Genomic DNA, 219,922 nt, shown 5'->3' on the forward strand with positions numbered 1-219,922 from the left:
GCCGCGCACCTCGACGATGCGGATCTCGGTGTCCGCACGCTCAAGATGGTGGAGGTGATCGCCGACCGGGTGCAGCTGGCCGATTCATCGGTGAGTGACGAAACGGCGCAGGCGCGGGCGATCGAAGCGCTGACCGCCGCCGGGATCAAGGTCGAGAAGGTCAAGCCGCGCAAGGGCGCCGAGGACCAGACCGAGCATTTCAAGACCGGCGCATTGTTGTTCCTCAGCAACCCGCAGATCGACGCCCTCGCCGCACTTGCAGCGGCTCCAACGGAGTCGATCGACAAGAAGGATGCGAAAGCCGTCCTCAAACGGGGCAACTCGATCGACCTCGCGCTGTTCGGCCGGATGATCGCCGACGCGCCCGACATCAACGTCGACGCGGCCGCGCAGGTCGCCCACGCGATCGGGACACACGCGGTGGTCCCCGAGTTCGACTACTTCACCGCGGTCGACGATCGACAGTCCGACGACAATGCCGGCGCCGGCATGATCGGCACCGTCGAATTCAACACGGCGACCTTGTACCGGTACGCCACCGTCAACGTCACGGCGCTCGGTGAGACGCTCGGATCGACCGAAGCCGCGGCTCGCGGTGTGGAGGCGTTCACGCGTTCGTTCGTCACCTCGATGCCCACCGGCAAGCGGAACACGTTCGCCAACAACACGCTCCCGTCGTTCGTGCTCGCCACGGTTCGTACCGATCAGCCGATCAGCTTCGCGGCCGCGTTCGAGAAGCCTGTCGATGCGAACGATCGCGCGGGCCTGAGCGGCGCGTCGATCGCTGCGCTGATGCGGGAGGCCGACGCGCTCTACACGGCCTACGACGCGGCTCCGGCGGCAGCGTACGTCGTGTCGACGCGCAAGGTCGACGATGCACCTGCCGGGATCTCGATCACCGACCTCATCTCGAAGCTCGGCGGCGAGGTCCGCGATCGCCTCGGGGACGACAAGTGACGACCCTGCTCCTCGGGTTGGCCGGGCCGCAGCAGGCGTGGGGTGATTCGAGCCGATTCACTCAACGTCAGACGCGACCGGAACCCACCAAGAGCGGTGTTCTCGGCCTGCTCGCGTCCGCGATGGGCCGACGCCGCACAGACCCGATCGAAGATCTAGCGTCGCTCTCGTTCGGGGTCCGCACCGATCAGCCGGGGCGTCTCGAGCGGGACTTCCAGACCGAGATCGACTGGCGAACCAACAAGTCCCGTCAGCTGACCCACCGCTACTACCTCGCCGACGCTCGGTTCGTCGCCGCCGTACACGGCCCCGACGACCTACTGGAAGGGGTCGTCGAAGCGCTCAGCAGCCCGACATTCCCGCTCTATCTGGGTCGGCGGGCGTTTCCGCCCGCCGGACCGATCCGTGGACGTCTCGTCGACGGGTCGGTGCTCCAGGCACTGACATCCGCGGACTGGACCGCGAGTGAGCATCATCGCCGAGCGCAGGGCGCGCGCGTGCGGCTTCCTATCGTGCGCGACGCCGACGAGGGTGAGGCTGCGGCGGAGACGATTCGGGATCACCCGATCAGCTACGACCCCGCCCACCGGCGATACGAATGGCGTGATGTGGTCCACGAGTTCGTCGACGTCGACAACCCCGAGTCGACGCGTCCGGCATCTCGACCCGACTGGCTGGCCGCCCTGGGAGGCAACTGATGTACATGTCGCGAATCGCGCTCAACCGACGTCGACGTGGTGCCATGAAGCTTCTCGGGAATCGGCACGCCATGCACGCCGCGGTGATGGCGGCATTCGCGCCGGGCACCGCTACCGACACCGACGACGGACGCGTGCTGTGGCGGGTCGACAGTCACGCGGACGACGTCGAATTGTTGATCGTCAGTCCGTCTGAACCGTGTCTCGCGCACATCGTCGACCAGGCGGGTTGGACGACGACCACCCCGTGGGCGACGCGCGACTACGAGCCCTTCCTGGCATCGCTACGAACCGGCGACGAGTACGTCTTCCGGATCAACGCGAACCCGACGCATCGGATGTCGCTCCCGGACGGAAGCAAGCAGATCGTCGGACACGTGACCGACGCGTACCAACGCGAATGGTTCACCGAGCGCTCGCGGACCAACGGCTTCGAGCTCGTCTCGAGCACTGTTGACGGGTCGGCCGACGAACGCACGGAACTCGTTGTGAGAGAACGTGATACGGCCGTCTTCAAGCGTGGGGGCGGCAAGGTCACCTTGGTGACGGCTTCGTTCGAGGGTCGCCTCCGTGTGACCGATGTCGACCAGTTGAGGCACGCGCTGACCCACGGCATCGGCCGGGCGAAAGGGTACGGCTGCGGGCTATTGACCCTGCTGCCAGTGGCGTGACGTGAAGAAGACGCCAGGTGTCCGGCCGACACGGCCGAGTGAACTCGTCCGCGTTCAGGATCGGATCTCGTTCGTGTACGTCGAGCGGGCGACGATCGGTCGGGACGACAGCGCCATCACCGCGACCGACGACGCGGGCGTCATCCACATCCCGGCGGCGTCACTCGGCGCACTCCTTCTCGGTCCGGGCACTCGGGTGACGCATCAGGCGATGCTGCTCCTCGCCGACAGCGGGTCGACAGCCGTGTGGGTCGGCGAACGTGGCGTCAGATACTACGCACACGGACGACCTCTCGGCCGGACGTCACGGCTGCTCGACGCCCAGGCCCGCGCCGTCTCGAACTCGCGCGAACGGGTCGCGGTCGCGCGTGCGATGTACGAGATGCGATTCCCCGACGAGGACGTGTCGGAATGCTCGATGCAACAGTTGCGCGGCAGGGAGGGTGCGCGTGTCCGTGGCCTGTACCGTGAACACGCCGAACGCACGAGCGTCGAATGGCGGCGGCGCGACTACGATCCTCTCGATTTCGCGGCGTCCGACGTCGTCAACCAAGCGCTGTCTGCCGCCCACAGTTGCCTCTACGGCGTCGTCCATTCGGTGATCGTCGCCCTCGGATGCAGTCCTGGCCTCGGATTCGTCCACACCGGCCACGACCGGTCGTTCGTCTACGACGTCGCAGACCTCTACAAGGCCGACATCACCATCCCGGTCGCCTTCGACGTGGCGGCGACGATCGCCCGCGAGGATCTCGACGAAGACGACGTCGGGTCGATCACGCGCCGGGCCGTTCGAGACGCGGTCAAGTCGGGGACGATCATGACGCGCTGTGTGCGTGACATCCACCGGCTGCTGCTCCCTCCCGAGGAGAGCAGCGACACAGAGGTCGACTACGCGGATGTCATCGAGCTGTGGGACGACCGCGGCGACAAAGTGGTCGGCGGAACCAACTTCGCTCCCGACGACGAGGAACTCCCGTGGTAGTGGTGGTCCTGACCAGCTGTCCGGCGAAGTTGCGGGGAACCCTCACTCGATGGCTTCTCGAAATCAGCGCCGGGGTGTACGTAGGTCATGTCCCTGCCCGCGTACGGGACCATCTGTGGAACCAGATCGTCGAATACGTCCACGACGGAAAAGCGATCATGGTCCATAACAGCGACGGGGAACAACGCCTCGCTTTCAAAGTGCACCGTCACGAATGGGAGCCCGTCGACATGGACGGGATAACCCTGATGCGCCGACCGACGGACAACGCGGTGACACGAGGACGCGTCAGGAAAGGTTGGAGCACAGCGGCCCAACGCCGTCGTCGCCGATAGATCCGCCGTCCAGAGGACTCACGGGGACACGACCGATTCGTACCGAATACCGCTGGGCGCAACCGGACAACTGGCGACCCAAAGTCATTCTGATTTCCGGTTCTCGCATGTAACGTTCCTGGTCAGGAAGTGTGCTCCCCGCGCGAGCGGGGATGGTCCCGAACGACGTCGTCGGCTGCTCGCCGGTGACGGGTGCTCCCCGCGCGAGCGGGGATGGTCCCTGCTCGACTACATTCAGATGCTCAGCCCACGCGTGCTCCCCGCGCGAGCGGGGATGGTCCGTGCCGGGGACGCGAAGCCGGGCAACTGGCAACCGTGCTCCCCGCGCGAGCGGGGATGGTCCCTGGGCAGCGCCCTCGACGGGGAGGCCGACCGCGTGCTCCCCGCGCGAGCGGGGATGGTCCGGTATCGATCAGGTGGACCTGCAGCCGAGACAGGTGCTCCCCGCGCGAGCGGGGATGGTCCCCTGATCGACCTCTCGGACGCGATCGACGAGGGGTGCTCCCCGCGCGAGCGGGGATGGTCCCCGCGAGGGTGAAGAGCTCACGATGCGGGCTGGGTGCTCCCCGCGCGAGCGGGGATGGTCCTCGGCGGGCGGTCTCAGCGAGGATCGCCGTCGAGTGCTCCCCGCGCGAGCGGGGATGGTCCCTCTGCCTCCCACTGCGCGAAGTGTCCGGCCTCGTGCTCCCCGCGCGAGCGGGGATGGTCCCCGGGCGGTCCTCGCCCGCATCCTCTGGCTGACGTGCTCCCCGCGCGAGCGGGGATGGTCCGGTGGGCTCGAAATTGGTGAGCCCGTTGACGAAGTGCTCCCCGCGCGAGCGGGGATGGTCCCGTCGTCGGCGCGACCACGATGTCCCAGGTGCTGTGCTCCCCGCGCGAGCGGGGATGGTCCCCGCCGAGGTGATGGCGTTTATGGACAACGATGGTGCTCCCCGCGCGAGCGGGGATGGTCCCGGCCGCGCCGTCACCGAGGTCCACTCCGACGAGTGCTCCCCGCGCGAGCGGGGATGGTCCGTCCACGACGGTCCGTAGGTTGGGCTGCGACCGGTGCTCCCCGCGCGAGCGGGGATGGTCCCGAGATCGACCACTACGCAGCGCAGCCCGAGAAGTGCTCCCCGCGCGAGCGGGGATGGTCCCCCTCGGCGGACCAGCCCGACACCACAGGTCCCGTGCTCCCCGCGCGAGCGGGAATGGTCCCGTCGCCGAGCACGTCGAGCGGCCCAAGCACATGTGCTCCCCGCGCGAGCGGGGATGGTCCCCTCCTGAATGCGATCTTGCAGGGTGTGCGGGGATGGTCCCATCCGCGACCGATGGGAGCACGACCCGCAGATGTGCTCCCGGCGCGAGCAGGGATGGTCCGAGCGCCCCGCTTAGGTGGAGCCCGACGATTGCGTGCTCACCGCGCGGCGAACGTTGGTGACGTTCCCAGTCCTTTCACGGGAAAACGTCACCAACGTTCGGCGCACTGGTGCTCCCCCACGCGAGCGGGGATGGCACCACGCCGAGTGGCTGCATCACCGCGGCGCCCGGGCATCTGTAACTACTCCGGGACTGCTGACCCACTGGATAAACGTCGTACGACTGGGCGTGTCACCTGACAGTGGAGGAGGTCTGCGGGTCACCGGCAGGACTGCAGGAGGGAGGAGACTCGCGCAGTCAGCGCGAGCCGAGGTGGCTGGGAAGCACGCAGACCGCGTCGAGGCCCAGGACTCGGTTGAGTCGTCCGAACGCCAGCCACGAACCGATGCATATGGACAGTTCGACGATTTCGCGGTCGGTATAGGACGCGCGCATCCGCTCCCAGAACTCGTCGTCGATCCCGTGGTGGTCGAGGGCGTACCGTTCGGAGTACTCGGCGGCCAACCGCACCCGGTCGTCGAAGGCGTCGGTGGTGCGCCAGTCGCGGACAGCCTGGTCGAAGGTCTCCTCCACCTTCACGCCGTCGCGTTCGGTGCGCCAGTCCTGGCAGAACAGGCAACCGTTGATCTGCGCGATCCGCAGCCTCGCGGCCTCGAACTCGCGGAGTCCGAGGGTGCTGTGGGCGTAGACGGCGGTGGCCGCTCCGGCCGCAGCGGGGCCGATGCCGGGCACCATCTCGCCCCACACGTAGCCTATGGGGTCTTTCCCGTCGGGGATGTCGATGAACATGTGCCTATGTCCTTTCGGTACGGAGAGCAGAGCTGGGCTGCAGCGGCACGTCGAGACCGTCGTACAGGCCTGGATCGGCGGCGCGGAGCCACGGAATGGCGTTCACGAGGCGTCCGACGGCCGTGGCGTTCCCACCCGCGGAGCGGTTGCCGCCCTCGTCCGTGGCCTCGACGTTGACCTCGATGCGCGGTCGGCCCTCGATGATCACCCGGTGGGCGCCGTCGCCGCCGTCCGCCGGAGTGGGCCAGTCGGGCGCCACGTCCGCGACGATCCGGGTGACGTGCTCGATGACGATCAACGGCTGGCCGCCGACAATGCCCTGGACCTCGAACCGGAGCGCTCCCTGCCCGCCTTCGACGAACTCGCCGAGCGCGGTCGTGACGGTCGCGGCCAACGGCCGCCGCTCGACCACCTCGCGCAATTCGTCGAGCTCGACGCCGAGCGCGCGGGCGAGGATCCGGACCTGACCGCCCCACACCATCGACGGAACGCCGGGCGCCACCATCGGCGGCTCGTAGTCCATCGGCTGCCCCATGCCGACGAGGTAGCGGACCGAGTCCTCGGCGTCATAGGTCGAGTAGTCGAAGATCTCCTGGCAGCGGATCAGGTCGATCCGCGAACCGAGTCCACTGATCAGCGCGGGCAGGACGTCGTTGCCCCATCCGGGGTCGATGCCGCTGACGAACAACGCCGAGCCGCCGTCCACGCACGCCCGAGCGATCGGGTCACGGATCTCGGCGGGCGTGTTCCGGTGGTCGTAGAGCGCGTACACCGACGGTGTCACGACCACCGCTCCCCCGGCCAGGGCGCGCCGGATGTCGACAAGCGCGTCGTCGGGTCGGATCTCGCCCGACGCCGCGTAGACGACGGCCCCGGAGCCGTTCAGCGTGGTCAGCGCCGCCTCGACGTCGCGGGTGGCCCGGACACCGGTGGGCTCGGCGAGGTCGGCGAGGTCGCCCGCATCGCGACCGTCTTTGGCTTCGGCGGACACGATGACCGCGGTCAGGACCAGATCGGGGTGGGCGAGTACCGCGCGGATCGCGGCGCGCCCGACATTGCCCGTGCCCCACACCGCCACCGGAATCGGCGGGTAGAACGTGTTCTCGTTCTTCATGTGTAGAGAGCATAGGCCTCCGGACTCCCCGCGGTGGGCGGTTCGTCAGAGTTCGGTGACGCGACCGTTCTCGACGTGCCAACGGCGGTCGACGTTCACGTTCGCCAACATGCGGCGGTCGTGCGTCACCAGGAGGAGCGCACCGTCGTACGACGCGAGCGCCGATTCGAGCTGCTCGATGGCGGCGAGGTCGAGATGGTTGGTCGGCTCGTCGAGGACGAGGACGTTGGTGCCCCTCGCCTGCAGAAGAGCGAGGGCGGCTCGGGTCCTCTCCCCCGGAGAGAGATCGTCGACGGGCCGGTCGACGTGATCGGCCTTCAGCCCGAACTTGGCGAGCAGGGTCCGGACGTCGGCCGTGGTGTACTCGGGGACGAGGCCCTCGAACCGTGCCGCGAGCGGCTGATCACCGGTGAAGAGCCCGCGAGCCTGATCGATCTCGCCGATCGCGACGTTCGCGCCCAATGCCGCCGTCCCCGAGTCGGGCTCGACGCGACCGAGGACCGCCTTCAACAATGTCGACTTCCCGGCCCCGTTCGGCCCGGTGATGCCGATCCGCTCACCAGCGTTCACCTGCAACGACACCGGACCGAGGGTGAACTCTCCCTGCCGGACGACGGCGTCGTTGAGCGTCGACACCACCGAACTCGACCGCGGCGCCGCGCCGATCGTGAACTCGAGCACCCACTCCTTACGGGGTTCGACGACCTCGGTGAGTCGCGCGATCCGGCTCTCCATCTGGCGGACCTTCTGCGCCTGCTTCTCACTCGACTCCGACTGCGCGCGCTTGCGCATCTTGTCGTTGTCGGGATTCTTCTTCATCGCGTTGCGGACGCCCTGGCTCGACCATTCGCGCTGGACCCTGGCCCGCGCGACGAGGTCGGCCTTGCGTTCGGCGTACTCCTCGTACTCTTCGCGGCGATGCCTGCGCGCCACCTCCCGCTCCTCGAGGTAGCTCTCGTAGCCGCCGCCGAAGACGGTGTTCGTGTGCTGGGCCAGATCGAGTTCGAGGACGCGCGTCACGCTGCGTGCCAGGAACTCGCGGTCGTGGCTGACGAGGACCACTCCGCCGCGCATCCCCGCCACCACCTCCTCCAGGACGGCGAGGCCGTCGAGGTCGAGATCGTTGGTCGGCTCGTCGAGCAGAACGATGTCGAACCGCGAGCACAGCAGTGCGGCGAGTCCGACCCGCGCGGCCTGGCCGCCGGACAGTCCGGTCATCGGGGCCCGCGCCGGGTCGAGGACGTCGGAGCCGAGTCCGAGGTCGGCGAGCACCGCGGGCAGACGTTCGTCGAGGTCGGCGGCCCCGGTCACCAGCCAATGGTCGAGAGCCGCCGCGTACTCGTCGGCCACGTCGTCGCCGTCCGCCATCGCCTGCGCCGCCGCGTCCATCGCCGCCGCGGCGGCCGCACAGCCCGTGCGCCGCGCCACGTAGGCGCCGACCGTCTCGCCGTCCACCCGCTCGTGCTCCTGCGGCAGCCAGCCGACGAAGGCGTCGCTCGGCGCCCGGCTGACGGTCCCCGCGAGCGGCGCGAGGTCGCCCGCGAGTATCCGGAGCAGCGTCGACTTGCCCGCGCCGTTGGCCCCGACGACGCCGACGACGTCACCGGGGGCGACCGTCAGATCGAGGTCCTCGAACAGCACTCGGTGGGCGTAGCCGCCCGCGACGTCCTTGGCGACGAGTGTGGCGGTCATGGCTCACATCGTCGCATCCAGCGGCTACTTCGGTGCAGCCGGAGCGGTCGTGGCGGGAAGTCGACGGCTACAAGATCCCCGAATGCATCGTCGTCGACGAGCTTCCGAAGCCATCGACGGGCAAGATCCAGAAGAACCTGGTCCGCGACGCACACACCGACCTCTACGACTGAGGCCCGGTTCGTCCAGAGGAGGCGTGAACGAGCGCGTACAGTAGTCCTCCCGCCCGCGAAAGGACGCCCCTAATGCCTCGACGTACAGTCCTGCTCGTCTCCGCAGCCGTCGCGACAGCGGCATTGATCAGCGCTTGCGGTGCCGACGAATCAGGCGCAGAACGTGCACCGACGTCGAGTTCGACGGTGTCGAACCCCCAGTTCTCCGAGTCTGAGACTGCCTTCTTGGCTCAGCTGAAGAAGGACAAGGTGACCGTCGCCTTCGCGAGCGACGAAGAAGCCGTCGCACTCGGCCATAAGGTGTGCAGCGACATCAGCAAGGGCACGGGGGTCGTCGATGAGGCCATGAGCCTGAAGATGAGCCAAGACGACGCGATCTCGATTGTCGGCGGTGCGACGATCTTCCTCTGCCCTCCTTCGGCTGGCGGAACACCCACGATGCCGAGCCTCGCGATCCCCGGACTACCCGGTTGAATCCCGCGCACGATGGCCGTCTCTCCTTGAGGAAGCCGACGCTGTGACACGAGCCCTGGAGCTCCGAGACCGCTGGAGCGCGGACTCCGCGGAGGCTTCCTATCGGCTCCTTCTCCAGGGGACGGCCGCATCTCCGTTCGGGACGATCGACGGCCGAACAGATCTGCGTGGACTTTCGGTGGGCTTGGCACTGCGTCTCGACCCGCCTCGGCGTCCCCTCATCCGTCGGGCATTGGGCGGGCGGCCGACAGTCCGCGACGTCGACCTGTCGTTCGCCGAACTGGACCAATGGCGGATCTTCGACGTCGACTTCGAGAACTGTCGCTTCGACAGTGCCGTGCTCACCTCAATCCGAGTGTTCTCGGCGAGTTTCACGGACTGTTCGTTCACGTCCGCGAATCTGGGTGGAGCGTCGCTCGGGTCGCGTTCAACCAGTGGCGGCCGTCGCAGCCGGTTCGACCGATGCGACTTCAGCGGCTCGGACATACGATCTGCAAGCACTACACCGGGATTCTTCACGCACTGTGATTTCACCGGTACGCGATGGCAGCACACCCGGTTCCTGGAGACCGTTCTGGAGTTCTGTGATTTCCGCTCGGCAGTCGTGGACGGGTCGTTCTTCGACGGACGCCGATTTCACCAGAATGCACCCGTCGGCCTCGGGTCGAACACTCTCCGCGGATGCGACTTCTCGAGCACGCAGTTGATGGATACGACGTTCTCGGCAATCGACTTTCGGCACTGCATTCCGCCCGCAGGCGACAGCATCCACCTGATCGCCGACTATCCCCGCGCCGTCGACGATGCGCTGACGTATCTTGCCCTCTGTGAAGGCCCGGATGCGGACATGGCGACGATGATTCTCGGTGAGGAAGCACGCTCGTCGCGATTCTTGCCTGCCGGTGCCGTCGGGCTCCTGCAACTCGAACACTATCCGGGTGCCGTCGACATCGTCACCAGGGCGTTCAGGCTGAACGACCGATAGGACCGATACGCTCACTCATTGCCCGGCAGTAAGCCGACGCCCGCAGGCCGCCGCTCGGCAAGCTCGGATTCCTACCCGACCCCCTCCATTCCACGTGAGGTCACGTCGTGCGGCGCGATCCGCACCGACACGTGAGCCGCCGACCCGTCGCGCACCGACAGCGCCGCGGCACCGGTCACGCCGACCGTCGCCACGGTGAACGTCACGGCCTGCGCCGTCGTGACCCCCGCGGCCGCAGGCCACATCGTCAGCACCCAGCCGATCAGCGCCATCCCCGCGGTCGCCGCCCACGCGATGCGGGCCCTGACCGCCCTCGGGTGCACGGTCCCCCAGATCGGGACGCCGAGCACGGTGCGGAAGAACCCGATGCCGCACGCCACCATGTACAACATCATGGCGAGGTGGACGACGAGCGATGAGCCGAGCAGCATCATCGCGGGCGACACCATGAAGGCCATCGACAGCACGTACTCGGCGGCCACCCAGGTGGGGCGATTGTGCAGGTGCATCCGACGCAGGCGTATCGCGAGCCGCGCGACTCGCCTCCGGTCGTCGGCGGCGCAGCCGCGGAGCACCATCCGGAGCGGACGGGCGAGCACCAGGAACACCGGCGCGACGACCATCGACGCCACGTGCCCCAGGAGCGGCTGCGAGCCGTCGGCCATGATCAGGCACGATGACGCGACGCTTGCGGCGCCGAGTGCGAACCAGCCGATCCGACGTGCGGGCCAGCGGTCGCCCAACTGCGTCGCGACCACCGCGTAGCCGATCACCGCGATCGCCAGGACCGCGCACAGCGCGAGCACCGGGAGTGGCAGATGAGTGCCGCCGGTGATCGCGCAGCAGTCGTACCCGTGGTGATGCACTCATCAACAAGTACAGCCTTGTGACCGGTCACGCACAATTATCCAGCGTGCTCGTCCACGTCGCGGGAATCGGTGAGCGTGAGGGCGCCCCATCCGGCGATCGCTCCGACCACGACGGCCAGGACCGCGTAGGCGACGCGCTCACCGTCGAAGAACGACTCGACGAGGTCGTGGCTCCATGCGCCGACGGGCAGATTCGATGTGACCAGGGCGGCGATGAGGGTGCCGATGACCGCGGTGCCGACGCTGGTGCCGACCTCTTGGGCGGTGTCGTTGAGCGCGGCGCCGATGGACGTCCGGTTCTCAGGCATCGCGTTCACCAGGGCCACTGCGCAGATGGTCATGACCGTACGCAGGCCGATCGTCATGAGCACCATGCTGATCGCTATGACGAGGTAGCCGTGGTGGACTCCCCAGGCCATGCCCGCGAGCGACGCGGTGAGGAAGCCCGCACCGATCAGACAGGCGATCCGGTGACCGAACCGCGAGCCGAGGTATTCCGAGAGCGGGGTCGCGGCGATCATCGTGACGATCATCGGGAGATTCGCCAGGCCGGCCCGGACCGGACTCCAGCCGTACGCGTACTGGAAGTGCAGGATGAGGCCGAACATGACGCCTGCCATCGCAATGGACGTGCCGACCTGGGCTATCGCCGCGCCGCGGACGGTGCCGCGGGCGAACAGACTCAGGTCGAGCATCGGCTGGTCGGTGCGTCGTTCATGTCGGACGAACACGGCGACCGCGGCCGCCGCGCCGATCGCGCAGCCCCACGTCCACGGCGACGTCCAGCCGTGTTCGACACCCGCGGTGAGCGTGTAGCAGCCGAGTCCGATCGCCAGGATGCTGAGCGCCGCGCCGGGCAGGTCGAGCCGGTCGGTGGTGAGATCCTCCGGGCGGTCGGCGGGCACACCGAGGCGGACGCCGATCCACGCGATCACCGCGATCGGCGCGTTGACGAGCAGCAGCCATTCCCAGCCGACGTGCGCGAGGGCGGTTCCACCGAGCAACGGGCCCAGGATGAACCCGCTCATGCCGACGATGATCATCAGGGTCATCGACCGCATGCGCAACGCCTCATCGTCGAACAGCCGGAAGACGAGGGAGTTGGTGATCGGAGCCATCGCCGCCGCGGCGAGGCCGAGAAGTGCACGCAGGACGATGAGTTCGCCGGTGGACGTGACTGCGAGGACGCCGAGGCTGATGAGGCCGAACGCGGCGAGGCCGACGAGGAGGACCCGCCGACGACCGATCCGGTCGGCCATCGATCCCGCGGTCAGCAGCAGGCCGCCGAAGGTCAGCGAGTACGCGCCGGTGACCCACTGGAGGGCCGTGGTGCCACTGCCGAGGTCGCGGCCGATGGTGGGCAGCGCGATGGTGAGCAGGGTGTTGTCGACCATCTCGACGAAGAACGCGAGGCAGAGCGCGAACAACGGGATCCAGGCGGCTCGCAATGAGGTGTACGTGCGCGGAGAGTGCGTTGCGGTGGTCATCGGGACGCTCCTTTCGTTATCGAACGGCGTTCGGTTATCGAACGATGTTCTATACGATAGAACGGCGTTCGATACGATGCAAGAGATGACTGCCACAGACCGCACCGACACGAAGCCGACCGGGCGACGACGCGCGTCTCACTCGATGGAGACCGTGATCGGCCAGGCCGTCGCGATCCTCGACGAATCAGGCGAGGCCGCGCTGACGTTCCGTTCCCTCGCCGCCCGCCTCGGCGGCGGCGTCGCCAGCATCTACTGGTACGTCCAGAACAAGGACGAACTGCTCGACCGCGCCACCGACCACGTCCTGGGCGACGTCCTCGCCGTCACCGACGAGTTCGTCGACTCCGACGATCCGATCGCCGACGTGCGACGGGTGGGCGTCGCACTGTTCGACACCGTCGCGGACCGCCCGTGGCTCGGCGGATATCTGATGCGCGACACCGGCGTCCAACCGAACGGGCTGCGCCTGTACGAGACGATCGGCCGACACGTGATGCGGCTCGGACTCCCGCCGCGAGAGACCTTCCACGCGGTCTCCGCGATTCTGGGGTTTGTCATCGGCACCGCGACCGACCTCGGCCAACAGCCGCCGAAGGAGGTCCTCGACGGCACCATGTCGGGCGAGGCCTACCTCAAACGGTTCGCCGACCAGTGGCGCGCACTCGACCCGGCCGAGTACCCCTATGTGCACTACATCGTCGACGAATTCGACGGCCACGACGACCGCGACCAGTTCGCCGCCGGGCTCGACCTGCTGCTCGCCGGGCTGCGGCTCGAGTCGCAGCGCTGAATCAGGCGGGACCGAATTGGGCCGCCATCCATATCGTCACGCAGAGCAGAAGCACCTGAACGGCGAGGAAGCAGATCGAGACCGGCAGGCTTCGTCGGCCACGAGCGATGGTCCATCCGATGCACGCGGCAGTGACGATGATGAGCAGACCGCCGCCGATGACGCTGGTCATCGCGGCCCTGTCCGGCCAGCCCGGGTCGCCGCAGTCGGCGTAGCCGTCGCCGGGGCGGACACTGCAATAGGTGTCGTCGAGTTTCGACAACTGCGTGAGACCGTAGCCGAGGAACACGAGCAGACCCTGCACGTAGAGGAACACCATCGCCAACGGGCGGTCGCTCGACGAGACGGTGGTCGTCGCAGGAGCACAGAGCACGTCCAGCCGGTTTCCGAGTTCGGTGTATTCGGGAAGCCACCCGCTGCTCGCCGCGATCTCGCACAACGGCCCCGTCGGCAGAAACCAGGACCTCACTTCGGCCACAGACGATCGGTCTCCCGCCCGCAGTGCCGCGGCCCGCTCGTCGAGGATTCCGACGAGCTCGTCGCGGGTGTCGAAGGTCGACTGCCATGACAGGTCGTGCGATCGGTGTCGAACGATGTCGGCGGTCTCCTCGACGACGTTCGCGACGGCCCTCAGATCGGTCACGCTACGAGCCACCCGCCAAGCCGATCAACCCGAGCGCCACGAGACCGACCGCGACGGTCGAGACAACGACTCGGGTCCGACGCCGACGCGCACGGACGAACGTCACTCCCCAGATCGCGGCGAGAATCAGCAGAGCCACGGTCCACATCAACCATTCAACCGTCAGCGCGAACGAATTGCTGGCATCAAGGGATCCGCCCGGCGTTCGCTTCGCGCTCCACCTCATCAGGACGACGCCTCCGGTCGACGCGCCGATCACTGTGGATCCACCGACCGCCACCGCAGTCGAGACTCTGCCTGCGAGGTCGCGTGCGGGTTCCATGGCGGTCGAGTCTATGTCTTCCCCTCCCCGCCGGTCCCCCTGGGGAAGCTGTTCGAACGACGCGTCACCGGTCGCGCGCCTTCGTCACGATGGCGGCGTGATCCGCCGGCGACCTCGGGCGAAGTGTACGGTCGAGTCTCCGCCACTCGTTGAACGGACGAATCTCATGTCGATGCGTCAGTCGAATCTTGTCGTTCGATCCGGCTTCCGCCCCGCCGGAGTAGTCCTGGTCGTTCTCAACCTGTGCACGGCGGCGGTCATTCTCTGGGGTGGTTGGATGGGAGCCGAGCAGGGCGGCCATCCGTGGATGGCCGTCGGCGTCATCGGCTTGGGCGGACTTCTTGTGCTGATGTCGGCAATCGTCTGTGCTCGCGCCTTCGCCCACACGGTCGTCGCGGTGGTGACCGCGCGGTCGGTCCTCCTGAGCGGCGTCGCCGACCCCGCGCTGCGGGAGTGGGAGTGGAAGGACATCGCGGGAATCGACGCCGTCGAACAATCCATGCGCGGCTTGACCGTCGCGACGGTCTTCCGCCTCCAGTTGCATCCGAGCGAGCGCGCTCAGGAGCTGGCGAACGGGGCACCGGCCGGCTTTGGACCGTCGTTTCGCGTCTCGTTGTTCCACCGTCCGAAGCCGCGGACAATCAGCGATTTCATGCGTTCGGTCGCACCGGAACAGTGTCGCGCCCTGAAATGACCTGAGCGGCGCGGCTACCGTCGAACAATGCCGCCTCGCCCTCGCGCCGCCAGATACGCTCGCCGCCGCAAGCTGCGGATGGCGCAGCAGGATCACGACCTCACCGCGGACCAGTGGGCGTCGCTGCAGGACGAATGGGGCGGCTGCGCCTACTGCGGCGCGGCGGGGCCCGGGCTGCAGAAGGACTGCATGCTGCCGATCTCGCGCGGCGGCCGCTACACGCTCGACAACGTCGTCCCGAGCTGCCGATCGTGCAACTCCAGCAAGTGCAACGCCGAGCTGACCTCGTGGATGCGCCGAAAGAAGCTCGACGAACGGCTCTTCCTCGAACGGCACTACCTCATCCGCCGACGCCTGGCCGAGTAGAGCTTCTCGACTGCGCTCGAAGAACCGACGGGGACTGCGCTCGAAGAACCGACAGGGACTGCGCTCGAAGAACCGAGGAGACGACCGGAGAACCGACGGGGAGACAGCACGACGCCCGCACCGGAATCCGGTGCGGGCGTCGTGGCGAGTCGGGGCTCTACGCGCTGTAGTCGTAGAAGCCGCGGCCGGTCTTGCGGCCGAGGCGTCCGGCGTCGACCATGCGGCGCAGCAGGGCGGGCGGCGCGAAATGCGGCTCGGCGAACTCGGCGTACAGCGATTCGGCCGCGGCGAGGCAGATGTCGAGACCGACGGTGTCGCAGAGGGTGAGGGGTCCCATCGGGTAGCCGCAGCCGCCCTTCATCGCGGCGTCGATGTCCTCGGCGCTGGCGTACCCGGAGTCGAACATGCGAATGGCCTGACAGAGGTACGGGATGAGCAGGGCGTTCACGATGAAGCCCGAGCGGTCACCCGCCTGCACGGTGGTCTTGCCGAGGACGTTCTTGGCGTAGTCGGTGACCGCGGCCGCCGTCTCGGGAGCGGTGGTCAGCGCCGAGATGATCTCGACGAGCGGCATCACCGGCACCGGGTTGAAGAAGTGGACACCGACCACGCGCTCGGGGTGAGCGGTCGCCGCGGCGATCTTGATGATCGGGATCGACGACGTGTTGGTCGCGAGGATCGTCTTCTCGCCGACGACGGCGTCGAGCTTGGCGAAGATGTCGTGCTTGATGGCCTCGACCTCGGGAGCGGCCTCGATGACGAGCTCGCGGTCGGCGAGGTCTGCGACGTCGAGGGTCACCTTGACGCGCGCGACGGCCGCGTCGGCGTCCTCCTGCGAGATCTTGCCCTTGGCGACACCGCGACCGATCGACTTCGAGATCCGCGCGGCCGCCGCGTCGGCGAACTCCTGCTTGGTCTCGAGGACGATGACGTCGCTGCCGGCCTTCGCACACACTTCGGCGATGCCCGCACCCATGGTGCCGCCGCCGATCACGCCGATGAGATTCACATTCACTCCAAACCGTCACTGATCGCCGTCGGCGACCGAGTTGCTTCCTTCTCGCCTGACAACAGTAGTGCCAGGCGCCGCATCCGATCAGCCCGGACCGCCCGCGGACCACCGCGAATGTCACTGGAGTCACACTTGATAGATACCCCCTAGGGGTATAGCTTGAACTCATCGGCGCCCACCCAGGACGCTCCACCGCCAGGAGGAAGACATGACCGTCGACAACACCCATGCCGGACACTCGACCGCACCGAGCGGAGTTCTGATCGCCGACGACGGCCTGCGCCTCGACCTGCCGACGACGATCCTCGACGCGGGGGCTCACACCGTCGACTTCCGGATCGTCGACGCCGGCGGGTCCCCGATCACCGACTACGTGGAGCGACACGACAAGGAACTGCACCTCATCGCGGTCCGTCGGGATCTCGCAGGCTTTCAGCACGTGCACCCGACCCGCGACGAACGCGGAGTGTGGCACGCCGACCTCGACCTCACCGCGGGGGTGTGGCGCATCCTCGCCGACTTCGCTCCCGCATCCGGTCGCGGCCTCACCCTGGGAGCCGACCTGTTCGTAGCGGGCGATTTCACTCCCGAACCGCTTCCGTCGGCCTCGTCGACCGCGACTGTCGACGGCTACACGGTGACGCTCGACGGGGCCCTCGTGCCGGACCGGGGGCGGACGCTGACGTTCCGCGTGGAACACGACGGGGCACCCGTCACCGATCTCGAGCCGTATCTCGCCGCATACGGGCACCTCGTCGCACTCCGCACCGGCGATCTCGCGTACCTGCACGTGCACCCCGACGGCGCACCCGGCGACGGCGTCACCGCGGCCGGACCCACGATCTCGTTCCACGCGACCGCGCCGACGGCGGGCGACTACCGCCTGTTCCTCGACTTCGCGCACGCGGGCGCCGTCCGGACCGCGGAGTTCACACTGCACGCGACCTCCGTCGGACACCAGGACGTCGGCCACGGCCTCGAACACCCCGGTCACGAACACCACAGTCACGAACACCGCGGCCACCACCACTGACCCACGACCCGACGCTAGAAGGCACACCATGACGCTGTTCGCCATCCGCGACTACCGGCTGTTGTTCGCCGCACAAGTGATCGCCCTCTTCGGCACGGGACTGGCGACCGTCGCACTCGGGCTGCTCGCGTACGACCTCGCAGGCTCGAATGCCGCCGCGGTCCTCGCCACGGCGCTGACGATCAAGATGGTGCTGTACGTCGTCATCGCACCGATCGCCGCGGCCTACGTCGATCGCCTTCCCCGTCGCGCGTTCCTCGTCGGCCTCGACGTGATGCGCATGGGAGTCGTCGTGGTGCTGCCGTTCGTCACACAGGTGTGGCAGGTGTACGTACTGGTCGGACTTCTGCAGGCGGCGTCGGCCGCATTCACACCGACGTTCCAGGCGGTGATCCCCGATGTCGTCGCCGACGAGGACGACTTCACGCGCGCACTGTCCGCATCCCAGGTCGTCGGTGGCGTGCGCACGTTCGCCCGAACCCGCGAGCTCCGCGGCGTGCTCGCGTTGAACTTCACTGTCGCGTCCGCCGGATCGATCGTCGTGGTCGACACGGTGAACCTGGTGCGCGACGACCTCGGTGGAACGCAGACGACGGTCGCCTGGATGCTCGCGGCGTCCGGACTCGGCACGCTCGTCGTCGCGCTTGTGCTGCCCCGAGTCCTGGACCTCCTCGACTCCGAACGCCCGGTGATGTTGTTCGGGGCGTCGGTCCTGGTCGCCGCGACCGTCACGACTGCGGTGCTCGCGGTCACCGACACCGCGTCGACGCCGCTCATCGCCACCGTCTGGTCGGCGATCGGCGCGGGAATGGCGGCGATCGTCACGCCGACCGGCCGCGTGATCCGCCGGGTGACACCCGCCGTCGACCTTCCCGCCGCATTCGCCGCTCAGTTCTCCCTGTCGCACGCCGCATGGCTGCTCGCCTACCCGATAGCCGGGTGGGTCGCGACGTCGGCCGGGCTCGACGTCGCATGGCCGATCCTGGCGACCGCCTCTCTCATCGGAGCCGTCGCCGCCATGGTCGTCTGGCCCGCTCCCGACGCACACGCCGCTCCGGCCCGCCCGTCGATCGACGACGAGGTTCTGCACGCGGCCGCGTGCACGTGCGCACGGGTCGCGTGACACTACTGTGGGGAGCCATGACGATCGAATTCGGCCTGGACACGTTCGGCGGCGTCACCAAGGACGGCGAGGGCCGTCCCGTCGACCACCCGACCGTGATCCGCGATCTCGTCGAAGACGGGGTGGTCGCCGATCAAACCGGCCTGGACTTCTTCGGCGTCGGTGAACACCATCGGCCCGACTTCGCGGTGTCGAGCCCGGAGATGGTCCTCGCCGCCATCGCCGCGAAGACGTCGCGGATCCGGCTGGGTTCGGCGGTCACCGTCCTGAGCTCCGACGACCCCGTCCGGGTCTTCGAACGGTTCGCCACCTTGGACGCTGTCTCGAACGGCCGCGCGGAGATCGTCACCGGTCGGGGTTCGTTCATCGAGTCGTTCCCCCTCTTCGGTTACGACCTCGCCGACTACGACGTGCTGTTCGAGGAACGCCTCGACCTGCTGTCACGGCTGCTGACGGAGAGGCCCGTCACCTGGGAGGGCACCACTCGGCCACCGCTGACCGACCAGCGGGTGTACCCGACCACCGCGAACGGCATCCCCACCTGGGTCGGCGTCGGCGGAACCCCGGAGTCGGTGATCCGCACGGCGCAGTACCGGTTCAACCTGTTCCTCGCGATCATCGGCGGGCCGCCGGACCGCTTCGCCGCCTACATCGACCTCTTCGACCGCGCGCAGGACGAGTTCGGCGTGCCGCGCGCCAAAGTCGCCGTCCATTCCCCCGGGCTCGTCGCCGACACCGACGACGAGGCCCGCGAACTGGCGTACGACGGCTGGTTCGCGATGCGCACGACGATGGGAGCCGAACGCGGCTGGCCGCCGCCGTCGCCGTCCGACTTCGACAGTGAGATCGCCGACGGCTCCCTGCATCTCGGCTCGCCGGAGACCGTGGCTCGCAAGATCGCACGCACCTTGTCGGTCCTGAAGGTCGACCGTTTCGACGTCAAGTACGACCAGCCGGTGCCGCACGCCGTTCAACGCCGCTCGATCGAGCTGTACGGCGACCGCGTGGTCCCGATGGTCAAGGACATGCTCGCGTAACCGACGCGGCGAGTCTCTCGACGGCCCGCGCGACGACAGTCGCGCGACGTTCCGGCGTCCGAGCCTTGAGGATCTGCAGCACGATCGTGTACCGCTCCGACCTGCCCAACCCGTCGAACGCCGCCGCGGCATCGGGATTCGCACCGAGCGCGGCGACGAGGTCGGCAGGCGGTTCGGCGGTGCGCTGCGACTCGTAGGCCGCATCCCACCGGCCGTCGGCTTTGGCGCGCTCCGCCTCGGCGAAACCCGCGGGACGCACACGCCCGGCGTCCGCCAGCGCCTCGAACTTGTCGACGTTGATCTTCGACCACGAACTGGTCCGGCGCCGCGGGGAGTACCTCTGCAGGAACGAGTCATCGTCGTTGGACCTGCGCTGACCGTCGATCCAGCCGAAGCACAGTGCGCCGTCCAGGGCGTCGCCGATCGTCAGCCCGGGGACCGGGGAGCGACTCTTCGCGATCCGCAGCCACGCGTCCGCCTGGTCCGCATGGTTCGCCTCGAGCCACCGCTCCCAGCCGTCGCCGCTGGTGAAGTGGAGAATCTCCATTCGACGATCATCGCACCCCGTCTGCCCGCTTCGGGCGCGGGCATCGACCGACTTGCACAATGTGTTGCCATGGGCGGGATTCGGAGTGCACTGCTGGTGTTGACCAGCGTTCTGACCACACTGGCGCTGGTCGCCGCGGTGTTGCCGGCGACCGTGTCCGCCGCACCGAGCACGAGTGTCGACCTCGCGCTGACCGGCGCGGGCCAGACGATCACACTGCCCGGCCGCACCGCCGAGACCGGGCTGCGACTCCCCGTCCCCGACGGCCTCACGCCGGTGTCGATCCGCGGCCGCGTGAGCACGCCCGCATACGTGACGCGTGGCAGCGTCGACGTGAAGCAAGGGGACCGGCTCCTCACCCGCATCACTCTTCCGGCGGCGTCGCCCGCCGATCTGACGATCCCGCTGACCGGCCTGCGGGTGGACCGACAGTCCCGATCGGCCGCCATCGTCGTCTCCACTCACCTGGACACCGACGGGTTCTGCTCGGACGACCCGACCGACGGCGTCGTCGTCACCGACGCCCAGGTGATGTACGACGGAGACGAGACGCTGCCCGACACCGTCGGATCTTTCCTCCCGCCGGTGATGACATCGCTGACGATCACCGTTCCGGACGACGTCCAGCCCGTCGAGGCGTCCGCGGCCGTCGGTCTGGCGACGGCCGTCGCCGCGCGGTACGGCAGCGCCCCGGTCTCGATCACCACCGTCACGCGGCCACGCGACGATCTCCGCGCCGAGCGCGGCGGCCCGCTGTCGCGCCACATCGTGATCGGCACCAACCTCCCGTCGGGCCTGCACATCGCCTCCGGCGGAGCACTGACGATCGGCGGCCCGGCGCCCGACCTCGCCGCGCAGGCGGGCTTCCTCACATCCGACCTGTCGCCGCTCGCCATGTCGCCGGGCGTGATCGCCGGTCAGCTGTACGACGCCCCGCAACTCGCCCGCGACGTCACGACACTCGCCGACCTCGGCGTTCCCGATCAGCGGGCCACCACGGACGGCTGGCCGCGACTCGTCGTCGGCATCGATCAGACGCGGATGGCGCGGCCCTCGCACAATGTCCGCGTCCAACTGCGCGGCACGTTCACTCCGCCGCGCGGCGACGGGGGACGCATCGTCGTCGCCGTCGGCGACCGCGTTCTCGACAGCGTCCCCACCGATGCGACGGGCGTGTTCAACCGCTGGGTCGCCATCCCCGACGACGTCCTGGCCCGATACACCGAGCTGACCGTGACGGCCGAATACGGCGGCGCACGGACCGCCTGCGGGCAGGCCGACCGAGCCACCCTGACTCTCGCCTCGGACGGGCAGATCGACGCCGACGCCGCCGATCCGCCCACACCGTCCGGGCTGCAGTCGCTGCCGCAGGCCCTGATGCCGCGCGTCCAGCTGGCCTGGACCCGGGGCGACGCGGCCGACCTCTCGCGCGCCGTCGACATCCTCACGCATCTGCAGCAGCTGACGTCGGTCCGCCTCGGCGTCGACGTCGTGTCGGTGGCCGACGCGGCGTCGTCCACGCACCCGGCGGTCGTCATCGGAGCCGACGGCACCGGTCTGCCCGCCGATCTGGCGCTTCCCCTGACGTCGAAGGACGGCAGGCTCACGGTCAGGGACTCCGTGACCGGGACCGACCGTGTCTTCACCCCCGACCCGGCGGTCCGGTACGGGTCACTGCAGGTGGCCCGCGACAACGGCCGCAGCGTGCTCGTCGCGTCGTCGGTGGGGAACGCCGCAGCACTCGACGACCTCCTCGGCTGGCTCGGCCGCGACGGTCACTGGTCGTCGGCCGCGGGCGACGCGATCGTCACGACCGTCGGCGCCGAACCCGTCATGATCGCCTCGACGGCGACTCCGGCTCGGGCCGAGGAGTCCGGCAGCGGCTGGACGTACGCCGTCATCGCACTGATCGGCGCGGCCGCCCTGGCCCTGCTCCTGCTCGTCGTGCGTCGACGCCGGAAGTGACACCGATGGCCGTCGCCGTCGAGACGCCGGAGGCGCCCCCACGCGATCACACGCGGGGCGTCGTCGCCCGGATCGTGCTGCGCTGGGCGGCGATCGGGCTGCTCACGGCCGTCGCCTATCACCAGACGATCGCGGCCGTCGCCGTCGAGATCGCGTCGAAGACCCTCCTCGAATACCTTCCGGTGGCCTTGCTCCTGCTGCTCGGTGCGACTGTCGGCGTCAGCCTCCGCAACGACGACGAACTCCCGATCTACGACCGACAGACCGATGTGATCGTGGGCGGCGTCCTGCTGGTCCTGGCCGGCAGCCTGCAGGCCATGCTGAACGCCCGCTACAGCGCGGTCTACCTCGCTGTTCACATCGACCTGGTGTCGCTGTGGCTGTTCACGTTGAGCGCCTGCGTGCTCTTGTTCGGGATCCGGCCCACCGCCCGGTACCGGTGGGTGTGGCTGCTCGGGCTGTCGGTGTTCCCGATGCCCTTCCGCGTCCTGGTCCTCGCGTTCGGCGTCGAGCGGTACTCGGCGGGGATCGCCGTCCTGATCCTGGCCGTCGGCTGTTCGGCCGTGGCCGTCGGACGGTCCAGGCGGCACGCCGCGGTCGGCGCGACGATGGCCGCGACCACCGGCATCGCGACCCTCGCAGTGATCACGGTGTTCACACCCGAACTCGCGAGATTCGGCTACATGGCGATCCCGTCGGTCGCGGCCATGCTGACGACCGGCACCGTCATGTACGTCGACCAGCGGCGCGACGCGGGCTCGCTGCGCCCGTACCCGCACCGCCCGGTGAACAGGCTGACCGCGGCCAATGTGTGGACGGGCGTCGTGATGCTCGCGGTCGGGTCGGCGGCGATCGCGCTCGTGCCCGTCCCGCACGTCCGCCCGCATCCGGGCACCACGTTCAAGGAGTTGAGCATGCGGTTGCCGCTCGCCGTGCCGGCCGGATGGCGCCAAGTGAGCGCCCATCCCCTGGACTTCGACCGCTTCTACGGCAGGCACGCGGAGTCGGTCCGACAGACCCTCGTCCAGACGCAGGGCGACGTCCGCTACGACAAGTCGGCGCTCCCCCGGACCGTCGTCCTCGACGCCGTGGTGACCGACCGGCCGCTGACCCTCGACATCTACCATCCGTCGATCGTCTACGACACGATCGGCGACCGGACGAGCGAAGCGCGCGCGGTGACCCTGAGCCACGGCATCAGCGGCACCATCGAGACCGTCGTCGACGACAAGCGCGTCCTCACGTTCAACCGGCTCAGCTGGCGCTGGAACGACGCGGTGTCGACCATGCAGGTGACGATCTTCTCCGTCGACAATCATCTGCCGGGCGCACCGTTCCCGCAGCCCGCGCACAATCCGCTGCGCGTGATCAACCCGCTGCTCACCATCCTGCTGCGCGGCAACGCGGTCACCACCGACGAGACGCCGTCGTTCAAGGACGAGAACCTGCTGACCTCGGTGGCCGACGGGCTGATCGATGCCCAGTTGGCCCGTCACGAGGCGGCGTGATGAACGTCGACGCGCTCCTCGCCGACCCCGACTATCGGGCTAAGGCCCTCCACGACGCCGTCGACGGCCTCCGCGAGCGCGACCCCGCGATGTCGGCGTCGGTGGCCTTCACACCCGTCCAGAAGTGGATCGGCATCTCGATCCCGGTCATCGTCCTGGCGGCCGCGATCGTCTCCCCGCAGATCACCGCGACGGTCGTCGTGTCGGTGCTGACCGTCGTCTACGTCGCCGCGCTCGTGGATCGTCTCGTGCTGTTCCGGCGCGGCCTCGTCAGCGGCGCGCTCACCGTCTCCGACGAACGCGCCCGCGCCGTCGGAGACGACGACCTCCCCTCATACACCGTGCTGGTCCCCGCCTACAACGAACCCGAGGTGGTCGGCGACCTGATCGGCAACATGCGGGCGCTCGACTACCCGGTCGACAAACTGCAGGTCCTGCTCCTGCTGGAGGAGGACGACCAGGTCACCATCGACGCGGCGCGGGCCGTCGCCGCCGACGACCTGGTGACCGTCGTCCTCGTGCCGCCCGCCGAGCCGCGGACCAAGCCGAAGGCGTGCAACTACGGGCTGCACTTCGCGACCGGCGACATCGTCACCATCTACGACGCCGAGGACAAACCCGATCCGCTGCAGTTGCGGCGGGTGGCCGCCGCGTTCGCCGACCTCGACGACGACGTCGTGTGCGTCCAGGGCAAGCTCAGCTTCCACAACGGCACCGACAACGTGCTGACCGCCTGGTTCACCGCCGACTACGGCATCTGGTTCGGATACCTGCTGCCCGGGGTGATGGCGAGCCGCGCCCCGATCCCGCTCGGCGGGACGTCCAACCACTTCCGGCGGTCCCTGCTCGACGAGATCGGCGCGTGGGACCCGTACAACGTCACCGAGGACGCCGATCTCGGCGTGCGCATCGCGGCGCGCGGCTACCGGACCGCGGTGATCGACTCGGTGACGATGGAGGAGGCCAACGTCGACGCCATCAACTGGGTAAGGCAGCGTTCCCGCTGGTACAAGGGCTACATGCAGACGTGGCTCGTCCACACCCGCCGTCCCGTCGAGCTCGTCCGCACGATGGGCCCGGTGTCGGTGTTCCGCTTCTCGATGCTGCTCGCAGGCACCGCGGTCATCGCCTGCGTCAACATGCTGTTCTGGTTGATCGCCGCCGTCTGGATCGCGGGCCAGCTGCCCGCGATCTCCGCCCTGTTCCCCGGGCCCGTCTACTTCCTCGCATTGACGTCACTCGTCTTCGGCAACAGTTCGATGATCTACATGAACGTCATCGCGATCCGCGAGGACGGGCGCGGCGACCTGTTCTGGCCCGCGCTCATCGTCCCGCTGTACTGGCTGATGATGAGCGTCGCGTCGCTGAAGGGCATGTGGCAGCTGATCCGGAACCCCTCCTACTGGGAGAAGACGTTCCACGGGATCGCGAAGACGGATACGGAGTCGGCGTGACGACCCGTCGGACCCACCTCGCGGTGTTCGTCCTCGCCGCCGCCTGCTACCTCGCGTTCGGCGCGTATCTCGCGTTGGACCAGCAGTTCTACTCCGGTGACGCGTTGTCGCGGGTGCAGGCCGCACAGGCCGCGCTCGTCAGCCGCGATCCGCACCTGTCGGCGATCGGTTTCGTGTTCACACCGCTGACCGCGATCGCCGAGATACCGCTCGTCGCGCTCTCGCCGCTGTGGCCCGCGTTCACGACGCACGCGATGTCGGCCGTCGTCATGTCCGCGCTGTTCATGGCGGGCTCGGTGATGCAGTTGGCCGGAATCGTCACCGACCGCGGACTGTCGTGGCGGATCGGTGCGCTCGTGGTGGGCGCGTACGCGCTGAACCCGATGATCGTCTTCTACGGCGCCAACGGCATGAGCGAGGCGCCGTACCTGTTCTGCCTGGTGTGGGCCGTCCGCAGGCTCATCCGCTGGGTCGACACCGATGACGTCCACGATCTCGTGACCGCGGGGATCGCCCTCGCCTTGAGCTACCTCACCAGATACGACGGCGGGGCCGCCGGCTTCGCCGCGATGATCTTCGTCGCCGTCATCAGCTTCCGCCGCGCCTCGTCGTCGCCGGTCGAGACCGTGACGCGGCGTCGTCGGGCGGTCGTCGACGCCGCCGTCGTCGCCCTGCCGACGGCGGTCGCCTTCACGGTGTGGGCGTCGACGAGTTGGCTGATCACCGGCGACCTGTTCGCCCAGTTCACGTCCGAGTACGGCAACGCCGCGATCATCTCGCAGCTCGGCGGCAGCGGCTCGGACACCGCGACCACCGCACTCGAGTTCTCCGCGACGTGCATGGCGATCATGGCTCCGCTGCTGGTGCTGCTCGTGCCGGGGGTCGCCGTGGTGCGGCGTCGGCGGCTCCGGGCGGTGGCGGTGAGTCTGGCGGTGTTCGGCGCGGTCCTCGCGTTCCAGGTGTTCGCCTATTCACGCGGCACCACGTTCGGCTTCCTGCGGTTCTACATCACCGTGATCCCGCTGTCCGCGGTCCTCGCCGCGCTCGCCGCCCCGATGCGTCGCGACATGCCGTACCGCCGTCTCGGTGCGAACGCCGAACTCCCCGACCTCACGCCGTCGCCCGGAGGGTGGCGTCGGCTGATCCCGGTCGCCGCCGCGGCGGCGCTCGTCGTCGGCGTCGGCACCACGTGGGTCGGCATGGCGTCGCCGAAGTACGCGCCGCAGGAGTTCGCGCTGCGGGCCGTGATCGGGGCCGATCCGGACTCCACCGACAAGCTGCTGCTCGACGCCCGGAGAGTGGCCCGGTCGTTCTCCACCGAACGCGAACTGGCGCACTACCTCGACTCACTGAACCTGCCGGACGGAGCCGTCGTCTGCGACACCGTCTACGGATTCGCCGTCATCGTGCAGTCGCAGCGTCCACGCCAGTTCGTGATCCCGTCCGACGCCGACTTCGCCCGCATCCTCAACGCCCCCGCGGCCCATCGGGTGCAGTACATCCTCGCGGTCCCCAACGAGGGACGCGGCACCAGCGACGCCGTCAACGTCCGGTTCCCGACCATGTACGAGAACGGTGCTCAGATCGCGGCCCTCGTCCTCGAGGCCCGCAACCAGGGTGCCGACCAACCCGATTGGCGTCTCTATCGCGTCGTCTCCTGACTCTCATGAGGCGAGGTCGGACACGACCTTCCACAGCGGGTCGTCCGGTCCGATGTCGAAGGTGCACTGGTCCGGTCGCGGATCGGGGACGTACGCCCACAGCAGTGCGCCCGCCGCACCCGCCCGGCGGTGATCGGCGAGCCGCGCGCGGAGACTGCGCGCCCGTTCGTCCCGGGACAGGCACGACCCGGCGCGCAGTCCCACCTCGTTCACGACGATGGGCTTGCCCACGGCCCGCATCTGGGCGATCCGGGCGGCGAGGGTGTCGGGCGTGGTCGGCGACGCGTCGTCCGGGTAGTCGTGGTAGTCCATCACGTCGACGCCCGGCGACCGCGCGACGAGTGGGTATCCGTCTCCGGCGATGCCGCACTGGTCGCCGCCCGTGGTGCCGCTGAACACGAGCCGACCGGGGTCGAGCCGGTGGATCCGGCCGCCGACCGCGTCGAAGAACGACCGCAGGACCTTCGGCGCGTCGGCGGCGCACGTCCGCTGACTCCATGTGCAGCCTGCCGCCGTGCAGTCGGCCGGTTCGGGTTCTCCGACCGGTTCCCATCCGGCGACCGACGGCTCGCCGCGGTACCGTTTGACGGCCGTGTCGACCCAGTCGGCGAAGGTGCCGTGGGGTCCGAGGGGCAGGCTCGACCACCCGGATCGGTACCAGGACCGGTCTTTGAACATGTCGCCTTCGCACGGGCTCGCGCCGCCGGTCAGGACGGGCAGCACCATTCGTCTGTGCCGCGCGGCCGCGGCGAACACGGCGTCGACGGCGCGGAAGTCGGCTCGACCGGTCTTCTTGTCGACCGCGAGCGCCGCGAAGAGGTTGAATCTGGTCAGCGATCGCGCCGGGACGGCCGAGAAGTAGGCGTTGAGGTCGACCTGTGCGCCGCAGCCGACGTTCACCGACCAGTCGGTCGCCAGTTGGTACGCGTCGAAACCGGTGGGCCACCACGGCGTCCGGTCGAGGACGAGACCGGTGGCGGTGGCCTTCACCCGCGCATTCGACGGCAGGGCCGGAGCGTCCGCGTTCCGGCCGCACGCGGCGAGCAGTGCCACCGCGACCAGTCCGACTATCGCGATCCGACGCACGATGGTTCGATTCACCCCCGGAGGATACGACCCGGCGCGCTCGCTGTGGTGGATATGCGATGCCGACCGGGACTATCGACCCGTCACGGCTCCCAGCAGATCCTCCCGACTCCTGACGACCGTGACCGCACCGCCGTCGCCGGGGTCGGGGTCCGGCAGCACGCCGTCGGGATCGATGAGGTAGACGTCGTGCCCGTCGAGGGTGAGACGGCGGACGGCCTCGAGGATCATGCGCCTGCCGACGTCGCCGACGCTGCTGACGCGTATCAGGCTGATCGCGACGCGCTTCTCCCCCGGCGGCTGGTCCTCGAACTCGCGGAGCACGCGTTCCGCGCCTGCGAATCGGATGTCGCCCTGCAGTGACACCACGACCACCGCGCGCGGGCCCGTGCCGAACACGCGGCGTCCGCGGACGACGGACGGTCCGGCCGCGGGCACATCCATCAGGTGCATGCCCATGTCGGAGGTGAACTTCCGGAACAGGTCGACGCCGCGCACGCTGTTGCCGTGGCGGTCCAGGCGCGGCGAGAAGGTCGCGATCCCGGCCTGGCCGGGGAGCGCGCCGATGAGACCGCCCGCCACGCCGCTCTTGGCGGGGATGCCGACCTTGGTCATCCAGTCGCCCGCCCCGTCGTACATTCCGCACGTCGCCATCACGCTCAACGTCTGCCGGACCACCCGGGCCGACACCACCGGCGCGCCGGTCACCGGGTTCACACCGCGGTTGGCGAGTGTCGCCGCCATCAGTGCGAGGTCGTTCACGGTCACCAGCAGGGAGCATTGACGGGTGTAGCCGGTGACCGCCATGAGCGGGTCCTCGTCGAGGATGTCGTTGGCGCGCAACATGTTCGCCAGCGCACGGTTGCGGAACGAGGTGCGCAGTTCGGACTCGAAGACGGCCGCGTCCACCTCGAGTCGGCGTCCGGCGAAAGCACTGAGGCCGTCGACGATCCGTTCGGACCGCTCGTCCACCGAGAGTCCCGGCGGTCCGGCGAGGGTGTGCGTGGTGATCGCCCCCGCGTTGATCATCGGGTTGAGCGGTCGGCCCGTTCCCGGCTCGAGCGAGATCTCGTTGAACGCGTCACCACTCGGTTCCACGCCGACCTTGTCCAGGACCGCGTCGAAGCCGCGGTCGGCCAGGGCGAGAGCGTAGACGAACGGCTTGGAGATGGACTGGATGCTGAATTCGACGTCGCAGTCGCCCTGCGAGTAGAGGCGACCGTCCTCGGTGCACATCGCGACCGCGAGCCGGTCCGGGTCGGCGTCCGCCAACTGCGGGATGTAGTCGGCAGTGGCGCCGGAATCGTCCGACGCGACGTGGGAGAGGGCTTCGGCCAGGTACTCCGGGATCGGCGAACGCACTCGGCCACCCTACCCACTCCTCGCTCCGACCACGTCGAGCATCAGCAACGCCGCGTGCAACGACGCCCGCGATTCGCCGTCGTCGAGATCGACGCCGAGCCGCTCCCGGAGGTCCGCGATCCGCGCGTACAACGTCGGCCTCGACAGGTGCAGGCGACGCGCGATCTCGGTCTTGTTGCCGGACGCCTCGAGGAAGGTGCGCAGGAGTGAGACCAGGTCGGCGGAGTCCGGTGCCGTCAGCAGCGGTCTCAGCTCGGCGTTCGCGAAGGCCACCGCCCTCGGGTCGTCGACGAGCATGGCGGCGAGTCCGCGCAGGCGGGTGTCGGCGACGCGGTACACCCTCGGTCCGGGCGACCGCATGGCGGCGACGACGGCCGCGACGTGCTCGGCCTCGGTCAATCCAGCGACCGCGTCGACGATCCGGCCGGTCACCGGGCCGGCCCCGACGTGGACCGCGCGGACTCCGCGCACCCGCCCGACCTCGGCGATCACGAGTCGACCGGCCCGGTCGACGGCCGCCGTCGGATCGGAGCCCGTGCACGCGACGACCGCGTTGAGTCCGGTACCGGTCACCGTGCTGATCGCGGTCAGCTTCGCGAGGCCGAGCGCGTGCCGAAAGCCGTCGTGCACCTGCAGCTTTCGACGCCGGGTGCTGATCTCGTCACTGCCGACCTCGATGTCGACGCCGACGGTCAGCGGGACGTAGTACCGGGCGAGTTTGAGCCCGAGCGTTCGCGCCCGGGCGGAGGCGCCCGCCTCGTCGGGCACTCGGGCCGACCGCAGGTCGTCCAGCAGTCCGTGCTGGGCCTGCTGTTCGAGCGCCGCCCGGTCCCGTTCGACCATCTCCCGGAGGGCGAGCGCCTGGGCCGCCCGCTCCAGCACGGTCGACACTCGGCGGGACGGTTCGGCGAGCGGTGCGACGATACGCGCGAACGCCACGCCGTCCGCCCCCACCGGCAGCCCGACTCCATCGGTCCGCGCGCGTCCGGCCCACCCCGTGAGCAGTTCGGCGGCGGTGTGCCCGTGTTCGGCGAACGCGAGCACGTGGTGTGCGGAATCCTCCAACACGACGGGAGTTCCGAGCAGTTCCGCGGCGCTCGCGACGATGTCGTCGGCGTCCGCCCGGCGCATGGACAATTCGGTGAACACCTGGTGGGCGTGTCGCGCGAACTCGACCTCGTGGAACTGTTCGGAGACGATCACCCGGTGCACGTGCTCGGTGAGCGCGACGAATCGGACCTCCCGACGGAGGGCGATGAGCGGGAAGCCGTGTTCGGACGCGACCCGGACCGCGGAGTCCGGGATCCGCGGCATCGCCGGGCCGAGCTCCACGATCAGGCCGGACGCCCCCGAGGCTGCGAGCGCCGTGCAGAACCGGTGCGGATCCGACCGCAGCGGTCCTCCGGTGGTGAGGATCAGCTCACCGCCGGTCAAGAGCTCCGCGACAGCGGGCGATTCGCCGACATGCACCCAGCGGACGACCCGGTCCAGCCCGGCGTCGACCAGGACGTCCGGGTCGCCCGCACGCATCACCGGAAGCGCGAGAATGTCGGCAACGGTCAACGCCATGAACGAAGTGTAAGCCCGAGGACGCGATTATTGACGGTATGTCCGTCGAATCGGACGCAGACGGCCGTCACAGTGGAGCCATGACCCTCACTGACATCAGCACCCAGACCATCGACCACTGGATCGCAGGCGCGACGTACATCGGAGCGTCCGGTGACTACGCCCCGGTCACCAACCCCGCGACCGGCGTCGTGACCGGTCGGGTCGCGCTCGCCGGCGTCGCCGACACGCAGGCGGGCATCGCCGCGGCCCGTGAGGCGTTCCCCGCGTGGCGCGACACCTCGCTCGCCAAGCGCACCGGTGTCATGTTCGCGTTCCGCGAGATCCTGAACGCCCGCAAGGAGGAGCTCGCCGCCATCCTGACCGCCGAACACGGCAAGGTGCACTCCGACGCGCTGGGCGAGATCGCCCGCGGTCAGGAAGTGGTCGAGTTCGCGTGCGGGATGAATCACCTGCTGAAGGGCGAGTCGAGCGAGAACGTCTCCAGCATGGTCGACGTCTCGTCGATCCGTCAGCCGCTCGGACCGGTCGCCGTCATCTCGCCCTTCAACTTCCCGGCGATGGTCCCGATGTGGTTCTTCCCGATCGCGATCATGGCGGGCAACACCGTGGTGCTGAAGCCGAGCGAGAAGGACCCGTCGTCGGCCCTGTGGATCGCCAGGGCTCTCGCCGAAGCCGGGCTGCCCGACGGAGTCTTCAATGTCGTCAACGGCGACAAGACGGCCGTCGACGAACTGCTCTCGAACCCCGCCGTCAAGGCCGTCTCATTCGTCGGGTCCACCCCGATCGCGGAGTACGTGTACCGGGTCGGAACCGCCAACGGCAAACGCGTCCAGGCGCTCGGCGGCGCCAAGAACCACGCGATCGTGCTCCCGGACGCCGACCTCGACATCACCGCCGACGCGATGGTCAACGCGGGCTTCGGCTCGGCGGGCGAACGCTGCATGGCGGTCTCGGCCCTCGTCGCCGTCGGTGACATCGCCGACGAACTGGTCGCGAAGATCGCCGAACGGACGCGGACCCTCGTCACCGGCGACGGCACCGGCCGGGCCGACATGGGCCCGCTGATCACCCGCGCCCACCGGGACAAGGTCGCGGGCTACATCGAGGCAGGCGAATCCGCGGGCGCCACGGTCGTCGTCGACGGCCGCTACGTGACGGCGACCGAGGGCGACGCGGGCGATGTGACCGACGGCTTCTGGGTCGGTCCGACCCTGCTCGACCATGTGACACCCGAGATGAGCGTGTACACCGACGAGATCTTCGGACCGGTGCTCTCGGTGATCCGCGTCGACACCTACGAGGAGGGGCTGGAGCTGATCTCGAACTGCCAGTACGGCAACGGCACGGCGATCTTCACGCAGGACGGTGGAGCCGCCCGGCGATTCCAGAACGAGGTCGAGGTCGGCATGGTCGGCGTCAACGTGCCGATCCCGGTGCCGAGCGCGCACTTCTCGTTCGGCGGATGGAAGGCTTCGCTGTTCGGCGACACTCACGCGTACGGCCCCGAAGGCGTGCACTTCTTCACCCGAGGCAAGGTCGTGACCACCCGCTGGCAAGACCCGGCCAACCGCGGAATCAACCTCGGCTTCCCACAGAACGTCTGAGAGGACTGACTCATGACCGCACTCCCCGGCGGCGTCGATCTCGACGTCGCAGTCGCAGAGGGCGCACGGGCGTACGAGCTCGACCGCGCGCACGTCTTCCACTCCTGGTCGGCGCAGGGTTCACTCACCCCGATGACGGTGATCGCGGCCGAGGGGTCGTACGTCTGGGACGGCGAAGGCAACCGTCTCCTCGACTTCTCGTCCCAGCTGGTCAACACCAACATCGGCCATCAGCATCCGAAGGTCGTCGCGGCGATCGCGGAGCAGGCGGCGAAGCTGTGCACCGTCGCGCCGCAGCACGTGAACGCCGCGCGCAGCGAAGCGGCGAGGCTCATCGCCGAACGCACTCCCGGCGACCTGAATCGGATCTTCTTCACCAACGGCGGCGCCGACGCGGTCGAGCACGCGGTTCGGATGGCGCGACTGCACACCGGGAAGCACAAGGTGCTCGCGCGCTACCGCGGATACCACGGCGGCACCGACCTCGCGGTCAACCTGACCGGTGATCCCCGTCGGTTCCCGAGCGATCGCGGCGCGCACGGGGTGGTCCATTTCAACGGACCGTTCCTCTACCGTTCGGTGTTCCACTCGCAGACACCGGAGCAGGAGTGCGAGCGCGCCCTCGAGGAGCTGCGTCGGGTGATCGAACTGGAGGGGCCGGGCACCATCGCGGCGGTCATCCTGGAGTCGATCCCGGGGACCGCGGGAATCATGATCCCGCCGCCCGGCTACCTCGCGGGCGTCAGGGACCTGTGCACCGAGTTCGGGATCGTCATGATCGCCGACGAGGTGATGGCCGGATTCGGACGCAGCGGGAAGTGGTTCTCGATCGAACACGCCACGACCGAGGCCGGGCCCGTCGTTCCCGATCTGATGACTTTCGCCAAGGGCGTCAACTCGGGATACGTGCCGGTCGGCGGCGTCGCGATCAACGACGCGATCGCCGCGACGTTCACCGATCGTGTGTACCCGGGCGGCCTGACCTACTCGGGGCATCCGCTGGCGACGGCCTCGATCGTCGCCACGATCAACGCGATGGAGGACGAGGACGTCGTCGGCAACGCCGCCCGCATCGGCGCCGATGTGATCGGACCGACGCTGGCGCGCATGCGGGACGCTCACCCCTCCATCGGCGAGGTCCGTGGAGCGGGCGTCTTCTGGGCGATCGAACTGGTGAAGGACCGCGAGACCCGCGAACCCCTTGCGGCGTACGGCGGATCGAGCCCCGCGATGGCGGAGACGATCGCCGCCTGCCGCAAGGGCGGCCTCCTCCCCTTCGCCAACTTCAACCGGATTCACGTGGTCCCTCCGTGCAACATCGGCGCCGCCGACGTCGAGGAGGGACTGCGAATCCTCGACGAGGCACTGTTCGTGGCCGACGCACACACCGCGTAGGTCACCCCCGCCGAACGACCCCGGGACGGACGTCGACCGCGTCCGCCCCGGGGTCGTTCTCGTCTCATCCGCCTCGTCTCATCCGCGCCGTGCGGCGACCACGTCCACGAACGCCGAGATCACGGTCGACCCCGGATCCTCCTCCGGATGCCACTGGACTCCGACCGCGTACGCGCCCGCGGGCTCGACCGCCTCCACCGCTTCGACGATGCCGTCCGGCGCGCGACCGGTCACCCGCAGGCCCGCCCCGAGTCGACCCACCGCTTGATGATGGTGCGAGTCGACGACGACGTCCTCGGATCCACAGAGCGCGGCCACCCGGGATCCCCCGGTGAGGCGGACCGGATGCCGCTCGAACACACCGGGGGTCGCCAAGTGGACCGTCGTGCCGGTGACGTCGGGGACGTGCTGGACGAGGTCGCCGCCGCGGGCGACGTTGAGCACCTCCATCCCCCGGCAGATGCCGAGGAGCGGCACACCCGTCTCGACGCACACCCGCGCGACGGCGATCTCGACCTCGTCGCGCAGTGGATCCGTCGGACCCGTCCGATCGTCGGCGGCGCCCAGATAGCACGACGGGTCCAGGTCGCCTCCGCCGACGAGCACGACTCCGTCGACCGCGGCCACCATGCGCGGAACGGCGTCCAGGAGAAGTGTGCTCGGAGCGAATACGACGGCCAGTCCGCCCGCCGCCGTGACCGCGCGCAGGTAGGTGTCGGGCACCATCACCACGTCCCGTTCCCACACCTGCGCCCACCGACATCGAGTCGGCACGCCGACGATGCCGATCACCGGCGAAATCCTGCTGACCTGCGGTGTCTGCCCATTCGTCCGTCCGTCGACCATACGGACAACGATGCCCGTCGACACCCCTCTCGACCGATTACAGCTTGTAAATGACACAGGCCATGTCGTTACATTTCGTCGGTTCCGGCATCCCCTCTCGCGGGGCACTCTTGATCCGTATTGTTTGTGATCTCCATCACCCTCGGACGCGGCGGGGCGCCGACGTCCACCTAGCAGGAGGTATCAGGTTGAGCGGGACTCCCGAGCTCAAGAAGGCGTTGTCGGAACGACAACTCCGCATGATCGCGATCGGCGGCGTCATCGGCGCCGGGCTGTTCGTCGGATCCGGCGTCGTCATCAAGGCGACCGGGCCGGCGTCATTCATCACATACGCCCTCGCGGGCGTCCTCGTCATCATGGTCATGCGCATGCTCGCCGAGATGGCCGTGGCGAACCCCTCCACCGGATCCTTCTCCGACTACGCACGGAACGCGATGGGCAACTGGGCGGGATTCTCGGTCGGCTGGTTGTACTGGTACTTCTGGGTTGTCGTGGTCGGATTCGAGGCGATCGCCGGAGCGAAGATCATCCAGTTCTGGATGCCGTCCGCACCGATCTGGCTCACCTCCATGCTGCTGCTCGCGGCGATGACTGCGACAAATCTGTTCTCGGTCGCCTCGTTCGGCGAGTTCGAATTCTGGTTCGCGGGAATCAAGGTCGCGGCGATCACCCTGTTCATCGTGCTGGGGTCGTGCTACGTCTTCGGCCTCTGGCCCGACCGGAGCATGGACTTCTCGAACCTGACCGCCTACGGCGGGTTCTTCCCGCTCGGAGTCGGCGCGGTGACGGTCGGCGTGGTGCTCACCATCTTCTCGATGGTCGGCGCCGAGATCGCGACGATCGCGGCGGCCGAGTCGGAGAATCCGGAGCGCGCGGTGGCGAAGGCCGCGAACTCGGTGATCATGCGAATCGCCATCTTCTTCGTCGGTTCGGTCTTCCTGCTCACCGCCATCCTGCCCTGGAACAGCGACGACCTCGCCGCGTCGCCGTTCGTCTCGGCGATCGAGCAGATGGGCATCCCGGCCGCCCAGCACATCATGAACGCCGTCGTCCTCACCGCGGTCCTGTCGTGCCTGAACTCGGGGATGTACACCGCGTCGCGCATGCTGTTCGTGCTCGCCGCTCGCCGCGAGGCTCCGGCCCAACTCGTTCAGGTCACCAAGCGCGGCGTGCCGATGTACGCGATCGTCGGCTCATCGGTCATCGGCTTCGTGTGCGTCATCGCCGCCGCGTTCTGGGAGGACACGATCTTCGCCTTCCTGTTGAACTCGTCTGGCGCCATCATCCTGTTCGTCTACCTGCTGATCGCCATATCGCAGACCGTCCTCCGGTTCCGCAACGGGAGCGAGAGCCTCAAGGTCAAGATGTGGTTCTTCCCGGTGTTGTCGATCCTGACGATCGTGGCGATTGTCGCGATCCTCGTCCAGATGTACATCGACGAGGCCGTCCGCTCCCAGCTCATCCTGAGCCTGCTCGCGTTCGCCGTCGTGATCGTGCTGTTCTTCGCCAACCGCCAGTTCGTCCAGTCGCGGCCGATCACGCCCGACGTCTCCGCTCAGACCGCTCGTCCGACCAGCATCGTCGTCCTCGCGAATCAGACGGTCGGCTCGGAGGAGCTGATGTCCGAGCTGCGCTCGATCGGCGCGGACCAGGGAACGGTGTTCCACGTGGTCGTCCCGGCCAGCCCGATCGAGACCGGAGCGGCCGACGTCCACGGGCCGCTCGACGTCTGGGAGGCGACGACCCGGATCGCGAACGAGCGCCTCGAGGACACCCTGTCCACGCTCCGTACGGAGGGCTTCACGGCCGACGGACGACTCGGCGACTACCGCCCGCTCCGGGCGCTCGCAGCCGCCGTCGACGAGCATCGCCCCGATCGGATCGTCATCTCGACGCTTCCGCCCGAGGAGTCGGTGTGGGAGCGGTTCGACGTCATCGACAGAGCGCGCGCCGAACACCACCTTCCGGTGACACACGTCGTCGCACGGATGAGCGCATCGGGTTCGGTCCAGTGACGGTCCTCGCCGGATTCAGCGCGAGTCGGAAGGGGTCCGCGCCGGTCGCACTGGCGAGCCAGATCGCACGCACCACGGGCGAAGACGTGGTGGCGGCCGCCGTCGTCGAACGACGCATGCCCGTCGCCGTCGACCCGGTCGAGGACGAGTACATCGCCTACGTCGCGGTTCAGGCCGAACGTGCGCTGCTCGGCGCGGTCGACGACGTGCGCGGCGGCCCGGGGGTGCGCGTCGAAGTGGTCCAGGCGCCGTCGATCCGCGACGGCCTGGCGAGTGCCGCGGCCGAGCATTCGGCGAACCTGGTGACAGTCGGATCCTCGTCGTCCGGGGTGCTGGGGCGAATCGCGTTGGGCAGCGTCACCGAGCAGTTGGTCCACACCGCCGAGGTGCCGGTCGCGATCGCACCGCGCGGCTACCAGCCGGGGGCCGTGCCGATCACACGGCTGACCGCGGCGTTCGGCGGCAAGGCCGACGTCAACGGGCTCATCAAGTCCGCGGCGGAACTGTCCGCGTCGTGGAACGTCCCGCTGCGGGTCGCCTCGTTCAACGTGCGCGACGTCAGCGGCATCATGGGGACGACCGATCCCGCGGCCGCCGAGAACCTGGTGCTCCAGAAATGGTGGACGCGCACTCGCGACGACATCGACCAGCAGCTCGAGGAGGCCTGTCACGCGCTCGCGACCGTGACGAGACCACAGATCGCGGTCGGCGTCGGCCGGGACTGGTCGTCGGCCGTCAACGACATCGACTGGCAGGCGGGCGACATGCTGCTCCTCGGGTCCGGCGCCGCGGCGCAGCTGCAGCACGTGTTCCTCGGCACCGCGGCGGCTCGCATCGTCCGCAGCTCCCCGGTGCCGGTCATGATCCTCCCGCGGGGCAAGGAGTGAACCGAGGACACGCCTGACTCGACGCTCGAGACGACGGCCCGGTCCTACGAGGCCAGGCCGTCGTCGATCATCTGCTGGAAGTGGTCGACGATGCTCTTCTCGGGCGCGATGAAGTCGATGCCGAGCTCTCGGCGCGTGCGGCTGTTGTCGAATCGCAGCGGCCACCCGACGTTGCGGTCGACGAACTTCCTCGTCATCCCCGCGGCCGGAGCACCAATCTTGACGAGAGCCTTCGGCAGTTCGCGCGTCGGAAAGGCCCGCCGCTTCCCGGACGCACCGGCCAGGAACCTGCCCATGTCCAGCAGACTCACGGTGCCCGATGTGGCGATGTACCGACCGTGCGCCGCGGGCGTGAAGCCCGCGGCGATGTGCGTGCGCGCCGCGTCCCGCACGTCCACCACGCCCATCTCGAGGGCTGGCGCGCCGAACGTCATGGACCCGTCGGCGAAGTGCCCGATCATGGTCATACTGCCCGAAGCGCTGCTCGTGGTCAGCGACGGCCCGAAGACCAGGCCGGGGTGCACCGTCACCAGGTCCCAGCGGTCCTGGGCGTCGTGGAGCTTCCACGCCTCCTTCTCCGCCACGGTCTTGGAGTAGCTGTACTCCTGATGCGTATCGGTGCTCGTCGTGTTCCAGTCCGCGTCGGTGAAGCACTCCTTTCCGCGCATGTCGACGTTGTCGCCGTGAATCGCCGCGACACTGCTCGTGAGCACCACGCGACGCACAGAATCGGTCGCGTCCACGCTGTTCACGACGTTGCGAGTACCCTCGAGCGCCGGTCGGATCAACTGCTCCCTCGGGTCGCTCAGCCTGCCCATCAGGAACGGCGAGGCCGTGTGGATGACAAGCTCGCAGCCCGTCATGGCTTCCGCGAAGCTGCCCCGGTCCAGCAGGTCCGCGGCGTGCAGGGTGAGTCGCCCCGGGTGCTGTTCGGCCAGTGCGTGCAGGTGGTCGAGTCCCGTGGGCTTGCGCGGATCACGGACGGTGGCGCGCACCGTCCGGCCGTCCTCGAGCAGGTATCGGACGATCCAGCTCGCCAGATAGCCGCTGCCGCCAGTGACGAGGACGGGTGCGTTCGGGTCGATCTCGGTCATGTTCTCTCCTTGTTGTCTGGGTACGACAGCGCGCCGACGGGATCGCCGCCCGGGGATCGGCCCGCCGCACCGATCAGCGCATCGAGGTCGGTCAGTTTCACCCGCGGGCGGCCGGCTCTCCGGCCCGCCGCTCGCTCCGCGGCGTCGATCCGCTTCCATGCGGCGCCGTCGACGACGGTGGCCCCACGTCTCACCGCGTCCGTCGCGATGTCCGGATCGGTGGCCCGCGGCGCGAGCACGCCGACTGCGGCGTCGTCCAGGACCGCCCGCGCCGTCTCCTCGCCGCAGCGCCGGTTCGCGCCGATGCCGCCGCGCGATCCTCGTTTGATCCACCCGGCCACGTACTTCCCCGGGATCACCTCGCCGGTCGCCGGGTCGACCACCCGGCCCTCCCGGTTCGGAACGGTGCCGCCGGCGTCGTCGAACGGGAGGCCGTCGAGCGGTTCCCCCGCGTAGCCGATCGACCGGACAACGAGCGACGTGTCGAGTTCGTCGGGCGCTCCGCCGACCGTGACCCGCAATGTCCGCACCCGACCGCGGTCGTCGCCGAGCATCTCCGTGATCCGGGTGTGGAAACGGAACACGAGACGGCGGTTCTCGGGGCGGGCCGTGCGTGCGGCGAAGTCGTGCAGGAGCTCGACCTTGGCCGCGGTCACGTCGTCGAGGCTTCCGAGTCTGTCGGAGTCCGGCGCCGGGTCGTCCACGACGACGTCGACGCCCGACAGATCCGCGAGGCCGGCGAGCTCGCCGATGGTGAACGCGGCGTCGGCCGGTCCGCGCCGCCCGAGCAGCACGACCTCGCGGACGGAGCGCTCGCGCAGCGCTTCCAATGCGTGGTCGGCGATGTCGGTGCGGGCCAGCACATCCGGATCGGAGAGGAGGATGCGCGCCACATCGAGCGCCACATTGCCGTTGCCGACCACGACGACGCGCTCGCCCGACAGGTCGAACCGCCGGTGGGCGTAGTCCGGGTGGCCGTTGTACCAGGCGACGAACTCGGTGGACGAGATGCTGCCCGCGAGCGCTTCGCCTTCGATCCCCAGCGACTTGGGCGCCGACGCACCGTGTGCGTAGACGACCGCAGAGTACGCGTCGGCCAGGGCGGCGGCAGTGACGTGCGGGCCGACCTCGACACCGAGCAGATAGCGGAACCGCGGCGACGCGGCCACCTCTTCGAGTGTCTCCCCCACCCTCTTGGTGGCGCCGTGGTCGGGCGCGACGCCGGAGCGGATCAGGCCCAGTGGGGTCGGCAGCCGGTCGAGCACGTCCACGTGCACGTTCGACTCGGTGAGCAGTTCCTTCGCCGTGTACAGCCCGGCCGGTCCGGAGCCCACCACCGCGACCCGGATCGGCGCGGAGACCCCCGCGGGACGGTACGGGCGGAACGGCACGAGTCCATCCCGCACATCGTGATCGCGGTAGTACGCGGCGTTGATGTCGAGGAACACCGTCTCGGTGACGGTGAGGGCGTCATCCGGGACTATCGCGTCCACCGGGCACTCGGGCACACAGGCTCCGCAGTCGATGCAGGTGTCGGGGTCCACGTACAACATCTCGGCGGTCGCGAAGCCGGGCTCGTCCGGTGTGGGATGGATGCAGTTGACCGGGCACGCCGCCACACAACCCCCGTCGTTGCAACACGGTTGGGTGATCACGTGGCTCATGACGGTTCCGGCTTCTCGTGGTGGTACGGGCAGCCTGTGGGTTCGGTCGGCGATCCGGGGGAAGCGGCCGGGCGCTCGCGTCGCGTGACGCTGATGAGGCCCCCGCGGGCGGGCGCGAACGGGAGCCCCTTGAAGACGATCCGCTCGTCGGGTTCGTCGGTGGGCTCGATCCGGTACGTGGTCAGCACGGTCCGGAGGATGACGGCCATCTCCATGGTCGCGAACGTCGCGCCGACGCAACGGCGGACGCCGCCGCCGAACGGGGTCCACGCGTAGGTGTCGGGCATACGTCCCAGGAACCGGTCGGGAGCGAACTCGTCGGGCCGCGGGAAGTACCGAGGGTCGTTGTGCACCAGCGACGTCGCCGTGTACAGGTTCACCCCGTGGGGAAGCACCCATTCACGGAAACGCATCCTGTCCACCAGTACCCGGCGTGTGGTGCCGTCGATGGTGGGCCGTGTGCGCATCACCTCGTGGATGGTGGCCTGCAGGTATGTCGCGCCGCCCTCGTCGATTTCGGCGACGAGCCGGCCGAGCGTGTGCGGATGTCGACTCAACCGCTCGAACGCCCAGGCCAGCGAGGTCGCCGTGGTCTCGTGACCGGCCGCTACCAGGGTCACCAGCTCGTCGCCGATCTCCTCGTGCGTCAGGGCCGTCCCGTCGTCATGCCGGGCACGCAGCATCAGCGAGAGGATGTCGGTGCGGTCCTCGAATCCGGGGTCGGCCTGCGCGCGGACGATCAAGCGCTCGAGGATGTCGTCGAACTGCCGACGCATCGCCAGGTGCCGACGCCACGGGCTGAGCGGCCCCCAGTCCCATTGGAGCGGGCGCACGCTGAACAGGACGGCACCGAACTTGATCCATTTGGGCGTCAGTTCGCGCAACTCGTCGAACTCCGCGCCCTCGGCGCCGAACACGACCCGAAGGATGATGTTCAGCGCGATCCTGTTGGTCGAGGTGATCGTGGCGAAACGCCGCCCCACCGGCCACCCGGCGATCTCCTTGCGCGTCTCCTCCTCTACGAGAGACTCGAAGGCCCGAAGGTTCCGCCCGTGGAACGGCGGGGTGAGCACTCGGCGGTGACGCTTGTGCTCGGCGGTCTGCTTGCCGAAGATCGAGCCGTCGCCGAACATCACGTCGAGGCTGGGCTCGACGCCTCCGGCCACGTCGGACGGGATGTGGAACAGCTCGTTGAACATCGCGGGCTCGGTGAGGACGACTGTCGTGCCGAATCCGGGGATCCACATGGTGAACGCCGGGCCGTGCCTATCCGCCATTTCACGCAGCAGCCGGGGCCGGTCGGTCACGAAGCGCAGCACGTTACGTGGGGTGAACCGCGGGCCCGGAGGGAGGCGGACGGGTTCACCGTCCGCTCGATGCTCCACGGCCGGGGCCGGTCGTCGAACAGTGATCGCCATGGCTGCTCCTGCGGACATCGGATGGGTGTTCCTCTCATGGTCGAGCGTGCGATACCCGAAAGGAAGGTGCACACGTCTCAGAAGTCGCCGATCCATGTGCACTATGCATCATTACGCCCATAGGATGGATTCATGGAGACTCCTGATTGCAGTCCGGCGGTGACGGACCTGATCCGGCGATCCGCCGAAGCCGTCCTCGCAGCTCCGGCCAGCTGGTTCGAGGAGGTCGAAGACGCCGCCTTCTCCGCGTCCGACATGCGGCCGGTCGTCGAGGATCCGGAGTGGCGCGCCTTCGCCATTCGCGGCGCGCACGCGCTCATGCTGCACTGGGCTTCGGCGAACGCGGAGCATCCGGGGCGTGCCGTCCCGCCCCTGGTCACCGATCTGCAGGAGATCGCCCGAACCGTCGTCCGCCGCGGCCACACCGAAGCCAGCGTCGATGCGTACCGGCTGGGTCAGAACGTCGCGTGGCGGCGCTGGATGAAGATCGCGTTCGGATTGAGCACCGACGTCGACGACCTCGCCGCCATGCTCGACATCACCTCGAATTCGATCGGCGCTTTCGTCGACGCCACGATCACCGCCCTCACCGCGGAGATCACGACGGAACGCGAGCGGGTGCAACGCAGCCGCGAGGCCGACCGATTGCAGGCGGTCTCGCTCCTCATCGCGGGCGACTGGCCGGACGGGCGGTCCACCGAGTTCGCGTTGGACTACCGGCTCGACCAGACGCATACCGCGGTGGTCGTCTGGAGCACCGACGCCTCGCCGCCGCTGACGGAGATGGAACGCGCCGTCGACGAGGTGGCGCGGCGGGTCGGCGCCCGCGTCTCGATGCACGTCCTCGCCAGTCCGGGCACCGTCTGGGGCTGGCTCGGTTCGGCCGACCGCGGCAGCTTGCATGACGCGACCGGCGTCGCGGGCGCCGGATCGCCGTGGCGCATCGCGATCGGCTCCACCGCGCGGGGTCGCGACGGATTTCGCACATCCCATCTCGACGCATTGAGCGCTCAGCGCATGATGGCGCGGATGGAGACCGAGCACACCGTGGCGACCTTCGACGACGTCGAAGGGATCCTGCTGCTCACCGCACAGCCGGACCAGGCCGATCGGTTCGTGACCCACACTCTCGGGCCGCTGGCCTCCGGCCACCCGGAACTGCGCGAGGCGGTGCGGGCGTACCTGCGCGAGCAGTGCAATGCGTCCCGAGCCGCTCGCGCGCTGTACTCACACCGCAACACCCTGCTGCGCCGCATCAAGCGCGCCGACGAACTCCTCCCCCAGCCCATCGAACAGAACGCGCTGAACATCGGCATGGCGCTCGAGATCGCGTACTGGCGGGGCGCCGTCGCGCCGGAGGATCGAAACGTCCGCACCGAACCAGCCGATCAGTAGTGCATGATGCACCTGTAGCACTCTGACCAGGGCACTGTGCACCTCGCGAGTGCGGCGAGGCCGTGCGAGTGTGAGACACGTCCGATGTAGTCCGATAGACGGAGATCCCACACCATGTCCACCATTGCTCACCGCGCCGACGACCTGACCTCGATGTCCCACAGCGAACTCGTCGAACTGTTCCTCACGCTGGAGGCGCCGAGCCTCTCGGAGATGGTCGGCGAGTTCGATGGAACGCCACTGGCCCAGCCCGGCGTTCTGCGCACGGTCGTCGCCGCCGTCAAGGTGCGCAACCCGCTGTACCGATGGAAGACCAAGGGCTTCCGGCAGATCGACGAGACCTCTGGCCGCGGCTACAACATCCATCGCTGGGCGGTCACCGGGAGCCTGGTGTACCGAGACCCGATGACCACCCGGATCGCCGACTCCGACATCGACGGCCGACCCGCATTCCAACTCGACTACCGAACCTTCGACACCGTCAACGGCCTGGTCAACCTCCTCGACGACGTGCGACGGGTGCAGCCCGGCCTGTACCTCGGCTTCGGCATGCTTGGCCTCACCGACCGGCAGCGCTCCGTGCTCCAGCCGTTCATGCTCGAGGCCACCTCCCGCCCGTACAAGGGTGACGTCGGCTCGCTCCGTAGCGAACAGCGACACGGTTTCATCGGCGCTTCGCAGCGCTGATACGTGACTGGGCGCGGCGACGCCCTTGAAAGCGGGCGGCGCGGGTTGGGCATGGTGGCCGGTGTCGGGCTCGTATGGAACGCAAAGAACCCCGTTCCGACTCAAGGTCGGAACGGGGTTCTGTCAAGACCCGAGTTTGTTGGAGACCGATCAGTTGTTCTGTGAGGTGAGTTCGCGGGCCCGATTCTGGGTCCAGTAGTCGGCTTCGGCCGCGGCGGGTGGTTGGTAGTCCAAGGCCGAGTGCAGGCGGGTGGTGTTGTACCAGTGGACCCATTCGGCGGTGGCGATCTCGACGGCGTTGGTGCTTGTCCACGGTCCTTTCTTGTAGATCAGCTCGTGCTTGTACAACGAGTTCAGGGCTTCGGCCATCGCGTTGTCGTAGGAGTCCCCGCGCGAGCCGACTGAGGCGATGGCGCCGGCTTCATCGAGGGCCTGGGTGTAGCGGATGGCTCGGTATTGCACCCCGCGGTCGGAGTGATGGATCAGCGCGGTTAGGTCTTGACCGGACCGCCGGCGCAGCCACAATCCCATCGCCAGGGCGTCGATCGCGAGGTCAGCGAACATGCGGGTCGAGGTCTGCCACCCGACGATCATCCGGGAGAACACGTCCAACACGAACGCTACGTACACCCATCCGACCTCGGTCCGCACGTACGTGATGTCGGCAACCCACAGCTGATTCGGCGCGTCAGCGTGAAATGTGCGGTCGACCAGATCGGCCGGACGCGCCGTTTCCGGTGCCGGGCGGGTGGTCCGTGGGAACTTGCCCCGCACGACGCCCCGGATCCCCAGGTCAGCGCATAGTCGTTCGATAGTGCACTTGGCTACGGTGATCCCCTCCATGCGCAGTGCGGCGCGGATCTTGCGTTGTCCGTAGATTCCGCCGGTGGCCTCATAGACCCGCATGATCTGGGTCTTGAGGTACTCGTCTCGCACTGCTCTGGCCGACGGTGGCCGGGTGCGGGCGGCGTAATAAGTCGATGGCGCGATCGCGCAGCCAGCCTCGGTCAGAGCGGTGCAGATCGCCTCGACGGGCCATCGATGTCGGTGCTGATCGATGAAGGCGACGATCAGCGGTGTGGCCGGTCGAGCTCGGCCGCGAAGAAAGCCGACGCCGTCTTCAAGATCTCGTTCGCCCGACGCAGCTCTCGAACTTCGTTCTCCAACAAGCGGATCCGCTCAATATCGGAAATCGTTTCAATCCCAGGCGATTCGGCTTGGCCGTCTTCGACGCGACGGACCCAGTTCCGCAGGGTTTCGGGGTTGATGTCGAGTTGCTTAGCGATCCGGGCCAGAGCTCCGGGCGCGGTCTCGGGATCCTTCCGAGCATCGATGGCCATGCGTGTGGCACGGTCCCGCAACTCGGGTGAGTACTTCGATGGGCGAGGCATGAAACAAGTGTCCCTTCCGGTCAAACCTGTCTCCATCAAACCCGGGACGATTCAGTCCGCTGGAACGCCACCTCCCACCGCGTGGACCGCAACAGCGGCACGCCCAACGACACCACCACCAGCGCGTACACAATGATCGGCGTGAGGAACAAGGACATAAGGACCGTCTGCATCACATTCATGCACGAGAGCGTAGAACGCCACACCGACAAGTTCGTCTTACGGAACAGCGCTCGCGCTTCACTGCGGCCCAATTCGGACCGGCGGACTGTCATACGGCAAACGAACCCCAACCTCCGCGAAAGCAGGGGCCAGGGTTCGATCAAGACACATCAGGTCTCGAATCTGTGGAGCTAAGGGGACTCGAACCCCTGACCCCCACACTGCCAGTGTGGTGCGCTACCAGCTGCGCCATAGCCCCGTGTTCACTTGTATACACCCAGGCCGTTGCCTTTCTGAGTGCGATAGCTAAGTTACCGTACCGCCTTCACCCCAACCAAATCCGCTGGACTGGGGCCTGACGCCACCCGGTCGCGCAATTCCGGGAGTGCCGACACGCGTTCAACGCATAGAACATTTGTTCTAGAAAACTATTGAATCTGCCATATATGAGAGATAGGATGGAACGTACATTCGATCAAGCGAAGGGGCCGGCGACATGAACTCCACAACGTCCACTGAGCAGGTCGACCTGAACACTCTCGGCGCCGAGTCCGCTGGGAACGACTTCGACGACATGGGCGCCTACCGCACGCTGTGGGCCACGGAGTCAAATCTCATGTGGCGGCGCCTGCAGCTCGTGATCGCCGTCCTCAACCGTCGGACTGCCGACATCGACGACGGCGACTCGGAGTCGGACCGCCTCCTGCTCGACACCGAGACTGTGCTCGGTGCCGAGATCGCAGCACTCATGTCTATGTCGAACGGCGCGGGCCGCACGGTCGTCGACACCGCAATGGAAGCGCGAGACCGCCTCGTGCACGTCGCAGCCCTGCTTCGCGACGGCCTGATCTCTGTTGCGTCGTTCCGCGAGATCATCCTGCAGTGCAAGGCGATCGTCGACGCCGACGTCATGTCCGCGATCGACGCGGAGATCGCCACCGACATCCGCGAAAGTGGCTCGGTCTCGAAGAGCGATGCGGCATCGATCGCGCGCCGCCACGTCGCCGAGATCGACCCCGACGCCGTGCGCGACGTCCGTCAGGCGCGCGGCAAGGGCGTCAACGTGTCGCACGACGGCGACGAGTCCGTACTGACGATCGCCGCCGACGCGGAGCAAGTCCTTCTCGCCAAGAAATCCGTCGACGCGTCGGCCGCCGAACTGACGTGCGCCGACGACTCCCGTTCGGTCGGCGCACGCCGCGCTGACTTCGCGATCGCCCGCCTCACCGGCGGAGAGTTCACGTGCGACTGCGGCAACCCCGAATGCCCGGCCACCGCGACCGACACCGAGGTGGCCGAGCGATTCGCACGGGTCGTCGTCCACGTCGTCGCCGATGCGTCGACGCTGAACGGCGAGTCGGACAAGGCCGGGTGGATGGACGGATACGGCGTGATCGACGCCCACCACGTGCGGGAAGCCGCAGCACGGCCCGACGCCACCGTGAGACCGCTCGACATGGCGGCGATCGCCGACAACCCGGCCCAGGCAGGCAACCCCTACCGCCCGACAGCGGCGACGGACACCGCTGTCCGCGCCGTTCACGGCACGTGCTCCGTGCCCGGTTGCACCCGGGCCGCGTGGTCGTGCGATCTCGACCACGTCACCGAGTACAACCATGCAGACCCCACGTCGGGCGGTGCCACCTGCCCGTGCAACCTGGCACCGAAGTGCCGCTGGCGGATTCAGGTGGCTAGCGCAACACTCCGAGGAGAGGAGTTTGCTGTGCCAGATCGGTTTCCATGGGAGGTTCGCTCGGCTGTCTTGACGGCGCTCATAGAGGGCGGCTCTGGCCGTGACGTTTCCGCCTCGTTGAATGTCGGATTGGCGACGGTCCACAAATGGGCCCATCGCGCTGGACTTCGGTACCACTTCGGCAAGACTGGCGGTGTGATTCCAATGACTGCCGGTCAAGCGACCGGCGAGGTTAAGTATCGGCGACTCACGCTCGCGGACCGTTCCTTCATCGAAGCTGGACTTGCCTGCAGCCCGCCCCTGTCGATGCGCAAGATCGCGGCCGAGCTAGGAGTCGCGCCATCGACAGTCTCCCGTGAGATCAAGACGCGCCAGCAACTCAGCTATAAGGCTCAACCTCACTATCACGCGGCAGCGGCGCACTATGCCGCGGTGGCTGATCGCATAAGACCGAGGGTGGTGAAGCTCGAAGTCTTTGGTGAACTGCGAAATGAAGTTGTGAAACGGTTGAACGACCGACTCTCGCCGGAGCAGGTCTCAGCCGAACTCCGGAAAGAGTTCCCTGACGACCCGGAGATGCATGTGTCGCACGAAACGATCTACCAGGCCCTCTACGTGCAAGGACGAGGGGCGCTGCGGCATGAACTGACCGTCGAGAAGGCCCTGCGCTCGGGACGAGCGGTACGCAAGCCACGCTCGAAGCTGCCGGCCGCGACCAATAGACCGTGGCTTGAAGGAGCCCGCCTCACAGATCGCCCCGCCGAGGCTGCCGATCGAGCGATCCCAGGGCACTGGGAGGGGGACCTGGTTATCGGCTCACGGAACAGCGCCCTGATTAGCTTGGTCGAACGCCGCTCGCGCTACACCCTTGTTGGACGTCTGGTCGACAACCGGCTGGCGCTAACCGTTGCCGAAGTCCTCCAGCAGATGGCAGTGCGTGTACCCGACGCCCTGTTCAGCACGCTCACTTGGGATCAGGGTCCGGAGATGTCTGAACACGCTCAATTCACCGTGGCAACCGACTGCAAAGTGTTCTTCTGCGACCCCCACTCGCCCTGGCAGCGACCCACCAACGAGAACACCAACGGACTGATCCGAGACTTCTATCCGAAGGGCACCGACTTCAACACGGTCAGCGACGAAGACTTGTACGAGATGGAACGCCTCCTCAACCGCCGCCCCCGGAAAGTCCTCGGATGGAACAAACCCCGAGAGGTACTCTTCGAGGACATCACAGGTGTTGCGCTAGCCACCTGAATCCGCCGCTTCCACCATCTGGTGAAGACATTCGTCGACGGCTGGCTCGACGACCTCGTAACCGATGCGAACGGCGTCATCTGGGTGGAGACCGTCACCCCGTCTGGGCAGGCCATCCGGACACGGGCCGCGAACCAATGGCTCGTCCCCGAACTCGGGCTGCTCCCGTGCAGGCACGGCGCACCCGTCGAGCCCGGAACGCCCGACCGATCGGTGCCACCGCAACGGTTCGCAAGTCGGGCCGCGACCAAGCACGCCTACCGCATGCGACTCCGGTCGCAGCGGCGCTTCGCGCGCGCCTGCGCGGAAGCGGAAGCGAAAGTTCTCGCCGGACAGGAGTTCAACAGCGCCGGCGAACCGCCGTTCTGACTAGGACTTCGGCGGGTTGGCGATGACGTCGTCGAGCCAGCCGGGGCCGTCGGTGATTCCGTCGACGACGGTGCCCGCGGACAGGACCGTCGGGGTGACGACTGATCCCTTCGTCGAGTTCTCGAGCTGGCCGCTCGACGCGTCCGCCATCGAACGGGCCTCGTCGACGAGCTTGCCGTCGGCGATGCACGTCACCGTGGCGGGCGAGGCTCCTGCGGCCCGGGCGAGCTCGGCGATGTCGGCGTTGGACGGGTCGTCGCCCGACTTGGCGAACAGCTGCGAGTGCAGTTTCCAGAAGACGTCGCGGTTGTCGTTGCGGGCGACGCACAGGACGGCGCCCGCGCCGCGCGACGAGAAGTCGCCCGAGTCCGACTCCTTGTCGAGGAAGTTCAGCAGGTGATAGCGCACGCGCACCTTTCCCGCGACGACCGCGGCCTGAATCGCGGCGCCCGACTTCGCCTCGAACTCCTTGCAGTGCGGGCAGTGGAAGTCCTCGAAGACGTCGATGGTCTCGGGCGCGGTCCGGTCGCCGACGATGAACGACGCGTTCTCCGCGAGAACCTTGTCGTCGACCGGCGGATACGACTTGTTCGACTGCCAGAGGATCCCGCCGACGACCAGAGCGACGACGACAACGCCGACCGCGATCAACGCGTACGACACCCTGCTCGACGTCGCCCGCGGCTCGTAGTCCTTGTTCTCGCTGTTCTTGCTCACGACTACGACTGTAGCGACCGTCAGTCGGCGAGAACGGAGTCGACCAGGGCCTGGGCCTGTTCTTGGACGCGTGCGAGGTGCTCGGGTCCGTTGAAGCTCTCGGCGTAGATCTTGTACACGTCCTCCGTGCCGGAGGGGCGGGCCGCGAACCAGGCGTTCTCCGTGGTCACCTTGAGCCCGCCGAGGGCGCGGCCGTTGCCGGGCGCCTCGGTGAGGATCGCGGTGATCGGCTCCCCCGCCAGTTCGCTCGCCGACACCTGGCTCGACGACAACGCCGCCAGCTTCGCCTTCTGCACGCGCCCGGCGGGAGCGTCGATGCGGGCATAGGCCGATTCGCCGTACTGCGCGGCGAGTTCGGCGTACCGCTCCGACGGCGTCTTCCCGGTCACGGCGAGGATCTCCGAGGCCAACAGGTTCATGATGATGCCGTCCTTGTCCGTCGACCACGGTCTGCCGTCGACGGTCAGGAACGACGCCCCGGCGCTCTCCTCACCGCCGAAACCGACCGACCCGTCGAGCAGGCCGTCGACGAAGAACTTGAACCCGACGGGGACCTCCAGCAGTCCCCTGCCGAGGCCGCCGACCACCCTGTCGATCAACGACGACGACACCAGCGTCTTGCCGACGGCGGCATCGGCGCGCCAACCGTCGCGGTGCGAGAACAGGTAGTCGATCGCGACCGCCAGGTAGTGGTTCGGGTTCATCAGCCCGGCGTCGGAGGTGACGATCCCGTGCCGGTCGGCGTCGGCGTCATTGCCGGTCGCGATGTCGAACTCGTCGCGGCGCGCGATCAACGACGCCATCGCGTTCGGCGAGGAGCAGTCCATGCGGATCTTGCCGTCGGTGTCGAGCGTCATGAAGCCGAACGCCGGATCGACGGTCGGGTTGACGACGGTCAGGCCGTCCAACCCGTAGAAGTCCTTGATCTCTCCCCAGTAGTTCACCGACGCCCCGCCCAGCGGGTCGGCGCCGATCTCGACGCCCGCGGCCGAGATCGCGGCCAGGTTCACGACGTCGCCGAGCGCGGTCACGTACTCGCCGGAGAACGGGTACTCGATCACCAGGTCCGACGCCCTGGCCTGCTCGAACGACGTCCTCCGCACAGCGCGCAGCCCGTCTTCGAGGATCTGGTTGGCGCGCTCGGCGATCGGCGTGGTGATCGGGGTGTCCGCGGGTCCGCCGTTGGGCGGGTTGTACTTGAACCCGCCGTCTGCGGGCGGATTGTGCGACGGCGTGACGACGATCCCGTCGGCCTGCACGCCGACGTTCTCCGTGTTGAATCGCAGGATCGCCCGACTGATCGCAGGGGTGGGCGTGTAGTCGTCGTCCACGGCCGTGAACACGGTGACGCCATTGCCCGCGAGCACCTCGATCGCCGACCGCCACGCGGGCTTCGACAGCAGGTGGGTGTCGAACCCGATGAAGACCGGGCCCTCGATCCCGGCGCGTTCGCGGTGCTCGACGATCGCCTGCGTCATCGCCAGGACGTGCGCTTCGTTGAACGATCCGTCGACGCTGGTACCGCGGTGTCCGGACGTCCCGAACGCCACCCGCTGGCCGGGATCGGCGGGATCGGGCGTCACGTCGTAGTAGGCCCGCTCGACGGCGGCGACGTCGATCAGATCGTCGGGGCGGGCGGGGGTTCCAGCTCTCGGATCAGCCATGCGAACGATTCTGCCACCGCTGCCTGGCTATTGTCGGAATGGACAAAGCGACTGGGGGACCATGTTCACACGTATTCCTATGCCCGCGCCCGACCTGAACGTCCTGGTGCTGCCGGGCGGAACCGACTCGAGCTATCGACCGTTCTCGCCGTGGCAGGCGTCGGCGATCCGCATGTACCCGTTCACCGCGTCGATCGCGGCCGCGTTCGGCCCACGCGTCCGAGTCCGGCAGGCCCGCTACCGCGTCTACGGCTGGAACGGCGGACAGGCCAGTCCCATGCCGTACGCGCGCAACGCCCTCGACCAGTTCACTCACGACCACCCGGACGTCCCCGTCGCCGTCATCGGCCATTCCATGGGTGGACGCATCGCCGCGCAGTTGGGCGACGACCCGCGGGTCACTGACGTCCTCGCGCTGGCGCCCTGGTGGCAGTTCGCCGACTGGCGGCACATCCACGACGACGTCCGAGTGGTCGCCGTCCACGGTGACGCTGACCGGGTGACGCTCGCCAAACGCACCGCGAAAGGCATCGTCGAGCTGACCGAACGCGGCCTCGACGCCACCTACGTCGGCGTCCCCGGCGGTGGTCACGCCATGCTCGACCACATCGGTCTCTGGCAGGGCGAGGCGATCGACTTCGTCCGCACCGCCCTGGACCGGGCCCGCGCGACGGTGACCGCGTGACGCCGCCGCTGCTGTCCGCGGCCGGACTGTCCCGCTCGTTCGGCGCCTACCGGGCCGTCGCACACGCCGACATCGCCTTGAACGCGGGCCGGATCACCGGCCTCGTCGGTCCCAACGGCGCGGGCAAGACGACGCTGCTCCTCATGCTCGCGGGCCTCCTCGCGCCCGACTCCGGGCAACTGTTCGCGGGCGGGACCGTCGCCGACCCCGTCGCCCTCCGCTCCCGAACCGGCTGGATGCCCGACGTGTTCGGCACCTGGGAGTCGCTGACGCCGCGCGAGATCCTCATCGCGTTCGGCCGCCTGCACGGCGCCGACAAGGCGACCGCGGACACACGCGCCCTGGAACTGCTCAACCAGGTCCATCTCGTCGAGTTCACCGATCATCCGGCGTCGGGCCTGTCACGGGGACAGAAGCAACGTCTCGGCCTCGCCCGCGCCCTCGTCAACCGCCCGCAGATCCTGCTGCTCGACGAACCCGCATCCGGCATGGACCCGCGCTCGCGCATCGAGCTGCGCGCCCAACTCCGCGCGATCGCCGCGGAGGGAGCGACGGTGCTCGTCTCGTCGCACATCCTCGGTGAACTCGAGGAGATGGTCGACGACGTCGTGTTCATGACCGGCGGCTTCACCCACGTCCCGAGCACGACCCCGTCCCGGCCGCGGTGGCGCATCCGTCTGATCGGGCAGCCCGCCGACCAGGCCGTCGTCGTCGAACTCCAGGACGACGCGGCGGCCGCGGCGTATCTCGCCCAGCTCGTCGCCCAACAGACGCCGATCGCCGAGTTCACGCGTATCACGTCCGGCCTCGAACAGGCCTACCTCGACCTCGACGCCGACAGGACCTGACATGAATCCGCAGGCAGTCATGCTCATCGCCGGACTCGAGATCCGGCAGCGCATCCGCTCCACCCGCTGGCGGATCACCGCGCTCGTCCTGTTCTTCCTGATCAGCGCCGTGATCCTCGGTTCGTTCTATCTCGCGGTCGTCGTCGCGGGCATCGGCTATACGCCGTGGTCGCAGTCGCTTCTGGACACTGCGATCGGCGTCGTCCTGTTCCTCGGCCTCGCCGCCGCTCCCACACTGAGTGCGACGTCGATCAACGGCGACCGGCGAGACGCGACCCTCGCGCTCGTGCAGGCGACGCCCGTCTCCTCGTGGGACCTCGCCGTCGGCAAACTCCTCGGGTCGTGGACCGCGTCCCTCGCGATGATCGGCGTATCGCTCCCCTACCTGGTGTGGGGCGTGTTCTCCAGCCCCGCGTCGATCGCCGCCGGCGTGCTCGCCGTGATCGTCGTAGCCGTCATGATGCTCGCCTACTGCGCGATCGGGCTCGGCTTCTCGTCACTGACGACCCGCCCGGCCGCGTCGGCGATGCTGACCCAGGCGATGGTCCTGCTGCTGCTCATCGGGCTGCCGATCGGATTCGGCATCACCTACCCGGTCACCGCACGGACGACGACGGTCGGCGTCGCACGAAACGACGTCTACATGGGCGAATGCCGCGTCGAGCAGAAGGAGAAGGAGTTCTACCACACCGAGTACACGTGGTGGATGCTCGCGCCGAACCCCGTCCTCATCGTCTCCGACGTGATCGCGGGCGGCGTCGACGGCGCCAGGACCGGCGACGCACCCGGTGCATCCGGCTTCTTCGCCCTCCTGCAGTCCGCCGCACGGACGGGACCGGACACCACCGATCAGACCTGCCCGCGACCGGTCTACGGCGAACCGGCGTCACACCGCGAGTACCGGAACATCGGCCGGTCCTGGTTCATCGGTCTGCTGATGACGCTCCTGCTCGGCGCGGGGGGACTTGCCGTCGCCGCACGACGCCTGCGGGTGCCCGCCCGGAAACTCGCGAGAGGAGTGCGGATCGCATGAGCATCACCGTCGCCCGCGTCTACGACCCGCCCACCGCCGACCGGGTGTTCGTCGACAGATTGTGGCCGCGCGGCATCCGCAAGGACGATCCCCGGATCGGCCGGTGGGTCAAAGACGTGACACCGTCGAACGAATTGCGTGCCTGGTACCACGCACACCGAGATCGATACGACGATTTCGTCGCCCGCTACCGGGACGAGCTGGCCGAGCCCCCGGCGGCCGCGGCCCTCGCCGAACTACGGGCACTGGCCGACACGGGCCACGTCGAACTCGCGACGGCCGCGAAGGACGTCGAGCATTCGCACGTGCCGGTCATCGTCGCCGAACTCACGCGCTGACGACTCCGAGCAGAGCGCCGCACGCCTGCCGGACCTTCTCCGCATCGGGCTCCTCGCCGCTGATCACCGTCGCGTAGACGAAGGTCTCGGTGATGCGCACGAGGATCAAGGCCAGGTCGGGTACGGGAAGCGGCGGCACCATCGAGCCCGCGGCGATCTCCTCCGCGATCACCTCGGCGATCCGTTCGATGATCCGCGGCTGCACACCGCCCTCGTGCGTCATCATCAGGCGCAACGCACGCTCGGGCTCCCGGTTCAAGAACGTCCGGATGTAGTCGGCGCTGTTGGCGCGCGCAGCGAATCCGACCATCACCTCGGTGAGACGCCGCGCGCCGCTTCCCGTGGCACCGCGGATCGCCGCCTCCATCGACATCGAGGTGAGATTCCAGATCACTTCGGCGAGCAGCCCGTCGCGCCCGTGGAATCGGCGGTAGACGGTGCTGCGGTTCACGCCCGACGCGGCCGCGATCTCGCCGACCTCGATCCGCTCACCCGCGATGAACCGCTGCGTCGCCAACGCGATCACATCTTCGGACGACACGGGCGAATCCCTTCATAGTGGATGCACCATTGTCTAGAAATGATGCATTCGTCTCGGCTAGTCTAGGAAACTAGCCGACGGCGGCGTGAATCCGCTCACTTTTCGGCGAACGTATGGTCCGGCCCATCCGGACGGCGATTGAAGGAGACCACTCTTGATCCAGACCACGATGCAGCGCGGCGCACTCACGATTCCGAGCCTCGTCGAGTACAGCCGCCGCATGTTCCCCGAAGCGTCGATCCAGACGTGGACCGGCGACTCGCTGCGCTCCCAGTCGTTCGCGGAGATCGCCGACACCGGAGCCAAGATCGCGAACGCGCTCACCAAGCTCGGCGTGCAGCGCGGCGACCGGGTCGCCACGTTCATGTGGAACAACAACGAGCACCAGGCCCTGTACGCGGGCGTCCCGTCGATGGGCGCCGTCCTGCACACCCTGAACCTGCGTCTCTCGCCGGAGCAGGCCGTCTTCATCATCAACCACGCCGACGACAAGGTGATCTTCGTCGACGCCACCGTCGCGCCGATGCTCGGCCAGTACCTGCAGGGCACGCCGAACGTGCAGCACGTCGTGGTGGTCAACGGCCCCGCCGAGGCGATCGCCGCGCCCGAGGGCATCACCGTCCACCAGTTCGACGACCTGATCTCCGACGAGGCGACCACGTTCGCGTGGCCGGACGTCGACGAGAACGACGCCGCCGTCATGTGTTACACGTCGGGCACCACGGGCGACCCGAAGGGCGTCGTCTACTCGCACCGCAGCATCTACCTGCACTCCTTGATCGTCACCACGACGATGGGCATGCGCTTGTCGAACGCCGACTCGATGCTCGCCATCGTCCCGATGTTCCACGTCATGTCGTGGGGTCTGCCCTACGCCGCCATGATGTGCGGCGCGACGCTGATCATGCCCGACCGTTTCCTGCAGCCCGAGCCGCTGCTGGCGATCATGGACGCCGCCAAGCCCACGCTGGCCGCCGCCGTGCCCACCATCTGGGCGGGCGTCTCGGCGATGCTCGACGCGAAGCCGCAGGACATCAGCCACCTGCGCGAGGTGGTCGTCGGTGGCGCCACGGTCCCGCCGTCGATGATCAAGAAGTTCGACGACTACGGTGTCACGATCATCCACGCCTGGGGCATGACGGAGACGTCGCCGCTGGGCACCGTCGCCCGCCCGCCGGCCGGCGCCACCGAGGAGAACGAGTTCTCGTACCGCGTCACGCAGGGCCGTTTCCCGTCGCCGGTCGCCGCCCGACTGATCGGCGACGACGGATCCGAGCAGCCGTGGGACGGCGAGTCCGCAGGCGAACTCGAGGTGTCGGGCCCGTGGATCACGGGCGCGTACTACGACCCGGCAGGCAACGTGACCGACGAGTCGAAGTTCCATGACGGCTGGCTGCGCACCGGCGACGTCGCCACGGTCACCCCGGACGGCTTCATGACGATCGTCGACCGCGCCAAGGACATGATCAAGACCGGCGGCGAGTGGATCTCGTCCGTCGAGCTCGAGAGCATCATCGCGTCCAACCCGGCGATCGTCGAGGCGACCGTCGTCGGTGTCCCGGACAAGAAGTGGGACGAGCGTCCGTTCGTTCTCGCCGTCGTCCGCTCCGAGGACGACGCCGACATCGAGGCGCACAAGAAGTTCCTCGAGGACCGCGTCCCGAAGTGGCAGATCCCCGAGCGGTGGTCGTTCGTCACCGAGGTCCCGAAGACCTCGGTCGGCAAGTTCGACAAGAAGCGTGTCCGCAAGGAGTACGCGGAGGGCGACTACACCGTGCTCGGCGACCCCGAACAGAACTGAGAAGCCCCTCAGGTTGACCGGGTACCGTCGCGTTCGCGGCACAACGCCCATCTGAGAGGAGAACTACATGTTCGACCAGGCACTGTGGAACGCGATCAACTCCAACGACGGACTGTTCGGCGTACTAGCATTGATCTTCTCCGGTATCAAGTAACACCACGTCACCGCGCGGCCCCCGCACCCGTCTTCACGGGCGCGGGGGCCGTCGGCGTCTACCGCCCCGTCGTCGGCGAGCCGCTCCCGTCGGCCGACTAAGCTCTCCTGTGTGAGCCGCGGGAAGAAACTGACACTGACGGCGATCGGCACGGTCATCGCACTCGTGGTCGGCGTCACCGTGTGGATCCTCGTGGCGAACGACTTCAAGTTTCACGAGGAACGAGTCACCATTCCGGGTCCGCGTGGCGAACTGCACGCGGTCCTCGCCCGGCCGGCCGACACCGGCGGACCGTACGGCCTCGTCGTGTTCGTCCACGGCGACGGCCCGGCGAACGCCAACCGCGACGACACGTACAAGCCGCTGTGGGACGCCTTCGCCAAGGCCGGGTTCGCGAGCCTGTCGTGGGACAAACCCGGCGTCGACGGAGCTCCGGGCGACTGGGAGTCGCAGTCCATGCACGACCGCGCCGCCGAGGTGGATGCGGCGATAGCGTGGGCGCACACCAGGAGCGACATCGACACCACCCGCATCGGGGCGTGGGGCGTCGGTCAGGCCGGATGGGTACTGCCCGAGGTCGCGCACGCGCGCCCCGATCTGCGCTTCATGATCCTCGTCGGACCGGCCGTGAACTGGCTCAGACAAGGCGAGTTCGCGCTCCGGACCGAACTGCGGGCCGACGGTGCGACGCCCGAACGCATCGCGGACCAGATGGCCCGTCGAACCAAGCGCATCGCGCTCCTGCGTGCCGGGGCCGACTACGCGGCCTACCTGAAGTCCGGCGTCGACGACGAGCCGATGTCCGAAGCGAGGTGGGGATTCGAGTCACGGAACTTCCGCGCCGACTCGACCGCCGATCTCGCCACTGTGTCGATTCCGACCCTTCTCGTGCTCGGCGGCCGGGACCGCGATGTGGACGTCGCCGAGACCGAACGCGTGTATCGGGCGACGATGCCGCCCGGCACGTTGACCGTCAAAGACGTTCCCGACGGGACGCACAGCATGACCCGGAACGACATCGAGTACCACCCGGATGGATTGCAGGCTTTCGGACGGTCGATCTTCGCCCCGAGGTCCATATATGTGCCCGGTTACCTCGATGCCCTCCGAGTGTTCGCCAAGCGGCAGACCGAATGATGCGGATGTCCGATACTGTCGTCACGGCAGTAAACCAAACGGACCAATAGGAAGTAGGTCGCCATGATCGATCAGTGGCTGTGGAGCACGATTCAGAGCAACCCGTACATCTTCGAGGCGCTTCGGCACGTCTTCTCGGGCGTCCAGTAGCGACCACGATTCCGCGCCCCCGATCCGCCCAGCGGTCGGGGGCGCCGTCGTACCCGGGGACCCGACGAGAAAAGCCCCTCACCTGCCGGAACAGGTGAGGGGCCTCGAGTGGAGCCGCCGGGAATTGAACCCGGGTCCTCCGTCACGTCGATGGGGCTTCTCCGTGTGCAGTCCGCTGTGTCTCTACTCGGATCTCCCGGTCTCACGAACAAGCCGAGATGACGATCCCAGTCGCTGTTTGTTGTCCTGTCGTCGTCCGCGACCGGCGACGGCAGTGAGTTCCCTAGCTGATGCCGGCATCCGGTTCCGGGAACTTAGAACCGGGCCGACAGACTAGCCTCGCTGATCAGGCAGCGAGTGCGTAGTCGCGCTGATTGGTATCGGCGCTTAATTGGTTGCTGCGACGCTTACGGTGGTCTCTAGCCTGCACCGACACGCTTCCCCCACCTTGGTGCACGTAGTCGAAACCGATCGGCCCCTTGGCGGTGTCCCCCGTTTCCGGCGGACATCTAATAGTAACCAACCCGACGAGAAGAATCATCCCGATATCGGGTCGGCCGATCTCACATGCCCTTGACCCGCCGCCCGATGGTGCGTTCCACCTCGCGTTTGGCGGTGCGCTCGGCGATGTCGCGGCGCTTGTCGTGCGCCTGCTTGCCGCGCGCCAGCGCCAGTTCGAGCTTGGCGTGCCCATCGGAGAAGTACATCTGCAACGGGACGAGCGTCAGGTTGCCGTCCCGGATCTTCCCGATCAGGTTGTCGATCTCACGACGGTGCAGCAGCAGCTTCCGCTTGCGGCGAGGCGCATGATTGGTCCACGTGCCGCTGCCGTACTCGGCGATGTGCAGACCGTTGATCCACACCTCGCCGTCGTCGATCGTCGCGAACGCGTCGACCAACGACGCCTTCCCCTCACGCAGCGCCTTCACCTCGGTGCCCTGCAGCACCATGCCGGCCTCGTACGTGTCCAGGATGGTGTACAAGTGCCGAGCTTTGCGGTTGGTGGCGATCACCGCTTTGCCCTTCTCCCTAGGCACGATTCACCTCCTGAATACTCGTGCTCATTCTCGAACGTAGACGCGCAGCGTGCCGTAGGCGGTCACACTCGCCAGAACGATGCCGGAGAGGATGAGCCACGGCGAGACGAACCACACGTCGGACGTGGTTATGCGCGCCAGGATGTTCACACCGTAGAGGTCTTCGAGCGCTTTGTCGAAGAAGAATATCTTCGCGAGGAAGAGACCGCCGATCGCGAGCAGCGCGCCGACGACCGCCGCCACCACCGCTTCCAGCAGGAACGGCAACTGCGTGTACCAGCGCGTGGCGCCGACCAGGCGCATGATCGACACCTCCGTCCGTCTGGTGAAGGCCGCGATCTGGACGGTGTTGACGATCAACATGATCGCGGCGACCGCCAGCACCGCTGCTATCGCGAACGCGGCGTTCCGCGCGCCGTCGAGCACGCTGAAGATGCGTTTGACGAGGTCGCGCTGGTCGAGGACGCCGTCGACGCCCTCCGCCCTCGAGTACTTGTCGAGCACCTCGCCGAATCGGCTCGGGTCGTCCATCCGCACACGCAGCGCACCCTGGTACGCCTCCTTGCGGATGAAGTCGGCGAGTTCGGGAGAGTCCTTCTCCCACGACGCCTTGGCCGTCTTGAAAGCCTGGTCCTGGCTGATGAACGTGACCGACCCGACTCCGGGCTCGGCCTCCAGGTTCGCCCGCAGGGTGGTGCACGGCGCGGCCAGGCAGTTGGGGTCGGCCTTGGTGACGGCGTCGTTGATGAAGAACTGCATCTCGACCCTGTCGAGGAAGATCTTCTGACTCTTGTCGGCCATCTGGATCACCAGCATGCCGCCGCCGAGCATGCCGAGGGTGATCGCCGTGGTCAAGATCATGGCGACCGTCATGGTGATGTTCTGGCGGAGTCCGCTGAAGACCTCGCGGATGATGAAATTCGCACGCATGAGCTGCTTGTCTCTCTTTCTCTGCGGCTCAGCCGATGCCGTACACGCCGTACTCGTCATTGCGGACGAGCGAACCGTTGTGGAATTCGACCACCCGGCGGCGCATCGAATCGACGATGTGGCGGTCGTGGGTCGCCATGACGACAGTCGTTCCGCCGCGGTTCACGCGGTCGAGGACGTCGACGATCCCCTCGCTGGTCTCCGGGTCGAGGTTGCCGGTCGGCTCGTCCGCGAGCAGCACGGCGGGCCGGTTGACGATCGCCCTGGCGATCGCGACCCGCTGCATCTCGCCGCCGGACAGTTCGCGCGGCATGCGGTCGGCCTTGCCCGCGAGACCGACGTATTCGAGGGTCTCCGGGACGGCCTCGCGGATCGTCGACGCGGGCTTGCCGATCACCTGCAGCGCGAACGCCACATTGTCGGCGACCGTCTTCTGCTGGAGGAGGCGGAAGTCCTGAAACACGCAGCCGATGGACTGGCGCAGCCTCGGCACCTGACGACCTCGCAGCTTGTTGACGTGATAGTCGCCGACCCAGGTGTCGCCCGAGGTCTGCTTGTCCTCTTTCAGCAGGAGCCGGAAGAACGTCGACTTGCCCGACCCGGAGGGGCCGATGAGGAACGCGAACTCTCCCTTGTCGATCTCCAGCGTCAGGTTCGACAACGCGGGTCTCGTCGACTTCGCGTACTGCATCGTCACATTCGACAGCTTGATCACGCTGTCCAAGTGTACTGACACTCGCGCGGTCAGCGTTCCGTGCTGCGTTCGGGTGTCGTGCTCGCGGCGCCGGGCCGTTCGACGGTCTCGCTGGTCACGGTGGTCTCGGCCGGCGCGGTCTCGCGACCGGGGACCGACGTCGGGGTGTCCTCGACGGTGGACGTCTGAGTCGTGGACGTCGCCGTCGGCGTGGTGGTGGTCGTCGTCTCGCGGGTCGGTTCGACGGTCCGCCGCGCGGGCTGCTGGTCGTCGGTGACCTGCGTCGACGTCCGCGGCGGCGTCGGATCGTAGTGTTCGGACGAGAACCCGAAGAAGGCGAGCAGGCCGAACCACAGGACGATCAGCACGACGGTCGTCGTCCGGATACGCGTGTGGTAGACGTGCCGGACGGTCGCGAACATCCGCTGCCCGCGGGTCGGCGGAACGACGACCGGGTTGGGGCCGCTGAGGGTCGGTTCGGTCATTCCTGCATCCCGTCCGTCTCGTTCGCGGCGCCCGACGCGTCGACGCCGTGCTGCCACAGTTCGAAGACTATGTCCGAGCGCAGTGCTCGTCCGACGCCGAACTGCTGGCCGGGCAGGGTGCGCGCCACCATCCGGACTGTCACCGAGTCGAGTTCGAAGTTCGTCACGCCGAGCGGAGTCGGCGGATCGAGCAGGAGCCGATTCCACTTCGGGTCGGCGTAGAACCGCTGCCCCACTTCACGGAGGGTGTCGTTGACGACGTTGATGTCGGCGTCCACCGGGACCGGGACGTCGACGACCGCGCGCGCCCAGTCCTTCGACAGGTTGGTCGACTTGATCATCTGACCGTTGGGGACGGTGATCAGTTCGCCGTCCACGCTGCGCAGACGCGTGGCGCGCAGCGTGACGTCCTCGACGGTCCCCTCGGCGTCACCGCCCGACACCGACAGTTTCACGACGTCGCCGTAGCCGTACTGGTGCTCGGCGATGATGAAGAAGCCCGCGAGGACGTCCTGCACGATGCGCTGCGCACCGAAACCGAGCGCGGCGCCGAGCACCGCGCTGAGCCCGACCAGGCTCGAGGTGGTGACCCACGTCGACAGCATGCGCAGTCCGACGATCACCACGACCAGCGAGATCAGCGTCCACGCCACCACGTCGACGAGCGCCCGACGGTGCTTCATGTCCTCGGACTGGACGATGTCGTCGCTGTTCTCGAACTTGGTGACCGTACGCCGGGAGTAGCTGTCGGCGCCCCACCGGATGAACCGGATCACGAGCATCGCGCCGATGACCCACAGCAGGATGCTGACGAAGTCGACCGCGAGCCACTTCTCCCACGTGCGCATCCACGAGGGCAGACCGAGCGTGTCGACGAGGTAGGTGACGGGAGGCGTCATGCCTTACGCGTTCTCGTCCATCCGCCACCGGATGCCCGCTTCGATGAACTGGTCGAGGTCGCCGTCGAGGACGGCGCTCGGGTTGTTCGACTCGACGTTCGTCCGCAGGTCCTTGACCATCTGATACGGGTGCAGGACGTACGAGCGCATCTGATTGCCCCAGCTCGCGCCGGTGTCGCTCTTGAGCGCGTCCATCTGCGCACGCTCTTCCAGGCGCTTGCGTTCGAGGAGCTTGGCCTGCAGCACGCGCATGGCCGCCGCCTTGTTCTGCAGCTGGCTCTTCTCGTTCTGACAGGTCACGACGATCCCCGTCGGCACGTGCGTGAGTCGGACCGCCGAGTCGGTGGTGTTGACCGACTGCCCGCCGGGGCCCGACGAGCGGTACACGTCCACGCGGAGATCGTTCTCGTCGATGTCGATGTGGTCGGTGGTCTCCACCACCGGGAGCACCTCGACCTCGGCGAACGACGTCTGACGTCGGCCCTGGTTGTCGAAGGGGCTGATGCGGACGAGGCGGTGCGTGCCCTGCTCGACCGACAGCGTGCCGTACATGTACGGGGCCTTGATCGCGAACGTCGCCGACTTGAGGCCCGCCTCTTCGGCGTACGACGTGTCGTAGACCTCGACACTGTGGTCGTGCTGTTCGGCCCAGCGGATGTACATGCGCATCAGCATCTGAGCCCAGTCGGCCGCGTCCACGCCGCCCGCGCCCGAACGGATGTTGACGAGCGCCTCGCGCGGGTCGTACTCGCCCGCCAGCATCGTCTTCACCTCCATCGCCTCGATGTCCTTGCGGAGGTCGACGCGCTCGGCGTCGGCGTCCGCGACCGCGGCGGTCAGGGCGTCGCCCTCCTCCGACTCGGCGAGTTCGTACAGCACCGGCAGGTCGTCGAGCCGCGACCGCAGTTCGGTGACGCGACGCAGCTCGGCCTGCGCGTGCGACAGTTCGCTCGTCACCTTCTGCGCGTGATCCTGGTTGTTCCACAGGTCGGGATCGGACGCCTGCATCTCCAGCTCGTCGATGCGGCGGCGGAGTTCGTCGAGATCGACCACCTTCTCGACGGTGGTCAGGGTGGCGTCGAGCGATTCGAGGTCGGCAGAGGCTTCGGGATGCACCCGGTCAGCCTACCGAACCGGCTCAGCCGACCGAGTCGGAGAGTGTGCCGAAACGCCAGGTGGACTCTTCTTTGCCCGGCTTGTAGACGACCGGGATCTCCTCGCCCGTCCGCGGCTGCGTCGCACCGGACGGGAGGACGACACGTCCGTACACTTCGACGGCCGCCGCGCCCGGTCCGACGATCATTCCGGTGACGGTGCAGGTGCGTTCGCCGTTGCGGTCCATCGCGCCGCTGGCCGCACTCGTGACGGTGAGGGTGCCGTCGGCCCAACCGCGAGAGGCCGACGGTGCGCCGAATCCACCCGCCGGACCGTTTCCGCGCGAGACCTTCAGCAGGATCACACTCACGATCAACAGCGCGGTGAACAGGACGAGTATCCACGACGGCATGGCTTCACCCTACCGTCGCGGCCAGCGCCCATTCTCGGTAGCGTTGCCGCGTGCCCACTGACTCCACCGGTTCCGAACACGCGTCCGATCTCGCCCTCGCCCTCGCGCTGGCGACCGCCGCAGACGCACTCACTTCCGCACGTTTCGGCGCACTCGACCTGCAGGTCGACTCCAAGCCCGATCTGACGCCGGTCTCCGACGCCGACCTCGCCTGCGAACGGCTCCTCCGCGAGGAGCTGTCGGCGGCCCGCCCCGACGACGCGGTCCTCGGCGAGGAGTTCGGCGGAGATCCCCTGCTCGAAGGACGGCAGTGGGTGCTCGACCCGATCGACGGCACCAAGAACTTCGTCCGGGGCGTCCCCGTGTGGTCGACGCTCATCGCCCTGCTCGTCGACGGCGTTCCCGTCGTCGGCGTGGTCAGCGCGCCCGCGTTGAACCGTCGATGGTGGGCGTCCGCAGGCGGCGGCGCGTTCACCTCGCACGACGGTGTCGAGCGGGCCATCGGCGTGTCGGGTGTTCCAGACGTCGAGTCGGCGTCGTTGGCGTTCTCCAGCCTCTCCGGGTGGAAGGACCGCGGGATCCGCGATCGGTTCATCGATCTCACCGACCGCGTGTGGCGGGTCCGCGGCTACGGCGACTTCTTCAACTACTGTCTCGTCGCCGAGGGCGCCGTAGACGTCACCGCCGAACCGGAGGTCTCGCTGTGGGACCTCGCTCCCCTCGACATCCTGGTCCGCGAGGCTGGCGGGCGCTTCACCAGCCTCGACGGCGTCGACGGTCCGGCAGGCGGCAGCGCCGTCGCCTCCAACGGTCTGCTGCACGACGACGTGCTGACCGCCCTCGCCTAGAGCTCGACGGCCTCCCCGAGCGGGAGGGTGCGGTACGCGGTCCCCGCGGGAGCCATCTCGGCGAGACGGGTGTTGTGGACGGCTCGGCCCGCGTCGGACTGGACAGCCTGGTGGATGCCGAAGGCGATGCGGGGATTCACGGCGCGCAGGTAGTCGACGGGCTCGCTGATCTTGAGCCACGGTGCTGCGGCGGGGATCGCGAGGACGTCGATCCTCTCGAACGGGATGTAGAGACTGTCGCCGGGGTGGCAGAACGCCCCGGGCAGGCCGTCGACGTCGAGGACGTACGAGATGTTGTCGATGACGGGCAGCTCGGGGTGGATGACGGCGTGCCGCCCGCCCGTGCCGCGGACGGTGAAGGCTCCGACGGTGACGAGCTCTCCCGGGCCGATGACCGACCAGGTTCCCGCATCGCCTCGATCGTTGAGCTGCGCTGCGGTCTGCGGATCGGCGTAGCGGATCGCGTCGGGGTTGGCCGTGACGAGATCGGGCAGTCGTTCCGGGTCGACGTGGTCGGGATGCTGGTGGGTCACCAGGATCGCGTCGAGTCCGGTCAGACCTTCGAAGCCGACGGAGAAGGTTCCCGGGTCGAACAGGACCCTCGTTCCGTCGTGTTCGACGAGGACACAGGAATGCTCCAGGTGGGTGAACAGCATGTTCTCGACGCTACTCGGCCCATCGCCGGACGACTTCGACAACGCCGCGTGACAACGTTCTTACCCAGGAGTAAGGTTTGTTCTTACTACGGAGTAAGAACTCCGCCGGTCCGTTCTCTCGACACATCTGGTGAGGAAATGACAACGAACACCGAACCCCGCGACACGTCGTCCGTCGGCGCAGCTCCCCACAAGCGCACCGCCATCGGCGCTGCGATGCGCGTGCTGACCGCGATCACCGGCTCCGAGCTGGCCGAGAAGTACGGCCTCCGCGAGCCGATCAACCGCGTCGCCTACGAGGCCACCAAGACCGGCTTCAAGACGCTCGGCGCGGCCAACCGTGCCTTCACCCAGGTCGCGGGCGGCGGCAAGCCGCAGCGTCCGGCCACCGCGTCGAAGGGCTTCTTCAACCTGAACCCGGACGACGAGCAGGCGATGATCGCCGAGACCGTCAAGGACTTCTCGACCGAGATCCTGCGTCCGGCCGCCTACGACGCCGACAACGCCGCGACCGCTCCCGAGGACATCCTCAAGCGATCGGCCGAACTCGGCATCACGATGATCAACGTGCCCGAGGAGCTCGACGGCGCGGCGACCGAACGCAACGTCGTCACGAACGCGCTGGTCGCCGAGGCGATGGCGTACGGCGACATGGGCCTCGCGGTCCCGCTGCTCGCACCGAGCGGCGTGGCGACCACGCTGACCAACTTCGGCAGCGACGGTCAGCAGCGCACCTATCTCCCGGACTACGCGGGCGAGAACGTCCCGACGTCGTCGGTCGTCATCGCCGAACCGCGTCCCCTGTTCGACGCCTTCGCACTGCAGACCAAGGCGACTCGCGCTCCGAGCGGCTACCGGATCTCGGGCGTGAAGAGCTTCGTCCCCGCCGCAGGCAGCTCCGAACTGTTCATCGTCGGCGCACAGCTCGACGGCCGTCCGGCGCTGTTCATCGTCGAATCCGACACCAAGGGCCTGTCGGTCGAGGCCGACCCGGGCATGGGCCTGCGCGCCGCAGGCATGGGTCGCCTGGTCCTCGACGACGTCGCGGTGCCCGCGAGCGCACTGCTCGGCGAGGTCGAAGGCGATGAGGCCGCCGCCGCGTACCGCGACGTGGTCCGCCTGTCGCGCCTGGGCTGGTCGGCGCTCGCGGTCGGCACCTCGACCGCCGTCCTCGACTACGTGATCCCCTACGTCAACGAGCGCGAGGCGTTCGGCGAGCCGATCTCCAACCGCCAGGCCGTGGCGTTCATGGTCGCGAACATGGCGACCGAGATCGACGGACTGCGTCTGGTGACGTTGCGTGGCGCATCGCGCGCCGAGCAGGGACTCTCGTTCGCCCGGGAGGCCGCGCTGGCCCGCAAGCTGACCATCGACAAGGGTCTGCAGATCGGCCTCGACGGCGTGCAGCTCCTCGGCGGCCACGGCTTCACCAAGGAGCATCCGGTGGAGCGTTGGTACCGCGATCTGCGCGGCGCGGGCATCGGAGAGGGCGTCATCGTCCTCTAGGACGGTGACCTGTGAAGGAGAAGCCTCATGGCAATCAATCTGGAACTCCCGAAGAAGCTGGAACCGACGATCGATCAGGCCCGCCAGGCGGCCCTGCAGATCTTCCGGCCGATCAGCCGCAAGTACGACCTCGCCGAGCATGAATACCCGGTGGAGCTCGACACCCTCGCCAATCTGTACAACGGCCTCGCCGCCGCAGGTCAGGCCGGTGCGGGCGCGTCCGGCGGCCGCGGCGACGAGAAGAAGGACCGCCCCGAGGGCTACGTCGCCAACGGCGGCAACATGCAGTCTGTCCTCAACTCGATGTGGGCGTCCTACGGCGACGTCGGCCTCATGCTGTCGATCCCGTTCCAGGGCCTCGGCAATGCCGCCATCGCGGCCGTCGCCACCGACGAACAGCTCGAAGCGATGGGCGGCGAGGTGTGGGCGTCGATGGCGATCACCGAGCCGAGCTTCGGTTCGGACTCCGCCGCCGTCACCACCACCGCGACCCGCGACGGCGACGAGTACGTGATCAACGGTGAGAAGATCTTCGTCACCGCCGGTTCGCGTGCATCGCACATCGTGGTGTGGGCGTCGGTCGACCGCAGCCTGGGTCGTGCCGCGATCAAGAGCTTCGTCGTCCCGCGCGATCATCCCGGCGTCACGGTCGCCCGTCTCGAGCACAAGCTCGGCATCAAGGCGTCCGACACCGCGGTGATCCGCTTCGAGGACTGCCGCATCCCCGCGACGTTCCTGCTCGGCTCGCCCGAGGTGGACGTCAAGAAGGGCTTCGGCGGGGTCATGCAGACCTTCGACAACACCCGCCCGATGGTCGCGGCGATGGCCGTCGGCGTCGGACGCGCCGCGCTCGAAGAGCTGCGCACACTCCTTGAGGACGCGGGCGTGGAGATCGACTACGACCGTCCCGCGGCCGATCAGCCCGCCGCGGCCGCCGAGTTCATCCGCCTGGAGTCCGACTGGGAGGCCGCGTACCTGCTGTCCCTGCGGGCGGCGTGGATGGCCGACAACAAGATGCCGAACTCGCTCGAGGCGTCGATGAGCAAGGCCAAGGCCGGGCGCACCGGTACCGATGTGACGAACAAGGCCGTCGAACTGGCCTCGACTCTCGGATACTCCGAGCGCACGCTCCTGGAGAAGTGGGCCCGAGACTCGAAGATCCTCGACATCTTCGAGGGCACCCAGCAGATCCAGCAGCTGATCATCGCGCGCCGCGTGCTCGGCAAGAGCAGTTCCGAACTGAAGTAGTCCTCGGCGCACATACGACGAAGGCCGTCACCCGCTTACGGGTGACGGCCTTCGTGCACGAGGAGGCCTTGTGTGCGACGACACAGCGTCGTAAGATTCTCCCAAATTTGAAACATAGTTGTTTCACAACTGAAGGGGGACGACGTGCGTCGACCATTCATGACGATCGTCTGTGCTGTGACGGCAGCATTGACCGGAGCGACGGCGCTCGCCGCGCCTGCCGGAGCCGCTCCGACACCGCGCGTCTCGCAGGCGCCGATGGTGCCGCTGCCTCCGGAGTTCGACGCGTCGTTCTATCGACCCTCGGCGTCGAAGGTCGAGGCGGCCGAGCCCGGACAGATCCTCGCGGCTCGACGCATCACGGCGGCCAACGTCGGGATCGCGCCACTCAACGTCGACGCGTGGCAGCTCTCCTTCCGGTCGACCGACAGCGCGGGCAGGCCCATCCCCGCGGTCACGACGATCCTCAAGCCGAGGGGCGCGACGAAGGGTGTCCGCAAGGTGGTCTCGATGCAGATCGCCGAGGACTCGACGGCCGGGTACTGCGCGCCGTCGTACGCGATCCAGAATCTCAACGCGAGCCCACTGCTCGGTCAGGTCGTCGCACCGGCCGAACTGCTCGTGGCACAGGGCTTCCTCGCCCAGGGGTACGCCCTCGTCCTCCCCGACCACGAAGGCCCGAACAACGCCTACGCCGCCGGACCGCTCGGCGCACGCATCACCCTCGACAGTCTTCGTGCGGTGAAGAACTTCGCGCCGTCGACCGTCACCGACGCCTCGCCGATCGGCCTGTACGGCTACTCGGGCGGCGCGATCGTCACCGGCCACACGGCCGAGCTCAAGAAGACGTACGCGCCCGAGCTGAACATCGTCGGCGCCGCGGAAGGCGGCGTCCCCGCCGACCTCGGTTCGCTGCTTCGCACCGCCCAGAACGGTGCGACGAGCGGGCTCATCCTGGGCGCCGTGTTCGGCCTCGCCCGCGAGTACCGCTACTTCGACAGGTTCCTCGACCGCCGCCTGAATCCGGTGGGCAAGGCGCTGCGTGACCTCAAGGGGCCGCTGTGCGTGCAGTACCAGGCCATGACGTTCCCGTTCCTGAACAACGTCGGCCTCATCGACTACCCCGGCGGCGCGTTCCGTGCACCCGAGGTGAAGCGTCTCCTCGCCGACACTCGCATGGGCACCACCCGCCCCGACATGCCGATGTACATCTGGAACTCGCAGCTCGACGAGATCGTACCTGTCGCGCAGGTGAACACGCTGGTCAAGGACTACTGCAAGGTCGAAGGCCCGTCGATCACCTATACCCGCGATCACCTGTCCGAACACCTGATCGGCGAGGTGTCGGGAGCACCGCTCGCGTTCTTGTGGCTCAAGGACAGGCTCGACGGCAAGGCCGCGAGCCCGGGATGCAGCACGCGCGACGAGCTGTCGATGGCGACGAAGGCGCAATGGTGGCCGGTGTTCTCGCAGACCATCGGGACCGACCTCGCCGCGCTGTTCGGCGCGGCGATCGGAAAGGGCAAGTAGTTTGGGTGCGTGACCGAGTCCAGGAGCTACCGCGGCCAGCCCGTCGACGATCGACGCAGGCAACGTCGCACGAGGTTCCTGGACTCGGCTCTCGCCCTCTTCGGCACACAGGGATACGCCGCCAGCAGCATCCCGGCCGTCTGCAGACACGCGTCACTGTCGTCCCGGCAGTTCTACGAGAGCTTCACTGACCGCGAGGACCTGCTCAAGGCCGTCTACGACGACATCCAGGATGCGACGATGTCCGCGGTGTCCGACGCGGTGGTCGCGGCACTGGAACGGCACGCTCGGCTCGACGACGTGCTCGAGGCGGGTGTCGCCGCGTTCGTCGACTACTACGCCGACAGCCCGGAGCGGATCCGACTCAGCTTCGTCGAGGTCGTCGGGGTGAGCCCGGCGTTCGAGGTGTATCGGCGCGAACGAAGGCTCAAGTGGGCCGACCTGCTCGCCGCCGTCTCCGATCGGGCCGCCCAGCAGGGCCTGCCCGTCGCCGACACCGATCCGTTGGTCTGGTCGGCGTACCTCGGGGCCGTCAATTTCGCGATCGTCGAGAACGCCGAGAACCCGGACACCACCGTCGACGACGTGATGCGCGTGATGCGCCGGATGCTCCGGCCCGGGGTTCTCGGCTAGGTCGGCTACCTGCCGAGCTGCGCCGCGAGTGCATCGAGGACCGATGCGTCCTCGATGGTCGACGGCACCGCGTACTCCTCCCCGTCGACGATCTGCCGCATCGTCTTGCGGAGGATCTTCCCGGAGCGGGTCTTCGGCAGCGACGCGACGACGGTGACGTCGCGGAACGTCGCGACGGCTCCGATCTCGTCGCGCACGCGCTGGACCAGCTCCGATCGCAGGGTGTCGTCGTCGATCTCGACACCGGCCTTGAGCACCACGTAGCCGCTGGGCCGTTGACCCTTGAGGTCGTCGTGGATGCCGATGACCGCGCACTCGGCGACCGCCGGATGCGACGCGACGACAGCCTCGATGCTTCCCGTGGACAGTCGATGACCGGCGACGTTGATGACGTCGTCCGATCGTCCGAGGACCACGACGTAGCCGTCGGCGTCGATGTATCCGGAGTCGCCGGTGAGGTAGAAGCCGTCGAAGGTGTTCAGGTACGACGCGCGGAACCGATCCTCGTCGCGCCACAGTCCGGCGAGGGTGCCGGGCGGCAGCGGGAGTCGGATGACGATGTTGCCCTCCCCGCCGGCCTCGACCGGACCGCCCGTCGCGTCGACCACCTCGACCGCGTAGCCGGGGACGGGCACCGTCGGCGATCCCGCCTTGATCGGCATCGGTTCGAGGCCCCGGAGATTGGCGACGATCGCCCAGCCGGTCTCGGTCTGCCACCAGTGGTCGACGACGGGGACGCCGAGCTTCGCGGACGCCCACGTGTACGTGTCGGGGTCGAGCCGCTCCCCCGCCGCGAACAACGTGCGCAGCGTCGACGTGTCGTATCGCCCGAGTTCGACGGCCTTGGGATCGGCCTTGCGAATGGCGCGGATCGCCGTCGGCGCGGTGAACAGAGCGGCCACCTCATGCTGGTCGATCACCCGCCAGAACGCGCCCGCATCGGGTGTCCCGACGGGTTTGCCCTCGTACATGACCGTCGTCGCGCCGACCAGCAGCGGGCCGTAGACGATATAGCTGTGCCCCACCACCCAGCCGACGTCGGACGCCGTCCACCAGACGTCGCCCGGCGAGATGTCGTAGACGTTGCGCATCGACCAGGTCAGCGCGACGGCGTGGCCGCCGTTGTCGCGGACGACGCCCTTCGGCTTCCCCGTGGTCCCCGACGTGTACAGGATGTACAGCGGATCGGTGGCGGCCACCTCGACGGGAGCCGCGGGCTCGGCGCTCGCGAGTTCGGCGTCCCAGTCGAGCCAGCCGTCGTAGTCGGACGCCGATCCGTCGATCTCGACGCGGTCCTTGACGATGACGGTGCGCGGCGTGGACGACGCCTGCTCGATCGCCGACCGCACGAGTGGCAGGTACTCGACGGTCCGTCCCGGCTCGAGGCCGCCCGATGCGGTGACGATGGCGACCGGTTCGGCGTCGTCGATGCGGGTCGCGAGTTCGGGCGCGGCGAATCCGCCGAACACCACCGAGTGAACGGCTCCGATGCGGGCGCACGCGAGCATGGCGATCGCCGCCTCCGGGATCATCGGCAGGTAGACGACGACGCGGTCCCCCTTGCCCACCCCCTGCGCGGCGAGAACCCCCGCGAAGGCGGCGACCTCGTCGAGCAGCTGCGCGTAGGTGTAGGTCCGGACCGTCGAGGTCATCGCCGAATCCCAGATCAGCGCCACCTGGTCCCCGCGACCGTTCGCGACATGGCGGTCGAGCGCGTTGACCGACGTGTTCAGGCTCGCGTCGGGGAACCACCGGTAGATCGGCGGGTTCGAGTCGTCGAGCGCCCGCGTCGGTGGCGTGATCCAGTCGACTCCCGAGGCGGCGTCGAGCCAGAACTCGTCGGGGTGATCAATGCTGCGAGCGAAGGCGTCTGCGTAGGATCCCATGTCGCCACCGTAGTGAATGTCCGGTGACGGCGGTCACTTGCGGCCCTATTGCCCGTCGTTCAGTCCGACTGTTCGTCCACGTCAGTTCCACGTCCCGACCTGCTCGACGATGAACCCGAGCAGAATGACTGCCGTGCCGCCGATCTCACCGACGATGAGGGCGACCATCGACGCGGTCATCATCGGCGACGTCGGATGCAGTTGGTTCTCCGTGTCGCGGAGGGTGCCGTGCAGACAGTACGACGCGATCGCGGTGACGAAGAAGAACACGACCACGACCAGCGCGACGAGGTTCACGGCCGTGCTCCACGCACTGAACTGCACAAACACGCCGAGCATCGCCGTCGCGAACGAGTACATGAGCGCGGCACGGTGCGCGATGTCGACATAGATGTGCGCCGCACCGTCCGGGCTGCGCATGATCTGCGCAAACTTCCACACCCCGAGAATCAGCGCCCACAGGAAGATCACGCCTGCTGCGATCAGCGCGATCTGCGTCGCGAGAGTCAGAGTCATGTCTTCCACTCTTTCACGGCAACCCCGCCGATCACCCCATACGCGGTTTGCGACGGACCACCCGCTCCAGCGGCGATCTGGCCGCAACCCAGGCGCCCGCGTCGACGTCCACCCACGTCGCGAGCTCGACCGCCGCCCTCAGATCGCCGAGCAGGTCACGGCGATGGATCGGCTCATGATGCGCGGCTCGGTTCCGCACTGTCACGAGCCCCGACAGGTGCCGCTCGACCCGAGCCCGGCGGTCCCTGATGTCGCGATACCCGTTCGGAAACGCCTTGTTGAGCGCCGGAACCCACAACGTTGTCAGGTATCGCTCCGCGACGATGCAGCGCCAGAATCCGAATCCGAGTTCGGCGACGACCTTGCCGTGGAAGTCCGGCCCGGCGGGCCCTCGCTCCACCGCTCTCATCGCCCGCTCCAGATCGCCGAGATGGTGATCGTCGAGGGGGATCGTGTCGAACCAGGACGAGTCCCCTCGCCTGCGCGCCCACGCCGCGAGCTGTGCGTCCATCGCATTCCGGACGGTCACCTCCACCATCGCGACCGTCACCAGGACCGCGGCGGCCGCCACAGAGTTCCAGTCGTACAGGCGCAGAGCCGCGTGCTCGTCACCCCGTGCGACGAGCCGGTAGGACCGCAGCCGCTGGGCAGTTACGGCCCGCCCGATCGCATCGTCCCACTCCATATCCATTGCCGTCGACATGTCCCCCGACACCCCCGAATCGAATCCGATCTGCACCGAACATAAACATCACCTCTGACAATCCTCTCGCCATATTTGAAAGTTGAAATGTTTGGGTGTATGGTCATTTCAACTTTGAAACAACTCTCGGAGGCCTGAGATGACAGCTGCACACAGCACCACCGCGCTGGCCGATGCGACGATCCGCGCCGATCACCCGTTCGCACGGCACCTCGTCCACGCCGCAGCCGTCGCCGCGGCGACGCCCCACCGCGCCTGGACTCCGGACGACGGACCCCTCCCCGCGCTGTACCTGTCCCACGGAGCACCTCCGACCTTCGAGGACGCCGCGTGGATGCGCCAACTGCACGACTGGTCACAGGCTCTGCCCAGGCCCCGCGCGATCCTCATCGTGAGCGCGCACTGGGAGTCGGACGAGCTCGGAATCACGAGCACCGCGCCGACCGAACTCGTCTACGACTTCGGCGGCTTCGACCCGATGTACTACCGCATGCGATACGACACCCCCGACAACACCGGGCTCGCGCAACGCCTGCTCGACGTCCTGCCCGACACCCAGCGCGTCTACGAGCACCGCACTCGCGGCCTCGACCACGGCGCGTGGCTGCCGCTCAAGGTCATGTACCCCGAGGCCGACATCCCCGTCCTGCAGCTGTCGATGCCGACACACGACCCACAGGCACTGTTCGCCATCGGCCGGCGCCTGCAAGCGCTCCGCGCCGAGGGAGTACTGGTCGTCGGATCCGGATTCATGACACACGGCCTGCCCTACCTGGACTGGTCTCGCCCCGACATCGTTCCGACGTGGTCGACCGAGTTCGACGAGTGGGCGGCCGACGCCCTCTCACGAGGCGACGTCGACGCCCTCGAACGATTCCGCAGCCTCGCCCCCGGATTGCCGTTCGCCCATCCGACGGTTGAGCACTTCACACCGATCTTCGTCACCCTCGGCGCGGCGACCGATGCGGCAGCACCGGTCACCACCGCGATCGACGGCTTCGCGATGGGCCTCGCCAAGCGGTCGTTCCAGGCGGCCTGATGCCCGACGAACCGCGCTGGCTCACCGCCGCAGAGATGGATGCGTGGCTGCCCCTGCTCGCCGTCATCAACCAACTGCCTCAGGCCCTCGACCAACAGCTCCGGACCGACGCAGGGATCAGCCACGTCTACTACTCGATGCTCGCGTTGCTTTCGAACGCCCCCGATCGCACGATGACGATGGGAGAGCTCGCCCGCGACAGCTTCACCAGCCCGTCACGTCTCACCCACGCGGTCGCGAGCATGGAGAAGCGCGGCTGGGTCGCTCGATGCGCCGACCCGGGGAACAGACGGATCCAGAACGTGTCCCTGACTGACGACGGCGTGACCCTGCTCGTGCGAATCGCGCCCGGTCACGTCGACGAAGTTCGTCGGCGAGTGTTCGATCGACTGTCGCCCTCTCAGGTCGAGCAGTTGCGCGACATCGCGTCCACGCTCGCCGAGCAGAGCTAGTCGAACTGCGGCGGAACGGTGTCGAGGAGCCGGGAGTCCGGCTCCTCGCCCGACATCGCGAGAAGTCCGACCACCGCCCGACCGATGGTCAGCAGGTCGCGCGGGTTCTTCTTGTCGAGTCCGCCGATGAGCTGCTTGAGGATCGTCAGCTGGTCGAAGTAGATCCGTTCGACGATCAGGTTCTCGTCGGGGTCGAAGACGAAGAACGCCGCCATCCGCGTGCGGTGCGTCGATCCGGTCGGCGGGATCTTGCCGAGCGGCCCGAGGTGGGTCCCGAGCAGCCAGAACTCGACGACCACGGCGTCGACCGTGTGCCGGAACGAGATGATCTCGTGGTCCTGGTCGGGGAACGCGACGCGCGTGTCCCGGTAGTAGTCGCGGACCTCGCGGTCGCCGTCGTGGACAGTCATCTGCGCGATCAACTCGTAGTGCGGGTGCGGGAACGTCGAGAGCGTGGCATCCCAGTCCTGCCTCACCTCGTCGTGGAAGTGATCCAGGACGAGCTTCTCGCGGGCGCGCAGGACGGATTCGGGCGGCAGATCGAATCGTGACATGAAACGACGCTATACCCACACTGTGGATTAATTCAAGGACTGCGGCACAATGGCAGGTGTGGAGACCACACCCCGCCGCGGCCGACCGCCGAAGAACGCCGCGAAGCTCTCGCGCGCCCGGATCGTCGACGCGGCGCTCGAGGCCATCGACTCGGGCGGCATCGGGTCCGTCTCCATGCGCTCGGTCGCCCGGTCGATGAACGCCGACCCGAAGAGCCTCTACAACCATGTCGCGGGCATCGACGACCTGCTCGACGCCGTCGCCGAACGCATCCTCGGATCGATCGGCGCACCCCCACGGACCGGCGACACGCGTGCGGACCTGACGGCCGTCGCCGACGCGTTCCGCACCGCGACGCTCGCACACCGGGCCGCGGCCCCGCTGATCCTGACCCGGCAGATGTCGTCGCTGGACGGCCTCGCCCCCGTCGACGCGACGCTGTCGGTGCTGGTCGACGCCGGAGCGTCCGCCGACGACGCCGTCCACTTGCTCCGAACGTTCGTGGCGGCCCTCGTCGGCGCATTGTTGCGCGAGGTGAACGCGGGACCGACGTTCGGGACCTCCGATGTCGAGACGATCGCACGGAGAGAGTCGGACCTGGCGACAGCGGGCCTCAGGGCGGTCGCCGACGCGGCCGCGGCCTTGGCGCGCTTCGACGCGGCCGCCGAGTACCGCTACACCGTCGACTTCCTGATCGACGGTGCCCTCGCGCGCATCGACGGCGCAGCGACGCAGCGAGTGCCCGACCGACCTCATGCGGCTACGGTTGGACCATGACCGTGCGCGTGATCGTCGTCCACCGGGTCGAGGAGTACGACACCTGGAAGGAACACTTCGACGCCGCCGCCGATCTGCGGGCCGCGGCGGGCGAGACCGACTTCGAGGTGCTCCGATCCACCGGCGACACGAATCTGGTTGTCCATTCGTCGACGTGGTCGTCCGACGCCGCCGCTCGCGCCTTCTTCGAGTCGGCGAAGGTCGCCCGCATCCGGGCAGACGCCGGCGTCGAGGCGCCCCTGTTCTTGTACCTCGACAGCGTCGAGACCGGCACGCTCGACGCTCCGCCTCCCCGACCGTCCCTGAGATCGGTCGAATCAACGGAACCCGGTGACGTTGTGCCGTCGGGCGCCGATGAATCGACCGATCTTCGGACCGCTTCGCCGCACCTCGAACTGGTACAGACAGACAATCGAGTGGACCAGGGCCACGACCCCCTGAAATGAGGAAGACCCGGACCGTCTGGTCCGGGTCTTCCCTTCAGTAGCGGGGACAGGATTTGAACCTGCGACCTCTGGGTTATGAGCCCAGCGAGCTACCGAGCTGCTCCACCCCGCGTTGCGTTCTCCACTGTACACGGCCCCGGAATCATCCGAGCGCGGGGGCGAGCCAACGTTCGAGGAACGTCCTCATCGCATCGTCGTCCCGCAATTGGTCGGACGGATTCTGCAGGAACGACGTCAACAGCCGCATGATCATCTCGGCGAGACCGTCGAGATCGCCGTCCGTGTAACCGTGGGCGGCCCAGTCGACGGGGAACCGACGCAGCATCAACGATCCGTACTGGACGACGCTCCCCGACGTGGAACTGCGGCCGAAGGTGCCGGTGTCGCCGATCTGCAGGAGCAGGTTGAGGCGGGGGTCGCCGGGGACGGTCCGCAGGCAGAACAGCATGCCTTCGACGACTGCGTCGGCAGGCTCGCTGCGCCCGTCGAGGTGCGCGACGAGCCGGTCGACGAAGTCCGCGGCACCCTGCGCCGCCACTTCGCTGACGATCTCACCGATGCCGGCGAACTGCCGGTACACGGTCTGGCGGGTCACCCCCAGCTCGGCGGCGACATCGGAGAACGTCGTCTTCGCGACGCCGTACCTGTCGATGCATCGGGCCGTCGCGTCGACGATCCGCTGCCGCGCCTCCTCGTCGGTCGCCGGAGGCTCCCCGCCCCACCCGTGTTTGGCCATTGCCTCAGACTGCCACAGCACCCCTGTCGCCCACGTCGGCCACCGCGGGCGCCGGTCGCGCCGCCCGTATCGCGGCGATCACGAACCATGCCGAACCCGCGATGCACAGGACGGAGTACCAGGCACTTCCGATCGGTGTCCCGCGATCCGTCACCCCGTCGACAGCGCCGAGGAACTCGGGCACCGACGCGATCCACAGGACCGTCAGAACTCCGAGGTACAGCGCCGGATAGACGCGGACGAACTGTGGCGACTCCAGCCCGGTCGGCCGATTCCAGGTCGCACGGGTCCCCTCGACGAGCAGCCACAATCCGGCGAGCCACAGGACCGCGAGCAGGATGATGACGAGTGTCCGCTGCAGCGTCGCCTCACCGCCGGTGTCGACACCGACGCGGGTCGGCGCGGCAAGGACCACCATGAGAATCGGCGTCAGGACGCCTGCGGCGATGGTCCGCAGCGTCACCTGTCCGCCGGAGAGGTTCTTCGTGCCGGAGAACTTCGCGGCGAGCCATGCGAGCACGCCGAACGACACCGATGCGAACACCCACATGCTGTTCATCGGCACCGAGGTGAACATCGGCTGGTTGATCATGTTCTCCGGGTTCCACGCCCACCACTTGAGTTGCGGTCCGAGCTGATCGAACGTCTCGTAGAACACCTGACTCGCGAAGGCGACCGCGACCGCACCTGCGAGTGGACCGCGCCGTTCGAAGACGCCGAGTGCCCGCACCACTTCGTAGGTGACGGCCGAGATCACCGGGTAGAACGCGACGATGTAGAGCGGCAGTCTGTCGAACATGAACTGCACGGTGAACACGTTGTGCGAGAAGATGAACCCGACGTACTCGTCGAGCCCGAACCACGACGGGAAGTACAACGGCGGCTCGATGATCGCGAGGTAGACGAGCGAACCGAACCACAGGGTGAGGTTCACCGCGTCGCCGTCGCGTCGCCAGCGTCGCCACGCGTGGATCAGCGCGAACACCGCGCCTGCCACGATCAGCAGTTCCAGGACCGGCAGCGTCCAGTTGTCGAGGCCGAACGGATTGCGGAACGTGACGATCGGATTCGCGTCGTCGCAGACGAATCCGAGGTGATCGGCCACTTCGCGGGCCGCGGGCTCGCAGGTGAAGCTCATGCCGACACCTGTCGTTCGACGTAGACCGGACTGTGCGCGACGGGATTGTCGGGATCGGTGTAGTCGGTGCCCGGGGGCAGCTTCGTGACGTCGAACCCGCCGGGGATGCGAGTGCGGCCGAGGGCGGCGCGCACCTTGTAGCGGAGCACCCGAAGGATGAACTTCGGGTCGGTGCTGATCTCCTTCAGCGACGTGTCGAGGTTGAACACGCCGGTGAACTTCTCGTCGACGTAGGCGTCCTCGGCGGCGGCCGACGTGATGGCGTTGAACACCGGCCAGCTGAAGCGGGCGGCGAGCTTGCGGCGCCACGGGGCGACGGTCTCGGTGCCGGTGGCGAAGTCGTACGCCTGGTCGCGGGCCATCGCCAGCATCCACGGGACGTCGAGCGACGCCTTCTGCCTGTCGAGGAACTCGCGGTGGAACGCGGCGTCGATCATGGTGCGCGATCCGAGGACGTCGGCGAGGACGAGCGCCGAGCGCGCCGCCGAGCTCATGCCCTGGGCGTAGAACGGGTTGAACGCGCAGATCGAGTCGCCGATCGCGATGAGCCCGACGGGCGGGGTGTCGAGGAGGTCGTAGCGGCGCCACTTGTTACCAGTCGACTTCGTGACGTGGACGCCGGACTGCGGCTCGCATTCGCGGGAGACCTGCCCGAAGACGGGCGTGCGGACGCGGTCGGCGGCGGCTTCGAAGTCCTCGACCGTGCGCGGCATCGTCAGGCCCCATGAGCCCATGCACACGATCACGCGGCCGCCTTCGATCGGGAAGAAGTTCGAGAGGTACTCGTGCTCCTCCGGGTGCTCGCCGGTGTCCTGGGTGGGTGTCACGACGATGTGTTGCCACCACCAGTCCGCGGGCCGGTCGGCGGGCAGGTCGTACCACCGGGAGGTGTAGGTGACCTTGGCGTCCAAGGTCTGCTCGGGAGCCTCCGCCCAGCCTGCGTCGACCAACCAGCCGTGGACTTTGCTGCCGCGACCGAGAGCGTCGACGACGAGGTCTGCGGCGAGGGACTGGACGTCGCCGTCGCTGAAGGTGACACCGGTGATCCGACCGGCCGCGGTTCCGCCATCGGTGGTGAGCAGGCCGGTGACGCTGACGCCCTCGCGGATCTCGATGTTCGGCACCTCGCGGACCCGATCACGGAGGACGCGTTCGATGAGGACGCGCGAGCTGTAGACCATCGTCATCTGGCTCGTCTTACGGGCCGCCCAGCCGTCCTTCTCGCAGTAGGCCGCGTCCTTCGACGGCATGAGCAGCATGCCGCCTGCGTCGATCAGCGCGTCCTCGAAGCCGGGGAAGATCGTGCCGATCGCACGACGGCCCGAGTTGAGGACAAAATGCGGGTGCTTGCTCTGCGGCACGCCTCGACGGTGCTCGGCGCCCGGCGGCAGTTCGTCGCGTTCGAGGACGACCACCTCGTCGAAGTGTCGTGCCAGCACACCCGCCGTGCACAGGCCGGCGACGCTGCCGCCGAGGACTACCGCACGCTTCGATCTCATCAGCTCTCCATTCATACAAATTTTGGATGAGCGTATGATTAAGAAGGCGCGAGTGTCAAGGATCACTCCCGACCATCGGCCCGCAACATTCCAGCAGGCACAGTCCGCGAAATGCACGAAGACCCGGACCGAATGGTCCGGGTCTTCGTTGGTGGTAGCGGGGACAGGATTTGAACCTGCGACCTCTGGGTTATGAGCCCAGCGAGCTACCGAGCTGCTCCACCCCGCGTTGCATCGACTACGATACACAGCGGTGAACCGGAGAGGCAAATCCATTGCCGTCCACCGTGATCGACGGCACGTACCCGACGGTCAGCGCGTTCGGACACCCATCAGCCCGGCCAACTGGTTGGCGAGCGGATTCAGGTTCAGCTTGTCCGGGTCGCGCTTGGGCTTGGAGTCCCACGGCTGTGTGAAGGCGGGATTGGACAGGTCCGCGTTGTTGGCGCCGCGCACCGCGGTCGGATTGCCGGTCGGCACCGTGCACCCGGCCTTCGTGTTGAACGGGAAGTCGTCGTAGTTCACGTCGAAGTCGGGGTTGCGCGCCTTGATCTCGTCGATCATCCGTTGCGTGCTCTCATAGCCTTGAGTGCAGCTCGGCGGGTTGCCGGTCTCCAAGACGATGCCGAAGCGGATCTGTCCGTCGAGCGACGACGTCGTGTGGCTGCTCGCCGACAGCGACGACAGCATCGCGAACGTCATACCGGTGACGAACGACGCGGGCTCGACCGCGTGAACGGTGCTTCCGAGCTGATGGATGAGGGTCGTCGCGTCGGAGCCGTTGCTGTCCAGGAACGCCGACAGCGCACTCGCGGCGCGGGGGCCGTCGGTGAGGATGCGGCGGACCGCGGGGTCGGACGACGCGAGGGTCGACGCGACGAGATCCAGGTTCTTCGACCACGACAGGATCTCGTCCGACTGCTCCGCCTGCGTGCGGAGCACCGGTCGCGAGTTCTTGATCAGCTCGATCGTGTCGTCGAGCCGTTCGACGCCGGTCTGCGACAACTTGTCGAGAGAGTCGACGAGCCTCGTCAGATTGTCGCCCTGGCCGTTGAACGCCTTGCCCAGTTCGGTGACGGTGATGCGCAGATCGTCGACGGGCACCGTCTTGGTCAGGTCGATCGCCGCGCGCGTCACCTCCTCGAGCTTCGGCGGGAAGCGGACGTGCGACGCGTCGATCCGCGATCCCTCGTGCAGAAACGGACCGTCGGACGACTCCGGCTGCAGGTCGAGGAACTGCTCGCCGATCGCCGAGCGGTTCGCGACGACCGCGACCGCCGACGCCGGGATCTGCTCGCCGCTCGACTCCAGGACGAGATCGACGTCGATGCCGGTGTCGGTCATCCTGAGGTCGCGGACGCGACCGGCCGCGACACCCCGGTAGGTCACCTGCGCTTCGGGGAACAGTCCACCCGCCTCGGGCATCTCCACGGTCACGCGGTACACGCCGACGCCGACCGCCTGATCCATGCGCGCATAGCGGATTCCGCCGTATGCCGAGGCCACGAGACCCAGCAACAGCACGACGACCAACTGGATCTTCACAAGACGACTGAGCGGTGGCATACCGGCCCTTTCCCGAATACACGCCGAGTCCCGACTACTCGACATTGCGGAGTGTAAACGTTGTTGACATCGCGTTTCGAGCCGATGGAGGCCGTTCGTGAGCAACGATCGACAGCCGACTAAATGTGATGGCAGTCACTTCGAGAGTAGGGTGAGATGCACCAGTCCGGCCCGGCCGAGGACCGCACCGAGTTCAGGAGGACGACATGGCAGATCCCAACATCCATCACGAGAGCCACGGCAATCACCCGATGAGCCTGGTCGCGTTCATCCTGATGCTGGCCGGCGGCGCGTTGTCCGCGCTGTGGCTGATCACGCTCGCCGATCTGCCGGCCAACCGGACGATGAACATCACGTACGGCGTCCTCGCACTCGGAGCGTTGGTGTCGGCCGCGATGATTTTCCGGTACCTGACGACGCACCTGCACCACTCGCCGGTGATGCCCGACAACACGCCCGCGGAGATCGACCGCTACCTCGCCAAGGTGCGCTGACCTCCACTCCCTCACAAACGAGACCCTGACAGACGAACCGCCGGGCCCCAGTCGGGACTCGGCGGTTCGTCTACGTCGCGGTATGTCTACATCGGGTCAGTTGCCGGACGGGTAGTCCGCCAGCGCCGCCTTCAACTTCTTGAGAGCCTCACCGATCTGGCCGAAGTCGCCGCTCTTCTGGGCGGCGTCCATCTGCGCGACGGCCGCGTTCAGCGCGTCGACCTGCGCCTGCGTCGGCTCCTTCGACGGTCCCGGTTCCGTCGGCTGCGGCTGCGGCTGCGGCTTGGGCTGCTCGGGTTTGGGCGTGCCTGGATCGGGGACGGTGGCGGCCCCCGGGTCGATGCCCGCCTGCTTGAGCGACTCGCCGATCGTCGGTGCCGAGCCGATGCGGATCCGCCCGTCGGACGGCGACTTGTAGTACGTCAGCATGCGGAACACCTTGGGCACCGCGGAGTCCCTCGCCTTCGACTCGGTGTACAGCGGCTGGACGTACAACACGCCGTCACCGCCGACCGGCAGAGTCAGCAGGTTGCCGAACGTGATGTTGACCGACCCCTGCGCCAGCGTCGTCTCGGACGCGACCGCGTTCCGCATCGCCTCCTGCGCCTGTTTCGGTCCGACCGTCTGCGAGTCCGTCGGCGTGGTCTTGACCGTGAGCTTGCCGTAGCCGTCGGGGTCCGCGCCGACGGTGATGTACGCGGCCAGGTTCTGCCTGTTCAGCGGAGTCGTCACGGACGTCAGCTGGAACTGCGGCTTGCCCGATCCGTTCGGCGCGGCCGCGGTGAAGTAGTACGGCGGCTGCGGGAGCGTCGAGTTGTCGACCGTCGGATCGTTCGGGACCGACCAGAAGTTGTTCGCGCGGTAGAAGTCGGCCGGGTTGTCGACGTGGTACTTCGTCAACAACTGACGCTGCAGCTTGAACAGGTCCTCCGGGTACCGGAGGTGACTGAGCAGGTCGGGCTGCTTGTCGAGCTCCGACCGCGGCTGCACCGTGCCGGGGAAGACCTTCATCCACGTCTTGAGCACCGCGTCGCTGGTGTCGAACTGGTACAGCTTCACCTCGCCGGTGTACGCGTCGACGGTCGCCTTCACCGAGTTGCGGACGTACGAGACGTCCTCGTCGAGCTGGGTGCGCGCCGTCTGGCCCGCATTGTCGACCCGCGAGTCGGCGGTGGCCGCCGACAGCGACATCCGCTGCGCGTACGGGTAGTTCTTGAGCGTCGTGTAGCCGTCGACGATCCACTTGACCGAGCCGTCGGCCATGACCGCCGGGTACGTCTTCGAGTCGGTCGTCAGCCAGGGCGCGACCTTCGAGACGCGGTCGCGCGGATCCCGGTTGTAGAGGATGCGCGACTTGCTGTTGATCGCGTCCGACAGCAGCAGGTTCCGTTCGCCGTACTTGATCGCGTACAGGAGTCGGCTGCCGAAGTTGCCGAGGGAGACGCCCGTGTCCCCGGTGAACGTGTACGTCGACTGATCGCTGTCGTACTCGCGGGCCTTCCCGTCGTCCGATCCGACGATCGCGTAGTCGGGATCGACGTTCGCGATCATCTCACCGAAGTAGATGCGCGGCTGCTTCACCTGAATCGGCTGCGTCTTGTAGCCCGCCTGACGGATCGACTCGAGGTCGGACACGACGAACTTCGGCAGACCGCCGCCGTCGGTGCCCGATTCGGCCCCGGTCGCCGGCGAATCGACGGTGTTCGCGTACGCGGCGATGAAACCGTTGCCGTGCGTGAACACCGTGTGCTTGTTGATCCAGCTCTTCTGGTTGTCGTTGTACTTCTGCGGGTCGAGTTCGCGTGCGGCGACGATGAAGTCGCGCATCTGCTTGGTCCCGTCCTCGTTCACCGGATACCGGTCGACGGCCAGCTGGTCGGGGAAGCCGTAGAAGTTCTTCAACGACTGCCGCTGCACGAACGACGCCGACACGACGGCCGGATCGAGGACTCGGATGTTCGAGAGGGTCGCGTCGTCGGAGTTCACCTTCGCCTGATCGGCGGGCGAGCTCGTCCAGCGGTCGACGTAGGTGACGTCCTTGCCCTCGCGGATGCGGTAGGCGTCGGTCGTGGCCGCGATGTTGCGGCTGATGTACTCGGCTTCCTTCGAGTCGGCGCTCGGCTTGACCGAGAACTGCTCCATCGCGGCGGGCCAGATCACTCCGATGGTGAGTGCCGACAGCAGCATGAGAACCGTCGCCATCGCCGGGATGCGCAGGTCGCGCAGCACGATCGCGGCGAAGAACGCGACGGCGCACACGATCGCGATCGCCATCAGGATCAGCTTGGACGGCAGGACGACGTTCACGTCGGTGTACGTCGCGCCGGTGAAGATGTCGCCGCGTCGATCACTGGAGAGCAGGTCGTAGCGGTCGAGCCAGTAGCCGACAGCCTTCAGCAGGATGAAGACGCCGACGAGGACGGCGAGCTGCACCCGCGCCGGACCCGACAGCATGCCGCGGCGCCCGCCGCCGCCGAGCCGGAGTCCGCCGAACACGTAGTGGGTGATCAGGTTGCCGACGAAGGCGACGCCGACCGCGATGAACGCGAGGTCGAGGATCAGCCTGATGAACGGCAGCGTGAACGCATAAAAACTGATGTCCATCCCGAACTGCGGGTCCGTCTCGCCGAACGACTCCGAGTGGATGAACGTCTGGATCGTCGCCCACGACGACTGCGCGACGAGACCGGCGATCAACCCGATCAGGACTGCCGGGAGGACGCCCGCGATCCACGGTCGACGACCGATCACCGCGCGGTACCGCTCGAGCGGATCACCCGGACCGCTGACCGGCGGGAAGTCCGGTCGGGTGCGGTGCGCGACGTAGATCCCGGCGAACACGATGCCTCCGACGACGAGCGCGGCGACGAAGAACGACACCAGCCGGGTGGTGACCATCGTCGACATGACGTCGGAGTAGCCGAGATCGGAGAACCACATCCAGTCGGTGATGATCGAGACCACCCGGGGTCCGATCAGCAGGATCAGAAGCAGCGCGACGCCGATTCCGATCAGTATCTTCGACCTGCGGGACAGCGTCGGTCGACCGATCGAACCACGCATTCCAACCACTGTGAGTCTCCTGTTTCTCGCATGACCGCCGGAGCAGGCACCGGCTACTCTCCACAGAGTACTGACCGCGACGAATGCGACTGACTTCTCCGCGACCGGAGACCACCTGTGACAATGAGTTCCGTGACCTTTCCACAGCAGCCGCAGAACTTCTCCCAGGCCGACCTCGGCAACGCCCTCGCGCAGTGCGCGGGATACGTCGCGGCGTCGCCGTGGGGATCGCCGGCCACCCTGTTCGCGCTGGTCCCGACGTCTTTCCTGGCGGCGCAGGCGCCCGACCTCGTCGACCCGACCGACGAGTCACCGCTCAGTCCGGTGGTGCAGGAGACCTCCGACGGCGACCTTGAACAGCTGCTGACGACGGTGAGCTGGCCCGACGCCGTCGTCGGCTGCGCGATCGTCACCGAGATCACGGTGCTGCCGCCCGACGCCGAGTCGGCGTTGGACCGGGCGTTCGAGCCGCTGCTCGCCGACCCGGACGCCGCCGACGCGGCCGCACGCGATGCCGCGCGGACGCACCCCGATCGCCGCGAGGCCAGGCTCATCGCGGGTGTCTTGCGGACCGGCCAACGCCTCGCGCTGCTCTCGCTGCGAGCGACGGACGACGAGCCGCACACCGAATCCGACCTGCGCACGCATCCGACGTTGGCGCCCAACGTGCTCGACGCACTCGCGTCGACCTTCTGATCGGCCGTCGCAAGCGCACGATTCGGGACAGGATTCCCACATCGCTTTGCGTGATCGGGATCACCGGATAGCGTCAACCCCATTTACTTGATCGAACGATCAACTGGGAGTGGGCGTGACGAACGAAGATCCGACGACACAGACGCCGACGGCGGAGGCCGCCGTCGCCGAACCGACAGGTCGCCGACCGTGGCACGACAGCCGCATTCGACGTGCCCTGCTCGCCGTCGTCGTTGTTGTTCCGCTTGCGTTCGCGGCCGTCTACATGTGGGCGATGTGGGATCCGACCGAGACCCTCGAAGACATGCCCGTGGCCCTGGTGAACAACGACATCGCGGTCGGCTCGGGCGCCGATCGTCTCGCCGCGGGCGACGAGGTGAAGCAGACGCTCCTCGATTCCGGAGCGCTCAAGTTCGACGCCGTCGACACCGAGACCGCGGTCGACGGCCTCGCCTCGGGCGACTACTACTTCGTCGTGTCGATTCCGACCAACTTCTCCGCGACGCTGTCGGGCCTGGGCGACACCACGAAGGCTCCCGCGCTGATCTCGATCACGTACAACGACAACAACACCCTTCTCGCGTCGAGCATCGGCGACAGCGTGATGTCCGCGATCCGCGCCGAGGTCGTCAAGGGCACCGCGGGCAGCAGCGTGAAGACCGTCCTGCAGGGCCTCGACGAGTTGAGCGGCGGCCTCAAGGACGCCGCGACCGGTTCCGGGCAACTGCACGACGGCACGAGTGAACTGTCTGCGGGCGCGGGCGAACTCGCCAAGGGCCTGCGCGACGAACTGGTGCCCGGCACCGCCGAGGCCGCCGACGGCGGCGGCCAGCTCGCGGCGGGCGCAGGCGAACTCGCCGCGGGTCTGACCGAGCTGCGCAGCGGTACCGACGAACTCGGCGCGGGCGCGACCGAACTCGCCGACGGCATCGACTCCATCGTCGGCGGCGTCGACGCGAAGGGCATCGCCGACCAGCTGAAAGCACTGAAGAAGGCGCTGCCGAACGATCCGTCGATCCGCGGCATCGTCGACGAACTCACCGGCGTCGTCGACGGCCTCGGCCAGCTCACGTCGGGCAGCCGGGAGATCGCGAACCAACTGACGAACCCGAAGGCCGACTACCGGTCGGGTGTGGAGCAACTCGTCGCGGGCTCGGCGGAACTCAGCAGCGGAGCGAACGAACTGAGCGCGGGCCTCGGAGAGCTCCACCAGGGCGCCACGGATGCGGCGAACGGCGCGCAGCAGCTCGCGGACGGTGCGGGCCAAGTCGACGACGGCGCGGGTGAACTCCATCAGGGTCTGTCCGACGGCGCCCGGCAGGCGCCCGACCTCGGCGACGACGTCCAGCAGCAGTCGCTCGCCGACCTGCTCGCCACCCCCGTCGACACGAAGGCGACCAACCTGGCCGCCGCACAGTTCAACGGCCCCGGCGGCGCTCCCCTGCTGCTGATCATGCTGACCGCGATCGTGCCGCTCATCGTGTTCATGTGTTGCCGCCCGCTCCGCGCATCGGTCACCGCCGCCCGCACGATCGGGATCCGCGCCTGGCTGCGGCGGGTCGCATTCGTCTGCGGCGTGAGCCTCGCGGCGATGGCCGCGTGCACCGTCGGCGTGTGGTCGTTCCTGAGCCCGTCACCCGACCCGGCGAATCTGGCGCAGACGCTGCTCATGGTCGCGGCGGCGACGTTGATGCACACGGCCGTCATCGGGGTCATGTTCGCGATCGGCGGCTACGTCGTCGGCTCGGTGACCGCCCTGGCCGGCATCATGCTGCAGATGTTCTCGTTCGGCGGCGTGTGGATGATCGAGACCGTTCCCGGCGCACTCAAATGGCTGCATCCGCTGATGCCCATGACGTACGTCCGTGACGGTTTCATCGCGTCGTTCAACGGCTCGTCCGGATTCTGGGCGGCCTTGGTGATCGTCGTCGGCATCACCGCCGTCTGCACGGCGGCGCATCTCCTCCTCGTCCGTGGCCGCACTCCCGCCGCGGACGCTCTCCCCGCCTGACGTCAGCAGTGGGGACGTGACTTGGCGGTGCCGATGGTGCCGAGCGCGTCGACGGCGCCCGCGAGGGTGTCGACCTTGACCAGTTCGATCCCGTCGGGTGCGTCCGACGTGGCGAGCGAGCAGTTTCCCGCAGGCACCAGGAACATCGTCGCGCCCGCGTCCTTCGCGGCGCGGATCTTGTGGTCGATCCCGCCGATCTCGCCGACCTTGCCCGACGGGTCGATGGTGCCGGTCCCGGCGACGAATTCGCCGTGCGACAGGTCGCCCGGAGTCATCTGGTCGATGATCGACAGCGTCATCATGAGTCCCGCGGACGGTCCGCCGATGTCGCCGACGTCGAACCGGATGTCCTTGGTCGGATCGGCGGGGACCGACCGCATCGTGACGCCCAGGAACGGGCGATTCTTGTCATCGGGTCGAGCGCCGAGCGTCACCGACGACGTCTGCTGCTTGCCGTCGCGCAGGAAGACGATGTCGACGACGTCACCGGGCCTATGAGCGCCGAGAGCCGACGCCACCGCCTCCATCGTCGCGACGGGACGCCCGCCGATCGAGAGGATCCGGTCGCCGTCGGCGAGCACGCCCTTGGCCGGGGAGGAGTCCGCCACCGTGCGGACGCCGACCGCGGTCGGCAGCTTGAGGAAGTTCCACGCGGCGAGGGTCGCATTGTCCTCCGACCCCGACATCTGCTGCTGGTTCTCCTGCCGGACCTGGTCTTCGCTCTGGTCCGGCGGGTAGTAGGCCTCGCGAGGCTGCACCTCGTAGTCGGACGACAGCCATTTGCCGATCGCCTGGAACAGGGTCAGTCCGTCGTACAGCGAGACCGTCGTCAGGTTCAGATGACCCTTCGGGGTGGGGTCGACGCCGCCGACCACCTGCACCACACGCACCTGGTCGCCCTCGTCGTTGGCGATCGTGCCGAGAGTGTTCACGGTGGGACCGGGGCCGAGCGCCACATACGGCACCCGCACGAACAGTCCGAGGCCGATGAAGACTGCCAGCAGCGCCACTGCCACATATATCGTGGCGACACGGCGGCCACTGCGGATGCTCGTCATCTGATCCAGGGTATCCGAGCACATCGCCGCGAGCCCGCCGGGAGGTCGGCCGATGCCGGTACCGTGGAGAACATGAACGATCTTCCCTTCGGATTCTCGTCGTCGAACAACGACGACGGTCGTGACGACAACGGTCAGAATCCCGGCGGCTTCGACCCCAACATGCTCGGCCAGCTGTTCAACCAGCTCGGCTCGATGTTCAGCGGGATGGGCTCGGGCATGACGCCGGGCAGCGGATCGGGCCCCGTGAACTACGACGTCGCCGCGTCGATGGCCCGCCAACAGATCGGGAACTTCACCCCGATGCTCGAGAAGGAGTCGTCGGCGGTCGCCGACGCCGTCCGTCTCGCCGAAGTCTGGCTCGACGAGCAGACGACGCTGCCCGCAGGCATCACGACCACCGCGGCGTGGACTCCCGTCGACTGGCTGGAGAACACCATGCCGACCTGGCGCACACTGTGCGACCCGGTCGCCCAGCAAATGGCTGCCGGCATGACCGACGGCCTCCCGGAGGAGGCGAAGGCCCTCGCCGGTCCGATGCTCGGCATGCTCGGCCAGATGACTGGCAGCATGTACGGCAGCCAGCTCGGCCAAGGCCTCGGCACCCTCGCGAAAGACGTCCTGACCGGCACCGACATCGGACTTCCGCTGGCTCCGCCGACGACGGGCGTCCTGCTGCCCGAGGCGATCGCACGCTTCTCCGAGGGGCTCGACCTGCCCGCCCAGGAGATCGTCGTGTTCCTCGCGGCGCGGGAAGCCGCCCACGTCCGGCTCTTCAGTCACGTGCCGTGGCTCAAGCAGCGGGTTCTCGCGACCGTCGAAGAGTACGGCCGGGGAATCCGCATCGACTTCGGCGGCATGCAGAACCTCGCCGAAGGCATCGACCCGCAACAGTTGTTCAGCGACCCGTCGAAGCTGCAGGAGTTGATGGGTTCGGCCGCGGCGTTCGAACCGCAGACCACGCCCGAACAGCAGGCGGCTCTCGCGCGCCTCGAGACGCTGCTCGCCCTCATCGAGGGCTGGGTGGAGACTGTCGTCAGCAACGCGCTGTCCGACCGAATCCCGAGCACCGCGGCCCTCACCGAGACCATGCGTCGTCGACGCGCCACCGGCGGCCCGGCCGAGCAGACGTTCGCGACACTCGTCGGCCTCGATCTGCGGCCGCGCAAGCTCCGTGAGGCCGCCGATCTGTGGACCAAACTCACCGAGGCGTCCGACGTGACCGTCCGGGACAGTGTGTGGGGCCACCCCGACCTCCTCCCCGACGGCGACGACCTCGACTCGCCCGCAGGCTTCATCGACCGGATGATCGGCGGCGACTCGTCGCTCGACGACGCGATCGCCGAACTCGAACGCAGCCTCACCGATGACGACAAGGGCGACGACGACAAGGCCTGATCAGCCTGTGGACAACGCGTTCGACGAAAACGGGCAATGGTGACATCGTGACGCCATGACGGACTTCGCGAACGACCCCGGCCTGCCCGTGCTGCTGCCCGGATATCCCGTCGTCGCCAGGCGCGACGGCACCGTGCAAGTCGGGTGCGACCCCGGGACGTCGGTGCTGCTGGAAGTCGGTGCACGCATCGCCCCGCGGGCGGTCGCATCGCTCCTGCAGACATTGCGCGAACCGGCGGACTACCCGTCCATCGCGCGCCGGGTCCGGTCCGTGGGACTCGACGCACGCAGTCTGCGCGCGATGCTCGACAGGCTCGTCGCCGCGGGCTGCGCGGTCCCGACCGATCGGCCGACGCCGCGGACCCTCTCCGTTCACATCATCGGGCGCGGCGACGTCGCGCGCGATCTCGCCTCCTCGCTCACCGGGGCCGGCATCGTCGTCGACGACGCCATCGCACCGGGGCTGATCGTCCTCGCCGACCAGCCCGTCGTCGACCCGCGCATCACCCGCAGGCTGATGTCGGCGGGATACCCGCACATGCCCGTCCACCTGCGCGACGGCCTCGGCGTCGTCGGGCCCCTCGTCCTGCCCGGCACGTCCAGCTGCCTGCGGTGCGCCGACATGCACCTCACCGACTTCGATCCCCAGTGGCCCGTCGTCGCCGCCGGACTCCTCGACGTCGTCGGCCACGCCGACCCCGCGGTGCTCCGCGCCACCGTCGCCGTCGCCCACGCACAACTCGACGAGACGATCGCGCTGCTGACCGCGGACGACGGACCCGCCCCGAGCCTCGTCGGTCGAACACTCGAGTTCCGCACCGGCCCGTCGCGCCTCGCGTCACACATCGCGCCAGTTCACCCCAGGTGCGGGTGCACCGCGAGGTCCGCAACTGCCGCTTAGCCTCGGCCACTGTCAGGGCGGTCAACTATCCTCGGAGACGGCGAAAGGACACCATGAGCGAGATCACACGCGGCCAGGGCCGACGTAACGCGAAACTTGCCGCACTGCCCCTCGGCATGGCAGGCCGCGCCGTCGGCGGACTCGGCAAGCGCATGACGGGCAAGAGCAAAGACGAAGTGAACGCCGAGCTCATGAACAAGACGGCCGAACAGCTCTTCGCCGTGCTCGGCGAACTCAAGGGCGGCGCGATGAAGGTCGGGCAGGCCCTGTCGATCATGGAGGCCGCGATCCCCGACGAGTTCGGCGAACCCTTCCGCGAAGCGCTGACCAAACTGCAGGCCGAAGCACCGCCGATGCCCGCCAAGACCGTCCACAAGGTCCTCGACCAGCAGCTCGGCACCCGCTGGCGGGAACGATTCCTCGAGTTCAGCGACGAACCCGCCGCATCGGCCAGCATCGGCCAAGTCCACAGAGGCGTCTGGAAGGACGGGCGCGACGTAGCCGTCAAAGTCCAATACCCGGGTGCGGACCACGCCCTCAAAGCCGACCTCAAGACACTCAGCCGCATGTCGGGGCTCATCCAGAAGCTGTCCCCCGGCACCGACGTCAAAGGCATGTTCGACGAGCTGATCGACCGCACCGAAGACGAACTCGACTACATCGGCGAAGCCGACAACCAGCGCGCCTTCGCCAAGGCTTTCGACGGCGACCCCGACTTCGTCGTCCCCAAGGTGATCGCCAGCGCCCCCAAGGTGATCATCTCCGAATGGGTCGAAGGCAAACGCCTCTCCCAGATCATCGCCGACGGCACCCAGGAAGAACGCAACGCCGCCGCCACCAAGATGACGACCTTCGAAGTCAGCTCCCCGACCAGGGTCGGACTCCTGCACGGCGACCCCCATCCCGGCAACTTCTTCGTCCTCGACGACGGCCGGTTCGGCATCCTCGACTTCGGCGCCATCGGCCGCTACCCCGACGGGCTGCCCCCGATGACCGGACCCATCCTCGCTCTCGCCCGTGACAAGAAGTACGACGAACTCCGCGACCTCATGGTCGAAACCGACTTCATCCGCGCCTCGCACGCCGACCGCGTGAGCCCGGACGACCTCGCGAAATACCTCCAGCCGTACGTCGACCCCCTGTACAGCGACACGTTCCACTTCACCCGCAAGTGGCTCCAACGTGCGGCGGGCAAGGCCACGGACCTCACCGGCGACGTCTACAAGACGTCCCGCAACCTCAACGTCCCCCGCGAGTACGTGATGGTGTTCCGCGTCCTCATCGGATGTGTCGGCATCGCCGCCCAGCTCAATGCGGAGGCTCCGTACCGGGCGATCATGGCCCAGTGGGTCGACGGTATCGCCTGACCCCTCTCCCTGTGTTCCGCTGTCCGGCCGGGCGATGCGGCGTGGACATGGTTTGTTCGGCAGTCCTCGCGGGCTCGCCTAACGGCTCGCGCGCTGCGGAGGGCTCTCAAACCATGTCCACGCCGCCTCGCCCGGCCTGCGTCGTACAGGGTTTCAGCCAGTCGCCATTCGTCTCTGCGTTGGAGCCCTCATGCTGGTTGAGCAGGGCCCGGAGCGATAGCGCAGCGGCCGGGTCGAAACCTCGGCCACCCGGGCCGGAGGGCGTGTGGACGAAAATGTCACACACGAGAAACGAACGCAGAGCCCAGAAGAACGACGGATGGAACGCGGCCGGGGTAGAACAACACCACGACGCGCAACATCTAGGCGACGGCGTTCTTACGAGGCCGCCCTCGCGGCCGCTTGCGGGCGATGACGACGCCGCCGTCGAAGATCTCGCCGCCCCACACGCCCCAGGGCTCGGAGCGTTCGAGGGCGAGGTCCAGGCACTGGGCCTGGAGCGGGCACGTCTTGCACAATGCCTTGGCCTCCTCGAGGAGGCTGGGCTGGTCGGCGAACCAGAGGTCGGCGTCGCCGCTCTGGCAGGGCAGTTCGACGTCTCGTCGCCTGACGGTGTCGTCGGTGGTTGGTGACAGTGTGGTGGTACTCATGGAGTCGGGCTTTCTCATCGCAGATGAACGGGTGTTTCTGATGAACCCCGGCCGACTCGACAGACAGTCGAGAAAGGCCACGGGTTCGCGTTTCGCGATTCGCCGTGGCCTCGTGATGTTCCTGCTAGTGGATCACTAGTCTTGTCGGAACGGCTGTCGAGCGCCTGGACGGGTCATGGGGAATCGCTGGCGCTCTCGCGCCACTGCTCCTGCCGGTGCGGCATGGTCTGATGCCACACGCCAATGCTTTGCAATCATTTGATTCGACTCCCCTTTCCATTCCAGGTCTCCACCACACGCCGAGTTGGGCGTGTCACTTACTCGAACTACTTTAGGTGCGGGTCGCATACGGCACAACCCATTTTCTACCTGCGGTTATGTTCCACCGAGACCCGCCTCCACCGCGGCGAGGACCTCGCTGCCGATGAGGTCGGCCCGCTCGGGTCCGAAGCCGCGGACGGCGAGGAGTTCGGTCATGTCGACCGGCAGGTCGGTGGCGATGGTGCGGAGCATCGCTTCGCTGAGGACGTTGGCAGGCATGACGTCGTTGCGGTCGGCGAAATCCTTCCGCCATGCCCGGAGGCTGCGGAAGACGTCCTTGTCGGGTTCTTGGCGCGGTTCGTCGCGCATGGACGGCGGGGTCGGCAGGACGCCGTCGAGGAACCGGGACCGCTTGCGGGTGGCGCGTCGGCCGTCGCCGCGGGACAGGCTCCAGGACAGGTGGAGATGTTCGCGGGCGCGAGTCACGCCGACATAGAAGAGCCGACGCTCCTCTTCCACTTCTTCCTGCGTCCCGGTGGCGCGTCCGAGCGGAACGGACCCTTCGTGGAGTCCGGTCAGGAACACGGCATCCCATTCGAGGCCCTTGGCGGCGTGCATGGACGACAGGGTGACTCCGTCGACGGTCGGTGCGTGTCGGTTCTTGGACCGACTGTCGAGTTCGCGTACGACGGCGGCGAAGTCGGCGGACGGCTGTTCGGCGACGATCGTCTCGATCACTTCGACGAGACGCAGGAGCTGCTGCCAGCGGGCCTTCGCGTTGGCGCCCGCCGGTTCGGTGTCGGTGAGCCCGACAGCGGCCAGTGCCCGGCGGACGGCGTCGAGCACCGGCATCGGGGGCGGCGGACCGTCGGCGAGCGCGGTGAGCCGACGCATCGCGGCCATGATCTCGGGGCGCGAGAAGAATCCCTGGTCACCTCGGACCTGATAGTCGATCCCGGCCGCGGACAGTTCTTCCTCGTACAGCTCGGACTGTGCGTTCACGCGGTAGAGGACGGCGATCTCGGTGGCGGGGACACCGGCGCGGATCAGCCGTTTCACCTCGCCGACGACGGTCCCGACTTCGGTGGCCTCGTCCTCGTTCTCGGAGAACACCGGAGCCGGGCCGGACGGGCGTTGCCCGACGAGTTGCAGACGGGTGCCGGCGATGCGGCCGTTGGCCTTGCCGATCACCGTGTTCGCGAGGTCGACCACCTCGGGCGTGGAGCGGTAGTCGCGTTGCAGGCGGACGAGCGTGGCGTCGGAGAATCGGCGGGTGAAGTTCAGCAGGTGATCGGGGGTCGCCCCGGTGAAGCTGTAGATGGTCTGGTTGGCGTCGCCGACGACGGTGAGGTCGTCGCGTTCACCGAGCCACGCGTCGAGCAGATTCTGTTGGATCGGAGTGACGTCCTGGTACTCGTCGACGACGAAGCTGCGGTAGCGGGCGCGGAACTCGTCCGAGATGGACGGTTCGGCCTGCAGGATCGTGGTCGTGAAGATGATGAGGTCTTCGAAGTCGAGGAGACGGACTCCGTCGTACGACGTCTTCGCGTCCTCGTAGGCGGCGAACATCTGCGCGACGGTCCGGGCGTCGGTCGGCAGGTCGCGGCGGCCGGCCTTCGCCGCGTCGACGTAGGCGGCGGGACTGATCGCCGACGACTTGGCCCATTCGATCTCCGACGCGAGGTCGCGCAGCAGGTCGCGATCGGCGGAGTCGAGTCCGAGGTCGCGGGCGACGCGCGCCACCAGCCGGAACTTGTGGTCGAGGAGTTCCCACTGCGTCGACCCCATGACGGACGGCCAGAAGTACCGGAGTTGGCGGAGCGCTGCCGCGTGGAAGGTCTGCGCGACGACGCTGCCGCCCGGCCCGGACACGCCGAGTCCCGCGAGACGTTCCCGCATCTCGGCCGCGGCCCGCGCGGTGAACGTGACCGCGAGGACCTGACTCGGGTTCACCTGGCCCGACTCGATGAGATGCGCGATCCTGCGGGTGATGGTCCGCGTCTTGCCGGTGCCCGCGCCCGCGAGCACGCACACCGGCCCGCGCGGAGCCGTCACCGCCTCCAGCTGCTCCGGGTCCAAACCCGCGAGCGCTCCCGTCTGCGCCGTTCTCATCGCCACGTCACCACGATCTCACGAGGGTCCGACAGAACCGCGCCTGTCCAGGTCGGGCCCTACAGAAGCCCCAGTTTCGACATGACTTCGCCGACCGCGGGGTTGGTGGCGGTGGAGCCGTCCGCGTAGAGCGCGGTCGGAACCACGTGGTTGCCGTTGTTGACGCTGCCGACGAACTCGGCGGCATCCGGGTTCGCTTCGATGTCGATCTCGGTGTACTCGACGTCGTTGCGGTCCAGACCGGCCTTCAGCCGGTTGCAGAACGGGCACCAGGTGGTCGTGTACAGCGTGAGCGCGGGATTCTCAGAGGTCATGGCCGAGACTTTATCGCGGTGCGTGCGCCCAGGCCTCGACGAGGTTGCGCGCGATGGAGATGCCTGCGGGCAGCATGAGCTTCAGATCGGGGACGTCCGCTCCCCAATCGGCCCCTCGCTCGAGCGCGTCGAGCACCTCGTCGCGGTGGAACCACTGCGCGTCGGCGAGCTCGCCGTCGCGGAACTCCAGCGGTTCGGTCGGGTCGCCGACGGCCTCGAAGCCCAGCATCAGCGACCGGGGGAACGGCCACGGCTGCGACCCGAGGTAGCGGGGATCGGTGACGGTGATGCCCGCCTCCTCGGCGACCTCCCGTCGGACGCACTGCTCCAGCGACTCCCCCGGCTCGACGAAGCCCGCGAGCGTCGAGAACCACTTGTCCGGCCACACGGCCTGCCGGCCGAGGAGGATCTGGTCGGCGCCGTCGTGGACCAGCATGATGACGGCCGGATCGGTGCGCGGGAACTCGTCCCCCGCTCCGGTGCGGAGGATCCACCCGCCGTTGACCGCGGTCACCCGGTCGCCGTCGACCGGCGAGAACTGTGCCGCGCGATGCCAGTTGAGGATTCCGAGCGCGGTCGCGAGCATCCCGGCCTCGTCGGGCGACAGCCGGTGCGAACCGGTCCGTGCATCGGCGACGTCGCCTGCCACCTCGTCGGCCCGGACCGCCCACCGATGGACCCCGTCGACGCCGATGAAGACGGCGTCCGACGGCGGCCGTTCACCGACAGCCGCCTCCCACGCGATCGCGCCGTCCCCGGTCACCGCGAATCGCCCCTGGTGGTCGATCCGCAGGACGAGGGCGTCCGCCCAGCCCGCGACCAGCCGCTCCGGGCTCTTGCGGATCTCGTCGCCGCGGTCGAACTCGGCGCGCGCCAGCATCGGCGGTCGGTGGAACTCGAACGACGCCATCAGGACGGCCCGCCCTGGCGGACATACAGGAGCCGGTCGCCGACCTCGATCTCTTCGACCTCGGGTTCGCCGACCCGGTACAGCCTGCCCTCACGGACCACACCGAGGACCAGGTCCTTCGTGTGCGCGGGTGAGCCGCCGGTCTCCGACGGCTCCACTTCGCGCTCAGCGATCGCGTACCCCTCCTCGGGGCTGAGGAGGTCTTCGACGACCTCGACGACCGACGGCGTGATCGTCGCGATGCCGAGGAGACGGCCCGCGGTCTCGGACGAGACGACCACCGAGTTGGCGCCGGACTGTCGCATCAGGTGGGTGTTCTCGGCCTCGCGGATGGACGCGACGATCTTGGCCGTCGGGTTGATCTCGCGCGCGGTGAGAGTCGCGAGCACCGCGGTGTCGTCGCGGTTGGCGGCGATCACGATCGCCGACGCGTACTGCACGCCGGCAAGGCGAAGCACGTCCGACTTCGTGGCGTCGCCACGCACCGTGACCAGACCGTGCGTCGCGGCGGCCTCCAACGCGCCCGGGTCGTTGTCGACAACAACGATGTCGGCGGGTTTTCCGCCGTCGGCGATCACTGCGTCGACCGCGGTACGGCCCTTGGTGCCGTAGCCGACGACAATCGTGTGGTTCCGCACGCGGTTTCTCCAGTTCTGGATCTTGATGGCCTGCCGCGACCGTTCGGTCAGCACCTCGAGGGTGGTGCCGATGAGCACGATCAGGAAGAGCACGCGCAGCGGCGTGATGAAGATGATGTTGACCAGCCGCGCCGACTCGGTGATCGGCGTGACGTCGCCGTATCCCGTCGTCGACAGCGTGACCGCCGAGTAGTACAGCGAGTCGATGTAGGTCAGCGGCGTCTCTTTGGCGTCGCGGTATCCGTCGCGGTCGAGGTAGACGACGACCGAACAGACGAACAGGGCGATCAACGCCCACAGGACTCGGCGGCCGATGGCCCGCGCCGGGCTCTTCTCGATCTCGGGGATCCGGACGACGCCGACGAGCGCGTAGTCCGGCTCGTCCACGAGGCCGCCCTGCCGGCGGCGCAGTCGTTTACGCACAGGCTGAGGCTACTACTGCCCGTGGCCTGGCGCGCGGAGCATCTCCGCAAGACCGTCGGCGTCCGGCAAGTCGTCCGGTTCGAGCGTCACATCGTGCCGGACGTAGTGGAACGCGGCCCTGACCTTGTCGACGTCGATGTCCATCAACTGCGCCCACGCGACGCGGTAGGCGGCGAGCTGAACGAACAGCGATCCGCGTTTGGCCGGTTCGGGCACCGACCCGGTCTTCCAGTCGACCACCAGCCAGTCGTCGCCGTCGCGGAACACGGCGTCCATCCGACCGCGGACGACGGTCTCGCCGATCACCGTCTCGAATCCGACCTCCACCTCGACGGGGGTCCGATCGGCCCACGCCGACGCGAGGAACGCCGCCCGCAGGACCGCGAGCTCGTCGTCGCCCGCATCGCCGGACGCAGCGTCCGACGCTCCGGGGAGCTCGTCCATGTCCAGGAGCCGCGTGGCGCCGAACCTCCGTTCCACCCACGCGTGGAACGCCGTGCCGCGACGTGCGAGCGGATTCGGCCGGAACGGGACCGGCCGACGCAGGCGGGCCGCGAACGCCTGCTCGTCGGTGTCGAGCTCCACGAGCTGGCTGACCGACAGGTGCCCGGGCAGTTCGACGTCGACGACCCGATCATTGTCGCGGGCGTGCTCGTCGAGCAGGACGTCGACCTCCGCCCGCCACGCGACGACGTCGGGATGATCACAGGCGATGTCGTCGACGGTGAACAGGCCCTGGGCGACACGGGCGGCCGCGACCAGGTCGGCCGCGGCCTGCATCGGCGCACGCCGCTCCCCCAGCCTGTCGACCGGCCAGGTCACCGACACCTGCCGTGCGGTCAGCGGGTTGGTCGCGTCGGGCGCAGGCGCGGGCGCGTCGACGTCGATCGAGAACGCCGCCGCGTCGACCCCCTCGACCTCGCCCGCCGCGGCGCTCGCGACGAGTTCGGCGAGTTCGGTGTAGAACGGCGAGCCGCCGCGCGGCTTGTCGCCCGACTCCGACCAGTGGTGCGCGGACACGAGCAGCGTGTGCTTGGCCCTGGTGAGCGCCACATACAGCAGACGACGGTCCTCGTCGAGTCGCCGATCGTTGACCGCCGCCTTGTGCTCGTCGATGGCGGCTTCGAGTTCTTTCCGGTCGGCCAGACCCGCGAGGTCGATAGGCGGATAGCCCTCACCGCCGATCTTGTCGGCGAGGTCGCCGCGGAGCGACGCGGGCAGCTCGCGGGCCGACCCGAGCCACGTGGTCTCGGCCTTGCCGCTCGGCCAGATCCGGTCCGCGACGTGAGGCATCGCCACCACGTCCCACTCCAGCCCTTTCGCGGCGTGGACGGTCAGGATCTGGACACGCTCCTCGGCCACCTCGACCCGGCCTGCCTCGAGGCCCTTCTCCACGGCTTCCGCCGTGTCGAGGAACGCCAGCAGGCCCGGCAGGGTGGCCCCGGATCGCTCCGAGTAGTGGGTCACGTAGTCGGCGAACGCGTCGAGATGCTCGCGGCCGGTGATCCGCCCGCGCATCCGACGCGCGCGGATCTGCGCTTCGACGGCCACCCCGGTCGTCTGTTCGACGTCGGCGACGAGCTCGGGCAGCGGCTGACCTATCCGTCTGCGCAGGCCCTCCAACTGCTTGCCGAAGGTCAGGATCCGCTCGTATCCCGGCGCGCTGTAGCGGGCCCTGTCGCCCGGGTCGGCGAGGGCGTCGCACAGTCCCGCCGAGTCGACCGACTCTCCCGGCAGCGCCGCGTCGAGGGCGTCGCCGAGCGCGTCGGGCGTGGTCACGGCTCCGGTCGTCGGGAGTCCGCTGCCCGCGGCCAGCTCTCGCGCCCGCCGCCACAGCGCGGCCAGATCGGCCGCGCCCAACTGCCAGCGGGCGCCCGTCAGCAGGCGCATCGCCGCCGTCCCCGCCATCGGGTCGGACATCAACCGCAGGGTGGCGACGATGTCGGTGATCTCCGGAACGTGCAGGAGTCCGCCGATGCCGACGACTTCCGCCGGAATGCCGCGGCGTTCCAGTTCGGCGGCGATCGGAGCCGAGTCCTCGTTGCGTCGGACGAGGACCGCGGTCGTCGGCGGCGGGACGTGGTCGCGTTCGGCCGACCGGTAGTAGTCCTCGACGCGGTCGGCGATCCACACTCGTTCGTCGACGACGGTGTCGGTCAACGCCAGTCGGACGGTCCCCTCGGGCGCGTCCGGGCGGGCCCGCAGGGTGCTGACCGGAACTCCGCGCCGCCGCAGCTCGTCGGACGTCCGGTTCGCCAGGTACAGCGCCGCGTCGCAGTTGCGCCAACTGGTGAGCAGCTCCCGGCGATGCGCGCCGGTCCCGTCGTTGCGGGGGAAGTCGAGGGCGAACCGGGGCAGGTTGGCGGCCGACGCCCCGCGCCAGCCGTAGATCGACTGGATCGGGTCGCCGACGGCCGTCACCGCGATCGACGGGGTGCCGGTCGGCTGGACGCCGCCGAAGAGCTTCGACAGCAGGATCCGCTGCGAATGACCGGTGTCCTGGTACTCGTCGAGCAGCACGGCGCGGATCCCCGACCGCTCGGCCGACACCACCTCGGGATGCGTGGCGACCAGTCGGGCCGCGAGCGACATCTGACTGCCGAAGTCCAAAGCGCCCTGCGCCGTCATGGACTCCCGCAATGCGACGACCAGCGGGATCAACTCTCGCCGTTCGTCGATGACGGCCTGGTAGCCGCGGAGTTTCTGGCTCGGCTCGGCTCGTTGCCCCGCGCCCTTGGGCAGCGAGTCGATGAGCCCGTACAAGTCGTGCCCCGACTCCCGCAGCGTCTCGACGTCGACGAGGTGCTCGGCCATCTCCGAGTACAGCCGCAACACGGCCTCGGTGACCGACGACGGCACCTTCGTCGTCGTCAGCTCGCCCGGCCACGAGGCGACGACGGAGAACGCGAGCTGCCACAACTCGGTCTCGCTGAGCAGAGTCGACGTCGGTTCCACCGGCAGCAGCAGACCGTAGTCGGCGATCAGCCTGCCCGCATACGCGTGATACGTGCTGACCTCGGTGTCGGCGCTGCGCAGACGGGCCGCGAGGACACCGGACGGATCCCATTCGAGCAGCGCCGGACTCCCCGCGAGCATCGACAACCTGCGCCGGATGCGCGCGGCCAGCTCGCTGGCCGCCTTGCGGGTGAACGTGAGGCCGAGGATCTCGTCCGGACCGACGAGTTGATTGGCGACGAGCCACACCACGCGCGAGGCCATCGTCTCCGTCTTGCCCGCGCCTGCGCCCGCGACCACGAGCATCGGCTCCATCGGGGCCTCGATCACCTCGACCTGCTCGTCGGTCGGCGGCGGCAGTCCGAGGGCCGCCGCGAGCGAACGTGCACCGATCCTGGCGCGCGTCTCCCCGCTATTCGAGCGCGTCTCCCCGTTATTCGAGCGCAGTCGAGAATCAGTCATCGGTCACCGCCTTTCCGCGGAGTTTCGCCGGGCACGCTGCGGCGAGCGAACAATGTCCACAACCGGGATTCGGGGTCGCCGTGAACACCGGACCGACGCTCGACGTCGCGGCGGCGCGCACCACGTCGAGCCACTCCTGCACCTGCTCGGGCGTCAGCGGCTCCTGGAGTCGTTCGGCGGCCCCGGTCTTCTTGTTCGCCGAGTTCACGTAGACGAGTCGCCCGCCTCCCGGCTGCGAAGGCGGAACGCCGTCGACGCCGCCGAGCAGCAGGGCGAGCTGGTACGCGGCCAACTGCGGGTGCTGCTGGGCGTCCGCGACGCTGATCACCGTCTTCCCGGTCTTGACGTCGACGATCACCGGGCGGCCCGCGTCATCGGTCTCGAGCCTGTCGATGCGTCCGACGAGTCGGACCGGCATGTCGTCGGGCGAGGACTGCGGCAGGTCGGCGCTCAGCTCCACTTCGACGCCGACCTCGGTCAGTTCGCCGCGCGAGGCTCGCAGCCAGTCCCGGAAATGGGTCAGCATCGCCTCGGTCCGTTCGAGTTCACGCGCCGAATACCACTCGGCGGGCGAACTGACCCGGCCCCACACCTCGTGCAGCGCCGCGCTCACCTGCGTCGGATCCATCCGACCCGCGACGGCTTGGACCAGCGTGTGGACGAGCGTTCCCGTGACTGCCTGTTCGGCATCGCCGTCGCGGCCGCCGTGACGCTCCATCATCCACCGCAGGGAGCATCGGCTGAGCGCTTCGACAGTCGACGGCGACAACGACCGGGCGCCGCGGTCGGGTGTCCACAGCGGCTCGTCCGTACTCGGTCCCATCAGGCCGAACCACTCGGCGGGCGCGGCTCCGGGCACCCCGGCCTGCGCGAGGCGGGCGATCAGCGTGGCCGCCGACGACGTCCGTTCGTCGGGAGCGTCGACGACGCCCGCGAGCACCTGTTCGGTCCCCGCGACGACGGCGGCGCGCAGGTCGGCGACCAGCGACGGGAGCGACAGCACGCGAGAGACACCCGGGTCGAGCGGGATCTCGTCCGGCTCGGCGTCGTCCGCCGAGTCCGAGCCGTAGCCGCCGAGCGCGTCGGCGATCTCGGGGACGAAACGCGACGGCGATGCGTCTCCGGTTCCGTCCTCGACCGCGGTGACGAGCAGCCTCGACCGCGCGCGCGAGCACGCGACCAGCAGCAGCCGACGTTCCTCGGCGAGCATCACCGCGCCGCGAGAGATGATGTCGACCGCATCTGCGTCGACACCGTCGAGCAGATCGAGGAGAGCGGGCGTATGGAGGATGCTGCCGCGGCTGCGCAACGACGGCCACAGCCCGTCGAGCACACCGGGCACCGCGACGACCTCCCATTCGCGTCCCGACGCGGCGTGCGCGGAGAGCACCGCGACGGTGTCGGACGCGGCGACGGCCACCCGCGACTCCCGCGGGATCTGCAGTTGGGCGAGGTAGTCGACGAACTCGGTGAGCGACGCCGACGGCAGGTTGTCGGTGAAGGCTCCCGCCGCCTCGAACATGGCGAGCATCGCGTCGAGGTCCCGGTCGGCCTGGTCACCGGTGCGGCCGCCCCGCAGGGACCGCGCCCGCCAGCGCCGTTCGAGTCCGCTCGCCTGCCACGCCCGCCACAGCGTCTCCTCCACGCCGACACCGGAGCCCGCGGCCTTGCGCGCGGCCCGCACGACCTTGGTCACCAGTCGCAACGGCATCGCCTCGAAGTCGGACATCGACGCGAGGTACTCGTCGGCCGCATCGTCCGAGCACAGCGCCAGGGACAGCGAGATCAGCGAATCGCGGTCGACGCCCGCCGAATCGTCGATGCGCCGGACCGCTCTGCGGAGCCGTCGCAGCGCGGCCGGGTCCGCCGCGCCGATCGGGCCGGTCAGCAATGCGATCACCTCGTCCGACTCGACCGTCCCGCCAGACGCGAGACGCAGCGCGGAGGTGAACGCCTGCACCGCGCGCTGGCGGTGGATCGGCGTGTCGTCGGTCGGCGTCGCCATCGGCACGCCCGCCGACGAGAACGCGCGACGGAGGGCCGGCAACGCCCGCGGAACCGAGCGGACGATCACCGCCATCTCCGACCACGGCACCCCGTCGAACAGGTGCGCCCGCCGAAGCGTGTCGGCGACGGCCGTCGCCTCCTTGGACGCCGATGAGAACACGCGCACGCTCGCGTCACCGACCGCGTCCGCGTCCGCGATCGCCGGGAACGGATGCGGCCTGGCGCCGGGCAGCCGGGCGGTGAGGACGCGCGCCACCGCGTTGACCTGAGCACTGCTGCGGTGATCGACGTCGAGGACGATGTCGCGGACCCCGTCGGCGGCGAGACCGTCGGCGAAGCGCGGGCTCGCACCGCGGAAGCCGAACACCGACTGGTCGGTGTCGGCGGCGACGACGGCCGAGTCGGCTCCGGCGCCGAGCGCTTCGATCAGCCGCGCGGCCTGCGGGTCGAGGTGCTGCGCGTCGTCGACGAGGAGGTGCCGGATGCGCTGCCGCTGCGCCGCGAGCAGACCGGCGTCGGTCGCGAACGCCGACAGCGCCGATCCGATCAGTTCGGCGGCGTCGACGGCCGTCGCGCTCGCCAACGGCGCGTCGAGACCGACGGCTCCGCGCAGCAGCATGCCCTCCTCGTACTGCCGGTAGGCGTATCCGGCCGCCACCCATTCGGGCCGATCGTGCCGACGTCCGAGGTCGGCGAGGTCTTTCGGCCCGAGACCGCGTTCGGCGGCCCGCATCAGGAGGTCGCGGAGCGCCTGCGCGAAACCGTTCGTCGTCAACGCCGGACGCAGCGACGCCGGCCAGTAGTCGGCTCCGTCCTCGACGTCGCCCGCGAGCAGTTCGCGGAGCACCACGTCTTGTTCGGATCCCGTCACCAGCCGTGGTGGCGGATTCCCGTGCGCCTGAGCCTGGAGCCGGAGGACCGCGAACGCGTACGAGTGGACGGTCCGCACCAGCGGCTCGCGCAAGGCCCCGCCGAGTCGGCCGCCCGCCGACAGGACACGGCGGGTGATCTCGTCGCGCAGCGCCGTCGCCGCGCGCCGATTGGCCGCGAGGACCAGCACGGACTCGGGGTCGACGCCGGGATCGAGCAGGCGGGCGACGGCCGCATCGGTGATCAACGCCGTCTTGCCGGTGCCCGCACCGCCGTGCACCCGGAACGGGTGCCACGGACGTGCGGGATCGGCGGCGTGCGGGCCGTGCAGCACCGGCCTGACGTGCTCGGGCCACTCCCGCAGCGTTCCGGCCGACGCGGGAGCCACGATCAGTCGGGTGTCGGGGCGGGCCATGCACACATGGAACCACGCCCGTCCGACAATTCCGCGGCCGGTCGACGCCCGTAGAGTGGCGCACATGTCCGGACGCCAGACACTGCACACCCACCTGTTCGGTCCCGACGAAGCGGACACGCCGATCGTCGTCGCCCTGCACGGGCTCACCGGGCACGGCAAACGCTGGTCGTTCCTCGCCGCCGAGCACCTCCCCGACGTGCGGATCGTCGCACCCGACCTGCTCGGCCACGGTGCCAGCTCGTGGGAGCCGCCGTGGGCGATCGCCGATCACGTCGCGGCGCTCTCGGCCGCGCTCGACGACCACGTACCCGCCGGTCGACGCGCCGTCGTCCTGGCCCACTCGTACGGCGGAGCGATCGCGATCCGGCTCGCCCACGCCCGGCCCGACGTCGTCTCCGGGCTGGTGCTCCTCGACCCGGCCCAGGGCCTGCACCCGGCGACGGCACGCGAGTACGCGGAGTCCTCACTCGCCCATTGGGGCTATCCGGACGCGGCCGCCGCGGCCGCCGCGAAGCGGATGGAGGGCTGGGCGGAGGTCCCCGACCACATCCTGGACGCGGAGATCGCCGACCACCTCGTCGCCACCGATTCGGGCGTGCAGTGGCGGGTGTCCACCCCCGGCGCGGCCGTCGCGTGGAGCGAGATGGCCCGCGAGTTCGTCCTCCCGCCCGCGGGACTGCCGACGCACGTGGTCGTCGCCGACCGCGTCGAACCGCCCTTCGTCGGGCCCGACTTCCTCGCCGCGTGCGCCGCGGACCGGTCGGAGTCGGTGACGGTCCATCACGTCGACACCGAACACATGGTCCCGTTCCTCGTCCCCGGTGAGGTCGCGGGCCTGGTCCGCGACCTGCTCTGACGATGCCCGCGGTCACCGAGGCTCAGGTGGAGGCCGTCCGCGCGCTCGTCGCCGCCATCCCACCCGGCAAGGTCAGCACGTACGGCGACCTCGCCGCCGAAGCGGGACTGTCCAGTCCGCGCATCGTCGGGTGGATCATGCGGACCGACTCGGCCGATCTCCCGTGGCATCGGGTGGTCCCGGCCTCCGGCCGCCCGGCGACCGGTCTGCGCTCACGTCAGCTCGCGAAGCTGCGGGCCGAGGGGACTCCGATCGTCGACGACCGCGTCGTGATGCGCGACGCCCGCCTCACCCGGTAGGTGCCGGGGAGTCAGACCATCATCCGGACGATGTCGACGACACGCATCAGTCCGGGGAGGGCTCCGGCCGTCGAGCGGGGATGCATCGAGTGGACGGCGAGGCGGAACATCGCCGCGCGCAGCAGCATCTGCGGCCATTCGGGGATGTCGGACCAGCGTTCGACGAGCTCCTCGTCGGCCCCGCCCCACGCGAGGGCGTCGACGACGATCACGGCGGACGCCCACGCCGCGGGCCGCCAGTACGGCACCACGTCGGTGATCGCGGGGGCAGCGGCTCCCGCGAACAGCACGGTGCCGAAGAGGTCTCCGTGAACCACCTGCGACGGCAGGTCGACGGGACGCCGGAAATCGGCGAGGGTCTTCAGTTCGGCGAGGCTCCGGGCGGCGTCCTCCGACTCCGGCTCGGGCATCCCGGCGGCTCGCGCCGACCGCAGCGGGGTCTCCTCCCACGCCGCACGGTCCGCGGCGATGAAGACGTCGACGTCGGTGAACGGCGGAGCCGGCGGCTGGAGCAGGAAGCGTGGACGTTCGAGTTTCGCGGTGGCCGCGTGGAGCCGCTCGGCGACGGCGAGCACCTCGTCGTGGCGCGGTTCCGGGCTGCCCGCCACATAGGTGTCGGCACGCCAGCCGGACACGACGTACCGGCCGTCGGACGCCCGGAGCGGGCGCGCGATGCGCATGCCCTCGACGTACAGGTTCTCGCGGGCGGTCGCCGACCACGCCGCACGTGCGCGGTCGGGCACCAGGGTCAGGACCACTTCGCCGACCCGCCAGCCGACGCCGTCCATCGCGATCGGCGGGTGAGCCGTCAATCCGAACGTGGTCAGCACCTGTACCGGCGGCTCGACGATGGTGGTCACCTCGTCAGACTACCCACGGACCGCCTGGTTATCGTGCAGCGACACCGTGATCGGCCGCGCGTCAACCGGCCTGGTTGGCGAACCGCTTGGCCGAGCGCTCCTTGGCCTTGGCCGCCTCCACCTCGCGGTCCTTAGGCGGCGCGGCGGTCGTCAACTCATCCATGAGTCGCCGAGTGATCGCGGCGATCTCGTCGACGGCGCGCTCGAACACCTCCGCGTTGGCCTGGCTGGGAGCGTTGTAGCCGGACACCTTCCGCACGAACTGCAGGCTCGCGGCCCGCACCTCGTCGTCGGTGGCCGTCGGCTCGAAGTTGAACAGGGGTTTGATGTTGCGGCACATGATCGCGGGTCCCTTCGTCGTGACTCCATCGTGCCACTCGGCGGCGTCCGACGCGGTCAGTAGACGGGCATCGTCGGGTCGACGGCGGCCGCCCACGAGGCGATGCCGCCGCCCAGGTGGACGGCGTCGGCGAATCCCTCGCGGTGCAGGACCGCGAGCGCCCGCGCGGATCGGACTCCCGTCTTGCAGTAGACGACGATCCGGCGGTCGTGCGGGAGGTCGCCGAGCCCGCGGCCCGACTCGATCTCGCCGACCGGGACGAGCACCGCGCCGTCGATGCGGTTGATCTCGAACTCGACGGGTTCGCGGACGTCCACGACCGCGGGCGGCGACGGACCCGCCAGCACGTCCCGCAGCTCGGCGGGCGTCCAGGTGGCGCCCGCAGCCGCGGCCGCGGCGTCGTCGGACACGACGCCGCAGAACTCGTCGTAGTCGATGAGTCCGGTGATCGACGCGCCCGCCGGGTCACGCTCGAGCCGGACCGCCTTGTAGGTCATGGCGAGCGCGTCGTACGTCATCAGCCTGCCGAGCAGCGATTCGCCGAGGCCGCAGATCAGTTTCACCGTCTCCGTCGCCATGATCGACCCGACCGACGCGCACAGGACGCCGAGCACGCCGCCCTCGGCGCACGACGGGACCGTCCCCGGCGGCGGGGCCTGCGGGTACAGGTCGCGCAGATTGAGTCCCCTGCCGTCCGGCGCGTTCTGCCAGAACACCGACACCTGACCGTCGAATCGGTAGATGGATCCCCACACCACGGGCTTGCCCGCGAGGACGGCGGCGTCGTTGCACAGGTAGCGGGTCGCGAAGTTGTCGGCGCCGTCGACGATCACGTCGTACCGGCCGAACAGGTCGACGGCGCCCTCGGGCTCGAGCCGCTCGTCGTGGACGACCACGTCGACGTGCGGGTTGATCGCGGCGATGGAGTCGCGCGCACTGTGCGTCTTGGGCCGTCCCAGATCGGCGACGCCGTGGATCACCTGCCGTTGCAGGTTCGACTCGTCGACGGTGTCGAAGTCGATGATCCCGATCGTCCCGACGCCCGCCGCGGCCAGATACAGCAGTGTCGGCGAGCCGAGCCCTCCCGCGCCGAGCACGAGCACACGCGCGTTCTTCAGTCGCCGCTGCCCGGTGACTCCGACGTCCGGGATGATCAGGTGTCTGCTGTACCGCGCGACCTCGTCACGCGTCAGTTCGGCGCCCGGTTCGACGAGCGGCGGGAGGCTCATTCCCCTTCGGTCGGGTACGGCCACGGGTTGGGGCGGCAGACGAGCGACCGGTCGGCTTTCATGTCGGGGTCGAGGGCCATGATGTCCTTGTTCGCGGTGCCGAACGTCTGCTGCATCATGATCGGCGCGAGGTCGCCGTCCTTCGGGCACGGCTTGTGCTTCTCGTATCCGATGCCGTGGCCCACTTCGTGGTTCACGAGGTACTGGCGGTAGGCGACGTCGTCGCCGTCGAACGGCCGGGCGCCGCGCACCCATCGTGCCTCGTTGAGCACGACGCGATGATCCGGCGGGTAGAAGCACGACGTCTCGAGCTTGATCTGATTGCCGCACAACTCGTGCGTGGTGTCGGTGGACGTGAGCGAGATGCGCAGGTCGGGGACGCCCTTGTCGACGCGCTTGAACGAGACCTCGCCGCCGCCGATCCAGCTGCGCGGATTGTTGAGTGTGGTGTCGACGAACTTCGCGAGCGACTTGTCGCCGCCGAACTGCGACGCGTCGATGCCCTTCTCCACCTCGACCGAATACGTGTACACCTGCTTGCCGGTGCCGAATCGGTCACCCGATCCGGACACCACGCGGAACTCGGTCGTGCCCTTGGTGGTGAACTTCCCGCCGTCGGGCAGCGCGCCCGCGGGCAGCGCGTCGGCGGCGATGTCGCCGGTCGGCACGCCGATCGCGTGCGTCTCCTCGCTGACCTTGGCGTTGCGCATGTCCGGGTCGGCGTCGGCGCTGTCGGCCGTGGTGCCCCCGCCACCGCGGACCGTGGCGACGAGCAGCAGCACCGTCAGGACCGCGAGCACCGGGATCGCATACGCACGCCAACCGAAGGCGCGGACGAATCTCGCGAACGGGTTCGACGACGTCTCGTTCGTCGAGTCCTCGTCGTCGACGGTCGGATCCCAACGAGCGCGCAACGGCTGATCAGGCCGTGGGCGTCGGGGGCGAGTCACCCCGGGGTCAGGTGTACCGGTCACGTCACAACTTTCTCACAAGTGCCGCCGACCTTTCCGTAGCCACCCCCGCGAGGCATGGAGTCGGCACATGGCGGGTCAGACGAACACGGCGAGTACTCTTCAGTAATGCCGACAGCCAAATCCTCCGTCCCCACGACGGGCGCGGTCGCTCCTGGAGCCCGCGGAGGCACGCGCCTGCCCCGCAGCGCCCGACGCCGCCAGCTGATGGACGCCGCGAGCGAGATCTTCGTCGAACGCGGATACCACTCGGCGGGCATGGACGAGATCGCCGTGCACGCCGGAGTCAGCAAGCCCGTGCTGTATCAGCACTTCCCGTCCAAGCTCGACATGTACATCGCCGTCGTCGACTCGCACGCCGAGAAGCTCGTCGCCGATGTGAACACCGCGTTGTTGACCACGACCGACAACCGCCAACGCGTGCAGGCCGCGGTCAAGGCCTTCTTCGACTTCATCGACGACGACAACTCCGGCTACCGCCTGATCTTCGCGTCCGACGCGATGGACCCCGCCGTCATCCGGCGCGTGGAAGGCGCCACGGACGCCTGCGTCGACGCCGTCTACGGACTCGTCATGCAGGATTCGGGACTCGACCCGCACCGATCGCGGATGCTCGCAGCTGGGCTCGTCGGCGCCAGCCAGGTGAACGCCCGCTACTGGGTCGAGGCCAACCGGCCGATCGACAAGTCGGCCGCCGTCGAGACCACCGTCGCACTGCTGTGGAGCGGACTGTCCGGCGTCCCGAAGCAGGACATCGCGCGCGGCTGATCCCCCGAGACTCGAGAGACCCGCCGGACGCGTCCGGCGGGTCTCTCCTCGTTCTTGGGGTGGTCAGTGTCAGGCGCCGAAGCCCACTCGACGGGGCTCGGAGCTGCCGACCTCGACGTACGCGATCTTCGACGACGGGATCAGGACCTTGGATCCCTTCTCGTCGACGAGTTCGAGGACCGCGTCGGTCCCTGCGAGGGCGGCTGCCACCTTCGCGTGCACGTCGTCGCCTGCGGCCGTGGTGTTCACAGCCAGCTCACGGGGGTTGTTGTCGATGCCGATCTTCACCTCAACGCTCATGGCGACAGACTCTACGCGAGATCCAGGTCAGCCATCCGCTGCGCGTGCCGCTCGGCGATGGCGTCGAAGAACGACGCGGCCGTCGCCAGGCTGGCGTCACCGGAGAACAGCAGGTCCATCACCTCGTCCTCCTCGGCGAGGACCCACTGCATGTGGGTGATCGCCTCACCGAGCAGGCGTCGACCCCACAGGGCGAGCGGCGACCGCAGCGCCGGGTCGGCGGCGATCGCGGCACGGACCTGGGTGACGGCGAAGTCCGACGATCCGGTGCTGTCCATGACCGACTTCATCACCGACTGCACCTCCTCCGGCATCGCATCGGCCAGCTCGACGTAGAAGTCGGCCGCGAGCCCGTCGCCGATGTGCATCTTGACCAGTGCTTCGAGCCACGAGCTCGGCGTGGTGACCCGGTGGTACTCGTCGAACACCTTCGAGTGGCGCGAGACCGCGCGGTCCGGGTCGCCGCCCGCCTCGACGAGCTGGGCGGCGAGTTCTTCGAAGTGCCCCATCTCCGCCGCGATCAGCCGCACGATCGCCACCCGGTCGGACGTCGTCGGGGCCATGGCCGACTCGTCGATCAGCCGGTAACAGGCCGCGAACTCGCCCGCGAGAAGGACTTCGTAGAGCTTGACGGTGGCGTTCGACGTGTTCGACATGGGAGCAAGCGTATGCAAGGCGGTACACTCGGGCCAGACGTGGGGAGAATCCCGCAGCTGGCGCCCTCGAAAGACACGATCCCCTGGGCGCCGCCGGGCCAGACGACCGCGTCCAACCTTGAGCGCGCACCGCAGATGCCACGCCGAGGGCCCTGCCAGCCAGGATCCCGCGAAGCCGATGTGTGCGTGCACAGCACACGAGAGGCATACAACCGCACATGACAACCGACACCACCGTCGACGACTCGATTCAGACGACGATCGTCGACGAGGACCATCAGGCTCCGACGTTCACCGAGCTCGGCGTCGACGACGCCATCGTCGCCGCCCTCGCCGCGGACGGCAAGGAGCGCACGTTCGCGATCCAGGAACTGACCCTCCCCCTCGCGATCGCTGGCAGCGATCTCATCGGCCAGGCCCGCACCGGCATGGGCAAGACGTTCGGCTTCGGCGTCCCCCTGCTGCACCGGCTCGTCACAGCCGAGAAGTCGGGCCTGCGCGCCCTGGACACCACCCCGCGCGCGCTGGTCATCGTCCCGACGCGCGAACTGTGCGTCCAGGTGACCGAAGACTTGGTCACCGCGTCCAAGGGCGTCGACGTGACCCTCGCCGACGGCGCCGTCCGTCCGTTGAAGATCACCTCGATCTACGGCGGCCGCCCGTACGAGCAGCAGATCGCGGAGCTGCAGGGCGGAGTCGACGTCGTCGTCGGCACGCCCGGCCGCCTCCTCGACCTCGCGCAGCAGGGCCACCTGGTGCTCGGCAAGGTCGCGATCCTGGTGCTCGACGAGGCCGACGAGATGCTCGACCTCGGCTTCCTCCCCGACATCGAACGCATCATGGGCGCACTGCCGACCGACCGCCAGACGATGCTGTTCTCGGCGACCATGCCCGGCCCGATCGTCACACTGGCCCGCACGTTCCTGAACCGTCCGACGCACATCCGCGCCGAGCAGGCCAACGACTCGGCGGTCCACGAGCGCACCACCCAGTACGTCTACCGGGCGCACGCCCTCGACAAGGCCGAGCTGGTGGCCCGCATCCTGCAGGCCGACGGCCGCGGCGCGACGATGATCTTCACCCGCACCAAGCGCACCGCGCAGAAGGTCGCCGACGACCTCGCCGAGCGCGGCTTCAAGGTGGGCGCGGTGCACGGCGACCTCGGCCAGGTGGCCCGCGAGAAGTCGCTCGGCAAGTTCCGCGACGGCACGGTCGACGTGCTGGTCGCCACGGACGTCGCCGCCCGCGGCATCGACATCGACGATGTGACGCACGTCATCAACTACCAGTGCCCAGAGGACGACAAGACCTACGTGCACCGCATCGGCCGCACCGGTCGTGCGGGCCGCACCGGCATCGCCGTGACGCTCGTCGACTGGGACGAGATCCACCGTTGGGAGCTCATCGACAAGGCGCTCGGCCTCGGCATCCCCGAGCCTGTCGAGACGTACTCGACGTCGGATCACCTCCGCGAGGAGATGTCGATCCCGGAGGACGCGAACGGCCGCGTCGAGGGCGCCCGTCAGACCTCGGACGAGCGTCGTGAGGCCCGCGCCGACCGTCCGAAGCGGGAGCGGACCCGCACGCGTCGTCGCACCCGCGGCGGCCAGACGCCGGACGCAGCGGCGTCGACCGACGCGAGCGACACCGCGACCGGCGACGAGTCCGCCGACGCGGTGTCGGCCGCGACCGACGCAGCTCCGGCCGAGGGCGGCGACAAGCCCCGTCGTCCGCGCCGTCGCCGTCGCCGTTCCGGCGGCAAGCCCGCGGGCGACGCCGCGGCCGCACCGTCGTCCGACGGCGCGTCGGACTGACTGTTTCCGTACTGTCGCCGATATGGGGAAATCGATCGCACCGGAGCGCCGGACTCGCGTCGACCTGATCGTGACGGCCGCGATCGTGGTCGCGGTCGTCGTCGCGGGTCTGGTGGTGTGGGCGACGAGTGACGCCCGCCAGGCGCATCTGGAGACGGCTCCGGCCGCTCCGTCGACCCCGGCGGCGGCCGAGGAGAGCCCGCAGACCCTGCGCGTGGCGTGGACGGCCCCGTCGTCGGCCACCCGGATCCCCCAGCTGACGGCCGCGTCGGTCATCACCGCGGACGGCGGGTCCGTCACCGCGCACGATCCGGCGACCGGGTCGGTCCGGTGGCGGTACACCCGCGACGACGAGCTGTGCGGTGCGCTCGCGGCATGGCCGGGCGGGGCCGACAGGGTGCTGGCCGTCTACCGGAACAGCCGCGGGTGCAGCGAGGTGACCGCCCTGCGCGGCGACACCGGCCTGCGCGCGGGCGCCAGGACCAGCGACGCCGACACGTCCGTCGCCCTCTCGTACGACGGCGACTACGCGCTCTCCGTCGGCGACACCCGGCTGGAGACGTGGGGCACCAACATGGTCCGCGGCATCGAGTACGGGCGGATCGACGCGCCGGTGAACCCCGACAAGACGCCGGGCCGCACCAACTGCCGGATCTTCTCCGCGTTGCCCGGCGGCAGCCGTGTGGCGCTCGTCGAGCGGTGCGACGGCGACCTCGGCTACCGCCTGACCGTCATCGGTGCGGCGCAGAGTTCGGACGAGAAGATCATCCAGTGGGGCACGACCATGCTGACCCGGACGTCGCACGGTCCGGCCCCGCAGATCATCGCGAACACCAGTCAGGCCGTCGCCGTGTACGACGGCGGCGTCGACGAGACCGGTGAGACCGGCCGGATCCCCGGACCGCGGATCCGCGTGTACACGCCGCAGGCTGAGCCGGTGTCGACGCATCCCGTGTCCGGAGACGCCGCACTGCCCACGTCCACCGCGCCCGTCACCGACTCCGGTGTGATCACCGCGTGGACCGGGACCGGCACCGTCGTGATCGACGGCACGACGGCCGTCCCGATGTATCAGGTGCCGGGGGCCATCGGCCCCGGCTCGGTGATGGCGGGTGAACTGCTCCTGCCGATGCACGGGGCGATCAGCGTCCGCCAGCTGTCCGACGGGCACGAGGTCCGATCGATCCCGGTGGACCGCGCCGGCTACGACGCCGACGCCGCCCGTCCGGTGGCGTTGCGCGTGCTCGGCCCGTGGGTCGTCGAACAGCGCGGCGCGACCGTCGTCGCCCTCTCCTCGTAGGGCCGAGTTCTACTGCTCGCCGATCTCGTACGTCGCGAGGTCGGAGCCGTTCCAGTAGGCGCGGAGGTTGTCGGCGAGTTCGCGGTACGCGGTCGCGCCCTTGTTCTTGCGCCCGCGCATCACCGACGCGCCGGAGGCCGAGGCCTCGGCGAAGCGGACGGTCCGCGGGATCGGCGGGTTCAGCACCGGCATCTCGTAGCGGTCGGAGACGTCCGACAGCACGTCACGGCTGTGCGTCGTGCGCGCGTCGAAGAGCGTCGCGACGGTGCCGAGCATCTTCAGGTTCGGGTTCGTGATCTGCTGCACCTCGGTGACCGTGCGCAGCAGCTGCCCGACACCGCGGTGCGCGAGCGTCTCGCACTGCAGCGGCACGACGACCTCGTCCGCGGCGGTCAGGCCGTTGAGCGTGAGCACGCCGAGCGACGGCGGGCAGTCGATGAGGACCACGTCGTAGTCCTGCGCCACCTCGGCGAGGGCGCGCTTGAGCGCGTACTCGCGTCCCGGCCGCATCAGCAGCAGCGCTTCGGCGCCCGCGAGGTCGATCGTGGCGGGCAGGAGGGTCACGCCGTCGTCGGTGTCGAGCAGGACGTCGGCGATCTCCTCGGCGCCGATCAGCACGTCGTGAACCGACTTGGAGATCTGGTCGGGGTCGTGTCCGAGGGAGAAGGTGAGGCAGCCTTGGGGATCCAGGTCGACGACGAGGACGGAGACGTCCTGATCGGCCAGTGCGGCCCCGACCGACGCTGTGGTCGTGGTCTTCGCCACGCCGCCCTTCTGATTCGCGATGGCGAGAGTGCGCGTCATGGCCCCTACCATACGGTCGCGCTAGGCGTCGGCGTCCGGCGGGAGCTGTTCGTCGTTCAGCCAGGCGAGCGAGGCGGGCGAGAAGAGCAGCACCAGGACACCGATCGCGACGATTCCGACGGGCGCGCCGATCGCGGGGAGTGCACTGCTCGTGAGGAGTGAGTACGCCACCGGCAGCAGCAGGATCTGCGCCATCATGCCGATCGCCCGTCCCCACCGCTTTCCGCGGGTCAGGGCGATCCCGCCCGCGAGGACGGCGCCGCCGATGACCGTGAACCAGATCGCCGTCCCGTATCCGCTGATCGCCTGCTCATGATGACCCGATGCTTCGCGAACCACGTAGACGACAGCCACGATCAGGCCCAGCAGCCCCTGCGCCGTGATGATCCGTCCGGCCCAACGCAACTGCGACGGGATCGCTCCGGTGGTGGGGTCGGTATCGGGACTGCTCACGTACTCCAGAGTACGGGCGGCTGATCGCCGATTGGGACACGGGCCCCGCAGCGGATATCGTGAGGACCCGTGCGTGTCATGCTCATCACCAATCCGTACGCGACCTTCACCACCGCTGAGGGGCGCGACGCGCTGGCGAACACGCTCGACTCCCGTTTCACGGTGGACGTCGAACGCACCACGCACCGTGGGCACGCCGGAGAGCTGGGTGCGACGGCCGTCCGCGAGGGCTACGACGCCGTCGTGGTGCACGGCGGCGACGGTTCGGTGAACGAGGTCGCGAACGGCATCCTCGGAACCCCCGACATGCAGACCCCCGACCGCGGAACGCTTCCGGCGCTCGGCGTGGTGCCGGGCGGCAGCGCGAACGTCTTCGCACGGGCCCTCGGCGTGAGTCGCGACCCGCTCGTCGCGACGGCCCAGTTGATGGAGCTCCTCGACTCCGGGGCCCGCCGCCCGATCAGCCTCGGCCACACCCTGAACCGGTGGTTCCTGTTCAACGCGGGCATGGGGATGGACGCGATCGTCGTCCGCCGCATGGAGGAATTGCGCCACAAGGGCAAGCGCGCCACCGCTGGCCGGTACCTGCGCACCACGGTCGGATCGTTCTTCCGCCCGTCGATCACTCCCCCGACCTTCACCGTCGAGGTCCCCGATCACGAGCCCGTCGACGGTGTCCGCTTCGGCTTCGTCAGCAACACCGGACCGTGGACGTACCTCGGGACACGCCCGATCCGGACCAATCCCGGCACCGACTTCGAGCACGGATTGGGCATCTTCGCCGCGACATCCGTGTCGGTCCCCCGCAACATCATGCTCGGGTCCAAGCTGCTGCGAGGCGTCGAGCCGAAGGCCGCGCACCTGTACCGCAACGACGACGTCGACTGGGTCCGCTTCCGCAGCGAGGCCCCGGCCGACGTCCAGATGGACGGCGACTACCTGGGCGAATACGCCTCACTAGACTTCGGTCACCGCCGCCACGTCCTCGATGTCGTCGCGCCCGCGTTGGGCTCGTAACCCCTTAGTTACCCACCGGTAGACATACGTTGGCCGCGATGCCAACCCCTTGTGACGTATCCGGCATTCACCGAAGACCTATAGCCAAAGGTCGGTGCACAGTAGTACAACAGATAGTGACCGCAACGACCGGCCCCCGAATTCTGCGCGCCGCCCCGCTCAGAACACTGTGAGATTCCGTCGTTGCAGCCCACCGAAGACCAACTGTCGTACATTCGTGCGCCCTGCGCACGGCGTGAAGATTTTGAAGGAGTTTTGTCATGGATTGGCGTCACAAGGCCATCTGTCGCGATGAGGATCCCGAGCTGTTCTTCCCGGTCGGAACCAGTGGCCCGGCCATCGCACAGGTCGCGGACGCGAAGCTCGTCTGCCAGCGCTGCCCGGTCACGGCCGACTGCCTCGCATGGGCACTCGAGACCGGCCAGGACGCGGGCGTCTGGGGCGGCATGAGCGAGGACGAACGCCGCGCGCTCAAGCGTCGCAACGCGCGTACCCGCGCACGCAGCGCAGTCTGACCTGCCCTCACTCCACAGGGAGGCCCCGACCGGATCCGGTCGGGGCCTCCCTGCTTTCTGTCAGTGCAGTGGGATCTGAAGGTCCACCCTGGTCCCCCGTCCGCCCGGGGCCGGGCCGATCGTGATCTGCCCGGCGAGGTCGTTCGACACGAGCGTCCGGACGATCTGCAGTCCGAGCCGATCGGACTTCTCCAAGTCGAAGCCGTCGGGCAGCCCGCATCCGTTGTCGGTGATGTGCACCGACAGCGACCGGACGTCGCGCTGCGCGTCGACGACGATCTGCGCGTCGGCCTGACCGTCCGAGAATCCGTGCTCGATGGAGTTCTGGAGCACCTCGGTGAGGACCATGACCAGCGGCATCGCCAGATCGGCAGGCAGCACGCCGAGGCGGGCGGTGCGGCGCACCGACACCCTCGACCCGCCGCCGTCCGGGAGCGCGACGTCGACGATCGACGTGCCGACCCGGTCGACGATCAGGTCGACGTCCACCTCCTCGTCGACGCTGCCCGACAGCATCTCGTGGACGAGCGCGATCGACCCGACGCGGCGCACGGCCTCCTCGAGGGCACGCGAGGTCTCCGGATTGCTCGATCGACGCGCTTGCAGGCGCAACAGCGCCGAGACCGACTGCAGGTTGTTCTTCACCCGGTGGTGGATCTCGCGGATCGTGGCGTCCTTGCTGATCAGGGCGAGGTCTCGCCGTTTCACCTCGGTGACGTCGCGGATCAGCAGCACCGCGCCCTGCGAGCGGCCCCGGGAGCGCAGGGGGACGGCGCGGACGAGGACGGTGGCGCGCCTGGCGTCGAACTCCATGCGCAGACCCCGGACGGGGACGTCGGAGTCGTCGGCGGATCCCGCGGCCATCGCCAGCATCGCGGCGGCGTCGGTCGCCTCGAACGGATCGTTGAGCAGCCGGTTGAAGAGATCGGCGAGCACCACACCCGACAGATCCGTCGTCCACCCCATGCGGTGCACGGCGGACAGCGCGTTGGGGCTCGCGTACACGACGACGCCCTCGGGACCGAGCCGCACGAAACCGTCGCCCGCGCGCGGCGTCGACAGGCCCATCGTGTTGGCCTCGTCGAGCGGGAACGTCCCCTCGACGACCATCTCGCACAGCGCCTGCGCGGCATCGCGGTAGGCGGCCTCCAACGGCGACGGCGGACGCGTCTCCGAGGCCTCCGCCGCCCGCCCCAGCACCGCGATGACCCGGCCCTCGAACGTGACCGGGATCGCGACCCGGCCGACGAGCAGGTTTCCGAATCTGGTGGCGAGCCCCTCCTGCATGATGCGGCCGGTCGCGAATGCAGGCGAGATCAACGGGTTGGCGCCCTGCGGGCTCTCCGGCGATTCGACGGAGTGGCCCACCTCGTCGTGCTGGAACACCGTGGACGCCGTGTTCGGGCGCACCTGCGCCACGTACACGAAGTCGCCGCGGTCGCCGCGGACCGCGAGCAGGTAGTCGGCGAACGACAGGTCGGCGAGCAACTGCCATTCCGCGACCAGCCGCTGCAGATGCGCGGCGGCGTCGTCGGACAGCGTGGTGTGCTCGGCGAGCAGTTCGGTGAGCGTCGCCACGTGCGGTCAGTCGCGGTAGGTGGCGATCACGTGGCCCGCCTGGATCACGTCGCCGACCTTCACCTTCACCTCGTCGATGGTGCCCGGATCCTCGGCGACCACCGGGATCTCCATCTTCATCGACTCCAACAGCACCAGGGTGTCGCCGGTCGCGACCTGCGCTCCGGCGTCCACCGACACTTCCAGAACGGTGGCGACGATTTCAGCGACGACGTCTTCAGGCATGGCCCGATCCTACGTCGGCCGCACGCGCGATTAACACACCGGGTTGCGGACGTGAAACAATGGCCGACGCACGTGATCGCACGACGAAGGAGGTCCGTCATGGGTAAGCGCGGACGTAAGAAGCGCAGCCGCAAGAAGAACGCAGCCAACCACGGCAAGCGTCCCAACGCCTGAGCATCAGCTCACGCGCGCAATGCGGCGAACGGCCCGGTCCTCATCGAGGACCGGGCCGTTCTGTGTTCCGAGTTCACGCCCTCACAGCGTGCGGCGGATCGTCACCGATCGCCTGATCTCCAGTCGCAGGCGCTCGCGCAGCCCCTCGGGCGCGGCGTCGCCCCCGCATTTGCGGCTGATGAGCGCCTTCAGTTCCCGCTGGATGCCGTAGTGCTCGAAGCACGACGGGCAGCCGTCCAGGTGACCCTGCAGTCGCGTTCTCGCGCCCGCGTCGCACTCGTTGTCGAGCAGCAGCCAGATGTCGGCCACGACTGCGGAGCAGTCGAGCTGCTCGAACTGATCGTCGTTCATCGCACTACCTCATCGGCACGGCCGATGCCGCGCTCACGCGCGACGTCGGAGAGCAGGTCGCGCAGCTGGCGGCGACCACGGTGCAGGCGGGACATCACCGTTCCGATGGGAGTGTCCATGATCTCGGCGATCTCCTTGTAGGGCAGACCTTCGACGTCCGCGTAGTACACGGCCATCCGGAAGTCTTCGGGCAGTTGAGCGAGGGCGTCTTTGATCTCCTGATCGGGCAGCGCGTCGAGCGCCTCGATCTCGGCGGACCGCAGCCCCGTCGACGTGTGCTCGGCCGTCGCGGCGAGCTGCCAGTCGGTGATCTCGTCGGTCGGATACTGCGCGGGCTGGCGCTGCTTCTTCCGGTACGAGTTGATGTAGGTGTTGGTGAGGATGCGGTACATCCAGGCCTTCAGGTTGGTCCCCTCGCGGAACGACGCGAACGCCGAGAAGGCCTTCACGTACGTCTCCTGCACGAGGTCCTCGGCATCGGCGGGGTTGCGGGTCATCCGCAGCGCGCCACCGTACAGCTGGTCGAGCAGCGGGAGCGCGTCACGCTCGAATCGCTCGGACAGCTCGGCCTGGGTCTCCTCGTGCTCGTCGGGCTCCGGAGTGCCTGACGTGCCGGACTCGATGTTCTCTTCAGACACCGGTTTCCCTTCACTGGACGCGTGTTCGGACGATTCTACCGGCCATCCGATCACCAGTTTCGGCTCCAGGGCTGTCGCTGTCGCTGTGGGCACGGTGGCGTTCACCTCCTGATCTCCTCCATCGTGGTTTCGACGGTTGCGGCAGGTGCAACGCCTCGCCTCCCCGACTTGTTCCGTGCCAGCATGGATCTCATGTGCGGACGCTATGCAGTGACGACCGATCCGGCGAAGCTCGCCGCCGAGATCGACGCCCGGAACGAGATCGACCCGCCCCCGAGCGGGTCCTCACGATCCGCCGGCGAGTCCTCCCGATCCGCCGACGAGTCCTCCCGATCCCCGAGCGCAGTCGAGGGGAACTTCAACGTCGCACCGACGACGACTGTGATGACCGTCGTCGACCGACACGAGCACGGCGTTCCCGACGACATCGCCGCCCGGCGGATCAGGGCGATGCGGTGGGGTCTGGTCCCGTCGTGGACGAAGGAACTCGGCAAGGGACCCCTGCTGATCAACGCGCGTGCGGAGTCATTGGCCGAGAAGCCCGCGTTTCGGACCTCGCTGAAGGGCAAGCGCTGCCTGGTGCCGATGGACGGCTGGTACGAATGGCGCAAGGGGCCCGCTGGCGCCGACGGCAAGCCGACCAAGACTCCGTTCTTCATGTCGCCGGAGGACGGCACCCGACTCTTCATGGGCGGCCTGTGGGCGGCGTGGCGCCCCGCCGAGGCGAGGGCCGCGGGCGACGACTCGGCGTGGGTGTCGAGCATGACGATCATCACCACCGACGCCGTCGGCGCCCTGCGCGACGTCCACGACCGGATGCCGCTGATCATGCCGTTCGAGTTCTGGGACGCCTGGCTCGATCCGGACTCCCCCGCCGACCCGGCCCTCCTGCGACCTCCGTCCGCCGACCTCGTCGACCGGATATCCGTCCGCGAGGTGTCGCCGTTGGTGAACCGGGTCTCGAACAACGGCCCCGAACTCCTCGATCCCGTTTCGTAGAAGAGCTCCGGTGCCGCGTCCCGACCGGATCGGCATGAGGGAGAATGTCCGCATGAGCGACGACCGGCCCGGGCCACTGCAGAAGATCGGCTATCTCCTCGGGCGCCCCCTGCCCGCGTCGATGCGCGACTGGGTGCTGGCCGACCTGACCGGACCCGGCCATGTCCGTCGCTACCTGATCCGGGGCCTCGTCCCGATCCTGCCACTGCTCGTCGCGTTCTGGTTCATCCCCGGGCCCCTGTGGATCCGCGGTGGGATGATGCTGCTGATCCTGATCCCGTTCGTCTACTTCCAGATCGCGCTGATCCGCGTGTACCGGCGTCATCTGCTCGTCAACAACGGGCTCGACGCGTCACTCGTCGACGCCGTGCAGATCCGGCGCGCCGACGCCGTCGCCGACGAGTACCGGCAGCGTCACCGTCAGCCGTAGACGTAGTCGTCGAGCGGGAAGCTCTCCATCTCGCGGAGCGTCGACAACGTGGCCTGCGGCCGGAGGAGAGTCGCCTCTCCGTGTTGGTTGAAGTAATAGCTGCGCGACGTCGAGCAGTCTCCCGCGTAGAACACCGAGTCGGCGAGCCTGCGGGTCGACTCGTCGAGGTACTCGGTGTTTGCCCGTTCGGTCACCTCGAAACGGTCGGCGTCGCGGCGTCGGAGTTCGGAGAACAGTCGAGCGATGTGCCGCATCTGGCCCTCGATGGTCGTGAAGTACGAGAGGCCGCTGTACGAGTACGGGCTGTTCAGGGTCAGGAAGTTGGGGAAGTGCGGGACCGCGACTCCCTCATACGCCTGGAAGCGGCCGTCGCGCCACCACTTCCCCAGATCGCGGCCCTCCCGCCCGACTATCTGGAAGGCCGGAAAGTTCACGTCCCACAGGTTGAAGCCGGTGGCGAGGACGAGCGTGTCGACACCGATCTTCTTCTCGCCGTCGACGACGATCCCGTCGGGTTCCACCCGCACGATCGAGGACGTCTCCAGGTCGACGTCGGGCCGGTTGAACACCGGGAAGTACGTGTTGCTGAACGTCGGGCGTTTGCAGCCGAAGTCGTACGACGGGGTCAGCTGCTCGCGCGTCCGCTTGTCTCGCACCTGTACCCGCATGTGGGTCTTGGCGAGCAGTGCGGCGAGCCTGTTGCCCGGCTTGGCCTGCCGGTAGTGGAGGACGCCGAACACCATCAACATCTCCAGCAGCGAGGTGTTGACCGCGCGCGCGGCCTTCTGCGTCGCGGGGACCGCGCCGAACAGCCTGCGCACGACGGCCGGGATCGGGAAGTCGACTTTCGGGACCACCCAGATGGGGGTCCGTTGGAACACCGTCAGACGCCTGGCCGTCTTCGCGATCTCCGGGATCAACTGCACCGCCGTCGCGCCGGTGCCGATGACGGCCGCGCGCTTGCCCGCGAAGTCGTAGCCGTCCTGCCAGGCCGTCGTGTGGATGATGTCGCCCGCGAAGGCGTCGATGCCCGGGAAGTCGGGCGTGTACGGCTGCGACAGGAAGCCCGTCGCGGTCACCAGGTACTTCGCGGTCCGCGTCCGCCCGTCCGCGGTGTGCACCGTCCAGCGGCCTGCGTCGTCGTCCCATTCGGCCCGCTCGACGACCACACCGAACTCCATGTGCTTGCCGACTCCGTACTTGTCGGCGACGTGCCGGGCGTACCCCTTGAGTTCGGCGCCGGGCGCGAACAGTCGTGACCAGTTCGGGTTCGGTTCGAACGAGTACGAGTAGGTGACCGACGCGATGTCGACGGCGAGTCCCGGGTAGTGGTTGACGTGCCATGTTCCGCCGAGGTCGTCCTCGCGTTCGAGGATCGCGATATCGGCGACGCCCTGCCTCATGAGCTCGATGGCGGCGCCCATGCCGCCGAATCCAGCTCCGACGATGATGGCTTCGTGGTCGAGAGTCGCGTCGTTCATACCGGCCTCGGTGTCGATGGGAGTCGTATCGCCAACGGTAGTCCGTCAGCGCACGTCGACCGAGTACTCGGTCCACGCAGCGTCGTACTCGGACTGCTGATCTCGATAACCGAATGCGACGACATGCGCGCCGACGGGAACCTCGAAGGCGTAGTACACCTCGGTCGACAGGCCGGGTTGCAGGTAGTCCGGGACTTCCTCGGACCTGCTGAAGTTCTCCCGGATCGAATAGTTGTCCTCGACCTTCGAGAACTCTCGCCCGTCCGCGTCGACGAGTCGTACGTCGACGGCGTACAGCGGAGTGACGGGCTTCTTCCCGTTGTTGGTCACCTTGATCGCGACGAGGACGTAACGGGATCCGGCCCTCGGCTTCGTCGCCTCGTAGTCGGAGTCGTAGAAGTCGAGCGTCGCGGGAGCGGTGATCTTCGTCATCGTCACTCCCATCGCGCCGTTGGTGGTGGGGACGCCGATCGCGTTCGGCTCCGCCGTCTCTCGCTCGGATGAAGTCGCGCTCTCGCTGGTCGGAGCGGTGTCGGTGATGGCGACGACGCCCCGGTCGGCCGAGTCGTCCTTGCCGATCGAGTAGCCGATCAGGCCTGCTGCGGCCGCGGTGCCCGCGACGACGAGCAGGGTGAGCATCACCAGCACGCCGCGGCGCATCGCGATCGTCGCGGGTGCAGGGTCGGTCGGAGGATGTTGATTCGGAGCGGGTTCCGGGTACATGACTGGACCGTATCCGAAGAGTCCGACAATTCGCGGAACTCTACGGATCCGCGAAGATCGCGCCGGGATTCATGATCCCGCACGGATCGAGGGCGCTCTTGATCGCGCGCATGGCGGCGACGTCGACGTCGTCGCGCCCGAGGCCGACGGAGGCCGCCTTGGCACGGCCGATGCCGTGCTCGGCGCTGATGCTGCCGCCGAGGTCGGCGACCATCCGCAGGACCCGATCGGCGGCTGTGCACTGATCGTCCAGGGGGACGTCGAGCAGGTTGACGTGGATGTTCCCGTCCCCGAGATGCCCGAACTGGACGGCGCGCACGCCGGCCGCGGCCGCGAGCCGATCGACCCGGTCGACGAGGTCCTGCACGCGATCGAGCGGCACCGACACGTCGAGCTTCACGACGGGCGTCGTCGACGAACGGGCGATCGTCTCCGTGTGCGATTCCCGGAGCCGCCACGCCTCGCGCGCCGGGCCGGCCTCGACGACCGCGTCCACCACGTCCGAACCCGCGGCGGCCAGGGCTTCGGACAGGTCCCCGGTGTCCCCTGCGGTCTCGACGAGGAGCGTCGTTCCGGAGTCGAACGGTGCACGCACGCCCGCAGCGGCGACGAGGTCGACCCCGGCCCTGGTCATGATCTCGGCGGCCTCGATCAGACGACCGGACGCCTCGATCGACCGGGTGACGCGCTGTGCGGCCGCCACGTCGACGGTTCCGACCAGGGCGACGGCGGTCCTCGCCGCCGCGGGGACGAGCCGGAGCAGCACTCGGGTGATCACGGCGAGCGTGCCTTCGCTGCCCGCGAGCAGCGCGGGCAGGTGATAGCCGACGTTGTCCTTGCGCAGCGGCCGCCACCGGGTGAAGACGTCACCCGACGGCAGCACCGCCTCGATCCCGAGGACCTGGGCCCGCGTGTCGCCGTGCCGGATCATCCGGATGCCGCCCGCGTTGGTCGCGACCATCCCGCCGATCGTCGCGGAATCGCGCGCGGCGAGGTCGACGCCGAAAGCCAGCCCGGCCCCGGCCGCCGCGGCGTGGACGGACGCGAGGGTGGCGCCCGCTCCCGCACCGACACAGCGACCCTGCGAGTCGACGTCGCCGACCGTGTCGAGCCTGCGCAGCGACAACAGCACCCACGGGCGGTCGTCGCCCGGAGTCGGCGTGGAGCCGCCGACGAGACCCGTGTTGCCGCCTTGCGGCGTCACCGCGACGGAGTGCGCGGCGCACGCGCGCATCACGTCCGCGACCTCGGCGGTGTCGGCCGGGCGGACGACCGCCGCCTCGCCCGTCCACGTGCCGGTCCAGTCGGTCAGGTACGACGCGGCGACGTCGGGCTCGGTCAGGACGTGCGTGTCGCCGACGATGCCGCGCAACGCCCGCACGACGTCGGGTCCGGGGATCGCCATCGACTACGGATGAAGGATGTACTTGCCGCGGGGATGGTCGCCCGCGAGCGCTTCGAATGCGTCGGCGGCGTCGTCGAGGGTGGACGTCCCGGCGATCTCGACGGTGACCCGACCGTCGGCGAGCGCGGCGAGCAGCGGTTCGACGGCGTCTCGCCTGTGCTTCTTGCTCGCCTCGCTCGACCCGTTGAGGACGGTGATCCCGTCGTCGACGCGGCCCCATGCGGCGATGCTCGCGACCCGGTCGGCGCCGACCAGGGCGAGGGACACGTCGATCGCCTCGTCGCTGCCGACCGTGTCGATCGCCGCGGTGACCGGCGACGACGCCGCCTCGCGGACCGCGTAGAGGAAGCCTTCGCCGTACGACACCGGTCGTGCCCCGAGCGCGCGGACGGCGTCGTGATTGCGCGGCGACGCCGATGCGATCGCGGTGGCTCCGCGTCCCACCGCGAGGACGACGACGATCGATCCGACCGCGCCCGCTCCGCCGTGGACGAGGACGGTGTCGTCGGCGCCGATGTCGAGGGTCTCGACGAGATCGAAGGCCGTCGCACCCGCGAGCAGCAGTCCGGCCGCCTCGTCGAAGCCCACACCGTCGGGAAGGCGATGTGCCGAGCCGGCCGGGACCGCGACGGTCTGTGCGAACGTGCCGGACGCCGGGTAGACGACCACCCTGTCGCCCGCGACGAAACCCGTGTCGGCCGCGGCCTCGCGGACCACGCCCGCACCTTCGTTCCCGATGGTGAGCGGCAGTCTGGCCGGGTCGGTTCCCATCACGCCCTTGACGCTCTTCACGTCGAACGGGTTGAGCCCGGCCGCCTTCACATCGACGATCACGTCGCCGTCGGACGGCCGGGGCACATCGATGACTGTCAGGACTTCACGGGGCGCGCCAAACGCGGTGGCGACGAGTTTCCGGGTCATGCCGCCATCGTAGTGTCGGGCGTCAGCCCTTCGACTTGAACAGGGAGTAGGCGCCGATCACGGCGAGCGCGAACAGCCCGATCCAGAACGCGGCGTGCAGGATCGGCCCGATCAGGGACACGACGGCGAGGACCGCGATGACGATGGCGACGATCTTCCAGACCGAGACGCCGGTGGACGATGAGTTGTCAGTGAATGTGCTCATGACTCCACCGTGCCACCCTCCGTACCGTGAAGCACCAGCTCAGCGGCGATCCCAGGGTGCATTTGGGGGACATCCCCCAGGCCCCCGACACCGTGCCCGGTCGCCAAGCAACACGCTCCCGGTCGCCGAGCAATACCTGCCCGGTCGTTGAGCCGATTCCGAGGCGCCAGCCGAGGCATCGTGTCGAAACGTCGCACGAAGCGCTGGGAGCCCAGTCGTCGCGGGCCTTTCGACTCGCAAGCTCGCTCAAGGATCAGGGAACTCGCAAGCTCGCTCAAGGATCGGGGTAGGCGAGCTCGCTCAACGGTCGGGTGCGCCGACCGCAGAACCTCCGATCGGGAATAGTGTCGGGGTGCGGGGCATTGGAAAGAGAATGGCCGACAACACCATCCCGTCCCTCGACCTCAACAACGGTGTCGCGATCCCGCAGCTCGGGTTCGGCACCTATCAGATCGCCCCGGCAGACACCAAGGCCGCGGTGCTCGCCGCGCTCGAAGCCGGATACCGCCACATCGACACCGCGCAGATGTACGGCAACGAACGCGAGGTCGGCGAGGCCGTCCGCGAGTCCGGCATCGCGCGTGACGAGGTCTTCGTGACCAGCAAGCTGAACAACAACGCACACGATCCGGCCGCCGCGGTCGACGCCGTCGCACGCTCCACCGAGGCACTCGACCTCGGACCCATCGACCTGTATCTCGTCCATTGGCCGCTCCCCGAGGTCGGCGACTATGTCGACACCTGGCGCGCCCTCGAAGACCGGTACGCGGCAGGCGCACTGCGGTCGATCGGCGTGTCGAACTTCCAGCGGTCCCACCTGGAGCGGCTCCTCGCGAACACCGAGGTGGTGCCGGCCGTGAACCAGATCGAGGCACATCCGTACTTCCAGCAGACCCCGCTGCGCACGTTCAACCGCGAGCACGGCATCGTCACCGAGGCGTGGGCCCCGATCGCGCAGGGAGCTGTGCTCGACGACCCGGTGCTCGCCGAGATCGCCGCCGAGGTGGGTCGGAGCGTCGCCCAGGTGACGCTCCGGTGGCACATCCAGCGCGGTGACGTGATCTTCCCGAAGTCGTCGTCGCCCGCTCGTGCGGCCGAGAACAGCGCGATCTTCGACTTCGAGCTCAGCGCGGCCCAGTCTGCACGCATCGACGCACTCGACGCCGACCGTCGTCTCGGACCGGACCCGGACACCTTCAACTGGGTACCCGCCTGACCCGACGCCCGACCGTCGCCGACGGGAGGGTGCATACGATGACCGCATGCGCTTCTCCCGTCGAGCCGACGCCGTCACCCCGTTCTATGCGATGGAGTTCGGCAAGCACGCCGCCGAACTCGAGGCGACCGGCGTCCACGTGGTCAAGCTCAACATCGGCGAACCCGACTTCGGGGCGCCGCCCGCGTTCCTCGCCGCGATCCGCGAGCTGACCGACGGCCGGCCACTGGCCTACACGGGCGCGTTGGGCCTTCCCGACCTGCGCGAACGCATCGCCCAGTTCAGCGCGGACCAGTTCGGCGCACCGATCGATCCGGCTCGCGTGGTCGTCACGACCGGCGCGTCGGCCGCGCTCCTCCTGTCGTGCGCGGCGCTCATCGACCCCGGCGACGAGGTCGTGGTCGCCGACCCGTCGTACCCGTGCAACAGGCGGTTCGCCGAGAGTTTCGGCGCCGACGTCCGCCTCCTCGACACCGACGCGCGCTCGCGCTTCCAACTGACGTCCACGCGGGTCGCCGACGCGTGGGGTCCGCGCACGCGCGGCGTGATGGTGGCGTCCCCGTCCAACCCGACCGGCACCTCGCTCGCCTACGACGAATTGCTCGACGTGTGCCGGGCCGCGCGGGAGCGGGACGGTTGGCGGATCGTCGACGAGATCTACCTCGGGCTGGCCGACGGCGACCGCCGCAGCGTGGCCGCCGACGATCCGGGCGCGATCGTCGTCAACAGCTTCTCCAAGTACTTCGGGATGACGGGATGGCGCCTCGGCTGGGCTGTGGTGCCGCCGGAGATGATCCCGGTCGCCGAACGCCTCGCCCAGAACTACTACATCTGCCCGCCGACGCCCGCACAGATGGCCGCCGTCTCCTGTTTCGATCCGGAGACGATCGCCGTCGCCGAGGAACGACGTGCCATCCTCCGGACGCGACGCGACCTCGTCCTCGACGGTCTTCATCGGATCGGGCTGCATGTTCCGGTGGCGCCGGACGGCGCGTTCTACGTCTATGTCGATGTGAGTGGCACCGGACTGACCTCGACCGAGTTCTGCGAGCAGGCCCTGCAGGCCGCGCATGTCGCGTTGACGCCGGGCAAGGACTTCGGCGACGTGGGTGCCGAGCACTACGTCCGACTGTCGTACGCGACGGGTGAGGACGACCTCCGGCTCGGTCTGGAACGACTCGGCGAGTTCGTCAGCTCCCTGCGAGGGCGCTGATCAGGCGGTCGATGAACGCGGCCTGTGCCGGATTGAGCTTCACGCGGGCTGCGTCCGGCCCGAACCAGTCGGCGCGATCGATTTCGGGGAACGACCGAGTCCGGCCCGACCGTGGCGGCCACACGGTCTCGAAGGTGTTGCTCACGATCGCGGCGGCGTCGAGGTCGCCCTCGACGGCGAAACCATGAACCCGTTTTCCGCTGCGCAGACGCACCTCGCCGAGGTCGATCGCCTCCGACTCCGGAGCTTCGTGGCCGGTCTCCTCGGCGAACTCCCGGCGAGCGGCGGTCAACGCGTCTTCGCCTGGTTCGACGAGGCCTTTCGGAATGGACCACGCAGCGTCGTCCTTCTTCGCGAAGAACGGCCCGCCGGGATGCGCCAACAGCGCTTCGAGACCGGCGGAACCGTTGCGGTACAGCAGAATCCCTGCGCTGATCTCCATGTCCCCATCATCGGGGCCCGAATCGGCCGCGGCAAGCGCATACTCGACTCACGTCACCCGCCACACCGAGGGAGAAGCCCATGCGCGAGTTCCGCGACGCCGTCGACGCCCGCGATCACGATGCCATCGAGGCGCTGCTGGCCGACGACATCACGTTCGTCAGCCCGGTCGCATTCACGCCGTACCACGGCAAAGTGCTCGCGGCGGCGATCCTGCGCGGCGTGATCCGAGTGATCGGCGACGGCTTCCACTACGTCCGCGAGTACACCAGCGACGACGAGCGCGATCACGTCCTGCGGTTCGAGTCGACGATCGACGGGAAGGCGATCTCCGGCGCCGACTTCATCCACGTCGACGACGACGGCCTCATCGACGAGCTGACGGTCATGGTGCGTCCGCTGTCCGCGGCGAACGCGTTGTCGGCCGCGATGGGCGTCGAATTCGATCGGATCCGCCGCGAGGTCGCCGAGACGGCGGGCGGCTGACGTGGAGGTCCTCACCAGCCGAACGCTGCTGATCTCACCGGATCCCGACGCGCTGACCGCCTTCTACCGCGACAGCCTCGGCCTCGCCGTGGCCCGCGAGTATCCGGGCGGCGTCGTGTTCCATGCCGGTACGAGTCTCCTCGAGATCCCGGCGCATCTGACCGCGACCGAGGTCGGCGGCGACGTCCTGTGGCTGCAGGTGCGCGACGTCGCCGCCGAACGGAACCGGCTGGCGGATCGGGGCGTGCCGATCACGGCCGAGCCCGAGACCAAACCGTGGGGACTGATCGAGATGACCGTCCGCGACCCGGACGGCCGCGCGGTGATCATCGTGCAGATTCCGGCCGATCATCCGCTGCGCCGCGACCAGAGGCCGCCCGCGCAGGCATGAAAGACTGGACGGCATGAGCAACTGGCTGTCGCCGTACGTCACCGGGTCCGTCGACGCAGTGGTCGACCTGCCCGGATCGAAGTCGATCACCAACCGTGCACTGATCCTCGCGGCACTGGCCGACGGCCCGTCGCGGGTCACCGGCACACTGCGCAGCCGGGACACCGACCTGATGCTCGACGGCCTCGCCGCTCTCGGCGTCGGGATCGATCCGGCCTCCGACGACCCGACGACGGTCGATGTGACGCCCGGGCCGCTGCACGGCGGTTCGGTCGACTGCGGCCTGGCCGGGACCGTGATGCGTTTCCTTCCGGTCGCCGCAGCGCTCGCCGACGGCGACGCCCGATTCGACGGCGACGAGCAGGCCCGCAGCCGCCCGCTGCACACCGTCCTCGACGCGCTGCGCGACCTCGGCGTCTCGATCGACGGCGACGCTCTCCCGTTCACCGTCCACGGCCGCGGTGCGGTGCGCGGCGGTCCGGTGACGATCGACGCGTCGGCGTCGTCGCAGTTCGTGTCGGCGCTGCTGCTGTCGGCGGCACGCTTCACCGACGGCGTCGCGATCACGCATGCGGGGGCTCCGGTCCCGTCGATGCCGCACATCGAGATGACCGTCGAGATGCTCGCCACCGCAGGCGTTCGGGTGGACGCCGCGGACGACAACACGGCGTGGACCGTCCACCCCGGGCCGATCGCCGCGGTCGACTGGGCGATCGAGCCCGACCTGTCCAACGCCGCGGCCTTCCTCGCCGCGGCGGCGGCCACCGGCGGCCGCGTCAGCGTCCCGCGCTGGCCTGCGACGACCACGCAGCCCGGAGCCGAGATCGTCGGCATCCTCGAACGGATGGGCGCCGTCGCGTCGCGCGGCGACGACGGTCTGCTGACCGTGACCGGACCCGACGTCCTCTCCCCGATCGACGCCGACCTCCGCGACGTCGGCGAGCTCACCCCGACTGTCGCCGCGCTGACCGCGTTGGCGCACGGCACGTCGACGCTGCGCGGCATCGCCCACCTGCGCGGCCACGAGACGGACCGGCTCGCGGCGCTGACCACCGAGATCAATCGACTCGGCGGCGACTGTCGGGAGACCGACGACGGACTGGTGATCACCGGGGCGCCCCTGCACGCGGGCGTGTGGGAGACGTACGCCGACCATCGGATGGCGACCGCGGGATCGCTTCTGGGCCTTGTGGTTCCGGGAGTCGAGATCGAGAACGTCGCGACCACGTCGAAGACCCTGCCCGACTTCGTGTCGATGTGGGAGACGATGGCCGGGACCGCGTCTTGAGCCGCGGGGCCCGCTCGTACGACGAGTCGGATGTCCGCATCCGGCCCGGCAAGGGCAGCCGCCCACGCACCAAGAACCGGCCTGCGCACGCCGACGCCGAGACCGCGATGGTGGTGTCGGTGGACCGCGGCCGGTGGGGATGTGTGCTCGACGACGACCCGGACCGACGGATCGTCACGATGCGCGCCCGCGAACTCGGGCGCACGCCGATCGTCGTCGGCGATCGGGTCGGCGTCGTCGGCGACCTGTCGGGCCGGCCCGACACCCTCGCGCGGATCGTCCGTGTCCAGGACCGCACGACGGTTCTGCGCCGCACCGCCGACGACACCGATCCGTACGAGCGGATCGTCGTCGGCAACGCCGACCAGTTGCTGATCGTGACGGCGCTCGCCGACCCGCCGCCGCGGACCGGATTCGTCGAACGCGCCCTCGCCGCGGCCTACGCTGGCGGGCTCGATCCCGTCCTGTGTCTGACGAAGTCCGACCTCGCCGGGCCCGCCGAGTTCGCCGCCCATTTCGCCGACCTCGATCTGCCGGTGATCGTCGCCGGACGCGACGACCCGCTCGACGATCTGTGGGCGGTGCTCGACGGCAAACTCACCGCGTTGATCGGTCATTCCGGTGTCGGCAAGTCGACGCTGGTCAACCGCCTGGTGCCGGACGCCGACCGGGCGACGGGCGTCGTATCCGGCGTCGGCAAGGGGCGTCACACGTCGACGCAGTCGGTGGCGTTGCCGCTCCCCGACGGTCGCGGCTGGGTGGTCGACACCCCGGGCATCCGCTCGTTCGGGCTCGCCCACGTGACGCCCGGCCAGATCGTGGACGCGTTCGACGATCTCCGCGACGCCGTCGAGAACTGTCCGCGCGGCTGCACACATCTCGGGCCTCCGGCCGACCCCGAATGCGCGCTCGACACGCTCGAGGGCGCGTCTGCTCGCCGCGCGATGGCCGTCCGCGAACTCCTGGTGTCCGTCGGTTCGACGGGCGCCGCCGAGGAGACCCCCGAGGAACCGACTCCATAGGACCGTCGCAGCAGATCTGTCAGCAGTGCCGCTAGAATAGCGGCATGACGACCATCACGATCCGCAATGTGCCCGACGAGGTCCGCAACGAACTCGCCGCACGCGCGGCGCGTGCCGGGAAGTCCCTTCAAGAGTTCATGCTGGGAGAAGTGGAACGGCTCGCCGAGCGCCCGTCCATGGAGGACCTGCTCATGCGGGTACGCGAACGCAAGCGGGAGCATTCGAGCCCCACGTCGACTGACGACATCCTCGCCGACCTGCAAGCCGACCGACGGTGATCGTCGTGGACAGTTCGGTCGTAGCCGCCGCACTCATCCACACCGGACCCGATGCCTCCTGGGCCGAGACCGTGCTGCTCAGCGACGACGTCTTCGCACCGGTCCTGATGCACTACGAGACCGCGAACGTCATCCGTCGCGCAACCGCACGCGGCGACATCGACAGATCGGCCGGTGCCGCCGCGTTCGGCGACCTGCGCGCGCTCCCGATCACGATGGTCCCGTTCGAGCTCACAGCGCAGCGAAGCTGGGAACTTCGCGACACGATCACCATGTACGACGGAGCGTTCGTCGCGGCGGCCGAACTCGTGAAGTCTCCGCTCTACACCCTCGACCGGAGACTGGCGCAAGCACCTGGACCGAGGTGCCGGATCATCACGCCTTGACGGCGCGGCGACGCTCCTTGAGCTGCGCGATGGCCGTGCGCAGGCCGCGAGCACGGGGCTGAATCGAGTCGAAGCGGCGCTCGGACGCGGTCTCGGGCGCATCGTCGCTGGTGGCGGTCAGCATCCAGTCCGGGAGTGCCAGCTTGTTGATGGTCCGCAGGGTCCGCAGGTACTGCATGGCGAACGAGCCCGTGTTGTAGGGCAGGTCGTATTTGTCGCAGAGGTCACGGATCCGAACCGAGATCTCGGCGTACCGGTTGCTCGGCAGATCCGGATACACGTGGTGCTCGATCTGGTAGCAGAGATTGCCACTGAGGAACGCGAGGGTCGGCCCCGCCTCGAAGTTCGCCGTGCCGAGCATCTGCCGCAGGTACCACTGGCCCTGTGTCTCGTCCTCGAGGGTCGCGGTGGTGAACTTCTCCGCGCCGTCCGGGAAGTGACCGCAGAAGATGACGACGTAGGCCCACAGGTTGCGAATGAAGTTGGCCGTCAGATTCGCCGTGAGGGTGTGCTTGAAGTTCGGACCCGACAGTGCCGGGAACAGCGCGTAGTCCTTGCCCATCTGGCGCGCAGCCTTGTAGACGAAGCGTTGGATCTCTGGGCGCGCCTCCTCGAGCGGACGACGACCGGCGATCACTTCCTTCAGATCAAGGTCGTGGAGGGCGATCCCCCACTCGAAGGTGGCAGCGAGGAACAGGTTCGAGAACGGCTGGAACAGTCGACGCGGCTCCCAGGGCTCGTCCCTGGTCACACGCAACAGCTTGTAGCCCACGTCGTGATCCATGCCGATCACGTTCGTGTACTTGTGGTGGATGTAGTTGTGCGAGTGCTTCCAGTGCGGAGACGCGCACACCATGTCCCACTCCCACGTCGTGGAGTGCACCTCGGGATCGTTCATCCAGTCCCACTGGCCGTGCATCACGTTGTGGCCGAGTTCCATGTTCTCGATGATCTTCGCTATCGAGAGCGCGCCCGTCCCGAGCCACCACAGGGACCTGCGGTGACTGCCGATCAAGGCGACGCGGCCGACGAACTCGAGGCCCCGCTGGGCTTGGATCGTGCGGCGCAGATACTTGGCGTCGCGTTCGCCGAGGCTCGACTCGATCTCGCGCCGGAGCGCGTCGAGTTCGGAGCCCAACGCCTCGACGTCCGCGTCGGTCAGGTGGGCGTATTCGTTGATATCAGAGATCGCCATCAGGACCCCATTATGCGCTCGTACGCTCCTTGCGGCGCGCCCGGCCGTCCCGGATCGCGGACTGCAGGCCTCGACGCCGACCCGTCGTCTCATCGATCGACGAGACCAGGCGCGGTGCACCGTCTTCGCGGAACTTGCGTTCGGAGTTGGTCTCCGGGGCGTCGTCGCTGGTAGCGGTCAGATACTCGTTCGGGAGCGACAGCTTCGCGATGGTCCGCCACGACTTCGCGTACTGCACCGGGAACGAACCTGTCGTGTACGGCAGGTCGTATTTGGCACAGATCGCCTGCACGCGGACCGAGATCTCGGCGAGGCGGTTGCTCGGCAGATCCGGGAACAGGTGATGCTCGATCTGGTACGACAGGTTGCCGCTCATGAACGCCAGCACGGGGCCGGACCGGAAGTTGGCGCTGCCGAGCATCTGCCGCAGGTACCACTGGGCCTGCGTCTCGTCGTCCATGTCGGCCTTGGTGAACTTCTCCGCACCGTCCGGGAAGTGGCCGCAGAAGATCACCGCGTTGGTCCAGACGTTGCGGATCACGTTGGCGAGGAGATTCGCGGTCGCGGTCTTGCGCGCCGCCTCCGGCGAGCGGGTGACGGCGCCGACGAGCGCGGGGAACAGCAGGTAGTCCTTGCCCGCCTGGCGGCCGATCTTGCGGCCGACGTCGCGCAGGTCGCGCTTGAGCTCGGCCTTGGCCTCCGGGGTCTTCCGCTTCTTGCCGAGTTCGAGGTGCTGAGCGGCGACGCCGTACTCGAACAGCAGAGCGAGCGCCGTGTTGTAGACGAGGTTGCCGAGGTAGAACGGGCGCCAGCGCTGGTCGCGCGTCACGCGCAGCAGCCCGTAGCCGATGTCGTCGTCCATGCCGAGCACATTGGTGTACTTGTGGTGCACGTAGTTGTGGGTGTGCTTCCAGTGGGCGGACGGACCGGTGTTGTCCCATTCCCACGACGTCGAGTGGACTTCCGGATCGTTCATCCAGTCCCACTGGCCGTGCATCACGTTGTGGCCGAGTTCCATGTTCTCGACGATCTTCGCGACGCCGAGCGTCGCGGCGCCCGCCCACCAGAGCGACCTCTTGCGCGCGCCAACGGTGAGGAGTCGGCCGGTGAACTCCAGTCCGCGCTGGAATCGGATCGTGTTACGCAGATAGCGAGCGTCGCGCTCGCCGCGGTCGGCCTCGATGTCGGCGCGGATCGCGTCGAGCTCGGCCCCGAGTGCCTCCACGTCGGCGTCGGTCAGGTGCGCGTACTCGGGTACATCTGCGATAGCCACTGCTGATCCTCTCCTACGGGAACGTAACTTACGTAATCGTAGGTTACGTGCCCGTAGGTCGTCCAGTCGACTGCGTCACACGTCCAGGGTGCAGTCGCCCGCCGCGGCGCTGACGCACGTCTGAATCCGCTCGCCTTCGACGTGCTCGACACCCGTCCGCAGATCGCGGACGCACCCCTTGTCGAGCATCACCACACAGCTCTGACAGATGCCCATGCGGCAGCCGAAGGGCATCAGGACGCCGGCCTGTTCGCCCGCCTCCAGGAGGGTGGTCGCGCCGTCGGCCTCCACCTGCCTGCCGTCACGGCCGAACGTCACCGTGCCGCCCTGAGCGCCCGCGGCTCCCCGTTCGAGCGCGAACCGTTCCACGTGAAGCATGTCCTCGCGGCCGCCCGCGTGGAAGATCCCGGTCAGCATGTCGATGAAGCCGCTCGGACCGCACGCCCAGGTCTGACGCTCGGCCCAATCGGGCACCAATTCGTCGAGAGCAGCGGCGTCGATCCGACCGTCGGTCCGCGTGAGACGCAGCTTCAGGTCGATCAGGCCCGACTCGGCGTACTGCCGGAGCTCGTCGGAGAACAACACGTCCGAGGCGTCCGGCGCGGAGTGGACGAGCACCGCGTCCATCCGCTGACCGCGCCGCGACATGGTCCGGAGCATCGAGATGATCGGCGTGACGCCGCTGCCCGCGGTCGCGAACATCAGCTTCTCCGGAAGCGGATCGCTGAGCACGAACTCGCCCGCCGGAGCCGCCAGGCGCACGACGGTCCCCTCGTTGAGGCCGTTGACCAGGTGCGACGACAGGAAGCCCTCCGGCATCGCCTTCACCGTGATGGCGACGGTGCGGTCGGCGACCGAACTGTCCGGCTCCGATGTCAGCGAGTACGAACGCCAGGTCCACTTGCCGCCCTGCTGGACGCCGATGCCGATGTACTGGCCCGGGTGATAGTCGAACGAGAAGCCCCAGCCCGGCCGGATGACGATGGTCGCACTGTCGGCGGTCACCGGCGTCACCGAGACCACGCGACCGCGGAGCTCGCGCGCGGACCACAGCGGATTCACCAGGTGGAGGTAGTCGTCGGGCAGCAGCGGCGTGGTGACGCGCGCCACCGCCGCCCGTACCCAGTTGCCGCCTTTGCCTCCCGCGACTCCCGCGACCGGTGCCTCGAAACGTTCCCGCCAGCCCATGCTCGTCTCCTCTGCCGGTTCCGGTTCCCCGGAACACCTAACTTACGCTTCCGTAGGTTAGCGGGTCATCGGCCCGAGAGCGAACGGAGCGTCACGACAGGAGCGTTCCGGGCGCCGCCTCGTACGGCGCGAAGAAGTCGTTCGCGGGGGCGCCGAGCAGCGACAACACCAGCCCGGGAACCGGCTGGCCGTCGATCTGCTCGCGGACGATGTCGGCGTGTCCCGCGTGCCGCGCGTACTCCTCCACCTGGTGCATGAGGTAGTAGCGGAGCTTGATCGGACGGTCGTCGAGCACGCCGTCCCACGGTGCGGCGGGCTCGATCGAGTCGGCGTCCGGATCGACGGACCGCACGATGTCGAGGAACTCGGCACGCGTCGCATCGAACCGAGCGATCACCGCGGCCGCGGTCTCCCCCTCGGCGGCGGCGAAACTGCCGAGGTAGGCGGCGAAGCCCGCCTCGTCGAGGGCGAACGCGCCCGGCCCCTTCGTCAGACGTCCGACGCCGCCCCGCATCCCGTACTCGGCGTGCTTGATGATTCCCGCGACCGAGAGCGCGCTGCGGCACGGTGTCGCCCACGCCTGCTCCTCGGTGAGCCCGAGTGCGGCGGCCCGGATGGCCTCCAACTGCTGATCGATGTAGTTGACAAGGCTGGTGATCTCGTCGTGCGCTTCGGGTCCGTACATGACTGTCCTCCTGGATCGAATGCTCCCCCGATCGGGGCCTGGATCCAGTGTGGCGGCCAATGCGGTCAGTTTCTGTCCGCTTCGAAAAGTGGCTTGCCGACTGCGCCCTACAGGAGTTCCAGGAGGAACGGGAGCTCCTGGGTGGCGTACCAGCCGAGATCGTGGTCTTCGACGTCGCCGACGGCGAGTTCGGCGTCTTCGTCACCGAGGTCGGCCGCGTCCACCGCGGCGACGGCGGCTACCACGGCATCCTGCGCCGCAGCCCCGTCGACGTGGACCGCGACGATGTCGCCGACAGCCACCGGACCGGACAGCCTGACCACCGCGTCGTCCAGATCGGGCCGCGGCGACGCCTCGGCGTCGGCGACGACCACCACCCGGCGCGACGGCAGGCTCGCGGCCCCCGGCTCCTGCGCCGACAGCAACCGCAGCGACGCCCGCGCGGCCTCCCGGAGCGCGACCTCGCCGAGTTCCTCGTCGTCGCCGGACGTGTACGCCTCCCGTAGCGCGGGCGTCACCGCGAACCCGGTGCCGCCGACCGGCTGGAACGCTCCGCCGGACAGGTCCGCGATCATCGCCAGCGTGGCCGGCAGGTACACCCGCATGATTCTCCTCATCGATCCTGGGGCAGGCCGCTGGTCAGCAGCTCGTCGAACGATTCCTCCACGTATCCGACCATCGCCGGCAGGTCGGACACCACGGCACGGTCGGCGATGAACCCGAACTGGACGGCCCCGCCGTACTCGTTGACGCTGATCGCCAACGCCCGCTGGGCCGCGAGCGACGGGATCGTGTAGATCTCGGCCACCCGGTGACCGGCGAGGAAACGCTGGGCCACCGAGTCGCTCATCGCGATCGGCACGTTGTACGTCCGCTGGAAGATCTGCGAGAAGGTCCGTGCCGAGAACTCCGCGAACGGCACCATCCCGAGTTCGGGCAGCAACGGCTTCATCTCCGGTGCGAGCCTGCGACCCGATCCCGAATACCGGTCCGCGAGTCCCGCGACCTGCATGAGACGGACGGCCGGCGAGTCTTCGCCGATCGGCAGGTCGGTGACGAACTCGGGCTCGTACTCGGGCACCCAGCTCCCCGGGCCCTGCGTCACCGCCTCGGCGTCGCGTGCCCGCAGCGGGACGATCGCCCGGATCGTCTCGCCGTGCTTCACGGTGTCCGTGGTCGACAGCGTCCACCGCCGGAGGACGCCGGCCAGGACCGCGAGCACCACGTCGTTGAACGTGCACTCGAACCTGGTCGCGATCCGGGTGCAGTCGCGGCGCGAGATCTGGGCGCTCGCGAACAGCCTCGACGACGTGGTCACGGCATTCAGCGGACTGTCGGGCGCGGCGTTCACGATCTGTTGCACGGTCGACGCGACGAAGCGGGCCGACTTGTCGGCGACCGACCAGATGTCGGCGACCGGACCGTTCCCGTTGAGCAGCGAGTCGACCAGTTCGCCCGGACGAGCCATCGCGTCGGCGAGCGCACCGACCGTCATCGCGGCCTGTCCCGGCGGCGAGCCCGGCATCCAGAGGTCCTCGTCGAGTTCGGGCCCGACGACGCCGACATCGCAGACCACCTCGCCGATCTCGGGATTGTCCGGGCCGGAGACGAGGCACCGGTGCGACTTCGTCAGCACCGCGAGCCTGCCGCCGGACAGCCCCTCGATCAGATACATCTCCCACAGCGGCCGTTCCCGGTCGAGCGGTCGCGACATGATCCGCGCGATCAGCTCGTGCAGCTGCCCCATCGAACCCGGATGCGGCAGGGCGGAGAGTCGGATGTGGAAGTTGATGTCGAAGTCCGGATCGTCCACCCACAGGGGACGACCGAGGCCCAGCGCGACCTCTTTGACGACCTGACGGTAGCGAGGCGCCAGCTGGAGACGGCGCTCGACCACCGACACCAGCGCCTGATAGTCCAAGCGCACGGCGTCGCCCGCCGACGACGGATCGATCACCAGCAGCGATCCCATGTGCGCGCTGGTCCCCGAGCCGTCGAGGAAGTAGTACATCGCGTCTTCCGCCGACAGTCGATTCACCATGATGCGATCGAGTGTATCCACCGGTCAGATCAGGCCGAACTCCGTCAGCACCCAATGCGTCTCGGGGCGGCGCATCCGCCCCGGCAGCAGCAGCGGGCGGAGCTCCACGCGCCCGGCGACGGCGTGGACCCGGCCGTCCCGTTCGACGGTGCCGAAGAACTCCCCCGCACGGGCCGTCCGCATCTGCATGTGCACGCGACGCAGGCGCGCGACGCCCCGCCGGACCGGAGCCCGCGCCGTCGTCGCCTCGCGTCTGCGGAGGCCGACGGCGACCCTGTCGAAGACCTCCGCGGACACGGTCGCGGCGACGTGCTCACATGGTCGTCGGCCGTCGAGGACCTCGAGTATGCGTTGCAGCGCGCCGATGACGGCCGTCCGCGCCGACCGTGCGACCTCTGCCGGATCGGCAGTCGCGCTCGGAGCCGCGGACTCGGGTACTGGTCGGAGTTCAATGGTCTTCATACTCATTGGACGCGCGACACGCCGACGACGGTTCCGAGACACGCCGTGCACGGACTGATCGATCACCGACATGCGCCCCGGTGACGCTCTTCGAAGCACGACCGACCTGCCTCATCTCGCACCGACCTGCTTCATTGCGTCTCCCCTGCCTGAGCTCAGGCAGGGGAGTCAAGTCGAGGCAGGTCGGTGCGAGATGAGGCAGGGAGGTTCGGGAGATAGATTGGTGATTCCCGGTGACGACGTGGGTTCCCGCCGTATTGCCACTGGTCACGCTGGCTGTTGACGAGTTCGCCGACGAGCTTCTCCCGATGGTTGAGCCGACTCCGAGGCTCCAGCCGAGGCGTCGTGTCGAAACCGCTGAACCTGGACTGGATCTGCTTGCGCGACAATATAGATCGTCGAAGTAGCAGCCCGGGTGACCGTGGTTTCGACAGGGACCTCCGCTGGCGCTACGGTCCCGCTCAACCACCGGGAACCGCTCATCAGTGCACTCTGTGTCAGCCAGCGTGACCAGCGGAAATTCACCGGGAACTAGGCGGCACCAGGAGTCAATCGACTAGTGTGCAGCGGCCTTGCGGCGGGGGATCAGATGCATGATCGCGACGACGATGCCGCCCCAGAACACTCCGAAGATCGCCGACGACACCGTGTTGGCCGTCCAGCCGAGCACGCCGCCGATCGCCGGAACGAGTCGATGGAACCACTCCTCGATGTGATGGACGATCCCGTAGGGGAACTCGAAGCCGAGCTCGGACGCCCCGGACAGGACGATGTGTCCGCCGACCCAGCACATCGCGACGATGCCGACGGCGCTGAGCGTCGACAGCACGATCGGCATCGCACGGACCAGTCCGCGACCAGTGGAGGCGACCAGTCGCGTCTCTCGCTTGGCGAGGGCAAGACCGACGTCGTCCATCTTCACGATGACGCCGACGACGCCGTACACGAGGATCGTGATGACGATCGCGACGATCGCGAGGACCACCGTGCGCAGCACGAACGGCTGGTCGGCCACCTCGTTGAGGGCGATCACCATGATCTCGGCCGACAGGATGAAATCGGTGCGGATGGCCCCGCTGACGACAGTCTTCTCCTGATCGTCGCCGACCTCCTCGGTGGTCTCCTCCGCGGAGCCGTGCCCGGAGACGAGTTCCCAGATCTTCTCCGCGCCCTCGAAGCACAGGTAGGTGCCGCCGATCATCAGGATCGGCGTCAGCAGCCACGGCACGAACTGGCTGAGCAGCAGCGCGACCGGCAGGATGATCAGCAGTTTGTTGCGGAGCGACCCCTTGGCGATCTTCCCGATGATCGGGAGTTCCCGAGACGGCCGGACGCCGTGGACGTATCGCGGGGTGACGGCGGTGTCGTCGACGACCACACCGACGGCCTTCGCGCTCGCCTTGCCCGTCGCCGCGGCGACGTCGTCGACGGACGCCGCGGCCATCTTCGCCAGCACCGCGATGTCGTCCAGCAGGGCCGCAAGTCCTCCACTCATGCACCACAGACTAATGCCCGGCAGCTGGGCTGCCGGGCATCAGGTGCGAATCGAACTACTTGCGACGACGGTTGCGCCGCTCGGCTTCGCGCCGTTCACGACGGCTGCCGGGGGCGGGCGGCGCCGCCTTCTCCATGCTCGGGGCGGCGCCCGCGAGCTCCTGCGCCTGCGACAGCACCTCGGCGACACCGTCCTCGCCGGGGCCGCTGAACGTGCGCGCTTCCTCGTCCGCGGTCTCCTCGCCGCCGAAGCCCGCGAGCATGTCGGACACCGACGTGCCGAGCGCGGGAGCGGGGGCCTGCAGCTCCACGCGAGCGTTGAAGAGCACCGAGACGGTCTCCTCCTTCATCGCGTCGAGCATCGCGGTGAACATGTCGTAGCCTTCGCGCTGGTACTCGACCACCGGGTCGCGCTGCGCCATCGACCGCAGGTGGATGCCCTCGCGGAGGTAGTCCATCTCGTAGAGGTGATCGCGCCACTTGCGGTCGAGCACCGACAGCAGCACCGACCGTTCGAGGTCGGCCATGCCCGAGTCGCCCGCGACGCCGACGATCTCCTCCACACGCGCGTCGTATGCGGACAACGCGTCCTCGACCACCCGCTCGCGCAGGTCCTCGCGCGAGATGTCGTCGCGGTCGCCCTCCGCGGTCTCGCCGACCACGGTCTTGTAGTCGAGCGAGATCGGGTACAGCTCCTTGAGCGCCGTCCACAGCTTGTCGAGGTCCCAGTCCTCGGTGTAGCCCTCGGCGGTGGCGCCGTCGACATAGGCTCCGACGACGTCGCCGACCATGCCGCGGATCTGGTCGCGGTGCTCCTCGCCTTCGAGGATCTCGCGGCGCTCGCCGTAGATCACCTTGCGCTGCGAGTTCATGACCTCGTCGTACTTGAGGACGTTCTTACGGATCTCGAAGTTCTGCTCCTCGACCTGCGTCTGCGCACTGCGGATGGCGCGGGTGACCATCTTCGCCTCGATCGGCACGTCCTCGGGCAGGTTGACGCGCGTCATGATCGATTCGAGCGCGGCGCCGTTGAAGCGGCGCATCAGCTCGTCGCCGAGCGACAGGTAGAACCGCGACTCGCCGGGATCGCCCTGGCGACCGGACCGGCCGCGCAGCTGGTTGTCGATACGACGCGACTCGTGGCGCTCGGTGCCGAGGACGTAGAGGCCGCCGGCCTCACGGACGTCGTCGGCCTCCGACGCGGCCGCCTTGCGGGCGACGTCGATCGCCTCGTCCCACGCGGCCTCGTACTCGTCCGGCGTGGTCACCGGGTCCAGGCCCGCCTTGCGCAAGCGGGTGTCGGCGATGACGTCCGGGTTGCCGCCGAGCACGACGTCGGTTCCGCGGCCCGCCATGTTGGTGGCGACGGTGACGGCGCCGAGGCGTCCGGCCTCGGCGACGATCTGCGCCTCCTGCTCGTGGTACTTGGCGTTGAGGACCGAGTGGTCGACGCCCGCGGCGGCCAGCTTGCGCGACAGGTACTCCGACCGCTCGACGCTGGTCGTGCCGATGAGGACCGGCTGGCCCTCGCGGTGACGTTCGACGACGTCGTCGACGACGGCGTCGAACTTGGCCTCCTCGGTCTTGTAGATGAGGTCGGCGCGGTCCTTGCGGGCCATCGGACGGTTGGTCGGGATCGGCACGACGCCGAGCTTGTAGATCTGCTGGAACTCGGCGGCCTCGGTCTCGGCGGTGCCGGTCATGCCCGACAGGGTGTCGTACAGGCGGAAGTAGTTCTGCAGGGTGATCGTGGCGAGCGTCTGGTTCTCGGCCTTGATCTCGACGCCCTCCTTCGCCTCGATCGCCTGATGCAGGCCCTCGTTGAAGCGGCGACCGTCGAGCACACGACCGGTGAACTCGTCGACGATCATCACCTCGCCGTTGCGGACGATGTAGTCCTTGTCGCGGTGGAAGAGTTCCTTCACCTTGATCGCGTTGTTCAGGTAGCCGACGAGCTGGGAGTTCTCCGGCTCGTACAGGTTGTCGATGCCGAGCCGGTCTTCGACGAACGAGACGCCGGCCTCGTGGACGCCGATCGTCTTCTTCTTGATGTCGACTTCGTAGTGGGTGTCGATCTCCAGCAGCGGCGCGATGCGGGCGAACTCGCCGTACCACTTGCTCGACGAGTCCGCCGGACCCGAGATGATCAGCGGTGTGCGGGCCTCGTCGACGAGGATCGAGTCGACCTCGTCGACCACCGCGAAATTGTGCCCGCGCTGGACGAGGTCGGGGATCGAGTGCGCCATGTTGTCGCGCAGGTAGTCGAAGCCGAACTCGTTGTTGGTGCCGTAGGTGATGTCGGCGGCGTACGCGGCGCGGCGCTGGTCGGGCGACATGCCGGTCAGGATGACGGCGGTCTCCAAGCCGAGGAAGCGGTGGACGCGGCCCATCCACTCGGCGTCGCGCTTGGCGAGGTAGTCGTTGACGGTGACGACGTGGACGCCCTTGCCCGACAGCGCGTTCAGGTAGGCGGGCAGCACACAGGTGAGCGTCTTGCCCTCACCGGTCTTCATCTCGGCGATGTTGCCGAAGTGCAGCGCCGCGCCGCCCATGATCTGGACGTGGAAGTGCTTCTGGTCGAGGACTCGCCACGCCGCCTCGCGGGCCACGGCGAATGCCTCGAGCAGGAGTTCGTCGAGGGTCTCACCCTTCTCGAGCCGTTCCTTGAACTCCTCGGTCTTGCCGCGCAGTTCGTCGTCGCTGAGGGCTTCCATCTCGTCGGAGAGCGCTTCCACGCTCGTCGCGTACGAATCCAGTCGCTTGACCAGACGGCCTTCGCCGACGCGGAGCAGCTTGTTGAGCAACGGTAATCCTCTTGATAGGCGGTCGAGTTCTCCGCCGGTCGACGCACTGCATGCGGTGGACCGGACAGACCTGGCCCCATGATACGCAGGCGTTAGCCGACGTTCACGGTTCACGTCTCCCGAACGGCACGCGACCGCCCCCGCCGGGCGGGCGGGGGCGGGCGGTTCGGGCCGCTGTCAGGCGAGTCGGATGAGGCCGTAGTCGAAGGCGTGACGACGGTAGACGACCGACGCCTTGTCCGTCTCGGCGTCGTGGAACAGGAAGAAGTCGTGGCCGACGAGTTCCATCTCGTACAGCGCGTCGTCGACGCTCATCGGCGACGCCTGGTGGTCCTTGACGCGGACCACCTGTCCGGGCTGGTGATCGTCGCCCGCGTCCCACGGGTCCGAGCCGTTGATCTCCGGGATGTCCGGCAGCGGCGGCAGTGCGTCCGCGGTGGCCTCGGCCAGCGAGGTGGCTCGACGCTGGCCGTCCTTGCGGACCTGCTTGCGCCGCTTGGACCGACGCAGACGCTTGTGAAGCTTGTCGAAAGCCAGTTCGGTCGCTGCGTAGAAGTTCTCGCCGGTGCCCTGCGACCGGACGATCGGCCCGCGGCCGACGCCCGTGACTTCGACGACCTGTCCCTGTTTGGACTGGCGGCGGTTGGGTTCGTGGTAGAGGACGACGTCGAACCGGAAGATCGAGTCGTCGAAGTGCTCGAGGCGGGAGAGCTTGTCGCTCAGGTAGGCACGGAAGTGGTCCGGAATCTCGACGTTCCGACCGTTCCACGAGACGTCCGCGCGGGGCTCGGAGAGCTCGCCCGCATCGACGGTGTTGGCCGGCGGAGTGAAGGCCGCCTCGAGTTCTTCTCGGCTCTGCGGCTCCGGGCCCTTCGGCTCGCGCTGACCCTTGCGGTGAACAACCGTCATATCGTGTTCCTCCTCGATATCGTTCCCCTCGGACTCGGTCCGAGATGGATACCAATTCGCTTGGCGCACTGCAGGATTCGTATCAGGAAACCCGTGCGCGCGGCAGTCTCGCTGGTATGTCAGCGAGCGTTCCCCCACCCCGCGCGCTCGTCGCGTCGAGATCGGAGAAAAGGCGCTTCACCTCCCGGCACTCGACGTTCCTCACTGCCACTTCCGAAGGTATCCGCAAACTCCGATTCCGGCCACGTTTTAGTGAACGTCGACATTCATGCACTCGCCAGGACGACGACCGCGGACACGTCGACGCCCGTCCGGCGCAGGGCGCGGATCGACGCCGCGGCCGTCGCACCGGTGGTCACGACGTCGTCGACGAGCACGGTGACCGTCGTCGGCCGGAGCATCTCGGGAGGCGGCGAGCCGACGACGTCGACCGCACCAGCCAGGTTGGACGACCGGGCCCCGGCGCTCAGGCCCGCCGAATCGCGCGTGAACCGGGCCGTCTCCAGCAGCGGCGTCACGTGGACCTTTCCGCCGAGGACCGTCGCCGCGCGGTGCGCGACCGCCGTCACCGGATCGCCGCCGCGCCGCCGGGCCGCCGCCGCCCGCGTCGGCGCGGGCACCAGGGCGAGCCGTCGTCCCGCGGGCAGGTCGCCCCAGTCCGCGAGGGCGATGAGCGCCGACGCGAGGGCGTCGCCGAGCACCGGCACGAGGTCCCGGCGCCCGTGCTCTTTCAAGGCGAGGATCGCACCCCGCATCGGACCGTCGTATCGGCCGACGGCCCACACGTCGATCCCGAGTTCCACCCGCGGTCGGACCGCCCGCGGGGCGTCGGCGACATCCGCGCCGCATCGGGTGCACCATGCGACTCCCGGCCGCCCGCATCCACCGCAGATCAGCGGCACGGCGAGGTCGCCGACCGCCGCCGCGATCCGCCTCACCCGGCCCGCGGAGCGTCCCATCCACGCATCATCTCCGACGCGCCGCCCCTTGTCAGCCGCGGTGTCCACAGGGGGCGTCAGCCCTCCGGGACCACCGGCACCGATCCCGGAGGAATCGACGTCCCGACACTCGTCCAGTACTGGTCGGGACGCGTGGAGTCGATGCCGAGTTGGAGGACGCCCTGGGAGTCGGTGACGTACACGCTGCGGGGCGACGCCGCGATCGCCTGCAGCGGCGGCTTCAAGTTGCCGCCGACCAGCGGGGACGACGGTCCCCCCGCGATGGAGATCCGGAGCACGGGACTCTCATCGCCCTCACCGATCACGTACAGGACATCCGATGTGGCCCATGCCAGGTCGGTGAGCGCGGTGCCGTCGGCCGGGGCGGCGTCGCGGACCCCGGTCAGCGCGGGCACCCCGCGCGCGTTGGTCGAGATCACCGCGAGCAGCGGCCGCCCGGCGACGACCAGCGCCACCCGCACGCCGTCGGGCGCGATGCTCATCGCGGTGATCGGGCCCGCCCGCACAGCCTGCACCGCGGTGACGTCGAGGGCTCCGGCCCTGGCGCGCCCCTGCTGATCGCGGGACCACTGGATCGGTCTGTCGTCGACGATCGCGTAACCGGTCGTGTCGTCGGCGCCGAACGACGGCGACGACACGGTCCTCCCGGAGGCCACCTCGACGGGATCACCGCCGTACGGCCCCTCCACGAGCGCCTGCCGGTCCCCACGCTGCACGACGGCCGCGACTCGCCCGAGGTCGCGGGTCACGGCGGCGGACCGCACGTCGCGGCCCGCGCCGAGCGGTCCGGGGATCGCGACGTACCGCTGGCCGGTCGACCGCACGACCGCGCCGCCTCGCACCAGGTGCAGCACGGGCTGAGTCGTCTGCTCGGCGTCGGGCTCGAACGCGCGCACATCGGCCGTCCGCCATCCGCCGTCCTGGTCGGCGACCAACGGTGCGCCGTCGGCGTTGATCCGATACGTTCCGCTGAGCCCGGCGGCGTCCAACGTCCATACGATCTGCGCGGCGAGAACGGTCCGGTTCCCGGTGTCGGTGTCGGTCACGTTGCCGAGTTCGACGGTGATCGTGTCCGAGTCGGTCGAGACGGGAGCGGTCAGGGTCGCGCCCTTGTCGGCGCCCGCGCCGATGGCTCCGGACAGGTCGGGCGACGGTCCGCGCATCAGCAGGGTCACCAGTGCGCTCGCGTCGGGCGCCGCGCCGTAGAGCCAGCGCGGATCGGTCACGAGCCGCTTCATCGTCCGATCGGGGAAGTACAGGTCGGCGCGGCGGTACGCGGTCAGGAACTGCGCATTGTCGGTGACGACCCCGCGCGGCAGGTCGCCGTCGATCCGCCACCCCGACGGGGTCTTCGACATCGACAGCGGGATGACGACGGAGCCCGACGCGGGCAGCAGTTGACCCGCCGGACTCAGCGTCCCGACGTGATCGCCGGTGATGCGCAACCGGATGGCCGTCTCGGTCCGCTCGTCGACGACCACGCTCACATCGTCGACGACGGTCAGGTCGCCCTGATCGTCCCACCGCGACGACGCCGACCCCGTCAGGTACCTGCGCGCAGCCTTGTGACCGCCCGTCGGGTCGGCCATCGCCCGGATGAAGTTGCGCGCCAACGTCTCCGGGTCGTCGGACCGACGAGGAGCCGGGACCGCGTTGAGCGGGTCCTTGCGGCTGAACGCCTCGATCGGCTGGGGCGCCGAGTCGTCGGGGATCGACACGCACCCGGTGAGCGTCGTCGTCATCACCAGCAGCAGGGCCGCGAGAGTGCGTCTGGCGCTCATCGCTGCGCCTCCGTCGTCGGTTTGAGCGGCAGGGGACTGCCGAGCAGCTTGTGCCCGCGGACGAGCGGCAACGTGAGCCGGAAGCACGATCCGACACCGGGTTCGCCCCATGCCTCGAGGCGGCCCGCGTGCAGGCGCGCGTCCTCGATGCTGATGGCGAGCCCCAGTCCGGTTCCGCCCGAGCGTCGGACACGCGACGGATCGGACCGCCAGAAGCGGTTGAACACCAGCTTCTCCTCCCCCGGCCGCAGACCGATGCCCTGGTCGCGGACCGTGATGGCGACGGCGTCGCCGTCCGACCGCATGGTCAGCGTGACCGGCTCCCCTTCACCGTGGTCGATCGCGTTCGCCAGCAGGTTCCGCAGAATCCGTTCCACGCGCCGCGGATCGATCTCGGCGAAGACCGGCTCGGCCGGCAGGTTGATGACGAGTTCGGTGCCCGACTCCTTCGCGAGGTGCGTGACCGTGGAGACGGCCCCGTCGATGGGTATCGCGACGTCCATGCGTTCGGCTGCCAGATCCGCCATGCCCGCGTCGTGCCTGGAGATCTCGAGCAGTTCTGTGAGGAGCACCTCGAAGCGTTCCAGCTCCTTCGACATGAGTTCGATGGATCGCCGTTGCATGGGTTCGAAGTCGTCGCGGCTCTCGTACAGGATGTCCGCGGCCATCTGCACGGTGGTCAACGGTGTCCGGAGTTCGTGGCTCACGTCGCTGGTGAACTGGCGCTGCAGTCCGCCGAACTCCTCGAGGTGGGTGATCTGCTTCGACAGGCTCTCGGCCATGTCGTTGAAGCTGACGGCCAATCGCGCGAACTCGTCGTCGCCGTGGACGGGCATGCGCTCGGCGAGCCTGCCGTCGGCGAAGCGGACGGCGATGCGCGACGCCGAGCGGAGCGGCGCGATCACCTGCCGCGACACCAGCCACGCGATGGCCGCGAGGAGACCGAGCAGCACCACGCCGCCCGCGAGCATGGTGCCGCGGACGAGGTTGACCGTGTTCTGCTCGCCGGACAGCGGGAACACGAGATACAGCTCGAGCCCCTGCATCGGCGTCTCCACCGGCGTGCCGATGACCAGGGCGGGGACGGTCTCGCCGTTGCGTTCGACCGACGTGTACTGGTACGCGACCTGTCCGCCGCCGACCATCGACTGCAACCCGGTCGGCACCTCCCGGACCGGTCCGACGGACAACTCGTCGTTGATCGATCCGCGCTGGCGGACGGTCAGCACGCTGTCGAAGGTGCCGACCCCCGACGTGCTGGCTCCGGTGTCGGCGTCGCTGTCGGACAGCAGCGATCGGGCGCGGGCCATCGCGTTCTGCGGCGACGCGTTGGTGTCGCTGGACGACAGGACTCGTTCGACGATCGCTCGCGCGCGGTCGACCTCCTCGGTCGCCGCGGCCTGCTTGGCGTCGAGGAGCCTGCCGGTGATCTGACTGATCAGCAGGAAGCCGAGGATCAGCAGGACGACGAACGACAGCGCGAGCGTCGACACGACGACGCGGAGCTGCAACGACCGGGACCAGAGCGAACCGAACGCGCGGCCGATGGAACCGACCGCGCGTTGGATGCTGGTGACGAGCCGGTTGAGCCGGCGACGGCCGCTCACGGCGGGCCGGCCTTGTAGCCGACCCCTCTCACGGTGAGCACGATCTCGGGCTTCTCCGGGTCGATCTCGACCTTGGCGCGCAGCCGCTGGACGTGCACGTTCACCAGGCGCGTGTCGGCCGGGTGCCGGTAGCCCCACACCTGTTCGAGCAGCACGTCGCGGGTGAACACCTGGCGAGGCTTGCGGGCGAGTGCGACGAGGAGGTCGAACTCGAGCGGCGTCAGGGAGATCGCTTTTCCGTCGCGTGTCACGGTGTGCGCGGGGACGTCGATCTGCACGGGACCGATCGCGAGGAGCTCGGCGGGCTCGTCCTCGGTGCGCCGGAGTCGGGCCCGGATGCGCGCCACGAGTTCCTTCGGCTTGAACGGCTTCACCATGTAGTCGTCGGCCCCCGATTCGAGGCCGAGGACGACGTCGACGGTGTCGGACTTCGCGGTCAACATCACGATCGGGACGCCGGAGTCGGCGCGGAGCACCCGGCAGACGTCGATGCCGTTCATCCCCGGCAGCATCAGGTCGAGCAGGACCAGGTCGGGGCGGACCTCGCGGACCGCGGACAGCGCCTGCGTCCCGTCCCCCACCACGAACGGCTCGAATCCCTCATTGCGAAGCACGATGGTCAGCATCTCGGCGAGGGCGGCGTCGTCGTCGACGACCAGGACGCGTGGCTTCATGGGGATCAATGGTGTCATCTCCGACGCCGCCGGTGGTGTTCCGACACGCATCGCTCGCCCCGGTCGTCGCCTCCGGCACGTGCCGCCGATCGGGTCGTACACTGTGCCGCGTGGGCATTCTGGTGGCGATCGAGGGCTTGGACGGAGCAGGCAAACAGACGATTGTCGGGCGCATACACGCCGCCGCGCAGGAGCGAGGCGCACGCACCACGACGTTCACGTTCCCTCGCTACGGCGAGTCGATCACGGCCGACCTCGCGTCCGAGGCCCTGCACGGCGAACACGGCGACCTCCGCAACAGCGTGTACGCGATGGCGTTGCTGTTCGCCCTCGACCGCGCGGCGGCCGGTGCGGCGTTGAAGGCCGCGTGCCGCGACCACGACCTCGTCATCTGCGATCGGTACGTCGCGTCGAACGCCGCCTACAGTGCGGCCCGGCTCGGTGAGCCGATCGAGTCGTCGGGCGTCGTGGACTGGGTCTCCGACCTCGAATTCGGCCGGTTCCGCCTCCCGGTCCCCGATCATCAACTGCTGCTCGGCGTGCCGCCCGAGGTCGCGATGGCGCGCGCCTCCGGCCGGGCCGCGTCTGACGCCGACCGTCCCGTCGACCACTACGAACGCGACGGCGACCTGCAGTCGGCGGTCTATGCGGCGTACACCGATCTCGCGTCCGCGAACTGGATGTCGAGTTGGTCGCACGCGGCCGACGACGACGCGGTGGCCGCCGTCATCTCTCTTCTCTGAACAGGTCTGAACCGAGCGACGCCCCGCCGGATCGATGATCCGGCGGGGCGTCATCCGTCTGCGGAGGACTTCAGTAGCGGTAGTGCTCCGGCTTGTACGGGCCTTCGACGTCCACGCCGATGTACTCGGCCTGCTCCTTGGTGAGCTTGGTGAGCGTGCCGCCGAGGGCCTCGACGTGGATGCGCGCGACCTTCTCGTCGAGGTGCTTCGGGAGGCGGTACACCTCGTTGTCGTACTCGTCGTTCTTGGTCCACAGCTCGATCTGCGCGATGACCTGGTTCGAGAAGCTGTTGCTCATGACGAACGACGGGTGGCCGGTGGCGTTGCCCAAATTCAGCAGACGCCCCTCCGACAGCACGATGATCGACTTGCCGCCGGGGAACACCCACTGGTCGACCTGCGGCTTGATGTTGATGCGCGTCATCCCGTCGGCCGACTCCAGGCCCGCCATGTCGATCTCGTTGTCGAAGTGGCCGATGTTGCCGAGGATGGCCTGGTTCTTCATCTGCTTCATGTGCTCGAAGGTGATGATGCCCAGGTTGCCGGTCGAGGTGATGACGATGTCGGCGTCCGCGATCGCCTGCTCGACGGTGACGACGTCGAAGCCGTCCATCAGCGCCTGCAACGCGTTGATCGGGTCGACCTCGGTCACCTGGACGCGTGCGCCCTGGCCCGCCAACGACTCCGCGCAGCCCTTGCCGACGTCGCCGTAACCGCAGATCAGGACCTTCTTGCCGCCGATGAGGACGTCAGTGCCGCGGTTGATGCCGTCGATCAGCGAGTGGCGGGTGCCGTACTTGTTGTCGAACTTGCTCTTGGTGACCGAGTCGTTGACGTTGATCGCCGGGAAGCTCAGGTCGCCGGCCGCGGCGAACTGGTACAGGCGCAGGACGCCCGTCGTGGTCTCCTCGGTGACGCCCTGGACCGACTCGGAGATGGCCGTCCACTTGCCCGCGTCGGCGGCGAGCGACGAACGCAGCAGTTCGAGGAACACCTTGTACTCGGCGGGATGGCTGTCGTCGATCGGCGGGACGACGCCAGCCTTCTCGAACTCGGCGCCGCGCAGGACGAGCATGGTCGCGTCGCCGCCGTCGTCGAGGATCATGTTGGCGGGCTCGCCGTCCCAGGTGAGCATCCGCTCGGCGGCCCACCAGTACTCCTCGAGAGTCTCGCCCTTCCACGCGAACACCGGGACGCCCTTGGGCTCCTCGGGAGTGCCGTGCGGGCCGACGACGATGGCGGCCGCGGCGTGATCCTGCGTCGAGAAGATGTTGCACGACGCCCAGCGGACCTCCGCACCCAGCGCGGTGAGGGTCTCGATGAGAACCGCGGTCTGGACCGTCATGTGCAGCGAGCCGGAGATGCGGGCGCCCTTGAGCGGCGCGACGTCGGCGTACTCGCGGCGCAGTTCCATCAGGCCGGGCATCTCGTGCTCGGCGAGACGGATCTCCTTGCGGCCGTACTCGTGGAGCGACAGGTCGGCGACCTTGAACTCGACGCCGTTGATGGTCTCGCTGGTCATTGCGTCCGAAGGCGCGGTCATCTGATACCTCTCGATGGAAGACATGGTTCTCTCAAGCGACCGTACCGGCCGCCCGCATGGGGGCGACCGGTACGGTCGTGAATCGGTATCAGATTATCGCGGCACGATCAGCCTGCGGGATCCGCGTCCTCCGACTTCGCCAGGGACGCCTTGTCGACGACGACCGTCGCCGACTCGTCCGCGGCGGGTGACGGTTGGTCGTAACCGGGCAGCTCCATCCGCTCGCGCATGCCGAGGACCGAGTGCCTCGCGCCGTAGGCGAGGTAGACGACGACACCGATGACCATCCGATGATGAAACGAATCCAGGTGAAGGCGCTGAGGTTGATCATCAGCCATGCGCAGGCGAGGACCGCGAGGATCGGGACCAGCGGGACGAGCGGGACGCGGAATCCACGCTTGAGGTCGGGTCGGGTGCGGCGCAGAACCACGACGCCGACACAGACCAGGACAAAGGCGAAGAGCGTTCCGATGTTGACCATCTCTTCGAGCTCGCCGATCGGCAGGAAGCCCGCGAGGAATGCCGACACGCCTCCGACGATCAGCGTGATGCGGACCGGCGTGCCGCGGCTTCCGGTCTTCGCGAGGCCGCGCGGGAACAGGCCGTCGCGTGCCATGGCGAACGCCACGCGGGTCTGACCGAGCAGCATCACCATGACGACGGTCGTCAGACCGGCGAGAGCGCCGATGATGATGAGCCACTGAGCCCACGTGATCCCGTGATCGCGGAACGCGGTGGCGAGGGTCGCCGAGTCGCCCTTGAGCTTGGTGTAGTTGACCATTCCGGTGAGGACCAGGGTGACGCCGACGTACAGGACGGTCACGATCGCGAGCGAACCGAGGATGCCGCGGGGCAGCGAGCGCTGCGGGTCCTTGGTCTCCTCCGCGGTGGTCGCGACCACGTCGAAGCCGATGAAGGCGAAGAACACCAGCGATGCCGCGGCGAGCAGGCCGTACCAGCCGTAGGTGGAGTTTCCGGCACCGGTCATCAGGGAGAACAGAGTCTGATGGAGCCCGCTGGCCGCGGCCTCCGTCGACTCCGACGGAGGAATGTACGGCGAGTAGTTCTTCGGCGAGATGTAGAACAGCCCCACGACGATCACGAGCAGCACGACGGACACCTTGATCGCGGTGAACACCAGCGAGACCATCGACGATATCTTGGTGCCGAGTACCAGGAGAGTGGTCAGGACCGCGATCAACAGGACCGAGCCCCAGTCGAAGCTCTCGAACGCTCCGGTGCCGTCACCGTTGCCGAAGGAGATGACCGTGTAGGTCGTGGTGGACGGGTCCCTGTCGACGATCAAGCAGATGAACTCGTTCAGATAGTGCGACCAGCCCTTGGCGACCACCGAGGCCGCGAGCGCGAACTCCAGAATCAGGTCCCAGCCGATGATCCAGGCGATGAACTCGCCGAACGTCGCATAGGAGAAGGTGTACGCCGATCCGGCGACGGGAACCGTCGAGGCGAACTCGGCGTAGCAGAGAGCCGCGAGGCCGCAGGCGATGGCCGCGAGGACGAACGCGAGGGAGACCGCCGGGCCCGCGACGTTGCCTGCGGTACGCGCGGTCAGCGTGAAGATGCCCGCACCGACAACGACCGCGACGCCGAAGACCGTGAGGTCCCAGGACGTCAGATCTTTTCTGAGTTTTGTATCCGGTTCATCGGTGTCTGCCATCGATTGCTCGACGGACTTCACCCGGAACATCGGGTTGCTCACGTTTCTACTTCTTTCGCTCGTGCGGAACTGGGTTTCAGACCGGTCGTGAGACGGGGTCCGCGGCGCGGCGGCGATGGTGCGTCGTCGTCCTGCAGTCGACGTCGATATTCGCCATGACTGTGACCTCCCTCATACTTCTCGGTGGTGGAGAACCTATCGCATCACCCGCGACCGGCGGGCCACATCGCCGGTTCTGGTGCCAGACAACGCTATTCGACGGCACGAGAATTCGTTCCAGAACCCCACGGAATTAAACGGACCCCGGTCCGGTTACACTCGTCGAGACCGGCGCGCGAGGCGGCGGGCGAGGAGAAAGCGAGAGGTCAATGCAGTTCGGCATCTTCACAGTCGGCGACGTGACCGCCGACCCGACCACCGGAACCACCGTCAGCGAGCACGACCGCATCAAGGCGATGACGGCGATCGCCCTGAAGGCCGAAGAAGTCGGTCTGGATGTCTTCGCAACGGGCGAACACCACAATCCGCCGTTCGTCCCGAGCTCGCCGACGACCATGCTCGGCTGGATCGCGGCGCGGACGCAGCGACTCCAGCTGTCGACGGCGACGACTCTCATCACGACCAACGATCCGGTCAAGATCGCCGAGGACTTCGCGATGCTGCAGCACCTGTCCGACGGCCGCGTCGACCTGACGTTGGGTCGCGGCAACACCGGGCCGGTGTACCCGTGGTTCGGCAAGGACATCCGGCAGGGCATCCCCCTCGCCATCGAGAACTATCACCTGTTGCGCCGGCTGTGGCGCGAGAAGGTGGTCGACTGGGAGGGCGAGTTCCGGACGCCGCTGCAGGGCTACACGTCGACGCCCGCGCCGCTGGACGACACTCCCCCGTTCGTCTGGCACGGTTCCATCCGGTCACCCGAGATCGCCGAACAGGCCGCCTTCTACGGCGACGGTTTCTTCCACAACAACATCTTCTGGAACAAGGAGCACACCGAGCAGATGGTGAATCTGTACCGGCAGCGCTTCGAGCACTACGGTCACGGCTCCGCCGATCAGGCGATCGTCGGACTCGGCGGCCAGGTGTTCATGGCCGAGACCGAAGCCGAGGCCAAGCGTCGCTTCCGGCCCTACTTCGACAACGCGCCGGTGTACGGCCACGGCCCGTCGATGGAGGACTTCACCGAGATGACGCCGCTGACTGTCGGCACCCCGGAGATGGTCATCGAGAAGACGCTGAGCTTCGCCGACTACGCGGGCGACTACCAGCGTCAGCTGTTCCTCCTCGATCACGCGGGACTGCCGTTGCCGCAGGTCCTCGAACAGGTCGAGATGCTGGGCCGCGAGGTCGTCCCGACGCTGCGCGCCGAGTTCGACAGTCGTCGTCCGGCCCACGTCCCGTCCGACCCGCCCACGCACGCCTCGCTCGTCGAGGCAGGCCCCGACAGCCCGTTCCACGACGTGATCCCGTCCGCGAACGCCACCGCGGGAGCTCAGCGATGAGCCGCCGCGTCGTCGTCGTCAACGCCGGCGTGTCGGCCGCATCGTCGACGCGCCTGCTGTCCGAGCAATTGGCAGGAGCCGTCACGGCCGCGGTGACGGCCCGCGGGGAGAGCGCGGACGTCGAGTACATCGACGTCGCGCCCCTCGCCGGCGACCTCGCGACGGCCGTGACCTCCGGGGTCCTGACGCCTCAGGTGCGCGCCGCACAGGATCTGATCGCCGACGCCGACGGATTGATCGTCGCTACCCCCGTGTTCGCGGCGTCGTACAGCGGTATCTTCAAGATGTTCTTCGACGTCCTCGACCCCGATGCGCTGACCGGTGTGCCCGTTCTCGCCGCGGCGACCGCCGGAACGGCCCGTCACTCGCTGGTGATCGATCACGCGATCCGTCCCCTCCTCGCGTACCTGCGGGCCGACGTGCTGCCGACGGGCACGTTCGCCGCCACCGAAGACTTCGGTTCCACCGAACTCGGCGGACGGATCAGTCGAGCCGGAGCCGAACTCGCTCAGCGCCTGGTCTCCGACGGCTCGGTTGCGGGCTTCGGCGGGCCGTCCGACGTCGGCGCGACTCCGCGCCGGAGCGGGCGGAGCACCGATCTCGGTCCGGTGACCGACTTCGCCACCCTGCTGAAGGGCCACACCGGCGATTAGCCGACGCAGCCGGGTCCGGTGCACGTACCCCTCGTCCGTGCACCGGACCCGCGGGTCAGGCTCCGAACGACCGCCCGACTCGGATGTCGGTGTCGCGCATGTGCGACGCGGCCTTCGACACGCCGACGCCGAGACCGTCCAACCGTGCGCGGGCGTCGGCGAACAGCCGGTCCCACTGAGACTGAGCCTGTTGGTACGACGCGGCCCCGCCGGAGTCCCAATGGCTCGACAGCGCCGTCACCTGGCGCTTGAGCTGCCCCGACAGCTCTTCGAGACGCTGAAACTGTCCACGCAGATCCCCCGACAGCGTGTCCAGACCGGCGAAGTCGTAGCGGATCACTCCCCCTGTAGCCATGATGTGTCTCCTCCCCTTCGTTGTTCGATGTGTGCGATCAGATGCTGATGGTCGACTGGCCGGAGCCCGAGACCGCGGCCGCAGCGCTGGCGTCCTCGTCGTCGTATCCGCGGAAGCCGGTGGTCAGCTTGGCCTCGATGTCGTCGAGCGCCTGCTGCAGTCGGGTCGCGGTGCCGTGCCAGTCCGTGTGCGAGCCCTCGAACGATGTCGACGCCTTGCCGCTCCACGTGGTGACGCCGCTGCTCGCCGACGACTGGATGCGACTGATGACGCTCTGCATCTCCGCGACGAGCCCTCTGATCGACGACGCGGACGCCTGTGAGGCTCCGACGTCGACGTTGAGTCCGGTGGTCATGTGTGTTCCTTTCGGTGTTCGTCGAATCAGACGGATTCGACGAGGTTCATGCCTCCGGCGGTGAGCCGGAGGTCGACGTCCACGCCGAAGGGCTGCGCGAGAAGCGCGGCCATGTCGGCGTCGGACGAGTCGTGCGATTGTGGGGCGAATGTCGCGTCCACGGCGTGCGGCGTCGGCGAGTCCGCGGATCGGACCGCCCCCGCAGTCATGATCGGCGCCATCGGGACGTCGGCCGAGCTCGCGGTAGTGACCGTGGTCTGCGTGGTCGAGGCGGGTGTCGCCGATGCGGTGGAGATCGCATTGCTGCTGGTGGGACAGTCGGCCAGACGGACCGGCTGGTCGGTCGCGCCGATCGACGGGGTTGCGCCCGACGTCGACACCGTCGCGCCCGTCGAACCCGTCGCCGCCGCCCGCACGGACCCGTGATCCGCGGTGGTCTGCGACGTCGTCGTGTGGCCGGTGCCGGGAGTCGTGCCCGGTGTGCAGCAGGTGCAGCAGGTCTTCGCGGTTCCGGTCGTGGTCGCGGCCGGTGTGGTCTTCGTCGTCCCCGTTGCGCCCGTCGTCCCCGTGGTGCCCGTCGTTTCGGTGGTGCCGTTACTGCCCGTCGACCCGCTCAGCAGAGTCCCCGCGAGCGACAGGCCTGCCGAGATGATCGGAGTCATCTTCTTCGCCAGTGCGGTGAGTGCGTCCCCCGACGACGCACTCACCGGCTTCGGCGTGGCGCCGACCTTCACCGGAGTCCCGGTGGCGGTGACCTTGGCCGTGGCCGGAGCCAGCTGGGCACGAGTGGACGCGACCACGGCGAGCCCCTGCGCGAGACCGTCCGCCGCAATGCCGAGGGCCGCGAGCTGCCCCGCCGGTGTGACGAGGGTCGGTGCGGCCGCGGCCAGCAGTCCGACGGTCTTGGCGATCACGCCCTGAAGAGATGTCATGCCCGCCCCGACGATGCCCGCGGCGACCTGCACGTCGCCCGCCATCGACGTCCCCTGTTGTGCCACCGCGCCGGAGTCTGCGGCCGTGGTCGTCGCCTTGGTGATCGCCGACGTCGCCGCCTGCCCCAGCCACTGGCCGTCGACCGCGGACACCGCCTTCAGCAAAGTGGACGCCCCGTCCTGGAGCACCCCGGCCAGGCCGGTGAGCGATTCGACGGGATTCCCGGCTCCGGTCAGGTTGCCTGTGCCGAACGTGCCGAGCAGCTTCACGATCGGCTGCACCAGGGCCGTCGGGTCGAGGCCGGGCAGCGTCGGCAGGGTCGACAAGTCGATGCCGGGCGCCTCGGGAAACGCGACGGTCAGCGGCGCGTGCTTCTTCGCCAGGCCGAGGTCGCCGAGCACGTCGTCCATGGACCGGTCCAGGAGTGCGGTCAGCCCCGTCGGCGCGAGCATGTCGCCGACGGTGGTCCCGCCGGACGCGGCGCTGTCGCAGCTCATCGCGAGCCCAGCCCGGAGCCCGCGGCCGCATCGGCTCCGGTGATCCCGGCCAGACCGGCCGCGGCGGCCGCAGCGGTCGCCGCGTGGACGGCCGCGACCTCTCCGACGGCCCGCAGGTGATTGGCCTGCGCGCAGGCGTAGGCGGCGAGGAACTCCTGGCCGATCAGCCCGAATGCCGCCGACATCGCGGCGCCCTGTGCCGCGTCGACCGTCGCCGCACCGGCCGTGGCGGCCGCGAGGGCCGCCGACGTCGATCCGAAGGCCTCGACCGCCGCGGGCGTCACGTGCACTTGTCCGTTCATGCTCACTCCTCCGACTGGGGTTCTTGCAAGGTTGGACGCACGAAACCGGGATCCGGTTCCATCGACACCCCGACGGCGTCCGATCCGATGAGTTCGGCGAAGTCCGCGACGAACGCCGTCATGATGTCGGCGCGATCGGTGAACACCCTGGTGGCGGCGCGGACCGCGGTCCGAACGATCTGGTCGGCCAGGGCCGCGGGCTGCCCGTTCCCCGCACCTGGAAGCAGACGCAGACCGGTCATCGCCCCGGTCACGTCGACGTCGACGATCACGCGTCCGGAATCGCCCGTCTCGGTGACCGTGAGCGCGTTCAGGCGCGCCTGCACCCCCTCGAGCGCCTGCAGTTGCAGTTCGGCCCGATGCTGGACGTCGTCCATCGTGGTCATCGTCGCGCACCCGCGGCGTCGAGCGCCTCCTCGGACGCGACGAGGTCGGCCCGCGACGGCAGTCCGAGCAACGACAGGGTCTCCTCGGGGACGCCGTCGTCGGCCAGCGCGGCCCGGCGGCGGACGCCTGCCGTCAGGCCCGCGAGCCGACACAAGGCCAGGACGTCGGCGGCGAGGGCGGCCGGTTCTCGCCGGCATTGCGCCGGTTCCAGCCGCATCGCGACAGGGAGTCCGCTCGACGTGCATGTGACACTGATTCCGCCGCCTCGCGACCGCACGGTGGTCAGTCCGTCCGCGCCGCTCGGCATGTCGTGTGTGGTCTTCATGAAAGGTCAGACGCACGAAACCCGAATTCGGTTCCATTTGCTTTTCCTCTGGCATGTCGTGTTTGAGTGGGAGTACCGTTCCGGACCACTGCACGCGAACACCGCACAGGGGGACTCATGACGACCGACCAGACCGCGTCCACGACCTTCGATCCGGAGGCTCCGCCGTGGCTGCGCCCGCAGGTCCCGGCCCCGGAGCCCATGCCGCATCCGCTCGCGACGGGCGCCGTCGACCACGGCTTCGCACCCGGCGAGATCGACCTGTCGGGGATCATCCCGCCGACCGAGATCATGGCGCCGCCTCCCGTGCGCATGCCGCCGCGCGCGGCGCCCGACGCGCCACCGCCACGACCGGCGCCGCAGTCGCCGGTCCTGCAACCGGGCAGGCTCGGTCCGGCGCTCGACGAGGTCGCGTTGATCCGCAAGGCGCGACGCGCACCGGGGCACGGATGGCGTCGAGCCGTCCACACGCTGACCGCCGGTGCCGTGAACCCCGGCGAGTCGCCCGCCGAGCTCGAGTACCGCGACCTGCTCGAACGGGTACGACAGCCGGTTCGCGGCGACTACCGGATCGCCGTGCTGTCGCTCAAGGGCGGCGTGGGGAAGACCACGACGACCGTCGGTCTCGGATCGACGTTCGCATCGCTTCGCGGCGATCGCGTGATCGCCGTGGACGCGAATCCCGACCTCGGCACGCTGGCCCAGCGGGTGCCGTCCCAGACCGCGTCGACGGTCCGCGATCTGCTCGCCGATCCGGTCGTCGCCCGATACTCCGACGTCCGCGCCCACACGTCACAGGCTCCGAGCCGACTCGAGGTCCTCGCATCCGAACGCGATCCCGCGGCGGCCGAGGCGTTCAGCGAGGCCGAGTACCGCGGCGTGATGGGCATCCTGCAGCGCTTCTACAACATCATCCTCACCGACGCGGGGACCGGAATGTCCCATTCGGCGATGCGCGGGGTGCTCGACCTCGCGGACGCGATCGTGCTGGTCAGCTCGCCCGCGTTGGACGGCGCGCGGAGCGCAGGCGCCACGCTCGACTGGCTGCACGGTCACGGATTCGGGCACTTGATCCCCCGGTGCGTGGTGGTGCTCAGTGCTTCGCGGCCCGGAGCGTCGTCCATCGACATCGGGAACCTGACACAGCATTTCCTCACCCGATGCCGGGCCGTCCACACGATCGCCTACGACGATCATCTGGCCGAGGGCGCCGACGTCGACCTCGATCTCCTCGGCAAGCAGGCGCGGAGGTCGTTCGTGGAACTCGCGGCGACGATCGCCGACGACTTCGGCGGCACGACACTCCGCAGGCAGCCGCCCTTCCAGGGCTAGTGGCGCGACCGCGGGGCTCGAGCTACGCGGCCGACTGCTCCGCGGCCTCGGCGGGAGCCTGCTCGCGCGACACCTGAGCGAAGCCGGGGCGGGCACGGCCCGCGAACGCCTTGAACCATGATGCGACGGCCGCCGCCCGGTTGCGGAATCCGACGAGGTAGTAGAGGTGGACGCCGAGCCAGGCGAGCCACCCGACGAATCCGGTCAACTTGATCCCGAACGGAGCGTCGACGACGGCGTTGTGCCGGTTGACGACGGCCATGCTGCCCTTGTCGAGATACGTGAACTCGGAACCGGCCGCCCTCTTGCCGCGGATGACGTCCGCGACGAACCGGCCCTGCTGCATCGCGACCGGGCTCTGGCCCGGGTAGCCCTTGAGGCTGGTCATGTCGCCGATGGCGAAGACGTCCGCGCGATCACCGACGGTGAGGTCGTCGTTGATCTTCAGACGTCCCGCGCGGTCGGTGTCGCAGTCGGTCGCCTCGGCGAGCACGGCCGCCAGCGGGGTGGCCTGCACTCCGGCCGACCACACGACGGTGCGTGCCTGCAGCACCCGGTCGGCGTCGCCGCTGCGGACGGTCACTCGGCCGTCGTCGATGGCGGTGACGACGGTGTCCGTGAGCACCTCGATGCCCGCCTTCTCCAGGGTGCGGCGGGTGAACGCCGACAGTCGTCCGCCGTAGACGGGCAGCAGGTCGCCCGCGCCTTCGACGAGGTACACCTTCGCGGGGACGTCGGTGAAGTGCCGGGTGCTGAGTTCGCGGATCTGGCCCGCGATCTCGACGCCGGTGGCTCCCCCGCCGACCACGACGTAGGTGTGCGCATCGGACTCCTCGACCGGCGCGGAGAAGCAGTCGAGGAGATGGGCGCGCAGGGTGACCGCGTCGTCGAGCGTCTTCAGGGAGAACGTCCGGTCGGCCCACTCGTCGTGACCGAAATATCCCTGGGCGACGCCGGCCGCCGCGATCAGGCTCCCGTAGCCGATCCGCTCGACGCCCGCGTCGGTGCGGTACGTGATCACTTTGCGCTCGGCGTCGACGTCGGTGACGTGTCCCCGGATCACGGAGACGCTCTCCTTGAACGCCAGGACGTCGGCGATGTTCGGCGCGATCTCCTCGGACTCGAGGACACCCGTTGCGACTTGATACAGCAGCGGCTGGAAGAGGTGCTCGTCCGTCGCCGAGATCAGGACGGTCTCGATCTTCGACTTCGCCAGCCGCTTGGCCGCGGCGAGTCCCCCGAATCCCGATCCGATGATCACGACGTCCGTGCTGCGCATTGCTCTCACTCCTCTTCAGAGACGACGATTGCTTCTACGACCAGGCTGCTAGAAACGTGCGGCATCGACAAGCTCGATGAACAGGGGATCTCTACTCGTTTGCATCGATTCTGTTCATACAATGTCGGAATGGAGTTCCGTCAGCTCGAGTATGTGGTCGCCGTCGCCGAGACCGGCGGATTCTCACGTGCCGCCCAGCGCTGCTTCGTCTCCCAGTCGGCGATCAGCCATCAGGTGGCGGCACTCGAACGCGAGTTGGGCGCCGAACTGTTCGACCGCAGTCAGCGTCGCGTCCGACTCACCGAGGCGGGTGAGACGCTGCTGCCGTTCGCCAAAGACCTGCTGTCCATGCGCGACACGGCGATCGCGGCCACCGCGCCGCGACCCGAGCGGGTGCGGATCGCGGCGAACATGTCGTTCGCGCGGTCCGCGCTCGCCGCGGTGTCGGCCGTCCGCGAGAACCACCCCGAGGCCGAGATCGACTTCCTCATCAAACCGTTCACGCAGCGTATCGACGCCGTCGCGTCCGGCGAGGCGGATCTCGCCCTGATCCGCGGGACCGTCGACCGCGAGAACCTGTACCTCGATCCGCTCTGGGTGGATCAGCCGGTGATCGCGTTCAATTCGCGTCATCCGCTCGCCGCGGGCGGCCAGGCTCCGACACCGACCGAGCTCGCCGCCTATCCACTGCTCCTCCCACCGCCGGAGCGGCAGGTGCTGCTGCACCGCCTGGTCCATCAGGCGTTCGCCAGGGCCGACGCCGACGTGCAGTTCGGCCCGGAGATCCGCGAGGGCCATTCGGTGGCGTTCGAACTGATCAACCGCCCCGACGCGTGGACGGTGCTCTACGAGGACCCGCTGCAGCCGGGGATTTCGTGCAGGAGGAGCCTGAGCTTCACTCTCCCCGTGTCGGCCGTGTTGCGGGTGGACGCGAAACCGAACGCCCTGGTCGCGGAGTTGCTGACCGAGTTGTCGGGCGGCTTCCGCAGACACTGAATCCGGGCCAGATCATCGAAAACATGGACAGCGAGCACAGCTTCGCGCAACACTCGTCAGTAATTACGTTCCGCCACGGAACATAAATACGACGATTGGAAGTCCCCGTGCTCGACGCGACCCTCACCACCGCAGACCTGCTCCGCGCGCGGCGTGACGACACCGCTCCCGCACTCCGATTCGCCGACCAGACGTGGACCTGGGCGGAGTTCGTCGTCGAATGCGAACGACGAGCCGCCGCGTTGGCCGCCGTTCGTGCCGATCTGCCTCCGGAGACGCCGTGGCACATCGGCGCCCTGATGGACAACAGCCCCGAGTACATGTTCCTGATCGGCGGAGCCGCGCTGTCCGGCGCGACACTCGTCGGCGTCAACCCGACTCGGCGCGGCGACGAGCTCATCTCCGACGTCACCAGGACCGACTGCGCGATCGTCCTCGTCGGACCGTCCATGGTCGAACTCGCCACGGATCTCGACGGCGCGGTCCGCACCCTCCGGACCGACTCGGACGAGTACCGTGCGCTGCTCCGGGCCGAACCGACGATCCTCCCCGAGGGCCCGGACAACCACACGCTCCTGCTGCTGTTCACCTCGGGCTCGACCGGCGCACCGAAGGCCGTGAAGTGCAGCTCCGCACGGCTGGCGGCGATCGGCGCCCTCAACGTCCACGGCATCACCCGGGACGACGTCGCGTACAACGCGATGCCCCTGTTCCACGGCAACGCAGTGATGAGCGCGTGGGCCCCGATCCTGTTCGTCGGCGGCGCCTACGCCCTGCGTGACAAGTTCTCGGCTTCCGGCTTCCTCCCCGACATCCAGCGTTTCGGAGCGACGTTCTTCAACTACGTCGGACGCTCGCTCGCCTACATCCTCGCGCAGCCCGAACGGCCCGAGGAGCGCGACAACAGTCTGCGGTTCGGGTGGGGCACGGAGGCGTCGCCCCGCGACCGCGACGAGTTCGCGCGCCGTTTCGGCGTCCCGGTCGTCGAATCGTACGGATCGTCCGAAGGCGTGTGCGTGATCGTCCGGGACGCGTCGACGCCGAGGGGAGCCCTCGGCATCCCCAACCCGGCGCTCGGAATGGTGGTGCTCGACGAGTCGGGCGCCGAGTGCCCGCCGGCGATCATCGCCGACGACGGCGGCATCGTCAACGGCGACGAGGCGATCGGCGAGATCGTGGCGCGCGGAGGCGGCAACCGATTCGAGGGCTACTACAACAACGACGCCGCGGCGGCGGAGAAGATCCGCGACGGCGACTACTGGTCGGGCGATCTCGCCTACCGCACTCCGGACGGCGTGTACTGGTTCGCCGGACGCACGAACGACTGGATCCGCGTCGACTCGGAGAACTTCTCGACCGCCCCGCTCGAACGGATCATCACCCGCTACCCGTCGATCACCGGCGCCAGCGCGTACGGCGTGCCGGATCCCCGCACGGGCGACCGGGTGATGGCGACCCTGGAGACCGACGACTCGTTCGACGCGACGGCGTTCGCCGAGTTCCTCGACGCCCAGCTCGACATGGGCACGAAATGGACCCCGCACTTCCTGCGCCTCACCAGGCGTTTCCCACTCACCGCGACACGGAAGATCGACAAGGCGTCGCTGCGACGTGCCGCATGGCGCAGCGACGACCGCATCCTCGTCCGCGACGGCGACCGCTACGTGCCCTTCGACGCCGACTCGCTCGCCGCGTTCGAGGCGAGCTTCGCCGACCACGACCGTTCCCACCTGCTGCCAGCCGACCCCCGAGAGAAGGACGCATCATGACGAAGATCGACATCAACCAGGAAGCACTGTGCGAGGTCATCCAGGCCCGCCTCGAGCGCACATCGAATCCACGGCACCGGACGATGCTGGAACGCATGCTCGAACACGCACACCACGAGCATCAGGGCGACCTGGACGGCCTGATGGGGACCTTGGGGCCCACGACGAACTACCATTTCTGGAATCTCGAAGGCGACGTCGGACCGAAGGGGCTCGACGGTGTCCGCGACTACTACGCGCACCTCGTGGCGTCGAACGCCCACATCCTCGAATTCGACTGCGACCGGATGCGAGGGTTGGCTGACGATGATCTCGCCCGGCGCCTACGTCGCGGAGAACCCGAACGCCGCCGCCTTCGCCGACGTCTCGAAGAACTATCTCGTCAAGATGCGGAACGTCATCTTCTGGCCGTTCGACGAGGATCTGTACATCGTCGGTGAGGACTCGTACACCGGCGGACCGATGGAGTTCCGCGAGTTGGCCGACGAGGAGCTTCCCGACGCGTTCCGCGCGCTGCTCGGCTGAACGGCGTCAGCGAGCGCCGACGATGCCGCGGAGCACATCGAGCATGTCGGCACGCCACGCGGCGTCGAGGCTCGCGACGCCCCTGATCATGACCGCCATCAGCGTCGAACCGAACGCCACCTCGATGAGGAGCGCCGGATCGGCGTCGATCGCGACGCCGTCACGGACAGCCGCGAGCGACAGCCGCTCACCGAGATCCGCGATGACGACCTCTTGCATCCGGGCGGTGATCTCGTGCTGAAGTTCGTCGTCGTCGGCGAGCTCGCTGAACACGCCGACCAGGGCCCGGCGCATCGCGTCGTCGGCGAAGAGGAGTGCACATCCGCCGATCACGCCGCGGAGCTCGTCGTCGACCGTCGCCGACGGATCGCGGGGCGGTATCGCGACGTCGAGCGGGAACACGACGCGATGCACGAGATGCATCTTGCTGGGCCACCGTCGACGGATCGCGGGCACCGAGGTCCCCGCGCGTGCGGCTACCTCGGTGAATGTGACGGCGGCGTACCCCGATTCGGCGAGCACGGCGCGGGTCGCGGCGAGCACCGCGGCGTCGATGCGAGCATCGCGAGGGCGACCGGCGGTCGTCTCCATCGGCATCGAGGGTCCCTCCGTGTTTCCGTGCCTCATCGGGCGCTTTCTGAGCCAGACTTGGTCACAGTTGACGTATTTCATTCCGTGGCATACATTACGTTATCAGTCGGAATGTTATAGCGACCGCATCTGAACGGTCGGCACTGACATGGCTCCCTCCCCAAGCCCCGACTCGAGCCGGGCCGCACACCCCCGTTATCAGTGCGGCCCGGCTCCCCCCGCACGTCAGTCGCCGCAGCAGTCGCCCGCCAGATCCGATTCGTCCCGGACGTCACGCGTGAGTTCGGCCCGGGCGGCCCACTCCGACTCCGGCGGATAGTCCACCGCCATCAGGCAGAGACCGCGGGCCTGCGCCACCGGCACCTGCGCCGATCTTGTCCGTTCGTCGAGGAGTGCCCGACACCAGTCGAGGTCACGGCGTCCGTCGCCGACGACGGCGACCGCTCCGACGAGCGACCGGACCATCGACCAGCAGAACGCGTCGGCCCGCACGCGCGCGATGAGAACGCCGTCGTCGTCGCGCCGCCAGGAGAACTCCTGCAGCTCGCGAATCGTCGTCGACCCTTCGCGGAAACGACAGAATGCGGCGAAGTCGTTCAGCCCGGTCAGCGACCCGGACGCGGCGTTCATCGCGTCCACGTCGAGCGTGCGTTGCCAGTCGGCCGTCACTCGGGCCAGGGTGGGCTCGGCACCCCACGGGGCGTCCGCGAGCCGGTACTCGTAGGTTCGCGACAATGCGGCGAACCGTGCGTCGAAGTCGTGCGACACGGCGTCGACGGCTTTGACGCGGACGTCGTCGGGCAGCATCTTCGCGAGCCTGCGGACCAGTCGGGACGGATCACCGTCGATCGAGCGGGTCTGCAGCGAGGCCGCGGGGACGTCGCAGTGCGCGACCTGTCCGGACGCGTGGACACCCGCATCCGTGCGGCCCGCGACGGTCAGCCGCACCGGCGACCGCAGCACCGTCGTCAGGGTGTTCTCGATCGTCTCCTGGACCGTTCGGCGTCCCGGCTGAGCGGCCCAACCGGAGAAGTCGGTGCCGTCGTAGCCGATCCTCAGGCGCAGACGACACTGCCCGCCCTCGTCGGTGACGAGGGCGGGCAGTTGCGCGTGCTGAGGAATCAGTCTTCCTGCTGCGACGGCGGCAGGGAGTAGCCCGCAGCCTCCGCGTCGGCCTCGGTCGCGAACCAGATCTCCGCGATGGTCGACTCGTAGAAACGAGTGCCGGGGCGGTGGTACAGCTTCGACTGAGCGTTGCCCTTGATCGGGAAGCCCTCGGGCTGTGCGTCGCCTTCGATCGGCTCGTGCGAGCCGGCCGGAGCCTCGGCCGTGTCGACGAGAGCCGCGGGGGCCTCGGCGACCTCTGCCGCAGCGGGAGCCTCTTCGGCGGCCTTGGCCTTCGAAGCGGCCGCGCGAGCGACACGGTTGGCCTCGTTCGACGCGGTCTGCTCACGGACCAGCTCGATCACTGCCATGGGGGCGTTGTCGCCCTTGCGCGGCAGCGTCTTGATGATGCGCGTGTAGCCGCCCGGACGCTCCGCGAAATGCGGACCGATCTCGGCGAACAGGGTGTGAACGACGTCCTTGTTGCGGATGTCCTTCAGCACCTCGCGACGGTTGGACAGCTGTCCCGCCTTCGCGTGGGTGATGAGCTTCTCGGCGTAGGGGCGGAGCCGCTTCGCCTTCGCTTCGGTGGTGGTGATGCGGCCGTGCTCGAAGAGCGCCGTGGCGAGGTTCGCCAGGATCGCCTTCTGGTGGCTGGCCGACCCGCCGAGGCGGGCACCCTTTGTGGGCTTTGGCATTTCTCTCTCCTAGGAGGGGACTATCGATCTCGCGACCGGAAGTCTGTAGTGGTTCTTGCAGCCCTTACAGCTGTTCGGTCTCCGCGAAATCCTCACCGGAGTCGGCGTCGTACGACGCCTCGTCCGTCCACGTGCCGGTGGCCGGGTCGTAACCGGCGACCTGCGACGGGTCGAAGCTGGCCGGGCTGTCCTTGAGCGACAGTCCGAGGCCGTGGAGCTTCACCTTCACCTCGTCGATCGACTTCTGGCCGAAGTTGCGGATGTCGAGCAGATCCGACTCGGTGCGTGCAACGAGCTCGCCGACGGTGTGGACACCTTCGCGCTTGAGGCAGTTGTACGAACGGACGGTCAGCTCCAGATCCTCGATCGGCAGCGTGAACGCGGCGATGTGATCGGCCTCGGCGGGCGAGGGTCCGATCTCGATGCCCTCGGCCTCGACGTTGAGCTCCCGAGCCAGGCCGAAGAGTTCGACCAGGGTCTTACCGGCCGACGCCAGGGCGTCACGCGCGGTGATGGAGTTCTTCGTCTCCACGTCGAGCACCAGACGATCGAAGTCGGTGCGCTGCTCGACGCGGGTGGCCTCGACCTTGTAGGTCACCTTGAGGACCGGCGAGTAGATCGAGTCGACCGGGATGCGGCCGATCTCTGCGCCGGTGGCCTTGTTCTGCACGGCCGGAACGTAGCCGCGGCCCCGCTCGACGACGAGCTCGATCTCGAGCTTGCCCTTGTCGTTGAGGGTCGCGATGTGCAGGTCCGGGTTGTGGACCGTGACACCGGCGGGCGGAACGATGTCCGCACCGGTGACGGCGCCCGGGCCCTGCTTACGGACGTACATGGTGACCGGCTCGTCCTCTTCGGAGCTCACGACCAGGCCCTTGAGGTTCAGGATGATGTTGGTGACATCTTCCTTCACGCCGGGGACGGTGGTGAACTCGTGCAGGACACCGTCGATGCGGATGCTGGTGACCGCCGCGCCCGGGATGGACGACAGCAGCGTGCGCCGCAGCGAGTTGCCGAGGGTGTAGCCGAAGCCCGGCTCGAGGGGTTCGATGGTGAACTTCGAGCGGTTCTCGGCGAGCACCTCTTCGGAGAGCGTGGGTCGCTGTGAGATGAGCATGTGGTGATTTCTCCTTCGTGCCGACCACTATTTGACGGCGTGAGGTGGATCGGAAAACAGCAAGTACTGCGAAGATCGATTACTTCGAGTAGTACTCGACGATGAGCTGTTCGGTCAGCGGGACGTCGATCTGCGCACGCTCGGGCACCGAGTGCACGAGGATGCGGAGCGTCGACGGAACCACCTGCAGCCACGCCGGGGGCGTACGATCGCCGACGGTCTCCAGGGAGATCTGGAACGGCGTGGTCTGCAGCGACTTCTGACGGACGTCGATGATGTCGTACTGGCTGACGCGGTAGCTGGGCACGTCCACGCGGACACCGTTGACGGTGAAGTGGCCGTGGCTGACCATCTGGCGAGCCTGACGACGCGTGCGGGCGATGCCCGCACGGTAGACGACGTTGTCGAGACGGGTCTCCAGGATCTGGAGCAGCACGTCGCCGGTCTTACCCGAGCGGCGGTTCGCCTCTTCGTAGTAGCGACGGAACTGCTTCTCCATGACGCCGTAGGTGAAGCGAGCCTTCTGCTTCTCCTGCAGCTGGAGGAGGTACTCCGACTCCTTGATGCGGGCGCGGCCGTGCTGGCCGGGCGGGTACGGGCGCTTCTCGAACGCTGCGTCGCCGCCGATCAGGTCGACGCGAAGACGACGGGACTTCTTGGTGGCGGGGCCGGTATAGCGAGCCATGTCTTATCTGTTCCTTTCCCGCTTAGACCCGGCGCCGCTTGGGCGGACGGCAGCCGTTGTGCGGCTGGGGGGTCACGTCGGAGATGGTGCCGACCTCGAGGCCGGCTGCCTGCAGCGACCGGATGGCGGTCTCGCGACCCGAACCCGGTCCCTTGACGAACACGTCGACCTTCTTGACGCCGTTCTCCTGAGCCTTGCGAGCGGCGTTCTCGGCAGCGAGCTGCGCGGCGAACGGGGTGCTCTTACGCGAGCCCTTGAAGCCCACGTGGCCGGACGACGCCCAGCTGATCACGTTGCCCTCGGGATCGGTGATCGAGACGATGGTGTTGTTGAACGTCGACTTGATGTGTGCGTGGCCGAGCGGGACGTTCTTCTTATCGCGACGGCGGGTGCCCTTCTTCGGGCCTGCGCTACGTGACTTCGGAGGCATTACTTCTTCTTCCCGGCGATGGTCTTCTTCGGGCCCTTGCGAGTGCGGGCATTGGTCTTGGTGCGCTGACCGTGGACCGGCAGGCCGCGACGGTGACGCAGACCCTGGTAGCAGCCGATCTCGATCTTGCGACGGATGTCGGCCTGCACCTCGCGACGGAGGTCACCCTCCACCTTCACCGAGGCCTCGATGTATTCACGCAGCTTCGAAACGTCTGCGTCGGTCAGATCCTTCGCGCGCAGATCGGCCGAGAGGCCGGTAGCCGCGAGGATCTCCTTGGAGGTGGTACGACCAACTCCGTAGATGTACGTGAGTGCGATCTCCAGCCGCTTTTCGCGGGGAAGATCCACACCTGCAACACGTGCCATGTGGGGTGTTCCTTCTGATTCTCAGAGGTCTGCTTCCAGTCCGTCCCGAACTCATGCGTCGGGCCCCGGCCTCTGAACCGGGGGTCGGTGTCCGCGCGTCTGCGGACACTGGTTCTGGAAGTTCATACGTGGATCGATATTCAGTTGTGTGTCTCAAGCGACCCGAAGAAGGGTGTCGATCAGCCCTGACGCTGCTTGTGGCGCAGGTTCTCGCAGATCACCATGACCCGACCGTTACGGCGGATCACCTTGCACTTCTCGCAGATCGGCTTGACGCTCGGATTGACCTTCACGTCAGCGTTCTCCTTGTTGAATGTCCGGGGTTGGACTTTCCGGGGTTACTTGTACCGGTAGACGATTCGTCCACGGGCGAGGTCGTAGGGCGAGAGCTCTACGACGACGCGGTCTTCCGGCAGGATGCGGATGTAGTGCTGCCGCATCTTGCCGCTGATGTGGGCGAGAACCTTGTGACCGTTCTCCAGCTCAATGCGAAACATCGCATTGGGCAGGGGCTCGACAACGCGTCCCTCAACCTCGATGGCTCCGTCTTTCTTCGCCATGTCCTCCGCGATTCTCCTTCTGACGTGTTCACGCCGGAAGGCCCTGGATCCTTCGTGCTTCCGGTACGGTGGCACTCATCGCGAGTTCCTCCAGGTCCCGACGTGTACATGCCGGGACGAGGACGTGCGGGAACCGCACGACGCACCGAGGTTCGAGTCTACGCGAATGCGGGCCCGACGGCCAATCGCGCCGGGGCCATCCGTCCGGCGATCGTCCTGCGGGGCACGTGCGACACTTGTCGTATGCGTGCATTCCTCATTCGCAGTGCCCTGACCGGCTTCGCGCTCTGGATCGCCGACGTCCTCGTCCCCGGCGTCTACTTCGACTTCGGGGGCCTCACGTCGTGGTGGGCGAAGACCGGTCTCGTCCTGCTCGTCGCGATGGTCTTCGGTCTGGTGAACGGATTCATCAAGCCGATCGTGCAGATCCTGTCGATCCCGCTCTACATCCTGACGTTGGGACTCGTGCACGTCGTGATCAACGCCCTGATGCTGCGGATCACGTCGTGGCTCACCACCGACGTGTTCCATGTCGGTCTGGTCGTCGACGACATCTTCTGGTCCGGGATCTTCGGGGCGATCGTGATCTCGGTCGTCGGCTGGATCACGACGATGCTCCTCAAAGACCGTCCGGAGAACCTGTACCGGTGATCGTTCCTGCCACTCGGGGACGCTGAGATGCGCGCCGTCCTTCAGCGGGTCAGCTCCGCCTCGGTCACGGTGGACGACGAGGTCGTCGGCGCCCTCGACCTCGACGGCGGCCGCCTCGGCCTGGTCGCGCTCGTCGGCGTGACACACGACGACACCGCCGCCGACGCCGCGAAGCTCGCCGACAAGATCTGGCGACTGCGCATCCTCGACGGCGACGACGAGCGTCGCGAGGCCTCCGCCGCCGACCTCGACGCCCCGATCCTCGTGATCAGCCAGTTCACCCTGTACGCCGACACCGCGAAGGGGCGTCGCCCCTCGTGGAACGCCGCCGCGCCCGGCCCGGTCGCCCAGCCGCTGGTCGACGCCGTCGTCGCGGAACTCCGCAGCCTCGGCGCCACCGTCGAGACTGGCCGGTTCGGCGCGCACATGCGCGTCGAGATCGTGAACGACGGCCCGGTGACGATCGTGTTGGAGACCCGTTGATCCTGCGCGACCGATCCCCGCGGGCACGGGTGGCCGCCGCCGCGACGCTCCTCGCCGCCACCACCGCGCTCGGACTCACCTTCCGCGTGTGGCACGGGTACCTCGACCTGATGGTGTACCGGCTCGGCGCGCAGACCTTCCTCGACGGGAACGACGTCTACGGTCCGCTGCCGCCGCTCGACGGCGGCATCCATCTGCCCTTCACCTATCCGCCGCTAGCCGCGATCGCCTTCGCGCCGTTCGCCGCGATGCCCGCACCGCTGGCGAGCGCCGTCATGTTCGCCCTGACGCTCGCGTCGATCGGCGTGACGGTCTGGCTGGTCCTGGGCCGGCTGCGACCCACGCTCGACCGCGGGACCCGACTGGCGATCGTGCTCGCCGTCGTCGCCGCGGCGCAGTTCCTCGAACCGGTCCGCGAGACCCTCGGGTTCGGCCAGGTGAACGCGATCCTGATGGCGGCCGTCGCGGTCGACGTCCTGACCCGCTCGCGACGCTGGCCGCGCGGCGTGCTCATCGGCGTCGCGATCTCGATCAAGCTGACTCCGGCGGGTTTCCTCCTGCTGTTCCTGCTGCGCCGCGACTGGCGGGCGCTCGCCGTCACCGTCGCCTCCACGGCGGCGTCGATCGGTCTCGCCTGGCTGATCATGCCGTCCGACTCGCACACGTACTGGTTCGAGAAGCTGAGAGAGACCGGCCGGATCGGTGCGCCGTACTTCGCGGGCAACGAGTCGATCAAGGGCATGGTGTTCAGGTTCGGGCTGAGCGAGTCGGCTGCGTCGCTGGTGTGGATCGGCCTGTCCGCGGTGGCCGTCGTGTTGGCCGCGGTGTGGATGCGGCGGCTGCTGGCCGACGACAGGCTTCCCGCGGCACTGATCGTGAACGCCGCGGCGATCCTGCTCGTCTCACCGGTGAGCTGGTCGCACCACTGGGTGTGGGCGGTTCCGGCGCTCGTCATAGCCGTCGACGCGATCGTGGCCGGCAGGCGCGACCGCGGGTTCTGCATCGCGACCGGGTTCGCGCTGCTCATGTTCGCCGTCGGGCCGCACTGGCTGCTTCCCGGCAGTCACGACCGCGAGCTCGGATGGGCGTGGTGGCAGCAGATCATCGGCGCCGCGTATGTGCTGTTCACGTTCGCCGTCCTGGCCGTAGGCGCGTGGCGGGCGACGACACGGGCCGACGGGTCACCCGCCTGAGATGCACCAGCGGTCGTCTCGTCTGGCGAACCGCAGCGAGAGCGGCATGCTCGTCCCCGATGATTCGATCGCCGCGTCGACTGTGGCCGTGTCGCCGTCGACGGTGATCGACTCGATCGCGACCGTCGTCGACACCACGGGCCCGTCCGCGGGCGGCTTGACGATCGCCGCCGACGAACCCGATGCCTCGCAACGCCGGGCCTGCGCCGACGCGTAGTCGATCCGCGCCAGATCGTCGACGTATCCGCGGACCTGTTCTTCGATCCGCTCTGCGTCCGAGGGCTGGTCGGCGGTCCACGGCCGCCACAGCAGCAGTCCGACGACGATCGCGGCCGCCAGGATGAGCGCGACCGCCCAGCCGAGTGTCCGACGGGTCAACTCACCAGGCACCACTGTCCGTCGACCTTCTTGGCCGCACCCGGCGTCGGGGCGTTCTCCAGGCCGGGGAAGTCGAACGTCGCGTCGACGGTCGCCGTGTCACCGTCGATCTTGACGTTCTTCACGTCGATGCCGAAGTCCAAGGTCTGTCCGCTGCCGAGCGTCTGGGCGACGAGCCCGATGCCCTGCACGATCTTCCGAGCGGGCGAGTCTCGACAGATCCGGTCGGCGGCGGCCGACCAGTCGCCGTCGCCGAGGTCCTCGACGTAGCCCTCGAACTGCGCGATGATCTGCTGTTCGTCGGACGAGCCGCCGAGCACCCCGTCGCCGCCGAAGAGCTTCGGCACGGCGATCACGCCGACCACGACGACGATCACCGCGGCCACCGCACCGATCACCCACCCGATCGGGAACCTGCGCTGCGGCGTCGGCGTCGGCCACCCGGCCTGCCCGTACGGCGCCGGACCGGGCCAGGACGGCGCCTGCTGAAACGACTGCTGCTGGCCGTACTGCTGACCGTACTGGGGTTGGCCGTACTGGGGTTGCTGGAGCGGTTGCTGCGGCGTCGCCCACGGCGGCGGGCCGTAGTCGACGGGCCGACGGTTCGGGTCGCCGCTGCCGTAGGGGTCGGTCACGGGCGTGTCCTCTCGTCGGTGGGTCCGTCGAGATCATCGCACGGCGGGGTCCGCCGCCGAGCACGTCGATCGAATGGTTCACACGTACGGATCACACGGGGCGAATAGTGCCTAAAAGGCCCTGATATCCTGCCCCGATGCCACTGCCGTCGTTTCTGCGCGACCGAACTCCACGCCAGTTGGTCGCCTACGCCACGGGTTTCCTCGCGGTCACAACCACCATCGGGGTGCTCGCGGGCGTGTGGCGCGGCTTCACCGATCTCCTCGTGTACCGACTCGGCGCCCAGACTCTCATCGACGGGAATCCGGTGTACGGTGAGCTCCCCGCTCTGCCCGACGGGACGAAGCTGCCGTTCACCTATCCCCCGCTGGCGACGGTGGTGTTCACACCGTTCGCGGTGGCGCCCGTGTGGTTGGCGGCGACCGTCATGTTCGCTCTCAGCCTCGCCGCGATCGGCCTGACGGTGTGGCTCGTCCTCGATCGGATCCGGCCCGACATCGACCCGACGACGCGGCTCGCCGCGGTCATCGCGATCGTTGCGTTCGCCCAGTACCTCGAACCGGTCCGCACCACCCTCGGATACGGACAGATCAACGCCCTGTTGATGGCGGCCGTCGCGTGGGACCTCCTGAGCCGAAGCTCGCGATGGCCGCGCGGACTGCTGATCGGCGTCGCCATCGCGATCAAGCTGACCCCGGGCGGTTTCCTCCTGCTTTTCCTGCTGAGGAAGGACTGGCGGGCCATCGCCACCACCATCGCGTCGTTCGTCGTGGTCAGTGGCCTCGCCTGGGCCGTGTCGCCGAGCGATTCGCACACCTACTGGTTCACGAAGATCCAGGAGACGGGCCGGATCGGTGCACCGTACTTCGCGTACAACCAGTCGTTGAACGGGTTCGTCACCCGCTTCGGACTGCCGTCGTCGGCCGGGACCGCGCTGTGGGCCGTCCTCGTCGTCGCGACGATCGTGCTGGCCGCGGTCTGGATGCGCAGACTCCTGGCCGACGGCGACCTCACGGCGGCCGTCCTCGTCAACGCCGCGGCGATCCTGCTCGTCTCACCGGTCAGCTGGTCGCATCATTGGGTGTGGGCGGCTCCGGCGCTGCTCGTCGTCTGGAACCGGGTATTCACCAGCGACGTCGGCACGCCCTTCCGGGTCGCCGCGTGGGCGGGACTCATCGTCTTCTACGCGGGGGTGCACGCCCTCATGCCGACCCACGACGACCGCGAACTCCAGTGGTCGTGGTGGATGCACGTGCTCGGCTCGTCGTACGTGATCCTCACCTTCGGCGCGCTCGCTGTCGGGGCGTGGACGTCCGTCCGCCGTCCCGTCGCGGCTTAGGGTGCCTCTATCCCGCCAGTCCGGTCAGGACGCACCAGCCGGAGCCCTGCCTGCGGAGGGTGAGCGGAACGGGGGTTCTCGTCCCCGCGATGACGAGGTCGGCGTCGACGACGGCGGTCTCGCCGGTGATGCGGATGCTGTTCACGGACGCGGACGCCGTGAAGGGAAGATCGAAAGTCGAGGCGGGCGGCGTCGAGCTCGACGGGATCACGGTCGCGGGTGCCCGACGAGCGCTCGGGGTGTCTATGCACATGCGCTCCACGGACGACAGGAAACGGCCGTTCCCGACGTCCTCGAGGTAGCCGCGCGCCGTGGCCTCCGCCTGCTCCCGATCGGTGAGCGGACGGGCCGGGGTCGGCCGCAAGACGACGAACACGAGCACGACCGCACCGGCGGCCACGACCGCGGCCAGCACCCACAGGACGGCCGGTCGCACGACGTCAGGACGGGCGTGTGGTGAGGATGCGGGGACCGTCCGCCGTGACGGCGACGGTGTGCTCCCAATGCGAGGCACGGGTTCCGTCGTCGGTGACGACGGTCCATCCGTCCGCGAGTTCGGTGGTGTCCTCGGTGCCGAGGGTCAGCATCGGCTCGACGGCGAGCGTCGACCCGATCACCAGACGCGGACCGCGGTTCGGCTTGCCCTCGTTGGGCAGGAACGGTTCCATGTGCATCTCACGTCCGATGCCGTGGCCGCCGTAGCCCGCGACGATCCCGAAATGCCTGCCGAACTTCTCGGCGGCCGCGTGGGTTCCGCGTTCGATGGCGGCCGACACGTCGGTGAGGCGAGCTCCGTCGACCATCGCCGCGATGCCCGCTTCCAGCGACAGCCGCGTGGCCTCGTTGAGTTCATGGTCGGCGGTCGAGAGTTCACCGACACCGAACGTCCACGCGGAATCGCCGTGCCAACCGTCGAGGATCGCACCGCAGTCGATCGAGACGAGGTCGTGTTCGGCGAGGACCACGTCTTTCGACGGGATGCCGTGGACGACGACCTCGTTCACCGAGCTGCAGATGGAGCCGGGGAAACCGTGGTAGCCCTTGAACGACGGCACTGCTCCCGCGTCGCGGATCACCGATTCGGCGATCTCGTCGAGATCGAGAGTGCTGACGCCGACGGCCGCGGCGGCGCGGACGGCGACGAGCGCCCGTCCGACGATCTCGCCTGCCGCCGCCATCGCGTCGAGTTCGCCCGCCGTGCGGAACGGGACGGTCTTGGGCTTACGGAATCCCACGGTCGTCGGTCAGGCCTTGCCGAGTGCGGTCAGGACCCGACGATGGACCTCGTCGACGTCACCGACGGCGTCGATGCGCTTGACTGTCGACGCATAGTGGTCGAGCAGCGGAGCCGTCTCGGCCGTGTACACCGACATGCGGTTGCGGATCACTTCTTCGGTGTCGTCGGCGCGGCCGCGAGCGAGCATGCGCTCGACGACGACGTCGGCGTCGACCTCGAACGACAGGACGCCGTCGAGGGCGGTTCCGAGATCGTCGAGGATGCCTTCGAGGGCCACCGCCTGCTCGGTGGAGCGGGGGAAACCGTCGAGGATGAAGCCGCCCGTGGCATCGGGCTCGGCGAGACGCTCACGCACCATGTTGATGGTGATCTCCGGCGGGACGAGGTTGCCCGAGTCGAGGTACTTCTTCGCTTCGACGCCGATCGGGGTGCCCTGCGAGATGTTGGCGCGGAAGAGGTCGCCGGTGGAGATGTGGGGAATGCCCAACGACTCCGAGAGCAGTTCTGCCTGCGTACCCTTGCCCGCTCCGGGGGGACCGAGAATGACAAGTCTCACTTGAGGAACCCTTCGTACTTGCGTTGCATCAACTGACTGTTGACCTGCTTGATGGTGTCGAGGCCGACGGCCACGATGATCAGGAGGGCGGTGCCGCCGAACGGGATGTTCGCCGCGGCGCCACTGCCGATGTCCATGAACAGGTTGGGGAGGATCGAGATGATGCCCAGGTACAGCGAACCGGGCAGCGTGATCCGGTTGAGCACGTAGCTCAGGTATTCGGCGGTGGGACGTCCCGGGCGGATGCCGGGGATGAATCCGCCGTAGCGCTTCATGTCGTCCGCGCGCTCTTCCGGGTTGAAGGTGACGGCCACGTAGAAGTACGTGAAGAACACGATCAGCAGGAAGTAGGTGACGATGTGGAACGGGCTGGACGGGTTGATGAGGTTGTCCTGCATCCACACCTGCCAGCCTGCGACGTCGGTGCTGTTCTGGTTCGTCAGCTGCAGGATGAGCTGCGGGATGTACAGCAGCGACGACGCGAAGATGACCGGGATGACGCCCGCGGTGTTCACCTTGATCGGCATGTAGGTGGACGAACCGCCGTACATCTTGCGGCCGACCATGCGCTTGGCGTACTGGACCGGAATGCGACGCATGCCCTGCTCGATGAACACGACGGCGATCAGGATGATGACGATCGCGACGCACACCAACGCGAAGCGCAGGCCGCCGGTGTTGAGGATGGTGCGTCCCTCTGCGGGGAGGCGGGCGACGATGCCCGCGAAGATCAGCAGCGACATGCCGTTGCCGACGCCGCGTTCGGTGATGAGCTCGCCGAACCACATGACGAGCATGGCGCCCGCCGTCATGACCAGGACGATGACGATGAGACCGAAGATCGAACGGTCGGAGATGATCTCCTGCGAGTTGCAGTCGCCTCCGGACGTCGGCAGCAGGTTTCCGCTGGCGGCGAGCGCGACGATGCCCGTCGACTGCAGGATCGCCAGGGCCAGCGTCAGGTAACGCGTGTACTGCGTCATCTTGGTCTGGCCGGACTGGCCTTCCTTACGCAGCTGCTCGAACCGCGGGATGACCACGGTGAGCAGCTGAACGATGATGGAGGCCGTGATGTACGGCATGATGCCGATCGCGAACACCGACAGCTGCAGCAGCGCGCCGCCGGAGAACATGTTGATCAGCGAGTAGATCTGACCGGAGTCGCCTTGGCTGGCGGCCTCGACGCATCGGTCGATCTCTTTGAAGTTGACGCCCGGCGACGGCATGGTGGTGCCGAGGCGATACAGCACCAGGATGCCGAGGACGTAGAAGATCTTCTTCCTCAGATCGGGCGTCCTGAAGGTCGCCACGAGGGGGGAAAGCACCAAGTCCTCCTATAAGCACCTGAACAGCCGGGCCGGGCGGCCTCGCCCTGCTCGGGGCGTCACACTCGAAAAGATTCCAGGCGCCCGATCGGCAGGGCGCCCCCACGAACTCTAACAGTCATCCAATCGCCACCGGTCAGGCGAGCGGCAGCGGGACGAGGTTTGTCCCGCGTTTGCCCACCTGACCGGCGTGATCAGACGTTCGCCACGGCTCTTACAGCTCGGTGGCGGTGCCGCCTGCGGCGACGATCTTCTCCTTGGCGGAGCCGGAGAACTTGTTGGCGGTGATGTTCACCGCGACGGTCAGTTCGCCTTCGCCCAGCACCTTGACCAGTTCGTTCTTGCGAACGGCACCGGCTGCGACCAGCTCGGCGACACCGATGGTGCCACCCTGCGGGAACAGTGCGGACAGATCGCCGACATTGACGACCTGGTACTCCACGCGGTTGCGGTTGGTGAAGCCCTTGAGCTTCGGCAGACGCATGTGCAGCGGCATCTGGCCGCCCTCGAAACGTGCGGGGACGTTCTTGCGCGCCTTGGTGCCCTTGGTGCCGCGACCCGCGGTCTTACCCTTCGAGCCCTCACCGCGACCCACGCGGGTCTTCTCGGTCTTCGCACCCGGTGCGGGGCGAAGGTGGTGCAGCTTGATGGTCATGTCTTAAACCTCTTCGACTGTCACGAGGTGACGGACCACGTTGATGAGACCGCGGTTGATCGGCGTGTCCTCGCGGGTGACGGTCTTGCGGATGCCCTTGAGGCCAAGGGTGCGCAGGCTGTCACGCTGGTTCTTCTTGGTACCGATGGTGCCCTTGATCTGGGTGATCTTCAGCTCGGCCATGGTTATGCTCCCTTGTTCGCGGCGGCAGCTGCGCGTGCGCGGAGCATGCCTGCGGGGGTGACCTCTTCGACGGTCAGACCGCGACGTGCGGCGACCTCTTCGGGCTGCTGCAGCATCTTCAGAGCGGCGACCGTGGCGTGGACGACGTTGATCGCGTTGTCCGAGCCGAGGCTCTTCGCGAGGACGTCGGTCACGCCCGCGCACTCGAGGACGGCGCGGACTGCGCCACCGGCGATCACACCGGTACCCGAGCTGGCGGGACGCAGCATGACGACGCCCGCCGCGGCCTCACCCTGGACGGGGTGAGTCACGGTGCCGCCGATCAGCGGGACGCGGAAGAAGTTCTTGCGAGCCTCTTCGACGCCCTTCTGGATTGCTGCGGGAACTTCCTTGGCCTTGCCGTAGCCGACGCCGACCAGGCCCTGGCCGTCGCCGACCACCACGAGGGCGGTGAAGCTGAAGCGACGGCCGCCCTTGACGACCTTCGAGACGCGGTTGATGGTGACGACGCGCTCGAGGTGGTTCTTCTCCTCGCGCTCGCGTCCGCCGCGGTTGTCGCGACGGTCGCCGCGTCCGCGGCCACGCTCGTTGCTGTTGCTGTTGTTGTTTCCGGCGGGTCCGTTGCCGCCGTCACGCTGACGTCCGGGCATCAGATGTCCCCTCCGTTGTTGGTCATGTCGATCGTGGTCATCATTAGAAGCTCAGGCCTCCCTCGCGTGCGGCGTCGGCGAGGGCCGCGATGCGGCCGTGGTACGCCTTGCCGCCGCGGTCGAAGACCACGGCTTCCACGCCTGCTGCCTTCGCGCGAGCCGCGACCAGCTCGCCGACCTTGGCGGCCTGCGCCGACTTGTCGCCACCGGCCGAGCGGACGTCGGCCTCGATGGTGCTGGCGGCGGCGAGCGTACGACCGGTCAGGTCGTCGATGAGCTGCACGTGGATGTGACGGCTGCTGCGCTTGACCGCCATGCGCGGACGCTCGGCGGTGCCGGAGATGTTCTTGCGCAGACGGAAGTGACGACGCTTGGTCGCGGTGCGACGACGGGTCGAGACGTCCTTGCCGATGGGCTTGCGAACGGTTGTTTCACTCATGTCTTACTTACCCGTCTTTCCGACCTTGCGGCGGATCTGCTCGCCTTCGTAGCGAACGCCCTTGCCCTTGTACGGGTCGGGGCGGCGCAGGCGGCGGATGTTAGCCGAGATCTGGCCCACCTGCTGCTTGTCGATGCCCGAGACCGAGAACTTGGTGGGCGATTCCACTGCGAAGGTGATGCCCTCCGGCGCCTCGATCGGCACGGGGTGGCTGTAGCCGAGGGCGAACTCGAGGTCCTTGCCCTTGGCCGCGACGCGGTAGCCGACACCGAAGATCTCCATCTTGCGGGTGTAGCCCTGCGTGACGCCGATCACCAGGTTGTTGACGAGGGTGCGGCTCAGGCCGTGCAGGGCACGGCTGCGACGCTCGTCGTTGGGCCGGGTGACGACGATGGAGTTCTCTTCCACCGCCACTGCGATCGGCTCGGAGACGGTGAGGCTCAGTTCGCCCTTCGGGCCCTTGACCTTCACGTCCTGGCCGTCGACCGTGACGTCGACACCGGCGGGAATTGCGATGGGGTTCTTACCAATACGCGACATAGTTTCTGCTCCCCTACCAGACGTAGGCGAGGACTTCGCCGCCCACGCCCTGGTTCTTAGCCTGGCGATCGGTGAGCAGACCGGACGACGTGGAGATGATCGCCACGCCGAGGCCGCCCAGGACCTTAGGCAGGTTGGTGGACTTCGCGTACACCCGCAGACCCGGCTTCGAGACGCGACGGAGGCCAGCGATGCTGCGCTCCCGGCTCGGGCCGTACTTGAGGGTGACGACGAGCTTCTTGCCGACCTCTGCGTCTTCGACGCTGAAGTCGGTGATGTAGCCCTCACGCTTGAGGATCTCGGCGATGTTCACCTTGATCTTCGACGACGGGAGGCTCACCTCGTCGTGGTACGCCGAGTTGGCGTTGCGCAGACGCGTCAGGAAGTCTGCGATCGGATCAGTCATGGTCATGGTTGTTGACCGTCAACCTTTCTCGTAGCGGTTCCCATACAGCAGTGACCTGCGGATTTCTCCGCCTGTTCGCCGGTGGGCCTTCCACGAAGTGGATAGTTGTGCATGTTCTCACCTACCGATGCCATTGGCTTTTCGCCGGCACCGATCAGCTATGAAGTTGTGGCTCCCGGGGGCACACTTCACCCGGGCAACCTCACAAGTGTAGGGAACTTGCAGGCCAGAGTCGAATCGGCCGTCGCGGCGCGGAATGATCGTCCCTCGTTGGAGCGCTGTGACCACATATCGGTCACGAGACTCGGAGCAAGAGCTACTGTCCGGTATCCACAGATCGCCGGAAGGGTCTCGTTTTCATCGCCGCTCGGGGCCACACTTGGCGGATGGGGGACGATCCGCGGGCGTCGGCGCGCCTGGACCAGGTGATTCACGATCAATCCGGGGTGGTGAGCCGGCGTCAGGTGCTCGACTGCAGCCTCGACTCCGCGTACGTCCGGCGGATGCTGCGGCGGCGCGCGTGGGTGTCGGTGTTCGACGGCGTCTATGTCACGCACACCGGTCCGCTCACCTGGATGCAGCGCGCGTGGTGCGCGCTCCTGCACACCTGGCCGTCGGCGCTGTCGCACCGGTCGGCGTGGATGTTGTTCACCGGCAAGGGCTCGACGGCCGCGCCGATCCATGTCGCGGTCGACGCCCGACGGAACCTTCGGCCGGTGGACGGGATCGTCGTCCACTACCGCTCCGACTACGACGCTGCGGTGGTCACGACGGTCGATCCGCCGCGGGTGCGACTGGAGCAGACAGTCATCGACCTCGCGGCCGCCGCGGCGTCGACCGTCGAGGTGATCGCGGTCCTGTCCGACGCCGTCGGGTCACGGCGGACCACCGCGACGAGACTGCTGACGGCGCTCGACGCCCGCTGCCGCACCCGGAACGGCGGGTTCATCAAGGAGGTCCTGCACGACGTGCACGCCGGGACGTGCTCGGTCCTCGAACACGAGTACCTGACAACCGTCGAGCGCGCCCACGGGCTGCCCGCTCCCCTACGTCAGGCCCCGACGGGCGTCGGCAGGTCGGGCTTCCGCGATCTCGACTATCCCGAGTGGGGCGTGGTCGTGGAACTCGACGGCCGACTGGGCCACGCCGACGCGGTGTCGCGGGACCTCGACATGGAACGCGACCTCGACGCTGCCGTGCATGCCGACCGCCGCACGTACCGGATCGGGTACGGGCAGGTCCACGACCGCGCGTGCAGCACCGCCGAGAAGATCGCGATCGGGCTCCGCAAAGGGGGATGGGCAGGCCGACCCCACGCCTGCCGCTCACCGTCCTGCATCTTGCTCCGAGCCGCGTGACCACATACTGGTCACGCGGCTCGGAGCAGGACAGTGGTCGATATAGTTCCGCGCATGAGTGCGCTGAGTCCCGGGGACGTCTTCGCCGGGTACACGATCGAACGACTGCTCGGATCGGGCGGCATGGGCGAGGTGTACGTGGCCCGCCACCCGCGACTGCCCCGAAGCGACGCCCTCAAAGTGCTGGCCGCCCAGTTGGCCGACGACGACGGTTTCCGCAGGCGGTTCGAGCGGGAGGCCGACGTCGTCGCCGGTCTGAGCAATCCGCACGTGGTGAAGGTCCACGACCGGGGCGAGACCGACGGCCGACTGTGGATCGCCCTCGAGTATGTCGACGGCGAAGATCTGGCGACGACACTGAGGCGCGGTCCCCTGCCCGCGTCGGAGACCGCTCGCATCGTCGGCGAGATCGCCCAGGCTCTCGACGACGCCGCCGCGGCGGGCCTGGTGCACCGCGACGTGAAACCCGCCAACGTGCTCCTCGACCGCCGGGGTCGCGCCCTCCTCGCCGACTTCGGCATCGCCCACCTGGCCGGCGACGCGTCCCAGCTCACCGGCACCGGCATGACCCTCGGCACCGTCCTGTACGCGTCGCCGGAGCAACTTCTCGGGCACGCCGTCGACGCTCGCTCCGACCAGTACTCACTGGCCTGCACCGCGTTCGAGATGCTCACGGGCAGGCCGCCGTTCGGTGGGGCGACACCGACCCAGATCGTGATGGCGCACGTGCAGACTCCGCCACCGAGCGCCGCCGCGGCCCGGCCGGGCCTGTCCCCCGAGGTCGACGCCGTCCTGCATCGTGCGCTCGCGAAAGACCCGGCCCACCGGTTCGACGACGGCCGCGCCTTCGGCGCCGCCCTCACCCGGTCCCTGGCCCCCGCCCCGAGCGCGGCCCAGCCGCCGGTCCCGCCGCCACCCGCACAATCGTCGCCTGCACAGCCGCCGACCCAGGCCTACGCGCCGACCGTCGTCGCCCCCGCGGCTGCCCCGAAGGCACGCTCCCGCACCGGCCTGATCGTCGGCGCGATCGTCGCGGTGCTCGTGGTCGCGGCCGCCTCCATCTGGTTGTTCTCGCACGGATCGTCCACCGACGGCGACACCGGACCGTCGCAGGAAGCGAACGACTTGAAACGCGTCCCGGTGACCGGGCTGCTCGCATCGCTGGCCGACAAGCCCACCGCTCCGACGTGGTCGTGGCCCGATAAGCCCGGGTTCTCGCTGCCGGATGTGCTCGGCGGAACCGACTCCACCGTCCTCATGGTCGACGGCCCCGGCTCGGACTCCCGGCTCGCACTCGTCGACGCCGCCTCGGGGCGGACCACCCGCACGATCGCGCTGCCCGCCGGGATCGCGTCCCCGAGTGACTGCGCGATCAGCGCGAACCAGAAGGCCGCCATGTGCGCGGTCAGTCGGAGTCCGGGGAACAGCAGTCGGCCGATGCTCGTCGACCTCGTCGCGGGGACCGCCCGGATCCTCGACTTCGAGACCGAGTTCGACGCGTCGATCACGACGTCCGGTGACGTGTTCGTCGCCACCGCGAAGGAGGGCGTTGTCGTCTACGACGCGACCGGTGCCAGACGGTGGGCGGTGCCCGCCGCGGGGGTGGAGACGTTGGACGTATCGACCCAGGGGTCCTCGCCCGTCGTCGGCGTCGTCGTCGGCAACGAGGCCACACTGCGTCGGGTCACCGACGGCCAGATCGTGTACCGGCGCGACACCACCCTGGGCTCGGCAGGCTTCATCTGGCTGGGATCGCTCACCGGCTTCGTCGTTCAGGAAGGCGGCACCGCGACCGAGCCCGACGCCGCGATCTTCGATGCGACGGGTCGCCGCACCGGCGAGGCGACCGGGTGGACGGTGTCCAGACAGAACTCGTCGGCCATGGTGTCGTCGCTGCCCGTGTTGACGCGTGGCGGCGAGGTCGCCGCCTTCAACCCGGCGACCGGGAACATGCTCTGGTCGGTGTCCCGACCCGAGTGGTACCAGTTCGAGGTCAAAGCGGGTTTCGGCACCAAGGTCGAGGTGACCCTGCGGCCGAATGCCGGAGCCACCGCTCTTCAACACGGCTGGTTCGACTGTTACGACGGCACCTTCGGCATCTTCGACGAACCGAACTTCACGTCGGTGCTCGGCACCGACGGCGAGCGCATCGCGGTCGAGACGCGGTACGACCCGGAACTGCTCAAGGTGTATGAGACGGACGGTTCGGTCCGGTGGACGACCGGCCCGTCGTCGAGCGACGACGTCAACGACCTCGTCGCGGCCGGTCCCGCGATCATGCTCGACGGCCGCCGCCTCACCTGACACGCGTGTGGATCGTCACCCGATTCGGGCAACGATCCACACGCGTGATGTCGGACCGGGGTCAGCGCTGCTCGGGGAGCACGTGCAGACCGGTCTTGTCGCAGGCCAGGGCGAGCGACGAGATGTACTGCGTGGACCCGTCGGCCGCGGGCACCGCGGAGGCGAGCATGTCGGGACGTTCGAACTCGACGCCGGAGACGCAGCACAGCAGCTTCTCATCGCTGGGGTTGCCGTGCTCGTCGTACATCGGGAGGTCGATGCCGTCGTCGGTGCGTCGCAGGTAGTAGCGGCCCTTGGTCGCGATCGCCAGGATCGGCGGGAGCACCATCGCGAGCACCGCGGCGACCAGTGGCGAGAACGGCGCGAGGCCGTCGCCGAACAATCCGAAGAAGACGGCGATCGACGCGCCCGCGGCGACGATGACGGACACGAAGCCGACCGGGTTCACCGCGTACAGCATGCCCCGACGGAACTCCGGCTGCATCGGGCTGAGCTTGAGGAGGTACTTGTTGACCACGATGTCGGTGGCGACCACCACGATCCACGCGATGCCGCAGTTGGCGTAGAAGTTCAGCAGTTCCGACAGGAAGCTGAACATGTTGGCCTCCATGAGGACCAGTGCGATCACCAGGTTGACGACGACGAACACCAGGCGGCCCGGGTAAGTCTTGGTGACGCGGGTGAACGAGTTGGTCCAGGCCAGCGAGCCCGAGTACGCGTTGGTGACGTTGATCTTGATCTGGGAGATGACGACGAGGATCACCGCGAGGGTCATGGCGAGCCATGCGGGCATCATGTCCTCGTAGATCATCACGAACTGGTGCACCGGCTGGTTGGCGATGCCCGCGCTGTCGGCGACGTTCGCGAGGAGGTACACGGCCAGGAACAGGCCGACGATCTGCTTGACGGCGCCGAACAGCACCCAGCCCGGGCCGGCGACGAGGACGGCGGTCCACCAGCGGCGTTTGTTCTCCGGCGTGCGGGGCGGCATGAACCGCAGGTAGTCGATCTGCTCGGCGATCTGCGCGATCAGCGACAGGCAGACGCCCGCGCACAGCATGATCCCGGCCCAACTGACGCCGTTGCCCGCGGGCGAGCCGTCGGAGTTCACACCGGAGAACGACAGGAACTCACCGACCGAATCGGGGTGCGCGGCGAGCAGGTACAGCAGTGGCCCGACCATCATGATCAGCCACAGCGGAGTCGTCCACACCTGCAGTTTCGCGAGCGCCTTCATCCCGTAGATCACGAGCGGAAGGACGATCATCGTCGACAGCAGATAGCCGACCGGCAACGGCACCGACAGGCCCAGGTGCAGACCCTGCGCCATGATCGAGCCCTCGAGGGCGAAGAAGATGAACGTGAACGACGCGAAGATCAGGTTGGTGACGACCGAACCGTAGTAGCCGAAACCGCTGCCCCGGGTGATCAGGTCGAGATCGAGGTTGTAGCGCGCGGCGTAGTACGACAGCGGGACGCCGGTCGCGATGACGACGGCCGCGAACAGGCCGATTCCCCACAGCGCGTTGCCCGTCCCGTGGGCCAGCCCGATGTTCGCGCCGATCGAGAAGTCGGCGAGGTACGCGATGCCACCGAGCGCCGACGTCGCGACCACCGCGGTGCTCCACTTGCGGTAGCTGCGCGGCGCGAACCGCAGCGTGTAGTCCTCCAGAGTCTCCTTCAAGGCCGCCGAATCGGCCGCCGCGGCCGGTTCCGGGGCGTCGTTCACCCTGGTCAGCTGGTCTGTCATCCATCCTCCACTCACCGTTTGATCGGTTGGTGAGGCAAAGGTATGCAGCGGGTGTCACCGGCTCGGGGCGGTCATGTTTCGGCGACGCTACGCAGCGACAGTGCGTGTTAAGTCCAGCAGCGGCAGTGCGTGTTAAGTCCAGCAGCGGCAGTGCGTGCGTGTCACGACCGAACGCCGGGCCGAGTGAGGACGAAGACGGCCGCCCAGATGGTGAGGAGCACTCCCGTGAGCCAGAAGCCGAGGGTCGCGAGGTCGACGCCGCCGATCCAGGCGAACGGTCCGCTCCACCCGAACGAATCGGAGGCGACGGCCGACAGCTGCACCGCCGCGATCACGACGGCGACGGCCGCCGACAGGCCGGTCATGACGAGCGAGTACGACAGCACCCGCGACCGGTCGCGGGACGGCGCCCAGGCGTAGGCGCGACGCATCACCGCGCCCTGCACCGTGTCGAGCAGGGACATGCCCGCCGCGAACAGCACCGGCAGCGTCAACACGGCCCACCACGGGACGGCGCCGAGCGTCGCCGAACCGGCGAGTGCGAGGAGCCCGATCTCCGTCGCCGTGTCGAATCCGAGTCCGAAAGTGAAGCCGACCGCGTACATGCGGGTGGGACGGTCGACGACGTCCTCGAACCGTCGCAGCATCCGCCACATGAGGCCGCCCGGCGCGGCGCCCGACGCGGACAGCGACCGCACGTTGATCACCGCGATCACGATCAGGAACACGGACGAGACGACGGGTCCCCACACCCCGGTCACCGCGTGCAGGCCCGACCCGTCGTCGGTGACGGCCCGGCCCAACGCGCCGACCCCGACCACCAACGCCAGGCACAGCAGGAAGACGACGCTCGAGTGACCGAGCGAGAACCACAGTCCGACAGTCGACGCGGGCCTGCCTCGATCGACGAACCGGCGGGTGGTGTTGTCGATGGCCGCGATGTGGTCGGCGTCGAACGCGTGGCGCAGGCCGAGCGCGTACGCGGCGAGGCCGACGCCGAGCGCGGCGGGCCCCGCCGAGTCGTAGACGACTCCAGACGGCACGACCACGGCGAGCAACGTGCCCCAGCCGATCATGTGCAGTCCGACGATCACCGCGACCGCCCGTCGTCGGCCGGGGTCGCGGGCCGCCGTCACGTCGTCGCGAGTGAAGTCCATGCGTTCCATGTGTCCTCCAGTGGACTGTCGTGCACCGCCGATCCGAGGGTGCGCGCGAGCGCCCCCGGACCGGCGAGCGCCATCGTGTGCGGTTCGCTGACGTCGTCGGGCCGCGCCCCCGCGATCAGGATCGATTCCATCACCCGATGGTCGCCGAGCACTCCGGGTTCGCGATGGTCGCCGGTCGCGTCGACCGACTCGACGAGCAACGGCCGCCCGTCGACGTCGACCACGGTCTCCAGGTGCACTCGGCCGCCCCGCTCCCCCGACCGACCGAGGACGACGACGTCCCGGACCGCGGCCCTCGCCCCGGCGGCCAGCGTCAAGCGAGTGCACCGGTGCAGGTCGGCTCCGTCGGCGATCACCGTCTCCAGGCCGCGCCAGACGAGCCATGCGCCGTCGTCGAGGGTCACGTCGGTGATCCACGACGACGACCGTCCGTCGGCGTCGTAGGCGACGGTGCCGCCGACCTCGACCAGTTCCAGTCCGCAGCCGGGGCCGACGCGGACGTCGAGTCCTATCCGGTCACCGCCGAGGATCATCGCTCCGCCCGCGACGAGGGCCACGCGAGCCGTCGCGGCCGTCCGTTCGAGCAGTCGCGGCACGAACGTCGCGCCCGCCGCCGCGGACATCGCGACCCTGGCCCGGCCCGCCGCGGCGCGAACCTCGATCCTGGCGCCGGTCAATGCGTGTGCGGATGATCGTGATCGTGCGAATGCGAGTGCGGGGCCATCGGTCCGGGGTCGACGGGAGTGTGGGTGCCCTCGCGATGCGCGGCGAGGACGTCGAGCACCCACGCGCGCAGCGCCTCGACCGACTCCGCGTCGGTGCGCGACAGGGCGAGGACCGGGCGTCCGTCGCGGGCCGCCGACGCATCGGCCACCATCTGCGGGACGTCCACGCCGACGTACGGCGCGAGGTCGGTCTTGTTGACGACGAGCAGGTCGGCGCGGCCGATCCCCGGACCGCCCTTGCGCGCGACGTCACCGCCGCCCGCGACGTCGAGCACGAAGATCTGCGCGTCGACGAGGGCAGGCGAGAACGTCGCCGTCAAGTTGTCGCCACCGGACTCGATGAGGACGAGGTCGAGTGGGGCGAAGTCGGCTTCCAGGTCGTCGGCGGCGAGAGCGTTCGCGGTCACGTCGTCGCGGATCGCGGTGTGCGGGCAGGCGCCGGTCTCGACGGCCCGGATGCGGTCGGGATCGAGGACGCCTGCCGACCGGAGGAACCGAGCGTCCTCGTCGGTGTAGATGTCGTTGGTGATCACGCCCAGTTCGAGCTCGCCCGCGAGGGCGGAGCAGACCGTCGCTATCAACGACGACTTGCCGGTGCCGACGGGCCCGGCGATGCCGAGTCGGAGTGCACGGGACGCGGTGCTGGTGAGTTCAGGCACGGAACAACCTCTGGGTCAGGCGCGCATGGGCCTGCGCCCACGCTTCGCTTTGCGGGGCTCCCGCCGCCGGGATGTCGGCGGGATCGGTCAGAGCGGCGATCGACGCCGTCCTCGGTTCGACTGCCGCGCATGCGTCGAGGATCCACCGGGTGGTGTCGACGGGATCGCGCGGTTCGAGTTTCAACAGGGCCGCGGACGCGGTGGCCGCGTCGTCGTACACGGCCAGCCGCACGAGGTCGGTCGCGGGCAGCCCGGCGACGGCGGCGACGGCGCCGATCACGACGGCACGACACGGACGGTCCGGCAGGTCGTCGAAGACCACCGCATCGGGCCATACACGCCGCGCCAGCCGCAGGTAGCCGCGGGCCTGCGCGCGCGAGGCGTCACGCAGCGCCGGCGACGGCGTCCGCGCGGCCCACGCCTCCTCGACGTCGTCGAGGCGCCCGCCGGTGACCGCCGCGTGCCGGGCGACGACGGCCGCCCCGGCCTCCACCAGCGACGTGGTGCGTGCGCGGGCGACGAGCAGACCGTGTGCATCCCGAGCAGGCATCCCCGAGGTGAGCGCGGGTTCCATACCCGCCGAGTACGCGTGTCCGCCGGTGGGCAGGCGCGCGTCGGCGAGCAGCATCGCGACGACCGACATCAGAACATCGAGTACAACTGGGCGAGCGGCAGCTCGGTGGCGGGCGACGGAACGACGAGGTCGCCGTCGATGCGGATGTCGAAGGTGTCCGGTCGGATCTCGATCGCGGGCAGGGCGTCGTTGACGCGCATGTCCTTCTTGCCGATCTCCCTGGTCGGCGCCACCGCGGCGAGCCTGCGCCGCAGACCGAGACGCTCGGCGAGACCGTCGTCGAGCGCGGCCCGCGACACGAACGAGACCGACACGTCGGCGCCGATCGCGTCACCGAACGCGGGACGTTGCAGCACAGGCTGCGGTGTCGGGATGGAGGCGTTGGGGTCGCCGAGGGCCGCCCACGCGATCACGCCGCCCTTGATCACCAGGGCGGGCCGCACCCCGAAGAACCGCGGGTCCCACAGGACCAGGTCGGCGAGTTTGCCCGGCTCGATCGATCCGATCTCGTGGTCGATGCCGTGGGCCACGGCCGGGTTGATCGTGTACTTGGCGACGTACCGGCGGGCGCGGAGGTTGTCGGCGGGTCCGCCCAGCGGCCCGCGGCGATCCTTCATCACGTGCGCGACCTGCCAGGTCCGGGTGATCACCTCCCCGATCCGGCCCATCGCCTGCGCGTCCGACGATGTGATCGACAGCGCGCCGATGTCGTGGAGGACGTCTTCGGCCGCGATCGTCGTCGCCCGGATCCGTGATTCGGCGAATGCCAGGTCCTCGGGCACCGACGGGTTGAGGTGATGACACACCATCAACATGTCGAGGTGTTCGGCCACGGTGTTCACCGTGTGCGGAAGCGTCGGATTGGTCGACCCCGGGATGACGTTGGGCAGTCCCGCGATCGACAGGATGTCGGGCGCATGACCGCCGCCCGCCCCCTCGACGTGGAACGCGTGAATGCTGCGGCCGCCGATCGCGGCGACGGTCGAGTCGACGAATCCGGCCTCGTTGAGCGAGTCCGAATGCAGCGCCACCTGCAGTCCCCAGTCGTCGGCGGCCCGCAGCGCCGCGTCGATCGCGGCCGGAGTGGCGCCCCAGTCCTCGTGCACCTTGTAGCCCGCGGCTCCGCCCAACGCCTGTTCGGCGAGTCCGGCGGCCGACACCGTGTTGCCCTTCCCGAGCAGCAGGACGTTGAGCGGCACGTGGTCGAGGGCGCGGTGCATGTGCGCGAGATGCCACGGCCCCGGGGTGACCGTCGTGGCCTTCGAGCCCTCCGACGGGCCCGTCCCCCCGCCGATCACCGTGGTCAGCCCGGTCGCGAGCGCCTCGTGGCACTGCGACGGCGACAGCAGGTGGACGTGGGAGTCGATGCCGCCCGCGGTGAGGATCCGGCCCTCGCCGGAGATCACATCGGTGCCGGGGCCGATCACCAGGTCGGGATGGACGCCGTCGGCGATGTCGGGGTTCCCCGACCGGCCGAGGGCGACGATCCGACCGTCACGGATCCCGACGTCACCGCGCTCGATCCCCCACCAGTCGAGGACGACGACGTTCGTGATCACCGTGTCGAGGGCTCCGTCGGCCCGCGGCGTGGTCGCCTGCCCCATCGACTCGCGGATCGACTTGCCGCCGCCGAACACCGACTCCTCGCCGCCGACCGTGTGGTCCTTCTCGATCTCGATCCACAGGTCGGTGTCGGCGAGCCGGATCTGGTCGCCCGCGGTCGGCCCGTACAGCGACGCATATGTCGTGCGGTCGATCGTGACCATCAGCGCCGGTCCTTCCCGAGCGCGATGCCGGGCACCAGCCGACGGCCCCGCAGGGCGACGGCGACGATCCGCTTGGAGGCTCCGGGCTCGAACCGCACCGAGGTGCCCGCGGCGATGTCGAGCCGGAATCCGCATCCGGCGGCCCTGTCGAAGTCGAGCGCCGGGTTCGCGTCGGGAAGGTGCAGGTGCGAACCGATCTGGACTGGCCGGTCGCCGGTGTTGACGACCACGAACTCGGCGCGCTCGTCCGCAGAGCGGTCGGCGTTGAGTTCGACGGTCCCGGGTCGGACTCGGACCGCGCCCGGCCCGTCGGTGCGGAGGGTGGACGACACTGCGGGCTCCTCAGTCGATGGGGTGATGGATGGTCACGAGCTTGCGACCGTCGGGGAACGTCGCCTCCACCTGGACGTCGTCGATCATCTCGGCGACGCCCGGCATCACGTCGTCGCGCCCGAGGACGCTCCGTCCGCGTTCCATGAGTTCGACGACGCCGACCCCGTCGCGGGCCCGCTCGACGACCCACGTCGACAGCAGCGCGATCGCCTCGGGGTGGTTCAGGAGCACCCCGCGCTCGTGCCTGTCGCGGGCCACCATGCCCGCGACCGACAGCAGCAACTTCTCGGTGTCGCCCGGTGTCAACTGCATGCGACCGCCTCCTCGCATCGGGTCGTCGTCGACCCCGATCCTGCCATCGCGCGAAGGCCGTCTCGACCACGAACTCGCTGTTCGGGGGCGAAATCCGAGGTCGTCGGACACCGCGTCACAAGAACGTCACGCAGTCGAAACAGGCCGGAAAACCCGAGGCCGCGCGAGGGTCAGTAGTCGATCGTGTGCTGGGCGAGAATCGCCAGGATCTCGTCCTTCTGTGCCGGGTCGCGTTCGATGCGCGCGTCGACGTAGGCGTGGAAGTCTTCGATCGGCTCGCCGAGGATCTCGACGGTCGACGTCCAGTCGCCGCCGTCGACGCGGTCCCAGATGTCAAGCAGTGAGCCCGCGACTCGCCCCTCGACGGTGTCGCCGTCGTCCCAGTCGGCCATCTCCCCGACGCCCCCGGTGTCGATCGAGTCGCCGTCGTCGAACACGTGTCGCGTGTCGCCGAGCAGGTGAGCGGCCACCGCGACGGCGAACCCCTCGGTCCACGCGCAGGTCGGCGTCGTCGCCGTGGGCGTGGAGTGCTTCTCGCAGCCGACCACCTCGGGCAGACCGCCGCCCTCGGCCAGATGCGACTGGAACCAGTGCCCGGCCTCGTGCAGGATCACGTGCCTCGACTGGACGTCGGTGTGCCCGAGGATCACCTCGCCGGTCGCCTCATCGAAATAGGACGCGTCGGGTCCAGGCTTCGGCGCCCAGCGGACCACGAGCGGATCGCACATCGATTCCGTCCAGCAGTCGGGCGTGCCGGTGCTCCGCCGGCCGTAGAGGACGCCGAGGGTGTCGACGATCCGCCACGCCTGAGACGGGTCGTGGTCGTCGCCGACCACGACGTCGCCGAAGTCCTTCGACGACGTGGTCGCCTCGGTGCCGTACGTGAACTCCTCACCGTCGGCGTCGCTGACGACCGTGACCCGCGTCAGGGCGCTCGCCGACCGGAACGTCATGCTCCGGCTCGGTCCCTCGGGCGCGCACGCCCGCCATGATCCGTCGGCGGAGTCGGTCTGACCTCTGTGGACCACGACGGGCCCGGACGACTGCTGTTCGACGAGTTCCCAGTCGACGCGCCGCGCGGGAGCGGTGGTGACCGGAAGGTCCGTGCCGCGTTCGGCGTCCGGCGACGAGTACTGCAGCACCCCGGACAGGCACGCCTCCGGCCGGACGTCGTGGCCGGTGACGACGACCGCGGCGACCGCCACCGCCGCCAGCCCGATCCCGCTCAACGCTCTGGTGACGCCCACGTGATTGCTCCCCCGAGTCCGATTGCCCACCATTAACGAACGGTGTTCATAATCGGAGGGCGGTGGTCGACTGTCAAGCGATGCGACGCTTTGCGAACCTTGTCGCCGCGTGCCCCTACACCGCCGCGCGCACTCGCGCGCGGCGAGCACGAAAATGTGACAGAACCACCGACGGCTGTCACATCCGACCCGCGTACGACGATCACACGAGTGTGCATGTTCGAAATCAGCCAGTCGGACGCCCGGAGACCGGGAGTCGACCGCCTCGCCCGGTGCGTCCCGCCGTCGCCGGGCGGCACGACATCCGTCGTCTCGCAGATGCGTGCGGCCGCACCGCGGCGCTCGACGACCACGTGACCGACGTCCTCCACCCCGTCGACCCGATCAGGGTGCGCCACGGCTCCCCCGCGATGCTGTGGGTGCGACAGGGCTTCCCCTTCACCGACGACTGACGCCTCAGCGGCCGACGTAGTGCGGGCGCGGGCCGTGCCAGCTGTACTTCACGGCGGCCAGGCGAACCACGGTGATCAACGCCGCGCACGACAGCCCGATCCACGGGCGGTACCAGTCGAAGTGCATGACCGTCGTGGTGACGACCGCTCCGGCGAACGCCGGGATGGCGTACAGCGGCTCGTCGGTGCGCAGCACGGCGGGGATGCGACCGGACAGCAGGTCGCGGATGACACCGCCACCCACTCCGGTGATCAGTCCGAGCAACGCGGCGGCGGGCGGGGCGACGCCCCACTGGTAGCCGACGGCCGTCCCGGTGACGACGAACAGGCCGAGCCCGACCGCATCGGTGACCTCGAGCGGCCACCGCTGCAGCGCGGCGGGCGGATGCCAGAAGAAGATCACCAGACCGGTCAGTGCGGCGGCGACCAGGAAGGTGAAGTCGGTGAACGCGACGGGCGGGGTCCTGCCGATCAGCAGGTCGCGGATCACACCGCCGCCGAGCGCCGTCATCACCGCCAGGAAGACGATGCCGACGATGTCGAGGTTGCGTCGCACCGCGATCAGCGCGCCCGACGCCGCGAACGCCACCACGCCGACCGTCTCACCGATCTGCTGGACCATCGACGCGGCGTCGTCGAAGCTGCTCGCCAGTATCGCGTCCACTGCGGTCACGTCCCTTCGTGTCGGCGTCGTGCACGAGGATTATCCGGCATCGGCGCGCATACGATGGCGTCGACCCGTCCGACCAGAAGAGGAGGCCTCCCGTGGCCAAGAAGAAGTGGAACCAGCTCACCCCCGGCCAGAAGGGTGTGATCATCGGCACGGCGGCCGTCGACGCGGCGTTGCGCGTGTGGGCGGGCAGTGACCTCGCGAGCCGTCGCCCCGACGAGGTCAACGGACCGAAATGGCTGTGGGGCGCGGGTCTGTCGCTGGTCAACACCGCGGGAGTGCTGCCCGTCCTCTACCTCGTGAAGGGTCGGCGGGTCGCGCCATCGGTAGGCTGACCGATGTGAGGTCATTGTCCCCCGGCGAGAATCTTCCGCTCGGCTCCTCGACCGTCCGCGTGGCCGTGCGCAGCGCGTCGCCGGTCAACACGTCGGCACTGCTGCTGACCGCGAACGGCCGGGTCCGGTCGGACGCCGACTTCGTGTTCTACAACCAGCCGACGGCGCGCGGCGTGCGGTACCACGACGAGGGAAGCGCCGACGTGATCACCGTCGACACGACCGCGGTGGACCGCGACATCGAGATGATCGCGATCACCGCCAGCCTCGACGGCACCGGACCGCAGTCGTTCGCCACCGCGGGTGCGCTGTCGGCCACCGTGACCGACGCGAGCGGCACGGGTGTCGCCGAGTTCGTCGTCCCCGGCCTGACCAGCGAGACCGCCGTCGTCTGCCTCGAGGTGTACCGGCGCGCGGACGCCTGGAAGGTGCGGGCCCTCGGCCAGGGGTACGACACCGGGCTCGCCGGTCTGGCGACCGCGTTCGGCATCACCGTCGACGACCCCGAACCGGAGCCCGCCGCGCCGCGGGTCGCCGATCCGCAGCCGTGGCCGCCGACCCCGTCACCGCCCGCCGCCGCCTCTCCCGTTCCGAATCCGGCCGTCCCGTCCCACCCTGGAGGACCCATGCAGAGCGAACTGTTCACCCCGGCGCACGCGGAGGTCCAGACACGGGGCATCCAGAAGCAGGGCAGCAAGATGTGCCGTGTCGGCCTCGACGGCGAGATCATGGCCCGGCAAGGATCGATGGTCGCGTACCAGGGCAACCTGCACTTCGAGGGACTCGGCGCGGGCGGCTTCGGCCGCATGATGCGCCAGGCGATGACCGGTGAGGGCGTCCCCCTGATGAAGGTGACCGGCCGCGGCGACCTGTTCCTCGCCGACAACGCGTGCGAGGTCCACCTCATCGACCTCGACGGATCGGACGGCCTGACGATCAACGGCGCCAACGTCCTCGCCTTCGAGCCGTCCCTCCAATACAACGTGGAACGGATGCACGGAGCGGGATCGATGAGCAACGCGGGCATGTTCAACTGCGTGTTCCGCGGCCGGGGCCGCATCGCCATCACCACCAACGGCACCCCGGTGGTGCTCAACGTCGCGGGCGACACCTTCGCCGACCCGCAGGCCGCCGTCGCATGGTCGTCGAGCCTGCAGACGTCGGTGAAGACGAACGACAGCTTCGGCATGGGCACGATCATGGGCCGCAGCACAGGCGAACGGTTCACCCTCGCCTTCGGCGGCCAGGGATTCGTCGTCGTCCAGCCGTCCGAGCAGCCTCCGGGCGGCTTCATCGGCGGAACCGGCAAGGGTCAGGACGCAGGCGTCGGCGGCATGCTCGGCGGCTTCCTAGGACGCTGACCGCCCCAGCACCGCACGCAGCGTCGCCCCGAACTCCCGTGCGTCGCGGGCTCCGAGCCTGGCGTAGTTCAGCACGAGCCCGGAGATCGGGTGCCGCGACGACTGACTGCTCAGGGCGCGCGTGCGCCACCCCTCCCGTTCGAGGGCGGCGACGACGGCGTCGTCGTCGCGGCCGGGCAGCAGGACGCACAGGTGCAGTCCGGCCTCGACGCCGGTGACGGTCAGGCCGGGGCATTCGTTCGAGAGCGCCTCCACCAGCCGCGACCGGCGATCGCTGTACACGCGCGACGCCCGCGCGAGATGACGGTCCATCGAGCCCGCCGCGATGAACTCCCCCAACGCGTCCGCGGGCAGCGCCGACGGTCCGCGCCGGTGGACGGCCAACCAGCGTTCGACGTCCCGCCGCAACGCGGCGGGCGGCAGGCACCACGCCACCCGCAGATCGGGTGACAGCGACTTGGACGACGTCCCGACGTATGCCACGTTCTCGGCCCCGCCCGGCAGGGTCGCGAGAGCGGGAAGCGGTGCGACGCCGTAGCGGAACTCTCCGTCGTAGTCGTCCTCGATCACCAGCGATCCGGTCCGCACCGCCCACTCGACGAGCGCGACCCGGCGGTCGACGCTCACCCGGTGGCCGAGCGGGTACTGATGCGCGGGTGTGGTGAACACGACGCCCGGCGCGTCGCCGAGGAGTCGCACGTCGATGCCGTCCGGATCCACGGGATGAAACCGCAGGTCGAGGCCTTGTTCTCGGGCCATGAGGACCGCGCCCCGGTACCCGGGGTCTTCGATGTGGAACGGGATCGGCCCGTGGTCGGCGTGCCGCGCCGCGAATACCGCGCAGAGCGCCCCTACCGCCGAGCGGGAGCTGTCGAAGAGGAGCGGGTCGGCCGCGGCGATCCCCCGATGACGCCGGAGATGCCCGGCCAACGCGGCCCGGAGGACGGGACTCGGCTCGTCCCACGGGTTCAACCCGGCCATTCCGGCCGCCGCGACGGCACGGACCGCTCGGCGCCACTCCCGCTCGTCGACGAGGGTCGCGTCCGGGATTCCGGGTCTCAGGTCGCGCCGTGACCGTCCGGCACGCGGCGCGACCGTCGGCTCCGGCGGCGCGTCGCTGCGCCCGCGCGTGCGTGCTCCCGCCCGTGCGGCCTGACCGGCTCCGCTGCTGACCCTGGTGCCCGATCCCTGGTCGGAGACGACGAATCCCGCTGCGGCCAGCTCGTCGAACGCCCGGACGACGGTGCCCCTGGACAGGCCGGTCTGCTGGGCGAGCGACCGACTGGACGGTATCCGGTCGCCGTCGACGAGACCTCCGTCGGCGATGGTGTCGACGATCGCCTCCACCAGTTCGGACGCGCCGGACACGTCGGGAAGCACGAGCGATCCGGAGCGAGGGGGACGTGCCATACCGACAGGATACCGACGAGTGGTCCAACGGAATTCGCAAATAGTGGACCTTCTGACAAGCCCACCCAGCGGGTGGAATGAGGGCATGACAACGTTCCGACAGTCTCATCGTCTCCGCAACGTCCGATACGACGTCCGCGGCCCCATCCTCACCGAAGCCATGCGTCTGGAGGCGCAGGGGCACGACGTCCTGCGCCTGAACCTGGGCAACATGCGTCCGTTCGGCCTCGAGGCCGACCCCGAGATCGTCGCCGCCGTCACCGCCGGACTCGATGCCGCGCAGGCGTACTCCGACTCGCGCGGGCTGCCGCAGGCCCGGGAAGCCGTCGCCGACCACTACCGGCGTCAGGGTGTCGGAGCCGTGTCGTCCGACGACGTGTTCCTCGGCAACGGGGTCAGCGAACTGATCACGCTCACCCTGCAGGCACTCGTCAATCCCGGCGACGAGATCCTCGTCCCCGCACCGGACTATCCGACGTGGACCGGGGCCGTTCACCTGACGGGCGGCGTCCCCGTGCATTACCTGGCCGACGAGGCGAACGGGTGGAACCCGTCGATCGACGACATCGAATCGAAGATCACGCCGCGCACCACGGCCCTCGTGCTCATCAACCCGAACAATCCGACGGGAGCCGTATACAGCGAGGAGACCGTGCGCGGGATCGCCGACATCGCGCGCAGGCATGGGCTCGTCCTGCTCAGCGACGAGATCTACGAGGAGCTCGTGTTCGGCGACGCGCGCCATCACCACGCGGCCCGCGCGGCGGGCGACGACGTCCTCTGCCTGACGTTCGGCGGCCTCTCCAAGTCGTACCGGGTGTGCGGCTACCGGGCGGGATGGGTCGTCGCGACCGGCCCGCTCGAGGAGGCGTCGGACCTCCTCGAAGGCCTCACGCTGCTCGCCAACATGCGGGTGTGCCCGAACGTGACCGGCCAACACGCCATCCCGGCGGCCTTGGGATCGGAGCGATCGCCCGAGACCGTCGACCCCGGAGGACGATTGGAACACCGACTCGCACACACGGCCGCCGCACTGAACGCGATCCCCGGCGTCAGCTGCGTGGCGCCGCGCGGAGCGCTGTACTGCTTCCCCCGCATCGACACCGAGATGTACGGGATCACCGACGACGAGGAGTTCGTCGTCGACCTCTTGCGGTCCGAACACCTCCTGGTGACCCACGGAACCGGCTTCAACTGGCCCGAACCCGACCACTTCCGGATCGTGTGCCTGCCGGACACCGACGTACTGGACCGTGCCCTCGCATCGATCGCGGACTATCTCGCGCGGCGTCGGGAGGCGGTCCGGGTCGGTGGTCGCGCCCTGGCCGCCACGGCGCGGCGGAGCTGAAGCGGTCGACGCCGGATGCTTGACTCCCGGTGCTCGGTGGACCACCGGGAGCGTCGGCGATCTGCTCGGCCTTTTCGGGACTTTGGTCCCCACTTGGCGCCGTACTCGCAGGTGGTCGCGACGGCCACGTGCAACACGCGAAAGCCTCGAATGACGCGGCCTACAGTGCGGACATGGCACCGTCTGATTCGGTTCAGGGCTCGGCAGCACAGGCGCTCCTCGAGGTGGGCAGGTTCTTCACCCGATGGGACGAGACCGACGACGGTCGAGCCGTGTTCCGCGAGGGTGGACGCGCGGGCGACGTGTTCTATCGGGACCGCTGGAGCCACGACAAGATCGTCCGTTCGACGCACGGCGTGAACTGCACCGGTTCGTGTTCGTGGAAGGTGTACGTCAAAGACGGAATCATCACGTGGGAGACGCAGGAGACGGACTATCCGTCGGTCGGCCCGGACCGCCCGGAGTACGAACCGCGTGGCTGCCCGCGCGGTGCGGCGTTCTCCTGGTACACCTACTCCCCCACGCGCGTCCGGCATCCCTACGCGCGTGGCGTCCTACTGGAGATGTACCGCGAGGCGAAGTCCCGGCTCGGCGATCCGGTTCTCGCCTGGGCCGACGTCGTCGAGGATCCGTTACGCCGACGGTCGTATCAGCAGGCCCGAGGCAAAGGCGGTCTCGTCCGGGTGACGTGGGACGAGGCCGTCGAGATGGCGGCCGCCGCACACGTGAACACGATCAAGAAGTACGGCCCGGACCGGTGCGCCGGGTTCTCCCCGATCCCGGCCATGTCGATGGTCAGTCACTGCGTCGGCACCCGATTCATGCAGCTCATCGGCGGCGTGATGACGTCTTTCTACGACTGGTACGCCGACCTCCCGGTCGCCAGCCCACAGGTGTTCGGCGATCAGACGGACGTTCCGGAGTCCGGCGATTGGTGGGACGCATCGTATTTGATGATGTGGGGCTCCAATGTCCCGGTGACCCGCACACCGGACGCGCACTGGATGGCGGAAGTCCGGTATCGCGGCACGAAGGTCGTCACGGTGTCGCCCGACTACGCGGACAACACGAAGTTCGCCGACGAATGGCTGCCCGCCCAAGCCGGCACCGACGCCGCGTTGGCGATGGCTATGGGACATGTGATTCTCACAGAGTTCTACGTCGACCGCGACACCCCGTTCTTCTCCGACTTCACCCGCAAGTACACCGACCTCCCGTTCCTCATTCACCTCGAGGACAAGGACGGCAGGCTGGTGCCCGGCAAGTTCGTGACCGCCGACGAACTCACGGGCGAACACCCGGACGAAGACGTGTGGAAGACCGTCCTGATCGACGACGAGACCGGTGAGCCGCTGGTTCCGAACGGAACTCTCGGGCACCGGTACGCGGCGTCCGGCGAAGGACTGTGGAACCTCGACCTACAGGGGATCACACCGCGTCTCACCTTGATCGACGACGACGCCGCCACGCCGGTCGAAGTGGCGTTCCCGGCATTCGACGCGCCGGACGGCAGCGGGTCGATCATCACCCGCGGCGTGCCCGCACGACCGTTCGGCGACGGCCTGGTGACGACCGTCTACGACTTGTTGCTCGCCCAGTACGGGGTGGGCCGCGACGGGCTTCCCGGTCGGTGGCCGAGCGGGTACGACGACGCGGACTCGCCGTACACGCCCGCCTGGCAGGCGGAGATCACGAGTGTTCCCGCGGACGCCGCGATCCGGATCGCACGCGAGTTCGCGACCAACGCGGAAGAATCCGGCGGACGGTCGATGATCATCATGGGCGCGGGCATCTGCCAGTGGTTCCACGGCGACACGACCTACCGCGCGATTCTCGCGATGCTCATCCTGACCGGCTGCATGGGCCGCAACGGGGGCGGCTGGGCCCACTACGTCGGCCAGGAGAAGTGCCGGCCCATCACGGGCTGGATATCCCTCGCCAACGCTCTCGACTGGACGCGGCCCCCGCGTACCCAACCCGGCACGTCGTACTGGTACATGCACACCGACCAGTGGCGCAACGACGGCTATTCGACGTCCGCGCTGACGTCACCGTTGTCGTCGGGCACCCTCGACGGGATGCACACGGCGGACGCGATCGCGCAGTCCGCGCGTCTGGGGTGGATGCCGTTCTATCCGCAGTTCTCCGCCAATCCGTTGGACGTCGCCGATGCGGCCCGGGCCGCGGTCGACGCGGGCGAGGCGCGGGACGCGGCGTCGTACGTCGCGGACGAGTTGGTCGGCGGCGGTTTGACACCCGCGATCTCCGACGTCGACGCACCGGAGAACTGGCCGCGCACCTTGGTGCTGTGGCGGTCGAATCTGCTGGGATCGTCGGCGAAGGGCGACGAGTACTTCCTGCGGCACCTGTTGGGGACGCACCACAATGTGCTCGGTCACGAGAATCCCGAGGCTCCCCGTCCGACCGAGGTGACATGGCACGAGGACGCCCCCGAGGGCAAACTCGATCTGCTGCTGTCGGCGGACTTCCGGATGACGTCGACGACGCTGCTGAGCGACATCGTGTTGCCCGCGGCGACGTGGTACGAGAAGCACGATCTGAGTTCGACGGACATGCATCCGTTCGTGCACGCGTTCACCCCGGCGATCGATCCACCGTGGGAGGCGAAATCGGACTTCGACCTGTTCCACGCGCTGGCAGCGGAACTGTCACGACAGGCGAAGACTCATTTGGGGACACGCCACGACCTGGTGAGCACGCCGGTGCAGCACGACACCCCGGGCGAGGCCGCCCAACCGCATGGGCGGGTCGTCGATTGGCGCGCCGGCGGGCCCGCGAAGCCGGGCGCGAACATGCCGAACTTCCAGGTGGTGGAACGCGACTACACGGCCATCGCCGACAAGCTCGCGACGGTCGGACCACTCGCGGACACGCTCGGCTTCACGGTCAAGAACGTCACCTACGACATCGCTTCCCAGATCCCGAAGCTGGCCGCGTCCAACGGGGTGATGCCGTCCGGCGCCGGTGAGGGACGTCCGGCGATCGACACCGACGCCGGACTCGCCGAAGCGATCCTGCTGTTCTCCGGCACCACCAACGGCGAGTTGGCCGTCGACGGTTTCCACAAGCTGGAGAAGCGCGTCGGCAAGCGGCTCGTCGATCTGGCCGAGGGCTCCGAGGAGAAGCGGATCCGCTTCGCCGACACCCAGGCGGCGCCCGTCCCGGTGATCACGTCACCGGAATGGTCCGGTTCGGAGACCGGCGGTCGACGGTATGCGCCGTTCACCGTCAACATCGAACGGGAGAAGCCGTTCCACACCCTGACCGGACGACTGCACTTCTATCTGGATCACGACTGGATGCTCGATATCGGCGAAGGCCTCCCCATCTATCGTCCACCCCTCGACATGCACAGGTTGTTCGGCGAACCGAAGCTCGGGCCGGACGGCGGCAGACAGATCACCGTCCGCTATCTCACCCCGCACAACAAGTGGTCGATCCACTCCGAATACCAGGACAATCTGCTGATGCTGTCCCTCTCGCGGGGCGGTCCGAGCGCGTGGCTGTCGCCGGAAGACGCGGCGTCCATCGACGTGAAGGACAACGACTGGATCGAATGCGTGAACGCGAACGGCGTGTACGTCGCGCGGGCGATCGTCAGTCACCGGATGCCCGAAGGCGTCTGCTACGTGCATCACGCGCAGGAACGCACCATCGACGTCCCGAAGTCGGAGGCGACGGGACGACGCGGCGGAATCCACAATTCGGCGACGCGGCTGCTCGTGAAGCCGTCGCATCTCATCGGCGGGTACGCGCAGTTGTCATACGCGTTCAACTATCTCGGCCCGACCGGGAACCAACGCGACGTGGTCGCGACCATCCGCAAACGCAGCCAGGAGGTGACCTACTGATGCGAGTGATGGCACAGGTCGGGATGGTGATGAATCTCGACAAGTGCATCGGCTGCCACACGTGTTCCGTCACCTGCAAGCAGGCGTGGACCAACCGCGCGGGCACCGAATACGTGTGGTTCAACAACGTGGAGACCCGGCCCGGCCAGGGATATCCGCGACGGTACGAGGATCAAGAACAGTGGAGAGGCGGATGGCGGCTCAACAGGAAGGGCGATCTCCGACTGACGGCCGGGGGACGACTGCGGAAACTGTTCACGATCTTCCACAGCCCGGTGCAGCCGACGCTCGACGACTACTACGAACCGTGGACCTACGACTACGAGACGCTCGTCAACGCGCCCCTCGGTGACGACTTTCCGGTCGCCCGACCGAAGTCGTTGATCACCGGTGAGGACATGAAGATCTCGTGGTCGGCGAACTGGGACGACAACCTGGCCGGTTCCACCGAATACGGCGACCTCGATCCGATCGTCGCGAAGATCCGACGAGACTCCGAGGACAGGATCAAGTTCTCCTTCGAGCAGACGTTCATGTTCTATCTGCCACGGATCTGTGAGCACTGCTTGAACCCGTCGTGCATGGCGTCGTGCCCGTCCGGCGCGATCTACAAGCGTGAAGAGGACGGCATCGTCCTCGTCGATCAGGATCGGTGCCGCGGCTGGCGGCAATGCATCACCGGCTGCCCGTACAAGAAGATCTATTTCAATCACCGGTCCGGCAAGGCCGAGAAGTGCACGCTCTGCTACCCGCGCATCGAGGTCGGACAACCGACGGTGTGTTCGGAGACCTGCGTCGGTCGTCTCCGCTATCTGGGGATCTTCTTGTACGACGCCGACGCCGTGACCGCGGCGGCCTCGGTGCCGGATGAGAAGGACCTGTACGAGGCGCAGTTGGATCTGATGCTCGATCCCGATGATCCGGAGGTGATCGCGCAGGCTCGGGCATCGGGGATTCCGGACGACTGGATGGATGCGGCCCGCAGGTCGCCGGTCTACGCGTTGGCGAAGAAGTACCGGGTCGCGTTGCCGTTGCATCCGGAGTACCGGACGATGCCGATGGTGTGGTACATCCCTCCGTTGTCCCCGATCGTGGATCTGTTGTCCGAGCAGGGACACGACGGCGAGGATCACCGCAACCTGTTCGGCGCGATCGACTCGTTGCGCATCCCCGTCGAATATCTCGCGGAGTTGTTCACCGCGGGCGACACCGCGCTGGTCGAGGACGTTCTGCACAAGTTGGCCGCGATGCGGTCGTATATGCGCGACGTGAACCTGGGTCGAGAGACGGACCCGCGGATAGCGCACGCCGTCGGAATGACCGAAGAATCCGTCTACGAGATGTACCGGCTCCTCGCGATCGCCAAGTACGGGGACCGGTACGTGATTCCGACGGCGCACCACGAACAGGCGGCCCGATTGGACGAGATCGGGTGTTCCCTCGATCAGGAGGGCGGTCCGGGCATGTACGAGTCAGGGTCGTTCGGTGAGGCGAGTGGACGTCCGACACCGGTGTCGATCGAGACGTTCCAGGCGTTGAAGCAGCGACAGACCACGGACACCCCGGCGGGCGACGGCACCATGCGCGGCCGGACGAACCTGCTCAACTGGGACGGCAACGGAGCCCCGCCCGGGCTGTTCCCCGATCGACAGGACACCCGACCGTGAAGCTCCTGCCACAACGTGGGGCGGCCACCCGCGCCGACGTCCGCGTGATCCACCAGGTCGCCGCGTGGTGCCTCGGCTACCCGGACGCCGAGCTCTTCGGTCGCCTCGACCTGATGCGTGCGGCGCTCGCCGAATCCCCCGGCGACGACGCGGTGCGGCTGCTGCAACGATTCCTCGACGCGGCGTCGACGACCGATCCGACCGGACTCGCCCAGCACTACACCGACGTCTTCGACCTGTCCAGGAAGCAGACCCTGTACCTGTCGTACTGGTCCGCGGGCGACACTCGGCGGCGTGGGGCCGTGCTCGGCGAGTTCAAACGGTTGTACCGCGACAGCGGTCTTCTCGTGAACCTGCACGGCGAACTCCCCGACTATCTGCCGATCGTGTTGGAGTTCGCGGCGCTGGCCGACCCCGCTCGCGGCGGGAAGGCGCTCGCCGACAGCCGGAGCGCCATCGAACTGATCCGGTTCGCGCTGGTGGACGTCGGCTCCCCGTACGCCGACGTCCTCGCCGCGGTCTGTGCGACGCTGCCCGGCGACTCCCCGCCGGACCGGGCGTCGGCGCTGGCGACGGCGAGTCCGTCGCCGTCTGTCGAAACAGTCGGCTTGGAACCGTACGACAGTCGGCTCCTCCCGATACTCACCGGTCGGGAGGCGTTCCGATGAGCATCTTCCTGTGGGGCGTCCTGCCGTACCTCGCGCTGGTGTGTGTGATCGGCGGAACGGTCTGGCGGTACCGATACGACAAGTTCGGGTGGACCACGCGGTCGTCGGAGCTGTACGAGTCGCGGCTGCTGCGGATCGGGTCGCCGCTGTTCCACTACGGCATCCTCGCCGTGATCGCGGGCCATGCGATGGGTCTGGTGATCCCCGAATCGTGGACCGAGCAGTTCGGTGTCACCGAGACGATGTATCACTGGGTCGCCGCCGTCGGTGGCGTCATCGCGGCCGTCGCCGCCGTCGTCGGTGTCGCGATCCTCATCTACCGTCGCCGGACCGTCGGCCCGGTGTTCATGGCGACCACCCGCAACGACAAGCTGATGTACGCGGTGCTCGTCGCCGCCCTGGTCGCGGGCACCTACATCACCGTCGTCGGCATGATCGACCCACACGGCGACGGCGTGAACTACCGGGAGACGGTGAGTCCGTGGTTCCGATCGATCTTCTACTTCCAACCGGATGTCGCCGCGATGGAAGCCGCTCCCGTCCGATTCCATCTGCACGTGGTCATCGGCATGGTCATGTTCATGCTGGTGCCGTTCACCCGGCTCGTGCACATCTTCACCGCGCCGCTGCACTACCTCTTCCGCCCCTACATCGTCTACCGCAGCAAGGACGCCCGACCGATGCCGGGCAACGCCCCGAGCCGACGCGGCTGGGATCCGATCGGAGTGAAGGATCGTGACTGAATGACCGCCCCGACCGCCATCGACAAGTCCGATCAGACCCGGAATCTCATCCTCGCGACCGTCGCGTTCGCGATCAGTTTCTGGGCGTGGAATCTCGTCGCTCCACTCGGTGTGTTCTACGCGAGCGACGGCCAGATGGGCCTGGACTCGACCCAGAAGTCGGTCCTCGTCGCCGTCCCCATCCTCGTCGGTTCGCTCGGCCGCATCGTTGTCGGCGTGTTGACGCCGAGGTACGGCGGCCGCGTGATGTTCACCGCGTTGCTGCTGATGTCCGCGCCGTTCGTGATCCTGATCGCGGTCGCGGGGAACCTGAAGTCGTACCCGTTCATGCTGGTGGTCGGGTTCTTCCTCGGCATCGCCGGCACCAGTTTCGCCGCGGGCATCCCGTTCGTCAGCGGCTGGTTCGAGCCGTCGCGCCGCGGCTTCGCGACGGGCGTGTTCGGCGCGGGCATGGGCGGCACCGCGCTGTCGGCGTTCTTCACTCCCCGCTTCAAAGACTGGTTCGGCTACTTCCCGACGCATCTGTTGGTAGCCGTCGCGCTGGTCGCGGTCGCCGTGCTCTGCTGGCTGTTCATGCGCGACGCACCGAGTTGGACGCCGAACACCGAACCCGCCGTGCCGAAGTTGGTCGACGCGTTGAAACTGCCCGTCACCTGGCAGATGGCTTTCCTGTACGCGGCGGCGTTCGGCGGCTTCGTCGCGTTCTCCACGTACTTGCCGACGTATCTGAACGATGTGTACGACATTCATGACCTGAAGTCCGCGGGCGCTCGCACCGCCGGGTTCGCGGTCGCCGCGGTCATCGCCCGGCCGGTCGGCGGCATGCTGTCCGACAAGTTCGGGCCCCGCATAGTCACCGCCGTCTCCTGTGGCGGCGCGGCTCTGCTCGCGGTCTGGATGATCACCAAACCCGACATCGGAAGCGGTCTCGCCGCCACCGACTTCATTCTGATGGCGATCATGATGGGCATGGGTTCGGGCTCGGTGTTCGCCTGGGTGGCGATAGCGGCTCCACCCGCACGGGTCGGAGCCGTCACCGGTCTGGTCGGCGCGGCGGGCGGCCTTGGCGGGTTCTTCCCGCCGCTCGTGATGGGCGCGTCGTACGACGCCGACACGCACTCCTACACGATCGGGCTGGCGTTGCTCGTCGCTTTCGCGGCCGCGGCCACGTTGTTCACGCTGTTCGTGATTCCGAAGAGCGAGGCTGAACGCTCGCGCGTCTGACGATCATCCGGTGCGGGGTGAGCCACACGGACTGCCCCGCCGTCGGCAGGTCCACGGTCACCGGGGCTTCGGCGACGAGTCCGCTCTCGCCTTCGACATAGGCGCGCCCGGCCCGCACGGAGACCGCGCGCACACGATCGGCGACCACTCCGGATTCACCGAATCCGACGTCTCGCGGTGCGACCGCGCCGAACACCGGGTCGCCGTCGCGGACGTCCCCGCCCGCGTCCCCGGGAATCACGTGATCGTCCGTGATCACCGTGCCGTCCGCCCACCGACCGTGGATCACCGAGTACCCGGCCAGAGCCGCGCTGAACGGGGTCGCGGGCGACGCCACGATATGTGCGGGGGCGGCGTCCTCCACGACTCGTCCCGCGTCCAACACGATGCATCGGCTCGCCCACTGCCACGCGTCCGACAGGTCGTGGGTCACCAGCACACACGTCGTTCCGGTGCGGGAGAGCTCGTCCGCGAGGAGACGCCGAATGATCGGCGCGCTGGTCGCGTCGAGCGCGGCGAACGGTTCGTCGAGCAGCAGAACATCGGGTTCCGCGGCGAGTGCGCGCGCGATCGCCACCCTCTGCTGCTGGCCGCCCGAAAGCCGCTCCGGGCGCCGTCTCCCCACATCGGAGAGGCCGATTCGGCGAAGCCATTCCCGAGCGAGGGCCAGCGCCTCCCGCCGGGGCGTCCCCTGGGCGATCGGCCCGAACGCGATGTTGTCGGCCACCGACAGGTGCGGAAACAGTCTCGGCTTCTGCTCCAGCAGGGTCACGCGGCGCCGATCCGGCGGCATGTGGGCGTCACCGTCGAGGACTCGATCGCCCACTCTGACCGCGCCGGCGGTGAGCGGGACGAGACCGGCCAACGCACCGAGAACCGTGGACTTGCCCGACCCGTTCGGGCCGAGCAGCGCGACGCAGCCACCGCTGGGCACGGCAATGTCGACCGCGACGGTGAACGCGGCGCGCTTCACCTCCAGTGTGGCGACGAGTTCCCTGCTCATCGGATCGCGTCCTGCCGCCACGACCGCAAGCCGAGGACGATCACCGCGGTGCTCACCAACAGGAGGAGCGACAGCGCGACCGCCGAATCCTGCGTCACCCCGACCCCGTTGAAGGCGGTGTAGATCGCCAACGGCATGGTCCGGGTGACGCCGGGCGCGTTCCCCGCGAACAGTGCGGTCGCACCGAACTCGCCGAGGGCCCGAGCGAACGACAGCGCCGCTCCCGCGGCGAGTCCCGGGATCACCAACGGCAACGTGATCCTCCGCAAGACCGTCCATCGTCGTGCTCCGAGCGTCGCCGCGATCTGTTCGTACCCGCCATCGGCGGACCGCAGTGCGCCCTCGACCGCGATCACGAAGAACGGCATCGCCACGAAACTCTGCGCGACCACCACGGCGGCCGTCGTGTACGGGAGACTGTAGCCGGTCGCCTCGAAGACCGGCTTGCCCACGAGACCGGAACGGCCGAGCAGTGCGAGCAACGCCAGTCCGCCGACCATCGGCGGCAACACCAGCGGCACCAGCACGATGGCCCGCAGCACCGACGCCCACCGAACCGGAGCCTTCGCGATGACCACCGCGAGCGGTGTTCCCAGCACCACGCACACGGCCGTCGCGCATGCCGCCGTCGCCATCGACAACCACAGGGCCGTCAACGACGCCGACGAGAAGAGATCCGTGGACAGCGTGTCCCACCGCACCCTGCTGACGAGACCGATGATCGGAGTCACCAGCAGCGCCAATGCGAGGCATGCCGGAACGTAGAGCGCCTTGGGGAGCGCTGTCACGGCGCGCCGAAACCGTAACCCGCCAGAATCTTCCGGCCCGCGGGCGACAGCACGAACGCACTGAACGCGGCCGCCGCATCCGGCGACTGCGCCTTCTTCGACACCGCGATCGGGTACCTGTTCACCGGCAGGGTGACCCCGGTCGGGGTGATGCCGTCGAGCGCACCGTCGGACGCGGCGACATCCGTCCGGTAGACGAGGCCCGCATCGGCTTCGCCGGATTGGATCCGCTTCACCACGGACGTCACATTGGTTTCTTCGCTGGCGGGCTGGACGGTCACCCCGGCGCTCGACAGGAGCTTCTTGGCGGCCTTGCCGCACGGCACTTCCGGCGCGCACAGGACGGTTGTGACGTCCGGGCGCTGCAGGTCGGCGAGGCTCATGATGTGCTTGGGATTCCCCGGCGCCACCGCGATCTGCAGTGTGTTGGTGGCGAACACGGTGCCCGCGTCGGTGATTCCGGCCTTCGTCACGGGCTCCAAGCTCGACTGGTCGGCGAACGCGATCACGTCGACGTCCGCGCCGTCGACGATCTGCGTGGCAAGCGCCTGCGAACCGTCGTACACGATCGGCGCGACGCGGTACTGCGGGTTCGCTTCGGTGAACTGCTTCGCGAGATCGTCGAACGCGCGCTGCAACGACGCCGCGGCGAACACCGTGATCGGGGCCGCCTTGTCGTTCGAGTCGTTGTCGGCTGCGCAGCCGGTCACGACGAGCAGCAGAGCGAGGAGGGGTGCGAGCGCGCGCTTCATCGATTGTCCTGTCTGGTCTCCACGACGACGGCTGTCGCCTTGACGGTTGCGGTGGCCTGCGACCCGACGACGAGGCCGAGTTCCTCGACGGCCTCGGTGGACATGAGGGACACGACGCGGTGCGGTCCGCTTCGCAGTTCCACCTGGCTCATCACGGGATCGGAGTGAATGCGCGTCACGATGCCGACGAACCGATTCCGGGCACTCGTGGAGCGTTGGATGGGATCGGCCGCTGCGGAGTCGTCCGTCTCGAGGAGTCGAGCGAGGTCACCGCCGTCGACGACGGTTCGTCCCGTGTGGTCCCTGGCAGCCGCGATGCGCCCCTGATCGATCCATCGTCGAAAGGTGTCATCGCTGACGCCGACCAACTCGGCAGCTTCGCGAACCCGATATGCGGTCATATTCGATGAATCTACCCGCACATGAGGACAATCGCGCCCCTTGCGTCTCGTAACTCAGCGCGTCGAGGCTCCGAGACCACCGCCGGGTTAGGGTTTGAGGATGATCAGTGTGGAGGAGCATCTGGCGCGGATCCTCGCATCAATCCCGGCCCCGACGATCACCGAGCGGGCCCTGAACAGCAGTGCCGGTCGTGTCCTGGCAGCCGACGTCGCCAGCCGCTTCCCCGTTCCCCACTTCGACAACTCCGGTATGGACGGATACGCGGTGCACCACGCGGACGCGAAGGTCGGCGCGACACTGCGGGTGGTGGCCGACATTCCCGCCGGCAGCGCCGACGATCCGCGAATAGGTGCGGGCGAAGCGGCCCGAATCATGACGGGCGCCGCGGTGCCGAGCGACGCGGACGCGATCGTCCCACTGGAACACACGACCGAGGGAACACGGGTTCGGGCGAACGCACCCGAGACGATCACCATCACCGAAGAACCCCGACCGCATGCACACATCCGTCGAGCGGGCGAGGACGCTCCCGCCGGTTCGATCGCCGTGCCATCGGGCACGGTGTTGGGTCCGTGGCAGTTGTCGTCGATCGCGTCGGCCGGTCACGAGCGGATCCCGGTGTTCGCACGCCCGCGAGTCGCGGTGATCTCGACGGGCTCGGAACTCGTCAGCCCGTCCGCCACTCCACGGCGCGGACAGATCCCCGAGTCGAATTCCGTGCTCCTCGCGGCGGCCGTCACCGAGGCAGGCGCCGAGGTGGAGTGGACGACGACCGTCGCCGACGACAACGAGGCGTTGGCGGCCGCGCTGGTCGCCCCGGCAGTCGATGCGATCATCCTGACCGGCGGTGCGAGTGTCGGCGCGTTCGACGTGGTCAAGGCGGTGTTGAACGGGGTGGGCAGTATCGAGTTCACGTCGGTCGCGATGCAGCCGGGGAAGCCGCAAGGGTTCGGGCTCACCCCGTCGGGCATTCCGGTGTTCTGCCTGCCGGGCAATCCGGTGAGCGTCGCCGTGAGTTTCGAGATGTTCGTTCGCCCCGCGCTGCGGCGACTCGCCGGATTCCTCGATATCGAACGCCCGCGCCGCACGGTCCCGGCGGGGGTCGGCTGGAAGGCTCGCGCCGACCGCATGCAGGTGATGCCCGCGATCATCGTCGACGACACCGTCCGCCCCGCCACCCACGGCGGCAGTGGATCGCACCTGGTGATGTCGCTTGCCCAGGCGACGGCATTGGCTCTTGTCCCCGCCGACGTCTCACAGGTGAACGCCGGTGATCTGGTTACCGTTATGGAGATTCGATGACAGGATCGTTCACCCACCTCGACGAGGGCGGACAGGCCCGGATGGTCGACGTCACCGAGAAGGCTCCGACCGTGCGGAGCGCGACGGCCGAAGGTTTCGTGCGGTGCTCTTCGACGATCGTCTCGGCTCTCCGCGACGGGACCGTCCCCAAGGGCGACGTCCTGGCGGTGGCACGGATCGCGGGGATCGCGGCGGCCAAGCGAACGCCGGACCTGCTGCCGCTCGCACACGTGATCGGTGTCCACGGGGCCGTCGTCGACGTGACCGTCGTCGACGACGGGGTGCGGGTGAGCGCGACCGTCCGAACCGCGGACCGGACGGGCGTCGAAATGGAGGCGCTCACCGCGGTGAGTGTCGCCGCGTTGGCAGTGGTCGACATGGTGAAGGGACTCGACAAGTCCGTCGAGATCGAGAACATCCGGCTGCTCCGCAAGACCGGCGGCAAGAGCGGCGACTGGTCTCGATGACCACCGCGATCATCCTGGCCGGTGGACGCGCGGCCCGCCTGGGCGGCGTCGACAAGGCCGGTGTGGAGATCGCCGGGCGGTCGTTGATCGACACCGTTCTGGCCGCGGTCGCCGGGATGGATCGGGTCATCGCGGTCGGGCCGGAGACGGTCGCACGACCCGGCGTGCGCGTGGTCCGCGAAGATCCGCCGTTCGGTGGTCCCGTCGCCGGGATCGCCGCCGCGCTCCACAGCGTGGACGACGACGAGGTGTGGCTGCTCGCCTGCGACCTCCCGCGCGCGTCGTTCATCGTCTCCCAGCTGCGCGACGTACCACTCGACTCGTTCGACGGGGTGATCCTCGCCGACGCCGACGGACGCGCGCAGTGGCTCGCCGGCCGGTATCGGACGGCATCGCTCCGCACCGCGTTGGCCGACCTGTCGTCGGAACGGGACGCGTCGATGCGCGCGCTCGTCGGCGGTCTGGCCCTGCGGCCGGTGCCCGACGCCGCGAACGCCTCATTCGACGTGGACACCTGGGACGACGTACGCCTCGCGAATGGGTTCCGGGGCGAGTGAGTTCCGGGGCGGGTAGGTTTCAACAGATGAGCACGTACCCGCCCGAATTGGATCGTTGGGTCGCCGTCGTCGCGCCCGCCTTGGGACTCGGGGACGACGTCGACGTCCCCACCGAGTTGCTCCTGGACGTGACCCGCGACGTGGCTCACGGCGTGCTTCGCCCCGCGGCCCCGATCACCACCTATCTCATCGGCCTGGCCGTGGCGGCCGGGCTCCCCGCGGCCGAAGCCGCGGCTCGTGTCGATGCCGCGATCGCCGAGCGATGATCGTCAGGTTCTTCGCCGGCGCGGCAGAGGCCGCAGGCCGTACCGAACAGACCGTCGACGGCGGGGTGAGCGTCGCCGTGTTGAAGTCCGCGCTGGTCGATCAGCACGGCGCCGAGTTCGCCCGCGTCCTCGGCTACTGTTCGCTTCTCGTCGACGGTGTCCTCGCGAAGGACCCCACCGTCGCGTACCCGAACTCCACGGTCGAACTGTCCTCCCACCTTCGCCGGCGGTGAAGGCTTAGGGGTGAGATCTGTGTCACGACTCTACACGATTCACCCTTAATTGCACGTGGTCCCAGCCTGACCTCCTCAGCCTGCGTGGGCCGACATGGACGTCCGCTGATTGATCCGCGTGTCGGCGATGCGCCCGGGACGGCCTTTCCACGATCGAGGCTCGGATGAATCGGCGATCGCGCCGATGTTGTTCGGCGCCGTGGAACGCAGAGTCCGTCGGATGGTCGATTCTTCCCGCGCGAAAGGCAGTTGCGGATTGTGCCGTTCCGAGGTGATCCGTTCTGCGGTCGTGCGACCGCGTCCTCTCACCGCGGACGCCAACTCCGCAACGTGCCTGTTCGCGCGGAAGAATCCGACCTCCGCGTACTTCCGTGCTTTTCCGGCTCCGACCAACACTGCACGATCGCGAATTCCATCCGAGCCCGATCGTCGGAAAGGCCGGCGGTCACGGCATCGACGAACGCGGATCACTCAGCCGACCGTCCATGTCCGGCCATCGCGCGGCTGAGGGTGTCCAGGCGGGGACCCACGTGGCAATTAAGGTGAAGCTGTGGTGTCGCTTGGTGACACCGATTCACCCGCTAAGCCGCTAACCGCCGCGAACGGGGAGGACGTCCGACCGGGAGTTTCGTGACGCGACGGGGCGTCCTTCGCGAGTATCACCGTCGACGAGAAGCGAACATAGCCGAGGACTCGGGCGAACACGCGCCGTGCTGATCGACCAGCGCGGCTTCATACACGGCACGGCTCACCCGCCCGTCCGCGTTCTGTTCGGTACGGCTGCTGGCCTCGCCGAGCCGGGCGAAACCTACGCTCATCGCTCGGCGATCGCGGCATATTCGATCACTAGCCGCCGGCTATCGGCCGCGGGGTCACCCGCCGCCCACGGCCACGATGAGCTGGGTTGATCGGTGGACCGCGGGCAAGCACGCCGTGGAGCCACGTCGCGGGTCACGTCCAGGAGCAACTCGGTGGGGACGTCGACGTCGTCCCCGAGTCCCAAGGCGGGCGCGACGACGGCGACCCAACGATCCAATTCGGGCGGGTACGTGCTCATCTGTTGAAACCTACCCGCCCCGGAACTCACTCGCCCCGGAACCCATTCGCGAGGCGTACGTCGTCCCAGGTGTCCACGTCGAATGAGGCGTTCGCGGCGTCGGGCACCGGCCGCAGGGCCAGACCGCCGACGAGCGCGCGCATCGACGCGTCCCGTTCCGACGACAGGTCGGCCAACGCGGTGCGGAGCGATGCCGTCCGATACCGGCCGGCGAGCCACTGCGCGCGTCCGTCGGCGTCGGCGAGGATCACCCCGTCGAACGAGTCGAGTGGTACGTCGCGCAGCTGGGAGACGATGAACGACGCGCGCGGGAGGTCGCAGGCGAGCAGCCACACCTCGTCGTCGTCCACGCTGTGGAGCGCGGCGGCGATCCCGGCGACGGGACCACCGAACGGCGGATCTTCGCGGACCACGCGCACGCCGGGTCGTGCGACCGTCTCCGGCCCGACCGCGATGACCCGATCCATCCCGGCGACCGCGGCCAGAACGGTGTCGATCAACGACCGCCCGGCGATCTCCACACCGGCCTTGTCGACGCCGCCCAGGCGGGCCGCGCGTCCACCGGCCAGGATGATCGCGGTGGTCATCGAGACCAGTCGCCGCTCTTGCCGCCGGTCTTGCGGAGCAGCCGGATGTTCTCGATCTCGACGGACTTGTCGAGTCCCTTCACCATGTCGACCACTGCCAACGCGGCGACACTCACCGCGGTGAGCGCCTCCATTTCGACGCCCGTCCGGTCCGCGGTTCGGACGGTCGCGCTCACCCGCACCCCGTCGTCGACGACGGTCACGTCGACGACGGCCCCGTGGACACCGATCACGTGTGCGAGCGGCAGCAGGTCCGGCGTTCGCTTGGCCGCCGCGATCCCCGCGATCCGTGCCACCGCCAGGACGTCGCCCTTGGGGACGGTCCCGTCGCGGAGAGCCGAGACGATCGTCGAAGAGCACCGCACGAAACCTTCGGCCGTCGCGCTCCGCACGGTCGGAGCCTTCTCGGTGACGTCGACCATCCGGGCCTGTCCGCCCTCGTCGAGGTGGGTGAACGATCCTGTCATCGAATCTCCATAACGGTAACCAGATCACCGGCGTTCACCTGTGAGACGTCGGCGGGGACAAGAGCCAATGCCGTCGCCTGGGCAAGCGACATCACCAGGTGCGATCCACTGCCGCCGTGGGTGGCGGGGCGGACGGTGTCGTCGACGATGATCGCGGGCATCACCTGCATGCGGTCGGCGCGAGCCTTCCAGCCGACCCCCGCCGGGACCGTGCGGCGCGGGCGTTCGATATCGAGGAATCCGGCGAGTCGCCGCAGCGCGGGGCGAACGAACATCTCGAAACTCACGGCGACGCTCACCGGATTGCCCGGCAGGCAGAACACCGGAATGCCCGACGGGGTGAGCCCGAACCCTTGCGGCTTCCCCGGCTGCATCGCGACCGACGTGAACTCGATACTGCCCACCCCGTTCAACACCGCCTTGACCACGTCGAACGCGCCGACACTCGCACCGCCGGTCAGGATGATCGCATCGACTGCCGGGGCGACCAGCGCGGCCGCCAACGCCTCGTTGTCGTCGGCGACGGTCGTCGTCCACTCCACCTCGGCGCCTGCCTCGGTGACGGCCGCCGCGAGGAGCACGGAATTCGACTCGGGGATCTGTCCGCGCCGTGGAGTGGCGGACGGGCTGACGAGTTCCGAGCCCGTCGAGATCACCGCGACTCGCGGGCGTGCGAACACCGGGATCCGCTCGTGACCGGCCGACGCGATCGACGACAACTGCCACGGACCCAACACCGTGCCCGATGGCACGGCGATCGAACCGGCGGGAGCGTCCTCGCCCGCTCGACGGATGTGTGCATGCGGTCGGGGTTCTTCGGTGATGGTGATCGTCTCGGGTGCGTTCGCCCGAACCCGTGTTCCCTCGGTCGTGTGTTCCAGTGGGACGATCGCGTCCGCGTCGCTCGGCACCGCGGCGCCCGTCATGATTCGGGCCGCTTCGCCCGCACCTATTCGCGGATCGTCGGCGCTGCCGGCGGGAATGTCGGCCACCACCCGCAGTGTCGCGCCGACCTTCGCGTCCGCGTGGTGCACCGCGTATCCGTCCATACCGGAGTTGTCGAAGTGGGGAACGGGGAAGCGGCTGGCGACGTCGGCTGCCAGGACACGACCGGCACTGCTGTTCAGGGCCCGCTCGGTGATCGTCGGGGCCGGGATTGATGCGAGGATCCGCGCCAGATGCTCCTCCACACTGATCATCCTCAAACCCTAACCCGGCGGTGGTCTCGGAGCCTCGACGCGCTGAGTTACGAGACGCAAGGGGCGCGATTGTCCTCATGTGCGGGTAGATTCATCGAATATGACCGCATATCGGGTTCGCGAAGCTGCCGAGTTGGTCGGCGTCAGCGATGACACCTTTCGACGATGGATCGATCAGGGGCGCATCGCGGCTGCCAGGGACCACACGGGACGAACCGTCGTCGACGGCGGTGACCTCGCTCGACTCCTCGAGACGGACGACTCCGCAGCGGCCGATCCCATCCAACGCTCCACGAGTGCCCGGAATCGGTTCGTCGGCATCGTGACGCGCATTCACTCCGATCCCGTGATGAGCCAGGTGGAACTGCGAAGCGGACCGCACCGCGTCGTGTCCCTCATGTCCACCGAGGCCGTCGAGGAACTCGGCCTCGTCGTCGGGTCGCAGGCCACCGCAACCGTCAAGGCGACAGCCGTCGTCGTGGAGACCAGACAGGACAATCGATGAAGCGCGCGCTCGCACCCCTCCTCGCTCTGCTGCTCGTCGTGACCGGCTGCGCAGCCGACAACGACTCGAACGACAAGGCGGCCCCGATCACGGTGTTCGCCGCGGCGTCGTTGCAGCGCGCGTTCGACGATCTCGCGAAGCAGTTCACCGAAGCGAACCCGCAGTACCGCGTCGCGCCGATCGTGTACGACGGTTCGCAGGCGCTTGCCACGCAGATCGTCGACGGCGCGGACGTCGACGTGATCGCGTTCGCCGACCAGTCGAGCTTGGAGCCCGTGACGAAGGCCGGAATCACCGACGCGGGCACCGTGTTCGCCACCAACACACTGCAGATCGCGGTGGCGCCGGGGAATCCCAAGCACATCATGAGCCTCGCCGACCTGCAGCGCCCGGACGTCACAACCGTCCTGTGCGCGCCGGAAGTGCCGTGCGGCAAGGCCGCCAAGAAGCTCCTGTCGAGCGCCGGGGTGACCGTCCAGCCCGCCAGCGAAGAAACCAATGTGACGTCCGTGGTGAAGCGGATCCAATCCGGCGAAGCCGATGCGGGCCTCGTCTACCGGACGGATGTCGCCGCGTCCGACGGTGCGCTCGACGGCATCACCCCGACCGGGGTCACCCTGCCGGTGAACAGGTACCCGATCGCGGTGTCGAAGAAGGCGCAGTCGCCGGATGCGGCGGCCGCGTTCAGTGCGTTCGTGCTGTCGCCCGCGGGCCGGAAGATTCTGGCGGGTTACGGTTTCGGCGCGCCGTGACAGCGCTCCCCAAGGCGCTCTACGTTCCGGCATGCCTCGCATTGGCGCTGCTGGTGACTCCGATCATCGGTCTCGTCAGCAGGGTGCGGTGGGACACGCTGTCCACGGATCTCTTCTCGTCGGCGTCGTTGACGGCCCTGTGGTTGTCGATGGCGACGGCGGCATGCGCGACGGCCGTGTGCGTGGTGCTGGGAACACCGCTCGCGGTGGTCATCGCGAAGGCTCCGGTTCGGTGGGCGTCGGTGCTGCGGGCCATCGTGCTGGTGCCGCTGGTGTTGCCGCCGATGGTCGGCGGACTGGCGTTGCTCGCACTGCTCGGCCGTTCCGGTCTCGTGGGCAAGCCGGTCTTCGAGGCGACCGGCTACAGTCTCCCGTACACGACGGCCGCCGTGGTGGTCGCGCAGAGTTTCGTGGCGATGCCGTTCTTCGTGATCGCGGTCGAGGGCGCACTGCGGTCCGCCGATGGCGGGTACGAACAGATCGCGGCGACGCTCGGAGCACGACGATGGACGGTCTTGCGGAGGATCACGTTGCCGTTGGTGATCCCGGGACTCGCCGCGGGAGCGGCGCTGTCGTTCGCTCGGGCCCTCGGCGAGTTCGGTGCGACCGCACTGTTCGCGGGGAACGCGCCCGGCGTCACCCGGACCATGCCGTTGGCGATCTACACCGCCTTCAACGGGGTCGGGGTGACGCAGGATTCGGCGGTCGCGCTGTCGCTCCTCCTGTTGGTGAGCACCGCGGTGATCGTCCTCGGCTTGCGGTCGTGGCGGCAGGACGCGATCCGATGAGCAGGGAACTCGTCGCCACACTGGAGGTGAAGCGCGCCGCGTTCACCGTCGCGGTCGACATTGCCGTGCCCAGCGGTGGCTGCGTCGCGCTGCTCGGCCCGAACGGGTCGGGCAAGTCCACGGTTCTCGGTGCGTTGGCCGGTCTCGTCCCGCTCACCGCCGGCGCGGTCAGAGTGGGCGATCGAGTCCTCGACGGTGACGCCCACATGCCGCCGGATCGGCGCCGCGTGACCCTGCTGGAGCAGAAGCCGAGACTGTTTCCGCACCTGTCGGTGGCCGACAACATCGCGTTCGGGCCGATCGCCCAGGGGACGCCCCGGCGGGAGGCGCTGGCCCTCGCTCGGGAATGGCTTCGCCGAATCGGCCTCTCCGATGTGGGGAGACGGCGCCCGGAGCGGCTTTCGGGCGGCCAGCAGCAGAGGGTGGCGATCGCGCGCGCACTCGCCGCGGAACCCGATGTTCTGCTGCTCGACGAACCGTTCGCCGCGCTCGACGCGACCAGCGCGCCGATCATTCGGCGTCTCCTCGCGGACGAGCTCTCCCGCACCGGAACGACGTGTGTGCTGGTGACCCACGACCTGTCGGACGCGTGGCAGTGGGCGAGCCGATGCATCGTGTTGGACGCGGGACGAGTCGTGGAGGACGCCGCCCCCGCACATATCGTGGCGTCGCCCGCGACCCCGTTCAGCGCGGCTCTGGCCGGGTACTCGGTGATCCACGGTCGGTGGGCGGACGGCACGGTGATCACGGACGATCACGTGATTCCCGGGGACGCGGGCGGGGACGTCCGCGACGGCGACCCGGTGTTCGGCGCGGTCGCACCGCGAGACGTCGGATTCGGTGAATCCGGAGTGGTCGCCGATCGTGTGCGCGCGGTCTCCGTGCGGGCCGGGCGCGCCTATGTCGAAGGCGAGAGCGGACTCGTCGCCGAAGCCCCGGTGACCGTGGACCTGCCGACGGCGGGGCAGTCCGTGTGGCTCACCCCGCACCGGATGATCGTCAGACGCGCGAGCGTTCAGCCTCGCTCTTCGGAATCACGAACAGCGTGAACAACGTGGCCGCGGCCGCGAAAGCGACGAGCAACGCCAGCCCGATCGTGTAGGAGTGCGTGTCGGCGTCGTACGACGCGCCCATCACGAGCGGCGGGAAGAACCCGCCAAGGCCGCCCGCCGCGCCGACCAGACCGGTGACGGCTCCGACCCGTGCGGGTGGAGCCGCTATCGCCACCCAGGCGAACACCGAGCCCGAACCCATGCCCATCATGATCGCCATCAGAATGAAGTCGGTGGCGGCGAGACCGCTTCCGATGTCGGGTTTGGTGATCATCCAGACCGCGAGCAGAGCCGCGCCGCCACAGGAGACGGCGGTGACTATGCGGGGCCCGAACTTGTCGGACAGCATGCCGCCGACCGGCCGGGCGATGACCGCGGCGACCGCGAACCCGGCGGTGCGAGCGCCCGCGGACTTCAGGTCATGAATGTCGTACACATCGTTCAGATACGTCGGCAAGTACGTGGAGAACGCGACGAAGCCGCCGAACGCCGCCGCGTACAGGAAAGCCATCTGCCAGGTGACGGGCAGTTTCAACGCGTCGACCACTTCGGCACGGCGGGTTCGGTGTTCGGCGTCCAACTCGGTGCGTCGCGCATGAACAGCCAGCAGAGCACGGCGACCGCGACCAGCGCGACGGCTACCAACAGATGCGTCGGGAAGTAGCCGAACCAGTCTTTGAAGCGGGGAGTGAAGAACGCCGACAGCGCGGTGCCGCCCATGCCCGCGCCGAACACGCCCGTCGCGAAGCCGCGGCGCGACGGCTCGAACCAGCCGCTGACGAACGGGATGCCCGCGGCGAAACTGGTGCCGGCGATGCCGAGGAAGAACCCGACCACCAGCATGAACGGGTACGACTTCAGGTTCCCCGCGACCGCGATCAGGATCACGAACGGCGCGGACATCAGCAGCAACGCGGTGAACATCACGCGGCCGCCGTACCTCGGCGTCAACACGCCGACAACGATGCGGCCGAGCGAACCGACGAGGATGGGGACGGCGACGAGGACCGACTTCTGGGTCGAGTCCAGGCCCATCTGGCCGTCGCTCGCGTAGAACACACCGAGTGGAGCGACGAGATTCCACGCCCAGAAACTGATCGCGAACGCGACGGTCGCGAGGATGAGATTCCGGGTCTGATCGGACTTGTCGATGGCGGTCGGGGCGGTCATTCAGTCACGATCCTTCACTCCGATCGGATCCCAGCCGCGTCGGCTCGGGGCGTTGCCCGGCATCGGTCGGGCGTCCTTGCTGCGGTAGACGATGTAGGGCGGAAGAGTAGTGCAGCGGCGCGGTGA

223 protein-coding genes, 3 tRNA genes, 1 other RNA gene, 2 pseudogenes and 1 CRISPR repeat array (1 of these 230 only partly in view) are annotated in these 219,922 nt (G+C 68.4%); of the genes and pseudogenes, 96 read left to right on the plus strand and 133 right to left on the minus strand.

Annotation, left to right across the window (positions count from 1 at the left end; translation table 11 throughout):
- The 5 genes in view from cas7e to cas2e are tightly spaced (at most 5 nt apart) and all read left to right on the plus strand, a layout consistent with a single transcriptional unit that may run on beyond the window.
- Positions 1-957 carry the 3' portion of a type I-E CRISPR-associated protein Cas7/Cse4/CasC gene (gene cas7e, locus GYB83_RS21430; RefSeq protein WP_161897301.1) on the plus strand. Its footprint begins 156 nt before the window's first position, so only the last 957 of its 1,113 coding nucleotides appear in the window; its start codon lies beyond the left edge, outside the window; it ends in the stop codon at positions 955-957.
- A complete protein-coding gene (gene cas5e, locus GYB83_RS21435; protein ID WP_161897302.1) occupies positions 954-1,655 on the plus strand; it encodes a type I-E CRISPR-associated protein Cas5/CasD in 702 nt (233 codons plus the stop codon). Before cas7e ends, cas5e begins: the two co-directional genes overlap by 4 nt.
- 5 nt (positions 1,656-1,660) lie before the next feature.
- The gene (cas6e, locus tag GYB83_RS21440; protein WP_228461793.1) at positions 1,661-2,326 is read left to right on the plus strand and encodes a type I-E CRISPR-associated protein Cas6/Cse3/CasE; all 666 of its coding nucleotides are present in this window, start codon (positions 1,661-1,663) and stop codon (positions 2,324-2,326) included.
- Between the two features lies 1 nt (position 2,327).
- On the plus strand, positions 2,328-3,308 hold the full coding sequence (cas1e, locus tag GYB83_RS21445) for a type I-E CRISPR-associated endonuclease Cas1e (protein WP_161897304.1): 981 nt from the start codon (positions 2,328-2,330) through the stop codon (positions 3,306-3,308).
- A gap of 2 nt (positions 3,309-3,310) precedes the next feature.
- Positions 3,311-3,643: a type I-E CRISPR-associated endoribonuclease Cas2e gene (cas2e, locus tag GYB83_RS21450; protein WP_228461794.1), complete on the plus strand. Its 333-nt coding sequence runs from the start codon at positions 3,311-3,313 to the stop codon at positions 3,641-3,643.
- 131 nt (positions 3,644-3,774) lie between these two features.
- Positions 3,775-5,003: direct repeats of the CRISPR family, unit length 29 nt; unit sequence GTGCTCCCCGCGCGAGCGGGGATGGTCCC.
- A 296-nt stretch (positions 5,004-5,299) separates the two neighbouring features.
- Here the strand turns inward: cas2e and GYB83_RS21455 are convergent.
- From GYB83_RS21455 to abc-f, 3 genes are read right to left on the minus strand one after another with little or no spacing between them, the layout of a single operon-like run.
- On the minus strand, positions 5,300-5,791 hold the full coding sequence (locus GYB83_RS21455; protein ID WP_161897306.1) for a carboxymuconolactone decarboxylase family protein: 492 nt from the start codon (positions 5,789-5,791) through the stop codon (positions 5,300-5,302).
- Positions 5,792-5,795: 4 nt separating this feature from the next.
- Positions 5,796-6,905, minus strand: a complete 1,110-nt coding sequence (locus tag GYB83_RS21460; protein WP_161897307.1) for an NAD(P)H-dependent amine dehydrogenase family protein — start codon at positions 6,903-6,905, stop codon at positions 5,796-5,798.
- 45 nt (positions 6,906-6,950) lie between these two features.
- On the minus strand, positions 6,951-8,597 hold the full coding sequence (abc-f, locus tag GYB83_RS21465; protein ID WP_161897308.1) for a ribosomal protection-like ABC-F family protein: 1,647 nt from the start codon (positions 8,595-8,597) through the stop codon (positions 6,951-6,953).
- A gap of 32 nt (positions 8,598-8,629) precedes the next feature.
- On the opposite strand from abc-f, the gene GYB83_RS23430 reads away from it, so the two are divergent.
- The 3 genes from GYB83_RS23430 (at position 8,630) to GYB83_RS24260 (ending at position 10,229) form a co-directional block, all read left to right on the plus strand.
- The gene (locus tag GYB83_RS23430) at positions 8,630-8,770 is read left to right on the plus strand and encodes a hypothetical protein (protein WP_186349827.1); all 141 of its coding nucleotides are present in this window, start codon (positions 8,630-8,632) and stop codon (positions 8,768-8,770) included.
- A gap of 225 nt (positions 8,771-8,995) precedes the next feature.
- Positions 8,996-9,244 carry a DUF732 domain-containing protein gene (locus GYB83_RS23935; protein ID WP_267130338.1) on the plus strand — a complete coding sequence of 83 codons (249 nt, stop codon included), beginning with the start codon at positions 8,996-8,998 and terminating at the stop codon, positions 9,242-9,244.
- 355 nt (positions 9,245-9,599) lie between these two features.
- On the plus strand, positions 9,600-10,229 hold the full coding sequence (locus GYB83_RS24260) for a pentapeptide repeat-containing protein (RefSeq protein ID WP_503826512.1): 630 nt from the start codon (positions 9,600-9,602) through the stop codon (positions 10,227-10,229).
- 71 nt (positions 10,230-10,300) lie between these two features.
- Here GYB83_RS24260 and GYB83_RS21480 read toward each other — a convergent pair whose 3' ends face one another.
- On the minus strand, positions 10,301-11,095 hold the full coding sequence (locus GYB83_RS21480) for a cytochrome c oxidase assembly protein (protein WP_161897311.1): 795 nt from the start codon (positions 11,093-11,095) through the stop codon (positions 10,301-10,303).
- Between the two features lie 38 nt (positions 11,096-11,133).
- Positions 11,134-12,585, minus strand: coding sequence for an MFS transporter (locus GYB83_RS21485; protein WP_161897312.1), 1,452 nt, complete (start codon positions 12,583-12,585; stop codon positions 11,134-11,136).
- An 85-nt stretch (positions 12,586-12,670) separates the two neighbouring features.
- On the opposite strand from GYB83_RS21485, the gene GYB83_RS21490 reads away from it, so the two are divergent.
- Complete coding sequence (locus GYB83_RS21490; RefSeq protein WP_161897313.1) at positions 12,671-13,378, plus strand: TetR/AcrR family transcriptional regulator; 708 nt, start codon at positions 12,671-12,673, stop codon at positions 13,376-13,378.
- 1 nt (position 13,379) lies between these two features.
- On the opposite strand, the gene GYB83_RS21495 is transcribed toward GYB83_RS21490, so the two are convergent.
- From GYB83_RS21495 to GYB83_RS21505, 3 genes are all read right to left on the minus strand, one after another.
- Positions 13,380-14,021 (minus strand): hypothetical protein, encoded by a 642-nt coding sequence (locus GYB83_RS21495; protein WP_161897314.1) that lies wholly within the window; start codon positions 14,019-14,021, stop codon positions 13,380-13,382.
- Position 14,022: 1 nt separating this feature from the next.
- Positions 14,023-14,343 (minus strand): hypothetical protein, encoded by a 321-nt coding sequence (locus GYB83_RS21500; RefSeq protein ID WP_161897315.1) that lies wholly within the window; start codon positions 14,341-14,343, stop codon positions 14,023-14,025.
- Between the two features lie 64 nt (positions 14,344-14,407).
- Positions 14,408-14,644, minus strand: coding sequence for a hypothetical protein (locus tag GYB83_RS21505; protein WP_161897316.1), 237 nt, complete (start codon positions 14,642-14,644; stop codon positions 14,408-14,410).
- 6 nt (positions 14,645-14,650) lie between these two features.
- On the opposite strand from GYB83_RS21505, the gene GYB83_RS21510 reads away from it, so the two are divergent.
- Complete coding sequence (locus GYB83_RS21510; protein WP_161897317.1) at positions 14,651-15,037, plus strand: hypothetical protein; 387 nt, start codon at positions 14,651-14,653, stop codon at positions 15,035-15,037.
- Positions 15,038-15,064: 27 nt separating this feature from the next.
- The gene (locus GYB83_RS21515; protein WP_161897318.1) at positions 15,065-15,403 is read left to right on the plus strand and encodes an HNH endonuclease; all 339 of its coding nucleotides are present in this window, start codon (positions 15,065-15,067) and stop codon (positions 15,401-15,403) included.
- Between the two features lie 157 nt (positions 15,404-15,560).
- On the opposite strand, the gene GYB83_RS21520 is transcribed toward GYB83_RS21515, so the two are convergent.
- A complete protein-coding gene (locus GYB83_RS21520; protein WP_161897319.1) occupies positions 15,561-16,412 on the minus strand; it encodes a 3-hydroxybutyryl-CoA dehydrogenase in 852 nt (283 codons plus the stop codon).
- Positions 16,413-16,623: 211 nt separating this feature from the next.
- Here GYB83_RS21520 and GYB83_RS21525 point away from each other — a divergent pair, with 211 nt between their 5' ends.
- From GYB83_RS21525 to GYB83_RS21535, 3 genes are read left to right on the plus strand one after another with little or no spacing between them, the layout of a single operon-like run.
- On the plus strand, positions 16,624-17,448 hold the full coding sequence (locus tag GYB83_RS21525; RefSeq protein ID WP_228461704.1) for a DUF8832 domain-containing protein: 825 nt from the start codon (positions 16,624-16,626) through the stop codon (positions 17,446-17,448).
- A gap of 28 nt (positions 17,449-17,476) precedes the next feature.
- A complete protein-coding gene (locus tag GYB83_RS21530; protein WP_161897320.1) occupies positions 17,477-18,571 on the plus strand; it encodes an MFS transporter in 1,095 nt (364 codons plus the stop codon).
- Between the two features lie 17 nt (positions 18,572-18,588).
- Positions 18,589-19,608 carry an LLM class flavin-dependent oxidoreductase gene (locus GYB83_RS21535; RefSeq protein WP_161897321.1) on the plus strand — a complete coding sequence of 340 codons (1,020 nt, stop codon included), beginning with the start codon at positions 18,589-18,591 and terminating at the stop codon, positions 19,606-19,608.
- Here GYB83_RS21535 and GYB83_RS21540 read toward each other — a convergent pair.
- Positions 19,589-20,155: a YdeI/OmpD-associated family protein gene (locus tag GYB83_RS21540; RefSeq protein ID WP_161897322.1), complete on the minus strand. Its 567-nt coding sequence runs from the start codon at positions 20,153-20,155 to the stop codon at positions 19,589-19,591. The genes GYB83_RS21535 and GYB83_RS21540 overlap by 20 nt on opposite strands.
- 69 nt (positions 20,156-20,224) lie before the next feature.
- Between GYB83_RS21540 and GYB83_RS21545 the strand changes: the two genes are divergently transcribed.
- The 4 genes from GYB83_RS21545 to GYB83_RS21560 are packed head-to-tail and all read left to right on the plus strand — an operon-like array spanning position 20,225 to position 26,743.
- Positions 20,225-22,120: a hypothetical protein gene (locus GYB83_RS21545; RefSeq protein WP_161897323.1), complete on the plus strand. Its 1,896-nt coding sequence runs from the start codon at positions 20,225-20,227 to the stop codon at positions 22,118-22,120.
- Positions 22,121-22,125: 5 nt separating this feature from the next.
- Entirely contained in the window at positions 22,126-23,628 is a 1,503-nt protein-coding gene (locus GYB83_RS21550) for a hypothetical protein (RefSeq protein WP_161897324.1), read from the plus strand.
- Complete coding sequence (locus GYB83_RS21555) at positions 23,628-25,082, plus strand: glycosyltransferase (RefSeq protein ID WP_161897658.1); 1,455 nt, start codon at positions 23,628-23,630, stop codon at positions 25,080-25,082. The genes GYB83_RS21550 and GYB83_RS21555 overlap by 1 nt, the downstream gene beginning before the upstream one ends.
- Entirely contained in the window at positions 25,079-26,743 is a 1,665-nt protein-coding gene (locus GYB83_RS21560) for a glycosyltransferase family 39 protein (protein WP_186349828.1), read from the plus strand. Before GYB83_RS21555 ends, GYB83_RS21560 begins: the two co-directional genes overlap by 4 nt.
- A gap of 3 nt (positions 26,744-26,746) precedes the next feature.
- Here GYB83_RS21560 and GYB83_RS21565 read toward each other — a convergent pair whose 3' ends face one another.
- The 3 genes from GYB83_RS21565 to GYB83_RS21575 are packed head-to-tail and all read right to left on the minus strand — an operon-like array spanning position 26,747 to position 30,760.
- Entirely contained in the window at positions 26,747-27,844 is a 1,098-nt protein-coding gene (locus GYB83_RS21565) for a glycoside hydrolase 5 family protein (protein WP_161897325.1), read from the minus strand.
- 57 nt (positions 27,845-27,901) lie between these two features.
- On the minus strand, positions 27,902-29,191 hold the full coding sequence (locus GYB83_RS21570; RefSeq protein ID WP_161897326.1) for a glutaminase: 1,290 nt from the start codon (positions 29,189-29,191) through the stop codon (positions 27,902-27,904).
- A gap of 9 nt (positions 29,192-29,200) precedes the next feature.
- Positions 29,201-30,760, minus strand: coding sequence for a PucR family transcriptional regulator (locus tag GYB83_RS21575; protein WP_161897327.1), 1,560 nt, complete (start codon positions 30,758-30,760; stop codon positions 29,201-29,203).
- An 80-nt stretch (positions 30,761-30,840) separates the two neighbouring features.
- Here GYB83_RS21575 and GYB83_RS21580 point away from each other — a divergent pair, with 80 nt between their 5' ends.
- A complete protein-coding gene (locus GYB83_RS21580) occupies positions 30,841-32,367 on the plus strand; it encodes a CoA-acylating methylmalonate-semialdehyde dehydrogenase (protein ID WP_161897328.1) in 1,527 nt (508 codons plus the stop codon).
- Between the two features lie 12 nt (positions 32,368-32,379).
- Positions 32,380-33,762: an aspartate aminotransferase family protein gene (locus tag GYB83_RS21585; RefSeq protein WP_161897329.1), complete on the plus strand. Its 1,383-nt coding sequence runs from the start codon at positions 32,380-32,382 to the stop codon at positions 33,760-33,762.
- A 78-nt stretch (positions 33,763-33,840) separates the two neighbouring features.
- On the opposite strand, the gene GYB83_RS21590 is transcribed toward GYB83_RS21585, so the two are convergent.
- A complete protein-coding gene (locus GYB83_RS21590) occupies positions 33,841-34,554 on the minus strand; it encodes a gamma-glutamyl-gamma-aminobutyrate hydrolase family protein (RefSeq protein ID WP_161897330.1) in 714 nt (237 codons plus the stop codon).
- A gap of 242 nt (positions 34,555-34,796) precedes the next feature.
- Here GYB83_RS21590 and GYB83_RS21595 point away from each other — a divergent pair, with 242 nt between their 5' ends.
- Together GYB83_RS21595 and GYB83_RS21600 are read left to right on the plus strand one after the other, a co-directional pair.
- Positions 34,797-36,623 (plus strand): amino acid permease, encoded by a 1,827-nt coding sequence (locus GYB83_RS21595; protein ID WP_161897331.1) that lies wholly within the window; start codon positions 34,797-34,799, stop codon positions 36,621-36,623.
- Positions 36,620-37,510, plus strand: a complete 891-nt coding sequence (locus GYB83_RS21600) for a universal stress protein (protein WP_161897332.1) — start codon at positions 36,620-36,622, stop codon at positions 37,508-37,510. The genes GYB83_RS21595 and GYB83_RS21600 overlap by 4 nt, the downstream gene beginning before the upstream one ends.
- Positions 37,511-37,554: 44 nt before the next feature.
- Here the strand turns inward: GYB83_RS21600 and GYB83_RS21605 are convergent, their stop codons facing one another.
- The 3 genes from GYB83_RS21605 to GYB83_RS21615 are packed head-to-tail and all read right to left on the minus strand — an operon-like array spanning position 37,555 to position 41,686.
- Positions 37,555-38,604 (minus strand): NAD-dependent epimerase/dehydratase family protein, encoded by a 1,050-nt coding sequence (locus tag GYB83_RS21605; protein ID WP_161897333.1) that lies wholly within the window; start codon positions 38,602-38,604, stop codon positions 37,555-37,557.
- Positions 38,601-40,268, minus strand: a complete 1,668-nt coding sequence (locus GYB83_RS21610; RefSeq protein WP_161897334.1) for an FAD-dependent oxidoreductase — start codon at positions 40,266-40,268, stop codon at positions 38,601-38,603. The genes GYB83_RS21605 and GYB83_RS21610 overlap by 4 nt, the downstream gene beginning before the upstream one ends.
- Positions 40,265-41,686, minus strand: a complete 1,422-nt coding sequence (locus GYB83_RS21615; RefSeq protein WP_186349829.1) for a cytochrome P450 — start codon at positions 41,684-41,686, stop codon at positions 40,265-40,267. The genes GYB83_RS21610 and GYB83_RS21615 overlap by 4 nt, the downstream gene beginning before the upstream one ends.
- A gap of 132 nt (positions 41,687-41,818) precedes the next feature.
- Here GYB83_RS21615 and GYB83_RS21620 point away from each other — a divergent pair, with 132 nt between their 5' ends.
- Both GYB83_RS21620 and GYB83_RS21625 read left to right on the plus strand, forming a co-directional pair.
- Entirely contained in the window at positions 41,819-43,081 is a 1,263-nt protein-coding gene (locus GYB83_RS21620; RefSeq protein WP_161897335.1) for a PucR family transcriptional regulator, read from the plus strand.
- Positions 43,082-43,195: 114 nt separating this feature from the next.
- Positions 43,196-43,768 carry a hypothetical protein gene (locus GYB83_RS21625; protein ID WP_161897336.1) on the plus strand — a complete coding sequence of 191 codons (573 nt, stop codon included), beginning with the start codon at positions 43,196-43,198 and terminating at the stop codon, positions 43,766-43,768.
- Between the two features lie 150 nt (positions 43,769-43,918).
- Here the strand turns inward: GYB83_RS21625 and GYB83_RS21630 are convergent.
- The 3 genes and pseudogenes from GYB83_RS21630 to GYB83_RS21640 form a co-directional block, all read right to left on the minus strand.
- Positions 43,919-45,159, minus strand: a pseudogene (locus GYB83_RS21630) (IS3 family transposase).
- Between the two features lie 35 nt (positions 45,160-45,194).
- The gene (locus GYB83_RS21635; protein WP_161897337.1) at positions 45,195-45,341 is read right to left on the minus strand and encodes a hypothetical protein; all 147 of its coding nucleotides are present in this window, start codon (positions 45,339-45,341) and stop codon (positions 45,195-45,197) included.
- A 166-nt stretch (positions 45,342-45,507) separates the two neighbouring features.
- A tRNA-Ala gene (locus GYB83_RS21640) sits at positions 45,508-45,580 on the minus strand.
- A gap of 237 nt (positions 45,581-45,817) precedes the next feature.
- Between GYB83_RS21640 and GYB83_RS24140 the strand changes: the two genes are divergently transcribed.
- Together GYB83_RS24140 and GYB83_RS21650 are read left to right on the plus strand one after the other, a co-directional pair.
- Positions 45,818-48,271 (plus strand): IS30 family transposase, encoded by a 2,454-nt coding sequence (locus GYB83_RS24140; RefSeq protein WP_161897338.1) that lies wholly within the window; start codon positions 45,818-45,820, stop codon positions 48,269-48,271.
- Between the two features lie 21 nt (positions 48,272-48,292).
- A complete protein-coding gene (locus tag GYB83_RS21650) occupies positions 48,293-48,640 on the plus strand; it encodes a hypothetical protein (protein WP_161897339.1) in 348 nt (115 codons plus the stop codon).
- On the opposite strand, the gene GYB83_RS21655 is transcribed toward GYB83_RS21650, so the two are convergent.
- Positions 48,641-49,357 (minus strand): DsbA family protein, encoded by a 717-nt coding sequence (locus GYB83_RS21655; protein WP_161897340.1) that lies wholly within the window; start codon positions 49,355-49,357, stop codon positions 48,641-48,643. It lies immediately after the preceding gene.
- A gap of 20 nt (positions 49,358-49,377) precedes the next feature.
- On the minus strand, positions 49,378-51,021 hold the full coding sequence (gene pgm / locus GYB83_RS21660; protein WP_161897341.1) for a phosphoglucomutase (alpha-D-glucose-1,6-bisphosphate-dependent): 1,644 nt from the start codon (positions 51,019-51,021) through the stop codon (positions 49,378-49,380).
- Positions 51,022-51,100: 79 nt separating this feature from the next.
- Here pgm and GYB83_RS21665 point away from each other — a divergent pair, with 79 nt between their 5' ends.
- The 4 genes from GYB83_RS21665 to GYB83_RS21680 are packed head-to-tail and all read left to right on the plus strand — an operon-like array spanning position 51,101 to position 53,925.
- A complete protein-coding gene (locus GYB83_RS21665; RefSeq protein ID WP_228461708.1) occupies positions 51,101-51,706 on the plus strand; it encodes an alpha/beta hydrolase in 606 nt (201 codons plus the stop codon).
- Positions 51,703-52,554, plus strand: coding sequence for an ABC transporter ATP-binding protein (locus GYB83_RS21670; RefSeq protein ID WP_228461710.1), 852 nt, complete (start codon positions 51,703-51,705; stop codon positions 52,552-52,554). Before GYB83_RS21665 ends, GYB83_RS21670 begins: the two co-directional genes overlap by 4 nt.
- A gap of 1 nt (position 52,555) precedes the next feature.
- The gene (locus GYB83_RS21675; protein WP_161897343.1) at positions 52,556-53,587 is read left to right on the plus strand and encodes an ABC transporter permease; all 1,032 of its coding nucleotides are present in this window, start codon (positions 52,556-52,558) and stop codon (positions 53,585-53,587) included.
- A complete protein-coding gene (locus GYB83_RS21680) occupies positions 53,584-53,925 on the plus strand; it encodes a DUF488 domain-containing protein (protein WP_161897344.1) in 342 nt (113 codons plus the stop codon). Before GYB83_RS21675 ends, GYB83_RS21680 begins: the two co-directional genes overlap by 4 nt.
- Here the strand turns inward: GYB83_RS21680 and GYB83_RS21685 are convergent.
- Positions 53,915-54,466 (minus strand): TetR/AcrR family transcriptional regulator, encoded by a 552-nt coding sequence (locus tag GYB83_RS21685; RefSeq protein WP_161897345.1) that lies wholly within the window; start codon positions 54,464-54,466, stop codon positions 53,915-53,917. The two genes, GYB83_RS21680 and GYB83_RS21685, sit on opposite strands and share 11 nt — an antisense overlap.
- A gap of 154 nt (positions 54,467-54,620) precedes the next feature.
- On the opposite strand from GYB83_RS21685, the gene GYB83_RS21690 reads away from it, so the two are divergent.
- Together GYB83_RS21690 and GYB83_RS21695 are read left to right on the plus strand one after the other, a co-directional pair.
- Entirely contained in the window at positions 54,621-56,267 is a 1,647-nt protein-coding gene (locus GYB83_RS21690) for a long-chain fatty acid--CoA ligase (protein ID WP_186349830.1), read from the plus strand.
- Positions 56,268-56,532: 265 nt separating this feature from the next.
- A complete protein-coding gene (locus GYB83_RS21695; RefSeq protein WP_161897346.1) occupies positions 56,533-57,558 on the plus strand; it encodes an alpha/beta hydrolase family protein in 1,026 nt (341 codons plus the stop codon).
- 256 nt (positions 57,559-57,814) lie between these two features.
- Here GYB83_RS21695 and ssrA read toward each other — a convergent pair.
- The 8 genes from ssrA to GYB83_RS21735 all read right to left on the minus strand — a co-directional run bounded on the left by ssrA (position 57,815) and on the right by GYB83_RS21735 (position 63,260).
- Positions 57,815-58,187, minus strand: a transfer-messenger RNA (tmRNA) gene (gene ssrA / locus GYB83_RS21700).
- An 84-nt stretch (positions 58,188-58,271) separates the two neighbouring features.
- Positions 58,272-58,745: an SsrA-binding protein SmpB gene (smpB, locus tag GYB83_RS21705; RefSeq protein ID WP_008375784.1), complete on the minus strand. Its 474-nt coding sequence runs from the start codon at positions 58,743-58,745 to the stop codon at positions 58,272-58,274.
- 24 nt (positions 58,746-58,769) lie between these two features.
- Entirely contained in the window at positions 58,770-59,675 is a 906-nt protein-coding gene (gene ftsX, locus GYB83_RS21710; protein ID WP_161897347.1) for a permease-like cell division protein FtsX, read from the minus strand.
- Positions 59,676-59,703: 28 nt separating this feature from the next.
- The gene (ftsE, locus tag GYB83_RS21715; RefSeq protein ID WP_161897348.1) at positions 59,704-60,390 is read right to left on the minus strand and encodes a cell division ATP-binding protein FtsE; all 687 of its coding nucleotides are present in this window, start codon (positions 60,388-60,390) and stop codon (positions 59,704-59,706) included.
- 29 nt (positions 60,391-60,419) lie between these two features.
- Entirely contained in the window at positions 60,420-60,854 is a 435-nt protein-coding gene (locus GYB83_RS21720; RefSeq protein WP_161897349.1) for an Rv3103c transmembrane domain-containing protein, read from the minus strand.
- Positions 60,851-61,753, minus strand: coding sequence for a mechanosensitive ion channel family protein (locus GYB83_RS21725; protein WP_161897350.1), 903 nt, complete (start codon positions 61,751-61,753; stop codon positions 60,851-60,853). The genes GYB83_RS21720 and GYB83_RS21725 overlap by 4 nt, the downstream gene beginning before the upstream one ends.
- 3 nt (positions 61,754-61,756) lie before the next feature.
- The gene (gene prfB, locus GYB83_RS21730; RefSeq protein WP_161897351.1) at positions 61,757-62,869 is read right to left on the minus strand and encodes a peptide chain release factor 2; all 1,113 of its coding nucleotides are present in this window, start codon (positions 62,867-62,869) and stop codon (positions 61,757-61,759) included.
- A 22-nt stretch (positions 62,870-62,891) separates the two neighbouring features.
- Positions 62,892-63,260 (minus strand): hypothetical protein, encoded by a 369-nt coding sequence (locus GYB83_RS21735; protein WP_161897352.1) that lies wholly within the window; start codon positions 63,258-63,260, stop codon positions 62,892-62,894.
- 50 nt (positions 63,261-63,310) lie between these two features.
- Here GYB83_RS21735 and hisN point away from each other — a divergent pair, with 50 nt between their 5' ends.
- Positions 63,311-64,108 carry a histidinol-phosphatase gene (hisN, locus tag GYB83_RS21740; RefSeq protein WP_161897353.1) on the plus strand — a complete coding sequence of 266 codons (798 nt, stop codon included), beginning with the start codon at positions 63,311-63,313 and terminating at the stop codon, positions 64,106-64,108.
- Here hisN and GYB83_RS21745 read toward each other — a convergent pair.
- Positions 64,105-64,764 carry an MBL fold metallo-hydrolase gene (locus GYB83_RS21745; RefSeq protein WP_161897354.1) on the minus strand — a complete coding sequence of 220 codons (660 nt, stop codon included), beginning with the start codon at positions 64,762-64,764 and terminating at the stop codon, positions 64,105-64,107. The genes hisN and GYB83_RS21745 overlap by 4 nt on opposite strands.
- A 138-nt stretch (positions 64,765-64,902) precedes the next feature.
- Between GYB83_RS21745 and GYB83_RS21750 the strand changes: the two genes are divergently transcribed.
- The 4 genes from GYB83_RS21750 to GYB83_RS21765 all read left to right on the plus strand — a co-directional run bounded on the left by GYB83_RS21750 (position 64,903) and on the right by GYB83_RS21765 (position 69,681).
- Positions 64,903-66,270 carry an acyl-CoA dehydrogenase family protein gene (locus tag GYB83_RS21750; protein ID WP_161897355.1) on the plus strand — a complete coding sequence of 456 codons (1,368 nt, stop codon included), beginning with the start codon at positions 64,903-64,905 and terminating at the stop codon, positions 66,268-66,270.
- Between the two features lie 27 nt (positions 66,271-66,297).
- Complete coding sequence (locus tag GYB83_RS21755) at positions 66,298-67,518, plus strand: acyl-CoA dehydrogenase family protein (protein WP_161897356.1); 1,221 nt, start codon at positions 66,298-66,300, stop codon at positions 67,516-67,518.
- 159 nt (positions 67,519-67,677) lie between these two features.
- Complete coding sequence (locus GYB83_RS21760) at positions 67,678-69,048, plus strand: lipase family protein (RefSeq protein ID WP_161897663.1); 1,371 nt, start codon at positions 67,678-67,680, stop codon at positions 69,046-69,048.
- A gap of 9 nt (positions 69,049-69,057) precedes the next feature.
- A complete protein-coding gene (locus GYB83_RS21765; protein WP_161897357.1) occupies positions 69,058-69,681 on the plus strand; it encodes a TetR/AcrR family transcriptional regulator in 624 nt (207 codons plus the stop codon).
- A gap of 5 nt (positions 69,682-69,686) precedes the next feature.
- Here GYB83_RS21765 and GYB83_RS21770 read toward each other — a convergent pair whose 3' ends face one another.
- From GYB83_RS21770 to GYB83_RS21780, 3 genes are all read right to left on the minus strand, one after another.
- Positions 69,687-71,567, minus strand: a complete 1,881-nt coding sequence (locus GYB83_RS21770; RefSeq protein ID WP_161897358.1) for a propionyl-CoA synthetase — start codon at positions 71,565-71,567, stop codon at positions 69,687-69,689.
- Positions 71,568-71,648: 81 nt separating this feature from the next.
- The gene (locus GYB83_RS21775) at positions 71,649-72,083 is read right to left on the minus strand and encodes a hypothetical protein (protein ID WP_161897359.1); all 435 of its coding nucleotides are present in this window, start codon (positions 72,081-72,083) and stop codon (positions 71,649-71,651) included.
- A 31-nt stretch (positions 72,084-72,114) separates the two neighbouring features.
- On the minus strand, positions 72,115-72,786 hold the full coding sequence (locus GYB83_RS21780; RefSeq protein ID WP_228461712.1) for a hypothetical protein: 672 nt from the start codon (positions 72,784-72,786) through the stop codon (positions 72,115-72,117).
- Between the two features lie 139 nt (positions 72,787-72,925).
- Here GYB83_RS21780 and GYB83_RS21785 point away from each other — a divergent pair, with 139 nt between their 5' ends.
- Together GYB83_RS21785 and GYB83_RS21790 are read left to right on the plus strand one after the other, a co-directional pair.
- Positions 72,926-73,825, plus strand: a complete 900-nt coding sequence (locus GYB83_RS21785; protein WP_161897360.1) for a dioxygenase family protein — start codon at positions 72,926-72,928, stop codon at positions 73,823-73,825.
- Positions 73,825-74,277, plus strand: a complete 453-nt coding sequence (locus GYB83_RS21790; protein ID WP_161897361.1) for a MarR family winged helix-turn-helix transcriptional regulator — start codon at positions 73,825-73,827, stop codon at positions 74,275-74,277. The genes GYB83_RS21785 and GYB83_RS21790 overlap by 1 nt, the downstream gene beginning before the upstream one ends.
- Here the strand turns inward: GYB83_RS21790 and GYB83_RS21795 are convergent.
- Entirely contained in the window at positions 74,274-74,831 is a 558-nt protein-coding gene (locus tag GYB83_RS21795; protein ID WP_161897362.1) for an ester cyclase, read from the minus strand. The genes GYB83_RS21790 and GYB83_RS21795 overlap by 4 nt on opposite strands.
- Before the next feature lie 49 nt (positions 74,832-74,880).
- Here GYB83_RS21795 and GYB83_RS21800 point away from each other — a divergent pair, with 49 nt between their 5' ends.
- Both GYB83_RS21800 and GYB83_RS21805 read left to right on the plus strand, forming a co-directional pair.
- The gene (locus GYB83_RS21800; protein WP_161897363.1) at positions 74,881-75,609 is read left to right on the plus strand and encodes a TetR/AcrR family transcriptional regulator C-terminal domain-containing protein; all 729 of its coding nucleotides are present in this window, start codon (positions 74,881-74,883) and stop codon (positions 75,607-75,609) included.
- Positions 75,606-76,055 (plus strand): antibiotic biosynthesis monooxygenase, encoded by a 450-nt coding sequence (locus tag GYB83_RS21805; protein WP_161897364.1) that lies wholly within the window; start codon positions 75,606-75,608, stop codon positions 76,053-76,055. The genes GYB83_RS21800 and GYB83_RS21805 overlap by 4 nt, the downstream gene beginning before the upstream one ends.
- Before the next feature lie 38 nt (positions 76,056-76,093).
- On the opposite strand, the gene GYB83_RS21810 is transcribed toward GYB83_RS21805, so the two are convergent.
- The 6 genes from GYB83_RS21810 to GYB83_RS21835 all read right to left on the minus strand — a co-directional run bounded on the left by GYB83_RS21810 (position 76,094) and on the right by GYB83_RS21835 (position 80,994).
- A tRNA-Met gene (locus tag GYB83_RS21810) sits at positions 76,094-76,167 on the minus strand.
- 30 nt (positions 76,168-76,197) lie between these two features.
- Positions 76,198-76,791 (minus strand): TetR/AcrR family transcriptional regulator, encoded by a 594-nt coding sequence (locus tag GYB83_RS21815; RefSeq protein ID WP_161897365.1) that lies wholly within the window; start codon positions 76,789-76,791, stop codon positions 76,198-76,200.
- A gap of 4 nt (positions 76,792-76,795) precedes the next feature.
- Entirely contained in the window at positions 76,796-77,929 is a 1,134-nt protein-coding gene (locus GYB83_RS21820; protein WP_161897366.1) for a hypothetical protein, read from the minus strand.
- A complete protein-coding gene (locus tag GYB83_RS21825; protein ID WP_161897367.1) occupies positions 77,926-79,428 on the minus strand; it encodes an FAD-dependent oxidoreductase in 1,503 nt (500 codons plus the stop codon). The genes GYB83_RS21820 and GYB83_RS21825 overlap by 4 nt, the downstream gene beginning before the upstream one ends.
- 152 nt (positions 79,429-79,580) lie before the next feature.
- Positions 79,581-79,657: transfer RNA gene (locus GYB83_RS21830), tRNA-Met, on the minus strand.
- A gap of 83 nt (positions 79,658-79,740) precedes the next feature.
- On the minus strand, positions 79,741-80,994 hold the full coding sequence (locus GYB83_RS21835) for an MCE family protein (RefSeq protein WP_161897368.1): 1,254 nt from the start codon (positions 80,992-80,994) through the stop codon (positions 79,741-79,743).
- Positions 80,995-81,200: 206 nt separating this feature from the next.
- Here GYB83_RS21835 and GYB83_RS21840 point away from each other — a divergent pair, with 206 nt between their 5' ends.
- The gene (locus tag GYB83_RS21840) at positions 81,201-81,488 is read left to right on the plus strand and encodes a hypothetical protein (RefSeq protein ID WP_161897369.1); all 288 of its coding nucleotides are present in this window, start codon (positions 81,201-81,203) and stop codon (positions 81,486-81,488) included.
- Positions 81,489-81,584: 96 nt separating this feature from the next.
- Here GYB83_RS21840 and GYB83_RS21845 read toward each other — a convergent pair whose 3' ends face one another.
- Positions 81,585-84,551: a UPF0182 family protein gene (locus tag GYB83_RS21845; protein ID WP_161897370.1), complete on the minus strand. Its 2,967-nt coding sequence runs from the start codon at positions 84,549-84,551 to the stop codon at positions 81,585-81,587.
- A gap of 123 nt (positions 84,552-84,674) precedes the next feature.
- Here GYB83_RS21845 and GYB83_RS21850 point away from each other — a divergent pair, with 123 nt between their 5' ends.
- Both GYB83_RS21850 and GYB83_RS21855 read left to right on the plus strand, forming a co-directional pair.
- Positions 84,675-85,247 carry a PPA1309 family protein gene (locus tag GYB83_RS21850; protein WP_161897371.1) on the plus strand — a complete coding sequence of 191 codons (573 nt, stop codon included), beginning with the start codon at positions 84,675-84,677 and terminating at the stop codon, positions 85,245-85,247.
- A 115-nt stretch (positions 85,248-85,362) separates the two neighbouring features.
- The gene (locus GYB83_RS21855; RefSeq protein ID WP_161897372.1) at positions 85,363-87,258 is read left to right on the plus strand and encodes a YhgE/Pip family protein; all 1,896 of its coding nucleotides are present in this window, start codon (positions 85,363-85,365) and stop codon (positions 87,256-87,258) included.
- A gap of 2 nt (positions 87,259-87,260) precedes the next feature.
- Here GYB83_RS21855 and GYB83_RS21860 read toward each other — a convergent pair whose 3' ends face one another.
- Positions 87,261-88,316, minus strand: a complete 1,056-nt coding sequence (locus tag GYB83_RS21860; RefSeq protein ID WP_186349831.1) for a YlbL family protein — start codon at positions 88,314-88,316, stop codon at positions 87,261-87,263.
- 72 nt (positions 88,317-88,388) lie between these two features.
- Between GYB83_RS21860 and GYB83_RS21865 the strand changes: the two genes are divergently transcribed.
- Genes GYB83_RS21865 through GYB83_RS21875 form a run of 3 tightly spaced genes read left to right on the plus strand, consistent with a single transcriptional unit; the run spans position 88,389 to position 91,982 of the window.
- A complete protein-coding gene (locus GYB83_RS21865) occupies positions 88,389-89,714 on the plus strand; it encodes a zinc-dependent metalloprotease (RefSeq protein WP_161897374.1) in 1,326 nt (441 codons plus the stop codon).
- 55 nt (positions 89,715-89,769) lie between these two features.
- Positions 89,770-90,615, plus strand: a complete 846-nt coding sequence (locus GYB83_RS21870; protein ID WP_161897375.1) for a hypothetical protein — start codon at positions 89,770-89,772, stop codon at positions 90,613-90,615.
- A gap of 53 nt (positions 90,616-90,668) precedes the next feature.
- Positions 90,669-91,982: an ABC1 kinase family protein gene (locus GYB83_RS21875; protein ID WP_161897376.1), complete on the plus strand. Its 1,314-nt coding sequence runs from the start codon at positions 90,669-90,671 to the stop codon at positions 91,980-91,982.
- Between the two features lie 362 nt (positions 91,983-92,344).
- Here GYB83_RS21875 and GYB83_RS21880 read toward each other — a convergent pair whose 3' ends face one another.
- The 7 genes from GYB83_RS21880 to GYB83_RS21910 all read right to left on the minus strand — a co-directional run bounded on the left by GYB83_RS21880 (position 92,345) and on the right by GYB83_RS21910 (position 103,999).
- Positions 92,345-92,632, minus strand: coding sequence for a WhiB family transcriptional regulator (locus tag GYB83_RS21880; protein WP_161897377.1), 288 nt, complete (start codon positions 92,630-92,632; stop codon positions 92,345-92,347).
- A gap of 375 nt (positions 92,633-93,007) precedes the next feature.
- Positions 93,008-95,005, minus strand: a complete 1,998-nt coding sequence (locus GYB83_RS21885; RefSeq protein ID WP_186349832.1) for an ATP-dependent helicase — start codon at positions 95,003-95,005, stop codon at positions 93,008-93,010.
- A gap of 59 nt (positions 95,006-95,064) precedes the next feature.
- Positions 95,065-95,319, minus strand: coding sequence for a mycoredoxin (locus GYB83_RS21890; RefSeq protein WP_161897379.1), 255 nt, complete (start codon positions 95,317-95,319; stop codon positions 95,065-95,067).
- Between the two features lie 10 nt (positions 95,320-95,329).
- Positions 95,330-96,229 (minus strand): NAD(+) diphosphatase, encoded by a 900-nt coding sequence (gene nudC, locus GYB83_RS21895; RefSeq protein ID WP_161897380.1) that lies wholly within the window; start codon positions 96,227-96,229, stop codon positions 95,330-95,332.
- The gene (locus tag GYB83_RS21900) at positions 96,229-97,290 is read right to left on the minus strand and encodes a potassium channel family protein (RefSeq protein WP_161897381.1); all 1,062 of its coding nucleotides are present in this window, start codon (positions 97,288-97,290) and stop codon (positions 96,229-96,231) included. The genes nudC and GYB83_RS21900 overlap by 1 nt, the downstream gene beginning before the upstream one ends.
- A 12-nt stretch (positions 97,291-97,302) precedes the next feature.
- A complete protein-coding gene (locus GYB83_RS21905; RefSeq protein ID WP_228461716.1) occupies positions 97,303-100,707 on the minus strand; it encodes an ATP-dependent helicase in 3,405 nt (1,134 codons plus the stop codon).
- Positions 100,700-103,999 carry an ATP-dependent helicase gene (locus GYB83_RS21910; protein ID WP_161897382.1) on the minus strand — a complete coding sequence of 1,100 codons (3,300 nt, stop codon included), beginning with the start codon at positions 103,997-103,999 and terminating at the stop codon, positions 100,700-100,702. Before GYB83_RS21910 ends, GYB83_RS21905 begins: the two co-directional genes overlap by 8 nt.
- A 64-nt stretch (positions 104,000-104,063) precedes the next feature.
- Here GYB83_RS21910 and GYB83_RS21915 point away from each other — a divergent pair, with 64 nt between their 5' ends.
- Positions 104,064-104,858, plus strand: a complete 795-nt coding sequence (locus GYB83_RS21915) for an alpha/beta fold hydrolase (RefSeq protein WP_161897383.1) — start codon at positions 104,064-104,066, stop codon at positions 104,856-104,858.
- A 2-nt stretch (positions 104,859-104,860) separates the two neighbouring features.
- On the plus strand, positions 104,861-105,157 hold the full coding sequence (locus GYB83_RS21920) for an MGMT family protein (protein ID WP_161897384.1): 297 nt from the start codon (positions 104,861-104,863) through the stop codon (positions 105,155-105,157).
- Positions 105,158-105,168: 11 nt separating this feature from the next.
- Here GYB83_RS21920 and GYB83_RS21925 read toward each other — a convergent pair whose 3' ends face one another.
- The 4 genes from GYB83_RS21925 to GYB83_RS21940 form a co-directional block, all read right to left on the minus strand.
- Positions 105,169-106,017: a TIGR02569 family protein gene (locus GYB83_RS21925; RefSeq protein WP_186349833.1), complete on the minus strand. Its 849-nt coding sequence runs from the start codon at positions 106,015-106,017 to the stop codon at positions 105,169-105,171.
- Positions 106,018-106,078: 61 nt separating this feature from the next.
- Positions 106,079-106,453, minus strand: coding sequence for a DUF2277 domain-containing protein (locus tag GYB83_RS21930; RefSeq protein WP_228461717.1), 375 nt, complete (start codon positions 106,451-106,453; stop codon positions 106,079-106,081).
- Positions 106,414-107,586 carry an adenylyltransferase/sulfurtransferase MoeZ gene (gene moeZ / locus GYB83_RS21935; protein ID WP_161897386.1) on the minus strand — a complete coding sequence of 391 codons (1,173 nt, stop codon included), beginning with the start codon at positions 107,584-107,586 and terminating at the stop codon, positions 106,414-106,416. The genes GYB83_RS21930 and moeZ overlap by 40 nt, the downstream gene beginning before the upstream one ends.
- Positions 107,583-108,560, minus strand: coding sequence for a DUF3152 domain-containing protein (locus GYB83_RS21940; RefSeq protein WP_186349834.1), 978 nt, complete (start codon positions 108,558-108,560; stop codon positions 107,583-107,585). The genes moeZ and GYB83_RS21940 overlap by 4 nt, the downstream gene beginning before the upstream one ends.
- Before the next feature lie 105 nt (positions 108,561-108,665).
- On the opposite strand from GYB83_RS21940, the gene fasR reads away from it, so the two are divergent.
- Positions 108,666-109,325, plus strand: coding sequence for an HTH-type transcriptional activator FasR (fasR, locus tag GYB83_RS21945; RefSeq protein WP_161897387.1), 660 nt, complete (start codon positions 108,666-108,668; stop codon positions 109,323-109,325).
- Positions 109,326-109,394: 69 nt separating this feature from the next.
- On the opposite strand, the gene GYB83_RS21950 is transcribed toward fasR, so the two are convergent.
- Both GYB83_RS21950 and GYB83_RS21955 read right to left on the minus strand, forming a co-directional pair.
- On the minus strand, positions 109,395-109,625 hold the full coding sequence (locus GYB83_RS21950) for a DUF3107 domain-containing protein (RefSeq protein ID WP_161897388.1): 231 nt from the start codon (positions 109,623-109,625) through the stop codon (positions 109,395-109,397).
- An 11-nt stretch (positions 109,626-109,636) separates the two neighbouring features.
- Complete coding sequence (locus GYB83_RS21955; protein ID WP_161897389.1) at positions 109,637-110,281, minus strand: ferritin-like fold-containing protein; 645 nt, start codon at positions 110,279-110,281, stop codon at positions 109,637-109,639.
- Positions 110,282-110,499: 218 nt separating this feature from the next.
- Here GYB83_RS21955 and GYB83_RS21960 point away from each other — a divergent pair, with 218 nt between their 5' ends.
- A complete protein-coding gene (locus GYB83_RS21960) occupies positions 110,500-112,095 on the plus strand; it encodes a DEAD/DEAH box helicase (protein ID WP_161897390.1) in 1,596 nt (531 codons plus the stop codon).
- 22 nt (positions 112,096-112,117) lie between these two features.
- On the plus strand, positions 112,118-113,395 hold the full coding sequence (locus GYB83_RS21965) for an Rv3212 family protein (protein ID WP_161897391.1): 1,278 nt from the start codon (positions 112,118-112,120) through the stop codon (positions 113,393-113,395).
- A 9-nt stretch (positions 113,396-113,404) separates the two neighbouring features.
- Here the strand turns inward: GYB83_RS21965 and GYB83_RS21970 are convergent, their stop codons facing one another.
- The gene (locus GYB83_RS21970) at positions 113,405-114,199 is read right to left on the minus strand and encodes a ParA family protein (protein ID WP_161897392.1); all 795 of its coding nucleotides are present in this window, start codon (positions 114,197-114,199) and stop codon (positions 113,405-113,407) included.
- Positions 114,200-114,220: 21 nt separating this feature from the next.
- Positions 114,221-114,652 carry a hypothetical protein gene (locus GYB83_RS21975; protein ID WP_161897393.1) on the minus strand — a complete coding sequence of 144 codons (432 nt, stop codon included), beginning with the start codon at positions 114,650-114,652 and terminating at the stop codon, positions 114,221-114,223.
- A 69-nt stretch (positions 114,653-114,721) separates the two neighbouring features.
- On the opposite strand from GYB83_RS21975, the gene GYB83_RS21980 reads away from it, so the two are divergent.
- Together GYB83_RS21980 and GYB83_RS21985 are read left to right on the plus strand one after the other, a co-directional pair.
- Positions 114,722-115,669: a diacylglycerol/lipid kinase family protein gene (locus GYB83_RS21980; RefSeq protein ID WP_186349835.1), complete on the plus strand. Its 948-nt coding sequence runs from the start codon at positions 114,722-114,724 to the stop codon at positions 115,667-115,669.
- A 260-nt stretch (positions 115,670-115,929) separates the two neighbouring features.
- Complete coding sequence (locus GYB83_RS21985) at positions 115,930-116,184, plus strand: WhiB family transcriptional regulator (RefSeq protein WP_009679257.1); 255 nt, start codon at positions 115,930-115,932, stop codon at positions 116,182-116,184.
- A 60-nt stretch (positions 116,185-116,244) separates the two neighbouring features.
- Here GYB83_RS21985 and GYB83_RS21990 read toward each other — a convergent pair whose 3' ends face one another.
- Both GYB83_RS21990 and GYB83_RS21995 read right to left on the minus strand, forming a co-directional pair.
- Entirely contained in the window at positions 116,245-117,762 is a 1,518-nt protein-coding gene (locus GYB83_RS21990; RefSeq protein ID WP_161897394.1) for a sensor histidine kinase, read from the minus strand.
- 6 nt (positions 117,763-117,768) lie between these two features.
- Complete coding sequence (locus GYB83_RS21995) at positions 117,769-117,987, minus strand: biotin/lipoyl-binding carrier protein (protein ID WP_161897395.1); 219 nt, start codon at positions 117,985-117,987, stop codon at positions 117,769-117,771.
- 99 nt (positions 117,988-118,086) lie between these two features.
- On the opposite strand from GYB83_RS21995, the gene GYB83_RS24145 reads away from it, so the two are divergent.
- Positions 118,087-118,161, plus strand: coding sequence for a 50S ribosomal protein bL37 (locus tag GYB83_RS24145; protein ID WP_371865352.1), 75 nt, complete (start codon positions 118,087-118,089; stop codon positions 118,159-118,161).
- 81 nt (positions 118,162-118,242) lie between these two features.
- Here the strand turns inward: GYB83_RS24145 and rsrA are convergent, their stop codons facing one another.
- Both rsrA and GYB83_RS22005 read right to left on the minus strand, forming a co-directional pair.
- On the minus strand, positions 118,243-118,512 hold the full coding sequence (gene rsrA / locus GYB83_RS22000) for a mycothiol system anti-sigma-R factor (RefSeq protein ID WP_161897396.1): 270 nt from the start codon (positions 118,510-118,512) through the stop codon (positions 118,243-118,245).
- Positions 118,509-119,219 carry a sigma-70 family RNA polymerase sigma factor gene (locus GYB83_RS22005; protein WP_371865353.1) on the minus strand — a complete coding sequence of 237 codons (711 nt, stop codon included), beginning with the start codon at positions 119,217-119,219 and terminating at the stop codon, positions 118,509-118,511. Before GYB83_RS22005 ends, rsrA begins: the two co-directional genes overlap by 4 nt.
- 123 nt (positions 119,220-119,342) lie before the next feature.
- Between GYB83_RS22005 and GYB83_RS22010 the strand changes: the two genes are divergently transcribed.
- On the plus strand, positions 119,343-120,149 hold the full coding sequence (locus tag GYB83_RS22010) for an SOS response-associated peptidase (RefSeq protein WP_161897670.1): 807 nt from the start codon (positions 119,343-119,345) through the stop codon (positions 120,147-120,149).
- A 52-nt stretch (positions 120,150-120,201) separates the two neighbouring features.
- Entirely contained in the window at positions 120,202-120,579 is a 378-nt protein-coding gene (locus GYB83_RS22015; RefSeq protein ID WP_161897397.1) for a DUF5313 family protein, read from the plus strand.
- Here the strand turns inward: GYB83_RS22015 and GYB83_RS22020 are convergent.
- The 5 genes from GYB83_RS22020 to GYB83_RS22040 are packed head-to-tail and all read right to left on the minus strand — an operon-like array spanning position 120,570 to position 125,314.
- Positions 120,570-122,060, minus strand: a complete 1,491-nt coding sequence (locus tag GYB83_RS22020; RefSeq protein ID WP_161897398.1) for a flavin-containing monooxygenase — start codon at positions 122,058-122,060, stop codon at positions 120,570-120,572. The two genes, GYB83_RS22015 and GYB83_RS22020, sit on opposite strands and share 10 nt — an antisense overlap.
- Before the next feature lie 45 nt (positions 122,061-122,105).
- A complete protein-coding gene (locus GYB83_RS22025) occupies positions 122,106-122,783 on the minus strand; it encodes a DUF4352 domain-containing protein (protein WP_161897399.1) in 678 nt (225 codons plus the stop codon).
- A 40-nt stretch (positions 122,784-122,823) separates the two neighbouring features.
- Positions 122,824-124,188, minus strand: coding sequence for an FAD-binding oxidoreductase (locus GYB83_RS22030; protein ID WP_186349837.1), 1,365 nt, complete (start codon positions 124,186-124,188; stop codon positions 122,824-122,826).
- Positions 124,189-124,191: 3 nt separating this feature from the next.
- Positions 124,192-125,109: a quinone oxidoreductase family protein gene (locus GYB83_RS22035; protein ID WP_161897400.1), complete on the minus strand. Its 918-nt coding sequence runs from the start codon at positions 125,107-125,109 to the stop codon at positions 124,192-124,194.
- Positions 125,110-125,131: 22 nt separating this feature from the next.
- On the minus strand, positions 125,132-125,314 hold the full coding sequence (locus GYB83_RS22040) for a hypothetical protein (protein WP_161897401.1): 183 nt from the start codon (positions 125,312-125,314) through the stop codon (positions 125,132-125,134).
- A gap of 373 nt (positions 125,315-125,687) precedes the next feature.
- Here GYB83_RS22040 and GYB83_RS22045 point away from each other — a divergent pair, with 373 nt between their 5' ends.
- The gene (locus GYB83_RS22045; protein WP_161897402.1) at positions 125,688-126,530 is read left to right on the plus strand and encodes an aldo/keto reductase; all 843 of its coding nucleotides are present in this window, start codon (positions 125,688-125,690) and stop codon (positions 126,528-126,530) included.
- A gap of 46 nt (positions 126,531-126,576) precedes the next feature.
- Positions 126,577-127,743: an aminotransferase class I/II-fold pyridoxal phosphate-dependent enzyme gene (locus GYB83_RS22050; protein WP_161897403.1), complete on the plus strand. Its 1,167-nt coding sequence runs from the start codon at positions 126,577-126,579 to the stop codon at positions 127,741-127,743.
- On the opposite strand, the gene GYB83_RS22055 is transcribed toward GYB83_RS22050, so the two are convergent.
- Positions 127,721-128,185 carry an NUDIX hydrolase gene (locus GYB83_RS22055; protein ID WP_161897404.1) on the minus strand — a complete coding sequence of 155 codons (465 nt, stop codon included), beginning with the start codon at positions 128,183-128,185 and terminating at the stop codon, positions 127,721-127,723. The genes GYB83_RS22050 and GYB83_RS22055 overlap by 23 nt on opposite strands.
- Positions 128,186-128,265: 80 nt before the next feature.
- On the opposite strand from GYB83_RS22055, the gene GYB83_RS22060 reads away from it, so the two are divergent.
- From GYB83_RS22060 to GYB83_RS22085, 6 genes are read left to right on the plus strand one after another with little or no spacing between them, the layout of a single operon-like run.
- Complete coding sequence (locus GYB83_RS22060) at positions 128,266-128,670, plus strand: nuclear transport factor 2 family protein (RefSeq protein WP_161897405.1); 405 nt, start codon at positions 128,266-128,268, stop codon at positions 128,668-128,670.
- Position 128,671: 1 nt separating this feature from the next.
- Positions 128,672-129,061 (plus strand): VOC family protein, encoded by a 390-nt coding sequence (locus GYB83_RS22065; RefSeq protein WP_161897406.1) that lies wholly within the window; start codon positions 128,672-128,674, stop codon positions 129,059-129,061.
- Positions 129,062-129,074: 13 nt separating this feature from the next.
- On the plus strand, positions 129,075-130,349 hold the full coding sequence (aroA, locus tag GYB83_RS22070; protein ID WP_161897407.1) for a 3-phosphoshikimate 1-carboxyvinyltransferase: 1,275 nt from the start codon (positions 129,075-129,077) through the stop codon (positions 130,347-130,349).
- On the plus strand, positions 130,346-131,371 hold the full coding sequence (rsgA, locus tag GYB83_RS22075; protein WP_161897408.1) for a ribosome small subunit-dependent GTPase A: 1,026 nt from the start codon (positions 130,346-130,348) through the stop codon (positions 131,369-131,371). The genes aroA and rsgA overlap by 4 nt, the downstream gene beginning before the upstream one ends.
- 44 nt (positions 131,372-131,415) lie before the next feature.
- Positions 131,416-131,649, plus strand: a complete 234-nt coding sequence (locus GYB83_RS22080; protein WP_161897409.1) for a FitA-like ribbon-helix-helix domain-containing protein — start codon at positions 131,416-131,418, stop codon at positions 131,647-131,649.
- Positions 131,650-131,654: 5 nt separating this feature from the next.
- A complete protein-coding gene (locus GYB83_RS22085) occupies positions 131,655-132,035 on the plus strand; it encodes a type II toxin-antitoxin system VapC family toxin (RefSeq protein ID WP_161897410.1) in 381 nt (126 codons plus the stop codon).
- On the opposite strand, the gene GYB83_RS22090 is transcribed toward GYB83_RS22085, so the two are convergent.
- The 14 genes from GYB83_RS22090 to mtrA form a co-directional block, all read right to left on the minus strand.
- Positions 132,025-133,230: a fatty acid desaturase family protein gene (locus GYB83_RS22090; RefSeq protein WP_161897411.1), complete on the minus strand. Its 1,206-nt coding sequence runs from the start codon at positions 133,228-133,230 to the stop codon at positions 132,025-132,027. The two genes, GYB83_RS22085 and GYB83_RS22090, sit on opposite strands and share 11 nt — an antisense overlap.
- 10 nt (positions 133,231-133,240) lie before the next feature.
- Positions 133,241-134,503, minus strand: a complete 1,263-nt coding sequence (locus tag GYB83_RS22095; RefSeq protein ID WP_161897412.1) for a fatty acid desaturase family protein — start codon at positions 134,501-134,503, stop codon at positions 133,241-133,243.
- Between the two features lie 75 nt (positions 134,504-134,578).
- A complete protein-coding gene (locus GYB83_RS22100; RefSeq protein WP_161897413.1) occupies positions 134,579-135,691 on the minus strand; it encodes a ferredoxin reductase in 1,113 nt (370 codons plus the stop codon).
- A 91-nt stretch (positions 135,692-135,782) separates the two neighbouring features.
- A complete protein-coding gene (locus GYB83_RS22105; protein WP_161897414.1) occupies positions 135,783-136,376 on the minus strand; it encodes a mycothiol transferase in 594 nt (197 codons plus the stop codon).
- A gap of 107 nt (positions 136,377-136,483) precedes the next feature.
- On the minus strand, positions 136,484-136,981 hold the full coding sequence (locus tag GYB83_RS22110) for a DUF6912 family protein (protein ID WP_161897415.1): 498 nt from the start codon (positions 136,979-136,981) through the stop codon (positions 136,484-136,486).
- Between the two features lie 8 nt (positions 136,982-136,989).
- Positions 136,990-138,417, minus strand: coding sequence for a wax ester/triacylglycerol synthase domain-containing protein (locus tag GYB83_RS22115; RefSeq protein WP_161897416.1), 1,428 nt, complete (start codon positions 138,415-138,417; stop codon positions 136,990-136,992).
- Positions 138,418-138,441: 24 nt separating this feature from the next.
- Entirely contained in the window at positions 138,442-138,879 is a 438-nt protein-coding gene (locus GYB83_RS22120; protein WP_161897417.1) for an Rv3235 family protein, read from the minus strand.
- A 556-nt stretch (positions 138,880-139,435) separates the two neighbouring features.
- Positions 139,436-140,374 carry a DUF808 domain-containing protein gene (locus tag GYB83_RS22125; protein ID WP_161897418.1) on the minus strand — a complete coding sequence of 313 codons (939 nt, stop codon included), beginning with the start codon at positions 140,372-140,374 and terminating at the stop codon, positions 139,436-139,438.
- 55 nt (positions 140,375-140,429) lie between these two features.
- Positions 140,430-143,177 (minus strand): preprotein translocase subunit SecA, encoded by a 2,748-nt coding sequence (gene secA / locus GYB83_RS22130; protein WP_161897419.1) that lies wholly within the window; start codon positions 143,175-143,177, stop codon positions 140,430-140,432.
- A 177-nt stretch (positions 143,178-143,354) separates the two neighbouring features.
- Positions 143,355-144,086, minus strand: a complete 732-nt coding sequence (gene hpf / locus GYB83_RS22135) for a ribosome hibernation-promoting factor, HPF/YfiA family (RefSeq protein ID WP_161897420.1) — start codon at positions 144,084-144,086, stop codon at positions 143,355-143,357.
- Positions 144,087-144,352: 266 nt separating this feature from the next.
- Positions 144,353-145,045 carry a ComF family protein gene (locus GYB83_RS22140; protein ID WP_161897421.1) on the minus strand — a complete coding sequence of 231 codons (693 nt, stop codon included), beginning with the start codon at positions 145,043-145,045 and terminating at the stop codon, positions 144,353-144,355.
- Positions 145,046-145,101: 56 nt separating this feature from the next.
- Positions 145,102-146,826, minus strand: a complete 1,725-nt coding sequence (locus GYB83_RS22145; RefSeq protein ID WP_161897422.1) for an LpqB family beta-propeller domain-containing protein — start codon at positions 146,824-146,826, stop codon at positions 145,102-145,104.
- On the minus strand, positions 146,823-148,433 hold the full coding sequence (gene mtrB / locus GYB83_RS22150; protein ID WP_161897423.1) for an MtrAB system histidine kinase MtrB: 1,611 nt from the start codon (positions 148,431-148,433) through the stop codon (positions 146,823-146,825). The genes GYB83_RS22145 and mtrB overlap by 4 nt, the downstream gene beginning before the upstream one ends.
- On the minus strand, positions 148,430-149,107 hold the full coding sequence (gene mtrA, locus GYB83_RS22155; protein WP_161897424.1) for an MtrAB system response regulator MtrA: 678 nt from the start codon (positions 149,105-149,107) through the stop codon (positions 148,430-148,432). The genes mtrB and mtrA overlap by 4 nt, the downstream gene beginning before the upstream one ends.
- A gap of 110 nt (positions 149,108-149,217) precedes the next feature.
- Between mtrA and GYB83_RS22160 the strand changes: the two genes are divergently transcribed.
- On the plus strand, positions 149,218-149,850 hold the full coding sequence (locus GYB83_RS22160) for a dTMP kinase (protein ID WP_161897425.1): 633 nt from the start codon (positions 149,218-149,220) through the stop codon (positions 149,848-149,850).
- Between the two features lie 70 nt (positions 149,851-149,920).
- Here GYB83_RS22160 and ahcY read toward each other — a convergent pair whose 3' ends face one another.
- Together ahcY and GYB83_RS22170 are read right to left on the minus strand one after the other, a co-directional pair.
- Complete coding sequence (gene ahcY / locus GYB83_RS22165) at positions 149,921-151,393, minus strand: adenosylhomocysteinase (protein WP_161897426.1); 1,473 nt, start codon at positions 151,391-151,393, stop codon at positions 149,921-149,923.
- Positions 151,394-151,481: 88 nt separating this feature from the next.
- On the minus strand, positions 151,482-153,101 hold the full coding sequence (locus GYB83_RS22170) for an amino acid permease (RefSeq protein WP_371865354.1): 1,620 nt from the start codon (positions 153,099-153,101) through the stop codon (positions 151,482-151,484).
- Between the two features lie 338 nt (positions 153,102-153,439).
- On the opposite strand from GYB83_RS22170, the gene GYB83_RS22175 reads away from it, so the two are divergent.
- Together GYB83_RS22175 and GYB83_RS22180 are read left to right on the plus strand one after the other, a co-directional pair.
- A complete protein-coding gene (locus GYB83_RS22175; RefSeq protein ID WP_161897427.1) occupies positions 153,440-154,573 on the plus strand; it encodes an LLM class flavin-dependent oxidoreductase in 1,134 nt (377 codons plus the stop codon).
- Positions 154,570-155,226 carry a CE1759 family FMN reductase gene (locus GYB83_RS22180; RefSeq protein ID WP_161897428.1) on the plus strand — a complete coding sequence of 219 codons (657 nt, stop codon included), beginning with the start codon at positions 154,570-154,572 and terminating at the stop codon, positions 155,224-155,226. Before GYB83_RS22175 ends, GYB83_RS22180 begins: the two co-directional genes overlap by 4 nt.
- 55 nt (positions 155,227-155,281) lie before the next feature.
- Here the strand turns inward: GYB83_RS22180 and GYB83_RS22185 are convergent, their stop codons facing one another.
- The 6 genes from GYB83_RS22185 to GYB83_RS22210 are packed head-to-tail and all read right to left on the minus strand — an operon-like array spanning position 155,282 to position 158,380.
- Complete coding sequence (locus tag GYB83_RS22185; RefSeq protein WP_161897429.1) at positions 155,282-155,581, minus strand: WXG100 family type VII secretion target; 300 nt, start codon at positions 155,579-155,581, stop codon at positions 155,282-155,284.
- Between the two features lie 37 nt (positions 155,582-155,618).
- Positions 155,619-155,936, minus strand: coding sequence for a WXG100 family type VII secretion target (locus GYB83_RS22190; RefSeq protein ID WP_161897430.1), 318 nt, complete (start codon positions 155,934-155,936; stop codon positions 155,619-155,621).
- Between the two features lie 26 nt (positions 155,937-155,962).
- On the minus strand, positions 155,963-157,366 hold the full coding sequence (locus tag GYB83_RS22195) for a hypothetical protein (protein ID WP_161897431.1): 1,404 nt from the start codon (positions 157,364-157,366) through the stop codon (positions 155,963-155,965).
- On the minus strand, positions 157,363-157,668 hold the full coding sequence (locus tag GYB83_RS22200; RefSeq protein WP_161897432.1) for a hypothetical protein: 306 nt from the start codon (positions 157,666-157,668) through the stop codon (positions 157,363-157,365). Before GYB83_RS22200 ends, GYB83_RS22195 begins: the two co-directional genes overlap by 4 nt.
- 2 nt (positions 157,669-157,670) lie before the next feature.
- Positions 157,671-158,054 carry a YbaB/EbfC family nucleoid-associated protein gene (locus GYB83_RS22205; protein ID WP_161897433.1) on the minus strand — a complete coding sequence of 128 codons (384 nt, stop codon included), beginning with the start codon at positions 158,052-158,054 and terminating at the stop codon, positions 157,671-157,673.
- Positions 158,051-158,380, minus strand: coding sequence for a hypothetical protein (locus GYB83_RS22210; protein WP_228461719.1), 330 nt, complete (start codon positions 158,378-158,380; stop codon positions 158,051-158,053). The genes GYB83_RS22205 and GYB83_RS22210 overlap by 4 nt, the downstream gene beginning before the upstream one ends.
- Positions 158,381-158,497: 117 nt before the next feature.
- Here GYB83_RS22210 and GYB83_RS22215 point away from each other — a divergent pair, with 117 nt between their 5' ends.
- Complete coding sequence (locus GYB83_RS22215; RefSeq protein WP_161897434.1) at positions 158,498-159,712, plus strand: MinD/ParA family ATP-binding protein; 1,215 nt, start codon at positions 158,498-158,500, stop codon at positions 159,710-159,712.
- 22 nt (positions 159,713-159,734) lie between these two features.
- Here the strand turns inward: GYB83_RS22215 and GYB83_RS22220 are convergent, their stop codons facing one another.
- Entirely contained in the window at positions 159,735-160,991 is a 1,257-nt protein-coding gene (locus GYB83_RS22220) for an NAD(P)/FAD-dependent oxidoreductase (RefSeq protein ID WP_161897435.1), read from the minus strand.
- A 129-nt stretch (positions 160,992-161,120) separates the two neighbouring features.
- Between GYB83_RS22220 and GYB83_RS22225 the strand changes: the two genes are divergently transcribed.
- The 3 genes from GYB83_RS22225 (at position 161,121) to GYB83_RS23985 (ending at position 164,281) form a co-directional block, all read left to right on the plus strand.
- Positions 161,121-161,987 (plus strand): LysR family transcriptional regulator, encoded by an 867-nt coding sequence (locus GYB83_RS22225; protein WP_161897436.1) that lies wholly within the window; start codon positions 161,121-161,123, stop codon positions 161,985-161,987.
- A 107-nt stretch (positions 161,988-162,094) separates the two neighbouring features.
- Complete coding sequence (locus GYB83_RS22230) at positions 162,095-163,756, plus strand: AMP-binding protein (protein WP_161897437.1); 1,662 nt, start codon at positions 162,095-162,097, stop codon at positions 163,754-163,756.
- A gap of 306 nt (positions 163,757-164,062) precedes the next feature.
- Positions 164,063-164,281 (plus strand): hypothetical protein, encoded by a 219-nt coding sequence (locus GYB83_RS23985; protein ID WP_308469728.1) that lies wholly within the window; start codon positions 164,063-164,065, stop codon positions 164,279-164,281.
- 6 nt (positions 164,282-164,287) lie between these two features.
- On the opposite strand, the gene GYB83_RS22240 is transcribed toward GYB83_RS23985, so the two are convergent.
- From GYB83_RS22240 to infA, 9 genes are all read right to left on the minus strand, one after another.
- On the minus strand, positions 164,288-164,872 hold the full coding sequence (locus GYB83_RS22240) for a TetR/AcrR family transcriptional regulator (RefSeq protein ID WP_228461721.1): 585 nt from the start codon (positions 164,870-164,872) through the stop codon (positions 164,288-164,290).
- 225 nt (positions 164,873-165,097) lie between these two features.
- Positions 165,098-165,997 (minus strand): tRNA pseudouridine(38-40) synthase TruA, encoded by a 900-nt coding sequence (gene truA / locus GYB83_RS22245; protein ID WP_371865355.1) that lies wholly within the window; start codon positions 165,995-165,997, stop codon positions 165,098-165,100.
- Positions 165,994-166,674, minus strand: coding sequence for a 50S ribosomal protein L17, sunset domain variant (gene rplQ, locus GYB83_RS22250; protein WP_161897439.1), 681 nt, complete (start codon positions 166,672-166,674; stop codon positions 165,994-165,996). The genes truA and rplQ overlap by 4 nt, the downstream gene beginning before the upstream one ends.
- A gap of 64 nt (positions 166,675-166,738) precedes the next feature.
- A complete protein-coding gene (locus GYB83_RS22255; protein WP_161897440.1) occupies positions 166,739-167,791 on the minus strand; it encodes a DNA-directed RNA polymerase subunit alpha in 1,053 nt (350 codons plus the stop codon).
- A 79-nt stretch (positions 167,792-167,870) separates the two neighbouring features.
- Complete coding sequence (gene rpsD / locus GYB83_RS22260; RefSeq protein WP_161897441.1) at positions 167,871-168,476, minus strand: 30S ribosomal protein S4; 606 nt, start codon at positions 168,474-168,476, stop codon at positions 167,871-167,873.
- A 22-nt stretch (positions 168,477-168,498) separates the two neighbouring features.
- Positions 168,499-168,906 (minus strand): 30S ribosomal protein S11, encoded by a 408-nt coding sequence (gene rpsK / locus GYB83_RS22265; RefSeq protein ID WP_006895581.1) that lies wholly within the window; start codon positions 168,904-168,906, stop codon positions 168,499-168,501.
- Positions 168,906-169,274, minus strand: coding sequence for a 30S ribosomal protein S13 (rpsM, locus tag GYB83_RS22270; protein WP_009679194.1), 369 nt, complete (start codon positions 169,272-169,274; stop codon positions 168,906-168,908). The genes rpsK and rpsM overlap by 1 nt, the downstream gene beginning before the upstream one ends.
- Before the next feature lie 179 nt (positions 169,275-169,453).
- Positions 169,454-169,567: a 50S ribosomal protein L36 gene (gene rpmJ / locus GYB83_RS22275; protein WP_024332746.1), complete on the minus strand. Its 114-nt coding sequence runs from the start codon at positions 169,565-169,567 to the stop codon at positions 169,454-169,456.
- 45 nt (positions 169,568-169,612) lie between these two features.
- Entirely contained in the window at positions 169,613-169,834 is a 222-nt protein-coding gene (gene infA / locus GYB83_RS22280) for a translation initiation factor IF-1 (protein ID WP_007616247.1), read from the minus strand.
- Positions 169,835-170,077: 243 nt separating this feature from the next.
- On the opposite strand from infA, the gene GYB83_RS22285 reads away from it, so the two are divergent.
- Genes GYB83_RS22285 through GYB83_RS22295 form a run of 3 tightly spaced genes read left to right on the plus strand, consistent with a single transcriptional unit; the run spans position 170,078 to position 172,161 of the window.
- Entirely contained in the window at positions 170,078-170,485 is a 408-nt protein-coding gene (locus tag GYB83_RS22285) for a phage holin family protein (RefSeq protein WP_161897442.1), read from the plus strand.
- A gap of 27 nt (positions 170,486-170,512) precedes the next feature.
- A complete protein-coding gene (dtd, locus tag GYB83_RS22290) occupies positions 170,513-170,968 on the plus strand; it encodes a D-aminoacyl-tRNA deacylase (RefSeq protein WP_161897443.1) in 456 nt (151 codons plus the stop codon).
- Positions 170,965-172,161 carry a glycosyltransferase 87 family protein gene (locus GYB83_RS22295; protein ID WP_228461723.1) on the plus strand — a complete coding sequence of 399 codons (1,197 nt, stop codon included), beginning with the start codon at positions 170,965-170,967 and terminating at the stop codon, positions 172,159-172,161. The genes dtd and GYB83_RS22295 overlap by 4 nt, the downstream gene beginning before the upstream one ends.
- Here the strand turns inward: GYB83_RS22295 and GYB83_RS22300 are convergent.
- Positions 172,150-172,539 carry an Rv0361 family membrane protein gene (locus GYB83_RS22300; RefSeq protein ID WP_161897444.1) on the minus strand — a complete coding sequence of 130 codons (390 nt, stop codon included), beginning with the start codon at positions 172,537-172,539 and terminating at the stop codon, positions 172,150-172,152. The genes GYB83_RS22295 and GYB83_RS22300 overlap by 12 nt on opposite strands.
- Positions 172,536-173,174 (minus strand): Rv0361 family membrane protein, encoded by a 639-nt coding sequence (locus tag GYB83_RS22305; RefSeq protein WP_161897445.1) that lies wholly within the window; start codon positions 173,172-173,174, stop codon positions 172,536-172,538. The genes GYB83_RS22300 and GYB83_RS22305 overlap by 4 nt, the downstream gene beginning before the upstream one ends.
- Positions 173,175-173,311: 137 nt before the next feature.
- On the opposite strand from GYB83_RS22305, the gene GYB83_RS22310 reads away from it, so the two are divergent.
- Complete coding sequence (locus GYB83_RS22310; RefSeq protein ID WP_228461726.1) at positions 173,312-174,514, plus strand: glycosyltransferase 87 family protein; 1,203 nt, start codon at positions 173,312-173,314, stop codon at positions 174,512-174,514.
- A 7-nt stretch (positions 174,515-174,521) separates the two neighbouring features.
- Here GYB83_RS22310 and GYB83_RS22315 read toward each other — a convergent pair whose 3' ends face one another.
- The 10 genes from GYB83_RS22315 to rpsH form a co-directional block, all read right to left on the minus strand.
- Entirely contained in the window at positions 174,522-174,950 is a 429-nt protein-coding gene (locus tag GYB83_RS22315) for a hypothetical protein (protein ID WP_161897446.1), read from the minus strand.
- A 4-nt stretch (positions 174,951-174,954) separates the two neighbouring features.
- Entirely contained in the window at positions 174,955-175,749 is a 795-nt protein-coding gene (gene map, locus GYB83_RS22320) for a type I methionyl aminopeptidase (protein WP_161897447.1), read from the minus strand.
- A gap of 9 nt (positions 175,750-175,758) precedes the next feature.
- A complete protein-coding gene (locus GYB83_RS22325; RefSeq protein WP_161897448.1) occupies positions 175,759-176,307 on the minus strand; it encodes an adenylate kinase in 549 nt (182 codons plus the stop codon).
- A complete protein-coding gene (gene secY / locus GYB83_RS22330; protein ID WP_161897449.1) occupies positions 176,304-177,632 on the minus strand; it encodes a preprotein translocase subunit SecY in 1,329 nt (442 codons plus the stop codon). The genes GYB83_RS22325 and secY overlap by 4 nt, the downstream gene beginning before the upstream one ends.
- Before the next feature lie 214 nt (positions 177,633-177,846).
- Positions 177,847-178,287, minus strand: coding sequence for a 50S ribosomal protein L15 (gene rplO, locus GYB83_RS22335; protein WP_161897450.1), 441 nt, complete (start codon positions 178,285-178,287; stop codon positions 177,847-177,849).
- Between the two features lie 3 nt (positions 178,288-178,290).
- Entirely contained in the window at positions 178,291-178,470 is a 180-nt protein-coding gene (gene rpmD, locus GYB83_RS22340) for a 50S ribosomal protein L30 (RefSeq protein WP_161897451.1), read from the minus strand.
- 2 nt (positions 178,471-178,472) lie between these two features.
- Positions 178,473-179,120: a 30S ribosomal protein S5 gene (gene rpsE / locus GYB83_RS22345; protein WP_161897452.1), complete on the minus strand. Its 648-nt coding sequence runs from the start codon at positions 179,118-179,120 to the stop codon at positions 178,473-178,475.
- A 43-nt stretch (positions 179,121-179,163) separates the two neighbouring features.
- Complete coding sequence (gene rplR / locus GYB83_RS22350) at positions 179,164-179,559, minus strand: 50S ribosomal protein L18 (RefSeq protein ID WP_161897453.1); 396 nt, start codon at positions 179,557-179,559, stop codon at positions 179,164-179,166.
- A 3-nt stretch (positions 179,560-179,562) separates the two neighbouring features.
- The gene (rplF, locus tag GYB83_RS22355) at positions 179,563-180,099 is read right to left on the minus strand and encodes a 50S ribosomal protein L6 (RefSeq protein ID WP_161897454.1); all 537 of its coding nucleotides are present in this window, start codon (positions 180,097-180,099) and stop codon (positions 179,563-179,565) included.
- 13 nt (positions 180,100-180,112) lie between these two features.
- Positions 180,113-180,511, minus strand: coding sequence for a 30S ribosomal protein S8 (rpsH, locus tag GYB83_RS22360; protein ID WP_161897455.1), 399 nt, complete (start codon positions 180,509-180,511; stop codon positions 180,113-180,115).
- Positions 180,512-180,891: 380 nt separating this feature from the next.
- Between rpsH and GYB83_RS22365 the strand changes: the two genes are divergently transcribed.
- A complete protein-coding gene (locus tag GYB83_RS22365) occupies positions 180,892-181,863 on the plus strand; it encodes a hypothetical protein (protein ID WP_161897456.1) in 972 nt (323 codons plus the stop codon).
- A 54-nt stretch (positions 181,864-181,917) separates the two neighbouring features.
- Positions 181,918-184,167: a serine/threonine-protein kinase gene (locus tag GYB83_RS22370; RefSeq protein ID WP_161897457.1), complete on the plus strand. Its 2,250-nt coding sequence runs from the start codon at positions 181,918-181,920 to the stop codon at positions 184,165-184,167.
- A gap of 61 nt (positions 184,168-184,228) precedes the next feature.
- Here the strand turns inward: GYB83_RS22370 and GYB83_RS22375 are convergent, their stop codons facing one another.
- The 9 genes from GYB83_RS22375 to GYB83_RS22415 all read right to left on the minus strand — a co-directional run bounded on the left by GYB83_RS22375 (position 184,229) and on the right by GYB83_RS22415 (position 192,699).
- Positions 184,229-185,917 (minus strand): purine-cytosine permease family protein, encoded by a 1,689-nt coding sequence (locus GYB83_RS22375; RefSeq protein ID WP_161897458.1) that lies wholly within the window; start codon positions 185,915-185,917, stop codon positions 184,229-184,231.
- A gap of 161 nt (positions 185,918-186,078) precedes the next feature.
- Positions 186,079-187,083 (minus strand): HoxN/HupN/NixA family nickel/cobalt transporter, encoded by a 1,005-nt coding sequence (locus tag GYB83_RS22380; RefSeq protein ID WP_228461728.1) that lies wholly within the window; start codon positions 187,081-187,083, stop codon positions 186,079-186,081.
- Positions 187,050-187,760 (minus strand): urease accessory protein UreD, encoded by a 711-nt coding sequence (locus GYB83_RS22385; protein WP_161897459.1) that lies wholly within the window; start codon positions 187,758-187,760, stop codon positions 187,050-187,052. Before GYB83_RS22385 ends, GYB83_RS22380 begins: the two co-directional genes overlap by 34 nt.
- The gene (gene ureG / locus GYB83_RS22390) at positions 187,757-188,467 is read right to left on the minus strand and encodes an urease accessory protein UreG (RefSeq protein ID WP_161897460.1); all 711 of its coding nucleotides are present in this window, start codon (positions 188,465-188,467) and stop codon (positions 187,757-187,759) included. The genes GYB83_RS22385 and ureG overlap by 4 nt, the downstream gene beginning before the upstream one ends.
- Positions 188,460-189,110, minus strand: a complete 651-nt coding sequence (locus GYB83_RS22395) for an urease accessory protein UreF (RefSeq protein WP_161897461.1) — start codon at positions 189,108-189,110, stop codon at positions 188,460-188,462. The genes ureG and GYB83_RS22395 overlap by 8 nt, the downstream gene beginning before the upstream one ends.
- Positions 189,110-190,807, minus strand: coding sequence for an urease subunit alpha (locus GYB83_RS22400; protein ID WP_161897462.1), 1,698 nt, complete (start codon positions 190,805-190,807; stop codon positions 189,110-189,112). Before GYB83_RS22400 ends, GYB83_RS22395 begins: the two co-directional genes overlap by 1 nt.
- Positions 190,807-191,139 (minus strand): urease subunit beta, encoded by a 333-nt coding sequence (gene ureB / locus GYB83_RS22405; RefSeq protein WP_161897463.1) that lies wholly within the window; start codon positions 191,137-191,139, stop codon positions 190,807-190,809. Before ureB ends, GYB83_RS22400 begins: the two co-directional genes overlap by 1 nt.
- A 10-nt stretch (positions 191,140-191,149) precedes the next feature.
- On the minus strand, positions 191,150-191,452 hold the full coding sequence (locus GYB83_RS22410; protein ID WP_161897464.1) for an urease subunit gamma: 303 nt from the start codon (positions 191,450-191,452) through the stop codon (positions 191,150-191,152).
- A gap of 170 nt (positions 191,453-191,622) precedes the next feature.
- Positions 191,623-192,699 (minus strand): hypothetical protein, encoded by a 1,077-nt coding sequence (locus GYB83_RS22415; RefSeq protein WP_161897465.1) that lies wholly within the window; start codon positions 192,697-192,699, stop codon positions 191,623-191,625.
- A 272-nt stretch (positions 192,700-192,971) separates the two neighbouring features.
- Between GYB83_RS22415 and GYB83_RS22420 the strand changes: the two genes are divergently transcribed.
- The gene (locus tag GYB83_RS22420) at positions 192,972-193,151 is read left to right on the plus strand and encodes a hypothetical protein (protein ID WP_161897466.1); all 180 of its coding nucleotides are present in this window, start codon (positions 192,972-192,974) and stop codon (positions 193,149-193,151) included.
- Positions 193,152-193,155: 4 nt separating this feature from the next.
- On the opposite strand, the gene GYB83_RS22425 is transcribed toward GYB83_RS22420, so the two are convergent.
- A complete protein-coding gene (locus GYB83_RS22425) occupies positions 193,156-193,824 on the minus strand; it encodes a trimeric intracellular cation channel family protein (protein WP_443093435.1) in 669 nt (222 codons plus the stop codon).
- Between the two features lie 92 nt (positions 193,825-193,916).
- Between GYB83_RS22425 and GYB83_RS22430 the strand changes: the two genes are divergently transcribed.
- Positions 193,917-194,156 carry a hypothetical protein gene (locus GYB83_RS22430; protein ID WP_161897467.1) on the plus strand — a complete coding sequence of 80 codons (240 nt, stop codon included), beginning with the start codon at positions 193,917-193,919 and terminating at the stop codon, positions 194,154-194,156.
- Positions 194,153-195,517: an AIM24 family protein gene (locus tag GYB83_RS22435; RefSeq protein WP_161897678.1), complete on the plus strand. Its 1,365-nt coding sequence runs from the start codon at positions 194,153-194,155 to the stop codon at positions 195,515-195,517. The genes GYB83_RS22430 and GYB83_RS22435 overlap by 4 nt, the downstream gene beginning before the upstream one ends.
- Here the strand turns inward: GYB83_RS22435 and GYB83_RS22440 are convergent.
- Positions 195,506-196,927, minus strand: coding sequence for an aminotransferase-like domain-containing protein (locus tag GYB83_RS22440; protein ID WP_161897468.1), 1,422 nt, complete (start codon positions 196,925-196,927; stop codon positions 195,506-195,508). The genes GYB83_RS22435 and GYB83_RS22440 overlap by 12 nt on opposite strands.
- Positions 196,928-197,012: 85 nt before the next feature.
- Here GYB83_RS22440 and GYB83_RS22445 point away from each other — a divergent pair, with 85 nt between their 5' ends.
- The 6 genes from GYB83_RS22445 to GYB83_RS22470 all read left to right on the plus strand — a co-directional run bounded on the left by GYB83_RS22445 (position 197,013) and on the right by GYB83_RS22470 (position 206,449).
- On the plus strand, positions 197,013-198,275 hold the full coding sequence (locus GYB83_RS22445) for a pyridoxal phosphate-dependent aminotransferase (protein WP_161897469.1): 1,263 nt from the start codon (positions 197,013-197,015) through the stop codon (positions 198,273-198,275).
- Positions 198,276-198,448: 173 nt separating this feature from the next.
- Positions 198,449-202,147: a nitrate reductase subunit alpha gene (locus tag GYB83_RS22450; RefSeq protein ID WP_161897470.1), complete on the plus strand. Its 3,699-nt coding sequence runs from the start codon at positions 198,449-198,451 to the stop codon at positions 202,145-202,147.
- Positions 202,147-203,814, plus strand: coding sequence for a nitrate reductase subunit beta (gene narH, locus GYB83_RS22455; RefSeq protein ID WP_161897471.1), 1,668 nt, complete (start codon positions 202,147-202,149; stop codon positions 203,812-203,814). The genes GYB83_RS22450 and narH overlap by 1 nt, the downstream gene beginning before the upstream one ends.
- Complete coding sequence (narJ, locus tag GYB83_RS22460) at positions 203,811-204,482, plus strand: nitrate reductase molybdenum cofactor assembly chaperone (RefSeq protein WP_161897472.1); 672 nt, start codon at positions 203,811-203,813, stop codon at positions 204,480-204,482. The genes narH and narJ overlap by 4 nt, the downstream gene beginning before the upstream one ends.
- Positions 204,479-205,225 (plus strand): respiratory nitrate reductase subunit gamma, encoded by a 747-nt coding sequence (narI, locus tag GYB83_RS22465; protein ID WP_161897473.1) that lies wholly within the window; start codon positions 204,479-204,481, stop codon positions 205,223-205,225. The genes narJ and narI overlap by 4 nt, the downstream gene beginning before the upstream one ends.
- Positions 205,226-206,449, plus strand: a complete 1,224-nt coding sequence (locus GYB83_RS22470; protein WP_161893878.1) for an MFS transporter — start codon at positions 205,226-205,228, stop codon at positions 206,447-206,449. It abuts the gene before it with no gap.
- Here GYB83_RS22470 and GYB83_RS22475 read toward each other — a convergent pair.
- From GYB83_RS22475 to GYB83_RS22490, 4 genes are read right to left on the minus strand one after another with little or no spacing between them, the layout of a single operon-like run.
- Entirely contained in the window at positions 206,400-207,452 is a 1,053-nt protein-coding gene (locus tag GYB83_RS22475; RefSeq protein ID WP_161893877.1) for a sulfate/molybdate ABC transporter ATP-binding protein, read from the minus strand. The genes GYB83_RS22470 and GYB83_RS22475 overlap by 50 nt on opposite strands.
- A complete protein-coding gene (gene modB / locus GYB83_RS22480) occupies positions 207,449-208,240 on the minus strand; it encodes a molybdate ABC transporter permease subunit (protein ID WP_161893876.1) in 792 nt (263 codons plus the stop codon). The genes GYB83_RS22475 and modB (GYB83_RS22480) overlap by 4 nt, the downstream gene beginning before the upstream one ends.
- Positions 208,237-208,992, minus strand: coding sequence for a molybdate ABC transporter substrate-binding protein (modA, locus tag GYB83_RS22485; RefSeq protein WP_161893875.1), 756 nt, complete (start codon positions 208,990-208,992; stop codon positions 208,237-208,239). The genes modB (GYB83_RS22480) and modA (GYB83_RS22485) overlap by 4 nt, the downstream gene beginning before the upstream one ends.
- A complete protein-coding gene (locus GYB83_RS22490) occupies positions 208,989-209,393 on the minus strand; it encodes a TOBE domain-containing protein (RefSeq protein ID WP_161893874.1) in 405 nt (134 codons plus the stop codon). The genes modA (GYB83_RS22485) and GYB83_RS22490 overlap by 4 nt, the downstream gene beginning before the upstream one ends.
- Before the next feature lie 100 nt (positions 209,394-209,493).
- Between GYB83_RS22490 and GYB83_RS22495 the strand changes: the two genes are divergently transcribed.
- Genes GYB83_RS22495 through GYB83_RS22515 form a run of 5 tightly spaced genes read left to right on the plus strand, consistent with a single transcriptional unit; the run spans position 209,494 to position 212,219 of the window.
- A complete protein-coding gene (locus GYB83_RS22495; RefSeq protein ID WP_161893873.1) occupies positions 209,494-210,696 on the plus strand; it encodes a molybdopterin molybdotransferase MoeA in 1,203 nt (400 codons plus the stop codon).
- On the plus strand, positions 210,693-211,163 hold the full coding sequence (gene moaC, locus GYB83_RS22500; protein WP_161893872.1) for a cyclic pyranopterin monophosphate synthase MoaC: 471 nt from the start codon (positions 210,693-210,695) through the stop codon (positions 211,161-211,163). Before GYB83_RS22495 ends, moaC (GYB83_RS22500) begins: the two co-directional genes overlap by 4 nt.
- Complete coding sequence (gene mobA / locus GYB83_RS22505) at positions 211,160-211,720, plus strand: molybdenum cofactor guanylyltransferase (protein WP_161893871.1); 561 nt, start codon at positions 211,160-211,162, stop codon at positions 211,718-211,720. The genes moaC (GYB83_RS22500) and mobA (GYB83_RS22505) overlap by 4 nt, the downstream gene beginning before the upstream one ends.
- A gap of 26 nt (positions 211,721-211,746) precedes the next feature.
- Entirely contained in the window at positions 211,747-211,986 is a 240-nt protein-coding gene (locus tag GYB83_RS22510) for a DUF6457 domain-containing protein (protein ID WP_161893870.1), read from the plus strand.
- Positions 211,983-212,219 carry a MoaD/ThiS family protein gene (locus GYB83_RS22515; RefSeq protein WP_161897474.1) on the plus strand — a complete coding sequence of 79 codons (237 nt, stop codon included), beginning with the start codon at positions 211,983-211,985 and terminating at the stop codon, positions 212,217-212,219. The genes GYB83_RS22510 and GYB83_RS22515 overlap by 4 nt, the downstream gene beginning before the upstream one ends.
- Before the next feature lie 814 nt (positions 212,220-213,033).
- On the opposite strand, the gene GYB83_RS23435 is transcribed toward GYB83_RS22515, so the two are convergent.
- The 4 genes from GYB83_RS23435 to GYB83_RS22530 are packed head-to-tail and all read right to left on the minus strand — an operon-like array spanning position 213,034 to position 215,529.
- A complete protein-coding gene (locus tag GYB83_RS23435; RefSeq protein WP_186349838.1) occupies positions 213,034-213,276 on the minus strand; it encodes a hypothetical protein in 243 nt (80 codons plus the stop codon).
- A 26-nt stretch (positions 213,277-213,302) separates the two neighbouring features.
- Positions 213,303-213,863 (minus strand): molybdenum cofactor guanylyltransferase, encoded by a 561-nt coding sequence (gene mobA, locus GYB83_RS22520; protein WP_161893871.1) that lies wholly within the window; start codon positions 213,861-213,863, stop codon positions 213,303-213,305.
- Positions 213,860-214,330: a cyclic pyranopterin monophosphate synthase MoaC gene (gene moaC, locus GYB83_RS22525; RefSeq protein ID WP_161893872.1), complete on the minus strand. Its 471-nt coding sequence runs from the start codon at positions 214,328-214,330 to the stop codon at positions 213,860-213,862. The genes mobA (GYB83_RS22520) and moaC (GYB83_RS22525) overlap by 4 nt, the downstream gene beginning before the upstream one ends.
- Positions 214,327-215,529, minus strand: coding sequence for a molybdopterin molybdotransferase MoeA (locus GYB83_RS22530; protein WP_161893873.1), 1,203 nt, complete (start codon positions 215,527-215,529; stop codon positions 214,327-214,329). The genes moaC (GYB83_RS22525) and GYB83_RS22530 overlap by 4 nt, the downstream gene beginning before the upstream one ends.
- A 100-nt stretch (positions 215,530-215,629) precedes the next feature.
- Between GYB83_RS22530 and GYB83_RS22535 the strand changes: the two genes are divergently transcribed.
- From GYB83_RS22535 to GYB83_RS22550, 4 genes are read left to right on the plus strand one after another with little or no spacing between them, the layout of a single operon-like run.
- The gene (locus GYB83_RS22535) at positions 215,630-216,034 is read left to right on the plus strand and encodes a TOBE domain-containing protein (RefSeq protein ID WP_161893874.1); all 405 of its coding nucleotides are present in this window, start codon (positions 215,630-215,632) and stop codon (positions 216,032-216,034) included.
- Positions 216,031-216,786 (plus strand): molybdate ABC transporter substrate-binding protein, encoded by a 756-nt coding sequence (gene modA / locus GYB83_RS22540; RefSeq protein ID WP_161893875.1) that lies wholly within the window; start codon positions 216,031-216,033, stop codon positions 216,784-216,786. The genes GYB83_RS22535 and modA (GYB83_RS22540) overlap by 4 nt, the downstream gene beginning before the upstream one ends.
- The gene (gene modB, locus GYB83_RS22545) at positions 216,783-217,574 is read left to right on the plus strand and encodes a molybdate ABC transporter permease subunit (protein ID WP_161893876.1); all 792 of its coding nucleotides are present in this window, start codon (positions 216,783-216,785) and stop codon (positions 217,572-217,574) included. The genes modA (GYB83_RS22540) and modB (GYB83_RS22545) overlap by 4 nt, the downstream gene beginning before the upstream one ends.
- Positions 217,571-218,623 carry a sulfate/molybdate ABC transporter ATP-binding protein gene (locus GYB83_RS22550; protein WP_161893877.1) on the plus strand — a complete coding sequence of 351 codons (1,053 nt, stop codon included), beginning with the start codon at positions 217,571-217,573 and terminating at the stop codon, positions 218,621-218,623. The genes modB (GYB83_RS22545) and GYB83_RS22550 overlap by 4 nt, the downstream gene beginning before the upstream one ends.
- On the opposite strand, the pseudogene GYB83_RS22555 reads toward GYB83_RS22550, so the two are convergent.
- Positions 218,574-219,796, minus strand: a pseudogene (locus GYB83_RS22555) (MFS transporter). The gene GYB83_RS22550 and the pseudogene GYB83_RS22555 overlap by 50 nt on opposite strands.
- Positions 219,797-219,922: the final 126 nt, after the last annotated feature.

The organism is Gordonia spumicola (assembly GCF_009932475.1).
Taxonomy (GTDB): Bacteria; Actinomycetota; Actinomycetes; order Mycobacteriales; family Mycobacteriaceae; genus Gordonia; species Gordonia spumicola.

What these genes read in the sequence shown, in the direction of transcription:
- GYB83_RS22035 (WP_161897400.1), bottom strand. Translation starts at nt 125,109, where the DNA reads ATGACCCGGAAACTCGTCGCCACCGCGTTTGGCGCGCCCCGTGAAGTC.
- GYB83_RS22140 (WP_161897421.1), bottom strand. Translation starts at nt 145,045, where the DNA reads ATGGGACGCTCCGCGGGCCGGGTGAGGCGGATCGCGGCGGCGGTCGGC.
- GYB83_RS22115 (WP_161897416.1), bottom strand. Translation starts at nt 138,417, where the DNA reads ATGGTGAATCGACTGTCGGCGGAAGACGCGATGTACTACTTCCTCGAC.
- GYB83_RS22440 (WP_161897468.1), bottom strand. Translation starts at nt 196,927, where the DNA reads ATGGCACGTCCCCCTCGCTCCGGATCGCTCGTGCTTCCCGACGTGTCC.
- GYB83_RS22285 (WP_161897442.1), top strand. Translation starts at nt 170,078, where the DNA reads ATGCGTGCATTCCTCATTCGCAGTGCCCTGACCGGCTTCGCGCTCTGG.
- GYB83_RS22100 (WP_161897413.1), bottom strand. Translation starts at nt 135,691, where the DNA reads ATGGGCTGGCGGGAACGTTTCGAGGCACCGGTCGCGGGAGTCGCGGGA.
- GYB83_RS21620 (WP_161897335.1), top strand. Translation starts at nt 41,819, where the DNA reads ATGGAGACTCCTGATTGCAGTCCGGCGGTGACGGACCTGATCCGGCGA.
- GYB83_RS21785 (WP_161897360.1), top strand. Translation starts at nt 72,926, where the DNA reads ATGACAGCTGCACACAGCACCACCGCGCTGGCCGATGCGACGATCCGC.
- GYB83_RS21460 (WP_161897307.1), bottom strand. Translation starts at nt 6,905, where the DNA reads ATGAAGAACGAGAACACGTTCTACCCGCCGATTCCGGTGGCGGTGTGG.
- rpsD (WP_161897441.1), bottom strand. Translation starts at nt 168,476, where the DNA reads ATGGCTCGCTATACCGGCCCCGCCACCAAGAAGTCCCGTCGTCTTCGC.
- GYB83_RS22170 (WP_371865354.1), bottom strand. Translation starts at nt 153,101, where the DNA reads ATGTTCCGGGTGAAGTCCGTCGAGCAATCGATGGCAGACACCGATGAA.
- GYB83_RS22045 (WP_161897402.1), top strand. Translation starts at nt 125,688, where the DNA reads ATGGCCGACAACACCATCCCGTCCCTCGACCTCAACAACGGTGTCGCG.
- fasR (WP_161897387.1), top strand. Translation starts at nt 108,666, where the DNA reads ATGCCGACAGCCAAATCCTCCGTCCCCACGACGGGCGCGGTCGCTCCT.
- GYB83_RS22050 (WP_161897403.1), top strand. Translation starts at nt 126,577, where the DNA reads ATGCGCTTCTCCCGTCGAGCCGACGCCGTCACCCCGTTCTATGCGATG.
- GYB83_RS22515 (WP_161897474.1), top strand. Translation starts at nt 211,983, where the DNA reads ATGATCGTCAGGTTCTTCGCCGGCGCGGCAGAGGCCGCAGGCCGTACC.
- GYB83_RS22180 (WP_161897428.1), top strand. Translation starts at nt 154,570, where the DNA reads ATGAGCCGCCGCGTCGTCGTCGTCAACGCCGGCGTGTCGGCCGCATCG.
- GYB83_RS21500 (WP_161897315.1), bottom strand. Translation starts at nt 14,343, where the DNA reads ATGGAACCCGCACGCGACCTCGCAGGCAGAGTCTCGACTGCGGTGGCG.
- GYB83_RS21795 (WP_161897362.1), bottom strand. Translation starts at nt 74,831, where the DNA reads ATGTCACGATTCGATCTGCCGCCCGAATCCGTCCTGCGCGCCCGCGAG.
- GYB83_RS21760 (WP_161897663.1), top strand. Translation starts at nt 67,678, where the DNA reads ATGACGATCGTCTGTGCTGTGACGGCAGCATTGACCGGAGCGACGGCG.
- rpsM (WP_009679194.1), bottom strand. Translation starts at nt 169,274, where the DNA reads ATGGCACGTGTTGCAGGTGTGGATCTTCCCCGCGAAAAGCGGCTGGAG.
- GYB83_RS21535 (WP_161897321.1), top strand. Translation starts at nt 18,589, where the DNA reads ATGACGATCGAATTCGGCCTGGACACGTTCGGCGGCGTCACCAAGGAC.
- GYB83_RS22450 (WP_161897470.1), top strand. Translation starts at nt 198,449, where the DNA reads ATGGCACCGTCTGATTCGGTTCAGGGCTCGGCAGCACAGGCGCTCCTC.
- GYB83_RS21875 (WP_161897376.1), top strand. Translation starts at nt 90,669, where the DNA reads ATGAGCGAGATCACACGCGGCCAGGGCCGACGTAACGCGAAACTTGCC.
- GYB83_RS22175 (WP_161897427.1), top strand. Translation starts at nt 153,440, where the DNA reads ATGCAGTTCGGCATCTTCACAGTCGGCGACGTGACCGCCGACCCGACC.
- GYB83_RS22530 (WP_161893873.1), bottom strand. Translation starts at nt 215,529, where the DNA reads ATGATCAGTGTGGAGGAGCATCTGGCGCGGATCCTCGCATCAATCCCG.
- GYB83_RS22220 (WP_161897435.1), bottom strand. Translation starts at nt 160,991, where the DNA reads ATGCGCAGCACGGACGTCGTGATCATCGGATCGGGATTCGGGGGACTC.
- GYB83_RS22205 (WP_161897433.1), bottom strand. Translation starts at nt 158,054, where the DNA reads ATGACCACGATGGACGACGTCCAGCATCGGGCCGAACTGCAACTGCAG.
- modA (WP_161893875.1), top strand. Translation starts at nt 216,031, where the DNA reads ATGAAGCGCGCGCTCGCACCCCTCCTCGCTCTGCTGCTCGTCGTGACC.
- rplR (WP_161897453.1), bottom strand. Translation starts at nt 179,559, where the DNA reads ATGAGTGAAACAACCGTTCGCAAGCCCATCGGCAAGGACGTCTCGACC.
- GYB83_RS21820 (WP_161897366.1), bottom strand. Translation starts at nt 77,929, where the DNA reads ATGAGCTTCACCTGCGAGCCCGCGGCCCGCGAAGTGGCCGATCACCTC.
- GYB83_RS22030 (WP_186349837.1), bottom strand. Translation starts at nt 124,188, where the DNA reads ATGGCGATCCCCGGACCCGACGTCGTGCGGGCGTTGCGCGGCATCGTC.
- mobA (WP_161893871.1), top strand. Translation starts at nt 211,160, where the DNA reads ATGACCACCGCGATCATCCTGGCCGGTGGACGCGCGGCCCGCCTGGGC.
- rsrA (WP_161897396.1), bottom strand. Translation starts at nt 118,512, where the DNA reads ATGAACGACGATCAGTTCGAGCAGCTCGACTGCTCCGCAGTCGTGGCC.
- GYB83_RS22060 (WP_161897405.1), top strand. Translation starts at nt 128,266, where the DNA reads ATGCGCGAGTTCCGCGACGCCGTCGACGCCCGCGATCACGATGCCATC.
- rplQ (WP_161897439.1), bottom strand. Translation starts at nt 166,674, where the DNA reads ATGCCAAAGCCCACAAAGGGTGCCCGCCTCGGCGGGTCGGCCAGCCAC.
- GYB83_RS22445 (WP_161897469.1), top strand. Translation starts at nt 197,013, where the DNA reads ATGACAACGTTCCGACAGTCTCATCGTCTCCGCAACGTCCGATACGAC.
- GYB83_RS21790 (WP_161897361.1), top strand. Translation starts at nt 73,825, where the DNA reads ATGCCCGACGAACCGCGCTGGCTCACCGCCGCAGAGATGGATGCGTGG.
- GYB83_RS22535 (WP_161893874.1), top strand. Translation starts at nt 215,630, where the DNA reads ATGACCGCATATCGGGTTCGCGAAGCTGCCGAGTTGGTCGGCGTCAGC.
- GYB83_RS22550 (WP_161893877.1), top strand. Translation starts at nt 217,571, where the DNA reads ATGAGCAGGGAACTCGTCGCCACACTGGAGGTGAAGCGCGCCGCGTTC.
- GYB83_RS21870 (WP_161897375.1), top strand. Translation starts at nt 89,770, where the DNA reads ATGACGGACTTCGCGAACGACCCCGGCCTGCCCGTGCTGCTGCCCGGA.
- GYB83_RS23435 (WP_186349838.1), bottom strand. Translation starts at nt 213,276, where the DNA reads ATGAGCACGTACCCGCCCGAATTGGATCGTTGGGTCGCCGTCGTCGCG.
- GYB83_RS22470 (WP_161893878.1), top strand. Translation starts at nt 205,226, where the DNA reads ATGACCGCCCCGACCGCCATCGACAAGTCCGATCAGACCCGGAATCTC.
- GYB83_RS21890 (WP_161897379.1), bottom strand. Translation starts at nt 95,319, where the DNA reads ATGACCTCTGAGAATCCCGCGCTCACGCTGTACACGACCACCTGGTGC.
- GYB83_RS22105 (WP_161897414.1), bottom strand. Translation starts at nt 136,376, where the DNA reads ATGTACGGACCCGAAGCGCACGACGAGATCACCAGCCTTGTCAACTAC.
- GYB83_RS21580 (WP_161897328.1), top strand. Translation starts at nt 30,841, where the DNA reads ATGACCCTCACTGACATCAGCACCCAGACCATCGACCACTGGATCGCA.
- GYB83_RS21840 (WP_161897369.1), top strand. Translation starts at nt 81,201, where the DNA reads ATGGCAGATCCCAACATCCATCACGAGAGCCACGGCAATCACCCGATG.
- GYB83_RS22395 (WP_161897461.1), bottom strand. Translation starts at nt 189,110, where the DNA reads ATGTCGGTCGTCGCGATGCTGCTCGCCGACGCGCGCCTGCCCACCGGC.
- rpmD (WP_161897451.1), bottom strand. Translation starts at nt 178,470, where the DNA reads ATGGCCGAGCTGAAGATCACCCAGATCAAGGGCACCATCGGTACCAAG.
- GYB83_RS21675 (WP_161897343.1), top strand. Translation starts at nt 52,556, where the DNA reads ATGAATCCGCAGGCAGTCATGCTCATCGCCGGACTCGAGATCCGGCAG.
- GYB83_RS22240 (WP_228461721.1), bottom strand. Translation starts at nt 164,872, where the DNA reads ATGGAGACGACCGCCGGTCGCCCTCGCGATGCTCGCATCGACGCCGCG.
- GYB83_RS21910 (WP_161897382.1), bottom strand. Translation starts at nt 103,999, where the DNA reads ATGGCCCGCCCCGACACCCGACTGATCGTGGCTCCCGCGTCGGCCGGA.
- cas6e (WP_228461793.1), top strand. Translation starts at nt 1,661, where the DNA reads ATGTCGCGAATCGCGCTCAACCGACGTCGACGTGGTGCCATGAAGCTT.
- GYB83_RS21490 (WP_161897313.1), top strand. Translation starts at nt 12,671, where the DNA reads ATGACTGCCACAGACCGCACCGACACGAAGCCGACCGGGCGACGACGC.
- GYB83_RS22195 (WP_161897431.1), bottom strand. Translation starts at nt 157,366, where the DNA reads ATGAGCTGCGACAGCGCCGCGTCCGGCGGGACCACCGTCGGCGACATG.
- GYB83_RS22410 (WP_161897464.1), bottom strand. Translation starts at nt 191,452, where the DNA reads ATGCAGTTGACACCGGGCGACACCGAGAAGTTGCTGCTGTCGGTCGCG.
- GYB83_RS22015 (WP_161897397.1), top strand. Translation starts at nt 120,202, where the DNA reads ATGAGCGACGACCGGCCCGGGCCACTGCAGAAGATCGGCTATCTCCTC.
- GYB83_RS21575 (WP_161897327.1), bottom strand. Translation starts at nt 30,760, where the DNA reads ATGGCGTTGACCGTTGCCGACATTCTCGCGCTTCCGGTGATGCGTGCG.
- GYB83_RS21610 (WP_161897334.1), bottom strand. Translation starts at nt 40,268, where the DNA reads ATGAGCCACGTGATCACCCAACCGTGTTGCAACGACGGGGGTTGTGTG.
- GYB83_RS21965 (WP_161897391.1), top strand. Translation starts at nt 112,118, where the DNA reads ATGGGGAAATCGATCGCACCGGAGCGCCGGACTCGCGTCGACCTGATC.
- GYB83_RS21550 (WP_161897324.1), top strand. Translation starts at nt 22,126, where the DNA reads ATGGCCGTCGCCGTCGAGACGCCGGAGGCGCCCCCACGCGATCACACG.
- GYB83_RS21805 (WP_161897364.1), top strand. Translation starts at nt 75,606, where the DNA reads ATGACCGTGCGCGTGATCGTCGTCCACCGGGTCGAGGAGTACGACACC.
- GYB83_RS21615 (WP_186349829.1), bottom strand. Translation starts at nt 41,686, where the DNA reads ATGGCGATCACTGTTCGACGACCGGCCCCGGCCGTGGAGCATCGAGCG.
- infA (WP_007616247.1), bottom strand. Translation starts at nt 169,834, where the DNA reads ATGGCGAAGAAAGACGGAGCCATCGAGGTTGAGGGACGCGTTGTCGAG.
- GYB83_RS21555 (WP_161897658.1), top strand. Translation starts at nt 23,628, where the DNA reads ATGAACGTCGACGCGCTCCTCGCCGACCCCGACTATCGGGCTAAGGCC.
- rpsK (WP_006895581.1), bottom strand. Translation starts at nt 168,906, where the DNA reads ATGCCTCCGAAGTCACGTAGCGCAGGCCCGAAGAAGGGCACCCGCCGT.
- GYB83_RS21995 (WP_161897395.1), bottom strand. Translation starts at nt 117,987, where the DNA reads ATGCCTGAAGACGTCGTCGCTGAAATCGTCGCCACCGTTCTGGAAGTG.
- GYB83_RS22210 (WP_228461719.1), bottom strand. Translation starts at nt 158,380, where the DNA reads ATGAAGACCACACACGACATGCCGAGCGGCGCGGACGGACTGACCACC.
- GYB83_RS22225 (WP_161897436.1), top strand. Translation starts at nt 161,121, where the DNA reads ATGGAGTTCCGTCAGCTCGAGTATGTGGTCGCCGTCGCCGAGACCGGC.
- GYB83_RS22375 (WP_161897458.1), bottom strand. Translation starts at nt 185,917, where the DNA reads ATGACAGACCAGCTGACCAGGGTGAACGACGCCCCGGAACCGGCCGCG.
- GYB83_RS24140 (WP_161897338.1), top strand. Translation starts at nt 45,818, where the DNA reads ATGAACTCCACAACGTCCACTGAGCAGGTCGACCTGAACACTCTCGGC.
- GYB83_RS22310 (WP_228461726.1), top strand. Translation starts at nt 173,312, where the DNA reads ATGCCACTGCCGTCGTTTCTGCGCGACCGAACTCCACGCCAGTTGGTC.
- GYB83_RS21800 (WP_161897363.1), top strand. Translation starts at nt 74,881, where the DNA reads ATGGCAGGTGTGGAGACCACACCCCGCCGCGGCCGACCGCCGAAGAAC.
- GYB83_RS22020 (WP_161897398.1), bottom strand. Translation starts at nt 122,060, where the DNA reads ATGAACGACGCGACTCTCGACCACGAAGCCATCATCGTCGGAGCTGGA.
- GYB83_RS22365 (WP_161897456.1), top strand. Translation starts at nt 180,892, where the DNA reads ATGGGGGACGATCCGCGGGCGTCGGCGCGCCTGGACCAGGTGATTCAC.
- moeZ (WP_161897386.1), bottom strand. Translation starts at nt 107,586, where the DNA reads ATGAGCCTCCCGCCGCTCGTCGAACCGGGCGCCGAACTGACGCGTGAC.
- GYB83_RS22495 (WP_161893873.1), top strand. Translation starts at nt 209,494, where the DNA reads ATGATCAGTGTGGAGGAGCATCTGGCGCGGATCCTCGCATCAATCCCG.
- GYB83_RS22040 (WP_161897401.1), bottom strand. Translation starts at nt 125,314, where the DNA reads ATGAGCACATTCACTGACAACTCATCGTCCACCGGCGTCTCGGTCTGG.
- GYB83_RS21865 (WP_161897374.1), top strand. Translation starts at nt 88,389, where the DNA reads ATGAACGATCTTCCCTTCGGATTCTCGTCGTCGAACAACGACGACGGT.
- narI (WP_161897473.1), top strand. Translation starts at nt 204,479, where the DNA reads ATGAGCATCTTCCTGTGGGGCGTCCTGCCGTACCTCGCGCTGGTGTGT.
- GYB83_RS22025 (WP_161897399.1), bottom strand. Translation starts at nt 122,783, where the DNA reads ATGTACCCGGAACCCGCTCCGAATCAACATCCTCCGACCGACCCTGCA.
- mobA (WP_161893871.1), bottom strand. Translation starts at nt 213,863, where the DNA reads ATGACCACCGCGATCATCCTGGCCGGTGGACGCGCGGCCCGCCTGGGC.
- GYB83_RS21505 (WP_161897316.1), bottom strand. Translation starts at nt 14,644, where the DNA reads ATGGCCGCCCTGCTCGGCTCCCATCCAACCACCCCAGAGAATGACCGC.
- GYB83_RS22010 (WP_161897670.1), top strand. Translation starts at nt 119,343, where the DNA reads ATGTGCGGACGCTATGCAGTGACGACCGATCCGGCGAAGCTCGCCGCC.
- rpsE (WP_161897452.1), bottom strand. Translation starts at nt 179,120, where the DNA reads ATGCCCGGACGTCAGCGTGACGGCGGCAACGGACCCGCCGGAAACAAC.
- rplO (WP_161897450.1), bottom strand. Translation starts at nt 178,287, where the DNA reads ATGACCATCAAGCTGCACCACCTTCGCCCCGCACCGGGTGCGAAGACC.
- GYB83_RS22120 (WP_161897417.1), bottom strand. Translation starts at nt 138,879, where the DNA reads ATGAAGACCATTGAACTCCGACCAGTACCCGAGTCCGCGGCTCCGAGC.
- GYB83_RS21515 (WP_161897318.1), top strand. Translation starts at nt 15,065, where the DNA reads ATGCCGCCTCGCCCTCGCGCCGCCAGATACGCTCGCCGCCGCAAGCTG.
- GYB83_RS21905 (WP_228461716.1), bottom strand. Translation starts at nt 100,707, where the DNA reads ATGACTGATTCTCGACTGCGCTCGAATAACGGGGAGACGCGCTCGAAT.
- GYB83_RS21635 (WP_161897337.1), bottom strand. Translation starts at nt 45,341, where the DNA reads ATGAATGTGATGCAGACGGTCCTTATGTCCTTGTTCCTCACGCCGATC.
- GYB83_RS22200 (WP_161897432.1), bottom strand. Translation starts at nt 157,668, where the DNA reads ATGAACGGACAAGTGCACGTGACGCCCGCGGCGGTCGAGGCCTTCGGA.
- GYB83_RS21665 (WP_228461708.1), top strand. Translation starts at nt 51,101, where the DNA reads ATGCCCGCGCCCGACCTGAACGTCCTGGTGCTGCCGGGCGGAACCGAC.
- GYB83_RS21585 (WP_161897329.1), top strand. Translation starts at nt 32,380, where the DNA reads ATGACCGCACTCCCCGGCGGCGTCGATCTCGACGTCGCAGTCGCAGAG.
- GYB83_RS22510 (WP_161893870.1), top strand. Translation starts at nt 211,747, where the DNA reads ATGAGCACGTACCCGCCCGAATTGGATCGTTGGGTCGCCGTCGTCGCG.
- rpsH (WP_161897455.1), bottom strand. Translation starts at nt 180,511, where the DNA reads ATGACCATGACTGATCCGATCGCAGACTTCCTGACGCGTCTGCGCAAC.
- GYB83_RS22490 (WP_161893874.1), bottom strand. Translation starts at nt 209,393, where the DNA reads ATGACCGCATATCGGGTTCGCGAAGCTGCCGAGTTGGTCGGCGTCAGC.
- GYB83_RS21920 (WP_161897384.1), top strand. Translation starts at nt 104,861, where the DNA reads ATGCCCGCGGTCACCGAGGCTCAGGTGGAGGCCGTCCGCGCGCTCGTC.
- GYB83_RS22185 (WP_161897429.1), bottom strand. Translation starts at nt 155,581, where the DNA reads ATGGCTACAGGGGGAGTGATCCGCTACGACTTCGCCGGTCTGGACACG.
- rplF (WP_161897454.1), bottom strand. Translation starts at nt 180,099, where the DNA reads ATGTCGCGTATTGGTAAGAACCCCATCGCAATTCCCGCCGGTGTCGAC.
- GYB83_RS21815 (WP_161897365.1), bottom strand. Translation starts at nt 76,791, where the DNA reads ATGGCCAAACACGGGTGGGGCGGGGAGCCTCCGGCGACCGACGAGGAG.
- GYB83_RS22190 (WP_161897430.1), bottom strand. Translation starts at nt 155,936, where the DNA reads ATGACCACCGGACTCAACGTCGACGTCGGAGCCTCACAGGCGTCCGCG.
- GYB83_RS21915 (WP_161897383.1), top strand. Translation starts at nt 104,064, where the DNA reads ATGTCCGGACGCCAGACACTGCACACCCACCTGTTCGGTCCCGACGAA.
- modA (WP_161893875.1), bottom strand. Translation starts at nt 208,992, where the DNA reads ATGAAGCGCGCGCTCGCACCCCTCCTCGCTCTGCTGCTCGTCGTGACC.
- GYB83_RS21735 (WP_161897352.1), bottom strand. Translation starts at nt 63,260, where the DNA reads ATGCCGTCGTGGATACTCGTCCTGTTCACCGCGCTGTTGATCGTGAGT.
- GYB83_RS21680 (WP_161897344.1), top strand. Translation starts at nt 53,584, where the DNA reads ATGAGCATCACCGTCGCCCGCGTCTACGACCCGCCCACCGCCGACCGG.
- GYB83_RS21605 (WP_161897333.1), bottom strand. Translation starts at nt 38,604, where the DNA reads ATGACCGAGATCGACCCGAACGCACCCGTCCTCGTCACTGGCGGCAGC.
- hpf (WP_161897420.1), bottom strand. Translation starts at nt 144,086, where the DNA reads ATGACGGTTGTTCACCGCAAGGGTCAGCGCGAGCCGAAGGGCCCGGAG.
- GYB83_RS22080 (WP_161897409.1), top strand. Translation starts at nt 131,416, where the DNA reads ATGACGACCATCACGATCCGCAATGTGCCCGACGAGGTCCGCAACGAA.
- GYB83_RS21960 (WP_161897390.1), top strand. Translation starts at nt 110,500, where the DNA reads ATGACAACCGACACCACCGTCGACGACTCGATTCAGACGACGATCGTC.
- GYB83_RS22215 (WP_161897434.1), top strand. Translation starts at nt 158,498, where the DNA reads ATGACGACCGACCAGACCGCGTCCACGACCTTCGATCCGGAGGCTCCG.
- GYB83_RS21485 (WP_161897312.1), bottom strand. Translation starts at nt 12,585, where the DNA reads ATGACCACCGCAACGCACTCTCCGCGCACGTACACCTCATTGCGAGCC.
- GYB83_RS21745 (WP_161897354.1), bottom strand. Translation starts at nt 64,764, where the DNA reads ATGCTGTTCACCCACCTGGAGCATTCCTGTGTCCTCGTCGAACACGAC.
- pgm (WP_161897341.1), bottom strand. Translation starts at nt 51,021, where the DNA reads ATGGCTGATCCGAGAGCTGGAACCCCCGCCCGCCCCGACGATCTGATC.
- GYB83_RS21755 (WP_161897356.1), top strand. Translation starts at nt 66,298, where the DNA reads ATGGCAATCAATCTGGAACTCCCGAAGAAGCTGGAACCGACGATCGAT.
- GYB83_RS22380 (WP_228461728.1), bottom strand. Translation starts at nt 187,083, where the DNA reads ATGGAACGCATGGACTTCACTCGCGACGACGTGACGGCGGCCCGCGAC.
- GYB83_RS21845 (WP_161897370.1), bottom strand. Translation starts at nt 84,551, where the DNA reads ATGCGTGGTTCGATCGGTCGACCGACGCTGTCCCGCAGGTCGAAGATA.
- GYB83_RS21860 (WP_186349831.1), bottom strand. Translation starts at nt 88,316, where the DNA reads ATGACGAGCATCCGCAGTGGCCGCCGTGTCGCCACGATATATGTGGCA.
- GYB83_RS21545 (WP_161897323.1), top strand. Translation starts at nt 20,225, where the DNA reads ATGGGCGGGATTCGGAGTGCACTGCTGGTGTTGACCAGCGTTCTGACC.
- moaC (WP_161893872.1), top strand. Translation starts at nt 210,693, where the DNA reads ATGACAGGATCGTTCACCCACCTCGACGAGGGCGGACAGGCCCGGATG.
- moaC (WP_161893872.1), bottom strand. Translation starts at nt 214,330, where the DNA reads ATGACAGGATCGTTCACCCACCTCGACGAGGGCGGACAGGCCCGGATG.
- GYB83_RS22055 (WP_161897404.1), bottom strand. Translation starts at nt 128,185, where the DNA reads ATGGAGATCAGCGCAGGGATTCTGCTGTACCGCAACGGTTCCGCCGGT.
- GYB83_RS22370 (WP_161897457.1), top strand. Translation starts at nt 181,918, where the DNA reads ATGAGTGCGCTGAGTCCCGGGGACGTCTTCGCCGGGTACACGATCGAA.
- GYB83_RS21955 (WP_161897389.1), bottom strand. Translation starts at nt 110,281, where the DNA reads ATGTCGAACACGTCGAACGCCACCGTCAAGCTCTACGAAGTCCTTCTC.
- GYB83_RS21525 (WP_228461704.1), top strand. Translation starts at nt 16,624, where the DNA reads ATGACCGTCGACAACACCCATGCCGGACACTCGACCGCACCGAGCGGA.
- narH (WP_161897471.1), top strand. Translation starts at nt 202,147, where the DNA reads ATGCGAGTGATGGCACAGGTCGGGATGGTGATGAATCTCGACAAGTGC.
- GYB83_RS21455 (WP_161897306.1), bottom strand. Translation starts at nt 5,791, where the DNA reads ATGTTCATCGACATCCCCGACGGGAAAGACCCCATAGGCTACGTGTGG.
- abc-f (WP_161897308.1), bottom strand. Translation starts at nt 8,597, where the DNA reads ATGACCGCCACACTCGTCGCCAAGGACGTCGCGGGCGGCTACGCCCAC.
- aroA (WP_161897407.1), top strand. Translation starts at nt 129,075, where the DNA reads ATGAGCAACTGGCTGTCGCCGTACGTCACCGGGTCCGTCGACGCAGTG.
- GYB83_RS22090 (WP_161897411.1), bottom strand. Translation starts at nt 133,230, where the DNA reads ATGGCGATCTCTGATATCAACGAATACGCCCACCTGACCGACGCGGAC.
- nudC (WP_161897380.1), bottom strand. Translation starts at nt 96,229, where the DNA reads ATGGCGTCGTTCGAGTTCCACCGACCGCCGATGCTGGCGCGCGCCGAG.
- ftsX (WP_161897347.1), bottom strand. Translation starts at nt 59,675, where the DNA reads ATGCGTGCGAATTTCATCATCCGCGAGGTCTTCAGCGGACTCCGCCAG.
- GYB83_RS21770 (WP_161897358.1), bottom strand. Translation starts at nt 71,567, where the DNA reads ATGGGATCCTACGCAGACGCCTTCGCTCGCAGCATTGATCACCCCGAC.
- GYB83_RS21530 (WP_161897320.1), top strand. Translation starts at nt 17,477, where the DNA reads ATGACGCTGTTCGCCATCCGCGACTACCGGCTGTTGTTCGCCGCACAA.
- GYB83_RS22110 (WP_161897415.1), bottom strand. Translation starts at nt 136,981, where the DNA reads ATGCGGGTGTACCTGCCGGCCACGCTGGCGATGATCGCGGACCTGTCC.
- mtrA (WP_161897424.1), bottom strand. Translation starts at nt 149,107, where the DNA reads ATGAAGCCACGCGTCCTGGTCGTCGACGACGACGCCGCCCTCGCCGAG.
- GYB83_RS21880 (WP_161897377.1), bottom strand. Translation starts at nt 92,632, where the DNA reads ATGAGTACCACCACACTGTCACCAACCACCGACGACACCGTCAGGCGA.
- GYB83_RS21775 (WP_161897359.1), bottom strand. Translation starts at nt 72,083, where the DNA reads ATGACTCTGACTCTCGCGACGCAGATCGCGCTGATCGCAGCAGGCGTG.
- GYB83_RS21720 (WP_161897349.1), bottom strand. Translation starts at nt 60,854, where the DNA reads ATGACCGAACCGACCCTCAGCGGCCCCAACCCGGTCGTCGTTCCGCCG.
- GYB83_RS21825 (WP_161897367.1), bottom strand. Translation starts at nt 79,428, where the DNA reads ATGAGATCGAAGCGTGCGGTAGTCCTCGGCGGCAGCGTCGCCGGCCTG.
- GYB83_RS21835 (WP_161897368.1), bottom strand. Translation starts at nt 80,994, where the DNA reads ATGCCACCGCTCAGTCGTCTTGTGAAGATCCAGTTGGTCGTCGTGCTG.
- GYB83_RS22255 (WP_161897440.1), bottom strand. Translation starts at nt 167,791, where the DNA reads ATGCTCATCTCACAGCGACCCACGCTCTCCGAAGAGGTGCTCGCCGAG.
- GYB83_RS22125 (WP_161897418.1), bottom strand. Translation starts at nt 140,374, where the DNA reads ATGAGTGGAGGACTTGCGGCCCTGCTGGACGACATCGCGGTGCTGGCG.
- GYB83_RS23985 (WP_308469728.1), top strand. Translation starts at nt 164,063, where the DNA reads ATGATCTCGCCCGGCGCCTACGTCGCGGAGAACCCGAACGCCGCCGCC.
- GYB83_RS21780 (WP_228461712.1), bottom strand. Translation starts at nt 72,786, where the DNA reads ATGTCGACGGCAATGGATATGGAGTGGGACGATGCGATCGGGCGGGCC.
- GYB83_RS21970 (WP_161897392.1), bottom strand. Translation starts at nt 114,199, where the DNA reads ATGACGCGCACTCTCGCCATCGCGAATCAGAAGGGCGGCGTGGCGAAG.
- GYB83_RS21950 (WP_161897388.1), bottom strand. Translation starts at nt 109,625, where the DNA reads ATGAGCGTTGAGGTGAAGATCGGCATCGACAACAACCCCCGTGAGCTG.
- GYB83_RS22475 (WP_161893877.1), bottom strand. Translation starts at nt 207,452, where the DNA reads ATGAGCAGGGAACTCGTCGCCACACTGGAGGTGAAGCGCGCCGCGTTC.
- GYB83_RS21850 (WP_161897371.1), top strand. Translation starts at nt 84,675, where the DNA reads ATGAGTTCCGTGACCTTTCCACAGCAGCCGCAGAACTTCTCCCAGGCC.
- GYB83_RS21985 (WP_009679257.1), top strand. Translation starts at nt 115,930, where the DNA reads ATGGATTGGCGTCACAAGGCCATCTGTCGCGATGAGGATCCCGAGCTG.
- GYB83_RS22145 (WP_161897422.1), bottom strand. Translation starts at nt 146,826, where the DNA reads ATGAGCGCCAGACGCACTCTCGCGGCCCTGCTGCTGGTGATGACGACG.
- dtd (WP_161897443.1), top strand. Translation starts at nt 170,513, where the DNA reads ATGCGCGCCGTCCTTCAGCGGGTCAGCTCCGCCTCGGTCACGGTGGAC.
- ahcY (WP_161897426.1), bottom strand. Translation starts at nt 151,393, where the DNA reads ATGACCGCGCCTTCGGACGCAATGACCAGCGAGACCATCAACGGCGTC.
- GYB83_RS21540 (WP_161897322.1), bottom strand. Translation starts at nt 20,155, where the DNA reads ATGGAGATTCTCCACTTCACCAGCGGCGACGGCTGGGAGCGGTGGCTC.
- GYB83_RS21885 (WP_186349832.1), bottom strand. Translation starts at nt 95,005, where the DNA reads ATGAGAACGGCGCAGACGGGAGCGCTCGCGGGTTTGGACCCGGAGCAG.
- GYB83_RS21750 (WP_161897355.1), top strand. Translation starts at nt 64,903, where the DNA reads ATGACAACGAACACCGAACCCCGCGACACGTCGTCCGTCGGCGCAGCT.
- GYB83_RS21725 (WP_161897350.1), bottom strand. Translation starts at nt 61,753, where the DNA reads ATGACGCCTCCCGTCACCTACCTCGTCGACACGCTCGGTCTGCCCTCG.
- GYB83_RS21510 (WP_161897317.1), top strand. Translation starts at nt 14,651, where the DNA reads ATGGCCGTCGGCGTCATCGGCTTGGGCGGACTTCTTGTGCTGATGTCG.
- GYB83_RS22400 (WP_161897462.1), bottom strand. Translation starts at nt 190,807, where the DNA reads ATGGTCACGATCGACCGCACGACATATGCGTCGCTGTACGGGCCGACC.
- GYB83_RS21625 (WP_161897336.1), top strand. Translation starts at nt 43,196, where the DNA reads ATGTCCACCATTGCTCACCGCGCCGACGACCTGACCTCGATGTCCCAC.